Origin of the sequence: Cobetia sp. UIB-001 (assembly GCF_044789135.1) — a bacterium.
Taxonomy (GTDB): Bacteria; Pseudomonadota; Gammaproteobacteria; order Pseudomonadales; family Halomonadaceae; genus Cobetia; species Cobetia amphilecti.
Map to the genome: position 1 here is coordinate 2,991,458 of NZ_CP058244.1, position 230,686 is coordinate 3,222,143.

At 63.5% G+C, this 230,686-nt stretch carries 192 protein-coding genes, 5 tRNA genes, 1 pseudogene and 2 riboswitches (2 of these 200 cut by a window edge); of the genes and pseudogenes, 85 read left to right on the forward strand and 113 right to left on the reverse strand.

Going from position 1 to position 230,686, the window contains the following annotated elements:
• The 3 genes from HA399_RS12465 to HA399_RS12475 form a co-directional block, all read left to right on the forward strand.
• Positions 1–1,892, forward strand: the 3' portion of a protein-coding gene (locus HA399_RS12465; protein ID WP_404325146.1) for an acetyl/propionyl/methylcrotonyl-CoA carboxylase subunit alpha. The gene continues 370 nt to the left of window position 1, outside the view; 1,892 of the gene's 2,262 nt are visible here — the last part of the coding sequence; its start codon lies beyond the left edge, outside the window; its stop codon occupies positions 1,890–1,892.
• Between the two features lie 5 nt (positions 1,893–1,897).
• A complete protein-coding gene (locus HA399_RS12470) occupies positions 1,898–2,839 on the forward strand; it encodes a hydroxymethylglutaryl-CoA lyase (protein ID WP_404325147.1) in 942 nt (313 codons plus the stop codon).
• A gap of 274 nt (positions 2,840–3,113) precedes the next feature.
• A complete protein-coding gene (locus HA399_RS12475; RefSeq protein WP_043331342.1) occupies positions 3,114–3,449 on the forward strand; it encodes a zinc ribbon domain-containing protein YjdM in 336 nt (111 codons plus the stop codon).
• Between the two features lie 174 nt (positions 3,450–3,623).
• Here the strand turns inward: HA399_RS12475 and HA399_RS12480 are convergent, their stop codons facing one another.
• Positions 3,624–3,992 (reverse strand): hypothetical protein, encoded by a 369-nt coding sequence (locus HA399_RS12480; RefSeq protein ID WP_043331343.1) that lies wholly within the window; start codon positions 3,990–3,992, stop codon positions 3,624–3,626.
• Positions 3,993–4,460: 468 nt separating this feature from the next.
• Here HA399_RS12480 and HA399_RS12485 point away from each other — a divergent pair, with 468 nt between their 5' ends.
• Positions 4,461–5,315 (forward strand): SDR family oxidoreductase, encoded by an 855-nt coding sequence (locus HA399_RS12485; protein WP_404325149.1) that lies wholly within the window; start codon positions 4,461–4,463, stop codon positions 5,313–5,315.
• A gap of 141 nt (positions 5,316–5,456) precedes the next feature.
• Here the strand turns inward: HA399_RS12485 and trxC are convergent, their stop codons facing one another.
• From trxC to HA399_RS12500, 3 genes are all read right to left on the reverse strand, one after another.
• Positions 5,457–5,894 (reverse strand): thioredoxin TrxC, encoded by a 438-nt coding sequence (gene trxC / locus HA399_RS12490; protein ID WP_043331344.1) that lies wholly within the window; start codon positions 5,892–5,894, stop codon positions 5,457–5,459.
• A gap of 254 nt (positions 5,895–6,148) precedes the next feature.
• Positions 6,149–7,216, reverse strand: coding sequence for a YeiH family protein (locus HA399_RS12495; RefSeq protein ID WP_225347067.1), 1,068 nt, complete (start codon positions 7,214–7,216; stop codon positions 6,149–6,151).
• 79 nt (positions 7,217–7,295) lie between these two features.
• Positions 7,296–8,939, reverse strand: coding sequence for a GMC family oxidoreductase (locus HA399_RS12500; RefSeq protein ID WP_404325150.1), 1,644 nt, complete (start codon positions 8,937–8,939; stop codon positions 7,296–7,298).
• A 696-nt stretch (positions 8,940–9,635) separates the two neighbouring features.
• Here HA399_RS12500 and HA399_RS12505 point away from each other — a divergent pair.
• From HA399_RS12505 to HA399_RS12520, 4 genes are all read left to right on the forward strand, one after another.
• The gene (locus HA399_RS12505; RefSeq protein WP_172978708.1) at positions 9,636–10,862 is read left to right on the forward strand and encodes a TRAP transporter substrate-binding protein; all 1,227 of its coding nucleotides are present in this window, start codon (positions 9,636–9,638) and stop codon (positions 10,860–10,862) included.
• Positions 10,862–11,443: a TRAP transporter small permease gene (locus tag HA399_RS12510; RefSeq protein ID WP_082388272.1), complete on the forward strand. Its 582-nt coding sequence runs from the start codon at positions 10,862–10,864 to the stop codon at positions 11,441–11,443. The genes HA399_RS12505 and HA399_RS12510 overlap by 1 nt, the downstream gene beginning before the upstream one ends.
• Before the next feature lie 10 nt (positions 11,444–11,453).
• Positions 11,454–12,731 (forward strand): TRAP transporter large permease, encoded by a 1,278-nt coding sequence (locus tag HA399_RS12515; protein WP_054555518.1) that lies wholly within the window; start codon positions 11,454–11,456, stop codon positions 12,729–12,731.
• A gap of 171 nt (positions 12,732–12,902) precedes the next feature.
• On the forward strand, positions 12,903–13,661 hold the full coding sequence (locus HA399_RS12520) for an IclR family transcriptional regulator (protein ID WP_043331346.1): 759 nt from the start codon (positions 12,903–12,905) through the stop codon (positions 13,659–13,661).
• Positions 13,662–13,869: 208 nt separating this feature from the next.
• On the opposite strand, the gene HA399_RS12525 is transcribed toward HA399_RS12520, so the two are convergent.
• The 4 genes from HA399_RS12525 to HA399_RS12540 all read right to left on the reverse strand — a co-directional run bounded on the left by HA399_RS12525 (position 13,870) and on the right by HA399_RS12540 (position 17,593).
• Complete coding sequence (locus HA399_RS12525) at positions 13,870–14,346, reverse strand: universal stress protein (protein ID WP_043331347.1); 477 nt, start codon at positions 14,344–14,346, stop codon at positions 13,870–13,872.
• A gap of 45 nt (positions 14,347–14,391) precedes the next feature.
• A complete protein-coding gene (locus tag HA399_RS12530) occupies positions 14,392–15,735 on the reverse strand; it encodes a TRAP transporter large permease (protein WP_348471716.1) in 1,344 nt (447 codons plus the stop codon).
• Positions 15,732–16,340, reverse strand: a complete 609-nt coding sequence (locus HA399_RS12535; RefSeq protein WP_404325151.1) for a TRAP transporter small permease — start codon at positions 16,338–16,340, stop codon at positions 15,732–15,734. Before HA399_RS12535 ends, HA399_RS12530 begins: the two co-directional genes overlap by 4 nt.
• A 161-nt stretch (positions 16,341–16,501) precedes the next feature.
• Positions 16,502–17,593 (reverse strand): TRAP transporter substrate-binding protein, encoded by a 1,092-nt coding sequence (locus HA399_RS12540; protein WP_404325152.1) that lies wholly within the window; start codon positions 17,591–17,593, stop codon positions 16,502–16,504.
• Positions 17,594–18,080: 487 nt separating this feature from the next.
• Between HA399_RS12540 and HA399_RS12545 the strand changes: the two genes are divergently transcribed.
• Positions 18,081–19,700, forward strand: coding sequence for a PLP-dependent aminotransferase family protein (locus tag HA399_RS12545; protein WP_404325153.1), 1,620 nt, complete (start codon positions 18,081–18,083; stop codon positions 19,698–19,700).
• A gap of 210 nt (positions 19,701–19,910) precedes the next feature.
• Here HA399_RS12545 and HA399_RS12550 read toward each other — a convergent pair whose 3' ends face one another.
• The 3 genes from HA399_RS12550 to thiO form a co-directional block, all read right to left on the reverse strand.
• The gene (locus tag HA399_RS12550) at positions 19,911–21,374 is read right to left on the reverse strand and encodes an FAD-binding oxidoreductase (RefSeq protein WP_197738684.1); all 1,464 of its coding nucleotides are present in this window, start codon (positions 21,372–21,374) and stop codon (positions 19,911–19,913) included.
• Positions 21,375–21,490: 116 nt separating this feature from the next.
• Positions 21,491–21,877 carry a nuclear transport factor 2 family protein gene (locus HA399_RS12555; RefSeq protein ID WP_054555520.1) on the reverse strand — a complete coding sequence of 129 codons (387 nt, stop codon included), beginning with the start codon at positions 21,875–21,877 and terminating at the stop codon, positions 21,491–21,493.
• Positions 21,878–22,096: 219 nt separating this feature from the next.
• A complete protein-coding gene (gene thiO, locus HA399_RS12560) occupies positions 22,097–23,236 on the reverse strand; it encodes a glycine oxidase ThiO (protein WP_404325154.1) in 1,140 nt (379 codons plus the stop codon).
• Positions 23,237–23,407: 171 nt separating this feature from the next.
• Between thiO and HA399_RS12565 the strand changes: the two genes are divergently transcribed.
• Positions 23,408–24,541, forward strand: coding sequence for an AAA family ATPase (locus tag HA399_RS12565; RefSeq protein WP_404325155.1), 1,134 nt, complete (start codon positions 23,408–23,410; stop codon positions 24,539–24,541).
• On the forward strand, positions 24,538–26,286 hold the full coding sequence (locus HA399_RS12570; RefSeq protein ID WP_404325156.1) for a cobalamin biosynthesis protein CobT: 1,749 nt from the start codon (positions 24,538–24,540) through the stop codon (positions 26,284–26,286). Before HA399_RS12565 ends, HA399_RS12570 begins: the two co-directional genes overlap by 4 nt.
• A gap of 114 nt (positions 26,287–26,400) precedes the next feature.
• Here the strand turns inward: HA399_RS12570 and HA399_RS12575 are convergent, their stop codons facing one another.
• From HA399_RS12575 to xsc, 4 genes are all read right to left on the reverse strand, one after another.
• A complete protein-coding gene (locus HA399_RS12575) occupies positions 26,401–27,150 on the reverse strand; it encodes a hypothetical protein (protein WP_404325157.1) in 750 nt (249 codons plus the stop codon).
• Positions 27,150–28,262, reverse strand: coding sequence for an ATP/GTP-binding protein (locus tag HA399_RS12580; protein ID WP_404325158.1), 1,113 nt, complete (start codon positions 28,260–28,262; stop codon positions 27,150–27,152). The genes HA399_RS12575 and HA399_RS12580 overlap by 1 nt, the downstream gene beginning before the upstream one ends.
• Before the next feature lie 92 nt (positions 28,263–28,354).
• Entirely contained in the window at positions 28,355–29,368 is a 1,014-nt protein-coding gene (pta, locus tag HA399_RS12585) for a phosphate acetyltransferase (protein ID WP_404325159.1), read from the reverse strand.
• A 164-nt stretch (positions 29,369–29,532) separates the two neighbouring features.
• Positions 29,533–31,353, reverse strand: a complete 1,821-nt coding sequence (gene xsc, locus HA399_RS12590; RefSeq protein ID WP_404325160.1) for a sulfoacetaldehyde acetyltransferase — start codon at positions 31,351–31,353, stop codon at positions 29,533–29,535.
• Positions 31,354–31,606: 253 nt separating this feature from the next.
• On the opposite strand from xsc, the gene HA399_RS12595 reads away from it, so the two are divergent.
• The gene (locus tag HA399_RS12595) at positions 31,607–32,458 is read left to right on the forward strand and encodes an IclR family transcriptional regulator (RefSeq protein WP_404325161.1); all 852 of its coding nucleotides are present in this window, start codon (positions 31,607–31,609) and stop codon (positions 32,456–32,458) included.
• A gap of 133 nt (positions 32,459–32,591) precedes the next feature.
• Positions 32,592–33,476 (forward strand): DMT family transporter, encoded by an 885-nt coding sequence (locus HA399_RS12600; RefSeq protein ID WP_404325162.1) that lies wholly within the window; start codon positions 32,592–32,594, stop codon positions 33,474–33,476.
• A 153-nt stretch (positions 33,477–33,629) separates the two neighbouring features.
• On the opposite strand, the gene HA399_RS12605 is transcribed toward HA399_RS12600, so the two are convergent.
• The 5 genes from HA399_RS12605 to HA399_RS12625 all read right to left on the reverse strand — a co-directional run bounded on the left by HA399_RS12605 (position 33,630) and on the right by HA399_RS12625 (position 40,381).
• Entirely contained in the window at positions 33,630–35,579 is a 1,950-nt protein-coding gene (locus HA399_RS12605) for a dihydroxyacetone kinase subunit DhaK (RefSeq protein WP_404325163.1), read from the reverse strand.
• Between the two features lie 314 nt (positions 35,580–35,893).
• Entirely contained in the window at positions 35,894–37,111 is a 1,218-nt protein-coding gene (locus tag HA399_RS12610; RefSeq protein WP_404325164.1) for a GGDEF domain-containing protein, read from the reverse strand.
• A 471-nt stretch (positions 37,112–37,582) separates the two neighbouring features.
• Positions 37,583–38,287, reverse strand: coding sequence for a glutathione S-transferase (locus tag HA399_RS12615; RefSeq protein ID WP_153636321.1), 705 nt, complete (start codon positions 38,285–38,287; stop codon positions 37,583–37,585).
• A gap of 52 nt (positions 38,288–38,339) precedes the next feature.
• Entirely contained in the window at positions 38,340–38,627 is a 288-nt protein-coding gene (locus HA399_RS12620) for an HlyU family transcriptional regulator (RefSeq protein ID WP_306424366.1), read from the reverse strand.
• Between the two features lie 338 nt (positions 38,628–38,965).
• Positions 38,966–40,381 (reverse strand): argininosuccinate synthase, encoded by a 1,416-nt coding sequence (locus HA399_RS12625; RefSeq protein ID WP_404325165.1) that lies wholly within the window; start codon positions 40,379–40,381, stop codon positions 38,966–38,968.
• A 117-nt stretch (positions 40,382–40,498) separates the two neighbouring features.
• On the opposite strand from HA399_RS12625, the gene rnt reads away from it, so the two are divergent.
• Positions 40,499–41,194, forward strand: coding sequence for a ribonuclease T (gene rnt, locus HA399_RS12630; RefSeq protein ID WP_054555724.1), 696 nt, complete (start codon positions 40,499–40,501; stop codon positions 41,192–41,194).
• 185 nt (positions 41,195–41,379) lie between these two features.
• Here rnt and grxD read toward each other — a convergent pair whose 3' ends face one another.
• Positions 41,380–41,712 (reverse strand): Grx4 family monothiol glutaredoxin, encoded by a 333-nt coding sequence (gene grxD / locus HA399_RS12635; RefSeq protein WP_043331357.1) that lies wholly within the window; start codon positions 41,710–41,712, stop codon positions 41,380–41,382.
• Positions 41,713–42,028: 316 nt separating this feature from the next.
• Here grxD and argF point away from each other — a divergent pair, with 316 nt between their 5' ends.
• Both argF and HA399_RS12645 read left to right on the forward strand, forming a co-directional pair.
• A complete protein-coding gene (argF, locus tag HA399_RS12640) occupies positions 42,029–42,946 on the forward strand; it encodes an ornithine carbamoyltransferase (protein WP_043331358.1) in 918 nt (305 codons plus the stop codon).
• 146 nt (positions 42,947–43,092) lie between these two features.
• A complete protein-coding gene (locus HA399_RS12645) occupies positions 43,093–44,172 on the forward strand; it encodes an ABC transporter ATP-binding protein (protein ID WP_054555527.1) in 1,080 nt (359 codons plus the stop codon).
• 86 nt (positions 44,173–44,258) lie between these two features.
• Here HA399_RS12645 and HA399_RS12650 read toward each other — a convergent pair whose 3' ends face one another.
• From HA399_RS12650 to HA399_RS12660, 3 genes are all read right to left on the reverse strand, one after another.
• The gene (locus tag HA399_RS12650; protein ID WP_213114204.1) at positions 44,259–45,131 is read right to left on the reverse strand and encodes an AraC family transcriptional regulator; all 873 of its coding nucleotides are present in this window, start codon (positions 45,129–45,131) and stop codon (positions 44,259–44,261) included.
• Positions 45,132–45,396: 265 nt separating this feature from the next.
• Positions 45,397–45,472, reverse strand: a tRNA-Ala gene (locus tag HA399_RS12655).
• A gap of 74 nt (positions 45,473–45,546) precedes the next feature.
• Positions 45,547–45,622, reverse strand: a tRNA-Ala gene (locus HA399_RS12660).
• Between the two features lie 300 nt (positions 45,623–45,922).
• Between HA399_RS12660 and uvrY the strand changes: the two genes are divergently transcribed.
• The 7 genes from uvrY to HA399_RS12695 all read left to right on the forward strand — a co-directional run bounded on the left by uvrY (position 45,923) and on the right by HA399_RS12695 (position 51,456).
• Entirely contained in the window at positions 45,923–46,585 is a 663-nt protein-coding gene (uvrY, locus tag HA399_RS12665; RefSeq protein WP_043331360.1) for a UvrY/SirA/GacA family response regulator transcription factor, read from the forward strand.
• A gap of 270 nt (positions 46,586–46,855) precedes the next feature.
• Positions 46,856–48,889 (forward strand): excinuclease ABC subunit UvrC, encoded by a 2,034-nt coding sequence (gene uvrC / locus HA399_RS12670; protein ID WP_225996311.1) that lies wholly within the window; start codon positions 46,856–46,858, stop codon positions 48,887–48,889.
• A gap of 249 nt (positions 48,890–49,138) precedes the next feature.
• Positions 49,139–49,687: a CDP-diacylglycerol--glycerol-3-phosphate 3-phosphatidyltransferase gene (pgsA, locus tag HA399_RS12675; RefSeq protein WP_043331361.1), complete on the forward strand. Its 549-nt coding sequence runs from the start codon at positions 49,139–49,141 to the stop codon at positions 49,685–49,687.
• Between the two features lie 156 nt (positions 49,688–49,843).
• A tRNA-Gly gene (locus HA399_RS12680) sits at positions 49,844–49,918 on the forward strand.
• 113 nt (positions 49,919–50,031) lie between these two features.
• Positions 50,032–50,105: transfer RNA gene (locus tag HA399_RS12685), tRNA-Cys, on the forward strand.
• Between the two features lie 486 nt (positions 50,106–50,591).
• Positions 50,592–50,676, forward strand: a tRNA-Leu gene (locus HA399_RS12690).
• Positions 50,677–51,003: 327 nt separating this feature from the next.
• Entirely contained in the window at positions 51,004–51,456 is a 453-nt protein-coding gene (locus tag HA399_RS12695) for an STAS/SEC14 domain-containing protein (protein ID WP_404325166.1), read from the forward strand.
• Between the two features lie 44 nt (positions 51,457–51,500).
• Here HA399_RS12695 and HA399_RS12700 read toward each other — a convergent pair whose 3' ends face one another.
• Positions 51,501–52,934, reverse strand: a complete 1,434-nt coding sequence (locus tag HA399_RS12700; RefSeq protein ID WP_404325167.1) for a hypothetical protein — start codon at positions 52,932–52,934, stop codon at positions 51,501–51,503.
• Positions 52,935–53,199: 265 nt separating this feature from the next.
• Here HA399_RS12700 and HA399_RS12705 point away from each other — a divergent pair, with 265 nt between their 5' ends.
• Together HA399_RS12705 and HA399_RS12710 are read left to right on the forward strand one after the other, a co-directional pair.
• Positions 53,200–54,930 carry a proline--tRNA ligase gene (locus tag HA399_RS12705; RefSeq protein WP_404325168.1) on the forward strand — a complete coding sequence of 577 codons (1,731 nt, stop codon included), beginning with the start codon at positions 53,200–53,202 and terminating at the stop codon, positions 54,928–54,930.
• 175 nt (positions 54,931–55,105) lie between these two features.
• Entirely contained in the window at positions 55,106–56,035 is a 930-nt protein-coding gene (locus HA399_RS12710; protein WP_404325169.1) for a lytic transglycosylase domain-containing protein, read from the forward strand.
• A gap of 150 nt (positions 56,036–56,185) precedes the next feature.
• Here the strand turns inward: HA399_RS12710 and HA399_RS12715 are convergent, their stop codons facing one another.
• From HA399_RS12715 to yrfG, 4 genes are all read right to left on the reverse strand, one after another.
• On the reverse strand, positions 56,186–57,745 hold the full coding sequence (locus HA399_RS12715; RefSeq protein WP_404325170.1) for a phosphoenolpyruvate carboxykinase: 1,560 nt from the start codon (positions 57,743–57,745) through the stop codon (positions 56,186–56,188).
• A gap of 309 nt (positions 57,746–58,054) precedes the next feature.
• Positions 58,055–58,969, reverse strand: a complete 915-nt coding sequence (gene hslO, locus HA399_RS12720) for an Hsp33 family molecular chaperone HslO (RefSeq protein ID WP_404325171.1) — start codon at positions 58,967–58,969, stop codon at positions 58,055–58,057.
• 154 nt (positions 58,970–59,123) lie between these two features.
• On the reverse strand, positions 59,124–59,516 hold the full coding sequence (locus tag HA399_RS12725) for an RNA-binding S4 domain-containing protein (protein WP_303569931.1): 393 nt from the start codon (positions 59,514–59,516) through the stop codon (positions 59,124–59,126).
• Positions 59,513–60,223 carry a GMP/IMP nucleotidase gene (gene yrfG, locus HA399_RS12730; protein WP_082388286.1) on the reverse strand — a complete coding sequence of 237 codons (711 nt, stop codon included), beginning with the start codon at positions 60,221–60,223 and terminating at the stop codon, positions 59,513–59,515. Before yrfG ends, HA399_RS12725 begins: the two co-directional genes overlap by 4 nt.
• Before the next feature lie 201 nt (positions 60,224–60,424).
• Between yrfG and nudE the strand changes: the two genes are divergently transcribed.
• Positions 60,425–61,021, forward strand: coding sequence for an ADP compounds hydrolase NudE (gene nudE, locus HA399_RS12735; RefSeq protein ID WP_404326981.1), 597 nt, complete (start codon positions 60,425–60,427; stop codon positions 61,019–61,021).
• Between the two features lie 223 nt (positions 61,022–61,244).
• Here nudE and HA399_RS12740 read toward each other — a convergent pair whose 3' ends face one another.
• Complete coding sequence (locus HA399_RS12740; protein ID WP_043331367.1) at positions 61,245–61,604, reverse strand: hypothetical protein; 360 nt, start codon at positions 61,602–61,604, stop codon at positions 61,245–61,247.
• Between the two features lie 648 nt (positions 61,605–62,252).
• On the opposite strand from HA399_RS12740, the gene HA399_RS12745 reads away from it, so the two are divergent.
• Entirely contained in the window at positions 62,253–63,830 is a 1,578-nt protein-coding gene (locus HA399_RS12745) for a helicase HerA-like domain-containing protein (protein WP_404325172.1), read from the forward strand.
• 846 nt (positions 63,831–64,676) lie between these two features.
• The gene (locus HA399_RS12750; RefSeq protein ID WP_404325173.1) at positions 64,677–66,290 is read left to right on the forward strand and encodes a diguanylate cyclase domain-containing protein; all 1,614 of its coding nucleotides are present in this window, start codon (positions 64,677–64,679) and stop codon (positions 66,288–66,290) included.
• A gap of 214 nt (positions 66,291–66,504) precedes the next feature.
• Here the strand turns inward: HA399_RS12750 and ilvD are convergent, their stop codons facing one another.
• Complete coding sequence (gene ilvD, locus HA399_RS12755; RefSeq protein ID WP_107336223.1) at positions 66,505–68,349, reverse strand: dihydroxy-acid dehydratase; 1,845 nt, start codon at positions 68,347–68,349, stop codon at positions 66,505–66,507.
• A gap of 429 nt (positions 68,350–68,778) precedes the next feature.
• On the opposite strand from ilvD, the gene HA399_RS12760 reads away from it, so the two are divergent.
• A complete protein-coding gene (locus HA399_RS12760; protein WP_043331370.1) occupies positions 68,779–69,120 on the forward strand; it encodes a YegP family protein in 342 nt (113 codons plus the stop codon).
• Positions 69,121–69,386: 266 nt separating this feature from the next.
• Here the strand turns inward: HA399_RS12760 and lon are convergent, their stop codons facing one another.
• From lon to nrdR, 9 genes are all read right to left on the reverse strand, one after another.
• Entirely contained in the window at positions 69,387–71,837 is a 2,451-nt protein-coding gene (gene lon, locus HA399_RS12765; RefSeq protein WP_084589197.1) for an endopeptidase La, read from the reverse strand.
• 195 nt (positions 71,838–72,032) lie between these two features.
• Positions 72,033–73,313: a DUF945 family protein gene (locus HA399_RS12770; protein ID WP_404325174.1), complete on the reverse strand. Its 1,281-nt coding sequence runs from the start codon at positions 73,311–73,313 to the stop codon at positions 72,033–72,035.
• Positions 73,314–73,428: 115 nt separating this feature from the next.
• Positions 73,429–73,902, reverse strand: a complete 474-nt coding sequence (locus HA399_RS12775) for a phosphatidylglycerophosphatase A (RefSeq protein ID WP_043331372.1) — start codon at positions 73,900–73,902, stop codon at positions 73,429–73,431.
• Positions 73,899–74,972 (reverse strand): thiamine-phosphate kinase, encoded by a 1,074-nt coding sequence (gene thiL, locus HA399_RS12780; protein ID WP_404325175.1) that lies wholly within the window; start codon positions 74,970–74,972, stop codon positions 73,899–73,901. The genes HA399_RS12775 and thiL overlap by 4 nt, the downstream gene beginning before the upstream one ends.
• 1 nt (position 74,973) lies before the next feature.
• Positions 74,974–75,489, reverse strand: coding sequence for a transcription antitermination factor NusB (gene nusB / locus HA399_RS12785; RefSeq protein ID WP_043331373.1), 516 nt, complete (start codon positions 75,487–75,489; stop codon positions 74,974–74,976).
• Complete coding sequence (gene ribE, locus HA399_RS12790; RefSeq protein WP_043331374.1) at positions 75,486–75,968, reverse strand: 6,7-dimethyl-8-ribityllumazine synthase; 483 nt, start codon at positions 75,966–75,968, stop codon at positions 75,486–75,488. The genes nusB and ribE overlap by 4 nt, the downstream gene beginning before the upstream one ends.
• 111 nt (positions 75,969–76,079) lie before the next feature.
• A complete protein-coding gene (gene ribBA / locus HA399_RS12795; RefSeq protein WP_404325176.1) occupies positions 76,080–77,234 on the reverse strand; it encodes a bifunctional 3,4-dihydroxy-2-butanone-4-phosphate synthase/GTP cyclohydrolase II in 1,155 nt (384 codons plus the stop codon).
• 156 nt (positions 77,235–77,390) lie between these two features.
• Positions 77,391–78,545 carry a bifunctional diaminohydroxyphosphoribosylaminopyrimidine deaminase/5-amino-6-(5-phosphoribosylamino)uracil reductase RibD gene (gene ribD, locus HA399_RS12800; protein WP_404326983.1) on the reverse strand — a complete coding sequence of 385 codons (1,155 nt, stop codon included), beginning with the start codon at positions 78,543–78,545 and terminating at the stop codon, positions 77,391–77,393.
• A 258-nt stretch (positions 78,546–78,803) separates the two neighbouring features.
• Positions 78,804–79,292, reverse strand: coding sequence for a transcriptional regulator NrdR (nrdR, locus tag HA399_RS12805; protein WP_043331377.1), 489 nt, complete (start codon positions 79,290–79,292; stop codon positions 78,804–78,806).
• 398 nt (positions 79,293–79,690) lie between these two features.
• On the opposite strand from nrdR, the gene HA399_RS12810 reads away from it, so the two are divergent.
• Together HA399_RS12810 and HA399_RS12815 are read left to right on the forward strand one after the other, a co-directional pair.
• Positions 79,691–79,939, forward strand: a complete 249-nt coding sequence (locus HA399_RS12810) for a GlsB/YeaQ/YmgE family stress response membrane protein (RefSeq protein WP_043331379.1) — start codon at positions 79,691–79,693, stop codon at positions 79,937–79,939.
• Positions 79,940–80,302: 363 nt separating this feature from the next.
• A complete protein-coding gene (locus tag HA399_RS12815; protein ID WP_404325177.1) occupies positions 80,303–82,201 on the forward strand; it encodes a sugar phosphorylase in 1,899 nt (632 codons plus the stop codon).
• 88 nt (positions 82,202–82,289) lie between these two features.
• Here the strand turns inward: HA399_RS12815 and HA399_RS12820 are convergent, their stop codons facing one another.
• The 10 genes from HA399_RS12820 to HA399_RS12865 form a co-directional block, all read right to left on the reverse strand.
• Positions 82,290–83,501: a hypothetical protein gene (locus tag HA399_RS12820; protein WP_054555542.1), complete on the reverse strand. Its 1,212-nt coding sequence runs from the start codon at positions 83,499–83,501 to the stop codon at positions 82,290–82,292.
• Between the two features lie 41 nt (positions 83,502–83,542).
• Positions 83,543–84,439 (reverse strand): HAD-IIB family hydrolase, encoded by an 897-nt coding sequence (locus HA399_RS12825; protein WP_404325178.1) that lies wholly within the window; start codon positions 84,437–84,439, stop codon positions 83,543–83,545.
• Between the two features lie 304 nt (positions 84,440–84,743).
• A complete protein-coding gene (locus tag HA399_RS12830) occupies positions 84,744–86,045 on the reverse strand; it encodes a TRAP transporter large permease subunit (protein WP_043331381.1) in 1,302 nt (433 codons plus the stop codon).
• A complete protein-coding gene (locus HA399_RS12835) occupies positions 86,045–86,701 on the reverse strand; it encodes a TRAP transporter small permease subunit (RefSeq protein WP_404325179.1) in 657 nt (218 codons plus the stop codon). The genes HA399_RS12830 and HA399_RS12835 overlap by 1 nt, the downstream gene beginning before the upstream one ends.
• A gap of 166 nt (positions 86,702–86,867) precedes the next feature.
• A complete protein-coding gene (locus HA399_RS12840) occupies positions 86,868–87,950 on the reverse strand; it encodes a TRAP transporter substrate-binding protein (protein WP_404325180.1) in 1,083 nt (360 codons plus the stop codon).
• A gap of 92 nt (positions 87,951–88,042) precedes the next feature.
• Positions 88,043–88,927, reverse strand: coding sequence for a FadR/GntR family transcriptional regulator (locus HA399_RS12845; protein WP_279839888.1), 885 nt, complete (start codon positions 88,925–88,927; stop codon positions 88,043–88,045).
• Between the two features lie 222 nt (positions 88,928–89,149).
• The gene (locus tag HA399_RS12850) at positions 89,150–89,431 is read right to left on the reverse strand and encodes a hypothetical protein (protein WP_404325181.1); all 282 of its coding nucleotides are present in this window, start codon (positions 89,429–89,431) and stop codon (positions 89,150–89,152) included.
• 277 nt (positions 89,432–89,708) lie between these two features.
• Entirely contained in the window at positions 89,709–90,971 is a 1,263-nt protein-coding gene (glyA, locus tag HA399_RS12855; RefSeq protein WP_054555546.1) for a serine hydroxymethyltransferase, read from the reverse strand.
• A 232-nt stretch (positions 90,972–91,203) separates the two neighbouring features.
• A complete protein-coding gene (locus tag HA399_RS12860) occupies positions 91,204–93,927 on the reverse strand; it encodes an ABC transporter permease (RefSeq protein ID WP_404325182.1) in 2,724 nt (907 codons plus the stop codon).
• Complete coding sequence (locus HA399_RS12865) at positions 93,920–94,723, reverse strand: ABC transporter ATP-binding protein (protein WP_404325183.1); 804 nt, start codon at positions 94,721–94,723, stop codon at positions 93,920–93,922. The genes HA399_RS12860 and HA399_RS12865 overlap by 8 nt, the downstream gene beginning before the upstream one ends.
• Before the next feature lie 92 nt (positions 94,724–94,815).
• Between HA399_RS12865 and HA399_RS12870 the strand changes: the two genes are divergently transcribed.
• On the forward strand, positions 94,816–95,556 hold the full coding sequence (locus HA399_RS12870; RefSeq protein WP_404325184.1) for an arylesterase: 741 nt from the start codon (positions 94,816–94,818) through the stop codon (positions 95,554–95,556).
• Between the two features lie 190 nt (positions 95,557–95,746).
• Complete coding sequence (ppk2, locus tag HA399_RS12875; protein WP_404325185.1) at positions 95,747–96,682, forward strand: polyphosphate kinase 2; 936 nt, start codon at positions 95,747–95,749, stop codon at positions 96,680–96,682.
• 39 nt (positions 96,683–96,721) lie between these two features.
• On the opposite strand, the gene HA399_RS12880 is transcribed toward ppk2, so the two are convergent.
• Positions 96,722–97,642 carry a DMT family transporter gene (locus HA399_RS12880; protein ID WP_043331386.1) on the reverse strand — a complete coding sequence of 307 codons (921 nt, stop codon included), beginning with the start codon at positions 97,640–97,642 and terminating at the stop codon, positions 96,722–96,724.
• A gap of 144 nt (positions 97,643–97,786) precedes the next feature.
• On the opposite strand from HA399_RS12880, the gene HA399_RS12885 reads away from it, so the two are divergent.
• Positions 97,787–98,812 (forward strand): zinc transporter ZntB, encoded by a 1,026-nt coding sequence (locus HA399_RS12885; protein ID WP_404325186.1) that lies wholly within the window; start codon positions 97,787–97,789, stop codon positions 98,810–98,812.
• 52 nt (positions 98,813–98,864) lie between these two features.
• Here the strand turns inward: HA399_RS12885 and HA399_RS12890 are convergent, their stop codons facing one another.
• A complete protein-coding gene (locus HA399_RS12890; RefSeq protein WP_054555551.1) occupies positions 98,865–99,188 on the reverse strand; it encodes a SelT/SelW/SelH family protein in 324 nt (107 codons plus the stop codon).
• 354 nt (positions 99,189–99,542) lie between these two features.
• On the opposite strand from HA399_RS12890, the gene HA399_RS12895 reads away from it, so the two are divergent.
• The 5 genes from HA399_RS12895 (at position 99,543) to HA399_RS12915 (ending at position 105,683) form a co-directional block, all read left to right on the forward strand.
• A complete protein-coding gene (locus HA399_RS12895; RefSeq protein WP_404326985.1) occupies positions 99,543–100,850 on the forward strand; it encodes an MFS transporter in 1,308 nt (435 codons plus the stop codon).
• 272 nt (positions 100,851–101,122) lie between these two features.
• Positions 101,123–101,563, forward strand: coding sequence for a PAS sensor domain-containing protein (locus tag HA399_RS12900; RefSeq protein ID WP_043331389.1), 441 nt, complete (start codon positions 101,123–101,125; stop codon positions 101,561–101,563).
• A gap of 313 nt (positions 101,564–101,876) precedes the next feature.
• Complete coding sequence (locus HA399_RS12905) at positions 101,877–102,122, forward strand: PA3496 family putative envelope integrity protein (RefSeq protein ID WP_054555553.1); 246 nt, start codon at positions 101,877–101,879, stop codon at positions 102,120–102,122.
• Between the two features lie 193 nt (positions 102,123–102,315).
• The gene (gene ettA / locus HA399_RS12910) at positions 102,316–103,977 is read left to right on the forward strand and encodes an energy-dependent translational throttle protein EttA (RefSeq protein ID WP_043331392.1); all 1,662 of its coding nucleotides are present in this window, start codon (positions 102,316–102,318) and stop codon (positions 103,975–103,977) included.
• 356 nt (positions 103,978–104,333) lie between these two features.
• Positions 104,334–105,683, forward strand: a complete 1,350-nt coding sequence (locus tag HA399_RS12915) for a DUF2254 domain-containing protein (RefSeq protein ID WP_209443761.1) — start codon at positions 104,334–104,336, stop codon at positions 105,681–105,683.
• A gap of 173 nt (positions 105,684–105,856) precedes the next feature.
• On the opposite strand, the gene HA399_RS12920 is transcribed toward HA399_RS12915, so the two are convergent.
• The 14 genes from HA399_RS12920 to ftsB all read right to left on the reverse strand — a co-directional run bounded on the left by HA399_RS12920 (position 105,857) and on the right by ftsB (position 118,949).
• On the reverse strand, positions 105,857–106,018 hold the full coding sequence (locus HA399_RS12920; protein ID WP_043331394.1) for a DUF1328 domain-containing protein: 162 nt from the start codon (positions 106,016–106,018) through the stop codon (positions 105,857–105,859).
• Between the two features lie 431 nt (positions 106,019–106,449).
• Positions 106,450–106,833, reverse strand: a complete 384-nt coding sequence (locus HA399_RS12925; RefSeq protein WP_404325187.1) for a TlpA family protein disulfide reductase — start codon at positions 106,831–106,833, stop codon at positions 106,450–106,452.
• Between the two features lie 8 nt (positions 106,834–106,841).
• Entirely contained in the window at positions 106,842–107,759 is a 918-nt protein-coding gene (lpxL, locus tag HA399_RS12930; RefSeq protein ID WP_054555555.1) for an LpxL/LpxP family Kdo(2)-lipid IV(A) lauroyl/palmitoleoyl acyltransferase, read from the reverse strand.
• A gap of 60 nt (positions 107,760–107,819) precedes the next feature.
• Positions 107,820–108,971 (reverse strand): alanine racemase, encoded by a 1,152-nt coding sequence (alr, locus tag HA399_RS12935; protein ID WP_404325188.1) that lies wholly within the window; start codon positions 108,969–108,971, stop codon positions 107,820–107,822.
• Positions 108,972–109,351: 380 nt separating this feature from the next.
• On the reverse strand, positions 109,352–110,722 hold the full coding sequence (locus tag HA399_RS12940; protein ID WP_107336201.1) for a TolC family outer membrane protein: 1,371 nt from the start codon (positions 110,720–110,722) through the stop codon (positions 109,352–109,354).
• 382 nt (positions 110,723–111,104) lie between these two features.
• A complete protein-coding gene (gene rpoS / locus HA399_RS12945) occupies positions 111,105–112,082 on the reverse strand; it encodes an RNA polymerase sigma factor RpoS (RefSeq protein WP_043331399.1) in 978 nt (325 codons plus the stop codon).
• A 61-nt stretch (positions 112,083–112,143) separates the two neighbouring features.
• Entirely contained in the window at positions 112,144–113,397 is a 1,254-nt protein-coding gene (locus HA399_RS12950; protein WP_404325189.1) for a peptidoglycan DD-metalloendopeptidase family protein, read from the reverse strand.
• Positions 113,390–114,343 (reverse strand): DUF368 domain-containing protein, encoded by a 954-nt coding sequence (locus tag HA399_RS12955; protein WP_242007677.1) that lies wholly within the window; start codon positions 114,341–114,343, stop codon positions 113,390–113,392. The genes HA399_RS12950 and HA399_RS12955 overlap by 8 nt, the downstream gene beginning before the upstream one ends.
• Positions 114,340–114,996: a protein-L-isoaspartate(D-aspartate) O-methyltransferase gene (locus tag HA399_RS12960; protein WP_404326987.1), complete on the reverse strand. Its 657-nt coding sequence runs from the start codon at positions 114,994–114,996 to the stop codon at positions 114,340–114,342. Before HA399_RS12960 ends, HA399_RS12955 begins: the two co-directional genes overlap by 4 nt.
• A 184-nt stretch (positions 114,997–115,180) precedes the next feature.
• Positions 115,181–115,927 (reverse strand): 5'/3'-nucleotidase SurE, encoded by a 747-nt coding sequence (surE, locus tag HA399_RS12965; RefSeq protein ID WP_043331401.1) that lies wholly within the window; start codon positions 115,925–115,927, stop codon positions 115,181–115,183.
• A 51-nt stretch (positions 115,928–115,978) separates the two neighbouring features.
• Positions 115,979–117,154 (reverse strand): tRNA pseudouridine(13) synthase TruD, encoded by a 1,176-nt coding sequence (gene truD / locus HA399_RS12970; RefSeq protein WP_404325190.1) that lies wholly within the window; start codon positions 117,152–117,154, stop codon positions 115,979–115,981.
• Positions 117,147–117,647, reverse strand: coding sequence for a 2-C-methyl-D-erythritol 2,4-cyclodiphosphate synthase (gene ispF / locus HA399_RS12975; protein ID WP_054555734.1), 501 nt, complete (start codon positions 117,645–117,647; stop codon positions 117,147–117,149). Before ispF ends, truD begins: the two co-directional genes overlap by 8 nt.
• A 91-nt stretch (positions 117,648–117,738) precedes the next feature.
• Positions 117,739–118,548, reverse strand: coding sequence for a 2-C-methyl-D-erythritol 4-phosphate cytidylyltransferase (locus HA399_RS12980; protein ID WP_404325191.1), 810 nt, complete (start codon positions 118,546–118,548; stop codon positions 117,739–117,741).
• A complete protein-coding gene (gene ftsB / locus HA399_RS12985) occupies positions 118,545–118,949 on the reverse strand; it encodes a cell division protein FtsB (RefSeq protein ID WP_225347115.1) in 405 nt (134 codons plus the stop codon). Before ftsB ends, HA399_RS12980 begins: the two co-directional genes overlap by 4 nt.
• Positions 118,950–119,071: 122 nt before the next feature.
• Between ftsB and HA399_RS12990 the strand changes: the two genes are divergently transcribed.
• On the forward strand, positions 119,072–119,383 hold the full coding sequence (locus tag HA399_RS12990; RefSeq protein ID WP_153636372.1) for an NGG1p interacting factor NIF3: 312 nt from the start codon (positions 119,072–119,074) through the stop codon (positions 119,381–119,383).
• Between the two features lie 52 nt (positions 119,384–119,435).
• Here the strand turns inward: HA399_RS12990 and HA399_RS12995 are convergent, their stop codons facing one another.
• Positions 119,436–120,020, reverse strand: coding sequence for an NUDIX hydrolase (locus tag HA399_RS12995; protein WP_054555560.1), 585 nt, complete (start codon positions 120,018–120,020; stop codon positions 119,436–119,438).
• A gap of 142 nt (positions 120,021–120,162) precedes the next feature.
• On the opposite strand from HA399_RS12995, the gene HA399_RS13000 reads away from it, so the two are divergent.
• Complete coding sequence (locus HA399_RS13000; RefSeq protein ID WP_404325192.1) at positions 120,163–120,792, forward strand: CoA pyrophosphatase; 630 nt, start codon at positions 120,163–120,165, stop codon at positions 120,790–120,792.
• 203 nt (positions 120,793–120,995) lie between these two features.
• Complete coding sequence (locus HA399_RS13005; RefSeq protein WP_404325193.1) at positions 120,996–121,661, forward strand: 2OG-Fe(II) oxygenase; 666 nt, start codon at positions 120,996–120,998, stop codon at positions 121,659–121,661.
• A gap of 56 nt (positions 121,662–121,717) precedes the next feature.
• On the opposite strand, the gene HA399_RS13010 is transcribed toward HA399_RS13005, so the two are convergent.
• Both HA399_RS13010 and HA399_RS13015 read right to left on the reverse strand, forming a co-directional pair.
• Positions 121,718–123,190: an MFS transporter gene (locus HA399_RS13010; RefSeq protein ID WP_284726620.1), complete on the reverse strand. Its 1,473-nt coding sequence runs from the start codon at positions 123,188–123,190 to the stop codon at positions 121,718–121,720.
• 246 nt (positions 123,191–123,436) lie between these two features.
• On the reverse strand, positions 123,437–124,171 hold the full coding sequence (locus tag HA399_RS13015) for a class I SAM-dependent methyltransferase (RefSeq protein WP_404325194.1): 735 nt from the start codon (positions 124,169–124,171) through the stop codon (positions 123,437–123,439).
• A gap of 331 nt (positions 124,172–124,502) precedes the next feature.
• Between HA399_RS13015 and HA399_RS13020 the strand changes: the two genes are divergently transcribed.
• From HA399_RS13020 to thiC, 6 genes are all read left to right on the forward strand, one after another.
• Entirely contained in the window at positions 124,503–125,537 is a 1,035-nt protein-coding gene (locus tag HA399_RS13020; protein WP_404325195.1) for a lysophospholipid acyltransferase family protein, read from the forward strand.
• Positions 125,538–125,850: 313 nt separating this feature from the next.
• Complete coding sequence (locus HA399_RS13025) at positions 125,851–126,972, forward strand: PQQ-dependent sugar dehydrogenase (RefSeq protein WP_404325196.1); 1,122 nt, start codon at positions 125,851–125,853, stop codon at positions 126,970–126,972.
• 507 nt (positions 126,973–127,479) lie between these two features.
• On the forward strand, positions 127,480–128,226 hold the full coding sequence (locus tag HA399_RS13030) for a TIGR04283 family arsenosugar biosynthesis glycosyltransferase (RefSeq protein ID WP_404325197.1): 747 nt from the start codon (positions 127,480–127,482) through the stop codon (positions 128,224–128,226).
• 16 nt (positions 128,227–128,242) lie between these two features.
• Positions 128,243–128,944: a TIGR04282 family arsenosugar biosynthesis glycosyltransferase gene (locus tag HA399_RS13035; protein ID WP_404325198.1), complete on the forward strand. Its 702-nt coding sequence runs from the start codon at positions 128,243–128,245 to the stop codon at positions 128,942–128,944.
• A 130-nt stretch (positions 128,945–129,074) separates the two neighbouring features.
• Positions 129,075–129,201, forward strand: a riboswitch (TPP riboswitch).
• A gap of 144 nt (positions 129,202–129,345) precedes the next feature.
• A complete protein-coding gene (gene tenA / locus HA399_RS13040; RefSeq protein ID WP_043331406.1) occupies positions 129,346–130,005 on the forward strand; it encodes a thiaminase II in 660 nt (219 codons plus the stop codon).
• A gap of 160 nt (positions 130,006–130,165) precedes the next feature.
• Positions 130,166–130,306, forward strand: a riboswitch (TPP riboswitch).
• A gap of 126 nt (positions 130,307–130,432) precedes the next feature.
• Positions 130,433–132,442: a phosphomethylpyrimidine synthase ThiC gene (gene thiC, locus HA399_RS13045; protein ID WP_404325199.1), complete on the forward strand. Its 2,010-nt coding sequence runs from the start codon at positions 130,433–130,435 to the stop codon at positions 132,440–132,442.
• Positions 132,443–132,571: 129 nt separating this feature from the next.
• Here the strand turns inward: thiC and HA399_RS13050 are convergent, their stop codons facing one another.
• The 5 genes from HA399_RS13050 to HA399_RS13070 form a co-directional block, all read right to left on the reverse strand.
• A complete protein-coding gene (locus HA399_RS13050; protein ID WP_043331408.1) occupies positions 132,572–132,850 on the reverse strand; it encodes a peptidylprolyl isomerase in 279 nt (92 codons plus the stop codon).
• Between the two features lie 87 nt (positions 132,851–132,937).
• Complete coding sequence (locus HA399_RS13055; RefSeq protein ID WP_404325200.1) at positions 132,938–133,444, reverse strand: hypothetical protein; 507 nt, start codon at positions 133,442–133,444, stop codon at positions 132,938–132,940.
• Between the two features lie 320 nt (positions 133,445–133,764).
• Positions 133,765–134,133 (reverse strand): phasin family protein, encoded by a 369-nt coding sequence (locus HA399_RS13060; RefSeq protein ID WP_043331409.1) that lies wholly within the window; start codon positions 134,131–134,133, stop codon positions 133,765–133,767.
• Positions 134,134–134,600: 467 nt separating this feature from the next.
• Entirely contained in the window at positions 134,601–135,896 is a 1,296-nt protein-coding gene (locus HA399_RS13065) for a nuclease-related domain-containing protein (protein ID WP_404325201.1), read from the reverse strand.
• Positions 135,897–136,025: 129 nt separating this feature from the next.
• Complete coding sequence (locus tag HA399_RS13070) at positions 136,026–137,267, reverse strand: GNAT family N-acetyltransferase (protein ID WP_404325202.1); 1,242 nt, start codon at positions 137,265–137,267, stop codon at positions 136,026–136,028.
• A gap of 169 nt (positions 137,268–137,436) precedes the next feature.
• Here HA399_RS13070 and HA399_RS13075 point away from each other — a divergent pair, with 169 nt between their 5' ends.
• Positions 137,437–137,826 carry a DUF4190 domain-containing protein gene (locus HA399_RS13075; RefSeq protein WP_404325203.1) on the forward strand — a complete coding sequence of 130 codons (390 nt, stop codon included), beginning with the start codon at positions 137,437–137,439 and terminating at the stop codon, positions 137,824–137,826.
• Positions 137,827–137,985: 159 nt separating this feature from the next.
• Positions 137,986–139,158, forward strand: coding sequence for a nicotinate phosphoribosyltransferase (gene pncB, locus HA399_RS13080; protein ID WP_043331412.1), 1,173 nt, complete (start codon positions 137,986–137,988; stop codon positions 139,156–139,158).
• A gap of 210 nt (positions 139,159–139,368) precedes the next feature.
• On the opposite strand, the gene HA399_RS13085 is transcribed toward pncB, so the two are convergent.
• The 4 genes from HA399_RS13085 to gap form a co-directional block, all read right to left on the reverse strand.
• Entirely contained in the window at positions 139,369–140,235 is an 867-nt protein-coding gene (locus HA399_RS13085) for a dienelactone hydrolase family protein (RefSeq protein ID WP_225347127.1), read from the reverse strand.
• A gap of 95 nt (positions 140,236–140,330) precedes the next feature.
• Positions 140,331–142,685, reverse strand: a complete 2,355-nt coding sequence (locus tag HA399_RS13090) for a PAS domain-containing protein (protein ID WP_404325204.1) — start codon at positions 142,683–142,685, stop codon at positions 140,331–140,333.
• 333 nt (positions 142,686–143,018) lie between these two features.
• Complete coding sequence (locus HA399_RS13095) at positions 143,019–143,411, reverse strand: hypothetical protein (RefSeq protein WP_284892805.1); 393 nt, start codon at positions 143,409–143,411, stop codon at positions 143,019–143,021.
• 695 nt (positions 143,412–144,106) lie between these two features.
• Positions 144,107–145,111, reverse strand: a complete 1,005-nt coding sequence (gene gap, locus HA399_RS13100; protein ID WP_404325205.1) for a type I glyceraldehyde-3-phosphate dehydrogenase — start codon at positions 145,109–145,111, stop codon at positions 144,107–144,109.
• A 365-nt stretch (positions 145,112–145,476) separates the two neighbouring features.
• Here gap and edd point away from each other — a divergent pair, with 365 nt between their 5' ends.
• The 5 genes from edd to HA399_RS13125 all read left to right on the forward strand — a co-directional run bounded on the left by edd (position 145,477) and on the right by HA399_RS13125 (position 152,188).
• Positions 145,477–147,327 (forward strand): phosphogluconate dehydratase, encoded by a 1,851-nt coding sequence (gene edd, locus HA399_RS13105; protein ID WP_054555569.1) that lies wholly within the window; start codon positions 145,477–145,479, stop codon positions 147,325–147,327.
• Positions 147,328–147,382: 55 nt separating this feature from the next.
• On the forward strand, positions 147,383–148,399 hold the full coding sequence (gene glk / locus HA399_RS13110; protein ID WP_404325206.1) for a glucokinase: 1,017 nt from the start codon (positions 147,383–147,385) through the stop codon (positions 148,397–148,399).
• A 37-nt stretch (positions 148,400–148,436) separates the two neighbouring features.
• Positions 148,437–149,315, forward strand: a complete 879-nt coding sequence (locus HA399_RS13115; RefSeq protein WP_404325207.1) for a D-hexose-6-phosphate mutarotase — start codon at positions 148,437–148,439, stop codon at positions 149,313–149,315.
• Between the two features lie 204 nt (positions 149,316–149,519).
• Positions 149,520–151,202, forward strand: a complete 1,683-nt coding sequence (gene pgi / locus HA399_RS13120) for a glucose-6-phosphate isomerase (protein WP_131432572.1) — start codon at positions 149,520–149,522, stop codon at positions 151,200–151,202.
• Positions 151,202–152,188: a carbohydrate kinase gene (locus tag HA399_RS13125; protein ID WP_404325208.1), complete on the forward strand. Its 987-nt coding sequence runs from the start codon at positions 151,202–151,204 to the stop codon at positions 152,186–152,188. Before pgi ends, HA399_RS13125 begins: the two co-directional genes overlap by 1 nt.
• A gap of 242 nt (positions 152,189–152,430) precedes the next feature.
• On the opposite strand, the gene HA399_RS13130 is transcribed toward HA399_RS13125, so the two are convergent.
• The 10 genes from HA399_RS13130 to HA399_RS13175 form a co-directional block, all read right to left on the reverse strand.
• Positions 152,431–153,504 (reverse strand): porin, encoded by a 1,074-nt coding sequence (locus HA399_RS13130; protein WP_404325209.1) that lies wholly within the window; start codon positions 153,502–153,504, stop codon positions 152,431–152,433.
• A gap of 604 nt (positions 153,505–154,108) precedes the next feature.
• On the reverse strand, positions 154,109–155,494 hold the full coding sequence (locus HA399_RS13135) for a TRAP transporter large permease (RefSeq protein WP_404325210.1): 1,386 nt from the start codon (positions 155,492–155,494) through the stop codon (positions 154,109–154,111).
• The gene (locus HA399_RS13140) at positions 155,491–156,075 is read right to left on the reverse strand and encodes a TRAP transporter small permease (protein ID WP_404325211.1); all 585 of its coding nucleotides are present in this window, start codon (positions 156,073–156,075) and stop codon (positions 155,491–155,493) included. Before HA399_RS13140 ends, HA399_RS13135 begins: the two co-directional genes overlap by 4 nt.
• A gap of 97 nt (positions 156,076–156,172) precedes the next feature.
• Positions 156,173–157,162, reverse strand: coding sequence for a TRAP transporter substrate-binding protein (locus HA399_RS13145; protein ID WP_404325212.1), 990 nt, complete (start codon positions 157,160–157,162; stop codon positions 156,173–156,175).
• Positions 157,163–157,594: 432 nt separating this feature from the next.
• On the reverse strand, positions 157,595–158,623 hold the full coding sequence (locus HA399_RS13150) for a ProQ/FINO family protein (protein ID WP_404326988.1): 1,029 nt from the start codon (positions 158,621–158,623) through the stop codon (positions 157,595–157,597).
• Positions 158,624–158,726: 103 nt separating this feature from the next.
• The gene (locus tag HA399_RS13155; RefSeq protein WP_054555577.1) at positions 158,727–159,278 is read right to left on the reverse strand and encodes a dihydrofolate reductase; all 552 of its coding nucleotides are present in this window, start codon (positions 159,276–159,278) and stop codon (positions 158,727–158,729) included.
• Entirely contained in the window at positions 159,275–160,069 is a 795-nt protein-coding gene (locus HA399_RS13160) for a thymidylate synthase (protein WP_404325214.1), read from the reverse strand. Before HA399_RS13160 ends, HA399_RS13155 begins: the two co-directional genes overlap by 4 nt.
• Before the next feature lie 213 nt (positions 160,070–160,282).
• A complete protein-coding gene (gene lgt / locus HA399_RS13165) occupies positions 160,283–161,086 on the reverse strand; it encodes a prolipoprotein diacylglyceryl transferase (protein ID WP_404325215.1) in 804 nt (267 codons plus the stop codon).
• 127 nt (positions 161,087–161,213) lie between these two features.
• Positions 161,214–161,996 carry a sulfite exporter TauE/SafE family protein gene (locus HA399_RS13170; RefSeq protein ID WP_054555579.1) on the reverse strand — a complete coding sequence of 261 codons (783 nt, stop codon included), beginning with the start codon at positions 161,994–161,996 and terminating at the stop codon, positions 161,214–161,216.
• A 73-nt stretch (positions 161,997–162,069) separates the two neighbouring features.
• Complete coding sequence (locus tag HA399_RS13175) at positions 162,070–164,883, reverse strand: response regulator (protein ID WP_404325216.1); 2,814 nt, start codon at positions 164,881–164,883, stop codon at positions 162,070–162,072.
• A gap of 162 nt (positions 164,884–165,045) precedes the next feature.
• On the opposite strand from HA399_RS13175, the gene HA399_RS13180 reads away from it, so the two are divergent.
• The gene (locus tag HA399_RS13180) at positions 165,046–166,008 is read left to right on the forward strand and encodes an NRDE family protein (protein WP_404325217.1); all 963 of its coding nucleotides are present in this window, start codon (positions 165,046–165,048) and stop codon (positions 166,006–166,008) included.
• Here the strand turns inward: HA399_RS13180 and ptsP are convergent.
• On the reverse strand, positions 166,001–168,301 hold the full coding sequence (gene ptsP, locus HA399_RS13185; protein ID WP_052384254.1) for a phosphoenolpyruvate--protein phosphotransferase: 2,301 nt from the start codon (positions 168,299–168,301) through the stop codon (positions 166,001–166,003). The genes HA399_RS13180 and ptsP overlap by 8 nt on opposite strands.
• A gap of 317 nt (positions 168,302–168,618) precedes the next feature.
• A pseudogene (locus HA399_RS13190) lies at positions 168,619–169,083 on the reverse strand (RNA pyrophosphohydrolase); the annotation flags it as partial.
• A gap of 260 nt (positions 169,084–169,343) precedes the next feature.
• On the opposite strand from HA399_RS13190, the gene HA399_RS13195 reads away from it, so the two are divergent.
• Together HA399_RS13195 and HA399_RS13200 are read left to right on the forward strand one after the other, a co-directional pair.
• Positions 169,344–170,000: an HAD family phosphatase gene (locus tag HA399_RS13195; protein ID WP_054555583.1), complete on the forward strand. Its 657-nt coding sequence runs from the start codon at positions 169,344–169,346 to the stop codon at positions 169,998–170,000.
• Between the two features lie 258 nt (positions 170,001–170,258).
• On the forward strand, positions 170,259–171,650 hold the full coding sequence (locus HA399_RS13200) for an FAD-dependent oxidoreductase (RefSeq protein WP_043331433.1): 1,392 nt from the start codon (positions 170,259–170,261) through the stop codon (positions 171,648–171,650).
• A 108-nt stretch (positions 171,651–171,758) separates the two neighbouring features.
• Here HA399_RS13200 and rsd read toward each other — a convergent pair whose 3' ends face one another.
• The 6 genes from rsd to HA399_RS13230 all read right to left on the reverse strand — a co-directional run bounded on the left by rsd (position 171,759) and on the right by HA399_RS13230 (position 178,987).
• Positions 171,759–172,280: a sigma D regulator gene (rsd, locus tag HA399_RS13205; RefSeq protein WP_404325218.1), complete on the reverse strand. Its 522-nt coding sequence runs from the start codon at positions 172,278–172,280 to the stop codon at positions 171,759–171,761.
• Between the two features lie 126 nt (positions 172,281–172,406).
• A complete protein-coding gene (locus HA399_RS13210; protein WP_404325219.1) occupies positions 172,407–172,967 on the reverse strand; it encodes a disulfide bond formation protein B in 561 nt (186 codons plus the stop codon).
• Positions 172,968–173,239: 272 nt separating this feature from the next.
• A complete protein-coding gene (gene gshA / locus HA399_RS13215) occupies positions 173,240–174,838 on the reverse strand; it encodes a glutamate--cysteine ligase (protein WP_404325220.1) in 1,599 nt (532 codons plus the stop codon).
• 164 nt (positions 174,839–175,002) lie between these two features.
• Positions 175,003–177,426, reverse strand: a complete 2,424-nt coding sequence (locus HA399_RS13220; RefSeq protein WP_404325221.1) for a Tex family protein — start codon at positions 177,424–177,426, stop codon at positions 175,003–175,005.
• A gap of 160 nt (positions 177,427–177,586) precedes the next feature.
• Complete coding sequence (msrB, locus tag HA399_RS13225; RefSeq protein WP_107336174.1) at positions 177,587–178,084, reverse strand: peptide-methionine (R)-S-oxide reductase MsrB; 498 nt, start codon at positions 178,082–178,084, stop codon at positions 177,587–177,589.
• A 141-nt stretch (positions 178,085–178,225) separates the two neighbouring features.
• Positions 178,226–178,987 carry an SDR family oxidoreductase gene (locus tag HA399_RS13230; RefSeq protein ID WP_131432585.1) on the reverse strand — a complete coding sequence of 254 codons (762 nt, stop codon included), beginning with the start codon at positions 178,985–178,987 and terminating at the stop codon, positions 178,226–178,228.
• A gap of 616 nt (positions 178,988–179,603) precedes the next feature.
• On the opposite strand from HA399_RS13230, the gene HA399_RS13235 reads away from it, so the two are divergent.
• The 5 genes from HA399_RS13235 (at position 179,604) to HA399_RS13255 (ending at position 184,664) form a co-directional block, all read left to right on the forward strand.
• Positions 179,604–180,167, forward strand: a complete 564-nt coding sequence (locus HA399_RS13235; protein WP_404325222.1) for an FxsA family protein — start codon at positions 179,604–179,606, stop codon at positions 180,165–180,167.
• Between the two features lie 631 nt (positions 180,168–180,798).
• Positions 180,799–181,092 (forward strand): co-chaperone GroES, encoded by a 294-nt coding sequence (locus HA399_RS13240; RefSeq protein ID WP_043331438.1) that lies wholly within the window; start codon positions 180,799–180,801, stop codon positions 181,090–181,092.
• Between the two features lie 57 nt (positions 181,093–181,149).
• Positions 181,150–182,799: a chaperonin GroEL gene (groL, locus tag HA399_RS13245; RefSeq protein ID WP_043331439.1), complete on the forward strand. Its 1,650-nt coding sequence runs from the start codon at positions 181,150–181,152 to the stop codon at positions 182,797–182,799.
• A 353-nt stretch (positions 182,800–183,152) separates the two neighbouring features.
• Positions 183,153–183,971: an RNA methyltransferase gene (locus HA399_RS13250; RefSeq protein ID WP_404325223.1), complete on the forward strand. Its 819-nt coding sequence runs from the start codon at positions 183,153–183,155 to the stop codon at positions 183,969–183,971.
• 489 nt (positions 183,972–184,460) lie between these two features.
• A complete protein-coding gene (locus tag HA399_RS13255; RefSeq protein ID WP_043331440.1) occupies positions 184,461–184,664 on the forward strand; it encodes a hypothetical protein in 204 nt (67 codons plus the stop codon).
• A gap of 255 nt (positions 184,665–184,919) precedes the next feature.
• On the opposite strand, the gene rpsA is transcribed toward HA399_RS13255, so the two are convergent.
• From rpsA to HA399_RS13295, 8 genes are all read right to left on the reverse strand, one after another.
• A complete protein-coding gene (rpsA, locus tag HA399_RS13260; RefSeq protein WP_043331442.1) occupies positions 184,920–186,599 on the reverse strand; it encodes a 30S ribosomal protein S1 in 1,680 nt (559 codons plus the stop codon).
• Positions 186,600–186,905: 306 nt separating this feature from the next.
• The gene (gene cmk, locus HA399_RS13265) at positions 186,906–187,625 is read right to left on the reverse strand and encodes a (d)CMP kinase (RefSeq protein WP_043331443.1); all 720 of its coding nucleotides are present in this window, start codon (positions 187,623–187,625) and stop codon (positions 186,906–186,908) included.
• Positions 187,622–189,853 (reverse strand): bifunctional prephenate dehydrogenase/3-phosphoshikimate 1-carboxyvinyltransferase, encoded by a 2,232-nt coding sequence (locus HA399_RS13270; protein ID WP_279833265.1) that lies wholly within the window; start codon positions 189,851–189,853, stop codon positions 187,622–187,624. Before HA399_RS13270 ends, cmk begins: the two co-directional genes overlap by 4 nt.
• A gap of 68 nt (positions 189,854–189,921) precedes the next feature.
• Complete coding sequence (pheA, locus tag HA399_RS13275) at positions 189,922–191,061, reverse strand: prephenate dehydratase (protein ID WP_052384256.1); 1,140 nt, start codon at positions 191,059–191,061, stop codon at positions 189,922–189,924.
• Positions 191,062–191,074: 13 nt separating this feature from the next.
• A complete protein-coding gene (serC, locus tag HA399_RS13280) occupies positions 191,075–192,169 on the reverse strand; it encodes a 3-phosphoserine/phosphohydroxythreonine transaminase (RefSeq protein WP_404325224.1) in 1,095 nt (364 codons plus the stop codon).
• A 58-nt stretch (positions 192,170–192,227) separates the two neighbouring features.
• A complete protein-coding gene (gyrA, locus tag HA399_RS13285) occupies positions 192,228–195,005 on the reverse strand; it encodes a DNA gyrase subunit A (RefSeq protein WP_404325225.1) in 2,778 nt (925 codons plus the stop codon).
• Positions 195,006–195,252: 247 nt separating this feature from the next.
• A complete protein-coding gene (locus tag HA399_RS13290; protein WP_404325226.1) occupies positions 195,253–195,801 on the reverse strand; it encodes an acyl-CoA thioesterase in 549 nt (182 codons plus the stop codon).
• Between the two features lie 131 nt (positions 195,802–195,932).
• On the reverse strand, positions 195,933–197,033 hold the full coding sequence (locus HA399_RS13295) for a YHYH protein (RefSeq protein ID WP_404325227.1): 1,101 nt from the start codon (positions 197,031–197,033) through the stop codon (positions 195,933–195,935).
• Between the two features lie 332 nt (positions 197,034–197,365).
• On the opposite strand from HA399_RS13295, the gene HA399_RS13300 reads away from it, so the two are divergent.
• Both HA399_RS13300 and HA399_RS13305 read left to right on the forward strand, forming a co-directional pair.
• Positions 197,366–198,286, forward strand: a complete 921-nt coding sequence (locus HA399_RS13300; RefSeq protein ID WP_043331446.1) for a recombination-associated protein RdgC — start codon at positions 197,366–197,368, stop codon at positions 198,284–198,286.
• A 62-nt stretch (positions 198,287–198,348) separates the two neighbouring features.
• Positions 198,349–199,617 carry a 1-acyl-sn-glycerol-3-phosphate acyltransferase gene (locus tag HA399_RS13305; RefSeq protein WP_052384259.1) on the forward strand — a complete coding sequence of 423 codons (1,269 nt, stop codon included), beginning with the start codon at positions 198,349–198,351 and terminating at the stop codon, positions 199,615–199,617.
• A gap of 97 nt (positions 199,618–199,714) precedes the next feature.
• Here HA399_RS13305 and HA399_RS13310 read toward each other — a convergent pair whose 3' ends face one another.
• Entirely contained in the window at positions 199,715–201,256 is a 1,542-nt protein-coding gene (locus HA399_RS13310) for a TrkH family potassium uptake protein (RefSeq protein ID WP_404325228.1), read from the reverse strand.
• Between the two features lie 331 nt (positions 201,257–201,587).
• On the opposite strand from HA399_RS13310, the gene HA399_RS13315 reads away from it, so the two are divergent.
• The 20 genes from HA399_RS13315 to HA399_RS13410 all read left to right on the forward strand — a co-directional run bounded on the left by HA399_RS13315 (position 201,588) and on the right by HA399_RS13410 (position 221,651).
• Positions 201,588–202,301, forward strand: coding sequence for a beta-ketoacyl synthase chain length factor (locus tag HA399_RS13315; RefSeq protein ID WP_404325229.1), 714 nt, complete (start codon positions 201,588–201,590; stop codon positions 202,299–202,301).
• Between the two features lie 8 nt (positions 202,302–202,309).
• Positions 202,310–203,113: a lysophospholipid acyltransferase family protein gene (locus tag HA399_RS13320; protein WP_404325230.1), complete on the forward strand. Its 804-nt coding sequence runs from the start codon at positions 202,310–202,312 to the stop codon at positions 203,111–203,113.
• Positions 203,114–203,257: 144 nt separating this feature from the next.
• The gene (locus HA399_RS13325) at positions 203,258–203,527 is read left to right on the forward strand and encodes a phosphopantetheine-binding protein (protein ID WP_043331448.1); all 270 of its coding nucleotides are present in this window, start codon (positions 203,258–203,260) and stop codon (positions 203,525–203,527) included.
• A complete protein-coding gene (locus HA399_RS13330) occupies positions 203,517–203,789 on the forward strand; it encodes an acyl carrier protein (RefSeq protein WP_404325231.1) in 273 nt (90 codons plus the stop codon). Before HA399_RS13325 ends, HA399_RS13330 begins: the two co-directional genes overlap by 11 nt.
• Positions 203,786–204,403 (forward strand): hypothetical protein, encoded by a 618-nt coding sequence (locus tag HA399_RS13335; RefSeq protein WP_404325232.1) that lies wholly within the window; start codon positions 203,786–203,788, stop codon positions 204,401–204,403. Before HA399_RS13330 ends, HA399_RS13335 begins: the two co-directional genes overlap by 4 nt.
• Before the next feature lie 125 nt (positions 204,404–204,528).
• Complete coding sequence (locus tag HA399_RS13340; protein WP_404325233.1) at positions 204,529–206,520, forward strand: AMP-binding protein; 1,992 nt, start codon at positions 204,529–204,531, stop codon at positions 206,518–206,520.
• Positions 206,517–207,380, forward strand: a complete 864-nt coding sequence (locus tag HA399_RS13345) for a glycosyltransferase family 2 protein (protein ID WP_404325234.1) — start codon at positions 206,517–206,519, stop codon at positions 207,378–207,380. The genes HA399_RS13340 and HA399_RS13345 overlap by 4 nt, the downstream gene beginning before the upstream one ends.
• Complete coding sequence (locus HA399_RS13350; protein WP_404325235.1) at positions 207,377–208,435, forward strand: glycosyl transferase; 1,059 nt, start codon at positions 207,377–207,379, stop codon at positions 208,433–208,435. The genes HA399_RS13345 and HA399_RS13350 overlap by 4 nt, the downstream gene beginning before the upstream one ends.
• Positions 208,436–208,548: 113 nt before the next feature.
• Positions 208,549–210,153: a histidine ammonia-lyase gene (hutH, locus tag HA399_RS13355; protein WP_404325236.1), complete on the forward strand. Its 1,605-nt coding sequence runs from the start codon at positions 208,549–208,551 to the stop codon at positions 210,151–210,153.
• 47 nt (positions 210,154–210,200) lie between these two features.
• Positions 210,201–210,698: an acyl-CoA thioesterase gene (locus HA399_RS13360; RefSeq protein ID WP_234368112.1), complete on the forward strand. Its 498-nt coding sequence runs from the start codon at positions 210,201–210,203 to the stop codon at positions 210,696–210,698.
• Positions 210,698–211,318 (forward strand): LolA-related protein, encoded by a 621-nt coding sequence (locus HA399_RS13365; RefSeq protein ID WP_404325237.1) that lies wholly within the window; start codon positions 210,698–210,700, stop codon positions 211,316–211,318. The genes HA399_RS13360 and HA399_RS13365 overlap by 1 nt, the downstream gene beginning before the upstream one ends.
• Complete coding sequence (locus tag HA399_RS13370; protein ID WP_404325238.1) at positions 211,315–213,723, forward strand: MMPL family transporter; 2,409 nt, start codon at positions 211,315–211,317, stop codon at positions 213,721–213,723. Before HA399_RS13365 ends, HA399_RS13370 begins: the two co-directional genes overlap by 4 nt.
• A 96-nt stretch (positions 213,724–213,819) precedes the next feature.
• On the forward strand, positions 213,820–215,211 hold the full coding sequence (locus HA399_RS13375; RefSeq protein WP_404325239.1) for an NAD(P)/FAD-dependent oxidoreductase: 1,392 nt from the start codon (positions 213,820–213,822) through the stop codon (positions 215,209–215,211).
• A 9-nt stretch (positions 215,212–215,220) separates the two neighbouring features.
• Positions 215,221–216,012, forward strand: coding sequence for a DUF3261 domain-containing protein (locus HA399_RS13380; protein WP_404325240.1), 792 nt, complete (start codon positions 215,221–215,223; stop codon positions 216,010–216,012).
• Positions 216,005–217,336 (forward strand): beta-ketoacyl-ACP synthase, encoded by a 1,332-nt coding sequence (locus HA399_RS13385; protein WP_404325241.1) that lies wholly within the window; start codon positions 216,005–216,007, stop codon positions 217,334–217,336. The genes HA399_RS13380 and HA399_RS13385 overlap by 8 nt, the downstream gene beginning before the upstream one ends.
• Positions 217,330–217,938, forward strand: coding sequence for a hypothetical protein (locus HA399_RS13390; protein ID WP_404325242.1), 609 nt, complete (start codon positions 217,330–217,332; stop codon positions 217,936–217,938). The genes HA399_RS13385 and HA399_RS13390 overlap by 7 nt, the downstream gene beginning before the upstream one ends.
• The gene (gene fabG / locus HA399_RS13395) at positions 217,938–218,711 is read left to right on the forward strand and encodes a 3-oxoacyl-ACP reductase FabG (RefSeq protein WP_404325243.1); all 774 of its coding nucleotides are present in this window, start codon (positions 217,938–217,940) and stop codon (positions 218,709–218,711) included. The genes HA399_RS13390 and fabG overlap by 1 nt, the downstream gene beginning before the upstream one ends.
• Positions 218,711–219,970: a beta-ketoacyl-ACP synthase gene (locus HA399_RS13400; RefSeq protein WP_213114481.1), complete on the forward strand. Its 1,260-nt coding sequence runs from the start codon at positions 218,711–218,713 to the stop codon at positions 219,968–219,970. Before fabG ends, HA399_RS13400 begins: the two co-directional genes overlap by 1 nt.
• Before the next feature lie 214 nt (positions 219,971–220,184).
• The gene (locus HA399_RS13405) at positions 220,185–220,724 is read left to right on the forward strand and encodes a heavy metal-binding domain-containing protein (protein ID WP_213114480.1); all 540 of its coding nucleotides are present in this window, start codon (positions 220,185–220,187) and stop codon (positions 220,722–220,724) included.
• Between the two features lie 9 nt (positions 220,725–220,733).
• Positions 220,734–221,651 carry a hypothetical protein gene (locus HA399_RS13410; RefSeq protein ID WP_404325244.1) on the forward strand — a complete coding sequence of 306 codons (918 nt, stop codon included), beginning with the start codon at positions 220,734–220,736 and terminating at the stop codon, positions 221,649–221,651.
• Positions 221,652–221,683: 32 nt separating this feature from the next.
• Here the strand turns inward: HA399_RS13410 and HA399_RS13415 are convergent, their stop codons facing one another.
• From HA399_RS13415 to HA399_RS13450, 8 genes are all read right to left on the reverse strand, one after another.
• Positions 221,684–223,243 (reverse strand): potassium channel family protein, encoded by a 1,560-nt coding sequence (locus HA399_RS13415; RefSeq protein ID WP_404325245.1) that lies wholly within the window; start codon positions 223,241–223,243, stop codon positions 221,684–221,686.
• Between the two features lie 57 nt (positions 223,244–223,300).
• Positions 223,301–223,657 (reverse strand): RidA family protein, encoded by a 357-nt coding sequence (locus HA399_RS13420; protein WP_404325246.1) that lies wholly within the window; start codon positions 223,655–223,657, stop codon positions 223,301–223,303.
• A gap of 409 nt (positions 223,658–224,066) precedes the next feature.
• Positions 224,067–224,957, reverse strand: a complete 891-nt coding sequence (locus HA399_RS13425; RefSeq protein ID WP_279832187.1) for a universal stress protein — start codon at positions 224,955–224,957, stop codon at positions 224,067–224,069.
• A 179-nt stretch (positions 224,958–225,136) separates the two neighbouring features.
• A complete protein-coding gene (locus HA399_RS13430) occupies positions 225,137–226,624 on the reverse strand; it encodes a SulP family inorganic anion transporter (RefSeq protein WP_131432610.1) in 1,488 nt (495 codons plus the stop codon).
• A 264-nt stretch (positions 226,625–226,888) separates the two neighbouring features.
• On the reverse strand, positions 226,889–227,926 hold the full coding sequence (locus HA399_RS13435; RefSeq protein WP_404325247.1) for a DMT family transporter: 1,038 nt from the start codon (positions 227,924–227,926) through the stop codon (positions 226,889–226,891).
• A 6-nt stretch (positions 227,927–227,932) separates the two neighbouring features.
• Positions 227,933–228,793, reverse strand: a complete 861-nt coding sequence (locus HA399_RS13440; RefSeq protein ID WP_404325248.1) for an HAD family hydrolase — start codon at positions 228,791–228,793, stop codon at positions 227,933–227,935.
• Positions 228,794–228,927: 134 nt separating this feature from the next.
• The gene (locus tag HA399_RS13445) at positions 228,928–229,941 is read right to left on the reverse strand and encodes a cyclodeaminase (RefSeq protein ID WP_286173918.1); all 1,014 of its coding nucleotides are present in this window, start codon (positions 229,939–229,941) and stop codon (positions 228,928–228,930) included.
• Between the two features lie 57 nt (positions 229,942–229,998).
• Positions 229,999–230,686 carry the 3' portion of a pyridoxal-phosphate dependent enzyme gene (locus HA399_RS13450; protein WP_404325249.1) on the reverse strand. It continues 422 nt past the right edge of the window, so only the last 688 of its 1,110 coding nucleotides appear in the window; its start codon lies off the right edge, out of view — the gene reads right to left on this strand; its stop codon occupies positions 229,999–230,001.

Here is a 230,686-nt window from a genome sequence, read left to right on the forward strand (position 1 = left end):
GCGCGATCGCCGACATGGGCGACAAGTCGGCCGCCAAGATGCGCATGCAGGCAGCCAATGTGCCGCTGGTGCCCGGCTACCACGGCGAGGACCAGCAGGATGAGCTGCTGCAGGCCGAAGCGGACCGCATGGGCTATCCGGTGCTGATCAAGGCCTGCGCCGGCGGTGGCGGCAAGGGCATGCGCGTGGTCGAGAGCGCGCGGGAATTTTCAGCGGCGCTGGCCAGCTGTCGCCGTGAATCCCGCGCCGCCTTCGGCGATGAGCGCATGCTGATCGAGAAATACCTGACCCAGCCGCGCCACGTCGAAGTCCAGGTGTTCTGCGACAGCTACGGTAGCGGTGTCTATCTCTTCGAGCGCGATTGCAGTGTCCAGCGTCGCCACCAGAAGGTGCTGGAAGAGGCCCCCGCGCCGGGGCTGACGCCGTCGCTGCGCCGTGAGATGGGCGAGGCCGCCGTGCGGGCAGCGCGCGAGATCGGTTATGTCGGTGCCGGCACCATCGAGTTTCTGCTCGACGCGCCGCAGCCGGGCAGCGAAAGCCACGGCGCCTTCTACTTCATGGAGATGAACACCCGCCTGCAGGTCGAGCACCCGGTGACCGAGATGGTTACCGGCGAAGACCTCGTCGAATGGCAACTGCGCATCGCGCGGGGCGAACGCTTGCCGCGCCAGCAGGATGAGCTGACGTTGACCGGCCACAGCTTCGAGGCACGCCTCTACGCCGAAGACCCGGACAACGACTTCCTGCCCGCCACCGGTGTGCTGGAACGCTTCCGGCTGGACCTGGCAGGGGCCGGGCTGACCACCCGGCAGGTACGCTTGGACAGCGGCGTCGCCGAGGGCGATGAAGTCTCGATGCATTACGACCCGATGCTGGCCAAGCTGATCAGCTACGGGCCGACACGCGAACAGGCGCTCGAGACGCTGCTGCGCGCGCTGGCAGCGCTGGAAGTGCGCGGCGTCACCACCAACCGCGCCTTCCTGTCCCGCCTGGCGGGCCATGCTGACTTCCGCGCCGCCGAGCTGGATACCCGTTTCATCGAACGCCACCACGACAGCCTGTTCCCCAGCGCGACGCTGGATCATGACAGCCTGGCGGCCAGTGCCTTGCTGGCGCTCTCGCGCCTGAATGAGCAAGCCAGCCACGGATCACCTTCGCGCTCCACATCACATCCGCGCCAAGTGCCCTGCGCCAGCCCGTGGGAGCGCCGCGATGGCTGGCGCAATGGCCTGCCACACCAGGTGCGCCTGGCGCTGTGTCTGCCCGCTGACGCCGATGCCGATGAGCGCAGCGAGAAGGTGGCGCATATCATCGCGCGCCGCCCCGTAACGCATACGAATACGCACACGGCGGGTACGTCATCCGGGAGTGATTCGCACGGCGACTGGCAGATTGAAGTGACCACTCACTTCGGCGAAGAAAGACAGACCACACACCATCTAGGCCGACTCACTCGCCTTGAAGGCAACGCCATTGCCGTGACGCTGGATGGCTATCGTCGCCGCTTCCAGGCAAGCCATGCGCCGGCCCGCGGCGGTGAAGTGCTGGTGCTGTCGTCAGCGCAACACAGCCAGTCCGGCAGCACTCCACAGGGGGAATCACGCCTGCTGTGGCGGCGTGCCGACGCCGTGGACCATGCGCGCCATGAGACCCAGGCGACCCTGAATGCGCCGATGAATGGCACCGTGGTCGCGCAGCTGGTCACGCCGGGCAGCCTTGTCCCGCAGGGCACGCCCTTGATGGTGATGGAGGCGATGAAGATGGAGCACACCCTCAATGCCCCCGCCGATGGCGAGGTCGCACAGTTCCACTTCTCGGCCGGTGACAGCGTGGTCCAGGGCGATGTGCTGCTCGAATTCACGGCTGCGCAGGTCGAGTCGGACAAGGAGTAGTCAGCATGCACTTTCCCCGCAAGGTACGCATCGTCGAGGTGGGGGCACGCGACGGACTGCAGAACGAGTCGGTGCCCGTCGCGACTGCTACCAAGCTTGAGTTGATCCGGCGTCTGAGCGACAGCGGTCTTGCGCATGTCGAGGCCGCCAGTTTCGTCTCGCCCAGGTGGGTGCCGCAGATGGCCGATCACCGCGAGATCATGCTGGCGCTGCGCGACAGCTCCGCCGAGTCACCAACTACCATGTCAACAACCACAAAGTCAGCGACCACTTACTCTGCCCTCACGCCCAACATGAAGGGGCTTGAGGCGGCGCTTGAGTGTGGTGTGCGCGAGGTGGCCGTGTTCGGCTCGGCCAGCGAGTCCTTCTCGCAGCGCAACATCAACTGCTCGATCGCCGAGTCGCTTGCGCGCTTTGCGCCAGTGGTGGAACACGCCCTCAAGGTCGGTGTGCGTGTGCGCGGCTATGTGTCCTGCGTACTCGGCTGCCCCTATGAAGGCCAGATAGCCCCCGCCGAGGTGGCTGCCGTCGCCCGCGAGCTCAAGGCCATGGGCTGCTACGAAGTCTCTCTGGGCGACACCATCGGCGTCGGCACGCCGCTCAAGGCCAAGCACATGCTGGAGCAGGTCAGTCGCGAGGTGCCGATCACACAGCTCGCCGCCCACTTCCACGATACCTACGGCCAGGCGCTCGCCAACCTCTACGCCGTGCTGGAAGAGGGAATCGCGGTGATCGACAGTTCGGTGGCAGGTCTGGGCGGCTGCCCCTACGCCAAGGGTGCCTCGGGCAATGTCGCCAGTGAAGACGTGCTCTATCTGCTTGAGGGCATGGGTATCGAGACGGGGGTGGATCTGGCAGCACTGGCCCGCACCGGTGACTGGATCAGCCGCACGCTTGGGCGGCCGAATGGCTCACGCGTCGGCCAGGCGCTGATGGCCAGTGGTTGAGGACGAGTTGCTGAGGGCGAGTGGCACAGGGCCAGTGGATCAGGGCCAGTGGTTCAGGGCGCGGCCAATCGAGGCCGGAAGCGGGGCCGCAATGGCGCGCGTTGATTGCGACCAAGGGCCGCACTGGATGGTCGCTGTCATGGAATCGGTGTAGGCTTGCCGCCGTTCGCGCACCGCTTGAGCCCGATGCGCGCCTTCCAACACCATGTCTCGGCCTGAATCTTCGCCCGTCTTGTGAGCGGGGGAAGCGCGAGACAGCTTTCAGGACACCGTGATGAGCGCCCTCCCGAACTGCCCGGCCTGCAATTCCGAATTCACCTACGACGACGGCATGCAGTACGTCTGCCCTGAATGTGCCCATGAGTGGTCCAAGGAAGCCGCCGTCGAGGAAGCCGGCCCGGTATTCCGCGATGCCAACGGCAACGAGCTGGTCGATGGCGACACCGTCACCGTCATCAAGGACCTGAAGATCAAGGGCACCTCCTCCGTCGTCAAGGTCGGCACCAAGGTCAAGAACATCCGCCTGGTGGATGGCGATCACGACATCGACTGCAAGATCGATGGCGTCGGCCCGATGAAGCTCAAGTCGATCTTCGTCAAGAAAGCCTGATCGCTCTGCTTGCCTGACACGACGATGCCCCGCCTGCGCTCTGTGCGCGACGGGGCATCGTCGTTTGCGGACTGTCGTTTCCAGCCCGCCATTTTCGGCTTGCCGAGGCGCCTTGCTCGGCCCGCTCTGGCCCGCCCTGGCCCGCTCCAACCTACCACCCCAGCAAGTGCTCACTCACTCCTCAGGCGACGTCTTGTCGAGCGGCGTGACCTTTGACAGGCGTATGCGGCGCTGACCGCCGACCTCGAATTCAAAGCGGCCACTCACCTGGACCTCGCGCCCGATATAGGCACCGATGCGCTCCGGTGGCAGCAACTCCAGGCGCTGCTGTCCTTCGCCTTCCAGCCAGTAGCGGTTGGGCACGTCTTCGCTGCGCACCCTGCCCTGCACGGCCACCTGCTCGCCCTGCCAGGCCTCGGAGTGTTCCAGCAGCGTCGCCACGCTGGTAGGGCGCGGGCCATTGACGCCATCGCATCCCGTTGTGGCCATCAGCATCACCGCCACGGCCACCATCGCCAGCCAGTGTTGCATCCCCTTGTTCATCTTCATTCCTCGTGCGACTGATACTTCATCGGGGGCTACCCGCTCGCTCATTCACTCGCTTGCGGCTTGAGGGGACTCGGGCAACGGCCCGGCAGTCGAGTTCCTCGCCCCTCGCGTCGAATGGCGATATCTCATGGTCACCCAGACGCACCTGACGCCTGACGTGGACTCATGCACAGTCTGACAGCTGCCACGCGAGGCGATAACTCCCTGACCAATAGAATCAGCCATCAGGATCAGTCCTCAACGCAGGCCGTGAGGCGCCGCGCCACCCGCCAGCCCCATCACGACTCTGAGGCCTGTCATGCTGAGGCATGGTCGCCGTGCGCGGTGTCTGCGGGCACCGCCCTTGTCTCGCGCGTCTGTCGCACCTATATCATTGCCCGCAGAGGCACACCGCGCCATCGACGATGCATGTGCGAAGCGCATCGTCATATCGCCCTGCCGGCACCTCATCAGGAGAATCACATGAAGACAGCCAAGGTGGCCTATATCACCGGCGGTGCTCAAGGCATCGGCCGCGGCATCAGCGACTACCTGCTCGCCCACGGCTGGCGCGTGGCCGTGGCGGATATCGATGCCGAGGCAGGCCAGCAATATCGAGAGATGAAGAAGCGACAAGCGCGCGGGCTCGCTGAAGAGTCTGCAGCGCCGCTGGGGGAACTTGCACAACGCTCGGAAGCGCCGCCTGGTGAGCAGCCCGCAGAGGACATCGGCGAGCGATTGCGCGTCTTCACGCTGGATGTGCGTGACGAGAAATCCGTGGCCGCCAGCCTCGCGGCTACCTGCGAGGCCTTCGGGCGGCTGGACGCGGTGATCAACAATGCCGCGATCGCCGATCCCTTCCAGGGCAAGCTCGAAGAGTTGTCACTCGAGCGCTGGCATCAGGTACTGGATACCAGCCTGACCAGCAGCTTCCTGACCGCCAAGCATGCGGCGCGTCATCTGCGCGAGACTGGCGGCAGCATCGTCAATCTGGCCTCCAGCCGCGCGCTGCAGTCCGAGCCGCACAGCGAAGCCTACGCCGCCAGCAAGGGCGGCATCGTCGCCCTCACCCACGCCATGGCGATGAGCCTCGGGCCGGAGATTCGCGTCAATGCCATCAGCCCGGGCTGGATCGACGTCAGTGCCCTGCAGAAAAGCGGCGAGGCCGAATCGCTGAGTGACGAAGACCACGCCCAGCATCCCGTCGGGCGCGTCGGCCATGTCGATGACATCGCCGCGCTGGTGGCCTTCCTGATCTCGGACAAGGCCGGCTTCATCACCGGCCAGAATCATGTCGTCGATGGCGGCATGACGCGCAAGATGGTCTATTCCGACTGAGACGACAAGGCCGACCGAGACGACAACGCCGACTGAGACGACAACGCCTGACGCGATTGCACGTCAGGCGTTGTCAGTTCTTGAGCTGCGTCCGGGTTTCCCTGAACGCTCAACTGCGGACTTCTCTTGAGCGGGCCGTGGTCACACCGCGTGCGGTGCCAGCCACTGCTTGAGCTGACCGGCCTGCATCACGCCTGATTCGCGCGCCAGCTCCTTGCCCTGCTTCATCACCAGCAGCGTCGGAATGCTGCGGATGCCGAAACGACCGGCCAGCGCCTGCTGGGCTTCGGTGTCGATCTTGGCGAAACGCACACGGGTGCCCATCTGCGCGGCGACTTCATTGAAGATCGGCCCCATCATCTTGCACGGGCCACACCAGCTGGCCCAGAAGTCGATGACCACCGGCATTTCACTGCGCACCACCAGAGCCTCGAAGTTGTCGCTGGTCAGTTCCAGCGGCTCCTTGGGCAGTACGGCGGCGCTGCACTTGCCGCAGCTGGGGTTGTCATCCAGACGCGCGGTGGCCACACGATTGAGAGCGAGACATTGCGGACAGGCCAGCACGAGGGATTCAGACATGATCGGACTCCAGAGAAATGGGGATGCGGCGCGCCACGTGACGGTCAACCGTCAGGTGCGTACCGATAAGCGCAGATCATACGACTCGTGGGCCAGGAAGCAATTGAGCCACCTTATCGCCCTGATTGGCTGGCTGTATGAGCCCGCCTGATCTGAACGAACTGAACGAACTGAACGCCCCCCCCTGCCCTCAACCTGAAGGGCCCCGCCAGTCACGGCGGGGCCCTTCGCGCTTCAGCACACCCAGGAGTCGGTCAGATGCTGGCCAGCCCGAACTTGATGCACAACGTCACCAGCACCAGCAGGAAGAGGGTTTCCACCACCATCAGGATCACCGGCTTCCAGCCCACCACCGCCAGCTTCTGGAACGACGTCTTGACGCCCAGCGCGGCAATCGCCGCCACCAGACACCAGCGCGACAGGTCGGTGAAGCCTTCCACGGCGACACTCGGCACCCAGCCGAGGCTGTTGATCAGCACCAGTGCCACGAAGGCGATCAGGAAGGTGGGGAACATCGGCACCTTGCCGCCCTCATCGCCATTGGCCTGGCGCGCACTGCGGAACAGCAGCATGAAGACCATCACCGCCGGCACCAGCATCGCCACCCGCAGCAGCTTGACGAAGGTCGAGACGTCCCCGGTGTGCTCGGAAATGATGTAGCCCGCGCCCACCACCTGAGCCACGTCGTGGATGGTGCCGCCGAGGAAGATGCCAGCCTCGGCATCATCCAGCCCCAGCAACCTGACGATCAGCGGATAGGTGATCATCGCCACGGTCGAGAGGGTCGTCACCCCAACCACGGTCATGATGGTGTGGCGCTCGCTGGTGGCGTTGCGCGGCATCACCGCCGACAGCGCCAGTGCCGCCGAGGCACCGCAGATGGCCACCGAGCCACCGGTCAATAGCCCCATGTCGCGGTCCAGCCCCATCACGCGGGCCAGCAGCGCGCCGAACAGGATGGTCGCCACCACCCCGAGCACCACCGTGATCACCGGACCGAGGCCGAGACTCGCGACCTGCTCCAGCGTGATGCGCACGCCCAGCAGGGCCACGCCGAGGCGCAGTACCGTCTTGGAGGCGAACTCGATGCCCGCCTTGCACGGCCCCTCCTCGGAGAGAAAGTGCAGCGACATGCCGAACAGCAGCGCATAGAGCAGCGTCGGGCCGCCGTAATGATCGGCGATGAAGGTGGTCGCCAGCGCGATGATGATGCAGATCAACAGGCCCGGCATGATGGTGCGCACGCGCCCTTCCAGGGTCCGCCACAGGCTGGTGGGCGGGGTGGGTGTGTCGTGCAGTGATGAACTGTTGTCAGTGGCCACGCGGATTCCTCTTGAAGACCAGCAAGCGGTGACGGGCAAGCTGCCCCGCCGCGATGTGTCGTTCAGGCACGCAGGCCTGCTAGCTGGCCTGGGCCATGTTCACCTGGGCGGCCTTGATCATGTCGGCGGCCTTCTCGGCGATCATGATGGTCGGCGCATTGGTATTGCCGGACACGATCACCGGCATGATCGAGGCATCCACCACGCGCAAGCCGTGCAGGCCATGGACACGCAGCTCGTCATCCACCACCGCCAGCGCATCGTGACCCATCTTGCAGGTGCCCGCCGGGTGATAGATGGTCTGGCTGAACTGACGCGCGGCTTCCAGCAACTCCTCATCGCTCTGGTAGTGCGCGCCCGGCACGTACTCTTCGCTGATCACCGAGGCCAGCGGCGCTGCCTGGGCGATGCGCCGCGCCACCTTGATGGCATCGACCACCACGCGGCGGTCTTCCTCGGCGCTGAGATAGTTGGGCTGGATGGAAGGATAGATGCTGGCGTCGGCGCTGGTGATGCGCACCCGGCCGCGACTGTGCGGGCGCAGCTGACACACCGAGGACGTGAACGCCGAGAACGGATGCACGCCATCGGCGGGCTTGTCGGCACTCAGCGGCTGCATGTGGAACTGGATATCAGGGCGCGTCAGCCCCTCGCGCGACTGGGTAAAGGCGCACACCTGACTGGCCGCCAGCGTCAGCGGGCCGGTACGCGTGAAGAGGTACTGGGTGCCGACCGCCAGCTTCTTGAGCGGATGACGTACCTCGTCATTGAGGGTGCGGCACTGGGTCTTGAACACCAGCCGTACCTGCAGGTGGTCCTGCAGGTTTTCCCCGACCCCCGGCAGCGCGTGCAGGCATTCGACGCCGACACTGGCCAGATGCTCGGGCTCACCGATACCGGAGCACTGCAGAATCTGCGGGCTGCCGATGGCGCCGCTGGACAGCAGCACCTCGCGCTCGGCGCGCGCCGTGTGGATAGTGCCCTTCACCTCGTACTCGACTCCCACTGCGCGCTTGCCTTCCAGCAACACACGGCGACAGTGCGCATGCTTGACCAGCGTCAGATTGCTGCGCGTGAGCGCCGGGCGCAGGAAAGCCCTGGCCGTGCTGCAGCGCAGGCCCTTGTAGGTGGTCTGCTGGAAATAGCCGACCCCTTCCTGGCGCTCGCCATTGACGTCCTGGTTGAGCGGAATCCCCGCCTCCACCGCCGCCTCGATGAAGCGCTCGGCGATCTCGCGCTTGAGGCGCAGGTCAGAGACATGCAGCGGCCCATCGGTGCCGTGCCATTGGTTGGCGCCACGCGCCTGACACTCCGACTTGCGGAAGTACGGCAGCACTGACGCGTAGTCCCAGCCCTGATTGCCCGCGGCCGCCCAGTCGTCGTAGTCCTCGTGCTGACCACGGATATACAGCAGCCCATTGAGCGAGCTGGAACCACCCAGCACCTTGCCCCGCGGCCACTGCAACCGGCGACCATTGATGCCCTTGTCAGGGTCGGTGAGATAGCACCAGTCGGTGGCCGGGTTATGCATCGTCTTGAAATAACCCACCGGCACATGAATCCACGGATTCCAGTCCGAGCCGCCGGCCTCCAGCAGCAAGACCTTGATGGAGGGGTCTTCGGTTAGACGATTGGCTAGCACGCAACCGGCTGAACCCGCTCCGATCACGATGTAGTCATAGGCGGCTGATGCGTCTGCATTGGCGTAACGTATTGTTTTCATTATTTTATATACCATATCGAGACATATTGTCTCATAATCATGGTATCAAAATTTGGATTCGTCAAATACGAAACGTATTGTCTCAATATCTTTGCCAAAGCTGAAAAAGTGCCCTACATTGAGATTTGAAACGCCGATAACGGTACTTTTCGTCTCGTTATACGACCAACTATGTAAGACGAACTAGCGAGAACGACACAGACTGCCATCAATGGCAGCCACCAGAGAGGCCAGAAGCAGGGCTCATGGGCTCTGGAGACGTGCTTGAGGAGAGTTTGAGGAGAGCCTGAAGAGGGCTTGAGGAGACTCTGAAGAGAATTTGGAGTGGCTTTGAAGAAATAGCGGATATGTCTGACAAGCGCTCCAGCATTCTCTGAAGAGACATGCTCTGAAAAGACACTCTCTGAAGAGACATGCTCAGAAAAGACACTCTCTAACTAGACACGCTCTGAACAAGCACTGCGAAAACGCCTGACAAATAAAGACGGGCAAATCAGGACAGCAAATAAGGACGGATAAACAAGCACTTGGCTAAAGAAGTGATCAACGAACGGCTTGCCAGACAAGCAGCGGAAGCAAGCCCCGCACCGCAAGACCCATAACAACGCCAACACAGGGCGAGTGATACGACATCACTTCCCGGCCGCCAGGCCTGCATCCCACCACAAAAGCAAACACAATACCGGGAGCACTACCATGCCATCGCCACTCAGCAAGCTGTCACGCCGTGACTTCCTCGACATCTCGGGTCGCTTCGGTCTGACCTCGACCCTGCTGGCCGCCACCGGCCTCGGCGCAGGTCTCACCGCGTCCACGCTGGCGCGCGCCGCCGACCAGGAGCAGCAGAAACGCTACAAGACAGCGCCCAAGTTCCAGCTGCGCTTCGGTGCCTCGGGCTTCAATGAGCGCAATCTCGATATCCAGAAATCCGGTCAGCTGTTCTTCGCGCGCGACCTGGAAGAGCGCACCAACGGCGCCATCCGCGTCGAGTTCATGGGCAGCAACGAGGTCTGCAACCAGCTGGACTGCGTCGGCAAGACCCAGCAGGGCATCGTCGATATCTACTCGGCCTCCACCCAGAACTCCTCGGGCAGCGCGCCGTATCTGAACGTGCTCGATTTCGCCTACCTGTTCCCCACCGTCGCCTCGATGTTCCACTTCTTCTATCACAAGAAGAGTGAGCAGCTGCTGCGCGAACCACTGCGCCAGCGCCACAACCTGCAGTTCCTGTTCACCCACTGTGACCTGCGCGGCATCATGCTCGGCCTCAAGTGGCAGGACAAACCGCTGGTCACCAGCATCGATGACCTCAAGGGCACCAAGAATCGCGTCACCGGCACCCAGATGGGCCGCATCGCGATGGAGCAGCTGGGCCTGAACCCGGTGCCGGTCGCCTGGGAAGAGACCCTCGATGGCCTGCGTCAGGGCCTGCTGGATGGCGCCGAGACCTGGATGAGCGCCGTGGCCTACGCCGGCATGGCACCGGTGGTGTCCCAGGCGGTCGACCTGCGATTCTTCGCCGGCACCGAACACACCGGCATGAGCCTGCCCAAGTTCGACAGCCTCGGTTCCGAGCTGCAGGACCAGGTGATGGAGTCCGCCTACTGCGCGCAGATCTTCACCCAGGGCATGAACGAGGCCGGGCGCTTCGAGATCGTCGGTGCCACCGAGCACCCCGCCGCCGGCACCGTCTTCGCCGAGAACAACGTGCGCGTGGCGCCGCTGTCGGACGCCGAACGCTCACGCGCCGAGCAGATGTGCTCGCCGGAATTCAATCCCGAGCCGTGGGAGCAGTGGCGCGAACGCCTCAACAAGTGGTCCGGCGGTCTCGATATCTATCAGGAAATCCATGATGTCGCGCGCGAGATTCCGCGTGATGTCGCCGCCGTCAACGTCAAGCCGCAGCGCTGGTGGAGGGGGTAATGGGCGATACCACCATCTTCAGCCAACCGACCAAGAAACCTGCCCTCAAGAAGGCCGCGCCCTGGGCGCGTCCCTTCCTGTGGCTGGACGCCCATCTGGAACAGGTCGTCATACTGATCGCCTATTCCGGCATGGCCGGCATCATCTTCGTCGAAGTCATCCGGCGCTTCTTCTTCGGCCTGCAGGCCCCCTGGAGCACCAGCATTCCCGTGCTGCTGTTTTTGTGGCTGACCTGGTTCGGCGCCTCGCTCAACGTCAAGAAGCGCACCCACCTGAGCCTCAACGAGATTCGCATGAAGCTGCCGCGCGGTGGCCAGTTCGCCTGCCTGATCCTCGATGCCGTGCTGTGGATCGGCTTCGGGCTGATGGTGATCTACTTCACCACCACCCAGGTGACGCTGGCCTACGACAACTACGCCATTGTGCCGGGCACCGACAACGTCATGCAGTGGTGGTTCTACCTCGCCACGCCGCTGGCGTGGGTGATGATCATCTATCGCGTACTGCAGAACCTCTACGCCGACTGGGCGCGCTATCGCCGCGGCGATTCCTTCAACCTGCAACCGTCCATCATGGACTGAGGAGGTCAGCATGACAGACGGTATCTGGATCTCCCTGATCACGGCGGGTGTGACCGCCTTCTTCCTGCTCGGCGTGCCCATCTTCCTCGTCATCGGCCTGTGGGTGGTCGGCACCAGTCTAGTGATCGACTTCACGCTGGCCAATGTCGGCGTCACCCTCTTCCAGGGGCTGAGCTTCTTCGGCCTGCTGGCGTTGCCGCTGTTCATCCTCACGGGGGACCTGATCAACGCGGCGGGCATCGCCAAGCGACTCTCCGACTTCGCCTACTCGACGCTGAGCTGGATGCGCGGCGGGATGGGCATGTCGACCCTCGGCGCCTGCGGACTGTTCGCGGCGATTTCCGGCTCCAACGCCGGCACCACCGCCACCATCGGTTCGATCATGCAGCCCGAGATGGTCAAGAACGGCTATGACGAACGCTTCGCCGCCGCCACGGCGGCCTCCGGCGGCACCGTGGGCATCATCATTCCGCCCAGCATCATCTTCATCGTCTATGGCTTCATGATGAACCTGTCGATCAGTGACCTGTTCATCGCCGGCATGGTGCCGGGCGCCCTGATGGTGGTCGCGATGATGGGGGCCTGCTATCTGGTCGCGCGCAAGAATGGCTGGGGCCAGCTGCAGCCCTTCAAGGCCGGTGTCAGCGCCAGGCTGGCGCGCAAGGCCTATCTGGGCTTCGCGACCATCGGCGTGGTGGTCTACGGCATCTACTCGGGCAAGTTCTCGCCGACCGAAGCCGCCGCCATCACCGTGGGCTTCACCATGATCGCGGGGCTGTTGATCACCCGCGAGATCAGCCTCAGGAAGCTGCCGACCATCATGCTGCGCTCGGGTCAGATCGCCGGCATGCTGGCACCGCTGATCGCCATCTCGGTGGTCATGCAGCAGCTGCTGTCGGTGTTGGGTGCCGGACAGGCGCTGAGCGAGATGCTCAGCGGCATCGACAACTACTACCTGACGCTGGGCACCTGCATGCTGATCATCCTGCTGGCGGGCATGATTCTGGAAAGCCTGCCGGTGACGATCATCCTGGCGCCGATTCTCGCGCCCATCGCCCAGCAGGCCGGGGTCGATCCGATCCACTTCTCGGTCATCTTCCTGGTCGGTGCCGCCATCGGCTTCGTCACGCCACCCTTCGGGCTCAACCTGTACGTGGCCAGCAGCATCACCGGCATTTCCTACGTCAGACTGGTCAAGTACGTGATTCCCTACTTCATCGCGCTGATCGCCTGCTGGCTCGCCATCTGCCTGGTGCCTTCCCTTTCCCTGTTCCTGGTAAACCTGTAACACTAGCCTCATCGACAGCCCCGCGAGGGGCTGTCTTCGTCTCATCATCGCAGCCTTCGCCAAGGGGTCCGCTGCCGTGATGAATCGATGCACTGACGCCTTGCCACCCTGCCCCTGTCGGCCCCGGTCATCCCGAGTGACATGCGCCCGACAGCAGGATGAGGACACTAGATGAGCAAAGACACGCCCACCAATTCGACGCTCTTTCGCGCACTCGGCCTGCTGGAAGAAATCGTCACCACCCAGCACGCCGTCAGCGCCGCCGACCTCGAGAAGCGCTTCGACATCCCCAAGCCGACCGTCCATCGCCTGCTCAAGCAGCTGGAAGAACAGCAGCTGATCAGTCGTGATCTGGATGGCCGTCACCTGCTGCCCGGCCCGCGCTTTCGGCGCATGTCGCTGGGTGCACTGGCCAATGAAGGCCTCAAGGTGCCGCGCCGTGTCCTGCTGGAACGGCTGGCGAAGGAAGTCGGCGAGACCTGCAACCTGACGCTGCTCGATGGCCACGAGGTGATGTATTACGACCGCGTGGAAACCAACTGGCCGGTGCGCATCCAGCTGGCGCCCGGTTCACGCCTGCCGCTGCACTGCACCGCGAGCGGCAAGCTGTTTCTGGCGCTGATGCCGCTGCATCGCCGCCGCGCCCTGCTCGCACATCTGGCGCTGGAAGCGCACACGCCCTGCACCCTGACCTCGCGGGCCACGCTGGAAGAGGCGCTCGACACCGTGGCGCGCAACCAGCTGAGTACCGATGATGAGGAGTTCATCCAGGGCATGGTCGCCATCGCGGTGCCGGTCTTCGATGAGGTCGGCCAGATCCAGGCGACATTGGCGATCCACGCGCCGCGCCTGCGCCACTCCATCGACTCCCTCCTGGAGTGGGCGCCGCTGATGCGCCAGATCGCCACTGAGCTGGAAGGCACGCTCTGAGGCGCGCGCCTTGTGCGCACATGACGCATGAGGTGATCCCGTCCGGCCCCGAGTGACACCTGAGCCACGCTGACGATGGGCCACGCTGACGATGGGCCATGATCCAAAACGCTCGCCCCCGCAGACAGTCACTGTCCTGTGGGGGCGAGCTTTTTTCATGTGCCAACTTGCTGAGTACCGCTTTTCCTCAAGCGTCTCTCTCCTGCGGTCAGGGCGTCGGTACCACCACCACCGGAATGCTGGCGCGCTTGATCACCCCCTTGGTGACCTTGCCCGCATAGGAGGCCACGAAGCCGCGCTTGTTGGTGGCCATGATGATCATGTCGCAGTCATGGCGCGTGGCGTAGCGGATGATCTCCGAGGCCGGATAGCCCTCCACCACATTCAGTCCGGCGATCACCGGGCGCGGGTCGCCGTTGTCATGGGTGCTCCAGAAGTCCTCCAGCATCTTTTCCAGGCTCTCCTTGGCCTGATCGAGCCGCTGCTGCATCAGGCCCTCCAGCGTCGGCTTGTGGCGGATGTTGACCTTGAGGGTGTTCATCACGTCATCTGACAATGACTTGACGGTATGCAGCACATGCAGCTCGGCGCCGGTCGCTCCCGCCAACCACACCGAGCGCGCCAGTACCCGCTCACAGTCTCCGCGCAGGCCTACACAACACAGAATTCGTTTGACTGCCGGCATCGTCCTTCTCCTCGTTCATTGCAGGGCTAGCGTTCAGATGGCACTTCAGTAACCCATCACCCTGGGTAGCCACAGCGAGATTTCAGGCACATAGGCGATCAGGAAGATGGCCGCCACCGAGCCCGCCGCGAACGGCAATGCCTTCAGGGAAATCTCCTCGATGGAGGCCCCGCCTATCCCCGAGGCCACGAAGAGGTTCTCCCCCAATGGCGGCGTCTGGAAGCCGATGGCCAGTGCACAGACCACCACGATGCCGACGTGCACCGGGTCCATCCCCAGCATGTACATGATCGGCAGCAGCACCGGGGTGAGAATCATGATCGCGGCCAGTGTCTCCATGAACATGCCGACGAACAGCAGGAAGAAGATGATCATCGCCCAGATCAGGTAGAGGTTGTCGGTCATCGCCAGCATGCCCTCGGCGATATGGGCCGGCACGCGCTGCTCGACCAGCAGCCGCCCGAAGACCGTCGCCGTGAACAGGATCAGCAGCACGCGACCGGTGATCCAGGTGGTGGTCTCCAGGGTGCGCAGCGTCGGCTTCCACTTGAGTTCCTTGTGCAGGAAGATGCCGACGATCAGGGTGTAGACGATGGCGACGATGGCGGATTCGGTCGGCGTGAAGAGGCCGCTGTAGATGCCGCCCAGGATGATGAAGGGCGCCAGCATCGACCAGACGCCCTTCTTCAAGGTGGCGCGAATATGGGGCCACGACCAGCTGTTGGTCAGCCCGCGATAGCCGCGTTTCTTCGAGATCACGTAGTTGATCAGCAGCAGGAAGCCGGCGATCACCACACCGGGCATGACGCCGGCGATGAACAGTTTCGGGATCGACAGTGTCTGGAAGTCACCGTGCATGGCCACCGCTTCAGGCGGCGGCTGCAGGCCCATGCCGGAAATCCCGAAGATCACCATCGGGATCGACGGCGGAATCACCACCCCCAGCCCACCGGAAGAGGCCGTGATCGCCGAGGCATAGCCACGGTCATAGCCGCGCTTGGCCATCGCCGGAATCATCAGCATGCCGACCGCCGCCGTGGTGGCCGGTCCCGAGCCGGAAATCGCGCCGAAGAACATGCAGGCAAATACCGTGGCGGCGGCGAGTCCGCCCGTCACCGGCCCGGCGAAGGCCTCGGCGATATCGACCAGCCGTCGCGAGATGCCGGCGGCCTCCATCAGCGCCCCGGCCAGAATGAAGGCCGGCAAGGCCATCAGCGGGAAGGAACCCACCGAGGTAAAGGCGATCTGCACGAACGCCATCGGGTTTTCATCGATGCTCAGATAGGTCGCCAGCGCCGCGACACCCAGCGAGACGGTGATCGGTGCACCCAGCACCAGCAGCAGGAAGAAGACGCCAAACAGGATGTAGATGATGGTGGAATCGATCATGACTTGCCGCCCTCCTGTCTGTCACTGGGCTGTCCATCACTGGCCTGTGCGTCGCTGGCCGGTGGATCAATGGCCTGGCCGTCACCGCCCTGCTTCAATTCCTCCATTGCCTGGGAATCCGGGTCCACGATGTCTTCCTTGCGCACGAACTTGAGATAATTGGTCTGGATGATGCGCACCGTCATGGCGGTAAAGGCCAGCGGCAGAATCAGATAGAAGTACTTCATCGGCACACCCAGCGTCTGTGACTTCCAGAACAGATTCATCTTGTTGAACACGAAGTCGTAGCTGTAATAGATGAACACCGCATTGAAGGCGATCCAGATGATATCGGTCAGCACACCGCAGAGGGTTTCCACCCAACGCGGCAGGAATCGAAACTGGAAGGTCACGCGGTTATGCGCCGACATGCGTGTGGCGTAGACGGCGCCTAGATAGGCAAACCACACGAAGGCATAGGTCGCCAACTCGTCTCCCCAGGGAATCGAGTAGCTGAAAAGGTTACGCAGCATGATCTGCGTGAAGAGAATGATGACGAACACCACCAGCAGGAACTGGCAGAGATAGTTCTCGATATTATCCAGAAACTTCAACAATACCCGCATGGATACACATCCCCCGACATCGCCAGCGATGACCACTTGACGCCACGTTTCCCCTGCCAGCGATCACATGTCGACGACATGCTCCTGGTATGCTCATGACAGGTGCCGGCAGGCAGGGGAATCCGGGCGGGCCTTGAAAGCCTCAGCCGTTCAGCGAATCATCAGGGCGCGGTGGACGGATCACGTCCGAGGGTCTCGAGCACTTCGATCAGCTTGTCGCGGCCGCCGATGCTGTCATAGAAGTCCGGCCAGATGCTGGAGGCCTTGGCGATCCATTCCTGCTCGTCATTGGCGGGCTGGGTGATGGTCATGCCGTGCTCTTCCACCAGTGATTTCTTGATGGAATCCTCGGTGGCCAGCAGGTAGTCATAGCTGTGCGACGTCGCCTCTTCACCAGCCGCCAGCACCAGTTGCTGGTTCTCTTCGCTGAGGCTCTGGAAGGTGCCTTCGCCCATGATCAGCGGTTCCATCGAGAACACGTAACAGCTGTCGGTGACGTGGTTCTGCACCTCATAGAACTTCATGGCATCGATGGTGATGTAGGGATTGTCCTGACCATCGACGACGCCCTGTTGCAGGGCAGTGAAGGTCTCGGACCACGCCAGCGGGTTGGGGTTGACGCCCCAGGACTGGTAGGAGGAGATCATGATCTCGTTCTTGGGCACGCGAATGACCATGCCTTCCAGGTCTGCCGGCGAGGCCACCGCCTGCTTGGAATTGGTCAGACGACGACAGCCGGAATAGGCCCAGCCCAGAATGCGGATACCGGAATCGCGCAGGGTGTTCTCGCGCAGCTCATCGCCTATCTTGCCTTGCGTCAGCGCCTTGGCATCGTCCGGGCCGTGGATGACATACGGCAGGGTCAGCACGCCGACGGTCGGCGAGAATGGCGTCAGGTTGTTGATCGCGACCACGGACAGGTCAACGAGGCCCATGCTGGCGTTGTTGACGGTATCCTGCTCGCTGCCCAGCTGGCCGTTGGGGAACAGGTCCACCTTGATGTCGCCGCCGGATTTCTCTTCCACCAGGCTTGCGAAGGTCTTGCCCAGTTCATACTGGGTGCCGCCGGCCGCATCGCCGAGGGCCATCTTCCAGGTCGCGGCATTGGCGCCGGCGGCCATGCCCAGACTCGCGGCAGTCACCGCGATGGCCAGCGTGGACTTGAAGGCGCTGGTGCGAGATACGCTGGTGCGAGATACGCCAGCGCGAGTCAGCAAGCGGAGGTCTGAAAGGGTCTGTGTCGAGTCGATCATCTTGTCTGTCCCGTCGTTATTGTTGTTGCGGGCTCCTGACGGCTGCGCGTGATAGCGAGCGGGGTACTGCACCTCATATCGTCAATGACTTCGCGTCTGCACCACTACCTTGCAACGTCTCATGTCATTCACGATTGCCATCACCTGCTCATCTACAGCCCCAGGAAAGGGAGTGTGAAGTCGCGTCGTGCTTGAATTGTGCTTTCGTTGTACCTGCCAGATCACTTTCTCCCCGTGCGCCATTCCTCGATAGAACCAGTCCGTCGGCATCGATGGGGCCAGTCCCGGCTGGCTATTGCTCTCCCGACAGGGGTCTGCCTCAATGAAGCCGTACCGGTGGCTGCCACCTCAGGGCAGGCAGCACCCCGCGCGCCACTCACTGACGGCGCACCGCGGGGCAATCAGGTACAGAAAATGCATATAAAACGGGCACTTCCGCTGGAAAGTCCTCGTGACGACACGCTCGCGAAAACAATAGAGAACACGCATGAGCCATCCGCTGTTTCACCTCGATTCCTCGCGCAAGGAAAGCCTGCAATTCCAGATTCGCGAGCAGATTTCCCAGGCGATTCTCGAAGGCCATCTGCCACGTGATGTCGCGCTGCCCTCCAGTCGCAAGCTGGCCCGCGAGCTGAATGTCGCGCGCAATACCGTGATGCTGGCCTATGAGCAGCTGCTGGAAGACGGCTTTCTGATCGCCCGCGAGCGCAGCGGTTACTTCATCAATCCCGAGATTCTCAAGGGTCGCGCCGACACGCCGGTGCGCCTCAATGACATCGAGGCCGACAGCCTCGACTGGGATGAGCGGCTGGCCTTCAAGCCCTCTGAGCAGCGCGCCATCGAGAAGCCCGGCGACTGGCACCAGTACGACTACCCCTTTCTCTATGGCCAGCTGGACCCGGAATTCTTCCCCACCCAGCACTGGCGCGAATGCAGCCGCGACTCGATGAGCGTGCCGTCGATTCGCAGCTGGTCGGTGGACCATCTCAACAATGACGACCCGCTGCTGATCGAGCAAATCCACCAGCGGCTGCTGCCCCGCCGCGGTGTCTGGGCAAGCCCGGAGGAAATCCTGATCACGGTGGGCACCCAGCAGGCGCTGTGGATCAGCTGCATGCTGCTGCTCAAGCAGGGCCAGCGCTTCGCGATGGAGAACCCCGGCTACGTCGACATGTACAACATCGCCAGCACCTTCACCGATGACATCCAGCTGCTGCCCATCGACGACAAGGGCATGCAGCCGCTGGAATCGCTCAAGGACTGCCGCCTGCTGTATGTCACGCCCAGCCACCAGTCGCCGACGACCATCACCCTGCCGCTCGAGCGCCGCCGCCAGCTGCTGGACATGGCCGAGACCGGCAACTTCCTGATCATCGAGGACGACTACGAGAGCGAGAGCAACTACGCCGACAACCCGACACCCGCGCTCAAGAGCCTCGACCGCCACAAGCGCGTCATCTATGTCGGCAGCCTCTCCAAGACCCTCGCTCCCGGCCTGCGCCTGGGCTACATGGTCGCGCACCCGACCCTGATTCGAGAGGCCCGCGCCCTGCGCCGCCTGATGCTGCGCCATCCGCCGACCAACAATCAGCGTGCGGTGGGGCTGTTCATCGCGCGGGGCTATCACGACAGCCTGATCAATCAGATGCACCAGGTGATGCAGCGGCGCTTCCTGCTGATGCGTGACGCCATCCAGCGCCATCTACCGATGATGAGCACGCCGGCCACCTACGGCGGCTCCTGCTTCTGGATGCACGGCCCGAAGAATCTGAATGCCCACCGCCTGGCCGCCCTCGCCCGCGAGCAGAGCATCCTGATCGAGGTCGGTGACCTGCACTTCTTCTGCAATCGCGACAGCCACCGCCACTACTTCCGCCTCGGCTTCTCGGCGATTCCGGAATCACGCATCGAAGCCGGCATCCTCAAGCTGGCCGCGCTGGTGCCGCTGGCGATGGACGAGGCGCCGTCAGTTGCAGGCGCAGAGACAGAAGCAACAGAGATGGACGCAACGAAGACGGACGCACCGGAAACACAAGCACAGCCGTTACCCCCTCAGCCCGCCCTGCCTACGCCCCACGGCGCATCACGTCGACAGCGCGCCAGCTAGCCTGACCCTTGCGAGGAGATGAAAGACGAGGAGATGAAAGGCAAGGCGAGCCGCCGTATCGACCATGGCTGAGGCAAACCTTGCCCCCTCACAAGAAACGATAACTCGTAATTATTATCCTATAGATAACAAAGATGCTCCCGCACCGATCATGAGAGTCGATCAATGCGGGAGCATCCAAGTCATCGTGGCATCAGTGGCGAGTCACACCTACTGCGCCTCATCCTTCATCGCGTACCAGCGATACAGACAACGCTGGCCGGTGCGGCGGAACGGTGCGAACAACGGGGATTCGACCTTGTTGAGCACATTGGGATACGGCAGGCGTGACTGGAAGATCGGCAGTACCAGATCCGCCGCGTCCCTGGCGATCCATTGAGCGAGGCGCTTGCCCGCCTGGGCGGAATACATCACGCCGTTGCCTCCATAGCCCATGGCGTAATAGATGCTCTGCTTGGGGTCCGGCTGATGGATGCGCGGCATCATGTCGTGGCTGACATCCACCCAGCCCCACCAGGAGTAATCGACCTCGATGCCGCTCAGCGCGGGGAACTTGCGATGCATGTCGGCGATCAGCAGCTGCTCGTATTGCGCCTTGGGCGCGTCACGCCCCGAGACGGCACTGCGACTGCCGATCTGCAGGCGGTTGTCCGGCAGCAGGCGATAGTAGTGGCGCAGCACGCGGGTGTCGGTGAGCACCTGATGGGTATGGAAGCGGGTCGCCTCGATTTCCTGCGCCGTCAGCGGGCGCGTCACCAGCGAGTTGGAGAGCACCGGCATCAGGCGCTTGTCGAGCTCCGGATGCAGCTTGCCGGAGGTGTAGCCGCCAGTCGCCATGCCCACCGAGCGCGCCTTGACCACGCCACCCGGCGTCGTCAGATAGTGCACGCCATCGCGGGTCTCCCAGCTCTCCACCGGACTTGCCGGGTGCACCTTGACGCCCAGGCGGCGCGCCTTGCGCAGATAGCCGAAGGCCAACTTGCCCGGGTGCACGCCGATGCCTTCCGGTTCGTGCATCGCACCGCAGGCCTCTTCATCACCGACCCACTCATTGCGCACCGTGGCGCCATCGATGATGCGGGCATCGTAGTTGAAGGTCTCGCGCAACAGGCGCGCTTCCTTCTCCAGCCCCGGCATCATGCGCTCGCGATGGGCGATGTACAGATGGCCGCCCGGCTGCGGATCGCAGTCGATGTCCTTGATCAGCTCCTTGAAATTCTCCATGCCCTCGACGCATTCGCGGTGCAGGCCGTGGGCGGCCTCGAGTCCGTAACGCTCGATCCACTGCGAACGCTTGAGGCGGCCGGTGGCGCACTGCGCCTGCCCGCCATTGCGGGTCGAACAGCCCCAGCTGACCCGATTGGCCTCCAGCACGGTGGCCTTGATGCCGTACTTCTCGGCCAGCACGATGGCGGCGGTCAGCCCCGTGAAGCCGGAGCCGACGATCACTACATCGGCGTCGATATCGCCCATCACCGGGCCGTCGTCTGCCGGCGGCTCACCGGCGGTGGCGACCCAGTAGGTCGGCGCGTAGTCACGCCCTTCGCCGGGGGTGGCGCTCACCAGCGGGTCATAGGCCGGGTCATACGGCCGCGAGGCCTGAGTGGCCGGACGCTGCTCTGATTCGTTGCCCATGTCCGACGGCCGGGCGCCGTGCTGCACGATAGTTTCCATCTCGAACACCTCCTCTCACCTACGGGGCGCACGCCATGACCTGACCCCATGACGTGCTGCCCCCGAGGCAAAGACAGCTTCAGAAACCTCTTCCCTGATCGGTGCGCCGCTGGCGCTCAGACGTTGACGGGCGGACGGTTCTTGCGGAAGGCATTCTTGATCGCGATCTTGCCGTCACGCAGCGTGAAGGCGTCGATCATGCGCGCTTCGCTGCGCGCGCCATCGGCGGTGGTGCCGGTGTAGGTGCTGATGACGAAGCCACGCTCGCCATCGGCGAAGATTTCCGCGTCGATCCACTGGGCATCCGGCGCGTTCTGCCAGGCAGCGGAGAGGCCCGCACGCACGGCGTCCTGACCGGCGAAGGTCTTGCCTTCGAGTTCCGGCCCGGCGATGGCGAGGAATTCGCAGTCATCGGTCATCATCGACAGGCAGTCGTCGATGTCGTGACGGTTGAGGGCATCGCAGAAGGCGGTCAGCAGTTCGATGGTGGCTTGGTGAGTCATGGGTCGGGCTCCGCAGTCTTGTTGTTGGGCTTGTTGTTGAGCTTTTGGCTGAGCTTGTTGTTGAGCTGATAAGCGGCAGCAAGCGCTGCGCCATGACCCGAGACTACGCCGACACTTGCACCGCCCTTTAGCACCAGTTGGCTGCCACCGATTGGGCCAGTTGGCACCAAGAGGGCTGCCCTGGTACCAACTGGTCCCATTGCGCCGCCTTGGGACGACTCAAACTGCGAGGGCCGTGGGCGCTGCCACACCCGGTGGCATGAAGGCCTCCGCTGACATGAAGCTCTCGCGCCCGAGCAGGATGTCACTGAGCAGGCGCGTGGCGGCGGGCGCCAGCACCAGGCCATTGCGATAGTGACCGGCATTCACGTAGAGGCCATCAAGTCCCGGCACCGCGCCGATGAAGGGCGTGCCATCCGGCGTGCCCGGACGCAGGCCGGCCCAGTGATGCTCCGGCGCCTGCTCACCCAACGCCGGCAGAATGCTCGCGGCGCTGGCATGCAAAGACTCACGTGCCTGCGCGGTGGTGGACTTGTCGAAGTCCTGATGCTCCAGGGTCGAACCGATCAGAATCCGCCCATCGGCGCGCGGAATCACGTAGCGGCCATCGCACAGCACCACCCGCGACAATAGCGGCTCAGCCGCACTGCAAAGCCCCGCCGCCACCGGATTGAAAACCATCATCTGGCCCTTCACCGGGCGCACCGGCAGCAGCACGCCGGCCGCGGCGAGCAGCCTGCCACTCCAGGCGCCGCCACATACCACGACGTTGTCTGCACTGACGGTCTCATCAACAAGCCGGACGCCCGTGACACGCGATGGCGTGGCAAGCACCAGCTGCGTGACCTCGCACTCTTCACGCACCCGGATACGCGGATGCGCCAGCAGACGCGCACGCAGCGCCTGACCGAGTCGCGGATTGCGGATGCTGCCGAGCGTCGGCATCCACAGCGCCTGCTGATGGCCACTGGCCAGATGCGGCTCGCGCGCGTAGAGCGCCTCACGCTCGATCACCTCCAGCGGCTTGTGCTGGGTGCGCGCCCAGTCCAGCGCCAGCGCCTCATCCTCGACCCGCAGGTAGATCAGGCCCTTCTGGCGGTATTCGGGGTCGATGCCGGTGGCGTCCTTGAGCGCCTCGGCAAGCCTGGGGTATTCGCCTTCTGACCAGCGTGACAGTGATGAGATGGCGCTCGAATAGCGCCACGGATACAGCGGCGAGACGATGCCGCCACCGGCCCACGATGCCTCGCGTCCGCACTGGCCGCGCTCCAGCAGCGTGACCGTCTGGCCGACCTCGGCCAGCTGCCACGCCATCATCATGCCCATCACGCCGCCACCAATGATCAGGGTATCGCTCATCTGCCTTGCTCCTGCGGGGAATGAATAATCACAAATCTCATATTTCGATACAATTTGCATTATTTTTAGAAACAAAGCTATATTCACAGCATTGCCGCCGCCCGGTTTGCCTGTCTCCCCGCGACAGGTCTGCCGGGCAGCCACCAACAAGAATGACGAGGGAGACACCCCGTGAGCGACGCCACCTTGACGCCTTCCAGCAGTGATGAAAGCTCTGCCAATGATGCAAGCTCTGCCAATGATGCAAGCCCTGCCAGCGATGCAGGCCCCGCCGCCTCTGGCGAGCAGCCGCTGCCCGCCGGTCAGTTGCAGCCCACTGAGCTGCGCGGCGTGCGCGAGCTGTTCGGCATCGACAGTGACCTCAAGGTGCCGGTATTTCTGGAGCGCGACGCCCACGTGCCGGAAATCGACCACGCCTATCGCTTCAATCCCGATGTCACCCTCGCCATTCTCGCCGGCTTCACCAACAACCGCCGCGTGATGGTTCAGGGCCTGCACGGCACCGGCAAATCGACCCATATCGAGCAGATCGCCGCGCGCCTCAACTGGCCGTGCCTGCGCGTCAATCTCGATGGCCATGTCAGCCGGCTGGATCTGGTCGGCAAGGACGCCATCGTGATTCGCGACGGCGTGCAGGTCACCGAATTCCAGGAAGGCATCGTGCCCTGGTCGCTGACCCGCCCCATCGCGCTGATCTTCGATGAGTACGATGCCGGCCGTCCGGACGTGATGTTCGTCATCCAACGCATTCTGGAGCGCGACGGCCACTTCACGCTGCTCGATCAGAACCGCGTGATTCGCCCGCATCCGCAGTTCCGGCTGTTCGCCACCGCCAATACCGTCGGGCTTGGCAATCAGGATGGGCTCTATCACGGCACCCAGCTGCTCAACCATGCGCAGATCGACCGCTGGAACATCGTCGCCAAGCTGGATTACCTGCCGCGTGAGGAAGAGGTGAAGATCGTGCTGGCGCGTGTGCCCGCCAAGGACAACGAGCGTGGCCGCGCCCTGATTCGCGCGATGGTCGCGGTGGCCGACCTCACCCGCAAGGGCTTCGCCAATGGCGACCTGTCGAGCCTGATGTCGCCGCGCACCGTGATCACCTGGGCGGAGAACTGCGAGATCTTCCGCAATCCGGCGCTGGCCTTCCGTCTCTCCTACCTCAACAAGTGCGATGAACATGAGCGCCCGCTGGTCGCCGAGTTCTATCAGCGCTGTTTCGCCAAGGAACTGGAGGAATCCGCGGCGCTGATGGAGAGCGACCTGATGGATGAGCAGGACAGCGACAAGGGAGCCCGGGCATGAGTGCGGCCCAGCAGGTACGCCGTCGTCAGCAGTATCTCGAGGAGCTTTCGGCTGCGAGTCTCGGGGCACTCAGCGGTCAGGCCGGCTGGGCCTATCGGGGGCGGCGCCTGAGTCGGCATGCTCAGGCGTTGCCATTGCGCACGCCGCATCTGCGCCTTGAGGAAGATGACTGCACGCTCGACAACTATCGCGCGGTCAGCGATGCCATCGCGCTGCGCTTGATCCACACCGACGAGGCGCTGCATCTGGCGGCGCGTCCGGCGCTGCCGGAAACGCGCCTGATCTATGACCTGCTGGAGCAGCTGCGCGTCGAGGCGCTGGTCGACCCTGACATGCCCGGCGTGAAGGAGAATCTGGAGCGGCGCTTCACCGACTGGTGTCTGGCCTTCTATCACGCGGGCCTGACCGAGACGAGCAGCGGCATCCTCATCTACAGCGTCATCCAGTCGTGCTGGTCGCGCCTGATGGCCTGTGCGGTGATCCACGAGACGGAGGATTACATCGAGACGACGCGCGCCTCCTTCTATCAGGCGCTGGGCGCTGACATGGCGGGGCTGAGACGCACGCGTTTCGATCAGGCGGCCTATCAGCAGCATGCGCTGAACATCAGCCTGTGGCTGGAGCAGGAGTTGGCCGAATCACTGGAGGAGCAGGACGGCGAGGAGGATGACGAGTCAGAGGCCAGCCAGCGCTTCGCACTGTTTCTGGAAAACGAGGATGAGGAAGCGAGTCTGCTCGAGGAGCAGGCGGCGTCGCAGCTGCCGAGCCATCGGCGTGGCGCGCCGGAGGAATTGCTTCCCTATCAGGTGTTCACCACGGCCTATGACCGCGAGCTGGAACCGGCCAGGCGCATGCGCGCGGCCCTGCTCGATGAGTATCGTCAGGCGCTGGATACGCGTCTGGCGGAGCAGAAGATCAACGTGCGGCGCCTGGCACGACAGCTGGCGAGCCATTTCAGCTCGCCGCAGCGTGAGGGCTGGCACTTCGGGGAGGAGGAAGGAATCATCGATGGGCGGCGGCTGAGTCAGGTGATTTCCTCGCCGGCCGAGCGGCGGGTCTTCCAGCACGAGCGCTGGGTGCCCGAGGCCAGTGCGCAGGTCAGCTTCCTGATCGACTGCTCCGGTTCGATGAAGGTGCATGGCGAGGCGGTGGCGATGCTGATCGAGATACTCACCCGCGCGCTCGACATGGCCGGTGTGCCCACCGAGGTGCTCGGCTTCACCACTGGCGCCTGGAATGGCGGCCGCGCCCTGAAGGACTGGCGGCGCGCCGGCAAGCCCGCGCGTCCGGGCCGCCTGAATGAAGTGCAGTATCTGATCTTCAAGCCCGCCTCACTGGCGTGGCGACGTGCGCGCCGCAACTTCGGCGCCCTGCTCAAGGCCGATCTCTACCGCGAAGGCGTGGATGGCGAAGCCGTGCAATGGGCCTGCTCACGGCTCGCCGATAGCACTACTGCCGACGAAGGCGCGCGCCGTCTGCTGGTCGTCATCTCCGATGGCAGCCCCTGTGACAGCGCCACCAACACCGCCAATGATGAACAGTACCTCGACAGCCACCTCAAGCAGGTCGTCGCACAACAGACCCGCTCCGGCCGCCAGGCCATCCTCGGCCTCGGTGTCGGGCTGGATCTCAGCGCCTACTACCCCAACCAGCTGATCATCGATCTTGAACGCACCCTCGATAACGCCCTCGCCGATGAAATCGTGTATCACATGGCGCTGGCGTGTCGGCATCAGGGGATGTGATCAAAGATTAAAGTGCGCTATGTGAGAGCACAGAGTGCTTAAAAAACATACCAGTATTAATTTTTTATATATCCATAAAAAACAAGTTATGATGCCACCTCAAGAGGTATATCCTTAAGAGAAAAATTTCCTTCCAAAATAATCTGCTAGAAAAATTGGAAAAGCACTCAACACAGCAACCTCATCATTAGGTAAGAATTTAGATATTTGAGAATTAGCTATGGCTAACGAATCTGCCGTGTACTCCAGAGGATATTGATCATTTATAAAATCATCAACAGTACAATCATTGCATGTCATAAAATTGGCTTTCTTGACATTACATTCTATGAGCCTTAGCCAAAGAGATCTTCTAATTTTCCTATGATCTTGATACACCCTATCTCCCCTCGCAACAGTCAACCCCTTATATTTCTTACCATTGCAGTCTGACAAACTAACAGTTCTGGTGAGATATTCCTCATGATTATCTATGTCTCTCAAAGCCTCTACCATGGGATAGCTAATAAATAGCTTACCATTACCAGTTTCATCATTAAACTTCTCAAGCATATCTAACAACTTATCACTAGAGTAATGATCATCACGAGGCTCCATATCAAAAAATAGATATATTTGACTAATTTGGTCACGTCTCAAAGAAGCCAATTCGTCTTGTTGCTGTATAACTGGGTTAAGCTCTCTAATTATCTCAAATGGGTCTAAATCTTCATCTTCCGACAGCACCCTAAACAACTCATAAATATCATTGCAATAGCTAACCAACACATGACCATCACTATTGTCAAAAAAAGCGCTCCTTAGACTATTAAAATAATCTTTTTCACGAATTTCTCCTTCAAAAACAAATAGTGTACGTTCCATTAGCTAGACATACCTTTATATATTTTTTCTAAGTTATGAGCTTTTCTTAACTCTTTATTAGTCATTTCGGTTATAGACTTAATCCCTTCGTCCAGTACAAAATAACAATCAGGACGAAGCAAGTCATTGCTCATAACACCGGTATTATGTGTAGTCATAATAGTCTGACATTTAGATTCAGCAACCTTCTCAACAATACTGGATGCTAATGCATGATGGTAAAAGGCGTCGAATTCATCAATGAATGCAAAAGTAACTTCTTCGTTTTTAAGCCTCAGCCACCAAAAATAGAAAACACCTAATGATAATGTTCCTGTAGAAGCCGCAACACCAAATTCTAGTTGATTTTTCCCAAAATCAAAATAGATACCTTTTTCACCGCTTGATGTAGCATCAACTATCAGCTTACAGGAAACACCAGCCTTATTTAGAAAACTTTCAAAATCTTGCACTGAGCCTGAATCAATAATACTTTGAGAAAGGCGTTTAACACCAATATTTTTACCTACAGACTCGCCAGTACGAACTTCACTCAATGAGCGGAAAAACACCATACCCTCTACAAACTTGAGGAATTTCTCGAAGCGATGCTTTGTTACAGTATCATCCAACAATGCATTATTGTTCACATATTTCAATAAAGAAATATTGGAATCACCTACATCAGTTTTTAATGATTCTGCCCCAGCTAACTCAATATTTGCCAAGGTCGACTGCCGCCGATCAATTTTTAGAACAACCTTCTCATCAATAACCAGCTCTTCATATACTAGCTGTGTCAATGATTTCTTTCCATAACGATATACAACATTTACATTGTCAATTAAAAACTCAAAAACAAATTCAGCCAACTCGACGCCGTGCCCACCATGAAGATAATTATAATCAAGAGTATTTGGATAACTAGAAGAATCCACTAAATGAAGTACTGGATCAACCATAGCAAGTCCAAGATTAGATTTACCTACACCATTTCGACCATAGATCATACCATGTTCAACTATACCATTATGTATGGCCTTATCGTTGAACTCATATTGTTGGCTAGTTAAATCTAACTTTAACCACTCAGAAAAATTTCGAAAGTTTTTTACAGCAAATTTATGCAGCATTTCATTTTTCTCCCATTAATATGCCATGAGCATAGCAGCCTTTCATCTTGCCGTAAAAAAAATACGGCAAGATGAAAGAGCGGCGATCGGGATCAAGAAATGCGCTGCTGCGCCTGAACGACAGTGACCGCAATGACATTGAGGATGTCGGCGGTGGAGCAGCCGCGTGAGAGGTCGTTGGCGGGTTTGGCGAGGCCCTGGAGCAGCGGGCCGATGGCTTCTGCGCCGCCGATGCGTTCAGCGAGCTTGTAGCCGATATTGCCGGCTTCCAGATTGGGGAACACCAGCACGTTGGAGGTGCCTTTGACACGGGAGGTGGGCAGCTTGCGCTCGGCGATTTCCGCCACGATGGCGGCGTCGAGCTGCACGTCTTCATCGATGGCGATATCCGGACGTTGCTCGCGTACCCGATGCGCGGCCTGCACCACCTTGTCCACCGAGGCGTGATGCGCGCTGCCATTGGTGGAGAACGACAGCATCGCCACCCGAGGGTCTTCCCCGAGCAGGGCCTGGGCGCTGTCGGCGGCGGCCAGCGCGATCTGCGACAGCTCCTCGGCGTCGGGGTCGATCACCAGCCCGCAGTCCGAGAAGATCATCCCGCCCTTCAGGTTGTGGAACGGCTTGCACAGCATCATCAGAAAGAAGCTGGAGACCAGCTTGCTACCCGGCGCCAGCCCGAGCAGTTGAATGGCGGTGCGGACCACATCGGCAGTGGTGAGCACGGCGCCGGCCACCGAGCCATCCGCCAGCCCTTCGCGCACCAGCATGTTGGCGAACGTCAGCGGATCACGAATCTTCTCGGCGGCCTGCTCCGCCGTTATACCCTTGGCCGCGCGATGCGCGTGCAGCGCCTCGGCAAGCCTGGCGGTGTGCTCGGAAGTGACGGGGTCGATCAGCTCGAGCCGTGCCAGCGCCTGATCTCCAAGCCCGGCTTCTCTGGCGGTGGCGGCGATGACGATGGGGTCGCCCACCACCATCACCTGCGCCAGGCCCTGCTCCGCCGCGCTGACCGCCGCCTGCACCACCCGCATGTCCTGCCCTTCGCAGAGCACGATACGGCGCGGGTCTGCCTTGGCCCGCGCCAGAATGTTGTTGAGTGCCTTCATGTCTGTCTCCTCGCTGCCCTTGCAGGCAGCCGACACATCCAAAAAGCCCCGGACATCTGAAATGGCCGGGGCAAGGGAGAGTTCCAGTCCTGCTTGCGCGTCGCGCTACGCCCGCTTCATCGCGCTGCCATCCATGACCTGCACAGCGCGATCAGCGATGGGCGTTACACGTAATCCTGATACTTCTCGAGCAGACGCACCGGCTTCTTGAGGGCGTCGCGGCGGAACGGGTCGCCCAGTTCGCGAGTACACATCACCTCGATGACGCAGGTCTTGCCTTCGTTCATCTGCATGTCGATGGCCTTCTTGAGGGCCGGGCCCACGTCTTCCAGACGGTCGACGGTGATGCCTTCGGCACCCATGGAGCGCGCGATCTCGGCGAAGCTTTCGTTGTCCAGCTCACCGGCGACGAAGCGACGGTTGTAGAACTCGACCTGGTTCTTCTTCTCGGCGCCCCACTGACGGTTGTGGAAGACGACGGCCGTGACCGGAATGTCGTGACGCACGGCGGTCATGATTTCCATCAGGCTCATGCCCCAGGCGCCGTCACCGGCGTAGGCGATGGCCGGACGTTCCGGCGCGGCAGTCTTGGCACCCATGATGGTCGGCAGCGCGTAGCCGCAGTTGCCGAAGCTCATCGGGGCGAAGAAGCTGCGCGGACGATCGAAGCGCAGGTAGCTGTGGGCCACGGAATTGATGTTGCCGATGTCGGTGGAGACCATGACATCTTCCGGCATGGCCTTTTCCAGCTCGCGCAGTACCTGACGCGGGTGCAGGTATTCGCCGCCGGAGAACGGCTTCTCGTCCTTGGCTTCTTCAATGGCGTCGAGGCTGAAGGCGTCCTTCTCGTGGGTCCAGGCATCCAGCTCGGCTTCCCAGGTGGCCTTCTCTTCACGAATCTGGGTCAGACGCGAATCCTTGGAGGCATCGCATTCCAGATTGCGACCGGACAGACGCTCGGTCAGGGCGATGGCCGCTTCACGCGCATCGCCGCAGATGCCGACGGAGATCTTCTTCACCAGGCCCAGCATCTTGTGGTCGGCGTCGATCTGGATGATCTTCGCGTCCTTCGGCCAGTAGTCCATGCCGTGCTGCGGCAGGGTACCGAACGGCCCGAGGCGCGTGCCCAGCGCGATGACGACATCGGCCTGGGAGATCAGCTTCATGCCCGCCTTGGAACCCTGATACCCGAGAGGACCACACCACAGCGGGTGGCTGGCCGGGAAGGAATCGTTGTGCTGGTAGCTGTTGACCACCGGCGCGCCGAGACGCTCTGCCAGTGCCTTGCACTCCTCGACGCCATCGGCCATCACCACACCGCCACCGGAAACGATGACAGGGAACCTGGCGCTGGCCAGCAGCTCGGCTGCCTCATCCAGGCTCTTGCTGCCACCCGGGCCGCGGTCGACACGTGCCGGCAGCGGAATCTCGCACTCGATCTCGCCGTAGAAATAGTCACGCGGAATGTTGAGCTGGGTCGGGCCCATCTCGGACATGGCGCGGTCGAAGCAGCGACCGGTGTATTCCGCCATGCGCGACGGGTGGGTCACGTGACCCTGGTACTTGGTGAATTCCTGGAACATCGGCAGCTGCTTGCATTCCTGGAAGCCGCCCAGGCCGATGCCGGTGGTGCCGGCTTCCGGCGTGACGATGACCACCGGGCTGTGCGCCCAGTAAGCGGCCGCGATGCCGGTGACGCAGTTGGAGATGCCCGGGCCGTTCTGGCCGATGACCATGCCGTGACGGCCGGAAACGCGAGCATAGCCGTCGGCCATGTGGGCAGCGCCCTGCTCATGCACCACCGGAATGAGGCGAATGCCGGCCGGGGCGAAGATGTCCATCGCATCCATGAAGGCGGAGCCCATGATGCCGAACATGTCGGTGACGCCATTGGCGACCATGGTTTCCACGAAGGCCTCGGAAGGGGTCATCTTCTGCTTGCCCTGCACGACCTTGCGATTGTCTGCGCTGTCTTGAGTGCTCATGGCGTCTCCAACTCTAAATTTTATGTTTATTGATACATTTAGTTCCGATTACCGAAACATGTGACCAAAATTAGCCCTCACCGCGCGGTCCGTCAAGCCCGATTTCGGAAAATGATCAAAAACACTCCTTTTTTAGAAACTTCTTCCGGTGAATGGAGTACTGTTAAAGTAGGCACAGCAACGCAAGGCACTGACGGGCCGAGCGTTTCGGCGCCACACTGCCCCGCGCACGGATTGAAGGAGGGAATAGCCCATGAACAGTGCCACCCAGCCCCAGGCGAGCCTGCCGCGTGACCGCAAGGACGCTGACAGGGACACCAGCAAGGAAGGCAGCAAGATAGAAGGCGATACGCCCGCCCAGCGTCTGCTGGCGCTGCTGGAAGTGATCGCCGCCAAGGACCAGTTCTTCACCCTGCAGGGATTGGTGGAAGAGACCGGTCTGCCCAAGCCGACGCTGCACCGCATGCTGCAGCAGCTGGAAGGCAGCGGCATGCTGCAGCGCGAGGCGGACAACCGCCATTACAGCAAGGGCAGCCGTCTGCGCCGTCTGGCGGAGAACCTGCTGCTCAACGACACCGTGCAGGGTGCTCGCCACGGCGTGCTCAACCGGCTGATGGAAGAGGTCGGCGAGAGCTGCAACATCACGGCGCTGTCCGGCAGCGAAGTGCTGTATCTGGACCGCGTCGAGACCCAGGCCCCGCTGCGATTCTATCTGCACCCCGGTTCCCGGGTGCCGGTGCATTGCTCCGCCAGCGGCAAGCTGTTTCTGGCCCAGATGCCGCCCGCCCAGCGCCGGCGCCTGCTGACCGGCACGCCGCTGAACGCGATGACGCGCAATACCCTGACCGACATCGAGTCCGTCGAGGCCGAGATCGAGCAGGTCCGCCAGCAGGGCTTCGCGCTGGATGATGAGGAATTCCTGCCCGGACTGGTGTGCATCGCGGTGCTGGCGCCCAATCCCGATGGGCTCTCCAACATCGGCGTGGCGATCCAGGCGCCGGTGATGCGCCAGTCGCGTGAGGACATGCTCAAGCATCTGCCGGCACTCGAGCGCGCCGCGCGCGATATCGCCGCCATCCAGCGCGGTGCGATACCCTCCACCTGAGGCCAGCGGGCTAGGTCTGGAGCTGGGACTGGGGCTGGAAAAGAAGAGCGACAGGCACAAGGTCGTGCTTCCCGTGACGCGCATGAGGGGCTAGCCTAGCGGACTGCCTTTCACACGCCACGTCGAGAACACCATGTCCGCCAGCGATGCCTTGCGTCTTGTCCTGCTGTCCACCCTGTGGGGCATGTCTTTCATCTTCATGCGCGTGGCCGCGCCGGAATTCGGCCCGACCACGCTGATACTGCTGCGCATGGGCATCGGTGCGCTGGTACTCGCCCCGCTGCTGCTGGGCGCGGGACGCCTGAGGATGCTGTGGGAGCACAAGGGCCCGCTTGCGGTGCTGGGCCTGACCAGTCAGGCGCTGCCGTTCTGCCTGCTGGCGCTGGCCACCACCCAGCTGGAGGCCGGTTTCACCTCGCTGATCAATGCCACCACGCCGCTGTTCACCGCGCTGCTGGGCATGGCGCTGTTCGCCACGCCGATCCAGAAGCAGCAGTATCTCGGCCTGGCCATAGCCTTCAGCGGTGTCTATGTGCTGTCGAGTGATCGCCTCGATTTCCAGCTCGGCGGCGACGGCTGGTTCATCCTCGCCGCCCTCGGCGCGACCTTCTGCTACGGCTTCGCCTCCAACTTCTCGCGTCAGCGCCTGAATCACCTTCCGGCGCCGGTACTGGCCGCGGGCAGCTCGCTGATGTCGTCCCTGCTGTTGCTGATTCCGGGCCTGTGGATGTGGCCGACGACCAGCGTCAGCCTGGAAGCCTGGGGCAGCGCGATCGCGCTGGCGGTACTCAGCACCAGCCTCGCCTTCCTGATCTTCTTCCGCCTGCTGGCCAGTGCCGGCGCCACCGCGACCACCTCGGTGACCTTCCTGGTACCGGTCAGCGCGCTGCTATGGGGCAACATGCTGCTCGATGAGGTGATCGATGCGCGCATCCTCACCGGCATGGGCATCACCCTGCTGGGCACCGCCATCGCCACCCGCCTGATTCGCCTGCCGACACGTCAGAAAGCCGCCTGACCGCTTGCCGCATGATGCAAAAAGGCCCGCCCCTGAACACGAGGTTCATGGGGCGGGCCTTTTGCTTTATGGGGCTTTGGTTTTAGAGCTTTTGGGGGCTGGAGAGCTCAGACACCAGTCATTCGGGTCAACCAGCTCAGCCGGTCAATCACATCAACCCGCCGCTTCCTCGGCGGCATCGGCCAACGCTTCGAAGACACGCGCCACGGCTTCCGCACCCGGGTCGCTGTTGCCGACCAGATGAGCGGAAGGCACGTAGGCGGAGCGCCCGGCACGTGCCTTGGCCATCTCGGCGGTGGCATCCGCGCCCTGACGGGCGGCGCGCGCCATCGCGGCCCAGTCGACCCGCCCGGCGCGCCTCTCCTGCCTGCTCTCGGCTGCCGACTCCTGCTTCTTACCCTGCTGATCAGGCTGCACCGATGCCTGCTTTTCAGACTGCACCGACGCTTTCTTTTCAGACTGCACCGATTCCTGCAACGCCTCCAATGCCGGCAACAGCGCATCCAGCAGGCTGCGGTCGCCGCGTGAGGCGCCACCGTAATGCTGCATGCGGGCGACGCCGTGACTCAGGGCGTCGTGCCAGCGCTGGCCCAGCGGCGCCTGGCCATGCGCGTCCGACTGCTCCTTCCAGCGGGTGGCGGCGGCGGTGAACAGCGTCGAGAGCAGCACACCACTGGAGCCGCCCATGCCGTGGGCCAGCTGCTTGCCGATGGTGGTCATCAGCTCACCGGAATCGCCACACGCCAGCTCACAGTCTTCCAGCGCCTCGATCACCGCGCGCGCACCGCTGGCGAAGGTGCTGCCGGTATCGCCGTCACCGCTGATGGCATCGAGGCGGTCAAGGTCCGCCTCGCTGGCGAGCAGGATTTCCAGCGCCGCGCGCAGGCGTTGCTCGACCTGCGGATCGCCCGGCAGGCCGGCACGTGATTTCACGCCACGGGCGGCACGCTCCTGGCAGTCGGCCTTGGCCTGGGCACGTCTGGCATCCGAGGCCTCATCACTGGCCGTTCTGACGGCGTCCTGACTCGGCGAGAAGTGCGCCAGTGGCGTCACCGGCTGCACGCCCGGCCAGGCGACCGGCGCGCAGCTGGCGCTCAGCGCCTCTTCCAGCAGGCTATCCAGCGGCAGCAGCGTCAGCGAGAAGCCGTGCATGTCCAGCGAAGTCATCAGCGGTTGCGGGCCGACCACGGCATGGATGCCCAGCGCCTGCAGCGACGGATGGGTCAGCGCTTCTTCCAGCAGCAGGCTGCGCTCCAGCGCCGAGCAACCGCCCAGATCATTGATCAACAGCAGATGGCCGCTGGCCGGCAGGTCGCCGCCGACATCCTTGCGCGAATGACCCTGCACCAGCGCCGTGACCACGGTATCCATGACCGCATGCACGCCGTGGGTGCCCGAGTCGCTGCCAAGCTCGAGCGCCATGGCGCCCGGCTCGCCGTGAATGCCCAGCCCCAGTTCCGGTGCGCGCTGCTCACGCGGCTTGCCGGGATGGCGGCCGACATTGAAGGCCACCCCCAGTGTCGAACAGCTGTCGGCGACGCGCCGTGCGACGGCGGTGATCTCCTTGAGGCCCGCCCCACGTGCCGCCAGCGCACCGGTGACCTTGTGCACCAGCAGCGTGCCAGCCAGCCCGCGTGGCTGTGGGTTGTCGGGCAGCGCCACATCATCGGCGACGATGACCATCTCGACCTTGAAGCCTTCCTGACGCGCCCGCTCGGCGGCCAGCCCGAAGTTGAGGCGATCCCCGGTGTAGTTCTTGACGATCAGCAAGGCCCCGGCCTCACCGGTCACTTCGCGGATCGCCGCCAGCACGGCGTCCACCGTCGGCGAGGCGAACAGCTCACCACACACGGCAGCCGTCAGCATGCCCGCGCCGACGAAGCCTGCGTGCGCGGGTTCGTGCCCCGAGCCGCCACCGGAAATCAGCGCGACCTGATCACGCGCCCAGTCATCGCGCACCACCAGGCGCATACCACTGGCGGGGTCTGACAGCCGCACGCCACTGCCATCCGGGTGGCGCAGTCGTGCGCAGCCTTCCAGCGCCTCACCGACGACCTGGCGTGGCTGATTGATGAACTGTCGGCCAGACTCGCTGCTACTCATCCTTCTCTCCTTGAGGACACTCGCCCTGCTGATAAAGGCGGCACTTGAGGCCGCCGTTCATGCCTGTCTCGTGCCACGACGCTTCCATGACGCTCGGGGGCCTCGACTCATCCTGCCTTGCCGTTCCCCCCAGCGTCGTTCGCGACTTTGCCGGATGCAATAGTCATATCAGAAAATGATGGCATTCGCGCTGCAGCGTTGCGCCACGCCCGTCAATCGAGCGGCCTGAAAGACAAAAGCCCCCCGACGCCTGCGCGTGCGGGGGGCTTGGAATGTCGGGAGCCAGCGGGAAGCGGGCTTGCTTGTCATGCGAGTCACCTTTCCTCCTTGGCCCTGGCCTCGGCTGACTCGGAATCAGCAGACACGCTATCGCCACGCTCGGTATCGGCAGGCTTGGTATCGACAGGCTTGGTACCGGCAGAAGCTGCCTGCTGCCTCGGCGGCGACTGGGAGACTGGCGCGGGCCCCGGGTGCAACCAGGAAGGCAGGCGACTGCCGGGGGCTTCCAGATTCGAGGCCTGGAAATCGCAGGCCTGGTATGCGCTGGCAGAGCACTCCACCGGCGCGTGCACCCTGAAGCCGTGCTTGCCGTGGTGCTTTACCCGGTACATCGCCTGATCGGCCCGTTCCAGCGCCAGCCCGAAGCGATTGTCGGCATCGCGCCCGAAGCAGATGCCGATGCTCAGGCCGATGCGGCCGAGGCCACCGCTGATCTCGAGGGGATGCGCGAAGCGCTCCAGCCAGCGACGGGCGATATGTTCGACACGCGGCAGTGACATGCGGGGCAGCTGAAAGAGGAATTCATCGCCGCCGAAACGCGCCGAGAGATGATGATGGATGCCCAGTCGATGCAGCTCATCGTTCAGACCATGCGCGACCAGCACCAGCACTTCGTCGCCGGCACGATGGCCGAACTGGTCATTGACCTGCTTGAAGCCGTCGAGGTCGATGAAGATCAAGGCACTGTCATCGGCCAGCGGTCGCTGATGCCAGCTGTTGATGGCCTGGCGATTGGCAAGGCCTGTCAGCGCATCGGTGCTGGCCAGCGCATTGAGGCGCGATTCGTAGTCCTTCTCATGACTGATGTCGGTATGCGTGCCCAGCAGGCGCAGGGCATTGCCGTGCTCATCGCGTTCGACCACCCGCCCGCGGTCGGCGACCCAGGTGATGCTGCCATCGCGGGCCAGCATGCGATGCACGACCTGATAGACCTCGGTGCGCCCCTCAAGGTGATCATTGAGGTTGGCGAGCACTTCGTCGCGGTCTTCCGGGTGCAGGTGCTCACGCCAGACATCGAAATGGGCGTTCAGCTCGCCGGGCTGATAGCCCAGCATGCGCCCCCAGCGATAGTTGAAGATGGTGAGCTTGCCGCTGGGCACTTCGAGCTGCCAGAGGCGCAGGCCGGTACCGTCGAGCGTCGTCGACAGTTTCTCTTCCAGCCCCGCTAGTCGGCGTTCAAGGCGAGCCTTGTCGCGTTCCATCTGCTGGAGTGCTTGTTCCAGTGATTGTTCACGCAGACTCTTGCGTGCCATGCCAGGCCCCCGGTCGACTCCTTGTCCTGCATCCTGTTTATCCATCGGCACCACGGCGGACTCCCCACTCGCTTGCCGATGCATCGCTCACGGTCTTGTGTTCTGTCTTGACGTTCTGTCTTGACGCTCTGGCTTGCGGTGCTTTTCCGCCTGTCGTGCCTGGCGTTCTTGGCGCTTCGCCGCCCAGCCTGGTGACTGGGCGGTTGTCACCCGACTGAGGTCAATAAGCACTAACTGTAGCTTAGATACCTAAAACAGAACCTATCGATATAACGTCCAGATGTGACAGCCCGAATGCCGAAAGAATCCCGACGAAAGTCTAAATCACATCAATAGCGCAAAAATGCGCATGCCATATGATATTTGCACAGCGCGCCCGAGCATCAGCGCATCAGGTCATCAGGTCATCAGGTCATCAGGTCATCAGGGCGTCAGGGCGTCAGGTCATCAGGGCGCAAAAGCATCAGCGCGTCAGAGCGCCAGCTCGCCACCCTTGGCCACGGCACGCTGAAAGGCCTCGCGCTGACGGATGCGGGCCAGCCATTCCTGGATATTCGGGTGATTCTTGAGCCCCTGGCGCGCATCGAGCGCCTGGATCGGGAAGCTCATCTGGATATCGGCACCTGTCAGCGAGTCCCCGGCAAGCCACTGGCGATGCTCGAGACAGGTATCCATGTAGGCGAGATGCGCCTTGATCTCCGGGCTGATGAAGCTGTCATTCACCCCCTTGGCCAGCTTGCGCGCGATCGGGCGCACCAGCCACGGCACCGGCGGCTTGTCGAGACGCGAGAACACCAGTCTGAGCATCAGCGGCAGCATCGCCGAGCCTTCGGCGAAGTGCAGCCAGAAGCGGTAGTCACGCTCGGCCTGGCTGCCGGCGGGCGGGCGCAGATGGGCAGTGCTGCCGCTGCCCTGGCCGGCGTACAGATCGATCAGGTATTCGATGATCGCACCGGACTCGGCGACCACCACCGGCTCGGCATTCTCTCCCGCCAGCGTGGTGTCGGTGATGATCGGCGCCTTGCCCAGCGGGTGAATCTCCTTCAGCGCCTTGGGCGCACGCATGCTGTTGCTGTCGCGGGCATAGGTCTGCAGACGGTATTCAAGATTCAACTCTTCCAGCAGCCACAGGATGCGCTGCGAGCGCGAGTTTTCCAGATGGTGAACCGTGATCATGGGCGTGCTCCTGAAGGTGGGGGCAAGTGCTCAGCGGTCAGCTCCGGGGCGATCAGCGCTCGAAGATGCTGTCACCCAGGTCATCGATGGTGCGCTTCGCCTTGAGCAGGGTCAGCTCCACGGCGCCCTCTTCGCCCGGCACGGTGTCGGAGCGCTCGAAGCGGTGCTCCAGCATCTCGCCGCCTTCCACCGGCTTGCGGATCACGCCCGACACCCGGTATTGACCATCGTGCTTCTGCGGCATCGCCACGATCAGATAGCCCTTGTATTCGGTGGCTTCCGGTTCCTTGACCGGCGCAGGCTCGCCTGCGGCAAACAGTTTCTTCAGCATACCCAGCATGAGATATCTTCCTTGGCCGGCCGCCATGACGGTCGCCGGCAATCTACGTGCAGAAATGACAATGAAAAGAGGCTTCTGTCAGCATCGCATGCACCCACGGGGGAGAAAAGCGCTCAGCAACGCCCCTGAGCGCCATGCGTGCCCTGGATGAGCAGCACCTCATCAGACGAAAGCGCGCCCGGCTCTGGTAGCCGACTCTGGCCGCCTAAAGCGCGATACGACAGCCGGATAACGTGGCACCGACAGCCGGATAGCACGACGCCGACCCCTATGGCAGCGAATGGCTGCAGCAGGGGCCGGCGTCATGGTGTTCCGAGATCAGGCTATCGGATCAGAGATTACTCGATGCCACGTCCCTTGCTGGCCGCGATACGCAGGCGCAGGGAGTTCAGCTTGATGAAGCCGGCAGCATCTTTCTGGTCGTAGGCGCCCGCATCGTCTTCGAAGGTCGCGATGGACGCATCGAACAGCGAGTCTTCGGACTGACGGCCGACGACGATCACGTTGCCCTTGTAGAGCTTGAGACGCACGACGCCGTTGACGACCTTCTGGGACTCATCGATGGCCGCCTGCAGCATGCGACGCTCCGGGCTCCACCAGTAGCCGTTGTACACCAGCTCAGCGTACTTGGGCATCATCTCATCCTTCAGGTGGGCCGCTTCGCGGTCCAGAGTGATGGATTCGATGGCACGGTGAGCACGCATCATGATGGTGCCGCCCGGTGTTTCGTAGCAGCCACGCGACTTCATGCCGACGTAACGGTTCTCGACGATGTCGAGACGGCCGATGCCGTTGGCGCCGCCGACCTTGTTCAGGTACTCGAGCACTTCGTGAGCGGCCATTTCCTTGCCGTCGATGGCAGTGATGTCGCCCTTGGTGTAGGTCAGATCGATGTAGGTCGCGTCATTCGGCGCCTGCTCCGGGCTGACGCTCCAGCGCCACATCTCTTCTTCGCACTCGGTCCACGGGTCTTCCAGCACGCCACCTTCATAGGAGATGTGCAGAAGGTTCGCGTCCATGGAGTACGGAGACTTCTTCTTGTTCTTGGCGTAGTCGACTTCGATACCGTGCTGCTCGCAGTATTCCATCAACTTCTCGCGGGAGTTCAGGTCCCACTCACGCCACGGCGCGATGACCTGGATGCCCGGCTTCAGCGCGTAGGCGCCCAGCTCGAAACGCACCTGGTCGTTGCCCTTGCCGGTCGCGCCGTGAGAGATGGCGTCGGCGCCGGTCTCGTTGGCGATCTCGACCAGACGACGCGCGATCAGCGGACGTGCGATGGAGGTGCCCAGCAGGTACTCGCCTTCATAGATGGCGTTGGCACGGAACATCGGGAAGACGTAATCGCGGACGAAGGTCTCGCGCAGGTCTTCGATGTAGATCTCCTTCACGCCGAGGGCTTCTGCCTTGGCACGCGCCGGCTCGACTTCCTCGCCCTGACCGAGGTCAGCTGTGAAAGTCACGACTTCACAGTTGTAGGTTTCCTGCAGCCACTTGACGATGACTGAAGTGTCCAGGCCGCCGGAGTAGGCGAGAACGACCTTTTGCACGTCGGACATGCTTGACTCCTGAGTTGATGCTTGTAGTTCCCGCGTACCACTGATGAACGCCGTGGCCGCAGGTGGGGTTGGATCGCCCGGTCCAGACGAGCGAAGGCCGCGCAAGCGCAGCCGCTCATCTACCCGAATCACGATGTGACGCCGATTATAGCGAGGCTGGCACCTCACCGATACTGCCAGGAGGGCGAGAGACATCCCGGCACGCGGCCAGCGCCGCGACGCGCCCTTTTCGCCCTGCTACAATTGGCCACCTTGAGCGTCGGCAATACGCACGACGCAGCACGAGATGCTATGACGGGATTGGAGATCTTGATGACCCAGGCGAGCGAGCGCACGCAGATGGCACAGCGCTTCCGTGGCTTTCTGCCAGTGGTGGTCGACCTCGAGACGGGTGGTTTCAATGCCGCCGGTGATGCACTGCTCGAGATCGCTGCCGTCACGCTGACCATGGACGACGATGGCAACATGGTGCCGGATGCGACCTATGCCTTCCACGTGGCCCCCTTCGAGGGCGCCAACATCGAACAGTCGGCACTGGATTTCACCGGTATCGATCTCGACAACCCGGTGCGCAAGCAGGTCGCGGTGGCCGAGAATCAGGCGCTGGGCGAGATCTTCAGCCCGGTGCGCAAGGCCATCAAGGCGCACGGCTGCACGCGTGCGGTGCTGGTCGGCCACAATGCGGCCTTCGATCAGGGCTTTTTGAACGCGGCGGTCGAGCGTTGCGGTATCAAGCGCAATCCGTTCCACCCGTTCTCGTGCTTCGATACCGCTTCGCTTGCGGGTCTGGTCTATGGCCAGACGGTACTGGCCCGCGCCTGCCGCGCCGCCGGCATCGAGTTCGACAATGCCTCCGCCCACTCGGCGCGTTATGACACCGAACGCACCGCGGAGCTGTTCTGCGCGATGGTCAACCGCTTCAAGGACCTGGGCGGCTGGGACCTGGCGATGAAGGAACAGGGCATGAATGACGAGGTGCCGGCCTCGCTCGACGCGCCCGCGCCCTGACTGGCAGAACTTCTGACAGCTTCTCCGGCTGACAGACTCTCTGAGAGCCAGACATGAAAACGCCCCCGCAGCCAGGCTGCGGGGGCGTTTTTTCTGCTCGGCACTGCTGGGCTCAGAGCGAGACTGATCAAAGCGAGCCTGATCAGAGCGACTCCTATCAGAAGACGCGGATCAGAAGATGCCGATCACTCGGCAGACGCTTCCTGAGCGGCCTGCTTGATCAGCGGCTCCAGTTCGCCGCTCTGGTACATCTCGACCACGATGTCGCAACCGCCGACCAGCTCGCCGTTGACCCACAGCTGCGGGAAGGTCGGCCAGTTGGCGTATTTCGGCAGCTCGGCGCGGATGTCCGGGTTGTCGAGAATGTTGACGAAGGCGAAACGCTCGCCGCAGGACATGACGGCCTGCACGGTCTGCGCAGAGAAACCACACTGCGGCAGCTGCGGAGTGCCCTTCATGTACAGGAGGATCGGGTTCTCGCCAATCTGCTTTTCGATCGATTCGATGGTAGTGCTCATGTGCAATCCTCGGACGGTGGGCGCAAGGCCCGTGAGTGTCATTCCCTCATTCTACTGGGGGTAAGCCATGAATTCAGCCCCCGATAGTGCCCGAGTTGTGGATTGCTGTCTGCAGCAGCGCGCATCGGCCCTGCAGCGCGCGTCATGGCCGCCCTGATAACGGCGTGAGCGTTGCACGCTCGAGCCGAGCTGGCTAGGATGGCTCTTTTGACAGGCAGCGCCATCCGGGCGCCGTGATCGTCGGCGACTTCCTTCCCTCCGACGCATGGCGCCCTTTTCGATGGTGCTGCCCGAGACCCTGACAGGAGCCCGCTCGATGGCCACCCGGCACTTTCTGACCCTGCTTGACCTTTCCCCGGAAGAACTCGACTACCTCATCCAGCGCGCCATCACCATCAAGGATGGGCTGAAGAAGGAAGGTCCGGTCTATACGCCGTTCGCCAACCGCACCCTGGCGATGATCTTCGAGAAGTCCTCCACGCGCACCCGCGTGTCCTTCGAGACGGCCATGGCGCAATTCGGTGGCCATGCGCTGTTCCTGTCGCCGCGCGACACCCAGCTGGGCCGTGGCGAGCCGATCGGCGACACCGCACGCGTGCTCTCCGAGATGGTCGATGGCGTGATGATCCGCACCTTCGCCCACTCCGACATCGAAGCCTTCGCCGACGCCTCCAGCGTGCCGGTCATCAATGCGCTGACCGACGACTATCATCCTTGCCAGCTGCTGGCCGACGTGATGACCTGGACCGAATGCCGTGGCTCCGTGAAGGGCAAGACAGCGGTCTGGATCGGCGATGGCAACAACATGTGCCATTCCTGGATCAACGCCGCGCGTCAGTTCGATTTCAATCTGCGCATCTGCTGCCCGGAAGGCTACGAGCCGGACAGCGAGATCGTCGCGGCAGCTGGCCAGCGCGTCAGCATCCATCGTGACCCGCAGCAAGCCGTGCAGGGCGCGGACCTGGTGACCACCGATGTCTGGGCCTCCATGGGCCAGGAAGAAGAGCAGCTCAAGCGTGAAGCCGACTTCGCCGGTTTCCAGGTCGATGAAGCCATGCTCGACAAGGCCGCCGACGACGTCATCTTCCTGCACTGCCTGCCGGCACACCGCGGCGAAGAGATCAGCATGGGTCTACTGGATGACCCGCGCGCCGTCGTCTGGCAGGAAGCGGGCAATCGCCTGCACGCCCAGAAGGCACTGCTCGAGTTCCTGATGCTGGGTCGCCAGGACTGAGCCTCAAGGCTGAGCCGCCGCTCAGCAAGCCGAAGGGGTGCCTTGCCGCCGCCTGCATCCACGCAGGCGGCGCTCACGTATGCTCAAGCGAGACGGACACTCCCCTGCTCCGCTGCCTTCATCGCCATCCGGACTGACCTGCCATCATGCAACCGCTCCTTCAGATCGATTCGCTGGAATGTCGCTACGACACCACCGTCGTGACTCGCGACATCAATTTCTCCCTCAACAAGGGTGACATTGCCTGCCTGCTCGGCCCCTCCGGCTGCGGCAAGACCACGCTGCTGCGCGCGATTGCCGGCTTCGAACCGGTAGCGATGGGCGAGATTCGTCTCGAAGGCGAGGTGCTGTCCAGCGCGACTCACCTGACCGCGCCGGAGCAACGCCATGTCGGCATGGTCTTTCAGGATTACGCGCTGTTCCCCCACCTGAGCGTGGCGGACAACGTGGCCTTCGGCGTGCGCCGCATGACGCGTGAAGCGCGCAATGACAAGGTGACGGAGCTGCTGACGCTGGTCGGCCTTGCCCATCTCGGCGAGCGCTTCCCGCATGAGCTGTCCGGTGGCCAGCAGCAGCGCGTGGCCCTGGCCCGCGCGCTGGCACCGGAGCCGCGCATCCTGCTGCTCGATGAGCCGTTCTCGAATCTGGACGTGGAGCTGCGTCGTCAGCTGAGTCAGGAGGTGCGGCGGATTCTCAAGCACCTCGGCATCAGCGCGGTGCTGGTCACGCATGATCAGAATGAGGCCTTCGCGATGGCCGACCAGATCGGCGTGATCCACGGCGGTCATCTGCAGCAGTGGGACACGCCGTTCAATCTGTATCACGAACCCGCCACGCGCTTCGTCGCCAACTTCATCGGCCAGGGCTATTTCATCCCCGGCACGCTGAAGGACAACGAATGCGTGAGCACGGAGCTGGGCGTGATTCGCGGCAACCGTGCCTATCCGTATGCGCCCGGCACGCCGGTGGATGTGCTGCTGCGCCCGGATGACCTGGTGCTGGCCGAAGGGGACTCGGAAGCCACCGACCTCAAGGCGCGCGTGCTCAGCGCGACCTTCGCCGGCACCAGCACCCTCTATAGACTGGCGCTGCCTTCCGGGCGGGAAGTCGAGGCGGCCTTCAACAGCCATCACGACTATCAGCCCGGCGAGCAGGTCATGCTGCGTATCCAAGCCGATCACCTGATCCTCTTCGAGCGTGTCGAGGAGAGCGAAGCGGTGCTCTAGCTCCTACGCGCAGGATGATCTTCAGCCATGAAAAAACGGCCTCCTTTCGGATGGCCGTTTTTTCATGCCCCGCTGGTGGCGTGTCGCTATTTGAACTGACTCCATTGCTTGGGCGATTGCCCGTACAGACGCTTGAATTCGCGACTGAATTGCGAGGAGCTCACATAGCCCACGGCCATGGCCGCCTCGCTGACGGTCTTGCCATTGGCGATCTGCATGGCAGCGGTATTGAGGCGCATGGACTTCACGAACTGGATCGGCGACATCGTGGTCGCCTGCTTGAACTTGCGGTGGAAGACGGCGCGACTCATGCCGACCCGCCCGGCCATGTCTTCAATGCTGACCGGCTCATCCAGTCGGCTGGAGAGGTAATCGATTGTCCGCGCGATCTCATTGCCCACACCGAAGGCACGTCGCGCCGACTCCCCCGCCTCGCCCTTCAGGACGGCGTAGTAAAGCTCCCGCAGCCGCCCTTCTCCCAATATCGCCGCATCGGCGGGGCTCTGTGCCACCTGCAGCAGTCGCAACAGGGCATCGCTGAAGGCGGCATCCCAATGCGCCAGGGCAAGCCCCGGCGGCAGCGGGCCACTGCCCGGCTTGCGCACGAGACCCGCAGCGCTTTCCATCTCGATGGCAAGCTCCGTCATCACCCGTGTATCCAGCGAGAGGTAGACACCCAGCAGCGGTGTCTCTGGCGACGCCGTGGGGGCGCCCGCCTCGACCGGCATCGAGATGGGACAGCACAGATACTGGCGGCTGTCGTAGACATGCCGCTCGCCGTCCAGTATCGCCTCCTTGGCACCGCTGACGATCACCACCACGGCGGGTTCATAGATGGCCGGTGCGCAACGCACGGGCTCCGTCATGCGAAAGAGCTGCACGCCCTTCACTGCGGTCTCTCGAATGCCTTCCTCGTGGGCGAGGCTCGCCACGAGTCGTGTGATCTCTTGTCTGCTCATGTCGCCAATCTAGCGCCAGGCCTGCCTCTCATCAACAACTTGAGACGATCAGGCAACGAATATAGGTAATTTCAGCCAATCACGAACCCGGGTGAGATTTCTCGCATATCTCCCTCAGTATTGGCAGACCCGGGCACCGGCGGCTATATAGGTGAAGCAGACAGGGTCGAGCTGCAGAAAGGGGCGAGCTGCAGAAAGGAGCGAGCTGAAAGCCGGGCACAAAAAAAGCGGCCACCCCGAAGGATGACCGCTTTTCCAAGAATTCTGGTGGAGCCTAGCGGGATCGAACCGCTGACCTCAACACTGCCAGTGTTGCGCTCTCCCAGCTGAGCTAAGGCCCCGAATCAGACTGTCATTTCGCATGTCACTTGCAGGCAAGAGGCACATGAAATCTGGACAGGCTTGTCGTGAATCATGGTGGAGCCTAGCGGGATCGAACCGCTGACCTCAACACTGCCAGTGTTGCGCTCTCCCAGCTGAGCTAAGGCCCCGTCTTCACGATGGAGCGCATGTTACAGAGCGACGAATACGTCGTCAACCTCTTATTTTTGCTGCGCTTTGTGGAGTGCGCGAAGTCTGCGGGTCGCATCGCGGAGCACGGTTTCCTTAAGGGGCTCGCTCACTGCCTCACGGCCGACGACAAGGAGCAGGTAACACGCTAGCACTATATCAGTAGTGGTTATCCTGAACGCGACGCACTGGATGACAGGGCATCGACAAGCCCTTGTCCAATGGGTACATTGGATCCCGCATTCACTTCACTGCTTATTGACATCTTTACTGGAGCCGCCTTGATCAAGGTTCTTGTCGCTGACGACCACCACCTGGTGCGTACCAGCATCGTCCGTACCATTGAGCTAGAGGATGGGCTCAAGGTGATTGCAGAAGCCTCGGATGGCGAAACCGCGATCAAACTCTGCCGTGAGCACAGCCCGGATATCGTGCTCATGGACATTCGCATGCCCGGCGTCGATGGCCTGGAAGCCACACAGAAGATCGTGCGCAGCCTGCCCGACGTCAGAGTCATCGTGCTGACCGCCTATCTGGAAGAGTCCTTCGCCAAACGCCTGCTGGAAGCGGGAGCCTTCGGCTTCATTTCCAAGGGCACGCCCTTTGACGAGATGATTCGCGCCATCCATCAGGTGGCCGCTGGCGAACGCTATCTGTCCCCGGAAATCGCCCAGCGCCTGGTGTTCTCGGGCATGGACACCCAGCGCAGCAATCCCTTCGATCAGCTGTCGAGCCGAGAACTGCAGGTGGCGACGATGATCGTCAATTGCCATCGCGTCAGCGAGATCTCGGACCGCCTGCACCTGAGCCCGAAGACGGTCAACACCTACCGCTATCGCATCTTCGACAAGCTTGGCGTGACCAGCGACGTGGAGATGACGCATCTGGCCATGCGTCACCAGTTGCTGGATGACTACGTGCTGGACCGTCCTGACGAGGCTTGAACAAGCACACCTTGCTAGCCCGTCACACACTGCAGGCCCGCGCTGCTCATGACATTCCCGAGCAGCGCCGACAACGCCTCATGCAACAACGCCACCTTCCCCGGGTGGCGTTGTTGCATGAGGCGTTTCTGTCTGAGATGTTCGTGAATGGCACGTCCTGACCGACGCCGGTCATGACAGCAGGCATTGCAGCATGGCCCTGTTGCCCCCATGCCTGCGAGCAATCGCCCTTGTTTGATAGACTCGAGGCATCTCTGGACGAGGAACCTCATGGCCAAGCAGCACACTGATCCCACGATGACGGACACCACTTCTCAGTCGCCCGAGAATGAGGAGCCGGCAGACACCGCCAGCCAGCCTGATGCCCAACCTGCGTCCTCAGCGAGCGCGCAGGCTGACAGCCGCGCACGCAGTGACGCCGCGCGCGTCTCCAGCCGCCTGATCACCAGCGACGCGAGCAGTGATCTGCTGCAGGGCAGCGAGGCGACCGGCTTCGATGCCCGCCATTTCCTCAAGCATGTCAGCGACGCGCCCGGCATCTATCGCATGCTGGATAGCGCCGGTGACGTGCTGTACGTGGGCAAGGCCAAGCGCCTCAAGGCGCGCCTCTCCAGCTATTTTCGCAATACCGGCCTGAATGCCAAGACCCAGGCACTGGTCGGGCGCATCGCCGATGTGCAGGTCACCATCACGCGCAGCGAGACCGAGGCCCTGCTACTGGAGCAGACCCTGATCAAGGAGCTACGCCCGCCCTACAACATCCTGCTGCGCGACGACAAATCCTACCCTTACGTCTTCATCAGCCAGCATCACGACTATCCGGCGCTGGAGTTCAAGCGCGTGCGCCACAAGCGCAATGATGGACGCTACTTCGGCCCCTACCCGAGCAGCGTCGCGGTACGCGAATCACTGACCCTGATGCAGAAGATCTTCCGCCTGCGCAATTGCGAGGATTCGGTGTTCGCCCACCGCGAGCGCCCGTGCCTGCAATATCAGATCAACCGCTGCACCGCGCCGTGTGTCGACTACATCAGCAAGCAGGATTATCGCCGCGACATGGAACATGCGGTGATGTGCCTGAACGGCCAGAGTGACAAGGTCACCGACGAGCTCAGCCAGGCGATGGAAGACGCGGCCATGCGGCTGGAATTCGAGGAAGCGGCTCGCCTGCGTGATCAGGTCGCCCAGCTGCGCCGCATGCAGGAGAAGCAATACGTCGACACCGGCACCGGCAACGCCGACATACTGGCGCTGGCCGAGCGCCCCGGCGGGCTCTGCATCAGCGTGGTCTCGGTCCGTCAGGGTCGTATGCTCGGTGCGCGCCACTTCTCGCCCGGCAATGGCCTGGACCTGACCAGTAGCGAGCTGCTGACCAGCTTCGTCAGCCAGTACTATCTCGGCCAGGACAGGGAGATGCCCGATGAGGTGCTGACCTCGCTGGCCCTCGATGACGCCAACCTGCTGGAAGGCGCCTTGAGCGAGAAGGCCGAACGTCGGGTACGGGTCGCGCATCAGGTGCGCGGCCATCGCGCCCAGTGGCTGACACTGGCGCAGACCAACGCCGAGCAACATCTGGCCACCCAGCTGGCCAGCCGCCAGCAGCTGTCCAACCGCTTCCTGTCGTTGCGCGATGCGCTGGGACTCGATGAGGTGCCCAAGCGCCTGGAATGCTTCGACATTTCCCACAGTCATGGCGAGGCGACCGTGGCCAGCTGCGTGGTCTTCGATCATGACGGGCCGATCAAGTCGGATTACCGCCGCTTCAATATCGAAGGCGTGACGGCTGGCGATGACTACGCCGCCATGCAACAGGCACTGACGCGGCGCTTCAAGCGCCTGCAGGAAGGCGAAGGCAAGCGCCCGGACATCCTGCTGGTCGATGGCGGCAAGGGGCAGCTCAACATGGCGCGTGGGGTGTTCGAGTCACTCGGCGTGACCGACATCATCCTGCTCGGGGTGGCCAAGGGCACCACCCGCAAGGCAGGGCTCGAGACGCTGTTCATCGAGACGGTGCATGACACCCTGGACCTCGACAGTCACTCGCCGGCGCTGCACTTGATCCAGCATGTGCGCGATGAATCGCACCGCTTCGCCATCGCCGGTCACCGCGCCAAGCGTGACAAGGCGCGGCGCACCTCAAGCCTGGAGGGCATCGCGGGAGTCGGCCCCAAGCGGCGCCGCGAGCTGCTCAAGTTCTTCGGCGGCCTGCAGGGGGTGAAGCAGGCCTCCAAGCCGGAACTGGCGCGCGTGCCCGGCATCAGCGAATCACTCGCCGAGCTGATCCACCAGGCGCTGCATGGCTGATCCACCAGACGCTGCATGGCTGCCCCCGTGCACGACATGGCTGCCTCTGGCACCATCGACTCAACGCTCAAGGAAGAGTGACAGAGCGTTGGCTTGAATAACCTGCCGTTTGGCATGGCTGAATGCGCCGCCGGCAGGCTAGAATAGACGACTTGTGCGGCGCCAATCGATCGGCTTTCTTCAGGGTCTCGACTCGCCCTCGATTGCGCCCAGCCACCTACGCTTCATGCAAGGACTCGTGCCGTCACGATGAGCATCCCCAATATCCTGACTCTGATCCGCATCCTGTTCATTCCGCTGCTGGTGGTATGTTTCTATCTGCCTTATGCATGGAGCCTGCCGCTGACGGCGCTGCTCTTCGCACTGGCCGCCATCACCGACTGGTTCGATGGCTACCTGGCCCGCCTGTGGAATCAGACCACGCCCTTCGGCGCCTTCCTGGACCCCGTCGCCGACAAGCTGATGGTCGCGGTGGCACTGGGCCTGCTGATCGAACGCTACGACAGCCTGTGGATGACCATCCCGAGCCTGGTCATCATCGGTCGCGAGATCGTCATCTCGGCGCTGCGTGAGTGGATGGCCGAGATCGGCAAGCGCGGCAGCGTCGCGGTGTCCTGGGTCGGCAAGCTGAAGACGGCTGCCCAGATGCTGGCCCTGTTCATGCTGCTGTTCTTCGCTCCGGGCAGTGTCGGGGGCGATGCCGGCCTGGCCCTGCTGTATATCTCGGCAGCGCTGACGCTGTGGTCGATGATCAGCTACCTGCGTGCCGCCTGGCCGGAACTGGTGCGCTCGGTCTGACACTCCGTTCAGCCACGAGATGCTGCGAATGCCTCAACGCCCACCGCCCCTATGGCCGGTGGGCGTTTTCGTTTCCAGTGACCTGACTCGCGAGACAATTTTTCATTAACTGTTTGACAGCATGGGAATTATCCGTATAATTCGACCTCGAGTTCAGCGGGAATAGCTCAGTGGTAGAGCACAACCTTGCCAAGGTTGGGGTCGCGAGTTCGAATCTCGTTTCCCGCTCCAGTAACACCAGGTAGCGCAACATTCACCTGATTTACTGACTCATGTATCTGCAGCAGCATCAGCGGATACTCCTCGGATCAGACATCAGTTTCGACTGACATCTCGATCATTGAGGCTGGATGGCAGAGTGGTCATGCAGCGGACTGCAACTCCGTGTACGCCGGTTCGATTCCGACTCCAGCCTCCATTTCAGATACCGAAACATCCCCTGTTTCCTTCTGGAATGGATATGACACCCATCCCCTTCGGGTCGTCACACTCCCTTGCTTGTTTCGCTTTACATTGCTGCAACCCTGATGCTTTTTCGCTTGGCTATCGTCTGCTCTACGCCTTGCCAAGTCACTGCCTTGCCACATCATTTCTCTGTTTTCATCTGTCCAGTGATTCTGACAGTGTTCCGGCCCCGTCAGTGACTTCCCCTTTACATCTTCGCGCTTGGCACTGGCTATCTGTTTCCTTGCCCGCCTCCACCGCGCGCCATTTCGCGTCACTTGCCGCGATCATGCCGGGTGAAAATCGCTCTGCTTTCCCTCCTCAATGTCACCGCTCACGATGACCACAGACCGTCGCAATTTCATTGCATAACAGTCAGTTAAATCACGCATTCAGTAGAGTGTCATCGCCATTAAAGTTGACCTTGATCTGAAATATGATAAGTTATGCGCCAGTCTGCGCGGCCATGGTGGAATCGGTAGACACCGGAGACTTAAAATCTCCTGCCTTCGGGCGTGCCGGTTCGAGTCCGGCTGGCCGTACCAGATCAAGCAAGAGCCATACTGAATTCAAGAGCGCCGCTCCTCTCACGAGGGGCGGCGCTTTTTCATGCCTGTCACTTTTCATGTCTGATAAATTTCGAGCCTGTCACTTTTCAAACCTGAACACTACTCCGCTCGTCATGCCTCGCGCGGCCAGACGTCGAGAGAGGTAACCGTTGCTGGCAGCTCCTCGACACGAACAGTACCGACAATCACCTGGCCAGACGCCAGCAAGCTGCTTACATGCGACTACACTGAAGAGGTAGCGACGCCAGCGCTGGCTTCCAGCACGGCTCGCCCAGCCAACATGCATCAGTGCAGGAGCCAAACATGCTGACACTGCTCAAGAGTCCCGCCGATCACGTTGTCGCCCTGCATCTCGCAGGACATATCGATCAGGCCTCGCTCGCCCCCATCATCAAGGAATGCGACGAACGCCTGGCCCGCCATGAGCGAATCTCGTTGCTGGTGGAAATCGAGCGCTTTGGCCTGATCACACCCGCCGCCCTGCTCAATGACATCGGCTATGCCCTGCGCCACCTGGGAGACTTCGAGCGCGAAGCCATCATCAGCAAGGCCGACTGGCTGCGTCATGTCACCGAGTTCAGCAAGCATCTGGTGCGTTCCATCGAGGTGCGCCACTTCTCGCCCGACGAGCGCGAGGCTGCCTATGCCTGGGTCGCCGAGCCACCGCGTGGCGGTTCTGGCATCGGTGCTGGTGCCGACAAAGCCCCCGCCGGCCGTGATGCCCAGACCCCGGCGGCGAAACACCATCAGGCCTGAAGCCCCCGCCATCGAATGAGCCTCCAAAGCGCCCTGCCACCGCCTCATGGCAGGGTGCGCGTCAGCACCAATCCCGCCAGCATCAGCACCCCCATCGCCATCGCCCAGAGCTTCATCGCGCGCTCCACTTGCGGACGCTCTGCACAGCGCAGCAGCTGGAAGACCGTGATCAAGGGCAGCATGTAGCGCGTCTCGATCAGCTCCCGCGTGCAGATCATCAAGGCGAGCATCACCAGCAACAGACCACCATGCCCGAGCCGCAGCGGTGCCCTCAGCCACCAGAGCGCCATGCTGGTGGTCAGCAGCATGGTGACCCACAGCCCCACCGGGTGCTCATTGAGCCATAACAGCCAGCTATTGCGGATCGTCCAGCGCTGGAAATTGTAGTCATGCGTCACCTCAAAGCTCATCACCAGCATGACCCACACGCCCGCCAGCGCCCCCAGCAGCAGAATGCCCCGCCATGGCCAGGCACCCCGGGTGCACAGACGCCACAGCAGATGCCACTGCCTCGGCAAGTCGGCCAACCACAACGGCAGAAACACCACGCCGATCACGCCCAGGTAATAGCCGAGATTGCCGGTGTGCCAACCGGCCTGATGACGCGTGGTATCGCCCATGGCAATGCCGTCGTTCCAGACGACAAATCCGATGAAGGCGGCCACCGGAATCACGGCCACCCACCACCAGCGCACGATCAGCCCCCACCAGACGGAAAGCTGGGATAGCGGCGAGCGCAGCGGTGGCGCCATGCCGACAGCCTGCGACCCAGCCCCTGCCTGCGCATGCGTCATGAACAGCAACAGACCGCCCCACAACCCGAGCAGCACGATGCTGTCCTGCCGCAAGCCGAGACCGGCCAGGATCAGCACCAGCAACAGCAGACGCCGCTCACGCACCAGCGCGACGAGCTGCAGCGCGACCAGCACGATGATCCACGGGTCGGTATACACCAGCGCCAGATAGGGAAAGATGATCGGCAGCCATAGCCACTGCCAGCTCTGACGATTCGCCTGTTGCTGGGCATCGCTCTCATCGAGCATGGGGTCCAGGCGCCGATAGGCGCTCGGCAGCGCCCGCCAGGCCATGCACGCCATGACACTGAAGCCTAGCAGCGACAGGCCCCGCACCCAGTTCACCGAGGGCATCTCAGGCCAGCGTCCGGCCAGGGTGTCAGCCGCGAGAGGAAGATTGAGCCACTCCCCCAACGTCTGGAGTGTCATCAGCGCCACCGCCATGCTGGCGTGATACAGCGTCAGGGTGGTCAGCTTGGGGTGCTGACTCCAGTCGCCGGCGAGAAACTGGCGAATCTGCGCGAAATGCACTCCCTCATCGACGAAAGGGATCGGCAGGCAAAGACTCACCAGCCACAGGGAAACGCTCAGGCACGCCCCCAGTGCGAGCAACGCCAACCCCACCTTCAAGGGCCAGCGATGTCTGGCGCGCGCGTATCCCATGCGCTGATCGAGTGACGACATATCCTTGTCTCCTTGTCAGATCTCCCCGAGAAAGCCGTTCACGGCCCTCTCCAAAGGGAAATCCCGTGTCACCAGTATCGGCAGGCCGGCGCGGATTTTTCCAGTCTGGCCATGCACTTTGCCCCTCCAAGGCTCGCGGCAGTACAATGCGCTCAGTCTGCTTCGTTGATACGCCTGTAAAAGGCGTGCCGAAGACCTGCCTGTTCATGCTTCGCGACTGCGAAGCGTACCGATCAAAGCGACAAGTCGAGGGATCGCTGAGCCCATGCGTGCCAGTCAACTGCTGATTTCCACTCTCAAGGAAACCCCGTCCGACGCCGAAGTCGTCAGCCACCAGCTGATGCTGCGGGCCGGTTTCATCCGTCGCCTGACCTCCGGCCTCTACACCTGGATGCCACTGGGCCTGCGCACACTGCGCAAGGTCGAGCGCATCGTGCGTGAAGAGATGGACCGCTCCGGTGCCCAGGAACTGCTGATGCCGGCCGTGCAGCCAGCCGAGCTGTGGCAGGAGTCCGGTCGCTGGGAGCAGTACGGCCCCGAGCTGCTGCGCGTCGTTGACCGTCACCAGCGCGACTACTGTGTCGGCCCGACCCACGAGGAAGTCATCACCGACCTCGCGCGTCGTGAGCTGAACAGCTACAAGCAGCTGCCGGCCAACTTCTACCAGGTCCAGACCAAGTTCCGCGACGAGATTCGTCCGCGCTTCGGTGTGATGCGCTCGCGCGAGTTCGTGATGAAGGACGGTTACTCCTTCCACCTGGGCGAAGAATCCCTGAAAGAGACCTATCAGGTGATGTACGACACCTACGTGCGCATCTTCACGCGCCTGGGTCTCGACTTCCGTCCCGTCATCGCCGACAACGGCTCCATCGGTGGCACCGGCTCCCACGAATTCCACGTGCTGGCCGCCTCCGGTGAAGACGCCATCGCCTTCTCCACCGGCTCCGATTTCGCCGCCAACATCGAGAAGTGTGAAGCGCTGCCGGCACCGCTGGGCGAGACGCCTGAGCGCGCGGCACCGACCCAGGAGATGCAGCTGGTCGACACGCCGAACGCCAAGACCATCGCCGCACTGGTCGAACAGCACGGTCTGGACATCGAGAAGACCGTCAAGACGCTGATCGTCAAGGCGGCCGAAGGCGTCGAAGGGGGTCTGATCGCGCTGATGGTGCGTGGCGACCACGAGCTGAACGAGATCAAGGCCGAGCACCTGCCGCAGGTCGCCGAGCCGCTGACCATGGCCAGCGACGAGGAAGTGCGCGCCGCCGTCGGTGCCGGTTTCGGCTCCCTCGGTCCGGTCGGCCTCGAGATGCCGATCATCATCGATCGCAGTGTCGCACTGATGAGCGATTTCGGTGCCGGTGCCAACATCGAAGGCAAGCACCACTTCGGCCTCAACTGGGAGCGCGATCTGCCGCTGCCGGAAATCGCCGATATCCGCAACGTCGTCGCCGGTGACCCGTCGCCGGACGGCCAGGGCGTGATCGATATCGCACGCGGTATCGAGGTGGGTCACATCTTCCAGCTCGGCACCAAGTACTCCGAAGCCATGAACGCCACCGTGCTCGACGAGAACGGCAAGGCGCAGCCGCTGTCCATGGGCTGCTACGGCATCGGCGTGACCCGCGTGGTCGCCGCTGCCATCGAGCAGGGCAACGACAAGGGCGGCATCGTGCTGCCGGAAGCCATCGCGCCCTTCCAGGTCGCCATCGTGCCGATGAACGCCCACAAGTCCGTGCGCGTCAGCGAGACTGCCGAGCGCGTCTATCAGGAGCTGACCGCGGCCGGTTACGACGTGCTGCTGGATGATCGTGATCTGCGCCCGGGCAACAAGTTCGCCGACGGCGAGCTGCTGGGCATTCCGCATCGTCTGGTGATCGGTGATCGCGGTCTCGACAATGGCGAGTACGAGTACAAGGGTCGCACCGATGCCGAAGCGACCATGATCGCCGTCGACAGCCTGCTGGACTTCCTGGCCGAGCGCAGCGCGAGCTGAACTCGAGCAGCCTGAGCCATTCGCTCACGGCTGGCGCTATCGCAGCACCCAAGACAGCCCGCTCCTCTTCTCGAGGGGCGGGCTGTCTCGTTATCTGCCTTCCTTGAACATCCCATTACCGTCAACGCCGCGGTAACGGCATAATGGCGCCATGACTGATACGCAGGGACTGCGCATGACCATCTCACCGATTTCCCCTTCAGCGCCGCCCGTAAAAGGCGCTGCAGGCGACACCCCACCTCGCCGCCTGCGCCCGTGGCTGGCCGCTGTCCTGCTGACGTTGAGCGCTGCGTCTACCGGACTGACAAGCCCCCCGGTGCAGGCCGCCGCCGCGATCCCCGAGCATGGGCTGTCGCCGGGGCTGCGTGACAGCCTGCGCGAGGCCTTGGCCGAACCCGAGGCCTTCGAGGACCCCATCGATGCCCTGCACTGGGTATTGAGCATGCAGCAGCGCCTGGAGCGCTACATGCCGGACCGCGCCGCGCGCATCGACCTGCTGCGCAAGGTCCGTCGTGAAGCGACGCGCACAGGCCTGGCACCGGAGTTGATCCTGTCTGTCATCCAGGTCGAGAGCGCCTTCAAACCCACCGCGGTCTCCCACGCCGGTGCTCGTGGCCTGATGCAGGTCATGCCGTTCTGGAAGCGTGAGATCGGCGAGCCCGAAGACAACCTGCTCGATCAGGACACCAGCCTGCGCTACGGCGCCACCATCCTTGCCCACTACCTCAAGCGCGAGAAAGGCGACATCACCGATGCGCTGGCGCGCTACAACGGCAGCCTCGGCAAGACCTGGTACCCGGAGCGGGTGATGCGCGCCTGGACCACCCGCTGGTGGTATCAGGCGCCGGCGCCCTTCGTCGCCGAACGCACGCCCGAAGGCCTTGCCGACACCGCCGACGAAGATGCGTCACGACGCGCCGAGGCCAGCAGCACTGAGCCCGGCCAGTCCGGGTCACGCCACGGCCTCGAGCAAAGTGGTGGTGTTGAGCAAGGTGAGGGCATCGAGCAACATACCGACGCTGCGCACGGCCAGGGCCCGCTCGCCGCCGAGGATACCTTCGACGGCCCTGCCAACCGCTCGCTGGCCGCCGGCGGCAGTCCCTGACAGGCCCGACAGGCCCGACAGCGCCTGACAGACCCGACAGCAGGTGATGACAGCAGCTGTTGACGAGAAAAGCAGCAGACACGAAAAAGCCTCGCCCGGAACACCAGGCGAGGCTTTTTGCTTACCGCTTGCGATCAATCCTGCCGATCGTCAGACCAGGGTCGGGCCTGCCGCGATGATCGCCTCATCCACGCCGGCGAACTTCTTGAAGTTCTCGACGAACTTGGCTGACAGGTCACGCGCCTTGCTGTCGTAGGCAGCGCGGTCTTCCCAGGTCTCACGCGGGTCGAGCAGGCTGGTATCGACGCCCGGCACGCGTACCGGCACATCCAGGTTGAGCACGTCGATGTGACGCGTCTCGATGTCCGCCAGCGCACCGTTCTGGATCGCGCTGATGATGCCGCGCGTGGTCGGGATGGAGAAGCGTGAGCCGCCCTCACCGTAGGAGCCACCGGTCCAGCCGGTGTTGACCAGGTAGACGCGTGAGCCGAAGGCATCGATGCGCTTGATCAGCAGGTCGGCGTATTCACGTGCCGGACGCGGGAAGAACGGCGCGCCGAAGCAGGTGGAGAAGGTGGCTTCGAGACCGGCGGTGGAGCCCATCTCGGTGGAGCCGACCTTGGCGGTGTAGCCGGACAGGAAGTGATAGGCAGCGGCCTGCTTGCTGAGCACGGACACCGGCGGCAGCACGCCGGACATGTCGCAGGTCAGGAAGACGATGGCATTCGGCTCACCGGCACGGTTTTCCGGCACGCGCTTCTCGATGTGCTCCAGCGGGTAGGCGGCACGCGAGTTCTGGCTCAGACGGTCATCGCCGTAATCCGCGCCACGACGGTCATCCAGCACCACGTTTTCCAGCACGGCACCGAACTTGATCGCGTTCCAGATCACCGGCTCGTTCTTCTGGGACAGGTCGATGCACTTGGCGTAGCAGCCGCCTTCGATGTTGAAGACGGTGCCTTCGCCCCAGCCATGCTCGTCATCACCGATCAGGTAACGCGCCGGGTCGGCGGACAGGGTGGTCTTGCCGGTGCCGGACAGGCCGAAGAAAAGCGTGGTCTCGCCATCGTCACCGACGTTGGCGGAGCAGTGCATCGGCAGCACGTCCTTTTCCGGCAGCAGGAAGTTCTGCACCGAGAACATGGCCTTCTTCATCTCACCGGCGTAACGCATGCCCGCCAGCAGGACGCGGCGACGCGCGAAGTTGATCAGCACGACGCCGTCGGAGTTGGTGCCATCACGCTGTGGCTCGCAGGTGAAGTACGGCGCGTTGAGGATGGTCCACTCGCTCTTGTCCTTGGCATTGAAGCTGTCCGGACGCACGAACATGGTACGCGCGAACAGGTTGTGCCAGGCCGTCTCGGTGGTCACGCGGATCGGCAGGTAGTGCTCGAGGTCAGCCCCGACATGCAGCTCGGAGACGAAGCTGTCGCGCTCGCCGAGGTAGTCCTCGACGCGCTCCCACAGGGCGTCGAAACGCTCCGGGCTGAACGGGCGATTGACGCTGCCCCAGTCGATGGCGTCCGAGGTGGACGGCTCGTCGACGATGAAGCGGTCGTTCGGGGAGCGTCCGCTACGGGCGCCCGTCTCCACGACCAGCGCGCCGTTGTCGGCCAGACGTCCTTCGCCGCGAGCCACTGCCAGCTCGATCAGCTCTGCGCTGCTGAGATTGGTGTGAGTGGTCACCGCACTGTCTTGATGCTTGCTCATTCGCGTCTCCGCGGCTCAGGGCCGCCCTCTCTCTTGATGGCTGAAGCCAGATGCCCGAGGTACATGCCACAGGCTTATTTTGTGATCGATCGTTGCTGCCCGATCGCGCATGACGGCATGCCATGACACCGTCGATACCACCAGCACAGGGCATCCGGCCCTGTGCTGGCAAGGCATTATGGCAAAAAGGGTGTCGGGCGGAAACGCCCATTGTTGCAACACTTTGGCGCAGTCGCCGTCGCCTGACGGACGACGATATGTCAGACAATCATCATCCCCGTGGCCAGCCGCCGGCGCGTCGGGAAATGCTCAATGCACGACGGGGCTTTCGGCGTCAGGATCTTCGATGATCGCTTCCACTTCCGCGGCACTGAAGGAATAGCGGGTATGGCAGAAGTGACACTGGGTGGCCAGCTCGCCCTGCTCGGCGACGATCTGACGCAGCTCGTCGGCGGCGATGCTGTGCAGGGCAGCGCCCAGACGCTCGCGCGAACAGGTGCAGCCGAAGCGCAGCGCCTTGGGCTCATAGATGCGCACGGTTTCTTCGTGATAGAGACGATGCAGCACTTCCTGCTGGTCCAGCGTCAGCAGCTCCTCGGCCTTGAGGGTCTCGGCCAGATGCACGACGCGCTCCCAGGCATCCGGGTCCTTGTTGGCGTCATCGTTGGGCAGCTGCTGCAGCATCACGCCGCCGGTGCGCTTGCCATCGGCCATCAGCCACAGGCGGGTCGGCAGCTGCTCTGACTGGCTGAAGTAGCTCTCCAGGCAGCCGGCGAGGCTGTCCTGATCGATGGCCACGATGCCCTGATAGCGCTTGCCTTCACGTGGGTCGAGGGTGATCACGATCTGCCCCTGGCCGACCAGCTCCTGCAGGCTGGACTCTTCCGTCGGCAACACCGCTTCATCGCTGAGACGTGCGATGGCGCGCAGCTCACCGCCGGGGTTCGACTCGGCCATCAGCTGGCGCACGATACCGGTACCGCGCACTTCCAGCGTCATGGTGCCATCGAGCTTGATGGTCTCGGTCAGCAGCGCCACGGCCGCCAGCATCTCGCCCAGCTGGCGCGAGATGGCCTGCGGGTAGGAGTGACGATCGAGCACCTCGGCGTAGGCCTTGTCGAGTGTGACGATCTCGCCACGCACGTTGGTGGCATCGAACAGGAAGCGCTGGATCTGATCGAAGCTCGGCACGGCCGCATCGTCAGTGGAATGGGAATCTTGCATGTCGTGTTCGCTCATTGAGGGACCTCAAGGCAGGCATGAAGGGAGAGCGCACAAGCGCCCCCATGTCAGGCCGCCAACAACGATGTGCTGACACACATCGGTATGGAAATTCTGCCGGTCGGTGCCAAGGCACCCGGCGGTGACTCGCGCTGGCTCAGCTATCGGCATCCTGGCGCTGGAAGCGATGGATGTTGCGACGCTGTTTCTTGTCAGGACGGCCGGGAGGCGGCGTCATGCCCTGATTGCCGAGGCGACGCGTCTCGGCGTCACGCTCACGGCGCTCGCGGGACTCCTGCGTCTCCTGATAGAGCTTCTGGGCCTCGGGGGCGCCACGGCGCTGGTCGCTGAGGGCCAGCACCTCGACGACGAGGCGATCCCAGCCCTGCGGCACCTCGATCAGGGCGCCGACCTCGACGGTCTTGGAGGTTTTCACCTTGCCGCCGTTGTACTGGATCTTGCCGCCTTCGATGGCCTTCTTGGCCATGCCACGCGTCTTGAAGAAGCGCGCCGCCCACAACCACTTGTCGATACGTACCTGATCGCTCATGACGCCTCCTTGCCCTCCCCGTCGCTCGAGACTCCGGCATTGGCCACCTCAGGGCCCGCGCCCTCGGTCAGCACTGCAAAGCCGTCCAGGCCGTGCACACGCTCGAAATCACGCGCAGGGCGCTTCGAGTCCGGCTGACGCACGCCCAGCAGATGGGCAATGCCATAGGTGTGGGCACTTTCCAGTACCTGCGGATTGTCATCGATGAACAGGGTACGCGCCGGGTCGAAGGGCTCGATCTCGTTGAGCTTGTGCCAGAAGGCCTGCTCTTCCTTGGCGTGGCCCAGATCCGCGGACGACACCACGGCGTCGAAGTAGTCGCCCATGCCGGTCAGCGCGAACTTGAGATCGATGCCATGACGGTCGGCGTTGGTCGCCAGCACCACGCGTTGCGGCTGATCGCGCAGCCAGGCGAGGAAGTCCTCGGCCTCATGGCGATAGCCGATCAGATGCTGCACTTCACGCTTCAGGGCGACGACGTCGAGCTCGAGCTCACGGCTCCAGTAATCGAGGCTGTACCAGTTGAGCGTGCCGGACTCGCTGATGATGCGCGCCTTGAGATCGGCCTGCAGCGCCTCATCGAGGCGGTGCAGCTCGCAATAGCGCCTGGGCAGGTGTTCGAGCCAGAAGTGGCTGTCGAAGTGAAGGTCAAGCAGAGTGCCGTCCATGTCCAACAGCACGGTGTCGATAGTGTTCCAGTCAAGCATCGGATTCTGTCAGCCAGAGGGAAATTTGGCCTCATAGTGTAAAGCATGGCCCACGGGCGCGCATGTGCAACGAGGGGTGATGGCGGCTTGTGATTGCCCCGCTCGCGGCGGCCTGCCACGATGAGCGACAGTGTTCTCTCTTCTCATACTGCCTCGCGAGGACTTGCGATGGATGATGCGCCAGATACCGTTCACCCGACCATGAGTCATTCAGACGCCAGCCACACGCTGACGCCGCCGCGGATCGACTCACGCCGCGAGGTCGCACGCTCGCGCCTGTTCGCCGTCGAAGCGCTGGAATTGACCTTCTCCAATGGCGCCACCCGCAGCTTCGAGCGCCTCAAGAGCGGCGGTCACGGCGCGGTGATGATCGTCGCCATGCCCGACCCCGACCACGTGCTGCTGATCCGCGAATATGCCGCTGGCCCTGAGCAATATGTGCTGACCCTGCCCAAGGGACTGATCGACCCGGGCGAGGACCCGGTGACCGCCGCCAATCGCGAATTGATGGAAGAATGCGGTTTTGGCGCGCACAACATCGAGCCACTGGCCGAACTGAGCCTGGCGCCCAACTACATGGATCACCGCATGAACGTGATGCTGGCGCGCGACCTGTTCGAAAAGCGCCTGCCGGGCGATGAACCGGAACCGCTGGTCGTCGAGCGCCACCGCCTCGATGAACTGCCGGCGCTGCTGGCGCGTGAGGACTTCCACGAGGCGCGCGCGATCGCGGCGCTGTTCATGGCCCGCGAACGCCTGCTGGCCGGGGAAGATACCTACAGCCCTCGCTGGTGGTAGGGGCTTGCTGGCAAGCACTGGCCACAAGCCCTGAGGGGCCAGCCACCTTTTCCCTGCCCCTCACTCCCTGATTTACGTGCTCCCATACGACGACAAGCCCCCGCCAATGGCGGGGGCTTGTCGTTTCACTCGCGATGCGCTCAAGCGGGTCGTGCTGGCGACTCGTTCAGGCACCGCAAGATCCATTGCGGGTCTGGCCTGAAACCAGACCGTCAAGACACGTTTATTCGGTCTTCATGCTGCCATCAGCGGTGTTGGACGAACCGGATTCCGGGCTGACGCCCATGTGGTCTTCGCCTTTATCCATGACCTTGCCGTGCTTGGCGGACTCGGACTGGGCCGTGCCACCTTCCACCATCATGGAATCCTTCTTGGTGTTGGCAGAACCACTCTCGGTGTTGCGCTCGGTATCATCATGCACCTTGCCATCTTCATGACCCGCAGCAGTACCGCCCTCTACCTTGGTGGAGTGGGCGCCAGTGTTGGCGGAACCGGTGTTGCTGGATTCGTGGTGCTCGGCAAAGGCAGCGGTGGTCGGCAGTGCCAGGGCAGTCGCGAAAAGTGCAGCAGTCAGCTTCTTCATGATCCATCCTCCAGTAGCGGTCTGTTGCAAGAGACGAGCAGATGATTCGCTCGGCCGTTGCCGGTAAGCCTTCAAGAACCCCGAGACTGGATGTCTCGAGTTCCAGGCTCCACAAGACGCTCCTAACTATCTCAACGACGTCTTGTGGTACTGCGTCAAATCTTTGCGGCGCATCTATCGAACACCCTCTAGCGCGTCGGCTACTTGTCGGAGCATTCTTCAAAAAAACGTCACCAGAGTTGTACCCGAACCTGCTGGTGTCATTCTTGACGAAAGCGCCAATCTGCCGAGGCGTGTTGCGTCACATGCGCCCTGATGCCTAAAGATATGGAACTACAGGGCCAGACTTTCAAGCAGAGAAGGGAAAGAAAAATATCTTTCTTCCAGATTTCCTATACAAGAGTGAGATATCGGCTCGCGTTTAATTAGCGCCCATATGGGCTGCTGGCCGCTCATCAGGCGGCTTGTCGCGCGTCGGTTGCCTGACGCCATGCGTCAAGTGGCGCAAGATGGCTTGCAGTATTTTACTCAACGAAACATTTTGTAACCCTATAACTCCACGACATCGCCCATCTCTGCGGTCATCGGCAGTGGTTGCCACACCTCCCTCTGCAAGCACCGCCATCACCTGAATGACAGGAGACTCACATGCCAGACGTGCTGATCGGGGGACTCGCAGGACAGGGACCCAAGGGCCACATCACGCTAGCCGGGGCACTGGCCAATCGTCACGGTCTGGTCGCCGGTGCGACAGGTACCGGCAAGACCGTCACGTTGCAGGTGCTGGCAGAAGAGTTTTCACGCATGGGAGTGCCGGTGTTCACCGCCGACGTCAAGGGTGACCTCTCCGGCATCGCCGCGGCGGGTAACCCGCATCCGCGCGTCGATGAACGCCTCGCCAGCCTCGACATCAATGACTGGCAGCCTCAGGCCGCGCCCGTCAGGCTGTGGGATCTGTTCGGCAAGAGCGGACATGCAGTGCGCGCCAGCGTGGCTTCCATGGGGCCTGAGCTGATGTCGACTCTGCTGGAATTGAACGACACCCAGAGTGGCCTGATGCACCTGGCCTTCGATCATGCCGAGCGTGAAGGGCTGGAGCTGATCGACCTCAAGGACCTGATCAGCCTGCTTAAGCATATCGAGCGTGAACGCGAGGGCTTCGAGGATCGCTATGGCAGTGTCAGCCCCCAGAGTCTCGGCGCCATGCTGCGCCGGGTGCATGTGCTGGCCACCCAGGGCGGCGAGCGCTTCTTCTCCGAACCGGCGCTCGACATCAATGACATGCTGGCGACCACGGGCGAGGGAGACCAGACACGCGGCTTCATCAATCTGCTCGATGGGCGTGAGTTGATGCAGAGTCCACGTCTCTACACCACCTTCCTGCTGTGGTTCCTGTCGACACTCTTTCGCACCCTCCCAGAACGCGGCGATGCCGACCGCCCGGTGCTGGTGTTCTTCTTCGACGAGGCCCACCTGCTGTTCGATGCCGCTCCCAAGGCATTGCTTGAGCGCCTCGAGCAGACGGTGCGCCTGATTCGCTCCAAGGGGGTCGGCGTCTACTTCGTGACCCAATCCCCCGCCGACATCCCCGATGACGTGCTCGGTCAGCTGGGCAACCGGATCCAGCATGCCCTGCGCGCCTTCACTCCGCGCGACCAGAAGGCCGTCAAGACCGCTGCCGAGACCTTCCGCCCCAACCCGGCCCTCGATACGGCTCAGGTGATCACGGAGCTGGGCGTGGGCGAGGCATTGGTCTCGGTGCTCGACAGCAAGGGTACGCCCACCCAGGTGGAGCGCACCTTGATCGCACCGCCACGTGGGCGGATCGGCCCGTTGAGTGACAGCGAGCGCACAGCGCTGCTGGCAAGCTCATCACTGGCCGGTCGCTATGGTGAGGTGATAGATCGTGAATCGGCTCACGAGCGTCTCGAGGCGCAACTGACGAGCTCGGCGACGGCCCAGGTTCGGCCACAGGAGACGCCAGCGGCAACGCCTGACACCACGCCGCCTGCCACAGAACGGGATGAAAGCGCTCAAGCTGCTGCCAACGCTGCCCGCCGCGACACCGAGCACACAAGTCCGGTGGCCGAAAGCGCCCCACGCTCAGGCGGCAGTCAGCGTCAGGGCGTCATGGAGACCCTGCTCAAGTCCGTGATGCGCGCCCTGGGGTCGCAGCTGGGACGGACACTGATTCGCAGTCTGCTGCGCTCCTTCACTCGCCGCTGAGGCTCGCTCCCTTCAGTCTGATACCACGCCAACAGCCTGACGCCACGCCAACAGCCTGACGCCTCGCCAACAGCCTGAAGCGCTCCTTGGCAAGGAAAGGCTTTTCCCGGCAAGCAAGCTCTCGAGACTGAGAGACTCATCCTTCACGAAAAGCAGGACATCACCCATGGTCATTTGACCATGGGTGATGTCCTGCTTTCGCTATCCAAGGCTGCTGACATCATATCGTCGCGCAAACTTCATTCGCTCTCGGCAAGGAGACGCCATACTGATGATTGCTGCTTACCGGCAGCACACCATGACACACACGCGCTTGCCACTACTCTCGGGGAGACTGGACGATGTGCATGAGCAATGAAGCATTGGAATTGTGGCTGAACGACAACTGGTTCTCGATCGAACTGGCGTTGGAAGCCATCGATATGGAAGCGACAGCGGAACCTCAGCTGGCAGAAGCCGCCTGAGCCAACAACGTTACGCATGACAACAGCGGGATCCTGCCTGCCCCACCGGTGACACCAGGTGTGAAACGGCACAGGACACGGATGACAGGACAAGCGGCACACAGACTCTGCCACGCATGACGACACAGCATGGTGGGCAGAGAAAGAACTTGTCGGGGAGGCCGTCGATCAGCCATCGACCGGCCTCCCCGTTTCTTTTGTACCACCAGAGTCACGGCCTGGCGCGTCTCCAATCCAGTCGCACCTCGAAAGGCCCCATCAGTCTTACGTATATGAACAGTTGATTTTCTGCCCCAGTAAAACGCCCGTTCATCGCTCCGAGCCACCATACTTGTTGTCTGGCCATTCCCTCTACCCGCAACATGCAAGATAAGGATGTCACATGCTGCCTACTCCGCCCGCGCGACCACCCTCCTCGGGGCACTCGAGTCCAGTTGATACCTCAGAGCTCTCGCCACAAGCCGCCGCCGCGACTGTCTTCCTCAATGAGAATCTCGGACCCGCCCAGCTGCAAGCGTTGTTTGCCCTGACACTCGCCCCTGCGGGAACCTTCAGCGAACAGCTCAGAGAGTACCTGGTGATCGCTTGCAGCCTGCTGGGGATGACCACCGGCATCCTCGGCCACGCTGAGGCCAATCGCTATGAAATCATGGCGGCGGTCAATCCGCCGCCCGGCAAGGTCGAGGGCGCGATCGCACCGCTGAACGAGACCTACTGCAATGAAGTCGTTGAGCAGGCAGGCTGCATCGCCTACGCCAATATCGCGAGCACGCCAGCACTCGAGACTCATCCGGCCCTCAAGTCGATGCCCTTCCAGAGCTATATCGCCGCCCCGGTGTGGACCGAAGGCCGTCTGACCGGCACCGTCTGCTTCGGCGACAACTCACCGCGCGCGGCAGATTTCAGCGCCAGCGATCGTGCACTGGTCGAGACACTGGCCAGCCTGCTGGGAGGCTTGATCGATCGCGAGAATGCGCGCAAGCGGCTGACCAGTGAACTGGGCAACCTGCGCCTCGCCTACCAGGAGATGGAGCTGCTGTTCTCGCGCTGCCAGCTCCCGATGGCGATCATGGACTTCCATGGCCATTGGACACGTCTCAATCCGGCGCTGGCCCAACTGCTGGGGACGGAGAGGAGTGAACTGCAGCGCGGCGCGCTGGAGGATGTCTCCCACCCTGCTGACATGCAGGCCTGTCAGGAGGCACTTCTGGCCATGCAGGCCGGCGAGATCACCCACTTCGAGCAGCCGCATCGCTATCTGGGCAGACAGGGGCAGATCATCGAAGTCATGCTGCATCTGGATGTGATCGACAGCCACTCCGGCGTCATTCTCAGCCAGCACCAGGATCTCAGCGAGCAGCGCTCCCACGAGGAGAGCCTGGCCCGCATGCGGCACAAGCTGGCCAGCATGGCGCCCCCGGGCCCGGCCGTGCCGTCGGTGCTGGACAAGCTGTTGCCCACGGAAATCTTCGCGCAACAGCTGGATGGTGAGATTGCGCGCAGTGCGCGCCATGGGCAGCCACTGTCGATCCTGCTGCTCAACGTGGATGCCTTTACCGACTTCAATCGCCAGTACGGCCGCGCCGCAGGAGACCGTGCACTGCAGCAGGTCTCCACCATCCTGCGCAACGCGACACGCAAGAGCGACCTGCTCAGCCAGCGCGATGATGGCTCGCTGATCGCGGTGCTGGGCCAGACCGATTCCAGCGGCGCCATCATCCTCGCCGAGCGCGTCCGTCATGCCACGGCAGAACTGCATGGTCTCGATGGGCCGGTCACCTGCAGCATCGGGCTGACCTGCTATCACCCGGCGCCCGATACGCTCACGCTAGCCAACCGTCTCGAGCTCTGCGAGCGCGCCCAGCACGCACTCAAGAAGGCCAAACGCCAGGGACGCAATCGCGTGCGCTTCCTGGAGCTTGAGCCGATCATCCCGACGGACACCTTCGCAAGCCCCCAGGCCCCGAGCGGCTTCCCCTCACCCGATCTGCCCTGAGTGGCGCCTTTCGTGTGTGCGACCTGCCACGGATGCCCTTCAGACACATCCCCATCAACGACAACGGCCACCCCGAAGGGTGGCCGTTGTCGTTTGACTCACTCAGCACTCACTCAGTACTCACAAAGGAGACATACAGGAGTCACACAGGCTTGCGCGGTGTCTCAGCGCAGAGGCCTGCTCAGAGACCGGGTCAGATATCTGAAGCCGATTCTCAGTCCAGCTTGCTCAGGTCGCGCACGGCGCCCTTGTCAGCAGAGGTCGCCAGCAAGGCATAGGCCTTGAGCGCGGCGGAGACACGACGGTTGCGCTGGATGCTTGGCTTCCAGGCATCCTTGCCGCGGGCATCCATCGCTTCACGGCGCTCATGCAGCTCGCTGTCGCTCAGCTTGACGTTGATGGTGCGGTTCGGGATGTCGATCAGGATGGTGTCGCCATGCTCGACCAGACCGATGGCGCCGCCCGCCGCCGCTTCCGGAGACGCGTGACCGATGGACAGGCCCGAGGTACCGCCGGAGAAACGACCGTCAGTGAGCAGCGCACACGCCTTGCCCAGCCCCTTGGACTTGAGATAGGACGTCGGGTAGAGCATTTCCTGCATGCCCGGACCGCCCTTCGGCCCTTCGTAGCGGATGATCACGACGTCGCCTTCCTTGACCTTGTCGGCCAGGATGTCTTCCACCGCCTGATCCTGGGACTCGCAGACGTAGGCACGGCCTTCGAAGACGAGGATGGAGTCATCGACGCCAGCGGTCTTCACCACGCAACCATCCAGTGCGATGTTGCCGTACAGCACGGCCAGGCCGCCCTGGGTGGAGAAGCAATGGTCGTAATCGCGGATACAGCCCTGGGCGCGATCACCATCCAGACTCGGCCAGCGCGCGCTCTGCGAGAAGGCGGTCTGGGTCGGAATACCGCCCGGGCCGGCGCGATAGAATTCGACGACTTCATCAGTGGGCGAACGCATGATGTCCCACTCTTCCAGCGCCGCAGACAGCGAGTCGCCGTAGACGGTCGGCACTGAGGTATCCAGCACACCGGCGCGATCCAGCTCGCCCAGGATCCCCATGATGCCGCCGGCACGATGGACATCCTCGATGTGATATTTCTGGGTATTCGGCGCCACCTTGCACATCTGCGGCACGCTATGGGACAGCTTGTCGATGTCAGACATGGTGAAGTCGACACCGGCTTCCTGAGCGGCGGCCAGCAGGTGCAGGATGGTGTTGGTCGAGCCACCCATGGCGATATCCAACGTCATCGCGTTGGCGAAGGCGGCGCGGGAGCCGATGGCACGCGGCAACAGATGCTCTTCGTTGCCTTCGTAGTAACGGCGCGCCAGCTCGACGATGCGATGCCCGGCATTCTCGAACAGGCGACGACGATCGGAGTGCGTGGCCAGTACGGTGCCGTTGCCCGGCAATGCCAGACCCAGCGCTTCCATCAGGCAGTTCATGGAGTTGGCCGTGAACATGCCCGAGCAGCTGCCACAGGTCGGGCAGGCGCTGCGCTCGATCTCGGCGACCGTCTCGTCGTCGACGCTGTCATCGGCGGCGATGACCATGGCATCGACCAGATCGAGGCCGTGATCCAGCAGCTTGGTCTTGCCGGCTTCCATCGGGCCGCCGGAGACGAAGATGACCGGGATGTTGAGGCGCATGGCGGCCATCAACATCCCCGGGGTGATCTTGTCACAGTTGGAGATGCACACCAGCGCATCCGCACAGTGGGCATTCACCATGTATTCGACGCTATCGGCGATCAGGTCACGCGACGGCAGCGAATACAGCATGCCGTCGTGGCCCATGGCGATGCCATCATCGACCGCGATGGTGTTGAATTCCTTGGCGACGCCGCCGGCCTTCTCGATCTCGCGCGCGACCAGCTGACCCATGTCCTTGAGGTGGACGTGGCCCGGCACGAACTGGGTGAAGGAGTTGGCAACGGCGATGATCGGCTTCTGGAAGTCGCCATCTTTCATGCCGGTGGCGCGCCACAGGGCGCGAGCGCCGGCCATGTTACGACCTGCGGTGGTCGTACGGGAGCGATACTCTGGCATGGTAAACCTCATTCAATGCTTGGCCGCTCTCCTGTGCGAGAGGGACTGATTCATGGAATTGCGCCTGGCGGGGTCAGAAAACTGACGCCGCCCTTCTGCGCAATCCGCTGCAGAATCACTCCGCACGGGAGCGGCTTCTGTTTTGGTCAGGCGGCGCCCCGCTCGGGGTACGCACACCTGGTGTCCAGAGGAGACGCGTGCCTCTTGGGTCAACGCTGTCTGCCTAGGGTCAATTCTGTCATGTACCGGCCCCGCTTGCCTACCAGATAGCGCCGCCCACGCCATCAGCAGCCCCGAAAGATGCCGACAAGCGCCGAAAGCGTTGAATGAAGCGGCCTCTAGCGTGGGCCTGCGGCGGGAGGCGCTGATTACACTGAAGGACGACACATCAGGCAATGCCAGACACCCCACAAGGAACAGGAGTCACCCATGGCCGGAAAATTCGTCATCACTCGGGGCAAGGACAGCAAGTTCTACTTTGCGCTGAAGGCAGGCAACGGCGAGAAGATCCTGCAGAGTCAGGGCTATGCCGACAAGCGCGGCTGCCTGAACGGCGTGGAATCCGTGCGCAAGAATGCCGTCGAAGAAAAACGCTTCACCCGGGAAGTCGCCAAGGACGGACGTTTCTATTTCACCTTGCTGGCCGCCAACAGCCAGCAGATCGGTCGCAGCCAGATGTACAAGTCGGAATCCGGCCGCGACAACGGCATCGCCAGCGTCGGGCGCAATGCCGCCGAGGCGGCCGTCCTCGAGCAACTCGACACCGCCTGAGCACGAGCTAGCCAGCCCAGCCCCTTTCCCGACCACCCTCCCGACCATTCTTCCAATCGCTCTCCCAGACTCTCCCGGAATCGACAGACCCAAGCCAAGGAAGAAGAAAGCACAGCAACGACAGAGGCCCCGCCAATTGGCGGGGCCTCTGTCGTCTTGCGGCTGACTTCGCGCTGGTGGAGCTCAACATCTGGCGCTCAGCATCTGGGCTCGGGGCCTGGCAATCAGCGCTTGTCACTCACGCCTCGCCGCTGATCACACACCACTCAATGACGCTGGGCGCTGTCACTGTCGAAGACCACACGCGAGACATCCGCGTAGCGCGCCGCGAAGTGCACGATCATGCCTTCCTTCAAGTATTCCGGCAGCTCATCGTAATCGCGCTGGTTGGCCTGCGGCAGAATCAGCTCGTAGATATCACTGCGCCGTGCCGCAATCACCTTTTCGCGGATACCGCCCACCGGCAGCACCTGACCCGTCAAGGTCAGCTCACCTGTCATCGCCAGCCCCTTGCGCGGCGCCTGATGCTTGGCCAACGACATCAACGCCGTGGTCATGGTCACGCCGGCGCTGGGGCCATCCTTGGGCGTCGCACCTTCAGGCACGTGCAGGTGAATGAAGGACTCGTTGAAGAAGTCCGCCTCGGCATCGTAGGCCTCGAGATTGGCCAGCGTATAGGAGTAGGCGATGTTGGCGGACTCCTGCATCACGTCGCCCAGCTTGCCGGTCAGCTTCAAGCCTCTTGTCAGGCCATGCACCCGGGTGGCTTCGATGGGCAGAGTCGCACCGCCCATGCTGGTCCAGGCAAGCCCGGTCACCACGCCTTCGCCGGCCAGGACCTTCTCGCGACGGAAGATCGGCGCACCGAGGAATTCCTCGAGGTTCTTGACCGAGACCTTCACGGTCGGAAGCTCCTCTTCCAGCAACTTCACCGCCGCCTTGCGCACGATACGGTGCAGCTGTTTCTCCAGCTGGCGCACGCCGGCCTCACGGGCATAGCCCTCGATGACCTGACGCAGCGCGGCGTCACTCAGATTGATGCGCTTCTTGGGGATATTGTCGCGGGTCAGCAGCTTCGGCCACAGGTGGTGCTTGGCGATCGCCATCTTCTCCTCGGCGATGTAGCCGGAGAGGCGAATCTGCTCCATGCGGTCCAGCAGCGGGCCGGGGATGCTGTCCAGCGTATTGGCGGTACACACGAACAGCACCTTGGAGAGATCGAGGCGCACATCGAGGTAATGATCGAGGAAGTCGACGTTCTGCTCCGGGTCCAGCACCTCGAGCAGCGCCGAGGCCGGATCGCCCTGGAAGGACTGCCCCAGCTTGTCGATCTCATCGAGCATGATCACCGGGTTCTCGACCTTGACCTCCTTGAGCGCCTGCACCAGCTTGCCGGGCATGGCGCCCACGTAGGTGCGGCGATGACCCTTGATCTCGGACTCATCGCGCATGCCGCCGATCGAGAAGCGATAGAACTCGCGTCCCAGCGCCTGGGCGATGGAGCGCCCGATGGAGGTCTTGCCCACGCCGGGCGGGCCGACCAGCAGCAGGATCGAGCCGCCGACATCGCCCTTGAAGGTGCCCTCGGCCAGAAACTCGACGATACGTGACTTCACATCATCCAGCCCATCGTGATCGCGATTGAGCACGGTACGCGCATGGGCCAGATTGAGCTGATCGGTGGAGGTGATGCCCCACGGCAGCGAGGTCAGCCAGTCAAGATAGTTGCGTGTGGTGCCGTATTCCGGCGAGCCGGTCTCCAGCACCGACAGCTTGTCGAGCTCATCATCGATGCGCGACTGAACCCGCTCCGGCACCTTGAGCTCGTCGAGACGGCCGCGGAAGGTATCGACGTCATTCTCGCGATCATCCTTGGAGATGCCCAGTTCACGCTGGATGACCTTGAGCTGTTCGCGCAGGAAGAATTCGCGCTGATGCTTTTCCATCTGCGCGTTGACCTGCTGGGAGATCTCGGTCTGCAGCTGTGCGACCTCGATTTCCTTGCGCAGCAGGGGCAGCACCTTCTGCATGCGCTCCATCACCGGCAGCGACTCCAGCACCTCCTGCAGCTCAGCGCCCTTGGCCGAGGTGATGGCGGCGGCGAAATCGGTCAGCGGACCCGGTTCATGCGGGCTGAAGCGGTTGAGGTACTGCTTGAGCTCCTCGCCGTACAGCGGGTTGATCGGCAGCAGTTCCTTGATGCCGTTGATCATCGCCATCGCATAGGCGCGCGCCTCATCGCTCTCGGCATCGACCGGCTCGCGCGGATAGGTGACCTCGACCAGATAGGGAGGCTTGCGCGACAGCCAGCGCGTGATGCGGAAGCGGCGCAGCCCCTGGGCGATGAACTGTACCTGGTCATCGCCGTCTTCAGGCTTGTGGACGCGCACGGCGGAGCCGATCTCGGGGAAATGCTCGACCCCCAGCTCATCGACCTCGACATCGCCGACGAAGGCCAGACCGACAGCATGATGCGGCGTATTGCCGACCAGCTGCATGGTCTCGGCCCAACGCTGCTTGTTGATTACCAGCGGCTGGACCTGGGCCGGGAAGAACGGGCGATTGTGAATCGGCAGCAGGTAGATGCGCTCCGGCAGCTGGTCACCACTCGGCACCAGCCCACCCGAGGCGGAAGAAGAAGGCTCTTGTGACTGGCTGTCATCCTCGAAGCCGGCAAGAATATCGTCGTTATCGGAAATCTCTTCGTGACGTGGCATGCAACCCTCATGAAACCAGGCCTCGGTTGAGGCGATCATCTCCACCAATGCGGCCAGTGAGACACTTTATCAAGGCAGGCTTGCCGCGCTGGGGGCGCAACACTGCGTGTTCAGGGTGGCACCTGATGCGCCCCCTGGAAACGACAATGCCCGCCATGAGGCGGGCATTGTCGTTTCCAGCATACTGCGCGGCGCTCAGTAGATCGGGGTGCCGTTGATCTTCACGCTGTCACCGTCGATCTCGACCACGAGGTTGCGGTCGGCGGCCTGCGGAGAGACACCCGCCATCATGGCCATCATCGGCGGCACGTTGCGGAACTCGAAGCGCCCGCTCAGACGATTCAGGAAGGCCTGCTGACCCGGCACGGTCTGCAGCTCCTGGATGGTCAGGTCGGTGATGTCGGCACCATCGAGAATCATCTGGCCATCACCCTGCATGTCGACGCCGAAGGCATCGCTCTTGGCATTCAGCGATTCCAGCGTCATGCGCGGAGAGGTGCTCAGCATGGTGAACAGCGGCGCTTCGACCTTCTCGAGGATGGCGACCTGCTGCTCTTCGCTCAGCTCCTCGAACGGCTTGCCCGCTTCTTCCAGCAAGCCCTGCAGCTGGGTGATGAAGTCATAGACGGCTGCGCCCTGCAGACGGTCGATCGAGATGGACACGTCGCCGCTGGCCATCTGCTGATCACCCGCACTGACATCCTGCACCGACAGCTTCATCAGATAGCGCAGCTCGGTCGGGTCCAGACGCGTTTCGCCGCTGTAACGGATATCGCTGGCGACTACTGGCGGCTGACCGGTGCCGTTGTCGATGGTCAGGGTGTCCAGCACGATCTTGTCGTCCTGGCGGAAGTCATTGTCCGCCCCGCGATAGATGCCGTTGAGGCTCAGGGTGCCGACGCTGACCTTCTCGGCGCCATTGGTGATATCGAACGGCGTGATCTCGCCATCCACGGTGATTTCCGGCGTGTCACCGCCATCGTGGGAGGCCAGCAGCTCGCCGCCCTGGAAGTCGATGCGCGTGCCGCTCTCCGGGTCCTGCCAGTCAAAGGCCGGCAAGGTCAGGGTGGTGTCGCTGGCGCCGCTGAAGTTGTCGACGCTGCCATCGAAGGCGATCGCCTTGCCATCGCCGAGCACTTCGGCGAAGACATCGCGTGACGGCGTACCGTACAGCACCTTGAAGTTGCCCTGCATGGTGGTCGACAGCAGGCCGTGGCCGGCTTCATAGGGCAATACGATGCGCATGGGACCTTCACCGTCCCCGGTGGCGAGTTCCATCTCTACCCGGCCCGTGGAGCCGAACCAGCCGCTGTCGACATCCTCACGGGTCGCCTTGATGTCGGAGCTCCTGTCGAGCTCTGCCACCATGCGGGCCATCTCATCTTCAAAGCGCTGGCTTGAGTAAGCCACGCCGCCGACATAGCCGGCTGCCCCGATGACGACCACTGCCGTCGCGGTTATCAGTCCCTTGCCCATCGCATTAACCCTTGTCCGTTATTGGAGCATCACACCGTCTGCGCGGTGCCTCTTGTCGCATCTGCTTCCATCAGTGAAACATGTGCGTGAGCCTCGCCACCAAGGCAGCGAAGCGTCAGTGCAACCACAGCCACAGATGCATCGTCGACCAGGCATAGATACCGGCGAAGACGTCATCCAGCATGATGCCGAAGCCACCGGCAACCCGGCGGTCGGCCCAGCGAATCGGCCATGGCTTGAGAATATCGAAGACCCGGAAGACCACGAAGCCCCATAGCGCTGCCTGCCAAGAGAATGGCACGGCGGCCATCGTGATCCAATAGCCGACGAATTCGTCCCAGACGATCCCGGAGTGATCATGCACACCGAGATCGCGCGAGGTGCGATCACAGATCCAGATCCCGACCAGCGACGCGACCAGCACGATGGCCAGATACGGCCACAGCGTGAGGTTGGTCATCAGCCAGTAGAACGGGATTGCCGCGAGAGTACCGAAGGTGCCCGGTGCAAAGGGCGCGGTACCACTGCCCAGCCCGAAGGCCAGGAAGTGCACGGGGCGCCGCCAGACACTGGCGGGTGCGCGATTCATGATGCCACCCCGTTCGCGTTGCGTGGCGATGCATCACCGCCGGAGCCGTCTGCCCCAGAGGCCTGCGAGGCAGAGAAATGCTGCCAGCTCTGGCCCGTCGCTGCCTGCTCAACGCCCTTGTCCATCAGCATCACGCGCGGCGCATCGCTGCCCGCCGCCTGCATGCGACCGATGACATTCAAGGACAGGTTGAGTGAGCGCAGGGCAAGCCTGGCCGTCTCGAGGTTCTCTGCGGGCAGCGTGAGCAACAGCTCGTAATCGTCGCCGCCATTGAGGACCGCCTCGCGGGCGCCCTGCTCGCCCAGCGCCGTGATCAGCTCCGGCGCCAGCGGCAGTTCGCCAAGCTCCAGCGCCGCCGACAGCTGACTGGCACGACAGATGTGTGCCAGGTCGCCCATCACGCCATCGGAGACATCCAGGCCCGCACTGGCCAGCTCACGCAGCGCCAGCCCCGCATCGACCCGCGGTTCTGGTCGCAGGTAGGCCGCCAGGCAAGGATTCAGCACATCGCGTACGCCATCCTGCCAGGCCTTGAGGCCAGCATGCGCCAGCCCCGGCAGGCCGGTGACCGCGATGAGATCCCCCTCACGGGCACCATCACGCCGCAGAATCGGGCGGGTCACGCTGTCGGCCTGCTGGGCAGGCTCGAGCACGCACGGCAGCTCGCCATGCACGGTGATCGTGATGGAGAGCGGGCCGCGCGTGACGTCGCCGCCTACCAGCGCGATGCCGTAGCGATCCGCCAGCGCGTGGAAACCGGCCGCGAAACCATGCAGCCAGTCTTCATCCACGTCCGGCAACGTCAGGGCCAGCAACGCCCAGCGCGGGGTCGCGCCCATCGCCGCCAGATCAGACAGATTGACGGCCAGGGCGCGATGGCCAATGGACGCCGCAGGCGCATCCGGCGGGAAGTGCACCCCCGCCACCGAGGTATCGACACTGACCGCCATCTGCATGCCATCACTGGCGGCAAGAAGTGCACAGTCGTCACCCGGCCCCAGCAACACGCCCGGTGCCCCGGACAGATCGCGCTGGAAGTAGCGGGCAATCAGCTCGAATTCACCTGGCATGTCAGCGCAGGCGGGCCTGGGTCACCTCGGCACTGCGCAGCTTGACTGCCAGCTTGTCGAGGATCCCGTTGACGTACTTGTGCCCGTCGGTGGCACCGAAGGTCTTGGCCAGCTCGACCCCTTCGTTGATCGCCACGCGATACGGCACTTCCATGCGCTTGGACAGCTCGTAGGCGCCCAGACGCAGGATGGCCAGCTCGATCTCGTCGAGATCCTGCAGGCGACGATCGAGCAGCGGGCTGATGCTGGCATCCAGTTCTTTCTGGAAGCGCGGCACGTTGTGCAGCAGCTCGTGGAACAGCGCCTGGTCGGCGATGCGCATCACCTCGACCCAGTTCTCGTGCAGCTCGACGTCATCGTCGACCTGTTGACCACGGAACTCGGCTTCGATGGTGGTCATGTTCTTGCCGGTCATCTGCCACTGGTAGATGCCCTGCACGGCCAGCTCGCGAGCGGCGCGACGCGCCTGCTGCTGCTTGGACGGCTCGCGCTCGGTACGTTCCTTGCGTTCGCTCACGCGTCACCTCCCATGGCCTTGAGCAGGGAGACCATTTCCATCGCCGCCATGGCCGCTTCGGTACCCTTGTTGCCAGCCTTGGTGCCGGCACGCTCGATGGCCTGCTCGATGGAATTCACCGTCAGCACGCCATTGGCGACCGGGGTGTCGAATTCGAGCTGCAGACGCGACAGCGCGGAGTTGCACTCACCGGCGACGTATTCGAAGTGCGGCGTACCACCGCGGATCACCGCACCCAGCGTGATGACGGCGTGCGGCTTGACCTTGGCCAGCACGGCCTTGACGGCCAGCGGAATTTCCCAGGCACCCGGCACGTGGATCAGGTCGATGTTTTCCTCATCGACGCCGTGGCGTACGAGAGAATCGACCGCGCCTTCCACCAGGCTGTCGACGACATGGTGGTTGAAACGCCCGACGACGATGACGTAACGGCCATCGACATTGGTGAAAGTGCCTTCGAGTTGAGCAATCGGTTGCATGGTCAGTCCACAATGCTAGCGCCCCGGAGAACCGGGGCGGGGATATCAATCATACCGGGGAAGGCCGCCAGAAGTGCGCGACCTCCCCCGCCATTTGGGGTGCCGAAGCGCTTACGCGCCCGCGGCGTCTGCGTCTGTCTCGCCTGCCGTGTCATCACTGCCGACCAGTTCGACCACTTCGAGGCCAAACCCGGACAGGGCAGAGAATTTCCACGGCGAGCTGAGCAGACGCATCCGGCCGACACCGAGATCCCGAAGGATCTGGGCACCGGTACCGGTGGTCAGATAATTGCCCGCACCATCGGATTCGTTGGTGCGCGGCGTACGACGTCGTCCGAGGAAGACATCGAGACGATCCTTGTAATCCATCGCGTCGCTGCCGGTGTCCAGCAGTACCAGCACGCCGGCATCGGCGGCGGCGACTTCGGCGAGGGCGTCATTGAGCGCCCAGCTGCTGCTGCCCGGCTGACGCAGGGTCAGCAGGTCGCGCATCGGGTCCTGCACGTGCACGCGCACGGTCGTCAGAGACTCGGCGTCCGGCGTGCCCTTGACCAGCGCCAGGTGGTGACGGCCCTGGATGCGATCGCTGAAGCAGTGCAGCGTCAGCTCGCCGAAGGCGGTCTCGACCTGCTCGCTGTCCAGCACTTCCACGGTCTGCTCATTGTGGATGCGATATTCGATCAGATCCGCAATGGTACCGACCTTGAGGTCGTGCTCGGCGGCGAAGCGCTCGAGCTCTTCACGACGCGCCATGCTGCCGTCATCGTTCATGACCTCACAGATCACGCCGGTCGCGCCAAAGCCCGCCATGGACGCCAGGTCACAGGCCGCCTCGGTATGGCCGGCACGACGCAGCACGCCACCCGGTTCCGCCATCAGCGGGAAGATGTGCCCCGGCTGGACGATGTCCTGCGGGCGCGCATTGCGCGCGGCGGCAGCCTGCACGGTACGGGCGCGGTCAGCCGCCGAGATACCGGTGGTGACGCCTTCGGTGGCCTCGATGGAGAGCGTGAACTTGGTGCCGAAGCCGGAACCGTTGGCCTGAACCATCAGTGGCAGCTGGAGCTGTTCGCAATGCTCACGCGACATCGGCATGCAGATCAAGCCACGCGCGTGGCGTGCCATGAAGTTGATGTGCTCGGCTGTCACGGCTTCCGCGGCGATGATGATGTCGCCTTCATTCTCACGATCCTCGTCATCCATGAGGATGACCATCTTGCCTTGCCGGATATCCTCGACGAGTGCTGCGATGCCTGATAGCGCCATGCTTGCTCCACTTTACGGGCTGCGCCGGCCCATGCCGGACCCACGCGTATTATCAAAAAGTCGGGCGTCAGGGTACCCCGCCACCCCGTTTTGCGCCAGCACCCAGCGACGCCGCTGTCGCCAGACGGCGGCAAGTGCTTGCGTGACAAGAAGAAATCAGTCGCCGCTCTCCTGCGGGTCTGGCGATGCTACCGGCACTGCAGTGATGCGCCAATCACGCCCCACCGCCCGGATATCGCGAATCTCGACCCGGCGCTGCTGCGCCATGTGATCCAGCCCCGGCAGCGCCAGCAGCGGGCGAGCCTCGCCGCCCAGCAGCGTCGGGGCCATGAAGAGCTGCATCTCATCGACCAGCCCCGCGTTAATCATGGCCCCGGCCAGCACCGCGCCGGTTTCCAGCAGTACCTCGTTGGCCTGCTCGTGCTCGGCCAGATAGCGCAGCAGGGCCTCGAGGTCCACGCGGCCATCTTCGCCGGCCGGCAGCGCCAGCACCTCGGCACCGGCCGCCTCCAACAAGGTACGTCGCTCAGCCAGCGCCGCTGTCTCATCCGCGACACATACCAGCAGCGTACGACCGGATTGCGCCAGAATGCGCGCCGCCAGCGGCAAACGCAGATGGCTGTCCACCACCACGCGCAGCGGCTGACGCGCCACCAGCGCCTCGAGCCCCAGCGGGTGGTCTTCAAGCCCGAGCTGGTCGGCGCGCACATTGAGACGCGAATCATCGAAGATGACCGACTCGATACCGCTCATCACCACGCTGGAGCGCGCACGCAGGCGCTGCACGGCACTGCGCGCTTCGGGGCCGGTGATCCACTGGGATTCGCCGGAAGCCATCGCTGTGCGCCCGTCCAGACTCATGGCCTGCTTGAGGCGCACGAAGGGCCGACCGCGCTCCATACGTGACAGGAAGCCGGGATTGAGCGCTCGCGCCTCCTGCTCCATCACCCCGACCGTCACCGCGATGCCCGCGCCCTGCAGCAGCGCGATGCCGCGCCCGGCGACCTGCGGATTCGGATCACGCATCGCGATCACCACCCGCGAGACGCCCGCCGCGATCAGCGCCAGCGAGCAAGGGCCGGTACGCCCGGTGTGGGAGCAGGGCTCCAGCGTCACATAGGCCACGCAGCCCAGCGCGCGCTCGCCCGCCTCTGCCAGCGCATTGACCTCGGCATGCCCTTCCCCGGCACGCACGTGAAAGCCGCTCGCGATCACCTCGTCGGTCTCGGCCTCTACCAGCACACAGCCGACACGCGGATTGGGCTGCGTCGTGTAGCTGCCCAGTCGCGCCAGGCGCAGGGCGTGGGCCATGTGGCGCGCATCACGCGCCGAGGGAGCACTGCGTTCGTGAGAGTGGCTGTCACGGGGAGCATGAGAAGCATGAGGAGAAAGAGACATGCGATACCTTGGCGTGAAACGAGAGAAGGTCAGGCGTAGCCCAGGCGGTGGTCAATACTTCGATGCCTGAGGCCTGAGGTCTGAGGCAAGGCCTGAGCCACGCAGCGTGACGCGACAGGACCAGCAGGCGCAGGCCTCGAGGTCATCTGCAAGGATGACCGTGTCGAGACATCAGGGCCGCGCGTCTTCCTCGCCCGGCAGGAAACTGGGCTCCTGGGCGAGACGGTCGATCTCGGCGCGGAACTCATCAAGATCCTGGAAGCGACGATAGACCGAAGCGAAGCGGATATAGGCGACCTGATCCAGCCGCTTGAGCTGCTGCATGACCTCATCACCGATGCGCCGCGCCTCGATCTCACGCTCGCCGGTGGCACGCAGACGCTGACGAATGCGCTCCACCGCGGCCTCGATCAACTCGGAGGATACCGGGCGCTTTTCCAGCGCGCGCAGCATGCCAGCACGCAGCTTGTGCTCATCGAAGCTCTCACGCGAACCGTCACCCTTGACCACGCGCGGCATGACCAGCTCCGCCGTTTCGTAGGTCGTGAAACGCTCACCGCAGGCCGCGCACTGGCGACGCCGCCGCACCTGGTCACCCTCGACCACCAGTCGGGAATCCGTGACCTTGGTTTCATGAGTTCCACAGAAGGGACAGTGCATGTTGGAGAGCCTGCTTGGGTGCGAGGTGGCTGCGGCCCCGCGCGAAGCACAGCGAGGAAGTGGCGCAGCGCAGCCGAATGACAGCGAATGGCGGGTATTGTAACCGTTAAGGCCCTGCCACGGGAGCCTATGTCAGCCTCGACATGACTGAACTAGCCTTGGGGAGCGACCAAAGGGCGACAGGAGTTTCCTGCACTGTCGCCCCGGGGGGCGGACACCGCGGCGAAAGCGTCAATCAACCTGCCCGGCAGGCTTGAAATCCCCGCCCGATAACCGAAAGATGACATCAGGGTGCAGCGCCTCACAAGGACGCTTGCCCGAGCCGTGAAATCCTTTCACGACTGGCGGCGAATGATCTCTGCCGCGAGATTGATCACGATGACGCAAGGAGCTGCGACATGGGAATCATTGCATGGATCATATTCGGTCTTATTGCCGGCATCATCGCCAAGGTGATCGTGCCCGGCAAGGACCCGGGTGGCATCATCGTCACCAGCATCATCGGCATCCTGGGTGCCGTTGTCGGTGGCTGGGTCGGCACCCTGATGGGCTTCGGTGAAGTGACGGGATTCAATCTGGCCAGCTTTGTCATCGCCGTGCTCGGCGCCGTCATTCTGCTGATTCTGTATCGCGTGCTGCGCAAGTAAAGCATGTCATGAAGCGCAGTGGCGTCAGCTGGCCGCAGGCCACATGACGCCAGACAGGACGGCCAGCCGGCACATGCAGGCTGGCCGTCCTGCCTTGCAGGCTTGACGAATCTGGCCCGAGGCGTGCATGACTCATGAGTAAAGGCGCCAGGCCGTCACCCACGGGCGCCGCTCAGCGATGCGCTATTCAGGCATTTCACCAAGCGACGGCCAGCCGACTTCATCTGATATGTGATTCCCAGTCTTGCCACCGGCCCCGCAGGATTGCGCCGGCGGGCTTCCCGAAGATCACCCGCGACACGCTCTGCCCATTGCGGCTCACGAGGCAGAGTCTGACCGCTTTTGCTGCCACGAGGATTGCCCATGTCCGATACGTCATCTCCCGATCACTCGACATCCACTGCCTCCGATCCTGCGCCGAGCGAGGGCAGCGCCAGACCACGCGCCAGAGTCTCTCTCGCCAAACGCCTCTCGCAAGCTGATTTCCAGGCGCACGCCACACGCCTGCTCGCCGAGATCTACCCACAGCGTCATGAAGAAGTCCTCAGACGCCTGGAGACGGTGCTGGACTTCCATCGCACGCGCCTCAACCCCCGCGTACCGGAAGGCGAGCCGCTCTGGAGCGAGCGCGATCAGTGGCTGATCACCTACGGCGACAGCCTGCAGCAGGAAGGCGAGGCACCACTGGCGACCCTGCACGACTTCCTCGCCAGCCGACTGGACGACAGCCTGTCCGGTGTCCACGTGCTGCCCTTCTTTCCGTGGAGCAGCGATGACGGCTTCAGCGTCATCCACTATCGCGAGGTCAATCCGGTCCTCGGCGACTGGCAGGACATCCGGCGCCTGAGCGAGCACCGCGACCTGATGGCAGACCTGGTCATCAATCACTGCTCACGCGAGTCACTGTGGTTCGCCGATTATCTGGCCGGCGTGCAGCCCGGCCGCGACTACTTCATCGAGATGGACCCCGACACCGATGTCTCCGAGGTCGTGCGCCCGCGCCCATCTGCACTGCTCACGCCGGTGCATACCCGTCGTGGCCTGCGCCATCTTTGGGCAACCTTCTCGGATGACCAGATCGACCTGAACTTCGCCAATCCCGATGTGCTGCTCGAATTCATCGGCATCCTGCTTTATTACCTCGAGCAGGGCGCGGGCATCATCCGCCTCGATGCGGTGGCCTTCCTGTGGAAACGCCAGGGCACCTCCTGCATCCACCTACCGGAGACTCACGCCGTGGTGCGCCTGCTGCGCGCCATCGTCGACCATCTGGCGCCCGGCAGCCTGTTGATCACCGAGACCAACGTGCCCCACGCCGAGAACATGTCCTACTTCGGGCTCGACCGCCTGTCACAGCACGACCTCACCGCCATCGAGGGCAGCGCCCAGGCCGATGAAGCGCACCTGATCTATCAGTTCACGCTGCCGCCGCTGACGCTGCACACCCTGACCTCCGGCGATGCCAGCGCCCTGACCCAGTGGGCCACCAGCCTGCCGTCATTGCCTTCCGGCTGCAGCTACTTCAACTTCACCGCCAGTCACGACGGTATCGGCGTTCGCGCCCTTGAGGGCCTGCTGCCCGACCACGAGCGCGACACCCTGGTGCGGCTGGTGCATGACTTCGGTGGCTACGTCAGCATGCGCGCCAACCCCGGGCGCGCCGACACCCCCTATGAGCTCAACATCAGCTACTTCGATGCGCTCAAGGGCACGCGGCGCGGCCAGGACCCGTGGCAGATCGAGCGCTTCATCGCCAGTCAGACCCTGATGCTGAGCCTGCAGGGCATCCCCGGGCTGTACATCCACTCGCTGACCGCGACCCCCAACCACCAGGAAGGCGTCGAGCGCGATGGCCATCTGCGCGCCATCAACCGCCGCAAATGGCAGCGCGATGAACTGGAAGCGCTGCTGGCAAGCCCCAACACCGCGACCCATGAGGTCTTCCACGCCCTCAAGCGCCGCATGGCACTGCGCCGCAACGAACCCTGCTTCCACCCGGATGCCGACCAGAATGTCTTTGATGTCGGCCCGGACTTCTTCGTCTTCGAGCGCGTCACCCATGAAGGGCGCCGCCTGCTGTTCGCCCTCAATGTCACCGATCAGCCGCGCGTGCTGCCGCTGCCGGCAAGCTGGCAAGGCGTCGCGCTGACCGACCACCTGTGCCACGACAAGGCCTACGATCCCACCATGGCCCGCCGCCCCTATCAGGCGGCCTGGCTGATGGAGCAAACCGTGCGCCCGCCGGCCATCGAGGTCGTCTGACGCCCGCGTTTCTTCCTCCTGCCAACGACAACGGGGCTGCCACTGGCAGCCCCGTTGTCGTTGGTCTTGCTGTTTCCCGCCGCGAGCCTTACTGGTTGTCCAGCTCCACCGCTTCGTGCATGCGCTCGAGCAGGTCCGGCACGGCTGACTGCACCCGGTTCCAGCTCGGGATGAAGGGCTTGTCGCGCGGATTGTCGAGGAAGGCGCTGCCGGCATCCATGATGTTGGCGGCGAACAGCTCCACCGCCGCTTCCTCGCTGTGGCGGTCCACCGTCAGGCCATTCATGACGGCATCGTTGTAGTAGGTCTCAATCAGGTCCAGCGCGATGCGGTAGTAGGTGGCCTTGATGGTGCGGAAGGTCTCGCCGTGCATCTCGACGCCCAGCGTGGCCAGCTTGCGATACATGGCCTTGGCGATGTCCAGACTCATGCGATTCAAGCCGCCCAGCGCATCTTCCTCGGACAGCGGCTGGTGCTTGTGATCGTAGGCATCGGCGATGTCCACCTGACACAGGCGCTTGGTGGAATAGTTGCGATGGACCTCGGACAGCACGCCGATCTCCAGCCCCCAGTCACTGGGAATGCGGATGTCCGCCAGCACGTCGGTACGCATCGAGAACTCGCCGGACAGCGGATAGCGATAGCTGTCGAGATAATCCAGGTACGGCAGCGGGCCATAGACTTTCTTGAGCGCACGGATCAGCGGCGTGACCATCAGGCGCGCCACGCGGCCGTTCAGCTTGCCCTGGGCGATGCGCGAGTAGTAGCCCTTGCAGAACTCGTAGTTGAACTGCGGATGGGCCACCGGGTAGATCAGCCGCGCCAGCAGGCCGCGATCATAGGTGACGATATCGCAGTCATGCAGTGCCACCGCCTCGGCGATGCCCGAGGCCTGCACGTAGCCGGAGCAGTACCAGACATTGCGCCCCTTGCCGGCCTCCATCGGCGCCAGGCCATGCTCGGTCAGCTCCTCATCCAGCGCCCGCAGACGCGGGCCGTCGTTCCACAGGATGCGGTGATGCTGCGGCAGATGTGAGAAGAACTCCTTGGCATGCTCGAACTGGTCACGGTCGGCGCGGTCCAGCCCGATCACGATCTCGCTGAGGTACGGCACCTGGGCCAGCTCCTCGACGATATGCTTGAGGGCGGGGCCTTCCAGCTCGGAATACAGCGACGGTAGAATCAGGCTCATCGGTCGCTTGCGGGAGAAGCGCATCAGGTCCGCTTCGAGATCTTCCACCGGACGATCGGTCAGGTTATGGAAGTTGGTGATGATGCCATTCTGGTAGAAATCGCTCATGTCAGCTCCTTGTCATGCCGAAGACACGCATCAGGCAGGCGTCAGGCGCCCAGACCTCTGGATGTCCATTCTTCCGGCTGGCCATTGGCCAGCCAGTGACGCAATCCCTCGACCCATCCCTGCGGTCCGGGGAGATTGGCGCGAAAACAGCGGCGTTCATCCGCCAGTTGCGGATAATCGGCAAGCTCCCGATCACGCTGTGAGGTATCACCGACGCCGGGGATCAGCACAGCGTTGTCGACGGCGGCCAGCAGTGGCAGGTCATTGGCGCCATCGCCGAAGCCCAGCGTCCAGGGGCGCACCCGCTCGCAGAGCCGGTAGCGGGCGATCAGATAACGCGCTGCCACGCCCTTGTCGCTGTCCCCGGTCACATGGTGAAAGCGCCCACCACGTGTCAGCTTGAGGCCATGGCTGGCCAGACGCGCACGAAAGTCCTCGAGACGCTCCGGCGCGTCGTGCCACACCAGCGGTTCACTGGCATCACGCTGTCCCGCCAGGGCCGCGTCGCCCTCCCCCAACCCCGTCAGTTCGCTGATTCTCGCCACCGACATCGAGGCGAAGCCCTCGAAGGCGAATTCTCCGCTCAGCTCCTCCAGCACCGCGAGAATCCTGTCGCGGGGCATCGCCACCGCGATACGACACAGGCCGTGTGCATCCGGGACGCTGGCCTCTTCCAGCGGGTAGGCGCTCAGCCAATCGGCCGGCAGGGCCACAACGCCGCCGTTCTCGGCGATCCACGGCTGGCCCGCCAAGCCCAGCGAGTCCATCAGCGGTGCCAGTTCGGCCGCCGTCTTGGAGGTGTTGGGGACGATCCAGGCACCGCGCGCGCGCAGGCGGGTCAGCCAGCTGCGCGCCGGGCCCGGCGAGTAATCGTGGTGATCCAGCAGCGAGCCATCCAGATCGGTCAGCAACAACAGCGGTGCTTGAGTCTCTGACATGTGAACTCTCCTCGTGAAGTGCTGCAGCGTGTCGGGGGTCACCTCGACAGGATCTCGTGGCACCGGACAGGCATTGCAAGAGCATTGCAGGGAATGTGCCAAGATGGTGCATCTGCCATGACAGCCTGACCCCTCTCACCGTGACCGTGTTTGTGCATCCGTTCATTTGCACCATGAAGGAGCACAAAGCCTGCCTTGCATGATGCCTCGCCACACGACGGCGCAAATCTTTCGTCACCAACGACGACGCCCTCGCATCTGCGAGGGCGTCGAGTCTTGGGCAAGCGGGCAACGTCTGTTGAGCCTAGACCAGCCACAGCGACAGTTGCGGCCACAGCAGCAACATCGCCAGCACGCACAGCTGGATGGCGATGAACGGCAGCAGCGAGACGAAGATATCCTTGAGGCTGATGCCTTCCGGTGCCACGCCTTTCAGATAGAAGGCGGCAGGCCCGAAGGGTGGCGACAGGAAGGACACCTGCATGTTGACCGCGAACAGCACGCCGAACCATACCGGGTCGTAGCCGAGCTGAACGATGATCGGTACGAAGATCGGCAGGGTCAGCATCGCGATGCCGATCCAGTCGAGGAACAGCCCCAGCAGCAGCAGGATCGCCATCATCACCATGATGATCGCCAGCGGCGGGATATCCAGGCCGAGAATCATGCTCGACACGAAGCGGTTGCCGCCCATCAGGTTGTAGACCCCGACCAGCGCCGCCGCGCCGATACCGATCCAGATGATCATGCCGCAGGTGTTCATGGTCTGGGACAGCGCACGCTGCATCAGGGTGATGGAGAACTCGCCGCGCAGCATCACCGCCACCAGCACGCCGAAGCTGCCCATCGCCGCGGCTTCGGTCACCGAGGCCACGCCACCGTAGATGGAGCCCAGCACCAGCCCCGCGATGACCGCCGGCACACCGATGGCCTTGAGCAGCTCACGCTTGCTCTGGAAGCTGGCGCGGCGCTCCTCCTCGGGCATCACCGGCCCCAGTGAAGGGTTGCGCAGACAGCGGATCAGCACGTAGATGATGTAGCTTGCCATCAGCACGATGGCCGGGGTGATCGCCGCGGTGAACAGGTCCGCGATCGACTGGTTGGCGATCAAGCCATAGATGATCAGCACGATGGAGGGCGGCATCATGGTGCCCAGCGAGCCGCCGGCACACACCACGCCGATGGCGATGTGCTTGTCATAGCCGAGTCTGAGCATCTGCGGCAGCGCCAGAATCCCCAGCAGCACGATCTCGCCGCCGATGATGCCGGACATCGCGGCGAGGAAGAACGCCACCACGATGGTCTGGATCGCCACGCCGCCGGGCAGGCGCCCTGCCATCACGCGCATGGCATTGAACAGATCCTTGGCGATGCCCGATCGGTCCAGCAGCGAGGCCATCAACACGAACATCGGCACCGCCACCAGCGAATACTCGGTGACGAAGCCATAGACACGACTGGTGACCAGCGGCAGCGCCATCGGGCCGAACCAGCCGAAGGTGTAGGCCAGCGCGACCAGGCCGGTGACGAAGGCCAGCGGCAGGCCGGTGACCAGCAGCGCGAAGATGCCGCCGACCAGCAGCATCGTAGCCGTTGCGATATCCATCAGCGCGGCTCCTTGTGGTCAGCTGTGGCGTCGGGAGCGGCATCGGGAGTGGCGTCGGATGCGCCACTTCCCTCACTGCCGCCCTCGGGCGGACGGGGCGAGAAGAATGTCTGGTAGAGATGCCACAGCGCCTGCAGGGTCATCACCGCCAGCGCGAACAGGATCACGCCCTTGGTCAGCGCCGGAAACGGCGGATTCCATGAGGTGCCGGAACGCTCCAGCTGCCACTCGCCCAGCGGACTGTGCGAGGCACGCCAGAACATCACCCAGCCCGCATAGCTCATCGCCAGACAGAAGACGAACGTCATCACGTCATTGAAGCAGTCCAGCACGTAGCGAAAGCGCGTGCCGACCAGGTCGTAGAGCACACGCACGCGAATATGGCGATTGTTGGCCAATGCCGCCGGGCCGCCCAGCGCGAAGCTGGTCGCGACCATGAAGATCACCGTCTCATGCACCCAGGAGGTCGGCGAATCGAGGCCGTAGCGCATCACCACCTCGAATACGCTGATCGCCATCGCCAGCAATACCAGCCACGCCGCCGCGCGCGTGCCCTTGCCCACCAGGCGGTCCAGCGGCGTCCGCGTGCCCAGATTCGGGTCGTGGTCATCCGACGCCTCGGGTAGCCCCGGCGACGCCACATCATGTTCTGCCATATCGAATTCCTTGCTGACTCGCTGCCTCAAGGAGAATCGGCGCGCCCAGTGAGCACGCCGACCTTGATCTCCCGCGTCTTTATCGTTCTGCGATCGTGTCGCCAAAAGTGTGACTAGCTGCCTCTTGCCACACGGCGGCTGGCGCCCATCCCGCGCGCCAGCGGGCTCACATCAGGTTGCGGTCGGTCAGGAAGCTGACCACGGACTCGTAGACCTTGCCGGTCAGCTCATTCTTCTCGGCCCACACCTTCCACTCCTGCTGCGCGATGCGACGGAACTTGGCGCGCTCCTCCGGCGCCATGTCGATCACCTCGATATCCGGATTGGCACGCGCCGCGCTGACCGCCTTGATGTCACGCGCCTTGAGGGTGAAGACCATGTCGTAGGCCATCGCGTCGGTGGCGGTCTCCATGATCACCTTGAGATCCGCCGGCAGGCCGTCCCAGATGCCCTTGTTCATCGACACCGCCACCATCGGCAACGAGTGGAAGCCCGGGTAGGACGGGTACTTGGCGAAGCTGTGCAGGCCCTGGTCATCATTGGTGGCGAAGACGGTGTAATCCGCCGCGTCGATCACGCCCTTCTCCAGACCGGTGTAGACCTCGGAGCCCGGCAGGTTGACGGGCGCCGCGCCGGCCTTCTGGAAGATGTTGTAGACCATGCCTTCCGGCGCACGCACCTTGAGGCCCTTGAGGTCATCGACGGTGCGCACCGGCTTCTTGGAGACGAAGGACTCAAGCCCGGTGGCGCCCGCGCCGATCAGGTGCACGCCGTAGGGCTCGACCAGCTCGTTGTAGAGCTCCTCACCGCCGCCGTGCTGCATGTACTCGAGATATTCCAGCGGGTCACCCCAGGCACCCACCAGGTTGCCCAGCATGCCGAAGGCCGGATTCTGGCCGGAGAAGTAGGACGGATCGGTCAGGTGGCCCTGCAGGATGCCGGCGCTGACGGCGTCCAGCGTCTGGTTGGCCTGCACCACGGCATTGACCGGCAGGATCTCGATGGCGATGCGGCCATCCGACATGGTCTTGATGCTGTCGGCCCAGGCCTTCTTGACCTCGAACTGCGGCTCCCCGGCCGTCTCGGAGGTCTGGAAGGTCCATTCGTACTCGGCGGCCCAGCTCGGTGTGGCGATCAGCGTGGCGGCCACGGCGGTGGACAGGGCCAGCGCCTTGAGCGTGACACGGGCGGGAGCGGCAGTGGTGAGCGGCGAGGTAGTGGTGAGCGACGAGATAGTGGAACGCGGCATGGTGAAACTCCTGGCTTGTTGTTATGACGTTCTATGGTCAGTGGAAGACGTGCAGACACTTTCCGGCGTGGCGAAACGCCGCGAGGTGCCGTTCACTCGCTTGATAGCGGTGCAGACAGACTGGGCAGCTGGCCGAAGCGGCGCAACAGCTCCAGCGGTTCCTGGGCGCGCCCGGCGGGATGGCTGCCTTCAGAGGCCGCAGGCATGGCAAGCCCGAGGTCCTGACCGGTGCGGTCCAGCACATGCAGGGTCGCGGCGTGGGCGGCATCGGGCTGGCGCAGACGAATCGCCTCCATCACCGCGCGATGGCGGCCGAGGCTGTCACCCAGCTCCGAGGCATTGTGATTGGAAGTCGCCACCAGCAGGCTGATCGACGGCTTGAGCACATGGCCAAGCTGCGCCCAGATGACGTTGTGGGTCGCGGCGAAGATGGCGTCGTGGAAGGCGATATCGGCGCGGTCGAACTCCTCCATGGCGCTGCCGCCATGCACCGCTGCGGCCATGCCGTCATAGGCCTGCTCGATGGCGGACAGGTCCTGGGCGGTGGCCTCGGTGGCCGCCAGGGCGGCGACGAAGGGTTCGATGGAGATGCGGAAGGCGTAGATGTCCCGCGCCAGCTGCGGATGCGGCATCGCGTAGCGCGTCATCCAGCCGGTCACGCGCGGATCGAGCAGATGCCACTCGCTGAGCGGATTGACGCGGGTGCCCTGGCCGGTGGTGCGGGTGAGAATCCCGGCATTGACCAGGCTCTGGATCGCGGTGCGCACGGTGGCGCGGCTCTGGGCGTGCTGATCGCACAGATCCAGCTCACGAGGAATCAGGCTGCCCGGCGGGTAGCGATTCTCGAAGATGGCCTGCGCCAGCCATTCGGCGACATCGACACGCGCGGTCGAGGTGTCGCCAGCTGAGGCAGACGTTCCAGAAGAGGCATTGGCGCGCGGGCTGCCGCCAGCGGCACTCGTGGGAGGCGTGGTCATGATCGAACGTTCCTTGATGGCGTGGCGCGTCATTTGTAGCTCGCGCACATCCTTCATGGGATGCATCGCGGCGCGCTCTTGTCCGTCAAGGAATAGCCCATGTCAGACATGCCAACAAGACACCCTAGACCAAGGGTGAGACCCGACTTTGGTCACACCTTTACGCAACTCCCTGTTGCGAAAGGGCTATTCAGATACTGGCAATTTCCCCGTGTGCTGGCGTCAGGCCGTGAATCGCACGCGGCCGATCGACACGATACGCTCGGCACCGCTGTCCGCGACCACCGTTCTCAGCGCTTCCTCGCCTGCCGCGCCGAAGCTTGCCGAAAGCTCGATCTGGCTGACGCCCTGGGCGACCAGCTCACTGACCAGCCGCTCGGCGGCTCTCAGCGTCCCCAGCGTGGCGACGGAAATGCGGACCTCGCCGCTGCCCTGACTGCTCAGTGAGGTATTGCCGCTGTTCTCGACCAGGATCAGAAAGGCATGGTGCTGCATGACGGCCATGGAAGCCTCCTTGCACGAAGATGAGCAGAGTGTGTCCGGCATCGAGAATAGCGTAGCGCGTCCGCTCCCAGGCACAGGCTGATCTTTCTGAGCGCTGGTTGACCACTCTCCCACCCCGCTGTGCATCACACCACTCGGCCTCGGCTGGCCGTGGTGCGGGCACAAAAAAACGCCTGCCGCTTGCGCGACAGGCGTTTCTCGTCTGATGCATGACAGCGTTACGCCACTGTCAGCACTGCTGCGGTGAGGGCCAGCCGGGCTGGCACCTCGTCACGCCTCAGGCGTAGACCGGCAGACGTGCACAGACGGCGGAGACCTTGGCCTGCACCTCGGCTTCGGCAGCGGCGGAATCGCCGGCGACCATCGCATCGAGGATATCGCAGATCCAGCCGGCCAGTTCCAGACACTCCTGCTCCTGGAAGCCACGCGTGGTGACGGCCGGGGTACCGATACGCAGACCGGAGGTGACGAACGGCGATTGCGGGTCACCCGGTACGGCGTTCTTGTTGACGGTGATGTGGGCACGGCCCAGCGCAGCGTCAGCGTCCTTGCCGGTCAGACCCTGCTTGACCAGAGACAGCAGGAACAGGTGGTCTTCGGTGCCGCCGGAGACGACTTCGAAGCCGCGCTCCAGGAACACGGACGCCATCGCCTTGGCGTTCTTGACCACTTGCTTCTGGTAAGTGGTGAAGGCCGGGTCCATCGCTTCCTTGAAGCACACCGCCTTGGCCGCGATGACGTGCATCAGCGGGCCGCCCTGGCCGCCCGGGAAGACAGCGGAGTTCAGCTTCTTCTCGATGTCGGCATTGCCTTCGGCGGACAGGATCAGACCGCCACGCGGACCGCGCAGGGTCTTGTGCGTGGTGGTGGTGACGACGTGGGCGTGGGGCAGCGGGCTCGGGTAGACGCCAGCGGCGACCAGACCGGCCACGTGGGCCATGTCGACCAGCAGGTAGGCACCCACTTCGTCGGCGATCTTGCGGAACTCGGCCCAGTCGATGATCTGGGAGTAGGCGGAGAAGCCGGCGATGATCATCTTCGGCTTGTGCTCACGCGCCAGACGCGCGACTTCGGCGTAGTCGATCAGGCCGTTCTCGCCCAGACCGTACTGCACGGCGTTGTAGTGCTTGCCGGAGAAGTTCGGACGTGCACCGTGAGTCAGGTGACCACCCGCGTCCAGGCTCATGCCCAGAATGGTGTCGCCCGGCGAGACCAGCGCCTGGAAGACGGCACTGTTGGCCTGGGAACCGGCGTGCGGCTGAACGTTGGCGTAGGTAGCACCGAACAGTTCGCAGGCACGATCGATGGCCAGCTGCTCGACCTTGTCGACGAACTCGCAACCGCCGTAGTAACGCTTGCCCGGGTAGCCTTCCGCGTACTTGTTGGTCAGCTGGGAGCCTTGCGCCTGGATGACACGGGGGCTGGCGTAGTTCTCGGAGGCGATCAGCTCGATGTGAGCTTCCTGGCGAACGACTTCGTCGTCCATGGCGCTCAGGAGCGCATCATCAAAACCGGCAATCTGCATGTCACGGGTGAACATCGGGTGTCCTCGCCTGAAGGGTGATGACGACAGCGAATTCCGGCGCGGCCGGCTCGCCATCTGGGGGTAAGATCAGGACCAGCATGATACCTCAGCCAGCGGTCCGATTCACATGAATCAGCATCATTGTTAACGCAAGACGGCCCCATGACCGAGACAACGATCATGAGGCCGCAGGTTGAGATCGTCAGGCGTCATCATCCGGCGCTGCGATGACGAGGCCTGATGGCGCTCACTGCAGGGCGCGCAGCCCCGTCATCGGCGGCTGGCACCTCACTTCTCGTGACAGCCAGAAGCCCAGCCCGCCGATCAGCACGCCACCCGCCAGCGGCAGCAGCACCCACAGCCACGGATGCAGTACCACCGGCAGTCCCAGCCAGCCGGAATAGAGTCCGACCGCCGCACCTTCGGCGAGCATCGCCGCCAGCAGCCCACTGAGCAGACCGAGCAGCACGAACTCAGCGGCCTGCAGGCGGGCCAGCAGCCCCTGACCGGCGCCGAACACCTTGTACAGCGCGCCTTCGTGCTCACGTGCCGGACGACTGGCCACCAGTGCCGCGTAGAGCACGCTGGCCCCCGCCAGCAGCACCAGCCCCAGAATCAGCTCCACCGCGCGCGACACCTGGGCAATCAGCTCCTGCACGCGGGTCAGGATGGCGTCGATATTGATCAACGACACGCTGGGGTAGTCGCGCACCAGCGGCGCCAGCTTGCGCTCGTCCTCGAGATGAAACGCCGTCATGTAGCTGTGGGCGAAGCTCTCGAGCGCACCGGGCGGGAAGATGACGTAGAAGTTGGGCAGGAAGCTGTCCCAGTCGACATGGCGCAGATTGACCACCTGCGCCTTGACGGTCTCGCTGCCGATGGTGAACGACAGGCTGTCACCGATGACCAGCCCCATGCGCTCGGCAAGCTCCTCCTCCATCGACACCGGCACACCCTGCGCGGCGGCAAGGCGCCTGCGCGCCTCGCTGTCTGCATCGGCGAAGTCACTGATCGGCGCCCACTCGCCCGCCGACAGGCGGTTGTGGTCCGGCAGATCACGATGCCAGGTCAGGTTCAGCTCACGCTGCGGGACGCCCTGCTGCTCGCCATCCCCCTCGTCGCTGCGTCCTTCCTGCATGCCGCCTGCCGCCGGCTGATCCGATTGGGCTGCCTGCAGGCGCTGCTGGGTACGTCCCAGCAGGGACTCGCCCTTGAGCGCCGTGATGCGACCACGCACCATCGGGTAGAGCTCGCTCTGGCTGTCGCCGGCCTGTTCATCCACCATCGCGGTCAGCTGCTCGCCGAAGGCCTGCTGCTCTCCGGGCTGGATATTGATCGCGAAGTGATTGGGCGCATCGGTCGGAATCTGCGCCTGCCAGCGGGTGATCAGGTCACCGCGTACCAGCGCGATCAACGCCATCGCCGCGAAGGTCACGGCAAAGGCGACCAGCTGGCCGAGGCTGGCGCCGCGCCGCCTGGCCAGCATGCCGCCGGCGAGGCGAATCGGCCGGCTCCAGCCGCCCTGACCGCGCATGCGTGCCACCACCTTGAGCATCAGCGACAGCAGCAGCTGCCCCACCACCATCAACAGGCCCAGCGCGATGATGCCACCGACCAGCAGGCCGGCCGCCAGCATGAGGTCACCCGAGTAGAGCCACATCAGGGCGCCGAACACCAGACTGGCGATCGCCACCACCACCCACGCCGAGGCAGGCAGCGGGGCCAGTTCACGCCGCAGCACCTTGAGCGCGCTGACCTGACGCAGACGCAGCAGCATCGGGCCGGCGAAGCCGACCAGTACCGCCAGCGCCGTCAGAATTCCCAATGCCAGCGGCAGCGGCCCGGGTGCGGGCAGCTCCAGCGGCAGGAAGCGCTCCAGCAGCGCCACCAGCCCCATCTGCCCCAGCAGGCCCAGCACCGCCCCCCCGGTACTCGCCAGCAGGGCCAGCCAGCCAAGCTGGGCCGCGAACAGCCGTGACAACTGACGCTGAGAGGCACCGAAGCAGCGCCACAGCGCGGCGCTATCCAGATGACGCTCCACATAGCGGCGCGTCGACATCGCCACCGCGACCCCGGCCAGCAGCACCGCCACCAGCCCAGCCAGACTCAGGTACTTGTCGGCACGCTCCAGTGAGCGCCCCAGGCGCGGGCGGTCTTCGCGCACGTCCTTGAGCCGCACCTCGGCGTTGTCGGCACTCGCCAGCAGCGGCGCGATGGCATCACGTGCCTGCTGCACCGCCGCCGGGTCGCCCGCCGCCAGCAGGCGATATTCCATCCGCGAGCCGGGCTGGATCAGACCGGTGGCGTCGAGATCTTCCATATTGAACATCAGGCGCGGACTGAACTCGGAAAAGCCGCCCTGCTGATCAGGCTCACGCGTGATCAGGCCACTGATGGTCAGCTGCTTGCGCCCGACCGTCAGGGTATCGCCGACCTCGGCCGACAGCGCCATGGCCAGGCGCGGCACGATCCACGCCTCGCCCGGCGGCGGAATCTCCGCGCGCGAGCTGGTGCCTGGCGCCTGAGCCTCCTCGCCCGAGGCATCCGACTCCAGTTCCACCCGGCCGGCGAGCGGATAGCCCGGCGACACCGCCTTGAGACTCGAGAGCACGAAGCTGTCGCCGTGCGAGGCCATCGAGACCATGCCCAGCTGCGGCGACATCTCAAGCCCCGCCGCGCGGAAGGCCTCGGCGAAGCGCGGGTCGAGCGGGTTGCTGGACTCCAGTACCAGGTCCCCGCCGAGCAGCTGGCTCGCCTGGCGATTGAGTCCACGGTCGAGACGGTCAAGAAAGAAGCCGATCATGGTGGTCGCGGCGACCGCCAGCATCAGCGCCAGAAAGAGGGCGCGCACATCACTGGCGCGCAGGTCACGCAGCAGGCCACGCAGCGCCAGCGGCAGGCGCGCCCCACGCGGGCGCTGCGCGTTGGCGGAAGATGTCGCCGCGCGGTCAGACACCCGGGACTCAGACATCGTCGCCTCCTTGTGGCGTCGCCACGGCCGGCGCACTCGCCTCATCCTTCCACTCCACCAGCTTGCCGGCCTCGAGATTCAGGCAGCGATCACAACGCCTGGCCAGCGTCAGGTCGTGGGTGACCAGAATCAGCGTGGTGCCCCGCTCGCGGTTGAGGGTGAACAGCAGCTCCGCGATGCGCTCGCCGGTGGCGGTATCCAGATTGCCGGTCGGCTCATCGGCGAACACCAGCCCCGGCCCCGCGACGAAGGCGCGCGCGATGGCCACGCGCTGCTGCTCGCCGCCGGACAGATGACGCGGCAGGTGGTCGAGTCGCTCTCCCAGCCCGACCCGCGTCAGCCAGTCACGCGCCTGCGCCTCGATATCGCCCAGCGGGGCCAGCTCCAGCGGCATCAGCACGTTCTCCAGCGCCGTCAGCGTCGGCAGCAGCTGGAAGTTCTGGAACACGAAGCCGACCTGCCCCGCGCGCAGCGCCGCACGACCATCCTCATCAAGCCCTGCAAGCGAGCTTCCGAACAGGCGAATATCGCCCTCGCTCGGGCTGTCCAGCCCCGCCAGCAGGCCCAGCAGCGTCGACTTGCCGGAACCGCTGGCCCCGATGATGGCGACGCTGTCCCCAGCCTGCACGGCAAGCTCCAGGTCCTCGAGGATGGTCAGGCGCCCTTCGCCACTGGTCACCCGCTGCGCCAGCCCGCTCACTTCCAGCACCGGCGCAGGCGTTGCGCTGGCCTGCGCGTCTGACGAGGTTTGATCCGACGCAGGGGTCACGTCGTTAATGGAGGCGTTATGTGACATCGTGTCTGCTCGCTTATGGTAGAGAACGGGGTGGGCACGAACTCCAGACCCCGAAACGGGTATGAATAGTGTGCAGATGATGGAGATGATGAATGCAGAAATGGCTAGTGAATCGCCGTGACACCCAGTGCCTGGCGAGCGGTGGCAAAGCCCCCGGCACGCCGGGACTCAAGCGACTGCGCAATGCCCTCGCCAGTACGGCACTGAGCCTCGTGGCCGTGCTGACGCCCCAGGTGGCGCTAGCCGATGCGCCGGCCCCCTGGCTGGTGGTCGGTGACTCCATCTCGGCCGGCTACGGCATCGACAGCAGCCAGGGCTGGGTCGCGCTGCTCGACGAGCGCCTCGAGGACAGCCTGGGCAGCTATGCGCCTGAGGTCATCAATGCCAGCATCAGCGGCGACACGACCGAAGGCGGCCTCAATCGTCTGCCGGCCCTGCTCGCGCGACACGACCCTTCACTGGTGATGATCGAACTGGGCGGCAACGACGGCCTGCGTGGCCTGCCACCCGCCCGCATGCAGGCCAATCTGGCCAGCATGATCGAGGCCGTGGAAGACGCCGATGCCCAGCCCGTGCTGCTCGGCATCGAGATTCCGCCCAATTACGGCCCGGCCTACACCGATGCCTTCCGGCAGGTCTACCGGGACTTGGCCGACGAATATTCCGTGCCGCTGGTGCCCTTCATCCTCGAGGGCATCGCCACGGCCCCGGCCAGCGAGAAGCTGATGCAGCAGGACCGCATTCATCCCACCGCCAAGGCGCAACCGCAGCTGCTCGACACCATCTGGCCGACACTCGCGCCACTGGCGCAACACGCGACGTCAGCGGAGTGATCAATATCAGGCGCGGCGCATGTCACGACAGCTTGCATGCGCCTACCTTGCCGCGAGATGACAATCCGCGTCTGCCTGATCAGTGCCTGTCAGGCAGGCCATCTGGGCCATGAGGCCTTGCAGCGCTGACGTCATCAGCCCGAACCGTCGGTCGTCGGGGCCAGGCCCCATCCTCACAGGGAGTACTGCCATGAGTAAATCCAACAACAGGAAGGCGGATGCCGGCAAGGCGCATTCGAAGACCAAGGATGCCAAGAGCAAGGATGCCAAGCGCAAGGACGCCAAGGGCAAGGCCAGCAAGAAGCACGCCACTGGCGATGCCCCGCGCATGACGCTGGGGCCGGTCTCCAGTGACGCCTACCCCTACGACGAGCGCCTCAAGCGCAAGGTCTATGAGGCCGAGAAGCGCGCGCTGCAGATCGAGCTGCTCAAGGTGCAGCATTGGCTGCGTGACAGTGGCGGACGTCTGGCCATCGTGTTCGAGGGGCGTGACGCCGCCGGCAAGGGCGGCACCATCAAGCGCTTCATGGAGTATCTCAATCCGCGTTTCGCGCGCATCGTCGCCCTCGACAAGCCCAACGAGACGGAAAAGGGTCAGTGGTATTTCCAGCGCTATGTCTCGCGCTTTCCCACCAGTGGCGAAATCGTGCTGTTCGATCGCAGCTGGTACAACCGCGCGGGGGTCGAGGCGGTGATGGGCTTTGCCACGCCGGAGGAAGTCGAACGCTTTCTGGTGCAGGTGCCCCAGCAGGAGCGCCTGTGGGTCGAGGATGGCCTGCACCTGGTCAAGCTGTACTTCTCGGTGTCCCGCGAGGAGCAATCGATCCGCTTCGCCAAGCGCGCCGCCGACCCGCTGACCCACTGGAAGCTGTCACCGATGGACGCCGTGGCGCAGAAGAAATGGGATGAGTACACCGATGCCGCCGAGGCGATGTTCGCGCGCACGCACAGCGATCATGCGCCCTGGACGCTGATCCGCTCCGACGACAAGCGCCGGGCCCGTATCGGCGCGCTGCGCCATGTGCTCAGTCAGCTCGACTACCCCGGCAAGGACAAGAAGATGATCGGCACCCCGGACCCGCTGATCGTGGTGGATGCCGATCGCCTCATCCTGCCCGACGACTGACGATCGAGTCGCGGGCTGTGCGCCGACGGCGCGGCTCGCTCAGGTCGATTGTGACAGCTCCGCCGGTGCCTTCTGCAGCTGCTGCAGGCCGAGTCCGGCCAGAATCAGCACCAGCCCCGCCAGCGTCGAGGTCAGAATCGGCTCGCCGACGATGAAGTGCAGAAGCGTCAAGGAGATGGGCGGCGACAGGAAGATCAGATTGGAGACCTTGGCGGTACGCGACACCTTGTGCACCGCCAGCTGCCAGAGCACGAAGGCGATACCCATCTCGCACAGGCCGACATAGATGCCCGCCGTCAGCGCCTGGGGGTTGGCGCTTGCGCCGATGAAGTTGCCGAAGCCCGGCCCGAAGGCCACCAGCAGCGTCAGCACCGGCAAGGCGATGCTGAAGTTCTGCCACTGGGCGACCAGCGGCGCGCGCGGGTCACGCGCATTGAGCAACCAGTAGAGCGCCCACAGCAGGGTCGAGCCCAGCGCCAGCCCGACGCCCAGCGGGTCGGCGAAGGCGACATTGAATATCTCGCCTCGCGTGGCGATGGTCCACACACCGGCGTAGGCGATCAGCCCCGCCGCGACATCGATGCGCGTCAGTCGCTGCGCGAGGATCGGCACGGCGAGAAAGGCCATCGCCAGCGCCCAGGTGTAATTGAGCGCCATCGCCTCCTGGCCCGGCAGCCGCGCGTAGGCGCCGAACAGCACCAGATAGTAGCCGACCGGATTCATCAGTCCGGCCCAGAGTGCCGTACGCCAGCCGCCGCGCCAGCCGGTGGTGAGCGCTTCGCGCAGCTTGCCCTGACGCCACATCAGCACGCCGATCAAGAGCCACGACACCAGTGCCGCCAGCCATACCAGCTCCAGCGGCGACATCTGCTCAAGCGCCAGCTTGAAGGCGGTCGCCACCGTCGACCACAAGGCCACGGCGCCCAGACCGTAGAGCATGGCTTCTCTATCCTGACTCATGGCATCCTTCCTCGCATTTCGGGTATCGCCTTCCTGGCGATGAGTGTCATGGCGATGGCAGCGACAATGCCCACGGCCTGACATTCGAGCATCGCGTGCCCTGCTCGCTGCTGCAAGCCGCGCCACCAAAAAGGAATTTCGTGAATGACTGATGCCACCGATCCGCAAGCCGCGCCGACACCTGCGCCCTCTGCGGGAGATGCCCCGACCACGGCACTGGTCAGCGCCTATCGCCTGGATGGCAAGGGCGGCGCCAGCCTGCTCGATGATGACAGCCTGCGCGAGCAATGGCAGGACCCCGACGCGCTGATCTGGATGCACCTCGATTACACCCGCGGCGACGTCAATGACTATCTGGACGACCTTGCCCAGCTGGATGAGCCGAGCATCGAGGCCCTGACCGAGCTGGACACCCGGCCGCGCGTGGCGCGCTTCGGCGGCGGCATGGTCACCACGCTGCGCGGCATCAACCTCAATCCGGGCGCCGCGCCGGAGGACCTGCTGTCACTGCGCCTGTGGATGAGCCCGACCCGCCTGATCACCCTGCGCCGCCGGCCGTTCCAGTCGATCACTCAGGTGCGTGAGCAACTGGAAGCCGGCCAGGGCGCGGAAAGCATCTCCTGGCTGCTGGCGATGCTCAGCGATGCGCTGGTCGATCGCGTGGCGGAGCTCAGCCATCGCCTCGATGAGCAGCTCGCCATCATCGAGGAAGACCAGCTCAATGATGTCGAGATCGACCCCGATGACATTACCCGCCTGCGGCGCCCCCTGATCACCCTGCGACGCTTCATGGGGCCGCAGCGCGACTGTCTGGCACAACTCTCCCAAGGGCCGTTGTGGATCGATGAACAGGCGCGTCTGGACCTGCGCGAGATCGCCAACCAGCTGTCGCGCTATGTGGAGGATTTTCAGGCCATGCAGGAGCGCGCGCTGATCATCCATGAACAGCGCATGAGCGAGCACAACGAGCAGCTCAACCAGCGCATGTATCTGTTGTCGGTCATCACCGCCGTCTTCCTGCCGCTGGGCTTTCTCACCGGCCTGCTGGGGGTCAACGTCGGCGGCATACCGGGCAGCGACAGCCAGTGGGGCTTCGCTGCCTTCGTCGGCATCACGCTGGGCGTGGTCGCGATGCAGATGTGGCTGCTCAAGCGCAAGAAGTGGTGGTGAACGCGCCCATGGCGTAGCGGAGCTGCTTGCAAGCACTGCTTACAAGCGCTGCTTACGAGCCCTGCTCACGACTGGCGCGGTCGATATGGCCCAGATCGCGCTCAGGGTCGAGCACATCACGCACGCGCTGCTTGAGGTCACGACTGTCGGGGAAGCCGCCGTCGCGCTTGCGCTCCCACAGCACCAGCCACTCCGAATCAGGAGTGGCCTGGCACAGCACCTCGAAATGGCCGCCGTGACTCGGCGCCAAGGCCACCTCACCGAGGTCTTCTCCGAAGGTGGACAGCAGTTCCTGTGCATACCAGGCCGCTCGCAACAGCCAGTTGCAGCCGGTGCAGTAGTGAATCCGGACTTTCAGCGTGGATGCCTGATCCATGGTGGTGCCTACTCCAATCAATGATGTAATGATCACTTCACTGCACTGTCGCGCAATGGTCAACACCAAAAACCTACACACAAACTGTACATAAACTATACTCGGCGCAGTCATTCCTTCAGTTGACGTCGCACTGCGATCGATCCTTCTTCAACCGGCGGCACGGGCGTGATCTGCATCACGACTTCCCGTACATGACGCCGATAGCGGAGCCCTGGCCACATGTCACCCCTGTCTTCCTCTACCGAGGCCTCCTCGCCGTCAGACGCTCAAGACCGCGAGACTGAGCGGGAGTCTGCAGACAAAGCCCACGAGAGGCCGTCGGGCAGCGGTCAGAGTCGCTTCTTCGAGCGCATGACCGGCGATGAAGATTCGCGCATGTGCAAGGACATCTCCGAGGATGCCTGCCACCAGCAACCCGGCAATTTCTGGCGTCACCTGCTGGCCTCGCTGGGCACCAAGCTGGCCGACGAGATGGCCAGTGCGCGGCTGGTGCTGCCGTGGCTATTGGGGTTGATCGGGGCGCCGGTGTGGATGGTGGGGCTGCTGGTGCCGATTCGCGAGGCGGGCGCCCTGCTGCCTCAACTGCTGGTGGCTGGCTTCATTCGCCCACTGCCGCAACGCAAGTGGGTGTGGGTCGCCGGGGCCTCCATCCAGGCCTTGATGGCACTGGGGCTGGTGATGATCAGCCTGCTGGCCGAGGGCAACTTCGCCGCGCGTCACGGGCTTGATGGCACCCTCGCGGGCAGCCTGGTACTGATCCTGTTGATCCTGCTGTCGCTCGGGCGCGGGGTGGCCTCCATCGCCACCAAGGACGTGCTGGGCAAGACCATCGCCAAGAAGCGCCGCGGGCGCCTGATGGGCTGGAGTGGCAGTGTGGCGGGGGCGATGACCCTGCTGGCCGGTGTCGCCTTGATGCTGCTGGGCGAGCAGCCCGGTCAGCAGGTGCTGGCGATACTGATGGCCATCGCGGCGCTGGGCTGGACACTCAATGCCCTGTGCGCCGCCATGATCCGCGAGGACAGCGGTGCCACCAGCGGCGGCGCCAATGCCTGGGAGACAGTGCGTGACGGGGTCATCGAGCTCAAGCATGACGCCGCCTTCCGCAACTTCAATCTGGCACGCGCCCTGCTGCTCTCAAGCGCGCTGGCACTGCCGTATATCGCCTTGCTCGGCCAGCAGCAGAGCGGTGAGAGCCTGGGCGGACTGGGCGTGCTGGTGGTGGTGTCAGGACTGGCCGGCATGCTGGCCAGCCCCATCTGGGGCAGGCTGGCCGACACCTCCAGCCGCCGCGTGATGCGCAACGCAGGGGCCGGCGCCGCCGTCTGCTGCGCCCTGGCCGGCAGCATGGCCTGGTGGCCACAGGCACTGGCCGACAACATCTGGAGCTACGCGCTGGTCTACGGGCTGCTGGTGATCGCCCACGCCGGTATCCGCCTGGGACGCAAGACCTACGTGGTCGATCTCGCCACCTCTGACAACCGCGCCCTCTACGTCGCGCTCTCCAACACCCTGACCGGCGTGCTGATGCTGGTACTGGGGTTGTTGATCGGCGGGCTCGCCCAGTGGCTGGGCAGTGAATGGTTGCTGATGATTCTGGCGGTCGTCGCGGCCTGTGCCGCGCTCTGCGCGCAGCGCCTGCCGGAGGTGGAGGACGACTGAACATCCGGGGCAGGCATGACGGCCCCCCTGTTACTCCCCTTTCTCCCCTTTCTCCCCCTTCTCTATCTGATCGACTCTCACGCTGACAGGGCCTGACAACGATGTCGGGCCCTGTCACATTAGCGGCTGCGATTGCATAAGCCGCGTCTCCCCGCCATAGTGAAACCGATCATGGTGCTGGAATGTCCGGGCACACGGACAGGCATCCTATACCCGTACTCTCGGGCTCGGTCTTCATGGCCGGGTTCTTAAGCCGCAAGGATCAGAGTCAGATGAAAAGACCCCACATGATCAGCCCCGAGCTGCTCGAGAGAGTCGTGAATGCCTCGGACGATGGCATCGTGGTGGCGGAACAGGAAGGCGATGAGAATATCCTGATCTACGTGAATCAGGGCTTCGAGCGCCTCACCGGTTACAGCGCCGACGAGATTCTCTACCGCGATTGCCGCTTCCTGCAGAATGATGACCGCGATCAGCCGCAGCTGGACAACATCCGTGCCGCGCTGCGCGACAAGCGCCCGTGCCGCGAGATACTGCGCAACTATCGCAAGGATGGCAGCCTGTTCTGGAATGAACTTTCCATGACACCGGTCTTCGATGAGCATGACAACCTGCAGTATTTCGTTGGCGTCCAGAAGGATGTCACCGGCCTGATGACCGCCAAGGAAGAGCTGGAACGCCTGCGCGCGGAGCATCCCAGCGAGTCCAACTGAGCACCGGACGCTCAAGGCCGCTGAGTGAAGAACGGTCACTGAAGAGCAGTCACTGAAGAGCAGTCACTGAAGATCAGATGCCGCATGGCACCATCAACGCCCACCCCACCGGTGGGCGTTGTCGTTGTGGGCCTCTCGCCAGTGGCAGTTGGCGAAAGCCCTGACGAGCTGAGCGAAAGGCTTGTCATCCTCGTCAACGGGCGGTATATAGCCAGAGAGCCTTCGGCGCATCGCCGCTGGCGGTGCCCGGTGTCACAGGCCAGTCCAGGCGCTGGATATCGGGCAGGTCGTTCCAAGATCGTGAGGTCCGCCCATGGCCCGTGAACAATTCCTCGATGATATCGATGCCACGGCACTCGCCGAAGACAGCCCCACCGATGTGGACTTCGAGCTGTCGTCCTCCAGCGCACCTGCCAAGCCACAACGCAATGACTCCCGCCAACGCCTTGAAGCCCTGCTCGAGGAGCGCGCCCTGGCTCGCTCCATCCGCGAAGGCTGGGACGATGAAGCCGATGATGATGATCTGATCGACGCCAGCGACTGGGGCGAAGAGGAGTAAGCTCGCCTTCAGCGGCGTGCAGGGGAAGGGATACCAGGGAACGGACAGGCCATGGAAGGGGTCGACGCCAGGACAGGGAATGTCATGCAGTGAGTCGCCGCGCTCGCCTGGCACAGGCTGCCCGGCTGGCCAAGCGTGACGCCGGGCACTATCATCTGCGCGTCATTCCATTCTCCAACCAAATTGGGATTCCATGGCGCAATACGTCTATACCATGAACCGGGTGGGCAAGGTCGTTCCCCCGAAGCGCGAGATTCTCAAGGACATCTCGCTGTCCTTCTTCCCGGGTGCCAAGATCGGTGTGCTCGGTCTCAACGGCTCGGGCAAGTCCTCGCTGCTGCGCATCATGGCCGGCGTCGATCAGGACTACAACGGCGAAGCACGTCCCATGCCGGGTCTGAATGTCGGCTACCTTCCCCAGGAGCCGGAACTGGATGATTCCAAGAACGTGCGCGAGTGCGTGGAAGAATCCCTGGCCCACATCAAGAACGCCCAGACCGAACTTGATGAAGTCTATGCCGCCTACGCCGAGCCGGACGCCGATTTCGACGCCCTCGCCGCGCGTCAGGCCAAGCTGGAAGACCTGATCCAGGCCTCCGACGCCCACAACCTCGAGCGCAAGCTGGAAGTGGCCGCCGAAGCACTGCGCCTGCCGCCGTGGGATGCCAATGTCGGCGTGCTGTCCGGTGGTGAGCGCCGCCGTGTCGCACTGTGCCGTCTGCTGCTCTCGAGCCCGGACATGCTGCTGCTGGACGAGCCGACCAACCACCTGGACGCCGAATCCGTCGCCTGGCTGGAACGCTTCCTGCACGACTACTCCGGCACCGTGGTCGCCATCACCCACGACCGCTACTTCCTCGACAACGTCGCCGGCTGGATTCTCGAGCTGGACCGTGGCCAGGGCATCCCCTTCGAAGGCAACTATTCCTCGTGGCTCGAGCAGAAGGACGCTCGCCTGCAGCAGGAAGCCAAGCAGGAAGCCTCGCGCAACAAGGCCATCCAGCAGGAGCTCGAGTGGGTTCGTCAGAATCCCAAGGGCCGTCAGGCCAAGAGCAAGGCGCGTCTCAACCGCTTCGAGGAAATGCAGTCCGGTGATTTCCAGAAGCGCAACGAGACCAACGAGATCTACATTCCGCCGGGACCGCGCCTGGGCGACAAGGTCATCGAGCTGCACAACGTCACCAAGCGTTTCGACGACAAGCTGCTGTTCGATGATCTGTCCTTCACCATTCCCCAGGGTGCCATCGTCGGTATCGTCGGCGGCAACGGTGCGGGCAAGTCCACGCTGTTCAAGCTGGTGACCGGCAAGGACACCCCGGACAGCGGCGAAGTCGTGCTGGGCGAGACCGTCAAGGTCGCCTACGTCGAGCAGCTGCGTGATGGCCTGGAAGACAATCAGACCGTCTGGGAAGCCGTATCCGGCGGTCAGGACATGCTCAACATCAATGGCCATGAAGTCTCGTCGCGCGCCTATGTCGGCCGCTTCAACTTCAAGGGCACTGACCAGCAGAAGCGTCTGTCTGATCTGTCCGGTGGTGAGCGTGGCCGTCTGCAGCTGGCCCAGACCCTGAAGCAGGCTGCCAACGTGCTGCTGCTGGATGAGCCGTCCAACGACCTGGACATCGAGACCCTGCGTGCACTGGAAGAGGCCCTGCTGGCCTTCCCGGGCTGCGCGATGGTCATCTCGCACGACCGCTGGTTCCTGGATCGCATCGCGACCCACATCCTCGCCTACGAGGGTGACTCCAACGTGGTGTTCTTCGAAGGCAGCTATACCGAGTACGAAGCGGACTATCACGCGCGTGTCGGCAACGATGCACCCAAGCGCATGAAGTACAAGCGTATCGACGCCTGATGAGCTGGCGGGGTCAGCCACGCTGATTGACGCAAGCCGCTAGACGCCCTCACCGGTCATCCGGTGGGGGCGTCTTGCCATCGGGCCCTGCTGTTCGTTCCAGTCTGCCCGTTCCAGCCTGTCCGTTCCAGTTCGTCCGCTCAGTCTGCCCTGTTCGGTTCTGGCCGCTCTGTACGCCCTGTTCCGCCCGCTTTGCTCTGCCCTGTTCTGCTTCTTTCCTCCCCTCCTCGCCCCCTGAACCCTCCTGCCAGCACGTCATGCTGACTTGCAGTGCTCGGCGCGAGCCGTCATAACAGGAGCTTGCCAATCCATCCGTTCGGGAATCGTCTATGAATCGCTGGCTACAGCAACCCCTCATGTGGCTGCGAACCTGGACCACCAGCATCGCCTATCTCCCCAGCATGCTGGCCATGGTCTATACCCTGCTGGGACTGATCTCGGTGATGCCCTCCGGGCTGCCGGACCCTTCCTCGCTGACGAATAGCGACTTTTTCGAAGCACTGACCTTCAAGGAACATGACACCCCGCGCACCTTGCTGGCGGCGCTGGTCGGCGGCCTGATCTCGCTGATGGTCTTCAGTTTCACCATGGTGATGAGCGTGCTCACCCAGGCCGGAGCGCAGTTCTCCCACAAGCTGCTGCTGGGCCTGGTGACAGAGCGTCATCACCAGCTGGTACTCGGCCACTACCTGGGCAGCCTGCTGTTCCTGCTGGTCAACCTGATGGTGCCCAATACGGGCGACTCCCCGACCCTGTGGCGCTCGCTGGCGGTCTATCTGGGCGTGCTGATGATGGTCAATTGCCTGGGGATGTTCGTCTACTTCATCCATCAGGTCTCGCAGTCGGTGCAGATCAATGCCGTCGCACGGCGACTCTCCGGCCGCACCCGCCTCTCGCTGGAGCGCCTGCGTCAGCGCAATCGTGACGATGGCTTCTGCGAGCGCGAGGTCGGCCGTGACGACGACCAGTGCCAGCTGCTGCGGGCACGCCGGCGCGGCTACATCCAGCAGGTCGACTTCTCGGCGCTGCGCCAGCTGGCTATCAAGCATGACATGGTGGTGCATCTGGATTTCGCGCTGGGCGCCTTCATCGTCAGCGGCATGCCCTTGATGCGCATCGAGTGGCCCAACGGCCTGCCAGAGGGCGCGACGGCGGGGGAAGAACTCGATGAAGAACAGCAGGCCGAGTTGATCAAGAACCTGCGTGCCGCGCTTGGCTATCTGGATGGGGAGTCCGTCGAGGACCTGCACGAGCACGGCCTGACCCAGCTGATGGAAGTCGCCATCAAGGCACTGTCACCCGGCATCAATGACCCCGGCACGGCACGGCTGTGCATGCACCAGCTGACGGAGCTGCTCAGCGAGCGCATGTCAGTGCCGCTGTGCAATTGTTGCGTGGATGATCACAAGGCCGTTCGCGTCAGCTGGCAGATGGAGTCCTTCGCAAGCCTCCTCTACCGCTCCATCACGCCGATTCTGCATTATGGCCGTGATGACCTCTCGATCTGTCTGGCCCTGCTGGAGCTGTTGAAGACCCTGTCGCTGATGGGCGCGCAATACGGCCATCTGGTGCTGCTGCAACAGCATGCCGACAAGGTGGTGGAGGCGATTCTCGCCCAGGCCGAATTCGAGGTGGATCGTCGTTTCATCGAACACGGCCTGCAGGCCGGTCACCATCGTCTCAACCTGCCCAGCCCTCAGTGGTAAAAAAGGCCAGCGCCTGAACGAGCAACGCCCGCGACGGTCGATCACCGTCGCGGGCGTTGCTGTCTCTGAGCCGTACTATTTCTGAGCCGTACTGTCTCAACGTCGACTATCCGATCACGTGACGGCTTGCGGCCTGTTGCCGTCAGTCTGACCCGTGGCAAGGAATCAGAGCCTCACGGCTTGCGGCGGCTCTTGAAGAAGGACACCAGGAACAGCACCAGGAAGATCACGAACAGGACCTTGGCGATGGTCGCTGCGGTGCCGGCGATGCCGCCGAAGCCCAGTACGGCGGCAATGACAGCGACGATCAGAAAGATGATGGCGTAGTTGAGCATGTCAATTCCTTATGTCATGTGAGAGTTGTCGCGGCGGGGTCAGCCCCTGACGGATGACGCCTCAGGCGCACTCCAGGGTGCTGAAAGCGGCGATCAGGAGGCGTGTCAGCCACCTGACTCGTTATTGCCAAGATGGTAATAAACTAAAGCTTTGTCAACATGATGTCGCACTTCAGTAAAAGAATTTGCCTCAACTCTTCTGATGGGTTGAAAGCCTGCTCCGTCATCCGCACGTCTTGTCATAGGCACACGATAGGCGGCACTCGGTTGACCGCACGCATGCAGCTCGGGCAGGTGATGTTGCTTGTCGGGTGCCGCCTTACACAGCAAAGACCCCCGTTCGGCGAGATACCGAATGGGGGTCTTTGCTGTGCATCACTCGCGTCATCCCCCTGACAGTAGTGGGAGATCGATGCCAGGGGTGTCGGTCGCTACAGCACGGCGATCAAGGCCTCGGCGTAGGCGACGAGATCGGGCTCGCTCATTACCTCGACGCGGTTCAATCCACTGTCCAGGCTCGCCGGCTGACCGTGGCGAACCAGCAAGGTGCGCGGATAGCCCGCACCGCCGATGCGCTCACTCAGCTGTGCATGAGCATCGCTGAGATAGACCCCACGGGTCTGCTGCACGCACAGGGTCACCAGTGGCAGACCGCCACGGGCAAGCGCCGCCTCGAAAGCAGGCAATGCCGGACGCTGACGCTCGGTGCAATCCGGGCACCATTCCGCGACCTGATTGAGCACGAAAGTATCGCCAGCGGCCAGCCGCGCTTCCACCTCGGCCAGGGTGACGTGAGAAGAGATGTCGTTGCTCATGGTTCACCTCAGTACAGGGACGGATCGGTTTTCTCGGGACGTGTCTTGAAGCGACGGTGCAGCCACAGATACTGCTCGGGATGCTTGCGGATCGCCCCTTCGATGAAGGCGTTGATGCGCGTGGCATCGGCGACGTCATCGCCACTCGGGAAGTTGTCCAGCGCCGGCAGATACTCCAGCGTATAGGTACGATTGTCCGGATTGCGGTGGAACATCAAGGGCATCACCGGCGCGCCCGTCATGCGGGCGATCTTGGCCGTCAGCTTGATGGAGGCGGCATCGATGCCGAAGAACGGCGCGAACACGCTGACCTCGCGGCCGAAGTCCTGATCCGGTGAATACCACACGCCATGGCCGCTCTTGATGCGACGCACCACGCCCCGCAGGTCGTGACGATCGATGGCGATCCCGAAGATGCGATTGCGCGCACGGGTCATGAAGCGCTCGAACAGCGGGTTGTCGTGGGGGCGATAGACGACATCGGCCGGAAAGAACAGCGAGTGCAGTGCGCCGCCCAGATCCAGGGTCGAGAAGTGTATGCCCACGATGAGCGCCCCCTTGCCCTGGGCCATGGCGCGCTCCATGTGCTCCTGCCCCTTGAAGGTCACGCGATCACGCATATGCTCCGGATCACGACACCAGCCGGTGGCCGTCTCGAAGATACCGATGCCGTTGGCGTGGAAAGTCTTGCGTACCTGACGCGCGCGCTCCGCCTCGCTCCACTCGGGAAAGCACAGCTTGAGGTTGGTGTCGGTGATGTGACGACGACGCTTGCCGAAGCGCCACGCCAGCTCACCAAGGCCACGCCCCAGCCACAACTTGGCGCACCAGGGCAGATAGGCCGAAGCCTTCATGGCACCGATGCCCAGCCAGGTCAGCCAGTAGCGGGGGTGTGCAAAACTCTCGGGATAGCTCTTCTTGGCCATGACTCTCTCGTTCGACGGGCAACGGCGGCCATTGTAGACCGCGCGAGCCTTGCCGTCAGGTCAGGCGTGCGTATCCAGCGGCTGAGCGCTGGCCAACTGCGCGACACCCTTGTCGTGCGCCACACTGCCAACGCCGCCATGATAGTGTCTGGGCACGCGCGGCAGCAGCCCCGTCAGCAGTGTATAGCTGATGGTGTCGCAGCTGGCGGCGACGCGATTGACCTCAAGCCCCTCGCCCCACAGCACCACACGTGAACCGACACCCGCCTCGGGCAGGTCCGTGATATCCACCGTCAGCATGTCCATCGACACCTTGCCGGCCAGCACCGTTTCCTGACCATCCACCAGCACTGGCGTACCATCCACGGCGTGGCGATCATAGCCATCACCATAACCGCAGGCGACGACACCGATACGCGTCGGACGCGTGGCCACGAAGCGCCCCGAGTACCCTACCGGCTCGCCGATGGCGATCTCACGCACGGCGATGATGGCCGAAGACAGCGTCATCACCGGCTTCAGGCGCCGACTGGCATCATTGGCGCCTTCCAGCGGGTCTGCTCCGTAGAGCATGATTCCCGGGCGGTTCCAGGCCGCATGCGTCTCTGGCCAGGCAAGCGTCGCCGGAGAGTTGGCCAGACACAGCGGCAGCTCTGCCTCGGCCGCCAGGGCCGTCACCGCCGCCATCTGCTGCTGGAAGTAGTCTGGTGTCAGGCTGTCAGCGCTGGCGAAGTGCGTCATCAGGTGCAGGTCACGCGCCTTGCCACACGCCTCGAGGCGCGCCTTGGCGTCCAGCACCTGCTCGGCCGTGAAGCCGAGACGATGCATCCCCGAGTCGAACTTGATCCAGCAGGACAAGGGCTGCGCAAGCTCACTCTGTTCGAGGGCCGCCAACTGCCATTCGCTGTGGATGGCGCACCAGAGGTCATGCTCGGCCGCCAAGGCGTACTCCGCGGCCTCGAACACCCCCTCAAGCAGCACGATCGGATGAGAGATGCCGCCCGCCCGCAGCGCCAGCGCCTCCTCTATCGTGGCCACCGCAAAGGCGGGGGCTACATCCGCCAGTGCCTGCGCGCACGCCACCGCACCATGCCCGTAGGCGTCCGCCTTGATCACGGCCAGGGCGCGCGAATGCGGCGCCAGCTCGCAGGCCAGCTGATAGTTGTGACGCAGTGCATCGAGATCAATATCAGCGCGCAGTGGGCGGGACATGTGGGGACTCCAGAGTGATCGGTGAAAATGACAGACAGCAGAGCAAGCCCCTCAATTATTTTCCATCATCGCCGTCAGGTCACGCTGCAAACCACTAAACTTTTCCCAAATTACCGATAGAAACCACTACCTGTTAAAACACATGCAGGATTTTCGACCGAAACTACTGCAAAACCGCTTGCCTCGAGGCCGCGCTGCCCTTGCGCGCTGCTTTTTTGGCGCCTTGCTGTCTGACCATCACTTGCCTGGTGAACACATGCCTGACGATCAGTGGCCTGACCAACTGATGCCCCCAAACGCATGCCCCAAAACGCATGCACCCCCGCAGGCAGGGCCTGTGGGGGTGCATGCAGGACGTGGCGATAGCCAGCGCGGGACGATCAGGGCGTCGCGTTTTCCAGCTCGTCGGAGCTCTCATCATTCAGCACCAGGGACACCTGACGATCTGCCTTGAGGCTCTCGTTGAGGTCACGCACGCTGTTGATATCGATGATACCTGCCGCCTGACGCAGGTTGAGCAGGTCGAGCACATAGGTGTAACGCGAAGAGGCGTAGTCCGCCAGCGCCTGATACAGGGCCTGCTCGGCGTCCAGCACGTCGACGATGTTACGGGTGCCGACTTCATAACCGGAGCGAGTCGCTTCCAGTGCACTGCGGCTGGAGACGATCGCCTGCTTGCGCGCCTTGACGGTCAGAACGTCGCTGCGCACCTGGCTGTAGAGCGAGCGCACGCTCTGGGTGGTGGAGCGCTGCTGATCGAGCAGGTCGTACTGGCTCTGCTCGAGCAGATGGGTGCTCTGACGTACCTGGGCGGAGGTGCGGCCACCGGTATAGATCGGCAGGGAGGCCTGAATACCGATCTGGTTGTATTCCTGATACCCCCCGGCAGTATCGATGTCGGTTTCATCGTAGGAGTAAGTCGCGAAGGCGCCGACTTCCGGCAGGTGGCCTGCGCGGGAGGTCTTCACATCGCCTCTGGCGACATCGACACCCTTCTGGGCAGCACCGATCAGCGGGTTGTTGGACAATGCCATCTCGACCCACTTGCCGCGGCTGGCCGGTACCGGCGCTTCGATCGCCAGATCTTCTTCCAGACCATCGATGGAATCGTACTGCTGGCCCGTCAGCTGCTGCAGGGCCTCGAAGCTGACCTGAAGATCAGCTTCGGCCGCGATGCGCTGGGCACGCGCATCATCAAAGGATGCCTTGGCTTCCTGCACATCCGTGATCGCGATCAGACCGACCTCGAACTGCTGATTGGCCTGGTCCAGCTGGCGGGAGAAGGCCTTTTCCTGAGCAATGCGCGCATCGAGCACATCACGATTGTTCAGGATGGTGAAATAGGCAGACGCCACGTCATAGAGCAGCTGCTGCTGATCGGAATCCAGCAGCAGTTTCTGCTGACGGGTGGTGTCCTTGCTGGTCGCGAGCTCATACCAGTCGGCGGCATCGAACAGCTGCTGGTTCACGTTGACCACGATATTGCTATCGGTGTAATCGCCTTCGGTGCCGCTCTGGGAATTGCCGGTGACATCGGTACGCGACACGGTTCCCGTGGCAGTGATCTGGGGCAGCAGGTCAGCAAGCTCGATACGCTCATTGTCCTCGACACTCTGATAGAGCGAGCGAGAGGAGGACAGGCTGGCGTTGTGGGTCAATGCATCACGCGTGATGTCGAGCAGATTGGCAGCCTGAGCCTGGGTCGCAAAACCCATCGCCAGCACCAGTGGCAGTATGCGAATGTTGGCCATGTATGCGTTGTTCCTGATCAGTGACAGTCGTGACCTGCATGGCGCCTCGAAAGCACCAGGACAAGGTAAAAGGTAGCTCACACATCGGCTGGACTACTGCCTCAGCCCTGCTCAAGCGGGTCGTGGAAAAAGTGGCCTTAGTCTAATCGTCGCTCTTTTGGGCGTCCAGTTAGTTGGCTAACTTTGTTGCACGATACAGCGTTTCCAAATTGACAACAGTGTCATGGGGCATCCTGCACTGAGCGCAGTGCGTCAGAATGACCCCACTCTGCCAGAATAATGATGACACAATATGAAAACGGCCCACTCGAATCACGAGCGGGCCGTTTTCACTGGCAACCTGCATCAGGGGATCGACAGCCATGACGACTGTGCCCGTGCATCATTCAAAGATGGATTCGAGCGTCAGCCCCTGCTTCTCGAGCATGCGCCGCAGCTTCTTGAGCGCCTCGACCTGGATCTGACGCACCCGCTCACGCGTCAGGCCGATCTCCTCGCCCACTTCCTCCAGCGTCGCGGCTTCATGACCGCGCAGCCCGAAGCGACGCACCACCACTTCCATCTGCTTCTCGGTCAGTTCCGCCAGCCACTCATCGACATGCGCCTTGACGTCGACATCCACCAGGCTGGACTCCGGGCTGGTGTCATTCTCGTCGGCGATGGTCTCGATCAGCGGCTTGTCGCTCTCGCCGCCCATCGGGTAGTCGACGGATGACACGCGCTCATTGAGCCCCAGCATCTTCTTGACGGTATCGACCGGCTTGTCGAGGAAGTCGGCTATCTCCTCAGCGGTGGCCTCATGATCCAGTTTCTGGGTCAGCTGGCGCGCGGCACGCAGGTAGATGTTGAGTTCCTTGACGACGTGAATCGGCAGACGAATGGTGCGCGTCTGATTCATCAGTGCCCGCTCGATGGTCTGGCGAATCCACCAGGTGGCGTAGGTCGAGAAACGGAAGCCGCGCTCGGGGTCGAACTTCTCCACCGCGCGGATCAGCCCCAGATTGCCCTCCTCGATCAGGTCGAGCAGCGACAGACCACGATTCAGATAGCGCCGCGCGATCTTGACCACCAGACGCAGGTTCGACTCGATCATGCGCTGGCGACCGGCGGGGTCGCCCGCCTGTGCCAGACGCCCGAAGTAGACTTCCTCCTCGGGCTTGAGCAACGGGGAAAAACCAATCTCGTTGAGGTAGATCTGGGTCGCATCCAGGCTTTGGTAGTGCTTGCGCTCTTCACGATTCAAGGCGCGTTCGAATGCCGCCTCTTCCGCTTCTGCCTCAAGCGTATCGTCGTCCTCCTCGACATCCTCAAGGGACAACTCAACCTCAGCCTGATCGATATCCTTTTCCAGCATGCTCATGTCGATACCCCGTTGTCTCTGGTCTGGTGCCAGGAACTTGTTGTTGTGGCAGCGGTGGGAATCAGCGTTTAGGCAGGAATTTCAGTGGGTCCTTGGGCTGCCCATCCTCGCGAATCTCGAAGTGCAGCTGCGCACGTTCAGCGTCAGTGGCTCCCAGAGTGGCGATGACCTGTCCGGCGTCGATCACATCGTTCTCTGATACACGCAGAGTGTCGTTGTGGGCGTAGGCGCTCAGATAGCGGTCGTTGTGCTTGAGAATGATGAGGTTACCGTAACCACGTACTCCGCTTCCGGCGTAGACCACGATTCCCGGCCCTGCTGCCTTGACAGGTTGCCCCTTTTGACCAGCGATATCAATGCCGCCGGTGACACTCTCGGACTCGCCGAACTTGCCGATGATCTCGCCTTGCGTAGGCCACTGCCAGTCAACGTTTTTTACTGGAACATAGGTCTTCTTGGCCGGTGCAGCCTTGGCGGTTTCGCCAGCAACGTTGGTACCCTTTTCAACCTTGGCAGCCTCATTTTTCACGCTAGCGGCCGCTTTCTCACGCTCTGCTGCGGCGGCAGCGGCGGCTTGCTCGGCCTTTTCCTTGGCAGCCTTGCGCGCCTCGGCCTGGGCAGCAGCCGCACTGGCAGCTGCCTCGCTGGCCGTCTGGCTGGCTGTCTGTGTAGCAGAGCTACTGGCCTGCGCAGCACTGCTGCTGGCCTGCCCTGCGCTGTCAGTGGCTGAGTTGCGCGCCGTCTCGGCGAGTGCCTCTTCACTGCCTTCCTGGTAGACAGGCCCCAGCCCGGCAGCCGCCGCGGCGCCGGTGGCGGCCGAGGACACGCCACCCGAGCCGGTCGTCAGCGACTGGGCCTGACTGGTGCGCTGTTGCTGCTGAGCCATGGCGGATTCATCCGGTGCCAGCCAGTCAGGCAGTTCGCTGCCGCCGGCGATCGAGCTGTCGCTGCCCCCGCCCATCGGCGTGGCAACGACGCCACCGCTCGAGGCGACGCTCGTGCCGGAAGTACCCGCCGCACTGGCCGGCAGCTGGGTGTTGGGGTCCAGTCGCAGCGTCTGCCCCGGCTGCAGGGTGTAGGGCGGATTCAAGCCGTTCATGCGCGCCACATCCCGGAAATCCTGGCCACTCTGCCAGGAGATGCCATACAGGGTGTCACCGCGCTGAACGGTATAGGTGTCGGAGGTGATACGCGCATTGCCGGCGTTGAGGTCCTGAACCTGCGGGCGAGTGGTCGCCGTGCTGCAGGCTGTCAGCGCACCCAGCGCCAGACCTGCCAACGTCAGTTTGATTCCCTTGTCCATCCTGTCACGCATGTTCCTGCTCCTTGCGGGAATTGCTGGAGTCGTCATCCGGGCCGGAGCGCTCTCCGGCAAACCAGACAAGCAATACGCCGGCCAGCATCAGGGCGAGTGCCGCCCACAGCTGGGCAGGCTCACCGGTCACACTGGTATAGGTATCCGGCATCATGAAGTGGTAATCCAGCGGAACCTGTTCACCCTTGGGTCCCAGACGATAATCGGTGATGGTGCGCCACGGCCACAATACCGGCAGCGAGCCGAGAATGAAGCCCGTCAGCAGCATCAGTGTCGCGGTGTGATGATGACGAAACAACCACGACAACAAACGCGAGAAGGTGAACAGCCCGATGGCGCAGCCGCTGCCGAACAGCACGATCAGTTGCAGATCGAAGCTCTTGATGCCAGTCATCACCGTGCCGTAGAGGCCCATGGTCAGCAACAGGAAGCTGCCGGAAACGCCCGGCAGCAGCATGGCACTGATGGCGATGGCACCGCCGACCACCAGTACCCAGGAGGCATCGGTGGCGGCAGGCAACAGGCTCGGCAACTTGCTGGCCAGCACCAGCCCCAGCGCCAACCACACCAGATAGCCCATCCGGAAGGTGGTGATACGCCGCGCGACCACCACCCCGGAGCACACCACCAGCCCGAAGAAGAAGGCATTGAGCAGCAGCGGCTGCGCCTCCATCAGCCAGGTCACCAGATGCGCCACGCTGATCAGGCTGGCGAAGATGCCAGCGACCAGCGGCAGCAGAAAGGCCAGATTCAAATGCTGCCACAGCGCCTTGAAGCCCTGCTCACGCCATACGCCGATGGCGGAGGGGCCGAAGCGCTTGATGGACTCGATCAATTCTTCATAGATGCCGGTCACGAAGGCAATCGTGCCGCCTGATACCCCGGGCACGGCATCCGCCGCCCCCATGCCAGCGCCCTTGAAGAACACGCTCAAAGCTCGTTTCACCTGATCACTCCCTCGAGCAACGGCACGAAGCGCACGGCCTCGAACCGCTGAATATCCTGAGTGTCGCCGACGTGGCGCACTCGTGTCAGCCACTGACGATCACTGTCGTCCTCGGCCAATGGCACGATCATCACCCCCTGCGGGGCCAACTGTTTCAACAACGCCTGCGGCAGATGTGGCGCGCAGGCGGTCACCACGATCAGATCAAATGCCGAGCCATCGTCCTGCCAGCCATGCCCACCATCGGCATGGCGCAGCTCGACATTGTCGAGCCCGAACCAACCAAGGCGTTGAACGGCCCTGGCGTGCAGCACGGCGATGCGCTCGAGCGAAGACACCCGAGCGAACAGGCGCGCCAGCAGCAATGTCTGATAGCCCGAACCGGTGCCGACCTCCAGCACCCGACACTCCTCGCGCGGGCGCGGCGCTTGCGCCAGGGCAAGCTCCGTCATGCGGGCGTGCATGTAAGGCTGGGACAGGGTCTGCCCCTGCCCCAGCGGCAGCGCAGTATCTTCATAGGCACGGTGCGCCAGCGCCTCATCGAGAAACAGATGGCGCGGTTCACTGGCCATCAGCTCCAGCACCCGCTCATCGCGAATGCCGGCATCCTCCAGGCGCGCCACCATGCGGTCTCGCGTGCGCTGGGACGTCATGCCGATACCGCTCAGCTGCGCCGTGTCCGGTCGCCTGAGATGCAAGGGCCCGGCGATTCCCGCTGCGCTGTCTGACTGCGCAAGCGGGAAAGCGTTCTGATACACGTCCTTCATGGTCTTGATTCATATCCTTCGAACGAGGACTTCACAGCGAAATCTTGAGCCTTGGCTGGCGCTACGTCGCTCAGGTCAGCGCCTCGAGCCACTGCGCCACATCGTGACGCGCCCCATGGGAGGTGAGATCCGTCATCAACGGCGTGATGGACACATAGCCGGCCGCGATGGCGGCGAAGTCGGTGTCATCGCCATCATCGATGCCATCGCCGGCCAGCGCGATCCAGTAGCGGGTACGGCCACGCGGGTCCTTGACCTCGATCGGGGCGCCCGCCGGGCCACGGTGGCCCTGACGCGTGACGCGAAAACCACGAATCTCACTCCACGGCACATCCGGCACATTGACGTTGAGCAATGAGCGCGGCGGCAATGCCAGGGTCTCGGCCGCGCCGACGAGGCTCGCCGCCACGCGTCCGGCGGTCTCGAAGTGGGTCTTGCCGCACAGTGACATCGCGATCGCCGACATGCCCAGCGAGCGCCCTTCCATCGCCGCCGCCACGGTGCCGGAATACAGCACGTCATCGCCTAGGTTGGCGCCATGGTTGATACCGGAAATCACGATGTCAGGCTTCTCGTCCCAGACGCCATTGACGCCCAGATAGACACAATCCGCGGGTGTGCCGTCGACGCTGTAGAAGCCGTTCTCCATCGCGGAGAGCAACAACGGCCGACTCAGCGTCAGCGAGTTGCTGGCCCCTGAGCGATCACGGTCCGGCGCGACCACACGAATGCGTGCCTGCCCGGCCAGCGCGTCATGCAGCGCCTTGAGCCCCGGAGCGTGCACGCCATCATCATTGGAAAGCAGAATCCTGCGCATCATCTCACTCCTTTGCGAATCATCGGATAGCCGTCATGTCGCCTGACGGCACTACAGCAGCGGGTGGGCGATCAGCTCACGCAACAGGCCCGTCGCGAAGCTGCCACGCGGCAGATCAAAGTGCAGCCAGACACTGGCCTCGCCACCTTCGGTTTTTGCCTGCTCTGGCGTGATATCCCACTCCAGACGCGGCTTGCCGGGCATCAGGCGCAGCGGACGACGCTCCGCCTTGACGCCGGCCTTCTCGAGCCCCTCGCACAGCTGCGGCCAACGCGTGGCCAGGACCTGCTCGAGCTGGGCGACCTGAGCATGAGCCTCCGCACGCCCGGTGCCCCACAGCGGGCCAGTGGGATGAATATCGCCACTCGCCAGGCGCTGCGCCAGCGTCTCGGCCGACTCGCTGCCATCGGTGACGAAGCGCGAGCCCGTCCCATTGAGCGCAAACACCTCACCGCTCAACGCCGTCGCCCAGCAATGCGCCTTGAGGCGCGCGGCCAGCACCTCGTTGAACAGGAAGCTGCGCGCGGTCGACAGCAGCATGCCGCTGCGGTCATCGCGCTTGCGCCAGCCACGCACCAGCACGGCACGTGCCCGGCCGAGATTATGTCCCTGATGGCCGAAACGCTGCGGCCCGAAATAGTTGGGCACACCATCACGTATCAGCGTCTGCCAGCGCGCCTCGAACTCGGGATGCGCGACGGCCTCACCACTGACACGCAGCGCGAAGCGGTTGCCGCGATGCACGCCACGCTTGAGCTTGCGCGGATGACGCACGCTGGCCAGCACGCGGACGCCCTTCTCGGCCAGCGCATCGCTGAGATCCTGCGGCGCTTCACGCCCCGGCAACCACACGGAGACCCACTGCTGGGTGATCGCCTGCTTGTCCTTGAGACCGGCCACGCCGATATCACGTGGCGCGACCTCACACAGGCTGGCCAGTTCACGGCACAGCTCATCGGTGGTCAGGCCGCGTTTCTCGACCCACAGCCACTGATGCTCGCCGTGGCCTTCAGGCACGAAGTCCATCAGCTCGGTGACCCGGAAGTCCTCGGGCGTGTGGCGGAAGTCGCCGGCTCCCAGCGGGCCGCCATGCGCATGCGGCCAGCGCTGCATCAATTCAGCTTCCTTGACCCACGCCTCGCTGCCCGCGGCGTCCAGCGCCGTCAGCGCCTCGGCAAACAGTGCATCCGCCTCGGGCAACTCAGACATGTCATTCACTTCAGACATGCTCGGCTCCGCCCGCGGTCGGCAGCGCGCCCAGCAGCACCACCGCCTCGGCAGCGATACCTTCCTTGCGACCGGTGAAGCCGAGCCGCTCGGTGGTGGTGGCCTTGACGTTGACGACCGCCAGCGGCACGCGCAGATCTTCGGCGATCACTTCCCGCATCGCCTGGATGTGCGGCGCCATCTTCGGCGCCTGCGCCATCACGGTGAGATCGACATTGCCGACCCCGAAACCGGCGGCATTGACCAGCCCGATCACGTGGCGCAGCAGGCCACGGCTATCGGCGCCGGACCACTCGCTGTCGGTGTCCGGGAAATGCTTGCCGATATCGCCCATGCCACAGGCGCCGAGCAGCGCATCGCACAGCGCATGCAGCAGCACGTCACCGTCGGAGTGCGCCACGAAGCCATGCTCGTAGGCGATCTTCACGCCACCGATCATGAGGTGATCGCCATCGCCGAAGCGATGCACATCGAAGCCGTGGCCGATGCGCAGGGCCATCGGCACATGGCCAGCCGGCTGAGGAGAGGTCGCGGATTGCGCAGAGGAAGTGGCAGCAGCGGGTGTTGCAGATTGCTCAGTCATGTCAGGCAGACGTCCGGGGGCTATCGGGAAGCGCCTCACGCGCGGCAAGCAGCAGGCGCGCCATGGCGAGGTCTTCCGGATGGGTGATCTTGAGATTGTCGCGGGCGGCGGCGACCAGCACGGGGGCACGGCCACAGGCCTCCAGTGCCGAGGCCTCATCCGTGATGAGCGCGGGGTTCTCCCCAAGCGCTTCACGCAGCGCCCGTCGCAACAGGCCCAGCGGGAAGGCCTGCGGCGTGAAGGCATGCCACAGGCCGACGCGGGATTCGGTGTGCGCGATGCTCGGCGCACGCTCTTCATTGCCACCGCCATCGCCACCGCCATCGCTATGCGGGCGGGAGTCTCCGACCGGGGCGGCACGCTTCATGGTGTCGCTGGCGGGGGCCGCCAGGATGGCACCATCGGCACTGCGGCGAGCGGTCGCGACCAGCGCATGGATATCGGCTTCGCGAACGCAGGGACGCGCGACATCGTGCACCAGCACGAGGTCATCGTCATGGGCGTGGCGGCTCAGGCAATCCAGGCCCGCCAGCACGCTGTCGGCACGCTCGCTGCCGCCATCGGCGCGCAGCCAGTCCTGCCACGGCACCATCGACGGCGAGAAATAGCCATCATCGGCGCCCAGCACCAGACAGAGTCCTGCCTCGGGCAGCGCGCGCTTGAGTGTCGCCAGCGTCGCCTCCAGCACGCAGCCGCCGGGCGACAGCTCCAGATACTGCTTGGGGCGGTCGGCCTGCATGCGGCTGCCAACGCCGGCGGCCGGCACCAGATACCACAGACGGGGCTCGCGCGAGGCGTCTGTCGGCATCATGGCGTGATCACCTTGGGCAGCCCGCCTTCCAGGCCCTTGCCCTCCAGCGCACCGTCCGCCACTTCATCGGGTGATGGCGCCTTGCGTTCCGGCACCGCGACATTGGGCACCCACAGAAACTGCTCGTCCTTGCGCACCATGCCGAGGTCATTGCGTGCACGCTCCTCGATGGCCGCCAGGCCATTCTTGAGGTCGACCACTTCCGCACCGAGTCGCTGATTGCGGTTGTCCAGCACCGCATCTTCCTTGGAAAGCTGCTGCACGCGTGCGCGAATATCGAATAATTCGGTGATGCCATTTTCGCCCCACCACAGCCGATACTGGAGCAGTGCCAGCAGCAGCAGCAGTGAGATATTGATCCATTTGAGCATGGCGATGTCCTTGGCCGTTGCAGCGCGCATTATGCCATCATCCGGGAGCGTGACGCAGGCACTGCCAGCATCCGTTGCCACGCTTGACGCCCCCTGTCGATCAGGGCCACCTGATGACAGCGCCCTCTCACCCTTCTGCCAGGAGTCATCCGATGTACAAGCTTGCGTTCTTCGTCCCGGAGAATGACGCCGAACACGTCAAGGAAGCCGTCTTTGCCACCGGTGCAGGGCGCATCGGCGACTACGAGGCCTGCTGCTTCGAGACACGCGGCACCGGCCAGTTTCGGCCACTGGCCAGCGCCAATCCGCATATCGGGACCTGCGGCACGCTGGAGCGCGTCGCCGAACTGAAGATAGAGCTGGTATGTGACGATTCGCTCATCGCCGCTGCCGTGGCGGCGCTGCGCGAGGCCCATCCCTATGAAGAAGTCGCCTTCGACTGCTGGCGACTGGAAACGTTCTGACCCCGCGCACCCCGAAGAGCGAGGCACGCGAGGTCAGCAATGGCCAGACGATCTAGCTCGCGGGCAGGAAGGTGGTGTTAAAGAAGTGCTCACGGGTTTCCAGGTCGATCTGCTCGAGATGCAGCGGGAAATGCTCGTCACCCTCGCCGTGGCGGCGGTCCTCGAAGTAGCGGCGCAGCGTCACTTCCATGGTCGGGAAGGCCAGCGACTGCCAGGGGACCTCCTCCTCGGCGAACAGCGCCACCTCGAGGCTCTCGACGCCCGCCGAGTAGTCGCTGATCAGCTCGGCCCGAAACAGCATGTAGACCTGATTGATGTGCGGCAGGTCGATCAACGTATAGAGCCCCTGCAGCTTGACCTCGGCGCCGGCTTCTTCCCGCGTCTCGCGGGCAGCGGCGTCGCTGGTGGTCTCGGCGTTCTCCATGAAGCCGGCCGGCAGGGTCCAGTACCCCAGCCGTGGCTCGATGGCACGCCGACAAAGCAGCACCTTGCCGTCCCGCACCGGCAGGGTGCCCGCGATGATGCGCGGATTCTGATAATGGATGGTGCCGCAGCTATCACACAGGTAGCGCAGACGATCATCGCCCTGCGGCACTGCCAGACGCACCGTTTCACCACAGTGACTGCAATAATTCATTCGCTCTCCCATGAAATCTCAAGGCGCCCTTCAGTGACATCCCGTCCCCGCTTCCTCGCTGCGCGGTGGGCCCAGCGGCATGGCAGTCGCCTTGACCGCCAGGACCCTCGCGCCACATGATGAATGCCTACGAGGAAACGACATGCTAGAAGCCCTGCGCCAACGCCTGCAAGCACATCAACCCCTTGCGACCGACCACCAGCTGCCACGCGCCGCCGTCCTGATCGCGCTGATCGATCGTCCCGAACCGACGCTGCTGCTCACGCGGCGTGCCAGCCATCTCAGCCAGCACCCCGGCCAGGTGGCCTTCCCCGGCGGCAAGGCCGAACCCGATGATAGCAATCTGTTGGCCACCGCGCTGCGCGAAGCCGAGGAAGAGGTCGCGCTGCCGCCCAGCGCCGTGGAGGTCTTCGGCCAGCTGAGCGACGTGATTTCCCTGCACGGCATGCGCGTCACGCCCTTTGTCGGGCGCATTCCCGCCGACCTGCCGCTGCGCGCAGACCCCGGCGAGATCGAGCAGATCTTCGAGATGCCGCTGAGCATGTTGCTCAAGGACGAGCGCGAGCATACCGATGTGATCACCGTCGGTGACGAGACCTGGTACGTGCCCAGCTATCGCGTGGCCGACCAGGTGCTGTGGGGGCTGTCCTCGATGATGCTGGTCGAACTGATGGCCATCGGCTTCGGCCGTGCCGTGAGCTTAAAGGCAGCGCCACCGCCTGGTGCCCCGCTACGCCATCTGCCGCCGCGCCCCGTACCGCCTCGGCCCTGAAGCTCAAGACCCTGAGCTCCTGAGTTACTGAGCTTTTGCACCAGATAAGGTGCGTTCCCGCCGAGCGGCTCGCCATGGCCCGGATGTCATCGTCCTGATGGCATCGCCCCGTTGCCATTGCCCCGACGATATTGCACCGACAATGGCACTGGACTATAACTCCTCGCCCACGATGCCATGCCACTTCCCGTTCGGAGCGCCTGATGCCCGCTGCACCCACACCCGCCCCACTGCTGGACCCTGTCGCACTCAACCTGCTGATCGATGAACTGGTCGAGCATGGCTACAGCGTGCGCCCCGACTTCCTGCCGCGACAGGTCATCGGTCAGCTCAATGACGAACTGACCGAGCTTGAGACGCGGCAGCAATTGACGGCGGCAGGTATCGGGCGCGGGCGCGAGCATGATCTGCGCCCGGACATCCGCGGCGACGCGATTCGCTGGCTGGACCGCAATTCGCGTGCCCAGCGCGCCTATCTGGAAGCGATGAACGTGCTCAAGGATGAGCTCAACCGTGCCCTCTATCTGGGGCTGTTCGAGTATGAGGCCCATTTCGCCCACTATCCGGTCGGCAGCTTCTACAAGAAGCATCTCGACAGCTTTCGCGGCCGCGGCAATCGCCTGATCTCCAGCGTGCTCTATCTCAATGAGGACTGGCCGCGCGATGGCGGCGGCGAGATAGTGCTCTACGACCCCGAGGATGACAGCCGCGAAATGGCCCGTGTCACCCCGGAGGCCGGCACCTTCGTGTGCTTCCTTTCCGAGCAGATCCCCCATGAGGTGCTGCCGACGCATCAGGCGCGCGCCAGTGTCACCGGCTGGTTCCGGCGCAACAGCTCACAGGGCAACCTGGTCGATCCCGCGCGCTGATTCCCGGGCGGGAAGGCCCGGCCAGACAGGTCTGGACAGCACCGCGCCAGCGGCCCTCAGTCGCGCGCCAGCGGCGCGTCATCGCGTGGCGGTACTTGGCGCTGCGCGTCCTGCAATGCTTGCTCGTCATTCAGGGCCTGCTCGTCGTGCAGCGCCTGCTCCTCCTTGACCTCGATCTCCTCGAGGCTGTCCAGCGAGGCATCCGTGATCAGCTCCGGCATGTCAGCGACCAGCTCACGCGTGACCTCGACCAGCGGGTCATCGGCCTCGGCGTCACGCAGGTGCTCCTCGGCGGCCTCGACCAGTTCAGGCCCGACCGCAAGCTCGGTGCCCAGCGGTGTCTGCGGGGCATGGGTCTCGAAGGGCGCCAACGGCTGCGGCGCCGGACGCATCACGCGTCGCCAGACGAAGAAGAGCAGCATGCCGCCGCCCATCACCGCCAGACTCAGCGCCATGCCGGGCATCGCGCCCATCTCGGCCATCGGCAGCGATACCGCCGGCGGTGACAGGGTCGACCCCACCGCGTTGATCAACAGCAGGCCCTGACTCATGCGCACCAGGGCACCGGCGGGCGCACGGTCGGCGGCATGACTGACCGCCACCGGATAGAGCGTGAAGGCGGCACCGCCGAGCAGGAACAGCACCGTCAGCTGAGCGATACCCTCGCGCGCCGGCCCCATCAGCAAGGCGGCGAAGCCGACGATGGCGATCGACAGGATGATCAGCACCTGCTGGCGATCGTGGCTGTCAGACCAGCGGCCGATGGGGTACTGCAGCAGCATGCCGCCGAGAATCACCAGCGCCATGCGCTGACCGATCTCCGCGGTGCTCAGGGTGCCGCCATCGCCCAGCGCCAGAGGCAGCAGGCTGTAGATGACCGCCACCACCAGCCCCGAGGCCAGACAGCCGAACACGCCCGTCGGCGTGATGCGAATCAGGCGCCACGGGCTCAGGGGTTCGGACTGTTCGATCAGCGGCGAGACGCGCGGCAGCAGCACCAGCGGCAATACCGAGGCCGCCGCCAGCATCGCCACCAGCATGAAGGCCGCCTCGAGGCTCAGCATGGCGGTCACGCCCAGCAGCAGCTGACCGAGCACCCCCGCGCCGTAAAGCACGATCATGTAGAGCGCCAGCAGACGCCCGCGCACGGCGGGGTCGGCGGCGCTCAGCAGCCAGCTTTCGATGACCAGATACACCCCGACCAGCGACCAGCCGATCATCATGCGCAGCAGGAACCACACCACCGGGTGGTCGCCCAGCCCCATGGCCAGTGCCGCGACCGCCACCAGCGAGGCGAAGCCGGCATAGGCGCGGATATGGCCGATGCGCAGCAGCAGGCGGTCGTTGACCAGCGCGCCGAGCCCGAGGCCCAGATAGTAGGCCGAGCTGATCAGGCCGATCGCCTCGCTCGAGACGCCGGCGGCAGACAGCCGCAACGGGACCAGCGAGGTCAGCATGGCGTTACCGATCCCCAGCAAGGCAAGGCCGAGCAGGGGCGCAAGGGACATCAACAGCAGATGACGGGGCATGACCAGATCCTCGGCCGGCCGCCAGTCAGCGATCAGCCAATGCCGCAAGGTGCGGATATCGTCGGGAGGGGGAATTTGCCCTGCGAGAATACGTCAAGGCGCGGGCAATATAGTGACAGTCCGCGCCAAATCCAAGCCTTTTTGCGTCATTTGGCGACAATATCGTCTTGGGTGTCGCTGCGCGCTTTCCTGCGCTCTATCCATGCCCTGTCCCGCACCTTATCCATGCCCTGCCCCGCGCCCTTGTCAGGCGGGTTGGGGCACGCGGAAGATGACGCTGTCGTTGGCGACCTGCTCAAGCTCGAGTCCGTGCGTGCGCGCAAGCCAGGCAAAGGTCGCCGGGCTGAACAGGCACACATGTGTCGGGTCACGCAGGTAGTGCCAGCGCCTGAGCGCCTCCGGATCATCCGAGGCGGGCTGCGTCATCACCCCCAGCAGGCCGCCGGGCTTGAGGCAGCGCAACCACTGGCGGAAGACCTCGCCCGGCGCGTAGAGATGCTCGATCACCTCGGTGCTGACGATGAAGTCATGCTGGCGGGTGAGCGCTGCCGGATTCGGATGATAATAGAGGTCGTGCAGCGCCATCGGATGGCCCGCCTCCTCGAACATCTGCGCCAGGGCAGGCCCCGGCCCACAGCCGAAATCGAGCCCGCTGGCACCGGCCGCGAGCCGCTCGCACATCGGCGTGAAGAGCTTGGCCAGGAAGCTTCGATAGCGCGGGTCTGCCGGGTCATTCTCGTGCTGGTCGTAGATGTCCTGCTCTGCCCTGGCATCCAGGCGCTGGGACGGCGCCAGATACAGCAGATGACATTCCGGGCAGCGCAGGTAATCGCGCTCGTCGGCGGGCGGGCGCTGACCGGTGTCGGGGCACGGCCTGCGCCGCTGTACCAGGCGCAGTACATGCTGGCTCTGGGACGCCTCACACAGCGGGCAGACAGTATCCGCAGGCGGATAGGGAACGGGGGAATCAGGGGCTGACATCAGGGCTCCGCGGCAAGGGACACTGGCGATGAGGGTCGACGTCACCACACGGCTGGCGATGACAACTCGGCGCCACGCGCGATACCGCGGCGGCACGGGCAATTCCGCAGCAGGTGAACGTATCGAAGGTGGCGACTGTCTGAGTGCTGAATGATACCCCGCGCCAGTGTCTTGCGCCTGCCACGATGGAGCCTGCAGGCACCGCCCCCCTCTGGCACAATGAGCATCATTCGAGTGCGGCACCGCGACACCTGACGATGTCACGGCGCCTGCCTTCGCGTCAGACAGGCGCGATCTTTCACGCCAGACCACCGGAACTTCACGTGTGACGATGGACAAGACTCTCAAGCGGTTCGAACAGGCCATGGAACAGCGCCTGACTCCTCTCAAGGCCAACTCCGTGGCCTGTCTGTGGCAACGACTGTCCGGGCTCAGCACCCGCCAGCTCTGGTGGCTGGCGCGCCCGTTGGCGCGCCTGGTGCAGCTGTGCAACCCCCGTGAGCGCCGGGTCACGCGCCAGAATCTGGGCCAGGCCTTCCCGCAGCTCGACAGCCAGGCGCGCGCGCGTCTGGCAAGCGACAGCCTCGCGCATTCCACCGCCACCATGCTGGAACTGGGCAAGGTGTGGCTGGGCGATGAAGACGCCGTGCGCGATTCGATTCTCGAGGTCCACGGCCGCAACCTGCTCGACGAGGCGCGCGCCGAGGGGCGCGGTGTCATCGTGCTGGCGCCGCACTTCGGCAACTGGGAAGTGCTCAATTTCTGGCTCTCCAGCCACTTCCCGTTCACCGCCATGTACGAGCCGCCCAAGTTCGAGCGCCTCGACCCGATCATCCGCAATGGTCGTGAACGCATGGGCGCGAGCCTGGTGCCCACCAACTCGCGCGGCGTGGCTGCCTTGCTCAAGGCACTCAAGCGCGCCGAAGCGATCGGCATACTGCCGGATCAGGAGCCGGGCCGTGGCAGCGGCGTCTTCGCCGACTTCTATGGCCGCCCCGCCTATACCGCCACCCTGCTGCCCAAGCTGGTGGCGAGAACCGATGCGCGCGTCGTCACCGGTGTCGCCCAGCGGCTGGAAGATGGCCATGGCTTCGCCATCCACTTCCTCGCTGCGGATGAGGGTGTCTATTGCGAAGAGGAAGTCGCCTCGGCACGCGGGGTGAATGCCTCGGTGGAAGCGGCGATCGCCTTGGCACCGGCCCAGTATCAGTGGGAATACAAGCGCTGGCGCAAGAGCCCGCAGGAAATGGAGCAACAACCGGGCTGGCAGGAATCCCGCTTCTATGCGCGCACCTACTCCTTCTTCTCGCTCAAGGGCTGGCGCCGCTACTTCAAGCATCGCCGCAAGGCCAGCAAGCGCGGCTGAGGGCAGCACTGGCGGATCAGGCCATCAGCTCCCAGACTGAATGCGCATGGCTCAATGACAGGAGGGAAGGATGCCGATCGAGACTCACGCCGCTCACCTCACAAGTGGCGCATCGCCCCGGCGCCCCTCCTTGTCCCGGGCGATATCGACACGCCTGCCGGCACACCTGATGACAGGCTTGGCGACAAGGTTGGCAACAAGAGTGGCGACACACCTGGTCGCAAGTGCCGCGGCGGCCTGTCTCGCATTGTCTCTGCCAGCCCAGGCAGAGACAGAGGCCCCTTCCTCACTGTCGTTGGTGAGCGCTCAGCAAGTGCCCAGCGATGCCCCAGCGCTCAAGCTGCCTGAGGGCGCCACGCTCGAGCGGCTGGCCTCGCTCGACAGTCCACGCATGCTGCATCTCACTGATGCTGGCGAGCTGCTGATCGGCTCGCGGGCCGAGCGTGTCTATCGCGCTCAGCTGACGCCGGACGGCAACCTCTCTGCCGTGAAGACGTTGGTCGAACTGTCGGGCTACCCTCACTCGCTGGTGGTGCGCGGTGACAAGCTCTATGTCGCGACCACTGCCGCCTTGCTGGTCGCCGACTATTCACCCGGCGAATCTCTCACCCGCAATGACTTTCGTGAGCTGATCGCCCTGCCCGGCGGCGGTGGCCACAACTCGCGCAGCTTGAGTCTCGGGCCTGATGGTGGCCTCTATCTGGCGCTGGGCATCCAGGGCAATTGCTCGAATCAATACCTCGCAGGCAGCGAGCAGGGCTACTCCTTCAGTGAACGCCGCGGTGGCGTGCTGCGCCTTGAGGAATCCGGCGATGCGCCGCACTGGCAGCCCTGGGCCAGCGGGCTGCGCAATCCAGTGGGCCTCGTCTGGCAGCCAGGTAGGAAAGATGAGCCGCGTCTGCTGGCCACCAACAACGGCCCCGACCACTGGGGCTATGAACATCCTCGCGAGCTGGTGGTTGCTGCCCGCGAAGGCAGCTTCCATGGCATGCCCTGGTATCAGTGGGTCGATGGCCGCTGGCAGGCGGATGACTGCATCACGAGCGATTCACCGCGCGAGCGTGACGAGATTGCAGCGCCGCTGGCCGAGATCCCCGCTCGCAGTGCGCCGATGGGAATCGCGGTAGTACCGCCAAAGCATCCATTGGCTGCAGACATGGATGTCGTGGTGGCCGTCCACGGCAGCTGGGGCACGGCGCCCTCCGGCAACGCCGCGGGTGACCCGGCCAGCCGCCGTGAGCCTCGCCTGCTGGGCCTCAAGCTGGCGACGCCAGACACTGAAGCACGCTTGGTGCCAGTGCTGACCGGTTTGCAGGACAGCAGCAGCGGTCAGCGCTGGATTCGCCCGCTCGATGTCCTGTTCGGCCCTGATGGCAGCCTGTACTTCACCTCGGATAGCGGCGCGGCTGGCCTCTATCGCCTCACCTTCGATTGATGACCTGACCTCCAGCAGAACGGGCTTTTGAGAAGCGAGGCCCTGGCCCTTAGTCACGCGCGCTCTCCAAGCCCTCTCTCCAAGCCCTCTCTCCAGGCCCTCTTCTCCAAGCACTCTCTCCAGGCTCTCTTTCCAGGAGCTGCTTGGCAGAGGGCCTATGGACAGGGCCTATGGATAGGGCCGATGAATGCAGCGCTTGCCTGCTACAGATTCTGAAAACCTGCCTTGCATGCCCCGCCTTCGAATTACAGAAATGTAGTCCTGTGCCCTCGCGTGCACCCAATGGCCATCTAGGCATTGTGTGGCCATGGAGCGACACTGGGTCGACGCCAAGCGTTTAATGAGCGATGACGCGTTGAGAGAGCGTCTCTCGCTCGTGCATCCAGCCTACGAACTCCTGCGTATGATCCAACGAATACGCCATCGTCGGAGCCTGCCGCCATGAACCAGCAGCCACCCCCAGCATCACGGACGCCCGCCAACCGGGACTCCCTGTCGAGCACATGCATGCACCTGACGCGCGCTCCCTGGCTGAGCATCGTGATGCCGGTGCATGACGAGGCAGCCGGCATCGTGCAAACCCTGATTGCCCTGAGTCGCCTGCGCGCGGGGGGTGACTGTGAAGTGATCGTGGTGGATGGTGGCTCTACGGATGGCACCCCCTCACTGGCCCGACCGCTGTGTGATGTCGTGCTGAACAGTGAGCCGGGCCGGGCACGCCAGATGAATGCCGGAGCCGCACGTGCACGCGGAGAATGGCTGCTGTTTCTGCATGCCGATACCGACTTGCCCGACAATGCGCTGGCATTGCTCAAGGAGGCCGTCACGACGCATCGCCGCAGCGACTGGGGCCGCTTCGATGTCAGCATCAAGGGCGAGTCGCCGTGGTTACCGATGATCGCCGCCATGATGAATCTACGCTCGCGGCTGACCAGCATCAGCACGGGCGACCAGACCCAGTTCGTGCAGCGCTCGACCTTCGAGGCCATCGGCGGCTTTGCCGACATGCCATTGATGGAAGATATCTGGCTGAGTGGCCAGCTCAAGCATCTGACCCCGCCAATGAACCTGACCGCGCGCGTCACGACCAGCGGTCGACGCTGGGAGACCCACGGCGTCTGGCGCACCATCGTCAAGATGTGGGGACTGCGGCTGGCGGCCTGGTGTGGCGTCTCCCCTGCACGCCTGGCACGCCTTTACGGCTATCGCGCCGCGGCGCAGGCCTGTGAGCAGCGCGGCATGCCCCATGCGTGATACGGCGTTGCCTACCTTGCCCACAGCTGATGCCGCGCCAGAGGTGCGCCCGACTCTCATCATCTTCGGTCGCCTGCCCATCGCCGGCCACTGCAAGACACGCCTGATCCCCGCACTCGGCCCCGAGGGCGCAGCTCGACTCTATGCGCGGATGCTGAGCCATATCGTTGAGCACGCCTGCGCCGCGCGCCTCGGCAAGGTCGTGGTGATGCTGACGCCCGCTGCCGAGCCGTCGGGTCAGGCACCTGAACAGGCGGCTCTGCGGGCAGCGCTGGAAGCCCGGCTGCGAAGCGTTGTCGACACCTCTGCCGACCTCACCTTCGAGACACAGCCGCAGGGGGAGCTCGGTGAGCGAATGTCCCGGGCCATGGCTCGACATCTGCCCGAGGGGCCGGTGTTGCTGATGGGCTCCGACCTGCCGGCGCTGGACAGCCAGCGCCTGCGCGAGGCAGCCCACAGACTGCGCACTCACGACGCGGTGCTGCAGCCCACCGACGATGGCGGCTATGGCTTGATCGGCCTCAAAGCGCCCTGCCCGCAAGCCTTCCTGCTGCCCCGCTGGAGTCATACCCACGTCTGCAGGGACACTTTAGAGCTGCTGGCACAGGCCGGGAGAACGGCCGCTTGCCTGCCGATCAGCTGGGATGTCGATGAGCCACGAGACCTTGCGCGCCTGTCGCGCCACCTGCCGGCGCTCATGGCCGACCTTGCCGCTTGAGGCTTTCATGAACCCGCTTGAGGCTCTTCACAGGTTCGGCATGCCTCCCAAAGTCGTATGCATTTTTGCTCACACTGCCCTTCTTCTGCGCCGCAGGGCTGTTACACTCGCTGCATCGTGACTCATATGTCACAGCTTGACGGGGTGCCGGTAAGACCGGCTGAGATGTCATGCGCAGGCGATGTTCTTGCGTGAATGACGATCCCGCCGAACCTGATCCGGCTAGTACCGGCGTAGGGATCAAGCGCGAAGCGATGCCACTCGATATCGTCACCACTCTCACGGTGACTGTCGGCACCTCCCCCGCTTTTCCCCTGCTCCTGTTCCGGTACTGGCCACGCTTGCGCCAGAGACCTGCCGCCCCATCACGGGTCGTCAGCACGCTCACCGAGGGATGCGTCATGCCTAGTTTCAACGACCTGACCAGTGCCTGCGCCGAGGAATGGCGTGACTATCTCGAGCACGACTTCGTTCGCCAGCTGGGCGAAGGTCGTCTGCCGGAGGAGTCCTTTCGCCATTACCTGCAGCAGGACTACCTGTTCCTGATCCACTTCGCGCGCGCCTGGGCGCTGGCCGCCTACAAGAGCCGCACTCTCGCGGAGCTGCGTCAGGCCACGGCCAGTCTCGACACCATCCTCAATACCGAGCTCGATCTGCATATCGGCTACTGCAGCGAATGGGGCATCAGCGAAGATGACCTGAGCGAGCTGCCGGAATCCCGCGCCACTCTGGCCTATACCCGTTACGTGCTCGATTGCGGCCAGCGCGGCGACCTGCTCGATCTGCACGTGGCGCTCGCGCCCTGCCTGATCGGCTACGGCGAGATCGCCGAGTGGCTGCTCGATCAGGACACCACCGAGATCGAGAACAACCCATATGCGGACTGGATCGCGATGTACTCCAGCGATGACTTCAAGGAAGCCGTCGAAGCCGAACGTGAATGGCTGGATGCACGTCTCTCGGAGGTCTCGGAGCGTCGACTGGGTGAACTGGTCGATGTCTTCCGGGACGCCACGCGACTCGAGATCGACTTCTGGCAGATGGGCCTCGATCGCGCTTGAGTCATGACAGACTGACGTCCCGGCGCTCGCCATGAGCCGCTCGAGACGACGCCATCCCTCATGGATGGCACGACTGACAGGCCAACAGAGCCTGGATGCGAGAATACTCCCCGGGGCAAGCCTGACGCTTCGGGCAACACACTCTCGCATTGAAATCTGCACACGCTTGACGGGGTGCCGGTGGAACCGGCTGAGATCCTGCATGCATGCTTCGCCGCCCTGACGTGCGAGCTTGCCAGCAAGGGGTCCCGTGGAACCTGAACCGGTTAGGACCGGCGTAGGAATCAAGCTGATGGCCAGCCGCTACGCGCGGCCGCCTCGCTCCCGGGCCACCTGCTGGCAAGGAGTCGGCGACGACCATCCTCTCCCTGCGCACGGTCTTCCCATGATGACGTCAGCCGTGACGTCGCCCTTTGAGGAGACCTGCATGAGCACTGCCCCGACGACACAAGACCCGCAAGCCACCAACGCCGCCGAGTCACCGCTCGCCTCGCAGCCTGAGGCTGCCCCCAAGGCACGCGCGCGTGCCGGTCGCAAGGATGGCAGCCGCCATCTCGCCAGCGAAGCACAGGTCGACGCCGCCGCCATCGCGCCGCTGAGCGGCTCGCGCAAGATCTATATCGAAGGCTCCCGTCCGGACATCCGCGTGCCCATGCGCGAGATCGGCTGCTCGCCGACCCAGACCTCCAGCGGTCTGGAAGAGAACCCGCCGATCGTCGTCTACGATACCTCCGGCCCCTACACCGATCCGGCGGTCGAGATCGACATCCGCCGGGGTCTGGCGCCGCTGCGCGAGAAGTGGATCGAGGAGCGCGGTGATACCGAACAGCTCAATCAGCTGAGCAGTGAATATGGCCGCGTGCGCCAGGCCGACCTACGCCTGTCGTCCCTGCGCTTCGAGCTGGACCACCGCCCGCGTCGTGCCCTGCCGGGCAAGAATGTCACCCAGCTGCACTATGCGCGCCAGGGCATCATCACGCCGGAAATGGAATACATCGCGATTCGCGAGAATCAGCGTCGTATCGCGCTGCGTGAGGAATATCAGGGCAGCGAATCCGTCGAGAGCATTCTGGGCCACCAGCACCCGGGCCACAGCTTCGGCGCCAACCTGCCCGACGAGATCACCGCCGAATTCGTGCGTGAGGAAGTCGCACGCGGCCGCGCCATCATTCCCGCCAACATCAATCACCCGGAAAGCGAGCCGATGATCATCGGCCGCAACTTCCTGGTGAAGGTCAACGGCAACCTGGGCAACTCGGCAGTCACCTCCTCCATCGAGGAAGAGGTCGACAAGATGACCTGGGCGATCCGCTGGGGTTCCGACACCGTGATGGATCTCTCGACCGGCGCCAACATCCACGAGACCCGTGAATGGATTCTGCGCAACTCTCCCGTGCCCATCGGCACGGTGCCGATCTATCAGGCGCTGGAGAAGGTCGATGGCGTGGCCGAGAACCTCGATTGGGAGATCTTCCGCGACACGCTGATCGAGCAGGCCGAGCAAGGCGTCGACTACTTCACCATCCACGCCGGCGTCCTGCTGCGCTATGTGCCGCTGACCGCCAGCCGCGTGACCGGCATCGTCTCGCGCGGCGGCTCGATCATGGCCAAGTGGTGTCTGGCGCATCACGAGGAAAGCTTCCTCTATCGCCACTTCGAGGACATCTGCGAGATCTGCAAGGCCTACGACATCAGCCTGTCACTGGGCGATGGCCTGCGCCCGGGCTCGGTGGCCGATGCCAATGACGCCGCCCAGTTCGGTGAGCTCGAGACGCTCGGCGAGTTGACGAAGATCGCCTGGCAGCACGATGTCCAGGTCATGATCGAAGGCCCGGGTCACGTGCCGATGCACCTGATCAAGGAGAACATGGACAAGCAGCTCAGCGAGTGTGACGAGGCGCCCTTCTACACCCTCGGCCCGCTGACCACCGACATCGCCCCGGGCTACGACCACATCACCTCCGGCATCGGCGCCGCGATGATCGGCTGGTTCGGCTGCGCCATGCTCTGCTACGTGACCCCCAAGGAGCACCTGGGCCTGCCCAACAAGGACGACGTCAAGACCGGCATCATCACCTACAAGATCGCCGCGCATGCCGCCGATCTGGCCAAGGGTCACCCGGGCGCTCAGCGCCGTGACAATGCGCTCTCCAAGGCGCGCTTCGAGTTCCGCTGGGAAGACCAGTTCAATCTGGGCCTGGACCCGGACACCGCGCGCAGCTTCCACGACGAGACGCTGCCCAAGGACTCGGCCAAGGTCGCCCACTTCTGCTCCATGTGCGGGCCGAAGTTCTGCTCGATGAAGATCACCCAGGAAGTGCGTGATTACGCCAACGAACATGGCCTGACCGGCGATGCCGACAGCGTGATGGCCGGCATGCAGGAGCAGGCCGACAAGTTCAAGCGTGAAGGCAGCCAGCTCTATCAGGAGGTCTAGCCAAGCGCCTGACGTACAGGAAGGCTGACTTTCCGAGCGACACGAAAAACGCCCCGACCAATGATGGTCGGGGCGTTTTCGTCACGTCCTGCCAAACGCTCATGACATCTCATGAGCGTGACAGAAGGCTCACGTGCGGCTGGTGACTTCCAGCAGGTGATAACCGAACTGGGTCTTCACCGGGCCCTGAACCGTGTTGATCGGGGCGCTGAACACGACTTCGTCGAATTCCTTGACCATCATGCCCGGGCCGAAGGCGCCCAGGTCGCCGCCACTGCGGCCGGACGGGCAGGAGGAGTGCTCGCGAGCGGCATCAGCGAAATCGCGGCCGTTCTCGATTTCGGTCTTGAGAGCTGCACACTGTTCTTCGCTGGAAACGAGAATATGACGCGCTGTGGCCTGTGCCATGTCTATCACCTGTCACTGATCGAATAAATGCTGCCGGCAATCACCGGCGGCGTGGCAGGTCATTGTGGCCCAAGGCAGCGCTCGCCGCTAGCGTCCTGCACAGACCCGGCGCTGATACTGGATGGCATCGAGATCATTGCTGCCGAGCAGTGCCGCCGTGGCAGCGTTGCATTCCGCCTCGGCCAATTCATCGGCAGCAGATGTTTCCGCCCACTGGATGTTGCCGACACTGGGCCGGTAACTGACCGCGGCATTGCATACCATGCGCCGCGTACTGTTGTAACGCTGCGAAGGCAGAGTCGGAGGATTGCTGGTCATTTCCCGGCACGTCGAGGCAAACATCTTGCTGGCTGCCTGACTGCAACGGGTATGGGCCATGGCATTCTGGCGCTTGTTGGCACACACCGAGTCATTGAGAACACGCCAATGCAGGGTATCGAAATCGATCACCTGCCCTTGATAGCGGGTCTCGACATGCTCGCGCTGAAGCCCTGCTGTCGTCGTCAGATGCGAGGCGACACCCTCACCGAATTGCCCACTCAAGCCCGAGACCGCATCCATTAACGCTGCCAATGCCGCACTGACAGAATTCATCACACACTCCTTGTGTTGATGCCTCCCGGCATATGCCGCCGGGGAGCCTTGCTCGATCATCCCTGACCGTCACTTGCGGTGACATGACCTGATAGCGCTGCCTCATGACGAGACTGATAACGCCGACTGACAGCGCCGGCGCGCTCCCTGCGACATTACCCGTACACCGGCATCATTGCCTTAACGCTCAAGGGGATGATGCCAACGCTTCCCTCTCCAGCAACGAGTAATCAGATTCAGTACCCCAGACACGCGAACGCCCACCCGGAAGACCGAGTGGGCGTTGGGGACGCTCGCCTGAGAGCGTCGGCAGCAGTCGCTTACTTGGCGACTTTCTGCATGGCCTCGGAGGCGGACTTGGCGTTGCTTTCTGCCAGTTCCTGACCTTTCTTGGCGTATTCCTGGTTCAGCTCGACCACTTTCTGGGTGTCGTTCTGCAGCTTCTCGCCCAGAGTCTTGACGGTTTCCTGCTGCTCCTTGACGAAGTTCTTCAGACCTTCGCTGTCCTTGATCTCGAGCATGGAACGCGCCTGGGTCAGGGAAGCATCAGCATAGGACTTGGTCAGTTCCATCTGTGCGCCGATCAGCTTCTCGCTGTAATCGATGCTCAGGGCGCTGAACGCACGCAGCGGAGACAGGAACATATCGTCGAACTGCTGAGCGGACTTCTCGAAGTTGGCATTGAACATGTAGGCACCCTCCAGGGTATTGGCATCACGCTGAAATGAACCGGAGCGTTGCTCCGTTCGGTTATCAGGACTGAACCGGGCTGGTGCACCGTAGTGACCGAGCCATCATTATCAAGCCGTCACTATCAAGCCGTCGCGGTCAGATAGTGCTATCGACCAGGTTCCATCCTCGCTGCAACGCAGCATAAGACAGTCTTTGTTGCACTGCAACATCAAAAACATCGCAACGACTGGTCTGTACGCCATGGTTGATGCAGTTGCTTGATTACACTGGAGAAAAACAATCAGAAGCCGAAAAGAAAATTGACGCCTTGGGGCCCCGACACGCCCTGCACCACGCCCTGGAACGCCAGCCTGGGCCAAAGTGCTGAGCCAAAGTGCTGGGCCATAGGGCTGGGAGGATAGAGGGCTGGAACAGAAGCCTGAAGTTGAAAGGCTGAACTTGAGGAGAGCGCCGCGCTGCTGCCTCACAGGCATGAGGCGTCGCGACAGCGTTTGCAGAGCAGGCGCCCGCCCAGCGCACGTGCCTGATCTGCCTGGCGACAGAAGTCGACACTCTGGGTGGAAAGCCATCGCCGACAGCCCTGGCAGCGCGGCAAGCCTTCCTCATCCTGCGACTGGGCGGAAGACGCGCCCTGCTGATTGTCGGCCGCAGCCCCCTGCTGCTCGCCTGCCGCCTGCGGGCTAGCGGGGCCTTCCTGGCTGCCCTGATCCAGAGTCTGGTGCCCGGGCTGCCAATGCGCGGCCTGCAGCCCTCGGCCCCCAAAACCGCACTGCCGTTTCAGGGCAGCCGTAGATGTCACGCCACGCTGGACCGCCAGCGTCGTGTCGTCCGGCGCCCCTTCCATGTCATCGGACTCTGCCGCCATGGCAGCGCTATCGCCTGAAGCCCGCGCCAGCTCTTCAGGCGATAGCGGCGGTTGCCATAGATAGGCCAGCGGGGATACCTGAGTGGCAGCGTCGCCATCCGTCGCGCGCGTGCCAGCGGCCAGGCCCAGCTCCGCCACCCAATCCGTATTGGGGGCCACATGCTGGGTCGCGATGGCGCGCCCCAGCTGGCGCAGGCGGCGCTGATCGAGGCGGTGGGTAAAACTGCGCAGCCGTGTCACGTAAGCGGTCTTGCCGCTCACCTGCAGGCACTGACGCTTGAGGCGCGCGAAGGACAGCAGCGCACGACTGTCGACGATATCTTCCGGCGGCCGACTGACCTGAGCCGCATCGGCCACCACGATGCGATAGCGCAATTGCGGCTGCAGCGTCATCCCAAGGCGCACAGGCAACAACGAGGAGGCCTCCAGCCATTGCACGATGGCGCGGCTACGCTCAGGGATCGTCTGCAAGGGACACGGCGTCACGGCATGTGCCATGACGCCATCTTCGCCTGAGGGTGTCTCGCCACCCTCAGAGACTCGTCCGCCATGGGCCAACAGCTCACCGAAGGGAGTGATCGAGAGCGTCAGATCAAAACAGGAGGCATCCAGCACCCAGACCTGCATGAGGCTGTTGATCAGCAGGTGATCGATCTCGATCACGCCCTCTGCCTGCGCCAGCCGCACATCATGCAGCACGACCCAATCATCCCGCGTCCCCAACAAGGCATCCAGCTGGCTTGCCAGCGCACGGCGACGCGCCTGACGGGCACGTATCGCACGCAGGGCCTCCAGCACCTTGTGGCGCTCGGGCGCGGCAAGCGCAGCATCCTGCGCCAGCACCTCGAGCACCAGCAGGTCGTATTCCCGTGAATCGCAGTCCTTGATCAGCATGGGCGCCTCTGGATTAGAGCATTCATATATAACTCAGTGTAGTGCTCTATTCACAATCTTTCTTGCCTCTGACTCCGCGGGAGAATCCGCCAGCGGATAGCGGATGACAGTGATGGAGACTGAGGATCATCACTCCTGCGCTGTCTGAGGCGCGGCCTCCCGGTAAGGCAGCATTGCCGTCACCTGCTGACGCGCCTTGCTGAGCCAGCGTGCCTCCTCCTCGACCGCCTCTGCCACCGCCTCCTGAAGCCCGGGATGCATCAGCCAATGCAGCGACCCGGTGGCATACGCCGCGAAACCGCGGCTGATCTTGTGCTCACCCTGGGTGCCGGGATCGAAGCGCTTGAGTCCTCGCTGCAGGCAGAATTCGAGCCCCTGGTAATAGCAGACCTCGAAGTGCAGACAGTCGGCATGCACTTCGCTGCCCCACCAACGACCATACAGGCAATCACTGCCGATCAGACACAAGGCTGCCGCCACCGGCGCGCCCTGCTCATCACGCGCCTGCACCAGCAGCAACCGCTCGGGCATGCTGCGCCTGAGCTGCTGGAAGAAATCGAGCGGCAGATAAGGGCGCTGACCGCGCTCGAGATAGGTCATGCAGTAGCAGCGGTAGAAGGCCTCGATGTCGTCAGGGCCAATCTGCGCCCCCTCGAGCCTGGCCAGCGAGAAGCCTTGCTCGGCGACCTTGCGCCGCTCGCGCCGGATCTCCTTGCGCCGTTTGGAGCGCAGACTCTCAAGCCAGGTGGCAAAGTCCGGCTCGCCGCGTGACTGCCAGTGATATTGCATCCCGGGACGCGAAATCAGCTCCGGAATCGCCGCCTGCCAGTCCTGCCGCTCCTGTGCCGAGACAAACAGCAGATGAAACCCGCTGTGCTCATAACGACGCAGCGCGCTACCCGGCTCAGCCGCGGGCGCGATGCCGGCCTTGAGATGCGGCCACAACCACTCAAGCAAGGCACGCCGGGCTGCGGGCGACGTCAACTGCGACGAGGTGACAAGGCGTGGGCCATCGCTGGGAGTGAACGGCACGGCAGTCAACTGCTTGGGATAATAGCGCCCACCGGCCTGCTCCAGGGCCTCCGCCCACTGCTGGTCGAACACATATTCGCCACGCGAGTGCAGCTTGAGATAGCGCAGCAGCCCCGCCAGCAAGCGGCCATCGGCGTCTCGCACTACCAGATGGGCAGGATGCCAACCACTGGCGGCGCTAGCCGCACCGCAGCTTTCCAGCGCGCTCAGATAGGCATGCTGCAGAAAGGGATAGTCATCGCCTGCCAGCGCATTCCATTCACTGGCGGTGAGTGCGTCGAGGGAATCCAGCACCTCCAGGCGCCAGCCCTGCTTCTCTGCGGCATCTGCGGCGCTCACAGCCTGTTGCTGGCCTGTTGCCGACCCTGTCGCAGCCTCATCCTCTGCCTGCCATTGCCCTGTCACCGTACTCTCCTCATAGTCTTGCCATGCCCACCGCTGGTGCAGACATGCCGCACATCCCAGGACATGCTAGTGTGTCGTCATGATGCAGGACAACGAGACCCACATGACAGAGACTCCCACGCCGCGCGACGACACGTCCACGAGCGGCTCACAGCCCCAGGGGCGCGCTCAAGAGTCCTCGCAAGGGCCCTCTCAAGGCCCCTATGCGCCGACCCCGCCCGCACAGGACACCCACGCCAGCACAAATCTCATGGCAGTGGCCGCCTTTGCCCTGAGCGTGCTGGGCTGCCTGCTCGCGCCTGCGGCACTCGGCGGCGTCGTGTGTGGCCACATTGCGCGCAGCCAGATCCGCCGCAGTGGCGAAGCCGGTGACAGCTGGGCCCTGGCCGGGCTGATTCTTGGCTATCTGCTGATCGCCCTGTCGCTGGCCGGCCTGCTGATGTTCGGTGGCATGATGCTGACCATGTTCGGCATCATGGCCTTCAGCACCTGACCAGCGCCTGGGCACTCCCGCTTGAACGTGCAGCGCGCCTGCACGGATAATGCGTCGACATTGCTTCCCCGTGCCAGCGGGGCATGCCTGCCTCTCGCAGCGCCTGCCCTGCCAGCGATTCCGGTTCCCCCGAGCCGCCTTGATACTGAGCGAGCCTCGATGTTGTACTCGATTCTCGATAATGATTTCTACAAGTTCACCATGCAGAACGCCGTGGTGAAACTGTTTCCGTATGCGCGTGCTCGCTACGCCTTCATCAACCGTGGCGAGCATTCGTTCCCGCCGGGGTTCGGCGAGGCCTTGCGCATCGCGGTAGACAACATGGCCGAACTGGCATTGAGCGTGGAAGAGAAATCCTTCCTCGAGCTTCACTGCCCCTTCCTGGACCCGACCTACCGCGACTTCCTGGCGGGCTTCCGCTTCGACCCCTCCGAAATCACCATCACCCAGACCGGTGATGAGCTGGAAGTGCATATCGAAGGCTACTGGTATCGCACCATCCTGTGGGAAGTCCCGCTGATGGCGATGATCAGCGAGCTCTGGTATCAACTGGGCGGAGATCAACGCGACAGCGATCAGGCCCTGCGCGACAGCACCCTGGCCAAGATCGAGCACTACAAGCGACTCGGCATCCGCGTGGCGGAATTCGGCACTCGTCGTCGGCACTCCTACGATGTGCACGACAAGGTGGTCGCGGGTCTCAAGGACCACGGCCGCGGCTGCTTCATCGGCACCAGCAACGTGCACATGGCGCAGCGCCACGGCATCAAGCCGATCGGCACGCACGCCCATGAGTGGTTCATGTTTCATGCCGCGCGCTTCGGCTTCAAGATGGCCAACATTCTGGCGCTGGAGAACTGGGTCAAGGTCTATCGCGGTGACCTGGGGATCGCCCTGTCTGACACCTTCACCAGCCAGGCCTTCTTCAAGAGCTTCGACAAGAAGTTCGCCAAGCTGTTTGACGGCGTGCGCCACGACAGTGGTGACCCCATCGACTTCGCCGAGACCACCATCCGCCACTATGAGTCACTGGGGATCGACCCCAAGACCAAGACCATCGTGTTCTCCGATGGCCTGGACACCGACAAGGTCGATCGCATCGTGCGCTATTGTGCCGGGCGTATCGGCATGTCATTCGGCATCGGCACCAACTTCACCAATGATGTCGGCCCGCAACCGATGAACATGGTGATCAAGATGACCGAAGCCCGCCCCGAAGGTCAGGAGTGGGTGCCGGTGATCAAGCTGTCGGACGTCTCGAGCAAACACACCGGCGACCCCGACATGATTCGCCTGGCGCACCAGGTGCTGTCGCTCAAGGAACTGGATTGAAGCGTGCGCTCAGCGATCGCTGAACGCCTTGCCATTGCCTCCTGCCAGAGACCTTGAAACAGGCTCATGAAACAGCTGCTAGAAAAAGCCCCATGAAAAAACCCGCCCGGAAACTTCCCGGGCGGGTTTTTTCATGTCGATCACCTTCAGCACCGGTGACGACGGCTCAGGTCTCGACGTCTCAGGTCTTGCAGCTCAGGCCTTGACGGCTCAGGTCTTGACGGACTTCTTCGGTGTCTTGAAGACCTCATTGAACAGGTTGAGCATGACCTGCCAGGAAGCCGAATCCGCGGCCGCGTCATAGCCCAGCGGCAGATCGTACTTGGCCGCCTTGGCATCCGATTCCGGATTGGTGAAGGCGTGCTTGGCGCCCGGGTACTGGATCAGGGTGGTGCGCGTCTCGAGAGACTGGAAGGTCGCGACCAGCTTGTCGAGATCTTCCTGCGCCACCAGCGTATCTGCCGCGCCATTCTGGATCACGACCCGGCCGGCAAACGGCTCGGGCTCCGTCACGGCAATCGACGGGCTGCCATGGAAGCTGACGACCGCCTTGAGCGGCGCTCCGGTCAGCGCCATGTTGAGCACCACGGCACCGCCGAAGCAGTAGCCGATCGCCGCCATGCGCTCGCCATCGACTTCCGGGCGTGAGCGCAGCACCGCCAGCGCCGAATTGAAGCTGGATTCGGCCTTCGGCCAGTCACTCATCACCGCAGAGGAGAAGGCACCGGCCTCCTTGGGGTGCTCGGCCGTGCGCCCACCGCCATACATGTCGACGGCCATGACCACGTAGCCAAGCCCCGCCAACTGTTCGGCGCGCTTGCGGGCGTAGCTGTTCAAGCCCCACCACTCATGCACCAGCAGGATACCGGGACGGCGCCCCTGCGCCTTGGCATCGCGTGCGATCAGGCCTACGTGCTCCTCACCGTTGGCCCGATAGGTCACCGTCTCCGTCACCACCTGCGGCCCCTCGAGACGATTGACCAGCGGTGCATCCTCGGCGGCCATGGCCTGTCCGGCGGAAAATACCGACTGTGCAAACAACAGGGTGCCAGCGCACCAGCCACGTAACATTCGCATCGCCTACTCCTTGTATGACGTGATCCACTTGCATGACGCGATCCACAACCCGAGACACCGGCTGCAGGTGTGCCCGATTGATCACCGGTATTGGCTTAATTGTCCTCGCTCAAGGACTGCGATGCCAGCACCACCCGATCGCGACCGCTGCGCTTGGCACTGTAGAGCGCCATATCGGCACGGTGCAGGTAGCCATCCCGGGTCTCCCCCGGCAGCGGTGTCGCCACTCCCATGCTGATGGTGCAGCGCAGGGTCAGCGACTTGAAGCGCACCTCCAGCGCCGCGATCTGCTGTCGCAGGCGCTCGGCCATGCCGACACCGGTGGCGGTACCGGCATCGGTGAGCAGGACGGCAAACTCCTCGCCGCCCAGACGCGCAAAGCAGTCATCGCGCCGCAGCTGGGCAAGACACGCTTCGCCAAGACTGATCAGCACCTGATCGCCCGCCGCATGGCCGTGAGTGTCATTGACGCGCTTGAAGTGGTCGATATCAAACAGGATCAACGCCATCTGCTCCCGCGATGACGAGCTAAGCAGGGTCTCGAGCGTGTCGAGGAAGCTGGCCCGGGTCATGGCGCCGGTCATGGCATCCGTCATCGCCTCATGCTCGCGACGCTGTTCGACCAGCTTGCGCTCATGAATGTTGCGTGACACCGACAGCACGCGCTGATAACGCCCGGTGGCGGGGTCCATCGAGGGCGTCGAGATCGACTCGAACCACAGCGTATGCCCGGCCTTGTGTTGAATCCTGAAGTCGATTCGAAATACCTCGCCGAGACAGGCGGCACGATGGACCTCCTGCGCGATGCGCAGCATGTCATCGGGATGGATCAGCTGCTTGATCTCCTGCCCGATGATCTCCTGCGGGCGATAGCCGCAGAGCTTTTCCACCGAGGGGCTGATGTACTGACAGATGCCGTGGGAGTCCTCGATGCTGACCAGATCGCTGACGGAGTTGAGGATGAAGCGATAGCGCTCCTCGCTCTGGCGCAGCTCATCCTCGATACGGTATCGAGCGGTGGCATCGTCACAATAGCCATTCCAGATCACGCCGCCCTCGGGGGAGTCGATCACCTGCGGCAGCCCGACACACGCCAGCCTGCGCTCCTGACCATCCGGATGCTGATAGCGTATCTCCGCCTCCCAGGGCGATTGCTGCTGGGCACTGGTCTGCAGTGACAAGAGCAGCTGCTCACGCTCGCGACCCGCGATGCGTGCCAGCAGCAGCATGGGGTCGTCGATAACGGCCTGCGGGTCGAGCCCCAGCACTTGCGAGGCAACTGGCGAAAGGTAGGTATAACGCAGCTCGCCCTCCTGGCTCAGGCGACACTGGAAGACGACGCCGCGCATCTGCTGGACAAGGTTGTCCAATTGGCGCCGATGCGCTTCGCGCTGGGTGACGTCACTGAGCTTGCCGAGCACGGCGGTGACCTCTCCCTCAGGGGAGTAGCTCAGCTGCATGTCATCCTGGAGATAGCGCTTGCGCCCATCCACATGCACGAAGGCGTAACACAGACTCAGACGGCTATGGCGCTCCCGCACGGCCTCGCCGAAGCGCTGCTGACAGATGGTCAGCTCATCCGGCGCCAACCGGGCCTGCCAGAGACCCGGGCTTGCCATCAGCAGGTCATGCGAGAGCCCAGTGAGCGCCTCGCTGCCTGCCGACAGATACTCCAATTCCTCTGGCGGCCATTCACCAGCGGTCGCGTAGTGCGCGCCGGGTGTCTCATCCACCCGCCGCGCCAGACGCTGCTGTTGATCGATCACATGCTCGAGACGTTGATGTACCTGGGTAATGTCGCGCGCCATCACGGCCACCTGACGCCCCTCGTCGGCGAGTGAGCGCCCCAGACTGACCATCTGCACGGACAATCTGGATTCCCCTCGCGGCAGCGACAGACTGATATCGCATTGCCAGGGTTCGGCTCTCTCCAGGCTACGCAGAACATGAGGGAGGTAGAGGTGCTCAAGCGAGAGGCGGGAATGCGCACAGGCCGCATCGTGATAGAGGTGCCAGGCCGGGTTGGCATGACTGATCACCAGGCTTTCATCCTTGAGCTGCAGGATCGCCATCGGGTCACGGCTGCGCACCATCATCAGACGATAGGCACGCGCCAGCTGCTGCTCCTGCTCATTGGCCTTGTCACGCTGCGTGATATCCGTCACTCGTCCACACAGCGGATGCCCCACGCCGGAACTCCACAGACATTCCTCGAGCAACAACAGTTGCCCGCTGCGGTCGCGCATGCGATACGTCGTACGCTCGACCCGCCCCATCGAGGCGCGAAAGTCACTCAATCGCTGCCGGTCGGCGGTGATCACCAGCGAAAGCCAGAGCTCCGGCTGCTTGAGAAAATCCCGCACCGTATACCCCAGCAGGCGTTCCGCCGCTGCATTCATGGCAATCAGGCGCTGACCATCAGCACTGAGCGTGAACAACACATCTGCCACGACAGCATAATGATGCTGCAGCAAACGACTATCCGCGAATGATTCAGGCAACGTGAAACCCCTTCTCTGTCATGCGGTTTGCTCAAGAATGCCCTATCCATGGCGCTGGCAGCCAGCAGTACCCCCAACGCTTGGTTGCGCGAAGATCCGGGCAGATGACGGCATATGAACGATTGCGACCTTTGCCTTTGCGTCTGACTATCTCCCTTATCGGCAGCGGACGCGCAATGTTGTGGGCGAATATCACGCAAGCGGCGCCGAAGGGAAAACCCCAGGATGCAAAAAGCCCGAAGCATAAGCTTCGGGCTTTTTTGAGAGCTGGCCTGGAAAGATCTAGCCTTGCGCGGAACGCGGCATGGCATCGTCGATGAGCGCGGAGGACGGGCCATCAGGTGCGCCGCTGCGGCCGTCGTTGCCCTCGCCAGCCGGCTGGGCAGTAGCGCGCGAGGCCTTGCGCTTGTGACGCCGCGACTGCCTGCTGTCCTTGTCCTGCTGGGCGGAAGGCGCCTTGACCGGCAGGCGCGCCCGCAGGTGCTCGAGCAACGCGCGAAAATCGTCCGGCTCCATGCCGATGCGCTCCGCTGCGGCACTTTCCTGCCATAGCACATAGATCGCCGGCTGCTCACGCCCCAGGTCCATACCCACGACCTTGCCCTCGCGCTGGGTACGCGGGTCGCGCAAGGTAGCACCGATCAATTCATGAGCTTCGCGGATGGCATCGTGCATCTGAGACAGCCTGCTGTGGAAGTCGAGATAACTGCCGAAGAGTGTGCGGCAGTGTGGCAATACCTTCCCTGAATTGCGCACAACAATGGATCACTCGCAGGCCATATGGCCGCCTGCATGATTTGACGTTGTCATGACCTGGCTCACCGATAGACGCAAGGCCAACAGGTGCGAAGTGTAACACACCGCCACAGTTTCGCTAATTTCACTCGACCGTGAATTACGATGACGACATGTTGACCACCTTTCTCGACGTATCAGTGCACGTTTCACACCACCTGACCCAACCCTGTCGCGATCGTGCTCAGAAAAGTTGCCATAAGGTCACGCCATTGACGCAAGACGACGACACTTTGCGCCCTGGAGCACCTCCCGCACTTTCGTGGTGCGCAAAAAAAACCTCTCCCATTGGGAGAGGTTCAAAAATGGATGACGCGATGTCATTCCGAGCAGCATCGAAGCCGGTCTTGGCGCCAACCCTGACCGACCACCGATTCAAAGGGGACGAATGGCATTGCCTTGTCCGTGGAGCCTGAGCGCGACGCGAGAATCCTCGGGCCACTCGTCCTCACCTGTTGGGAGCCTGCCCTCCTGTCTTGCCGACAGACTGACAGGCCCCCGAATTCTTGCTGTCCCGCGCGGCCTTGTCGGTTGATCAATGAGGGATCAAAGGCCGCACGGGACTCACCAAGCGCTTACTTGGCGGCTTGCATTGCCAGCGCAGTGTCGAGCATACGGTTGGAGAAGCCCCACTCGTTGTCGTACCACGCCATGACCTTGACCAGGCGATCTTCGCTGACGCGAGTGTGATTGCTGTCGAAGGTGGAAGAGTGTGCATCGTGGTTGAAGTCGATGGACACCAGCGGCAGCTCGTTGACGGCCAGCACGCTGGAGCCTTCGGCGGCCTTGGCCACGATGGCGTTGATCTCTTCGATGGAGGTATCACGCGACGCGGTGAAGGTCAGATCGACCAGCGACACGTTGATGACCGGCACGCGGATCGCCAGACCATCCAGCTTGCCGTTCAGTTCCGGCAGCACCAGACCCACCGCCGCGGCGGCACCGGTCTTGGTCGGGATCATGGAATGGGTCGCGCTGCGGGCACGGTACGGGTCGGAGTGGTAGACATCCGACAGGTTCTGATCGTTGGTGTAGGCGTGAATGGTGGTCATCAGGCCGTTCTCGATGCCGACTTCATCATTCAGCGCCTTGGCGACCGGCGCCAGGCAGTTGGTGGTGCAGGACGCGTTGGAGACGACCTGGTGCTCGGCCTTCAGCACATCTTCGTTGACGCCGAACACGACGGTCGCATCGGCATCGCCGCTCGGCGCGGAGATCAGCACACGCTTGGCGCCGGCTTCGATGTGCTTGGCAGCGGCAACACGCTTGGTGAACAGACCGGTGCATTCCATCACCAGGTCGATGTCCAGGCTGGACCACGGCAGCTGGGCCGGGTCACGCTCGGCCAGGATGCGGATCTTGTCGTCACCGACGAACAGATTCTCTTCGTCGTGCGAGACAGTCTCGGCGAAACGGCCGTGGACGGTATCGCGGCTCAGCAGGTGAGCATTGAGCTTCGGATCACCCAGATCATTGATGGCGACGACCTGGATACGATCGTTGTACTGACCTTCATACAGCGCACGCAGCACGTTGCGACCGATGCGACCAAAACCATTGATGGCGACGCGTAATGTCATGACTCAACTCCTGTGGCGTATGGCGGGTGCAGGACCAGACCTGATCCAGGAACGAAAGCCTGCAATGCGTTCCGTGAAATTATCCTACACGCTTTTCCCATAATTTGGCCGAAAGTCGTCCAGTCTTCAAGCAGTTTTTTTGTTAAATTTACCGAATATTCCGAACAAAACCGTTTCTCAAGCGCCATGACGCGCTACTGTAGGCTACCCCGGTAACCGAACGACGCGACACGAGTGAGGCCAGAGGCTTTACACCGCCATCACCACTGGATAGCGTCGCCGGATAGCAGCACGCCCACACAGCGGGAAACGCTTTCTTTCGCCAGCCTCGGCGCCCTGCGCCGCCTGATACATGAGGTAAGAGCATGTCAGTCAACCAGACCGTAGAGCACGTGACCCAGCGCATCATCGACCGCTCCCGCGAACGCCGCGCCGCCTATGAGCAGTTGATGGAAAGCCAGCAGCGCCGCGGTGTACACCGCTCCGAGCTCTCCTGTGGCAACCTGGCGCACGGCTTTGCCGCCTGTGGCGAGACCGACAAGAATCGTCTCAAGCTGATGAACTCGGCCAACCTGGGCATTATTTCGTCATATAACGACATGTTGTCCGCCCACCAGCCGTTCGAGGACTATCCGCGCATCATCAAGGAAGCCGTCCAGGCGATGGGCTCCACCGCCCAGTTCGCCGGCGGCGTGCCCGCGATGTGCGATGGCGTGACCCAGGGTCAGCCGGGCATGGAGCTGTCGCTGTTCTCCCGCGACCTGATCGCCATGGCCGCCGCTGTCGGCCTGTCGCACAACATGTTCGATGGCGCCCTGTTCCTCGGCGTGTGCGACAAGATCGTCCCGGGCCTGTTCATCGCCGCCGCACGCTTCGGCCACCTGCCGACACTGTTCGTGCCGGCCGGCCCGATGCCCTCCGGCCTGCCCAACAACGAGAAGGCGCGTGTCCGTCAGCTGTTCGCCGAAGGCAAGGTCGGCCGCGATGCGCTGCTGGAAGCCGAGTCCGCGTCCTACCACAGCCCGGGCACCTGCACCTTCTATGGCACCGCCAACTCCAACCAGCTGATGGTCGAGCTGATGGGCCTGCACCTGCCGGGCGCGTCCTTCGTCAACCCGGGCACGCCGCTGCGCGAAGCCCTGACGCGTCACGCCGCCGAGCAGACCATCCGCAACAGTGAAGTCGGCGGCGACTACCGTCCCTTCTATCGCCAGATCGATGCCCGCGCCATCGTCAATGCCATGGTCGGCCTGCTGGCTTCCGGCGGCTCCACCAACCACACCCTGCACCTGGTCGCGATGGCCGGTGCAGCGGGCGTGACCATCACCTGGGATGACTTCACCGAGCTTTCCGCGGTGGTGCCGAGCCTGACGCGCATCTACCCGAACGGCCAGGCCGACATCAATCACTTCCAGGCGGCCGGCGGCATGAGCTTCCTGATCCGTGAACTGCTCAAGGCGGGTCTGCTCCACGACATCCCCACCCAGGACGGCGGCACCCTGGCCGGCTATGTCCGCGAGCCCTTCCTCGAGAACGGCAAGCTGGTCTGGAAGGACGGCCCCACCGACAGCCTCGACGAAGATGTGCTGCGCCCGGTGGCCAATCCGTTCGCCCCGACAGGCGGCCTGACCGTGCTGGACGGCAACCTCGGCCGCGGCGTGATCAAGGTCTCTGCCGTCAAGGAAGAGCATCGTCTCGTCGAGGCGCCGGTGAAGCTGTTCAGCGACCAGGATGAGATGAAGGCCGCCTTCGAAGCCGGTGAGCTGGAGCAGGACATGGTCGCCGTGGTGCGCTACCAGGGCCCGCGTGCCAACGGCATGCCGGAACTGCACAAGCTGACGCCCTACCTTGGCATCCTGCAGGACCGCGGCTTCAAGGTCGCACTGGTAACGGATGGCCGCATGTCTGGTGCCTCGGGCAAGGTCCCGGCCGCCATACACATGACACCGGAAGCGCTCGACGGCGGTCCGCTGGCACGCCTGCGCGAAGGTGACGTGGTCCGCCTGGACGCCAATGCCGGCACCCTCACGGCGCTGGTCGATGAAGCCGAATGGGCCGAGCGCGAGGCCGAGACCATCACTCGCGACAGCTATCATCACGGCCTGGGCCGCGAGCTGTTCTCCGGCATGCGCTCACTGGTCGGCGGTGCCGAGGAAGGCGCCTCCAGCTTTGCAGGCTACGGCGACCTGCCGGGCAGCGGCCACGACCTGATGTGATGGGCGCACCCTGTCACTCTCCTGAGGCACTGACGCAAAGGAAGGATGCCGGACGATGACCCGCGACACCTCCCATCGCCTTGCTCTGGTAGGCGATATCGGTGGCACCAATGCCCGGCTGGCACTCGTCCAGCCGGGCAGCCACACCCTGCAGCACATCCAGACGCTCGCCTGCGCCGAGCATGCCGGACTCGAGGAGGCCATCCAGGCCTACTATCGGATGCTGGGCCTGTCAGAGGCCGAGCAACCCGTCGAGGCCTGCCTGGCCTTCGCCTGCCCCGTGCATGATGAACGCGTCAGCATGACCAACAATCACTGGACGTTTCTCAAGCGCGAGGTGCGCGAATCATTGAGGCTTGAGCGCTTCAAGTGCCTGAATGATTTCACCGCCATGGCGCTGGGCGTGCCCCACATCGAGGCCAGCGAACGTCTGGCCATCGGTGAGGAGCTCACCGAAGGAAGTGGCGATGCGGCCTCGCCACGACTGGTGATCGGCCCCGGCACCGGGCTAGGTGTCGCGGGTCTGGTGCGCGGCACGCACAACTGGATTCCGCTCGCGACCGAAGGGGGGCATGCAAGCTTCGCCCCCACCGATGAGATCGAGGATGGCCTGCTCGGCATCTTCCGCCGTCGCCATGGTCGCGTCTCGGTGGAGCGCCTGCTGTGTGGCCAGGGCATGCTCGAGATCTATCAGGCCCTGGGCGAGCTGCGCGGCCTGCCGACTCCCCTCGAAAGTGCGGCCAGCGTCAGTCAGGCAGCGCATGAGCACCTGCATCACGATGAACCGCAGAATGCTCTCGCCTTTGATGCCGTGATGCGCTTCATGAAGATTCTTGGCGCGGTCGCCGGCGATGCAGCACTCACGCTGGGGGCGCGTGGCGGAGTCTATCTGTGCGGTGGCGTGCTGCCGCGCAACCTGGATCTGCTGATGCGCAGCGATTTCCGCTACGCCTTCACCGACAAGAATCGTCTGAGCCGTTACAATGCCGCGATACCCACCTGGGTGGTGACCGCGCCGTGGACCGGCCTGCTGGGCGCCGCCGAGGCTCTGCACAATGAAGAGGTGGCATGATGCACCGCCATCTCCTGAACCATCGAGGTAGCTCGAGATGATCCCCGAAAGTCTGCGCGCACTGATCGCCGACACCGCTGGCCAACGCACTGTCGAATGGCAGGGCCGCTCGCTGTTGATCCTAAACCAGGAGTGGGGCGAGCTGGTGGTCTGCCACCAGGGGGCTCAGGTGCTGCACTATCAGCCGACGGGCGATTCTCCCTGGCTGTGGGTGACGGAAACGCCCGCCGCCCTGCCGGGCAGCATTCGCGGCGGCATTCCGCTGTGCTGGCCCTGGTTCGCGGATGAGTTCCCCGAGGGCGAAAGCGAACTGCACGGCCCCGCTCGCAAGGCCGACTGGCGCATCGATGCGGTGGACGAGGAAGACGAAGGCGTCGAGATCCATGCCTCACCGGTCTCAGCGCTGCACACCGCCCTCTCTCCGCGCGTGGTGATCTTTGCCAGCCGCCGCTTCCTCAAGGTCGAGCTGATCACGGAAAACCGTGGCGAGGCCCCGATCAAGATGACCGGCGCGCTGCATACCTACTTCGCAGTGCCGAATGCCTTCGAGTGTCGCGTCACCGGTCTGGCCGGCGCCAGCTACCTGGACAAGCGCCAGGACTTCTCGCGCTTCGACCAGCAGGGCGAACTGGGCGTGCGTGGCCCGCTGGACCGCATCTACCAGACCAGCCAGGTTCAGGTGCTCGAAGACGGCAAGCGTCAGCTGCGCATCGCCAAGCAGGGCTCCGACTCCACGGTGGTCTGGCATCCCGGGGACGCGCCGCCGGCCGACACCAGCGTCGAGAATGCGCGCAGCTTCCTGTGTGTCGAGACCGCCTGCACGCGACTCGACCCGGTCTGGCTGCCGCCGGGCGCTCAGCATCTGCTGGCTCAGCACATCTCACCGCTGAGCGGTGATGAGGCGAGCGGCGAGTGAATGACAGCCGGCCACGCGGCTCACGGCGTGGCCGGCACCTTGCGCACCTTGTCGACCAACCGAGAGCGCTCAGCGCCTGAATCGTGTCATCGACACGACTCACGGCCGACAGTGACTTTCGCCTCGCCTGCAAGCGTGCGTCGGGCCGCCACAGAATGCGACCCGCCCCGATGAACTTCAACAACCCATACGATGGACACTTCCATGCTGCAATTGACCCGTAGTGTTTCCTGGCAGGCGCTGACCCGGCTGGGCGAGGTGACCCGCAACGACCGCATCCGCGATTACTTCGCGGCGGATCCCAAGCGCTTCGAGAAGATGAGCCTGCGCGTCGGCGGCCTGTTTCTCGACTACTCCAAGCACCACATCTCCGATGAGGTGATGGAGGCGCTGGTCGAACTGGCTGAGCACTCTGCACTCGTTCAACGTCGCGCGCAGATGTTCTCCGGCGACATCATCAACGTCACCGAGAATCGTCCGGTACTGCACACCGCACTGCGCAGCCAGACCAACACGCCGGTCATCGTCGATGGCAAGGACGTGATGCCGGAAATCCACAAGACGCGCGAGCAGATCCGCGCCTTCTCGGAAGCCGTGCGCAGCGGTGAGTGGAAAGGCTTCGACGGCCAACGGATTCGCGACGTGGTCAACATCGGCATCGGCGGCTCTGATCTGGGCCCCAACATGGCCTGCCGTGCGCTGCTCAAGCATCGCCACCCGGAAATCAATTTCCACTTCGTCTCCAACGTCGACGGCAACCACATCCAGAAGGTGCTCAAGCGCCTGGACCCGGCCACCACGCTGTTCATCGTCTCCACCAAGACCTTCTCCACCCAGGAAACCCTGCTCAACGCCAAGACGGCGCGCCGCTGGTTCCTGGAGCACGCCGGTCAGGATGCCGACGTCGGTGCCCACTTCGTCGCGGCTTCCACCAACCGCAAGGCGGCCAAGGAATTCGGCATTCGCGAAGAGAACGTCTTCGAATTCTGGGCCTGGGTTGGCGGTCGCTACTCCATGTGGTCTTCCATCGGCCTGCCCATCGCCCTGTCCATCGGCTATGAAGGCTTCATGGAGCTGCTGGAAGGCGCCCATGAGATGGACCAGCACTTCATCAATGCGCCGATGGCCGAGAACATGCCGGTCCTGATGGCGCTGATCGGCATCTGGTACATCAACTTCATGGGCGCCGAGACCCAGGCCATCGTGCCTTACGACCAGGCCCTGCATCAGCTGCCCGCCTTCCTGCAGCAGCTGGACATGGAATCCAACGGCAAGTCGGTCGACATCTTCGGCCGTCCGGTGGACTACAAGACCGGCCCGATCGTCTGGGGCGAGACCGGCTCCAACGGCCAGCATGCCTTCTTCCAGCTGCTGCACCAGGGCACCCGCTACGTGCCCATCGACTTCATCGCCTCGCTGAAGCCGGAGCCGGGCACCGAAGAGCACCACTTCGCGCTGATCACCAACATGCTGGCACAGGCCAACGCCTTCATGGAAGGCAGCCAGGATGGCAGCAACCTCGATCCGCACTACAATTGCCCGGGCAACCGCCCGTCGAGCACCCTGCTGCTGGATGAGATGACCCCGCGCAATCTCGGCGCCCTGATCGCCCTCTACGAGCACAAGGTCTTCGTGCAGGGCGTGATCTGGAACATCAACTCCTTCGACCAGTGGGGCGTGCAGCTCGGCAAGCGCATCGCCGGGGAAATCAGCGCGCGTATCGATACCGACGTGAAGGCCTTCGATCCGTCCACCCAGGGCCTGCTGTCGCTGGTCCGCGAGCACTTCCCTGCCGGTGGCGCTACCCAGGCGGATGACAGCAACGACAAGCCGGGCAAGAAAGCCAAAGGCTCCACGACGACCACTCGCAAGGAAACCTCCTCCTGATGACTCCGGTAATCGCGTTCGGCGAAGCGCTCGTCGACATGCTCTCCAACAAGCTCGGCGGCCAGGCCGTCGAGCAGGAAACCTTCACGCCCTACGCGGGCGGCGCACCGGCCAACGTCGCGGTGGCCTGTGCCCGCCTCGGCCTGCCGAGCCACTTCGTCGGCATGCTGGGTCAGGACAGCTTCGGTGACTTCCTGCACGACGAACTGAGCGCTCATGGCGTGCAGATGGATCACGTCAAGCGTACCAGCCATGCGCGCACCGCACTCGCCTTCGTGTCTCGCGATGAAGAGGGTGAACGCCGCTTCGACTTCTATCGTCCGCCGGCCGCTGACCTGCTGTTCCGTCCGGAGCACGCCGGACCTGAGCTGTTCGCGACTCCCGCCATCTTCCACCTGTGCAGCAACAGCCTGACCGATGCCGGCATCGCGGACACCAGCTTCGTGCTGGCGTCACGCGCGCGTGCTGCAGGTTCTCTGGTCAGCGTGGATGCCAATCTGCGTCACAACCTGTGGCCGAACCAGCAGGTTGATGTGACCCTGGTCACGCGCCTGCTGGACAACGCCGACATCCTCAAGCTGTCCCAGGAAGAGGTCGAGGCCCTGACCGGCAGTCAGCCGCAGACCGACTGGCTCGAAGCGCGCCTGAAGGCCGGTGTGCGCCTGATCGTGCTCACCGATGGCCCGGGCGTGATCCGTGCCCTGGTGCGCAAGCAGAGCGGCGACATCGAGACCGTCAGCATCACGCCGCCCACCGTCAAGGCGGTCGATACCACCGCCGGTGGCGACGCCTTCATCGGGGGCTTCCTGTCAGCCCTCAGCGAAGCCGGCATCAATGCCGACAACCTGAGCAGCGACTGGTGCGAAGACGAGAGTCATCTCAACGCCGCACTGGAGCGCGCTGCGGCCTGCGGCGCCTTCGCCGTGACTCGCCCGGGTGCCTATGCCGCACTGCCCAAGCGTGAAGACCTCGACGCCATGAAATGATGGCCGGATAATGGCGCTGACCGGTTATCCGCCAGCGCCATCATTTCCCTGAGAGGCGCATGATAAAAGCCCCTTTGATCATCAGATCAAAGGGGCTTTTTCGTGACCATGACGCTAATGCTTGCGCATTGGCTACCCTCCCTTCATCGGACAGGGAGTCAGTCATCACGGAAGTGACAGACGTAAAAAAGCCGGCCCCGACGGACCGGCTTTCGTTAGCTTGCTAGACGATTGAAGACGTCTTAGAAGCCGTAGTAGATGCCGACTGCAGCGCCGTCACCATCATCGCCAGAACGATCGTACTGGGCGTATTCAATGTAGGTGTACATCGCGGAAGAGATGTTGTAAGTCACACCCAGGTTGAATTCGTTGAAGCTGTCATCGCCGCCGTTTTCGACAGCCAGAGAGGAACCGTCTTCAGCGTCGACATACTGGTAGCCGCCGTAGACGTCGCCCATGCCGTAGCCATAACGCGCGCCGATACCGTAGTAGTCGACGTCAGCGTTGTCAGCGTCGGCAGCGAAGCGCTCGGCCTTCACCGCAACGCGCAGGGCATCGACGGTGTACTGTGCGGTCAGACCGTACTGCTCACCGATATCGCCTTGGCTGTTGCCCAGCGACTCACCTTCATCGTCGACATCGCCATTGTCGACGCCGTCGAACTGACCCAGATCGTCATACACGGCAGCGATGGAGAAACCACCGACGGTGTACTTACCACCGGCGTAGAAGGACGCCTGGTTGGAATCGGTAACATTGTCGCTACCTTCGCCATCACCTTCGAAGTTGGAACCGACAGCGAACTGCATGCCGCCCATGACCGGAGACATGTACTGCAGCTTGTTGCCTTCCTTGACAGAGCTGCCACCAGTGATATTGCTGCTGGAGTCGGTCAGGTCGAAATATTCGTTGTTGGAGATCGGATCCTGGATCCAGTCATCCATCAGCTGATCCCAGGAACCGATACGCGCGTCACCGAAGGAACCCTTGGCACCGACGTAGGACTGATCGCCATCGTTCAGGCCATTACCAGAACCCTTGGATTCGTCAGCGTCGAATTCCCACTCAGCCTTGAAGTAACCAACGATATCGTCGTTGATCTTGTGCTCACCCTTGGCACCGAAGGTAGAACCGTTGTCACCCAGTTCGCTTTCCGGATCACCGCCGAGCTGGTCGACATAAGAGTATGCCAGCTGAACGTTACCGTAGATGTCCAGCTTGGTACCGTCCTGGTTGTAGACAGTAGCAGCGGAAGCAGAAGTAGCAGCCAGGGCAGCAGCGCCGGCGATGGCAGTAGCCAGAAGTGTCTTTTTCATCGCGATAGTTCCTTAACTAGCGTTAACTGTTCGATCGTGTCTGCCGGTGGCAGTGACCAAGGTTCCGGGCGCTTGATGACGCCTCTAAAACTCTGTGGCCTAGTTATTATCCAATGCTCGCAGGGAAACCATATACCGGGCTTTCAGGATGTGCAACAGAAAAAAACACTGTTTTCGATCACCACTCCTGAACCTATCCATCGGTCGGTTGTCTGGCGTGAGCATACTCTAGGGCTCAAGAATGAAGGATTCATGACAACCATGCGTCTTGACGCGGATTCCTGCATCACCGAGCGCATCGCTGAGCGTTAATCCCGGATTCATTGTGGAAAAACATCGTTTGCGACAAAAGTCGCAGAACAAATACCCGTCAACTGCTGTGCTTGTCTGATGCCAAGTTGTGGTTTCCTCTCAGCTTTATCTTCATGAAAGGCACCGTCCCTGTGCCAATGATTCATTCATGAGTCTGCTATCAAGATCGGTCATCAAGCTCAATCATCAAATCCAGTCAACAAGCCCAGTCGCCCTCCCTGTCATCAAGCTCTGTCACAAGCTCTGTCATCAATCAATCTTTCCATTGCACCTTGTCAGAAGGCAGTGATCCTCAACTGCTCAACCAGTTGGGCAGGAACAGCGAGATAGCCGGCACGTAGGTGATCAACACCAGGAACAGCAGCAACAGCGACAGCCACGGCAATGCTGCTCGAATGACCCAGGTCATCGGCTTGCCGGTGATCCCCGCCGTCACGAAGAGGTTCAGACCCACGGGGGGTGTCAGCATGCCGATCTCCATATTGACCACCATGATGATGCCGAGATGGATCGGGTCGATCCCCAGCTGCGTCGCGATGGGGAACAGGATAGGCGCCATGATCAGCAGGATGGCCGAGGGCTCCATGAAGTTGCCCGCCGCCAGCAGCAGCAGATTCATCACGATCAGGAAGCCCCACGCCGGCAGTCCCCAGCCGATGATGGTTTCGGCGATGGTGTGCGGAATGCGCTCCGTGGTCAGTACATGCGCGAACAGCATCGCGTTGGCGATGATGAACAGCAGCATCATCGAGACACGCGCGCCATCCAGTACCACCTTCTTGACCTCCTGATCGTTGAAGGACCCCAGAAGCCCGGCAGGCACCTGCCACAGCGCGCGCAACCCCGCACTCCCCCAGGCTTCGTTGCCCTTGCGCCACGGCACGTTCTTCAACGGCCCCATGTCGCGATAGCCCACCACGGCGATGAACCAGGCATACACCGTGGCCACGGCCGCGGCTTCGGTGGGGCTGGCCACGCCGCCATAGATCGACCCCAGCACGATGAAGATCAACATCAGACCGCCCATGGCGATCAGGCCGGAGCGCGCAAGCACCCGTACGCCGGGGAAAGGCTGAGCCGGCAACTTCTTGATCCGCGCCGCGATATAGATGGCGACCATCAAAATACCGCCCATCAGGAGGCCCGGAATCAGGCCGGCCATGAACATCTTGGCCGCCGAGACTTCCGTGGCGGCGGAATACACCAGCATCACGATGGACGGCGGAATCAGGATGCCCAGCGTCCCCGCATTGGTGATCACGCCCGCCGCGAAGGACTCGGTATAGCCCTGGCGCACCATGCCCGCGATCACGATGGAGCCGATCGCCGCCACCGTGGCTGGAGAAGAGCCGGACACGGCGGCAAACAGCATGCATGCCAATACGGAGGCCATCGCCAGCCCACCGCGCACGTGGCCGATGGCATCGGTGGCGAAGGTGATCAGGCGGCGTGCCACGCCACCGGTCGAGAGAAAGGTGCTGGAGAGAATGAAGAACGGGATCGCCAGCAGGGTGTAGTGATGCGACAGGGCTTCGAACAGCTTGATCGCCACCGACCCCAGTGAGTCACTGGAAAACAGCAGGATCGTGGTGACACTCGAGAAGCCCAGCGCAAAGGCGATCGGCATGCCGAGAAAGATGCCGCCGAACAGCAGCGCAAACAGAGTGGCTATGGTCATCGTGGTGTTCCCTGATCACTGTCACGGTCAGCATCGCCGTTGTCTCGGCCATCCGGCTCATCCGACTGCACCAGATGCATGCTGTCCTCGCCTTCGTCATGAAAGCCGAAGCCACTGGCATCGCCACGAATCACCTTCCAGCCCAGTACCGCAAAGCGCAGCATCAGCAGCAACATGGCAATGGGCAGAATGGTGAGGGCGTACCACTTGGGAATCGCGATGTCCTCAAGCTCGATGCCGATCATCTTCATCAGCGAGAGGTATTCATAACTGCCGACCAGCAGCATCACGCAGTACGCCATGCAGATCGCCAGCGCCAGCAAGGTCGCCACGCGCTGCCAGAGCATCGGCAGCATCTTGACCATGACATCCACGCCGATGTGCGCGCCCTGCTTGACGCCCCAGGACACGCCGATCAGCACGAACCAGCCCGCCAGATACAGCGTGGCTTCCTGTGACCAGCTGATGCCGGTATTGAAGACGAAGCGCAACACCACCTCGACGAAGACCAGCAGCACCATCGCTACCAGCAGCAGCGAGAACAGTGTCTCTTCCGCCTTGTGAAGCCATCTTAGTGCCATGGCAAAAATCCTCATGTCGCTCAAGGACACTTGCCCCATGCGAGATCGACGATGTCCTGGCGCTCAAGATGGGGCAAGTGATGGATGGCCTGATGGCTTACTGGTTGGCAGCTTCCGCGGCGTCGACGATGTCCTGACCGATATCCTCGGCAAACTCGCCCCATACCGGCTTCATGGCGTCGACCCACTGCTGACGCTGGGCATCGTCGAGCGTGATGATCTCGCTCTGACCGGAATCGATGATGGCCTGCCTGGCCTCCATGTTCTTGGCTTCGGAGAGCTGGTTGCCGTAGACGATGGCCTCATCGAGCGCCGACTTGACCTCACCACGCACATCATCCGGCAGGCCATTCCAGAAGCGCGCCGAGGACACCACCATGTAATCCAGCACGCCGTGATTGGATTCGGTGATGTACGGCTGCACCTCGAAGAACTTCTGGGAGTAGATGTTGGAGTAGGTATTCTCCTGACCGTCGATGGCCTTGGTCTGCAGCAGGATGAAGACCTCGGAGAACGGCTTCTTCAGTGAGACGGCATCCACCGCGTCAAACTGGGCCTCGAGCACATCGGAGGTCATGATGCGGAATTTCTTGCCGTCGGCATCCCCCGGTGTCTTGAGCGGCGATGACGCGGACAGCTGCTTCATGCCGTTATGCAGATAACCGAGCCCCACCAACCCCTTGGATTCCAGCGACGTCAGCAATGACTGGCCCGTCTCGCTGCTCTGGAAGCGTTCGACAGCGCCCATGTCCTTGAACAGGAAGGGCAGATCGAAGACCTGCAGCTGATCGGTATATTTCTGGAACTTGGACAATGACGGTGCCGCCAGCTGCACATCGCCCAGCAGCATGGCTTCCAGCACCTTGTCGTCCCCGTACAGCTGCGAACTGGGGTAGAGCTCGACTTCCACCTTGTCGCCCAGTCGCTCCTCCACCAGTTGCTGGAATTTCTTGCCCATCTGGCCCTTGGGGGTATTTTCCGCCACCACATGGGAAAACTTGATGGTGATCGGGTCGGCCATGGCCGTCGCTGAGGCAAACAGGATAGCGGCACTCAGGGCGGTCAGGGCTGGCTTGATAAGGCGCATGGCGAATCCTCTTGAATTGCGGATATTGTTGGTCTTGTAGGGCATTCGATATCCCGTCTGCGCGGCTCCGACACGAAGCCGCGCAGAGGTGCGGCGCGAGCAGGGATAGCCGAGACCCTGCGAGCATTGCGCCACAGCCGCCAGATAGACGAGACAATCCAGACAATTCAATAAGTTGAAGACGCACAGTTCGCATACAACTCGCGCACAAGTGAGCCGAATTCCGCGGGCCGCCGGCGATCTGTGAGGAGTTGTGCGGATTTCCGCCCACCAACGACAAGGCCCCTGTGCGGGAATCCGCACAGGGGCCTTGTCTGTTAGCACCGATCATTGCCAATCGAGCGTCTTCCTCAGCTGTCACACCACCTGCCAGCACATTCTCAAAGACGGTGCTCAGAGACGGTACTCAGGGACTGTGTTCAAGGACTGTGTTCAGGGACGGTGCTTGGTCATCAGCTCGCTGAGCTTGTGGCTGATGCGCTGATCGGTCGCCTGCTCTTCACGCGCCTTCTGCTGGCGCGTCAGCTCATCGAGCTGCTGACGGGCATGGCGTGCCTCATCTTCCGTCACGGCACCCACCGACTGACCCGAGAGATCCACGCGCTGCGTGCCCGCCCGTACCGCCTTCAGATACCGCGGCAGATGGACATAACCCGCCAGCGCGCGCCGCACCAGCTTGTCATCCCAGGGCTCGTTTTCCAGCAGCTCGATATGGATGCCGATCTTCAGCGGCCGGGTATGGCCCTTGAAGAAGGTATCCGGATAGCGCTTGTACCACTGCTTGAGCAGCGCATGGGGAGAAGGCGCCGACTCAGGCTGAGAAGCCTGCTGTGCTTGCGGGGCCTCGCCCTGCTCGGCCTCGTTCTGCTGCTGCGCTTCCTGCTCCTGCGGTACCTGAGCTTGCGGCGTTTGAGCTTGTGACATCTGGGCTTGCGACGCCTGAGCCTCGGACGAATCAGCAGCCGTCGTTGTCTGCGCGTCAGCTGCCGGCTGACTCACGTTCAGGCGCTCTGAGGCCAGGCGTTCTGCCTGCGCCTCCTGCTGCGCTGCCAGACCCGCCTCCGCATTCGTGGAGGGTTGCGGCGCAGAAGCCTGCTCAGCCTGCTCAACCAGTTCGCGCAATTGCGCATCTCGCGCCAGCAACGCCTCATTCACCGCGCTTAACTGCGCCTGCTGCTCCTGCAGTGTCTGGCGCGCCGCCGCGAGCTGCTCAGCGAGCTGCTCACGCTCATGACGCTCCGCGGCCAGTGCACGCTCGGTTTCTGCCAGGGCACGCTGATGCGCATCGGCATCTGCCGTGGCTGCAGACGCTGCCTGCTGCTCCAGCTGGGCCAGCGCATCGCGCAGGCGGGCATTTTCCGACTCCAGGGCCGCACGGGCCTGGCGCTCTGTGTCACGCTGCTGTCGCTGTGTGTCGGCTTCATGTTCAAGCGCAGAATACAGCGCTTCGAGGCGATCCATCGTCAAGGCCTGAGCCTCCCTTGCACGCTATGGGCAGTTCCGTTTGGCACCAGTCTGTGTCAGTACCTGCTGACTGTAAAGGTCACGCCGGCCAGCCAGTGGCTCAGACGTCGCGGCGCTCGAAGCGCACGAAGTCATAGGCCGGCAGGCCCTCACCACTCTCTCCCGGGACGCGCTGCGCTTCCTGCCAGCTCGCATCCAGCGCCGGGAAATGGGCATCGCCCTCGATCTCGACCGCAACCTCGGTGAGATAGAGGCGCGTCGCCACCGGCAGCGCCTGGGCGTAGATCTGACCGCCACCGATCACCATGATCTCATCCACGCCTTCGATCATCGCGTGGTGGTCCGCCATGCTCAGCGCGGCAGCCAGGTCACTGCAGACCCGCACACCATCGTGACTGAACTCGCTGTCACGCGTGACCACGATGTTGAGGCGGTTGGGCAGCGGCCTGCCGATGGAGGCGAAGGTCTTGCGCCCCATGATCACCGGCTTGCCCTGGGTGACATGCTTGAAGAACTTCAGGTCTTCCGGCAGATACCACGGCAACTGGTTGTCGACGCCGATCACGCGGTTGACCGACATGGCAGCAATCATCGCGACGGGCACGACGGTGTCAGCCGCCGCCGTCAGCGGGGAGAATTCATTATCGCTCATACAGCCACCTGCGCCTTGATATGCGGATGGGATTCATAGCCTTCGATGGCAATGTCATCGAAGGTGAAGTCGAACAGATCCGTGACTTTCGGATTCAACACCAGCTGCGGCAGCGCCAGCGGCTCACGCGTCAACTGCTCACGCGCCTGCTCGAGATGATTGCTGTAAAGGTGGGCATCGCCGAGGGTATGGATGAACTCGCCTGGCTTGAGGCCACACACCTGCGCGACCATCTGGGTCAGCAGCGCATAGCTTGCGATGTTGAACGGCACGCCGAGGAAGATGTCCGCGCTGCGCTGATAGAGCTGGCAGGACAGGCGACCATCGGCGACGTAGAACTGGAACAGTGCATGACAAGGCGGCAGCGCCATCTCGTCCACCAACGCCGGATTCCAGGCCGAGACCATCAGGCGGCGCGAATCCGGGTTGGTCTTGATCTGCTCGATCAGCTGGCTGATCTGGTCGACGGAACCGCCTTGCGGGTTCGGCCAGCTGCGCCACTGGTAACCGTATACCGGCCCGAGGTCGCCATTCTCATCGGCCCACTCGTCCCAGATACGCACGCCGTTTTCCTTCAGGTAGGCGATGTTGGTATCACCCTTCAGGAACCACAGCAGCTCGTGGATGATAGAGCGCAGGTGCAGCTTCTTGGTCGTGACCAGCGGAAAGCCTTCGGCCAGATCAAAGCGCATCTGGTGACCGAAGACACTCAGGGTGCCGGTGCCGGTGCGATCGCCCTTTTGTGTGCCGTTTTCCAGCACATGGCGCATCAGATCTAGATAGGGTTGCATGGTGGCGAGTCCGTACGGCGTGTCAGAGGCTGGCGCGGCGAGCGGAGCCGTGGATCGCCCTGCGCCAGCCTCTTCATGAATTCGAATCGTTCACTTGACGATATTTGACGCTGCCAGATACGCAAGAACGCGGCCCGATGGCCGCGTTCTTGCGTATCTGGCAGGGGGCCAGTTTACACCGATCGCCCCCTGTATTCACGTCTGCATTGCCCCTCAGGAGGCGCGAGGCACCGGCGGCTGCGCCACTTCCTGACCGCGCGACCAGGCCATCAACAGCAGCCCGAACAGCACCATCGGCAGCGACAGCAGCTGGCCCATGGTCAGCCAGTCGAAGGCGATGAAGCCGAGCTGGGAGTCCGGCTGACGGAAGAATTCGGTGATGAACCGGAAACAGCCGTAGCAGAGCAGGAACAGACCGGAGATCAAGCCCTTCTGACGCGGTTCACGCGAGATGAACCACAGGATGGTGAACAGCGCGACGCCTTCCAGTGCAAACTGATAGAGCTGCGAGGGATGACGCGGTTCCGGCCCGTAGAGCGGGTAGACCATGCCCCAGGAGACATCGGTGATGCGACCCGGCAGCTCCTGATTGATGAAGTTGCCCAGCCGCCCTGCGCCGAGGCCGATCGGCACCATCGGCGCGATGAAATCGGTCAGCTGGAAGAAGGTCAGCTGATGGCGACGCGCGAACATCAGCATCGCGATCAACACGCCCAGCAGACCGCCATGGAAGCTCATGCCGCCATCCCAGACCTTGAAGATCCACACCGGGTCCGCCAGCAGCTTGTCGAAGCCATAGAAGAGCGCATACCCCAGGCGGCCACCCAGCACCACGCCCAGAGCGCCGAAGAAGATCAGGTCGCCCACCGCGTCCTGACTCAGGCCGACGCGTGCGCGACGTGCTCGTGCCAGCCCCCAGGCCGCCGCGAAACCGATCACGTACATCAACCCGTACCAATGAATCTTGAAGGGCCCCAGCGCCAGCGCCACGGGGTCGATCTCAGGATATTGCAACATGTGAAAACCTTGAATGAGGAAGTCGGGCTCTACCAACGTACTGGGCGATGCAGTCATCGCCTCTCAGGCGGGCAGAGCATAACAGTCAAAGCATGAACACGACCTGCCTGAGGCAGCGTATTCCCGCTCACGCCAGCAGAAACCGCAGTCCGACGATGACCAGAATCAGCGCGAACAGGCGCTTGAGCAGCAGGGCCGGCAAGGCATGCGCCAGCCGCGCCCCGAGGCGCGCAAACGGCACGGACGCCAGCACGATGCCCAGCCACGCCACCCAATGGACATAGCCGATGGCGTGCTCCGGCAGATTGGGGGCATGCCAGCCGACCACGATGTTGGTCAGTGCGGCGGTCAGCGCGATGGGAAAGCCTGCCGCGGCGGCGGTCCCCACCGCTTCGGTCATGCGCGCCTGCCAGCTGGAAAGCATCGGCACCATCACCGTGCCGCCACCGATGCCGAACAGCGAGGAAATCACGCCGACGGTACTGCCGCCCACGAACTGGCCGACCCGCCCGGGCGCCTGGGCCATCTGGCCCACCTTGAGATCCAGCCCGAGCTTGGCCGCCACCAGCAGCACGAAGACGCCGAACGCCAGCTTGAGCGTCTCGCCGCTCAGTTCACTGGCCAGCACCACGCCCAGCCCGGTGCCGACCACCAGCCCCGGCAACAGCCGCTTGAGCCAATCGAGGCGCACCGCACCGCGCTCATGATGTGCCCGTGCCGACGACAGCGAGGTCACCACGATGGTGGCCAGCGAGGTGCCGATCGCCAGATGCATCAACACCTCCGGCGCGACGCCTTGCAGCACGAAGGCCGCGGCCAGCACCGGCACGATGACAAGCCCTCCGCCTATCCCGAACAACCCCGCAATCATGCCGGCGACTGCGCCCAACAAGGGATACCACCACCACATACCCGACTCCTTTCATGCTGCATTGTGGTGACTGTCTGCCGAGAGTGGCCCGGGCCTCTCAGCGCCATGACCGTCAGCCGTCTGTTGATGCTGGACCTTCGCCGCTGCCGGACGCGCGTGGCGTCAGCGTCACGTCAGGCAGCCACATGCTGACCTTGTCGATCAGCGCCTGTGGCCGATAGGGCTTGCCCAGATAATCATCCAGCCCGGCGGCGAAGAAGCGCTCGCGATCGGCTTCACTGGCATTGGCGGTCAGCGCGATGATGACACTGCGCCGCTCACTGCCGGCAGCGGCTTCCTGCTCGCGCCAGCGCTGGCTGACACTGACGCCATCCATGCCGGGCATGAAGATATCCATGAACACCAGCGCGTAGAAATGCTGTCCACGTGCGGCCAGCGCCTCTTCGCCGCTGCTGGCGGTATCGACCAACAACCCTTGCCGCCCGAGCACCGTGCGCGCCAGCATCGCATTCACCGGCCCGTCATCCACCACCAGAATGCGGGTTTCGGTCGGCTTGCCCGGCCATGTCATCGGCAGCAGGATTTCCAGCGCCTGCTCGTCGTCCAGGTTGATCTGGCGATAGCTGCCGCCCAGCTCGTCGATCAAGCGCCGCGCCATGACAAGGCTCGAGGGCGATTGATGACCGATATCGAGGCCGACATGTCCACGCAGCTCGAGTCGCAGACAGCAACAGCCAGCGCCCTCGTCCTCTGAGCCCTCTGCAGAGAACGCTGCATCGCGACAGGCCGGCAGCTCACAGGCTTGCTGCAGCTCAAGCAGCAGAGATTGATGACTGGCGCTTTCGTGGCGCATGCAGCCTTCCGCCAGATGCTCGAACAGCTGCGCAAGGCGGCGCACATCACCGCGCAATGCCTCCGGCATCGGCCCCAGCTGCCACTCGAAGGGGCAACCGACATCATGATGGCGCTGCTGCATGTCCTCGAGCAGCGCCCCCAGCGTCTCGGTCGGCGAGAAGTCATTCTCTTCCAGCGGCGTCCGTACCACTTCCTCGCGCTCGGTCAGGGCATCCAGCAGTTGCGCCACGCTGTCGAGGCGGCCCTGCAGCAGGCTGAGCTCGGCATCCTCGATATGACGCTCGCGCCTGAGCTGACCAAGCTTGCGCACCAGCCCTTGCAGCGGTGGCGTCAGCTCAGCGTGCAGCATGTCCAGATAATCACTCTTCAGACGCGCCTCTTCGCGGGCACGGTCACGCGCGACCAGCAACTGCTGGCTGGCCTGATCGTGCTCCGACTCATCGATCATCACGCCGAGCACCTGCGCCGGGTCATTGTTGAAGCGACACAGCTCCAGGCGCATGCGCCGCATGCGCCCCTCGGCGTCATGTACCCGGAGTTCACGACTGCTGGGCACGCTGGGGTTGGGCTCCAGCATCAGCAAGCTGCCCACCGACCGGCCCAGCGCCTCATGCAATACCAGCCCGAACAGCTTCTCGAAGGCCGGGTTGGCCATCGCCAACAGCCCATGACGCATCACGAAGGCCGGCAGCGGCAAGGCATCCAGCTCATGGCCGCGACCACGGCGCAGCAAGGCCACGGCCCCACGATGGCGCCGCAGGATGTCATCCGCCGGATAGGCCTGCCGCCCCACCGGCGGGTACTCCTCCATCACCTCACCGTTCTCGATACGCTCGCTCTGGCGCGCCAACCACTCCAAGGGCTGCCCCAGGCGCTGATCCATGCGCCTGAGGCGCCATTGCAAGATGAGCATGACGACGGCAAACACCAGCAGCAGCGCGCCACCACTGCCCAGCAACAGGGTCAGCAGCGGCACCTGGCCGGGCACCTCGAGTCGCGTGCTGGACACCAGGCGCCAACCAGTGACCGGCAAGCTGTCCCACACCACCACCTGAGTCCCGTGCGGGTCGTCCAGCGAGGCACCGCGCAGGCTGGTATCCATCGCGCGGGCGATATCCGCGGGCAGCTTCTGGGAATGGCCGTCGCCGACATTGCTGCTGGCCGCCCAGACGTTCAGGTGGTCATCGACCAGCCAGAAGGCATCCGAGGGGGCATGCCCCGGCAGCAGCAGGCGCGCCTCCATCTGCGGCAGCGCGAGATCCAGCCCGACACGCGCCTTCTGGCCATTGCTGAGTGAGACCTCCGCCAGCGCCGTGATCTGCGGCAGACCGGCAGGCCCCGGATGCGGCGGTAGCCAGACCACGCGCGCCGCACCATTGTCGGTGTTCTCGGCAAGCTGACGCACGGTGTCCGGCAACACCCCGGTATAGGGCATGAAATCGCTGCCCGGCGCGAAGGCATCCAGCACGTTGAACCAGGGATAGAGCATGACCATGCTGTTATCGAGACTCACGAACAGGCGTGAGATCAGGGGGTCCGACGAGTAGAGGTCCGACAGCAGCCACTGCATATGCATCAGTCGCCGCCCGGCGTCGCGATCCTCATCGCTCAACGGTCCTGCGAATTCGCCGTAGAGTGCGGCTCCCCCACGCGATACCGGCCTGAACAGCTGGCCCTGCTCGGTGAGCGAGAACTGGTCCAGGCCATCGTCATAGGCGCTGCTCCCGTTGGCGCCGAAGTCGAGATGGCGCCGTGCATAGCGCGCCAGAATCTGCAGGCGACGCTGCTGGGTCTCCAGACGCTCGCTGACCAGTGCCGTGGCCAGCGCATGCTCCTGCCGGAGCTCCCCAAGCGCGCTATCGACGGCGGCATGCTGCGTGCTGTCCCAGACCACGGCGGCCCCGACCAGAAAGCTCAACGCCACCGCCAGCTCCGCCAGCAGCAGCGGGCCAGCCGTCAGCCGAATCATGCGCGCCCAGACCTTCTCCAGGCCACTGGCGGAATTCTGGGCATTCGAAGCCATCGCCGCCGCAGGCGGTGGCTCGACAGAGGAAGCACGGCGCGAGAACATGATCTGAAAGCATCCTGTAGGTGAGGCGTCGGCAAGCCCGACCGCTGACCAGCGCAAGCTGTCGAGACAAAGCAGCAGCATACGCAAGCCGCCGTCAGGCGTCATGCAGTGCCAGCGTGACAGAGGCGCTATTTTCTCCCGACCCCCTGATGGAGTGGCGACATGTGCCTGATGGCATTTGACTGGCAACCGGACTCGCCGCAGGGCGAATGCCTGCTACTGATCGGCAACCGGGATGAGTTTCACGCACGCGCCACCGCCGGGCTCTGCGTGTGGCCGGATGGTGTCCTGTGCGGCGGACGCGACCTGGTGGCCGGCGGCGGCTGGCTGGTCATGCACCCCGCCGGAAGTCTCGCCACGCTGACCAATGTGCGCCAGCTGGACCACCCTGCCCCGACGGCCAGCATCAGCCGTGGCCAGCTGGTCGCGGCCGCGGCGCGTCAGGCGCTGGGTCGATGCTCGCGCTGGCGCCTTGAAGACTGGTTGCGCGCACTGGTCGCGGGAGAGAGCGTGCCCGCGGCACTGGAGGGAGCGGACGCACAGAAGCTCTCTGCGCTGACGCTTGAGGCCGTGGACTGGTGCAACCTGCTGGTCTGCGATGGCAAGGCGTTGTGGCGCCTGCATCATGGCCCACAAGGGGCCGAGGTGAGCCGCCTCGGCGCGGGCATCCACAGCCTGAGCAATGGCCATCCCGAGAGCGACTGGCCCAAGCAACGACGCCTGAGTGACCGCCTGACAGCCCTCCTCGACCCGTCAGTCCGTGCTGGTCAGACAACCGCACGGCCATTGAGCGACGACGCGCTGCTCGACCTGCTCAAGGATGACTGGCGGCCCGCGCCGACTCAGCTACCAGCCACCGGACTCACGCCCGAACGCGAAGCCCTGCTGTCCAGCCCGTTCATCGTCAGCGCCGAATATGGCACGCGGGCCTCGACCCTGGTGCGCTGGCAACGCCACCCGACAAGGGATACGGCTGATCCGTCTGGTGTGGTGCAGACCTTGACCCTGTTGGAGCGCCGTTTCAGCCCTGAGGGCCATACCATCGCCAGCCGCAGGGCCATGACCCGCTTGCTCGCCACGGGGAGCGACGAGGAAGGAGATATCGGCAGCTGGCGGCTCAGCTAGTCGTCTCACCAGCCTTCTGTGCCACAGGCGCGTTGTCGCGCGGCGGCAGCAGATGGGCCAGATCCCAGGCCTGCAGGCGGTGGAGCAACAGGTCATGAACCTCATCGGCGGTGGGCTGACACAGTACCTCGTCCACCAGTCCCTGCGCCGCACTCAGCGACACCCGCCGAATGGCCGCACGCACGCGAGGCAGGCTCGGGGCATTCATCGACAGACTGTCAAAGCCCATGCCCAGCAGCAGCAAGGCCCCGGCGGGGTCGCCCGCCAGCTCACCGCAGACGCTCACCGGCATCTTGAGCGCACGCGACTCTTCCGCCAGACGCGCCAGGGCGCGCAACACCGCCGGATGGCAGGCATCGTAGAGACTCGCCACGCGCGGGTTATTGCGGTCCACCGCCAGCAGATACTGGGTGAGATCGTTGGAGCCCACCGAGAAGAAGTCGACCCGGGTGGCGAGCGCTTCCAGCTGGTAGAGCGCCGCCGGCACCTCGATCATCACGCCGACACTCGGCCGCGAGACGTTGATGCCCTCTTCGGCCAGCTCGACCAGCGCCCGATTGACCAGCGCCAGCGCCGCATCGACTTCCTCGATTCCCGAGATCATCGGCAGCATGATGCGCAGGTTGTCCAGCCCTTCCGCGGCACGCAGCATGGCCCGCAGCTGCACCATCAGCACCTCGGGGTGATCGAGCGTCACCCGGATGCCCCGCCAGCCCAGGAAAGGATTGGCCTCGTTGATCGGGAAATAGGGCAGGTCCTTGTCGCCGCCGATATCCAGCGTGCGCATGGTGACCGGCAGCGGCGCGAAGCCCAGCAGCTGCTCACGATACAGACGCGCCTGCTCCTGCTCGCTGGGGAAGCGGTCACTCATCATGAACGGCACTTCGGTGCGGTAGAGCCCGACCCCGCCGACCCGCGACTTGAGCGACGCGACGGAATCCAGCGCCAGGCCGGTATTCACCATCAGTGGCAGAACATGACCATCCGGGGTCACGCTTGGCAAATCCTGCTCCTGTTCCAGCAGCGCACTCAACGCCTGCTCCTCCTCGATCAACCGTGAATAGTAGGCGCCGAGCTCAAGCTCGGGACGCACTACCAGTCGACCACGGTGACCATCGAGAATGACCGGTGCACCGCCCAGTCGCGACAACGGAAGATCCACCATGCCCAACACGGTGGGAATCCCCATCGCACGCGCCAGGATGGCGACATGCGAGGTACTCGAGCCACTGACCGCGACCAGCCCCTTGAGGCGTTCCCGCGGGACTTCCCCCAGCGTGGCGGGGCTGATCTCGTGACCGATGAGGATGGTGTTTTCCGGGTATTCGATCGGACCACTGTCACCCTCTTCCTGCAGGTGTGACAACACGCGGCGCCCAAGATCCCGTATGTCGGCGGCTCTTTCGCGCAGATAGTCATCATCGACACGCTCGAGATACTGCACATGGCGGCGCACGATATCGGCCAGCGCCGCCGGCGCCCACTGTCCTTCACGGATGCGCTTCTCGACTTCCTGCCCCAGCGCCGCGTCGCCCAGCATCTGCTGATAGACCTCGAACAGCGCATGTTCCTGGGTGGAGATACGACTGGCGAGACGCTCCGCCGCGACGCGGATCTCTTCGCGCACGGCGTTGATCGCCTCCTTGAGGCGTGCGATCTCGAATTCGATATCGGTGGGGATCAGGTCGGGGACAGCGTCCAGGTCGGCGGGCGGAGACAGCACGAAGGCCTTGCCGATGGCGATACCGGGCGAGCCGGCCACGCCGGAGAAGGTCGCCTGGCCGCTGGTACCGGCCAGCTTGCCCAGCGCCCCCGTAGCCAGGGCGTGAGCCAGCACTCCCGCCAGCTGCGCGCCGAGGGTGACAAGGAAGGCTTCCTCCCCTTCATCGAAACGGCGCTTCTCGTGCTGCTGGATGACCAGCACCCCGAGCACACGACGCTGATGAATGATGGGGACACCGAGAAAGCTGGAGAAACGCTCTTCTCCGGTCTCCTCGAAATAACGGAATTGGGGGTGTGCGGGCGCATCCTCGAGGTTGAGCGGCTCTTCTCTGAGCGCCACCATCCCGACCAGGCCCTCGCCACGTGCCAGACTGACCTGCCCCACCGACGACGAGCGCAGACCGATGGTGTCCTTGAGCACGAAGCGATCGCTTTCCGGTGCCAGCAGATAGACGGAGCAGACGTCCGTCTTCATGGCCTTGCGTATGCGCAACACCATGGTCGCCAGTGCCGCGTCCAGAGAACGTGCGCCATTGACCTCCTGAACGATACGACGTAGCACCTCAAGCATGGAGTACCTCAAGCATGGTGTATCTCGCGCATCGAAGACGTCGAGAAGGTGATTGCTCAGCCAAGGCGGCGTGACCCACGCTCAGCCACCCGCGCCCATCAACGCCATCAGCCGGACGAATGACGCCCTTGCCCTTCGGAGCTGGCGTCACCGGCTCCGGAATCAGCGGCACCTGTGCCATCGAGCCCCTTGGCCGCCGCGTTGGCAGTAGCGACCGGTGAGCCACTGGCGCCAGACGGCCCGCAGGCGCCCCGCGCCTCATGCAGCGATGGCCCCTCGGCGAGCGCCTTGAGCCGCTCGGTGTCCACCAGACGCTGCAGACGCGGCGCCAACTCACGCAGGGCGCGCCGATAGACCTCACGCTTGAAGGCCACGACCTGCCCCAGCGGATACCAGTAGCTCACCCAACGCCAGCCATCGAATTCCGGATTGGGCGTGGTATCCACACTTACGCGGTTGTCCTGACAGCGAATCTGCAACAGGAACCACTTCTGTTTCTGACCGATGCAGATCGGTCGGGAGTGCGTTCTTACCATGCGTCTGGGTAACCGGTAGCGCAGCCATCCACGGGTGCAGGCCAGTATCTCGACGTCCTCAGCTTTCAGGCCGATCTCTTCTTCGAGTTCACGAAACAGCGCCTGTTGCGGTGTCTCGTTTGGCTTGATGCCCCCTTGCGGAAACTGCCACGCATTCTGTCCTACCCGGCGCGCCCAGAGCAGCTGGCCCTCACAGTTGGCAATGATGATGCCAACGTTGGGGCGAAAGCCGTCAGCGTCGATCACGGATGTCACCTTTGATTCGTTAATTGAAACCATTCTTCCACAAAGGCTGAAAGCGCTTCAATACGCGGTTTGGCGGTGTGAAAGCCCGAGCACCTCTGCAATAATCGCTGCCTTCACGCTATTGCAGTGCAACACGGCCGTGCGAGACTGCTCGTCGGCCACCGTACACCCGCGCAAACACTGGGCCGGCACCCTATCGTGCTCTGTTGTCCGTGTCTGTCGCCCAGCCGAGTGTGGCTGGGCAGAGCAAGGAGTTTTCCGTGAGTCTGGCCATCTTTGATCTCGACAATACCCTGATCGCCGGGGACAGTGATCACGCCTGGGGCGAATTTCTGGTCGAACAGGGCGCTGTCGACGCCAACGTCTACCGTGAAGCCAACGAGCGCTACTACCAGCTCTATCAGAGTGGCGAGCTGGACATTCACGAATACCTGGCCTTCTCACTCAAGCCGTTGTCCGAGAACAGTCCGGAGCAACTGGCGGCCTGGCACCAGCAGTTCATGGCCGCCAAGATCGAGCCCATCATCCTGCCGCGGGCGGAAGAGCTGCTGGCACGTCACCGGGCACGCGGCGACACCCTGCTGATCATCACCGCCACCAATCGCTTCATCACTGCTCCCATCGCGGACCGCCTGGGCGTCGATGAGCTGATCGCCATCGAGCCCGAGATCGTCAACGGCCGCTACACCGGACGCGTCAGCGGCGTCCCCAGCTTCCAGGCCGGCAAGGTGACCCGCCTCGAGGCCTGGCTGGCCGAACGTGACCACACTCTGGATGGCAGCACCTTCTACAGCGACTCCATCAATGACCTGCCGCTGCTGGAGCGTGTCGATACTGCCATCGCAGTGGACCCGGATGAGCAACTGCGCGCCGCCGCTGACGCGCGCGATTGGCGGATCATTTCGTTGCGCGACTGATAAAAGACTGATTTACATGGTTTTTATCGATCCATAAGGTTGAGCAGCCTCAGCTATAAGGTTTTCATGTGGCTACAAGCATTCACCATAAAGTCGACCTTATTTGCTGAATCATTTCGCACAAGATGTGTCTATAATGTGTGTCCATCGAACCGTCGAGCCTGGTGCGGCAGCTTTTGCCCCGTCACGGCAGGACGGCCTCCGGAATCCCGGTCGGGTCCGGGGGATGTCCCTCACCAACCTTGAGCGTGAGCAGCCATGTCCTCAACGACATACGATGTCCTGATTGTGGGTGGCGGCGTGTCCGGCACCGCCCTTCTCTATGAACTCGCCCGCTACACCGACCTCAAGTCGGTCGGCCTGGTGGAAAAGTACGACCACGTCGCGATCGTCAACTCGCACGGTCGCAACAACTCCCAGACCATTCACTGCGGCGACATCGAGACCAACTACACGGTCGAGAAGGCGCGTGTGACCAAGCGCACCGCGGGCATGGTGGTCAACTTCGCCACCAAGCTCAGCGAGAGTGAGCGCGATCACATCGTCTACAAGTATCCGAAGATGGTGCTGGCGGTCGGTGCCAAGGAATGCCAGTTCCTGCGCAAGCGTTTCGACACCTTCAAGCAGCTGTTCCCCAACCTGAAGCTGCTCGAGCGTGATGACATCGCCGAGCTGGAGCCGAAGGTGGTGGAAGGTCGTCGTCCTGACGAGGAAATCGTCGCGCTGGGTTCCACCGACGAATATACCGCCGTCAACTACACCACCCTGTCGGAAGCCTTCGTCAGCGAAGGCGAGAAGGCAGCGGCCGAGAAAGGCATGAACTTCGACGTTCGCCTCTCGACCGCCGTGGAAGACATCCGCAAGGAAGGTGACGTCTACAAGGTCAAGACCGACAAGGGCGAGCTCAGCGCACGCTATGTCGTGGTCAGCGCCGGCGGTCACTCCCTGCTGTTCGCCCACAAGATGGGTTACGGCCTGGACAAGTCCTGCCTGCCGATGGCCGGCTCCTTCTACTTCACCCCGAAGGTGCTCAACGGCAAGGTCTACACCATCCAGAACGAGAACCTGCCGTTCGCCGCCGTCCACGGCGACCCGGACGTGCTGGTGGAAGGCAAGACCCGCTTCGGTCCGACCGCCCTGATGCTGCCGCTGCTGGAGCGCTACAATGGCAAGACCTTCTGGGAGTTCCTGAAGGTACTGCGCATGGACCGCAACGTCGTCAAGGCCCTGTGGGACCTGATGAAGGTGCGCGACATCCGCAACTACATCTTCAAGAACTTCATGTTCGAGGTGCCGGTGCTGCGTGAGCGTCTGTTCCACGGCGACATCAAGAAGATCGTGCCGAGCCTGGACGTCAAGGACGTCAGCTTCGCCAAGGGCTTCGGTGGCGTTCGTCCGCAGTTGATCGACAAGAGCAAGCAGAAGCTCGTGATGGGCGAAGCCAAGATCAATCCGGGCACCGGCATCGTCTTCAACATGACGCCGTCACCGGGCGGCACCAGCTGCCTGGGCAACGCCGAGAAGGACATGTATCTCGCCCAGGAATTCCTTGGTTTCAACATCGACAAGGAAACCTTCGAGCGTGATCTGCTGACCGGCGAGATCGAACTGACCGAGATCGAGCGTCCGGAAGCCTCCTCACTGATGTAAGCCTCTTTCGAGACACGCATCGGGATGAGCATCAAAAAGCCCCGCCAGCGAATGCTGGCGGGGCTTTTTGATGGGTGCCTGTTGATGGGTGCCTGGCGGGGGGCGGCCTCAGGACACCGACTGGCCCGACGGGGCCGACGGGGCCGACTGGGCCGACTGGGCAATAGGCTCGTGCACCGCATGCAGACGCTGGATCAGCTGATCCTCCAGCGCGAAGCGCTCGGTCAGCCCCTGCTGCAGACGGGCCAGCCATTCCGGCAGTCGTGCACGATAGTGCTGGCAGCGGGTAGGGCTGGAGAAATCCTCATCGAAGGACAGCACCAGCTCGGTGGAGGGCTCCAGGCGCTGCATCAGCTGCTCGCAGACCGCCAGTGCCGCGGTGTCCTCGAAGACACGGCCTTCTTCCTTGAGCTGAGGATAGACCTCGAAATGCCCCGCCGAGATGTAGTCCATCAAAAGTTCGATGAAGCGATTGACGCGTGTCATCTCGAGCTGCTCGAGGTCATTCACGCAGGCCTCGTGCAGATCCATGAAGCAGACCAGCATCTCGCGTCGCTGGTCCAGCCAGCGATCAACCAACTGATGAACGCCACGAAAGCGTTCCGCCGCAGTGGTGCATTCCTCCAGCATGGGCGCCTCCTCTGGCATGACCCGAACGATAGGGGCTGACATCCGGTGCTCGCCCCGCTGCCAACCCACTATCCTCCATGCCGTGCACGCTGCCAACCCCCCACCATGGTGGCAGGGCATATTGCCTCAACGGCGGAAGCTGCTCCACAGCATCGCCAGCGGCACCAGCGCCAGTCCACAGAAGCCGATCAACGACCACTGCGGGATCGAGAGACCCAGCCATTGCGCACTGATCTGGGCGCACTCACCGGAGGCGTTGAGCACCTGGGTGATCACGTCCCATACCGGCAGCACTTCCAGCATGTAGTTGAGGCCCGGGCCACAGGCCGGCACCTGATCCGGCGGCAGTGACTGCAGCCAGATATGGCGACCCGCCAGCACGACCGCGCCAATGCTGCCGGCCAGTGCGCCCAGCGCGTAGATACGCGTGCCGATGCGTCCGGGGCCATGCAAGGCTCCCAGCAGGAAGAAGGCGCCGGCCACGGCCACCGCCACGCGCTGGAAGATGCACAGCGAACACGGCGCCAGATCGAAGGCGAACTGCAGCACGAAGGCCACGCCCAGCAAAAAGGCGCACCCCAGCGCTCCCAACAGACACCATTGACGCCCGCTCCAGCTCGCCAGGCGGGCAAGCCCGCCCTTGCGCGCGACTGGCTGCTGCCCCGATTGTTTGTCCGCTTGTGTCATTTGCCGTCCTTGCCGGTGGAACTCCAGTGGAGTCATGGGTGAGAAATGACGCAGCCGCAAGGCCATCAAGGCCCTGCGACTGCATTGAGGCTTGCACCGCGTCGTGCCCCGCAGCCGCGCTCAGACTGGCTGCACAGGCCACATACATCATCGGCGCCTCAAGCCTGAGGCGCCGATGATGAAGCGATAGCCGAATCCGTCACTATCAGCGACTGATATCTATCATGCCGTGTCGCGATGACCTGAACATGAATTGGCGTTGCGTCACGAGATCACGCCGGTTGCGTGCCATGGGCGGACGCGAAGTACTCGGCCATGAAGGTGTCGAAATCCTGATGATCGCCCTTCTCGATATCGCCCTGCTGCTGCAGCGAGGTCTCGACCAGCTGATCGAGCAGATAGCCGCGCGCACGCTCCGTCGGCTCTGACTTGAACTGCTCGGCCTGACCCTTGGCCAGCGCCAGCACTTCGTCGACGAAGTTGCTGCCGTTGTCGAGCATGCTGGTCAACAGACGGCCCGACGGTGTGGTCTGGGCATCGTCGAAGCGCGGCGCGAGCGCTGCCAGCGCATCACAGTGCGCGCTGCCGGTCTTGTCGCCACTGTCGAGCAGGCCCGCGACTTCCCCCAGCTCATCCATGATATTGGCCGCCAGATCGCGCAGGCGACGCTCTTCACCATGGACGCTCAGGGTCAGTTCCGGATCACGCCCGGCCTCGACCACGCGACGCTTGCTGTTATCGAGCGTGGCGCATTCCTCGTCGTCGATCCACGGGCTCTCGGTCAGCAGACACCAGATCAGGAAGGTATCGAGGAAGCGGATCTGCGTCTCGTCGATCCCGACCGGCAGGAAGGGGTTGAGATCCAGACAGCGCACTTCGATGTACTCGACACCACGCCCTTCCAGTGCCTGGCTGGGCGTCTCATTCTGCCGGGTGACACGCTTGGGACGGATGTCGGAGTAGTACTCGTTCTCGATCTGCAGGATGTTGCTGGAGAGCTGCGACCAGCTGCCATCGGCCTGCTTGACGCCCAGCTTCTCGTAGTCCTTCCACGGCGTGACGATGGCGTGACGCAGCGTGCCGACGAAGTTGTCCAGCGAGTTGAAGCAGATCTTGAGCTGCGCCTGCACCTTGTTCTGATACCCCAGGTCCGACATGCGCAGGCTGGTGGCGTAGGCCGAGACCAGGCTGCGGTCCGCCTGACGCTTGAGGCGATCATCATTGCCGCCATCGAGGAAACTCTCATCGATGCCCGGCGAGGCGCCGAACAGATAGAGCAGGATCCAGCTGTGACGACGGAAGTTGCGGATCAGCTCGAAATAGCGACGCGAGCGGAAGTCGCGCGCATCTTCCGCCTCTGCCCCTTCCAGCCCCTGCAGCAGGCTCCAGAAATCATCCGGCAGCGAGAAGTTGTAATGGATACCGGCAATCGACTGCATGATGCGCCCGTAACGGACGTCCAGCCCCTTGCGGTAGATATGCTTCATGGTGCCGCTGTTGGAGGTGCCGTAATCGGCGATCGGCACGCTGTCGTTGCCGTGCAGACGCGGAGGCATGCTGGCCGGCCAGATCAGCTCATCGCCCAGGTTGCGATAGCTGAAACGATGCAGGTCAGCCAGAAACTCCAGCGACTCCTTGGGACGAGTGAACACCGGGGTGATGTACTCGAGCAGAGACTCGGAATAGTCCGTAGTGATGTACGGGTGGGTCAGCTTCGACCCCAGAGAACGCGGATGCGGCGTCTGGCTGATGTCACCGCCAGCGGTAACCCGCAGGCCTTCCTTCTCGATACCACGGCGCAGGCGCCCGAAGAGACCCTGACGGGCCTGGGGCGTGAGTCGCGCAATGGCGGACGCGAGTTGCTCGGACAAGGTATGAACCCTTTCGCATGGGGAGAAGCCCTGCCTCTCCGGTCGAATTGGATGACCATGGCCCGCGTGCTGCACCGGATGCCATGCAAGACGCGAACGGCAGGTACCGTTCGCGTCAGGTCAGTATGCCCACATTATGGGCGCGTAAAAAATGCTTTCAAGGCTTATGATTTCGACTTGCGCGCATTGAGCAGTGCTGCTGCCATCGCATTGTTGGCCGGTGCCGCGCCGCCGCTCGCGCCAGAATTGCTGCCGCGACCGCCACGATCCTGACGGCCACCGCCACCTTGCGAGCGCCCACCGCGACCGCCCTCTGCGCCGCGTCGCGCCTCGCCTGCCGCACCTTTCTCGGCGGGAGTATCGCTCATGCGCATGCTCAGCGCGATGCGCGCGCGCGGGATGTCGACTTCCATCACCTTGACGCTGACGATGTCGCCCGCCTTGACCACCTCGCGTGGGTCGGCAACATACTTTTGCGACAGGGCAGAGATGTGTACCAGGCCGTCCTGATGCACGCCGATGTCCACGAAGGCTCCGAAATGAGTCACGTTGGTGACGACGCCCTCAAGCTTCATGCCCGGCTCGAGGTCCTTGAGGGTCTCGACCCCTTCCTTGAACTCGGCGAAGCGGAATTCGGGGCGCGGGTCACGTCCCGGCTTGTCCAGCTCACGCAGGATGTCGGTCACCGTCGGCAGGCCGAAGTGCTCATCGGTGAATTCCGTCGGCTTCACGGTGCGCAGGAAGGCGCTGTCACCCAGCAGACTCGGCAGATCACGCCCGTGCGCCCTGGCGATACGCTCGACCAGCGGATAGGCCTCCGGGTGGACGGCACTGGCATCCAGCGGATTCTTGCCGGAGGCGATGCGCAAAAAGCCGGCACACTGCTCGAAGGTGCGCGGGCCCAGCCGGCTGACCTTGAGCAATTCCTGGCGCGAAGCGAAACGGCCATTGGCATCCCGGTGCGCGACGATATTCTCGGCAAGCGTGGTGTTGAGACCCGCGACACGTGACAGCAGCGCGCTTGAGGCCATGTTGAGGTCGACGCCGACACCGTTGACGCAATCCTCGACGACGGCTTCCAGACTGCGCCCCAGCTGCACCTGACTGACATCGTGCTGGTACTGACCAACGCCGATGGACTTGGGCTCGATCTTGACCAGCTCACCCAGCGGGTCCTGCAGGCGGCGGGCGATGGAGACCGCGCCGCGGATGGTCACGTCCAGGTCCGGGAATTCACGCGCCGCATATTCCGAGGCGGAGTAGATGGACGCACCGGCCTCGTTGACCATCACCTTCTGCAGACGACGGCCGGACAGGCGCGTCAGCACGTCGGCGGCCAGCTTGTCGGTCTCGCGCGAGGCGGTGCCGTTGCCGATGGCGATCAGCTCGACGTCATGCCGCTCGACCAGCTTGACCAGCTCGGCCACCGAGGCGTCCCAGCGATTGTGTGGCGCATGCGGATAGATGGTGGCCTGATCGACATACTTGCCGGTGGCATCCACCACCGCGACCTTGACGCCGGTACGCAGCCCCGGGTCCAGACCCAGCGTGGCCTTGGGCCCCGCCGGCGCCGCCAGCAGCAGGTCCTTCAGGTTGTCGGCGAAGACCTGGATGGCCTCCTGCTCGGCGCGCTCGCGCAGGCGGCCGATCAGCTCGCTTTCCAGATGGGTATAGAGCTTGACGCGCCAGGTCCAGCGCACCACTTCCTTCAACCAGCGGTCCGCGGCGCGCCCTTGATCCTCGATGGAGAAATGCGCCGCGATGGCGCCTTCCATCGGGTGACGCGGCAGGTCGTCTTCGCCTTCCAGCTTGAGCGCGAGGCTCAGCACGCCTTCGTTGCGACCACGCAGCATGGCCAGCGCACGGTGCGAGGGCGCCTTGTGCAGCGGCTCGTCATGCTCGAAGTAATCGGAGAACTTGGCGCCCTCCTGCTCCTTGCCCTTCATGACGCGCGCACTGAGGATACCGTCGTCCCACAGACGTTGACGCAGGCGACCGACCAGCGCGGCGTCCTCCGCGAAGCGCTCCATCAGAATCTGCTTGGCGCCATCCAACGCCGCCTTGGTATCGGCCACGTCCTTGTCGGCAGCGACGAAACCTGCCGCCTGAGCCTCCGGCTCCAGCGTCGGGTCCGCGAGCAGCGCATCGGCCAGAGGCTCAAGCCCCGCTTCACGCGCGATCTGGGCCTTGGTACGGCGCTTCTTGCGATACGGCAGGTAGAGATCTTCCAGACGCTGCTTGCTGTCGGCGGCCAGCACATCCCGCTCAAGCGTGGCGCTCAGCTTGTTCTGCTCGGCGATCGACTCGAGCACGACCTGACGCCGCTCCTCCAGCTCACGCAGATAGCGCAGGCGCTCTTCGAGCTGACGCATCTGGGTATCATCGAGCCCGCCGGTGGCTTCCTTGCGGTAACGCGAGATGAACGGTACGGTCGCGCCGCCATCCAGCAGCTCGACGGTGGCGGTGATCTGTTCTTCGCGCACCCCAAGCTCACCGGCCAGCGCCTGTTGAATGCGGCGAGTGGTGGCAGCGGGCGACAGCGTCGGTGCAGGACGGGAGGTGGTAGCGTCAGTTGCAGTAGCGTCCATGAAACGTCAGTCCCTTACAGCAGAATTCATGCGGCAATATACAGACGGCCCGGTCGTGGAATCGACCGGGCCGTCTGTATCACGATGTCGTCACGTTACCACAAAGCGGCAAGATTGCTTTAGCCGCTCACTGCGCCAGCCGGGATGCCTCCCAAGCGCCTCACGCGGGCACGAAGCGCAGCGCGACACCATTGTTGCACCAGCGCAGGCCGGTGGGTTCGGGGCCATCCTCGAAGACATGCCCCTGGTGCCCGCCGCAGCGCGCGCAGTGATATTCGGTGCGCGGCCAGATGAGTCCGTAGTCGGTCTTGGTCAGAAGGCGGCCTTCGATATGATCGAAGAAGCTGGGCCAGCCGGTGCCGGACTCGAACTTGGTGGCAGAAGAGAACAGCGCCAGATCACAACCGGCACAGCGATACTCCCCCTCGCGATGCTCCTTGTTGAGCTCGCTGGAGCCCGCACGCTCGGTGCCCTCCTCGCGCAGCACGCGATACTGCTCCGGGCTCAGGCGGGCACGCCATTCGTCTTCCTCGAGGGTCAGCGGCGTGATGTCCGCGCCACGCTCGAGCTCAAGCTCCGGACGCGCGGCAGACAGCCTGGGCAGCGCCAGCATCGCTCCCGCCCCCAGCACCAGCCCCATGAATTGGCGACGTTGCATGACGTGTCTCCTTGTAGCAATGAACGGCAATACTGACTTCTACGCGCAGCGGCCTGCGCTGGATGCATTCGCCATGAGAAAGCCCCCACGATGCTGCCATCGCGGGGGCTTGGGTCTCATCGGCTGACGCCAGCCGTCGGGTCAGATGCGCAGACCACCATCACATTCGATCACTCGCCCGGTGAAGTAGTCATTGTCGAAGATGAAGGCCACGCTGCTGGCGATATCTTCCGGGCGGCCCAGGTCGCGCATCGGGATGCCACTCTTGATCTTGTCGAGCATCTCCGGCTTCATGCCGGCGGTCATCTCGGTGGCGATGAAGCCCGGCGCCACGGCACCGACGCGAATCCTGTAACGTGCCAGCTCCTTGGCCCAGGTCACGCTCAGCGCCGCGACACCGGACTTGGCGGCGGTGTAGTTGCTCTGCCCCATGTTGCCGGCGCGCGAGATGCTGGAGATATTGACGATCACGCCCGGCTGGCCGGCTTCGATCATCTGGCTGGCCGCTTCACGGGTGCACAGGAAGACACCGGTCAGATTGACATCGATGACCTGCTGCCAGCTGGACAGCGACATGGTCTTCTCCACCACGCCATCACGCGCCTTGATCAGCAGCCCATCGCGGGTGATGCCGGCATTGTTGACCAGACCGCTCACCGGCCCCAATGCGCTCTTGATGGCCGAGAAGGCGGCCGTGACGGAGTCCTCTTCCGCGACATTGGCCACGAAACCCTGCGCCTTGATGCCTGCAGCTTCCAGACTCGCGACGGCGTCATCCAGGCCGTCCTGTTCGATGTCCAGCAGCGCCAGCACCGCTCCCTTCTCGCCCAGATAGCGCGCCATGGCCAACCCCAGCCCACGAGCGCCGCCCGTAATCGCGATGACCTTGTCGTCAAGCTTCATATCCCGTCTCCCAGGTTGTCTGCCGGCAGTGAGGAACGGCTGCCGGATGCGAGGCCCGCATGCCGTACGGGCGTCACGATCTATGTGTCGAGTGTCCCGCACCGCGTCCTTCAGTGTTGAGCGTCATCGTGACAGAGAATGCCTCGCGATGACGCCCGCTGCCAGCTCGCGGTGAATTCTCATGATGCAGTGCAACAGATCGCGCCGTGTCGTGCCTCAACGCAGGCGAGATCCGCCAACGCAACGCACTGACGGCGTCAACGCACGCCGTCAGCAGCGTGGGCGAAAGCAGGGAATACTGATGAGTGAGCCTCGGCCCGCCCCCTGCGGACGCTTGGGCTCTCCCTGTCCGACTCTCCCTGGCCGGCTCTCGCTGTCCAACTCGCCCTGGCCGGCTCTCCCTGTCCAGCCCTTCTATTGTGCACTGCAACATGCAACATCGTTCAGCATGGCACCGCTACTCCTACAGCGCCAGCCATCCACGCCGCCGACCATCAGCCGCTCATCAGCGGATCATGGCCCGTTCATGAGCCCGATTCGACTGTTCCCCATCCGGCGGCTGGTTTACCCTTGACGCATTGGCGCAACCTGCCATTTACCTGCTTCGGGAGAGACGATGCCCATACTGTTAGTGATTACCCTGTTCGGGTTATTGGATTTCGTGGTGCTGTTCAGCCTCGGCAGCCAGATCGGCCTGCTGCCGACGCTGGCGCTGGTGCTGATCACCGGCGCCGTCGGCCTGCATCTGATTCGCCGCGAAGGTCGCGCGACACTGATGCGCGCCCAGGAACGCCTGCAACGTGGCGAGATGCCTTCCGGCGAGCTGATGGAAGGCGCGGCACTCATCTTCGGCGGCGCCCTGTTGATGGCGCCGGGCTTTCTGTCTGATGCCTTCGGCCTGCTGTGCCTGCTCCCCGCCTCACGGGGACTGTTGACGCGCGGCCTGAGCGGCAATGGCGCGATCGCGCGCTTCTTCAAGGGGCGCTTCTCGGCTGCGGGAACCTCGCGCAGCACCCGCACGGGTGACTGGGAAGCCGACGCCCGTGCTGACAGCGCATCACGCAACAGTGGCGATCAGCAGCACGCAAGCGATAACCACGCAGGACAGCAAGGCAGCAGCCAGCAGACCGGCGAGCCGCTGGAAGGCGATTACATCAGCCGTGACGAGCCGCGCCTCTAGCGCCTTCTCACGCACAAGCACCACGCGCAATAGTCTGCTTGAGAACCATGTTTGAAAGTCATGTTTGAAAGCGATGGGCCCGGCACTGGAACACCAGTGCCGGGCCTTTTTGATTCGTGATATCTCGCTTCACAGGCTCCATCACGCTGCCCCCTCCTGTCCTATCCTCTCCTGTCCTGCACTGTCCAGCCCCAGCGCCTGTCACTGACCGGGTTCGCGCTCTGTGAGCTGCCCGCCCGAATCCTTGCGCCTTGCAATGACGCTCACCCTGGCCGCTGACCGCCCTCTGGCGTCTTGTACCAATGGACACCGTCTGGAGGCTGCCAGCTATATGCCAACGGTGAACGGCTCGATACACTCAAGCCGTTGATTCATCTAGCGGAACCTTGCGGAAAACAGGCTGCAGCCAAGGTGCGTAGCTTTCATGCGACGCACAAGATGCGCCGATTTGAAATTTTTTTATGATCGCCTACTTGAAAGCTGTCCCCCCGCCACCATAAAAGCGGTGCAATGGATAACGGCCACGCCCCCAGCGGCGGGGCCCAACACTCGGTAGGCAACCCCATTGAACGCCAGACTCACCGACAAAGAACGGGAGCTGGCGGGATTTACCATCAGGAGAACGTGAGCAATGAACATTCGTCCCTTGCACGATCGCGTCGTGGTTCGTCGCGTGGAAGAAGAACAGAAAACTGCAGGTGGCATCGTTCTGCCCGGCAGCGCCCAGGAAAAGCCGACCCGTGGCGAGATTCTCGCTGCCGGTAACGGTCGCATCCTCGAAAACGGTGAAGTTCGCCCGCTGGACGTGAAAGTCGGCGATACCGTGATCTTCAAGGATGGCTACGGCGTCGAGAAGCAGAAAATCGACGGCGAAGAGGTGCTGATCATGAGCGAGAGCGACATCCTCGCCGTGGTGGAAGGCTGAGTTTCAGCTTTTTCGGGTTCCAACGCTTCGACTTACTGATTAAAGGTAGAGATAAACATGGCTGCAAAAGACGTTCGTTTCTCCGATGATGCACGCAAGCGCATGGCGCGTGGTGTCAATGTCCTGGCCGACGCGGTCAAGACTACCCTCGGTCCGAAAGGCCGTAACGTGGTACTGGAAAAATCCTTCGGCGCCCCGACCGTCACCAAGGACGGCGTTTCCGTCGCCAAGGAAATCGAGCTGAAGGATCGCTTCGAGAACATGGGCGCCCAGATGGTCAAGGAAGTCGCTTCCAAGACTTCTGATGTGGCTGGCGACGGCACCACCACCGCCACCGTGCTGGCTCAGTCCATCGTCAACGAAGGCCTGAAAGGCGTGACCGCGGGCATGAACCCGATGGACCTGAAGCGCGGCATCGACAAGGCCGTCATCGAAGCCGTCAAGGCCGTGCGTGAGCTGTCCGTGCCGTGCACCGACACCAAGGCCATCGCCCAGGTCGGCACCATCTCCGCCAATGGCGACTCTCGCATCGGCGAGATAATCGCGGAAGCGATGGAGAAGGTCGGCAAGGAAGGCGTCATCACCGTCGATGAAGGTCGCGGCTTCGAAGACGAGCTGGAAGTGGTCGAAGGCATGCAGTTCGATCGCGGCTACCTGTCTCCGTACTTCGTCACCAACCAGGACACCATGGCGGTCGAACTCGAAGACCCGTACATCCTGCTGGTCGACAAGAAGATCTCCAACATCCGCGAACTGCTGCCGGTGCTGGAAGGCGTTGCCAAGTCCGGCAAGCCGCTGGCGATCATCGCCGAAGACATCGAAGGCGAAGCGCTGGCGACTCTGGTCGTCAACACCATGCGCGGTATCGTCAAGGTCGCTGCCGTCAAGGCACCGGGCTTCGGTGACCGTCGCAAGGCCATGCTGCAGGACATCGCTGTCCTGACCGGTGGCACCGTGATTTCCGAAGAAGTCGGCCTCAACCTCGAACAGGCCAACCTGGACCACCTGGGCACCGCCAAGCGCGTGACCATGTCCAAGGAAAACACCACCATCATCGATGGCGCCGGCAACGAAGGCGATATCGAAGCACGCGTTGCCCAGATCCGCGCTCAGATCGAGGAAACCTCCTCTGATTACGACCGCGAGAAGCTGCAGGAACGTGTCGCCAAGCTGGCCGGCGGCGTTGCCGTCATCCGCGTCGGTGCTGCCACCGAAGTCGAGATGAAAGAGAAGAAGGCTCGCGTCGAAGACGCTCTGCACTCCACTCGTGCAGCCGTCGAGGAAGGCGTCGTGCCTGGCGGTGGTACTGCCCTGGTTCGCGTGCTGGGTCAGCTGGTCGACCTGAAAGGCGACAACGAAGATCAGACTCACGGTATCGCCATCGCACTGCGTGCCATGGAAGCGCCGCTGCGTCAGATCGTCACCAACGCCGGTGAAGAAGCCTCTGTCGTGCTCAACAACGTCAAGGCTGGCGAAGGTAACTACGGTTACAACGCCTCTACCGGCGTCTACGGCGACATGTTCGAGATGGGCGTGCTGGACCCGGCCAAGGTGACCCGTTCTGCACTGCAGTCCGCGGCCTCCATCGGCGGTCTGATGATCACCACCGAATGCATGATCGCTGAAGATCCGGAAGACAAGGCCGCTGCCGGCGGCGGCGACATGGGTGGTATGGGCGGCATGGGTGGCATGGGCGGCATGATGTAAGCCAGCCTCACCCCACGACTCACCCGTCGTGACCCGAACCGCTCCTGCGCAAGCAGGGGCGGTTTTTTCATGCCTGTCATTCGGCGAGCGCTGCAAGCTCCATGCGGTGAGCAGCGCGAGTCCCATACAGTGAACGCCGTGGCCCTCATGCAGTAAGCGCCGCGGCTCTCGGCACCTGACGCCTCCCGCTCACCACGCTACACTAGGCGCCACTTTTTGCCGCGACCCGAGACATGGCGCCTGGTGATGGCAGTGCATCGAGGCTGACAACGCATTGAGGCTGAAATGCCTACGGTCACGACCGATGACGCCAACCGCTCAGGCCGCGCGCCTCGCTTGCCCAGGACCTTCTCATGACTGATACCCCCGCCGCTTCCCCGACCACTAGCGCCCTCGACAATGTGCGTGTCGTGCTGGTGCAGACCTTCCACCCCGGCAATATCGGCGCCACCGCTCGCGCCATTCTGACCATGGGCATCAAGGACCTGGTGCTGGTCAATCCGCGCTGCTTCCCCGACGAGGAAGCGACACGCATGGCCAGCGGTGCCGCGGAACTGCTGGAAAATGCGCGCGTGGTCGAGCGCCTGGAAGACGCCGTCAATGACTGCCAGCTGGTCATCGGGGCCAGTGCTCGCCTGCGCAGCGTCCCGCTGCCCCACTTCGATGAGCCACGCGAGATGGCGGCGCACGCCATGGATATCGCGCGCGATGGCAAGGTGGCGCTGGTATTCGGCCGTGAGCGCTTCGGACTGACCAACGAGGAAATCGCCTGCTGCACGCATCAGGTGTCGATCCCCACCAACCCGGACTACGGCATCCTCAACGTCTCACAGGCCGTCCAGGTGCTGGCGCACGAGTGCCGCAGTGCATGGCGTCTGACGCTCGACAAGCCTCAGGAGGCGCCTGTCGCGCGCCGTGAGGATGATCAGCTGCCAACCCGCGAACAGCTCGGCTACTTCCATGAGCATCTCGGTCGCGCCCTGCAGGGCTCCGGCTTCCTCAACCAGCCCCACTCCCAGACCGAAGAGCGGCTGCGCGCCCTGTTCGCGCGTGCCGAGCCGACACGTCGCGAGCTCTCCATCCTGCGTGGCATGCTGTCCAATCTTGAGCGCCAGACGGCAGCGGCGAACGCTGGCGCAGACAGCGAGCAGAGCGATCACGAGGCGTCCTGAGTCGCGCACGGCCGCCCCGTCATGTACTGAGGCTCGGACTGTTGCTACTTGGCTCTCGCCACTTCGCAACAGCCTGTCAGCGCAACGTCATCCTTCTGACATGGATCAAGGTGCACTGTAGACCTTCCGCTATGCTTGATAGGCAAGACGTCAGGCACCGCAGAACCCGGCTCACAGCCTAGGTATAGAAATACGGGTATAGAAATACCGGTATAGAGATACCGGCATAGAGATACGGCACAGACCCATGCAGTAGCTGCAGCCCAGCAAGGAAGTCACGCGCGAAGGCTGCAGTGTCAGGCAAAGGCTCCTTTGCGACCTTGAGACCTGCCATGCAGGTCGAGAACTGCCGCAAGAGCAGACAGAGACGCCGCCATGCCAACACACGAAGGGCCATGACAGGCCAGCGTGGCGGCGCACCTCGAGACACCCACAAGAAGAGCCGACCCTGATCCCATCCACGACCATGGACTCACGGAGCGCCTTTACATGACTCAGACAGCCGCACGACAGACACAGACCCCGGACGCGGAACAGCTGGCCAGCGACATCCACCAGCTGGAAGCTCGCCTGCTCAAGACCGACCCGACGCAGGAACCGACGCTCTACCGCAGCCTGTACTGCACGATCTCGCTACGCCAGATGCAACTGCTGGCCAAGGTCAGTCAGCCCGCAGCCTCGCAGGCGCACTGAACGACGCCAGATGAGGTGGTTGGCAGGTGGCGACTGGTAATGACCAGCAACGACCAACAATGACCAGCAGCCACCCGTAACGACCAGGCATGAAAAAACCGCCACCCCGAAGGGTGGCGGTTTTTTTCGTCCCCGCATATGACATACATCTCATGCAGGATACCGATTCGGAGACGCCGAGGTGACTACCAGAGGCATGTCACCTCGGCGTGGATCCAGACACCCCACCTCACGAGGAGGCGGAGTGTCTCGGGATCACTCCTGACCCAGCTGCTGCTTGATCAGATCACCAATGGTAGTCGGGCCGTTGCTCTCGACTTCCTGGGTACGCGGCTTGGCAGCATCGCGACGCGGTGCTTCAACCTGGTCCTTGGACTTGACGGACAGGTTGATCAGGCGGCTCTTGCGATCCACACCGACGATCTTGGCTTCGACAGCATCGCCGACGCTCAGGACGTTGCGTGCGTCTTCGACACGGTCAGCGCTGATTTCAGAAGCCTTCAGGATAGCGATGACGTCAGTCGCCAGCTCTACCTGAACTTCCTTGGCATCGATGTCGACAACACGACCGGACACGATAGCGCCCTTGTCGTTGACGGCCAGGTACTCGGAGACCGGATCGCTCTCGAGCTGCTTGACGCCCAGAGAGATGCGCTCACGTTCCGGATCGATGGACAGGATGACCGCTTCAGCTTCTTCGCCCTTCTTGTAACGACGCACGGCTTCTTCGCCAGCTTCGTTCCAGGAAATGTCGGAGAGGTGAACCAGGCCGTCGATGCCGCCTTCCAGACCGATGAAGATACCGAAGTCAGTGATTGACTTGATGGTACCGGAGACACGGTCGCCCTTGTTGTGCTTGCCGCTGAAGTCTTCCCACGGGTTGGTGGTGCACTGCTTGATACCCAGGGAGATACGACGACGCTCTTCGTCGATGTCCAGAATCATCACTTCCACGTCATCGCCGACATTGACGACCTTGGACGGGTGGATGTTCTTGTTGGTCCAATCCATTTCGGACACGTGGACCAGACCTTCGACGCCCTCTTCCAGCTCGGCGAAGCAGCCGTAGTCGGTGAGGTTGGTGACACGTGCGTTGATCTTGGCGCCTTCCGGGTAGCGAGCCTTGATGTTGACCCACGGATCTTCGCCCAGCTGCTTGAGACCCAGAGACACACGGTTGCGCTCGCGGTCGAACTTCAGCACCTTGACATTGATCTCGTCGCCGACAGCAACGATCTCGGACGGATGCTTGATGCGCTTCCATGCCATATCGGTGATGTGCAGCAGGCCGTCAACGCCGCCGAGGTCGACGAAGGCGCCGTAGTCGGTCAGGTTCTTGACGATACCCTGAATCTGCTGACCTTCCTGCAGAGTGGCCAGGAGGGCTTCACGCTCAGCGCTGTTCTCGGCTTCGAGGACGGCACGACGAGACACGACAACGTTGTTGCGCTTGGCGTCGAGCTTGATGACCTTGAAGTCCAGTTCCTTGTTCTCGAGGTGGGCGGTGTCGCGCACAGGGCGGACATCGACCAGAGAACCCGGCAGGAAGGCACGGATGGTGTTGATGTCGACGGTAAAGCCACCTTTGACCTTGCCGTTGATCACGCCCTTGACGATCTCGTCTTTCTCGAAGGCGGCTTCCAGCTCTTTCCACGCTTCGGCACGCTTGGCCTTCTCGCGGGACAGGCGGGTCTCACCGAAGCCATCTTCCACGGCTTCCAGTGCAACCATGACTTCGTCGCCGATGCTGATGGACAGCTGGCCACTTTCGTCACGGAACTGTTCAGACGGAATCTGACCTTCAGACTTCAGACCGGCATTGACAGTGATCCAGTCGCCATCGATATCCACGATGGTAGCGGACACGATTGCGCCCGGCTCCATGTTGATGTCCTGGAGTGACTGTTCAAATAAATCAGCAAAGCTCTCGCTCATGGTATTCCTACATGATCAACGTTTGGGGCGGCTTGCACCGCAGTCTCCGTACCACCAGCAAGCACGGGCCATATCTACATATCCCCGGGGGCGTTGACGCTGGTTCGAGATACACCGGCTTTCCGCTTGCCGCCGATGCACCCCATGACACCTTGCCGGGGGGTTGATGACACCTCGGTGTCATCTGGGTTCTGCATCATCACTCGCGAAGCGAGCGAAACCCGCTGCTGCCCGACCCGGAGGCCGTATTGCAACAGCAGGCGATCAATCCGTTGTTCTGACGACTTACAGGCTGAGACTCGAGTCTCAGCGCGCCGCTACCAGGCCGTATTCGACCAGCAGCTGCTGGATGCGTTCGATCACCTGGTCGATGTCGAGATCCGTCGTATCGAGGATCACGCCGTCGTCTGCAGGCTTGAGCGGGGCGACTGCCCGGCCCATGTCACGCGCATCGCGCGCCTGTATTTCTGTCAAAAGGCTCGAAATATTAGCATCGACACCCGCTTCCTGCAACTGGGCATGACGACGACGCGCACGTTCCTCGGCGCTTGCCGTCAGGAAGATCTTGAGCGGCGCACCGGTGAAGACCACCGTGCCCATGTCGCGACCATCGGCCACCAGGCCCGGCGCACGCGCAAAGGCCCGCTGGCGCGCCAGCAGTGCAGTCCGCACGCGCGGCTGGGCCGCGATGATGGAGGCATTGTTGCCGACCGACTCGAGACGGATGTCACGGGTGACGTCCTCGCCTTCCAGAATCACGCTGGTGGCGTCGCCTTCGGCATCGAACTGCACATCGAGGTGCTCGGCGATGGTCGCCACGGCATCCTCGTCTTCCAGCGCCACGCCATGACGCTCGGCGGCCAGTGCCGTCAGGCGATACAGCGCCCCGGAATCCAGCAGATGCCAGCCCAGGCTCGCCGCGACCAGACGACTGATGGTGCCCTTGCCTGCCCCGCCGGGGCCATCAAGGGTCAGCACCGGCGCGTCGCAGATCTGGCTGTGGTGAGGTGTCGCTTCCCCGCTCATGAAGCCTCCTGGCCGGGTGCCACGGCACCGAGGTTCTCGACCTGCATGCCGACTTCAGCGGCCAGCGCCACGAAGTTCGGGAAGGAGGTCGCGACATTGGCGCAGTCGTCGATCAGGATCTCGCCCTGGGCGCGCAGCGCCGCGACACTGAAGGCCATCGCGATGCGGTGATCGCCGTGGCTGTCGACCAGGCCGCCACCGTAGGCGCCGCCACGGATGTCGATGCCGTCCGCGACCACTTCGTGCTCGACACCGATCTGCGCCAGACCATCCGCCATCACCTGGATGCGATCGGATTCCTTGACGCGCAGTTCCTCGGCGCCACGCAGACGGGTCATGCCCTCGGCGTTGGCGGCGGCGATGAACAGTGCCGGGAATTCGTCGATGGCCAGCGGCACCTGGTCTTCCGGAATGTCGATGCCCTTGAGCGGCGCATAGCGGATGTGCAGATCTGCCACCGGCTCGCCACCGACTTCGCGCTCATTGGAGACGCTCAGGTCGGCACCCATCGCCTTGAGGATGTTGATCACGCCGATGCGCGTCGGGTTGATGCCGACGTGCTCCAGCACCAGATCGGAGCCCGGCGTGATGGCCGCGGCGACCAGGAAGAAGGTCGCGGAGGAGATGTCGGCCGGCACGTCGATCGGGCAGGCTTCGAGGCTGCCGCCACCGTTCAGCCACGCCTCGGCGCCCTGACGCTCGACCTTGTAGCCGAAGCCATTGAGCATGCGCTCGGTGTGGTCACGCGTCGGCGCCGGCTCGATGGCACGCGTCTCGCCTTCGGCGTAGAGACCGGCCAGCAGCAGGCACGACTTGACCTGCGCGGACGCCATCGGCATCTCGTAACGGATGCCCTTGAGCGGCTGACCACCGTGGATACGCAGCGGCGGACGGCCGTTGTCTGCGGTATCGATCACCGCGCCCATCTCGCGCAGCGGATTGGCGACGCGGTCCATCGGACGCTTGGTCAGCGAGGCATCACCGGTCAGCTCGGTATCGAAGGCCTGACCGGCCAGCAGACCGGCGAACAGGCGCATCGCGGTGCCGGAGTTGCCGACATACAGCGGGCCCGGCGGCTGCTTCAGGCCGTTGAGACCCACACCGTGAATGGTGACACGACCCTGATGCGGGCCTTCGATGACCACACCCATGTCGCGGAAGGCCTGCAACGTGGCCAGGCTGTCTTCCCCTTCCAGGAAGCCTTCGACTTCGGTCACGCCGGTCGCCAATGCGCCCAGCATGATGGAGCGATGCGACATGGACTTGTCGCCCGGCACACGAATGCGCCCCTGAACCTGCCCACCCGGCAGTGCACGGTACCGCACGTTCTGCTGTTCCATGGTCTGATAACTCGTCTGTTTCAAGAGGGTATTGAAGTAGTGTCGGGCGTGGCTTGCGCGGGTGAATATCCCCAGCATCGCCTCACCATCGCCCGCGGTCACGGCAGCGCGCACCCGCGCTACCCCGGCCTCGAATTCATCCAACGCCTCCAGCACCGCATCGCGGTTGGCCAGATAGACGTCGCGCCACATCACCGGGTCACTGCCCGCGATGCGCGTAAAATCACGGAAACCGCCCGCCGCGTAGCGGAAGATCTCCAACCGCTCATCCTGGCGCGCCAGGCTGTCGACCAGCGAGAACGCCAGCAGGTGCGGCAGGTGGCTGGTGCGCGCCAGCACTTCGTCGTGGCGCGCCACGCTCATGCTCAGCAGCTGGGCACCACATACCGACCACATGGCCGCCACGCGTGCCACGGCCTCGGCATCGCTGTCCGGCTCCGGCGTCAGGATCACCTTGTGATCGCGATAGAGCTCGGGATTGGACGCCGCGACACCGCTCTTCTCGGACCCGGCGATCGGGTGGCCGAGCACCAGATTCGGCGGCATGCGACCGAAGACGCCGAGCGCCGCATCGCGGATCGCGCCCTTGGTGCTGCCGACATCGGTGATGACGGCGTCATCCTCCAGCAACGGCGCCAGTTCGGCCATCACGCTCTGCATCGCCATCACCGGCACGCACAGCACGATCAGCGAGGCGCCCGGCACCAGCGCCGCCAGTTGCGTGCTGCCACCGTCGATCAGCCCCATGCGCTGACCGAGGCAGATCTCGTTGGAGTCACGATCACAGGCGAGAATCTCGCCACGATGGCCCGCCGCGCGCAATGCCGCGGCCAGCGAGCCACCGATCAAGCCCAGCCCGACCAGCAGGATACGCCGCTCGCCGGCCAGACGCTCCGCTGACGGCAGCGAGGACAGCAGGTCTGACGGCGCAGCATGGCGCGTGTGGTCAACCTCGCTCACAGCACACCGACCGGGTAGGACCCGAGCACCTTGACGTCCGCCGCGCACTGACGCAGCTCTTCCAGCGTCGCCGTGATGAGCGGGTCATCGCGGTGGCCACGGAAGTCGATGAAGAAGACGTAGTTCCAGGCACCGGAACGTGACGGACGCGTCTCGACGCGGGTCAGATCGATCTGGTGGCGGTGGAACGGCGCCAGCAGGTCGTGCAGTGCCCCCGGCTGGTTGCGCATCGCCACCACGATGGAGGTCTTGTCATCGCCGGACGCTGGCACCGAGCTGTCACCGATGATCAGGAAGCGCGTGGAGTTGTCGGGGCTGTCCTCGATCTTCTCCTCGACCTTCTCCAGCTCATAGAGCTTGGCCGCCATGTCACCGGCAATCGCCGCACTATGCCACTCGGTGCGCACCTGACGCGCGGCCTCGGCATTCGAGGACACCGCGATGCGCTCGGCGTGCGGGAAGTGGGCATCCAGCCACTTGCGGCACTGGGCCAGCGACTGGGCGTGGGAATAGATGCGCGAGATCTTCTCGCGACGCGTATTCGGGCCCACCAGCAGGTGATGGTGAATGCGCAGCACCACTTCGCCGGAGATCTTGAGCTGCGAGCCCATGAACGAATCCAGCGTGTGGTTGATGACACCCTCGGTGGAATTCTCCACCGGCACCACACCGTACTGCACCGCGCCCGCTTCCACTTCGCGGAACACCTCGTCGATGGCGGCCATCGGCTTGGTCACGGCGCTGTCACCGAAGTGCTTGAGCGCGGCCTGCTGGGTGAAGGTGCCTTCCGGGCCGAGATAGGCCAGGCGGATCGGCTGCTCCAGCGCCAGACAGGCGGACATGATCTCGCGGAACAGACGCGCCATCTCCTCGCCTTTCAGCGGGCCGGGGTTGTTGGCCATGATGCGACGCAACACCTGGGCTTCGCGCTCCGGGCGATAGAACTGCACCTGGCCGTCCTCGCCCACGTCACCGGCCGCCAGCTTGACCTCGGCGACCTGCTGCGCGCAGCCCGCGCGCTCGCTGATCAGGTTCAGCAGCTCGTTGTCGATGGCGTCGATGCGCTGACGCAGGTCGTCCAGCGTCACCGCCTTGCCCGCCGCCTGCGGCGCAGGGCTCTCCTTGGAATCCGACATCTCACCTCCTCCCTTAGCCGTGACGGCGCGCGAAGTCGCCCATGAAGTCCACCAGCGCAGTGACGGCAGCTTCCGGCACGGCGTTGTAGAGGCTGGCACGCATGCCACCGACGCTGCGGTGACCGGCCAGATTCAAGAGACCCGCCGCTTCGGACTCGGCGAGGAAGGTCTTGTCGAGACGGTCATCGGCCAGCACGAACGGCACGTTCATGCGTGAGCGGTTCTCGGTGACGATCGGGTTGGAATAGAAGTCGCTGTCATCGATGGCCGCGTAGAGTGCCTGCGCCTTGCGATCATTGATCGCGTTCATGGCGGCGAGGCCACCGACCTCATCCTTGAGCCATTCGAACACCAGCCCGGAGAGATACCAGGCGTAGGTCGGCGGCGTGTTGAACATGGAATTGGCCTCGGCGGCCGTCTTCCAGTTCAGCATGGTCGGGCAGTCCTTGCGGGCGCGATCGAGCAGGTCTTCGCGCACGATGACCAGCGTCAGACCCGCCGGGCCGATGTTCTTCTGGGCGCCGGCATAGATGACGCCGAAACGGCTGACATCCAGCGGGCCAGACAGGATGGAAGACGACATGTCACACACCAGCGGCACGCCATCCGCTGCCACCTCGGGGATGTAGTCGAACTCGAGGCCGCCGATGGTCTCGTTGGCGGTGTAGTGCAGATAACCCACATCACCCGAGAGCTGGATCGCGTTCTGGCGCGGCACGGCGATCCGGCCATTGCTCTCGCTGGAGGCCGCCACGTGGCTGCCCACCGCCAGGTGCTCGGCTTCCTTGATCGCCTTCTTGCCCCAGATACCGGTATACAGATAGTTGGCACTGCCACCCGCGCCCAGCAGGTTCAGCGGCACACCCGCAAACTGGGTCGAAGCGCCACCCTGCATGAACAACACGCGATAGTTGGACGGAATCTCGAGCAGTTCGCGCAGGTCCGCCTCGGCCTTCTCGGCGATGGCCACGAATTCGTCGGAGCGATGACTCATCTCCATGACGGACAGTCCGCGGCCCTGATAATCCAGCATCTCGGCGCGGGCGCGCTCCAGGACAGCGGTCGGCAGTGCAGCAGGACCGGCGCAGAAGTTGAACTTGCGTGTCATGTCGTCTTATTTCCCGAAAGTGAAGCGACCGCCCCGAAGGCGGTCGCAATCCAGCGTCTTATTCCGCGTCTGTCGGCGGGGTGTCCGTCGACTCGGCGTCATCTCCCGCCTGCACCTGTTCGTCGGTGCTCAGCGCCTCTTCGTCCAGCTCATCCTGCACCACGACGACCTCTTCCGGCTCGTCGACACGCACCGTCGTCACCAGACGCTCCTCTTCCGCGGTGCGGATCAAGGTCACGCCCTGGGTGTTGCGCGAGGTGGTGGACACCTCGGCGACGCGGGTACGTACCAGGGTGCCGCGATCGGTGATCAGCATCAGTTCGTCGTTGTCGCTGACCTGCACCGCGCTGACCAGGTCACCGTTGCGCTCGCTGGTCTGCATCGCGATCACGCCCTGGCCACCACGGCCACGCAGCGGGAACTCTTCCAGGCGCGTGCGCTTGCCGAAGCCATTGGCGGACGCGGTCAGAATGTAGCACTGCGGCACTTCACCGCTGGCGACGCTGTCTTCCGTCACGCCATCGGTGGTTGCCACATCAGCGCTCTCGATGCCTTCCGCCGTCGCGTCCGCGGCGTCATCGACCTCGATCTCATTGTCATCGATCGCGGTGGTGCGCGGAATGATCAGGCTGATGACCTGTGCATCGTCGAGCAGACGCATGCCGCGCACACCACGGGCAGTACGGCCCATCACGCGCACGTTCTGCTCTTCGAAGCGGATCGCCTTGCCGTTGGAGGACACCAGCATGACATGGTCGGAGCCGGACGTGATGTCGGCGCCGATCAGACGGTCACCTTCCTCGATGTCCAGCGCGATCAGGCCGACACTGCGCGGACGCGAGAACTGGCTCAGCGCGGTGCGCTTGACCGTGCCGTTGGCGGTGGCGAAGAAGATGTAGCTGTCGGCGGCATAATCGCGCACCGGCAGGATGGTGGTGACCCACTCGCCGTCGTCCAGCGGAATCAGGTTGACCAGCGGCTTGCCGCGCGAGCCACGTGACGCCTGCGGCATCTCGTAGACCTTGAGCCAGTACACCTTGCCCTTGTTGGAGAACAGCAGCACGGTGTCGTGGGTCGAGGCGACCAGCAGGTGCTCGATGACATCCTCGTCCTTCATCGAGGTGGCGGACTTGCCGCGGCCACCACGCTTCTGGGCCTGGTAGTCAGACAGCGGCTGGGTCTTGGCATAGCCACTGCGCGAGACCGTCACCACCATGTCTTCCTCGTTGATGAGGTCTTCGATGGTCAGGTCACGACGGCTGGTCATGATCTCGGTGCGGCGCTCATCGGCGTACTGGGCACGCACTTCGCGCAGCTCTTCGCGGATGACTTCCATCAGGCGGTCGGCAGAGGACAGGATCTCCATCAGCTCGGCGATGCGCTCGAGGATGGAGGAGTACTCGGCCAGCAGCTTCTCGGTCTCGAGACCGGTCAGGCGATGCAGGCGCAGCTCGAGGATGGCCTGAGCCTGGGCCGGCGACAGACGGTAGTGCTTGGCGTCTTCAGACAGCCCCAGACCTTCCGGCAGATCTTCCGGACGGCAGGAAGTGGCACCGGCGCGCTCGAGCATCTCGACCACCTGGCCCGGCTGCCATTCGCGATCGATCAGCTTTTCCTTGGCTTCCGCCGCGCTCGGCGAGCCCTTGATCAGTTCGATCACCTCATCGATGTTCGAGATCGCCACCGCCAGACCTTCAAGAATGTGGCCACGTTCACGCGCCTTCTTGAGTTCGAACAGGGTACGACGGGTGACGACTTCACGACGGTGACGCACGAAGGATTCCAGAATCTGCTTGAGATTCAGGATCTTCGGCTGACCTTCGTGCAGCGCGACCATGTTGATGCCGAACACGGTCTCGAGCTGGGTCTGGGAGAAGAGGTTGTTGACGACCACTTCACCGGACTCGCCACGCTTGGTCTCGATGACCACGCGCAGACCGTCCTTGTCGGACTCGTCACGCAGCTCGGCGATGCCCTCGATCTTCTTGTCCTTGACCAGTTCGGCGATCTTCTCGATCAGACGCGCCTTGTTCACCTGGTAGGGAAGCTCGGTGATGATGATGTGATCACGGCCGTTCTTGTCGTTGTGCTCGATGGTATGCACGGCACGCACGTAGATACGACCACGACCGGTGCGGTAGGCATCGAGGATGCCGGCACGGCCGTTGATGATACCGGCGGTCGGGAAGTCCGGCCCCGGAATGAATTCCATCAGCTCATCGATGGTCAGATCGCCGTTGTCGATCAGCGCCAGACAGCCGTCGATGACCTCGCCCATGTTGTGGGGCGGGATGTTGGTGGCCATGCCCACGGCGATACCGGAGGAGCCATTGACCAGCAGGTTCGGGGTCTTGGTCGGCAGCACGGCAGGAATGCGCTCGGTGCCGTCATAGTTGTCGACCCAATCGACGGTGTCCTTCTCGAGGTCGGCCAGCAGCTCGTGCGCCAGGCGCGCCATGCGCACCTCGGTGTAACGCATCGCCGCGGCGCTGTCGCCATCGATGGAACCGAAGTTGCCCTGACCATCCACCAGCACATAACGCATGGAGAAGTGCTGGGCCATGCGGACGATGGTGTCGTAGACCGCACTGTCACCGTGCGGGTGGTATTTACCGATCACATCGCCGACGACACGGGCAGATTTCTTGTAGGCCTTGTTCCAGTCATTGTTCAGCTCGTGCATCGCGAACAGTACGCGACGGTGAACCGGTTTGAGGCCATCGCGAACATCCGGCAAGGCACGCCCGATGATGACGCTCATCGCGTAATCGAGATACGACTGCTTGAGCTCGTCCTCGATGTTGACTGGCAGTATCTCTCTGGCGATCTCACCCATGATTCGTCAAATCCTTGAACTCAACTGTTGGCGCCACTGCAGCAACGACGCATGCTCCGTCGGTACTGCAGCGCGGCAGTGGCGTGAAGCAGACACGGGGTGCCAGCTCCGCGGCACCGAAGTGGCGGCATTATATCACTTGCGAGCGCGCCTAGCAGCTCACACGACGCCGCAAGGACACCTCAGTACGGTAGTACGGCCGTCAATATGCGCGGCCTGCTGGCTCATGCCTCGCCGCTGAGGGCGATCAGGCCGTTTCTTCACTGACCAACGCGCCCAGCAGCGCGCCGATCTCGCCGTCCAGCGGCATGGCGCGACCGGTGTCGGTATTCATCAGCACGAAGGTGAAGTCCGCCCTGGAGACCAGCGCCCCGGAGCGCGGATGCACCTCACCCATGCGCCGCTCGCCCAGATGGATCTCCTGGCGCATGATCATCTTGCGGCGCCCGAGCTCTGAAAGCCGCGTGGTGATGACCAGCTCATCATGCACGGTGGCGGGATAGTGCCAATCCAGGTTGAGGTTGACCGCCACCATCGCGATGCCTTCGCGCTTGAGTGCGGCCAGATCGAGATGCGCGAGCATGAACTCCCAGCGCCCTTCCTCATAGAATTCCAGATAGCGGGCATTGTTGACGTGCCCATAGCCATCCAGATGGTAGCCACGCACCGTCAGGGTCGTGCGACTGACGACGCCTGTGCGATTGCCGACGTCTGTGTGAGTGCCGACGTCTGTGTGAGTGCCGACGTCTGCGTGACTGCCGTCCGCTGCCTGCGGTGGATTGCTGTCGTGTTGCATCCCTGCCTCCCGTCCGTGAAACGATCGCGCCGTGCGGCCATCGTCAGCTGATCTTATGCCGGTGACGGACAGAAAAACAAACGCTTGGCTGAATCATGGCAACTGCCCTGCTCGCCATCCCGGCAAGGCGGCTACTCGCCGGACGGACCCTGCGGTGGCCTCTCGCCGCCCTCCTCGTCGAGGAAGTGCCCCTTCTCACCCATGAAGCAGCCGAATATCTGGTTAACCCCCGGCGCCAAGGCGTGATAGTGATAGCCACGCACCGGGTCCGTCTCGCCGCCACACTCATCCAGGTCAGCGGGAACATTGCCGTCCTTGTCCTTTCTGGCGTAGATGGCATAGCCATCCAGCGCATAGCCGATCATCGGTGAGTGACCATCTTCCTGAATGCCGATCTCGGAGCAGCCAGTGGCGGTGTGATAGTGATAGCCCTCATGCGGATTGGCATGCGCGCCACAATCATCGAGCACCCCCAGGGTGTGAGAACTCAGGATCAGCTCCAGCGGCGCCGGCGGGCCGAACAGCACGCCATTGAGCGCCACGCCGGTGTTGGAGCGACCGGCAAGCGAGGTCGGCTCGGCGGCCGGCACCGGTACCTTGGGAATCACGACAGTCTTCTCGATGCCACCGCCCAGTTCCTCAAGCGGACACTCGAGACAGAAGTTGTCGAAGCCTTCGATGGGGTTCGGGTTCCCCGCCACCTCGCAGCCACGCGCGCCATCGATCACGGTGATCTCGCCCGTGTTGACGTCGTACATCTGCCACGCCTTGTCCTTGTAGAGAGTGGCCAGATTCTTGATGAACTCGCCGTCCACCTGATAGAGGGTACCCTCGCCATCCATCCAGGTGCCGCCTTCCTCCTCACCGGAATGGATATTGGGCGGGCAGAAAGGCCCCTCCGGCGAGGTTTGCGGGTCCGCGGGCGCACCGGCCACACGGAACTGATAGCAGGACGTCTGCGTGCCGCCGCTCAAGGTGCAATCGACGGTCTCGACCCCACCGACGATCGCGCCCTCGGCAAACATCCCAGGCTCCAGCCCGACCGCCGCCGGCCCGGATTCGCCGTCAGCGGCTGCCTCTTTCGTGACCGTTGCACTGGTCTCGGCCGCGCTGGCCGCCTTGTCGTGGGCGTCATGCTCCCCGCTGCAGCCGAACAGCAGCAGGGTCAGCGCCGCCAGCGTCAGTGGTCGTGTCCGTTTCAGCGCGCTCGCGCCCGAAGCTCTGCTCTTCACAGCAGTCCCCACAACAGTCTCCACAACAACGTCGTCGATCACTCTGCCGCCCTCCGCGTCTCAAGTCTGATGGTCGATACCTGCGGGTCGATGCCTGCTGATCGATATCTGTCGGTCGATACCGCAAACCGCCAGACCGCGTACCGCCAGGTCGACTCAAGACTAGCGCCACAGCGTGCACACAGTATGTCTTCGCGCTCGCGCGCGATGGTCGACAACCGCAGTGTGACGCAGGGTCACGTCCACGGCGGATGACCCGCCGCATGAGTTTCGCCATAATATGCGCCATTCAGACGGGCAGCCCCCGTTCACCGGACTCAAGGACTGGTCGCATGTGGTTCAAGAACCTGCAACTGTATCGCCTGCACGATAGCGCACCGCTGGAAGAGGGCCGTCTCGCCGACGCCCTGCCGGAGCATGTCTTCCGCCCGGTCACCGGCGTCGAAGCCAAGCGTATCGGCTGGGTAGCACCGGGCGGTCGCAACAGCGATCTGCTGGTGCACGAGATTCAGGGCCATTTCCTGATCAGCGCCCTGCGCCAGGAGCGCGTACTGCCCTCCGCCGTGGTCAAGGAAGAACTCGAGGAGCGCGTGGCCGAGCGCGAGACCGCCGAAGGCCGTCCGCTGCGTCGCCGCGAGAAGCTGACCCTCAAGGAGCAAATCTACGAAGAGCTGCTGCCGCGCGCCTTCACGCGCTCCTCGCGCACCGACCTGTGGTGGGACAGCCGGCGCGGCCTGATCGCCGTCAACGCCTCGAATGCCAAGCGCGCCGAGGAAGTGCTGGACCTGCTGCGTCAGACACTGGGCACGCTCAAGGTCACGCCGCTGGCCGTCGCGCAACCGCCTTCCCAGGTGATGACCACCTGGCTCAAGGATGTCAGCTCACGCCCGGAAGACCTGATCGTCGGTGATCAGGTCGAGCTCAAGGCGCCGGGCGGCGAAGATGGCGTGCTGCGTGCGCGCCAGTTCGACCTCGACGGCGAGGAAATCCAGACGGCGCTGAATCTGGGCCGCGTGGTCAGCAAGCTGGCGCTGGAAGTCGATGGCCGCGTCGCGCTGGTGCTCGGTGAGGACATGGCGCTCAAGAGCCTCAAGTTCGCCGATGCCGTGGTCGATGAAGCCAACGCCCAAGATGACGGCGAAGACCCCATCCTGCGTCTGGAGACCGACTTCGCGCTGATGGCCCAGGTGCTGTCCGGCGTGATCGAGCAGATGACCGCCTGGCTGGGTGGTGAAGCCCAGCCCGCCAGCTGAGCCTTGGGCCCGCTGCCGACCTTCTCTTTTTTCAGAATGACAAACCCGGATGACGTGCGTCGATGACTGACACTGCAACACCCAAGCCTGCCACGACCAGCGAACAGGACCCGTTCGCTGATATTCGCCCCTACCACGACGACGAGGTAGCGGAGGTGCTGGTACGCCTGGAGCAGGACCGCGAGCTGCTCGACACCCTGACTCGCTTCCGCCTGCCGGGCCTGACCCAGCGCTTCCCGTGGCTGGCACGCCAGATCGCGCGCCTGGCCATCAAGCGCGAGATGATTGGCGTCAAGGACGTTGCCAGTTTCCAGAGCCGCATCGCCGTCTACATGGCGCGCATGATCCACACCACCACCACCAGCTTCGAGACGGTGGGGCTGGAGCGCCTGTCGCCGGACACGCCGTACCTGTTCCTGTCCAACCATCGCGACATCTCGCTGGACCCGGCCTTCGTCAACTACGCCCTCTATCGTCACGGGCGTGACACGGTGCGCATCGCCATCGGTGACAATCTGCTGCAGAAGCCCTTCGTCACCGACCTGATGCGCCTCAACAAGAGCTTCATCGTGCCGCGCTCCGCCAAGGGCAAGCGCGCGATGCTGGCCGCCTATCAGTCGCTGTCGGGCTATATCCGCCACTCGCTGACCCACGACCAGCACTCCATCTGGCTGGCCCAGCGTGAAGGGCGCGCCAAGGACGGCCGTGACGGCACCGAGAGCGCCATCATCAAGATGCTGACCATGGCGGCGCGCACCGCCGACAAGACGCGTCCGTTCAGCGAGGCGGTCAGCGAGCTCAACATCGTGCCGGTGTCGATCAGCTACGAGTTCGACCCCTGTGACCTGCAGAAGGCGCGCGAGCTGGCGGCCGTCGCCAATGAAGGCCGTTACGAGAAGGTGCAGTACGAGGACATCAAGTCCATCGCGGCGGGCATCAGCGGCCACAAGGGGCGCGTCAAGCTGGTGTTCGGCGAGCCGCTCAAGGGCGACTTCGAGACCCCGGAAGACGTGGTGAAGGAAGTCGACCGTCAGGTGCTGGCCTACTACACCCTCTATCCGAGCCATCAGCTGGCACTCGAGAAGCTGGCCGCCAGCCGCCCGCAGCTGCGTGAGGAGCCGCGCCTGGCCTCGGCGTTGGATGTCTCGGCCATCAGCGGTGCCGAGCGCGCCACCTTCGAGAACCGCCTCGCAGAGGTGCCCGCAGAGCTCAAGGACTGGTGGCTGGTGCAATACGCCAACCCGATCCTCAATCGCGAAGGGCTCTCCATCGATCTCGACGAGAAGCTCGATGCCGCCGAGGCGACGGACGGCGAGAAGGTCGCTCAGTAAGCCAGCACTGCGGGACAAGACACATCGCCCCCGCACTTGGCACGACCAAAGCCACGAAAAAGCCACCGTCAATCGACGGTGGCTTTTTCGTGGGTCGCTACTTGCGCCAGAAGCTGGGCGAGAACAGCACCAGCACGGTCAATATCTCGAGACGCCCCATCAGCATGCCGATGCAAAGCAACCACTTGGCGCTGTCCGGCAGGCTCGAGAAGTTGCCCGCCGGACCGATGATCTCGCCCAGCCCCGGGCCGACGTTGGTGACGGCCGTGGCGGCGCCGGTCACCGCAGTGATCAGGTCCAGCCCGATGAACGACAGCGCCAGCGCCAGGCCACCGATGGTGATGAAGAAGAAGAACGAGAAGGCGATCACGGCGCGCACCACCTCATCGGGCAGCGCGCGGCCGTTGTAGCGCTGCGAGAAGACGCCATTGGCATGGATCAGCGAGCGCAGATGGTTGCCGAGCATGATCAGGCCGATCTGCAGGCGGAAGATCTTCATGCCGCCGCTGGTCGAGCCGCTGCAGCCACCGACGAAGGTCAGATAGAAGAAGGCCACCACCGCAAAGGGCCCCCAGGCACTGTAGTCGTCGCTGGCGTAGCCGGTGGTGGTCACCACCGAGATGACATTGAAGGTCACCTGGGTCAGCGCCGTGAAGATGGCCTCGCCATTGACGACGCGATACAGCGTCAGCAAGGCGATCACCCACCCCAGCAGACGCAGGAAGCCGCGCACCTGGGCATCACGCCACAGGACGCCGGCCTGGTCCTGCCAGGCGCGGATGAACAGCACGAAGGGCAGCGCCCCCAGCAACATGAACGCCGACGCCATCCACAGCAGATAGGGCCGGTCGGAATAGACGCCCATCGAGCTGTCGTAATTGGAGAAACCGCCGGTGGCCAGCGACGTCATGCCATGCACCAGCGCATCCAGCCAGTGCATGCCACCCAGCCAGTAACAGACGATGGCCAGCAACGTCAGCCCGACGTAGACCAGCCCGATGGCCTTGGCCACGCCACCGGCACGCGGCAGCACCTTGTCGGACCAGTCCGAGGATTCGGTCTGGAACAGGCGCATGCCGCCGACCTTCAGAAACGGCAGGATCGCGATCGCCATCACGATGATGCCGATGCCGCCGACCCACTGCATCAGGCCGCGCCACAGCTTGAGACCATCCGAGAGCCCTTCGATGTCAGACAGCACGGTCGAGCCGGTGGTGGTGATCGCCGACACCGACTCGAACACGGCATCGGTCACGCCCAGGTGGGTCGCACCGAAGATCAACGGCAGGCTCGAGTAGGCCGACACCAGCACCCAGCTCAGCGTCGTCAGCACGAACATCGCACGCGGCTTGAGCTGCAGCTCCACCTTGCGCGATACCGTCAGCATGATGGCCGCCGAGCCGAGCGTGATGCCCAGCGAGATCAGAAAGGCGCTGGCATCCGCATCCGCTTCACCGAGCAACACCAGCAAGGGCGCCAGCATCATCAAGGCCACCACGCACAGCAGCAGGCCGAGTACCCGGACGACCGGCAACCACTCCGAGAGCGACAGAAGGCGAACCAGCGCCTGCGAGTGCGCTCGGGTCGCCTGCCCTCCGCGAGCCCGTCTACGCAGCAGGTCCCGCGAGCCACCCTTCATGCCACCGACCTGTTGATGACCGTCATCATTGTGCGTCCTCAGCGTTTTACCCCATGACGCCCCGGGCGCCAGTCTCAGTGCGGCGATACCCTACACCCTCTTCCGCCGCTGTCCAGCGCCGCCACAGCGGTGACCCGCCGCAGGACATCACGCCCCGACACCTCACGTCAGGCGCCTTGTGCCGCCCTGCAAGCTGCTATCCTGCCAACGACACGCGTAGCCACGCCGCCTGCTCAGCGCCAACACGCCTGAGTCCGGTTGGGCTGCCCAACCCCTGTGCGGTACACTGAGGCCCCAATATGGCAACGATGCGTTCACGGACAAGAACCTCATGCGTCTGACTGATTGGCGAGCCTGGCAGGCGAGTGCGTCCCGCACCGCCCACGACAGCCGCGTAGATATCACCCCCTCCCCGCGTGCCGAGCAAGTCCCGGCCATGCAGCGTCGTCGACTCAGCCCGGTCGGCCAGGCCTGCTGCAAGCTGCTGTTCGCGCTCGACCCTGACGCCGACCTGCCTATCATCCATGCCTCGCGCCATGGCGATACCGGCAAGATTCTCGCCCTGCTGGACGCCGCCACCCAGTCCGACGAAGCCCTGTCACCGGCGCGCTTCTCGCTCTCGGTGCACAACGCCGTACTGGGCATGTACTCGATCACCGGCAAGTCCCATCAGCCGCTGGAAGCCCTCGCCGCCTGCGGCAACGAATTCGAGGCGCTGATGAGCGAGGCGCTCGGCTATCTGAGCGAGCGCGAGGACGTCATCGTGCTGTTCTCCGATATCGCCGCGCCGGAGGCCTTCCTGCACCACGGTGACTACCCGGCCTGCGCCAGCGCCGTCGCCCTGCGCCTGAGCCGCCGCAGTGACGATGACAGCGCATGGACACTGAGCGCAACGCCTGACGAGTCGTTGACGGACAGCGCCCCGACGCCGCTTGAGGTCATCGCCTGGCTCGAGCAGGCCGGGGCTGAGACGCTCGCCTGTCGTCGCCATCACTGGCAGCTGAGCCGCGCTCACGCCACCTCACCGACGCCGCAAGCAGACTGATGCCACGCATGCTGTCGTCTCCCCTCGGGCGCCTGTGGCGTGGCATCGCCACGGCCATCAGCTTCCTGACCTTCGGGCTGGGCGGCTTGCTGGTGGGGGGAATGTGGCCCCTGCTGACACTGGTGGTACGCCGCCCCGAGAAACGACAGAAGCTCGCGCGCAGCATCATCCATTACTGCATGCGCGGCTTCGTGGGCCTGATGCGCGGCCTGGGCGTGCTCGACTATCGCCTGCACGACTGCGAGCGCCTGCAACGCCCGGGCCTGCTGGTGCTGGCCAATCACCCGACGCTGATCGACGTGGTCTTCCTGCTCGCGCTGATTCCCCACGCCGACTGCGTGGTCAAGGGGCGGCTGGCACGCAACCCCTTCACCCGTGGCCCCATCCGCGCCGCGGGCTACATCACCAATGAAGAGCCGCAGGGCGTGCTCGAGGCCGCCGGCGCGAGCTTGACGCGCGGCAATGCCTTGATCCTGTTTCCGGAAGGCACGCGCAGCGTGCCCGGGCGCGCGCTGAAATTCCGCCGCGGCGCCGCCAACATCGCGCTGCGCACGCCAAGCGAGATCACCCCCGTGCTGATCGACTGCCAGCCCAGCACCCTGACCAAGGGCGAGCCCTGGTATCACATCCCGGCCCGGCGGGTGATGCTCAATATCAAGGTGCTGCCGGACATGACGGCACATGTCGCACCGCCACCGGCAACAGAGGATGAGGTACCGCTGTCACGCGATGCCCGCCAGTTGACGCGCCGCCTGGCCAGCGACTTTGCCGCTGAACTGGCCGCCTTTCAGCAACGGATTCACGAGTCATGACGACGCGCGGCGCCGTACTGCCCTGATCTTGATGTTGATCAGATAGCGAGAAAAACGGATTAAGATATTCGGCCTTCCCGCCGTTAATAAAGCCTGCTGCCATTCATACCGGCCATTATCGGTACGCCGACACGAGGAATACTCATGAGCGATAGCGCCAAGCTGGAACTGGAACTCAAGCAACTGATCATCGACACCCTGGAGCTTGAGGACATCACGCCGGACGACATCGTCGCCGATGAGCCGCTGTTCGTGGACGGCCTGGGGCTGGATTCGATTGACGCCCTGGAACTCGGCCTCGCGCTGCAGAAGCAGTACGGCATCACGCTGGACGCCGAAGCCGAGGACACCCGCGCGCATTTCGCCAGCCTCAATGCCCTGCGTGAACTCGTGGAGGCCCGTCGTGAGCGCTGAGCAACAGACCGCGTCCCGCGAAGAGATCTATGCCCATGTGCGCAGCACCCTGATCGAGCTGTTCGAGATCGATGCCGCTGACATCCACCCCGAGGCGCTGCTCTATGAAGACCTCGACATCGACAGCATCGATGCGGTGGACCTGGTGGTCGAACTCAAGAAGTTCACCGGCCGCCGCATCGAAGCCAATGATTTCAAGAGCGTACGCAGCCTCGATGACGTCGTGACTGCCGTCGAGCAGCTGATGAAGCGCCAGGCATGACGTCATTGTCCTCTGGTCGAGGGCGGCGCCCGTCACTGCCAAGGCTGCTGCTTGGCGGGCTGGGCGTGGTGGCCGCCGTGTGCTGGCCGCTGCTGGTCTATGCCCTGCTCTCGCGGCTGACGGCAGACTCGGCGGGCGACGCGACCAGCGGACATGTCTCGCCCTGGGTGTGGGCACTGATCGCGCTGGGCGCCTTGCTGATCCAGCGTCTGCCCCTGCCCTTGATCCTGCGCCTGTCGCTGGCCGCGCTGCTGATCGCCATCAGCCTGCTCAGCGAGGCGGAACTGGGGCTGCGCGCCTATCCGGTGCTGGTCAATCTGGCCATGCTCAGCGTGTTCGCCACCAGTCTGTGGCGCGGCATGCCGGTCATCGAGCGTCTGGCGCGTCTGCAGGAGCCTGATCTGCCCGCCGCCGGCGTGCGTTATACCCGCAAGGTCACCCGTGTGTGGTGCGGCTTCTTCGTCTTCAATGCCAGTGTCGCCGCGGCCACGGCGCTGTATGCCGACCTCGCGACCTGGACGCTCTACAACGGCCTGGTGAGCTACGTGCTGATGGGGCTGCTGTTCTGCGGCGAATGGCTGGTACGCCGTCGCCTGCGCCGCGCCGATGGCTGAGCTCGGTTATCGATGAGCTTGGCTATCGATAGCTGAGTCCATGCATGGATACGCCCCGCGTGGATTTGCCCGGCGTGGATACGCCCCCAGATGAATTCGACTTTCTGAAGAGTTGCCTGCCTCACATGTCTGATGCCCGCCAGCCTGCCAGCCGCGCCACTGAGCAAGACGCCGCCCAGCGCGCCACCTCCCTCATCCATCAGGGCTGGCGCCAGCTCGCCCGCCTCGCACCCGCGGCGCCGGCCTGCTGGCTGGCCAGTCCCGGTCAGCCGCTGCGCCCGCTGAGTCGTGCCGAGCTGATGGCACGCGTCGACGCCTGGCATCAGTGGCTGGACAACCTGCCCGCAGCGCATGACGGCCGCCGGCCCGGTGCGCGCTGGGTGCTGTTCCAGCCCACGGCGCTTGGCGCCTGCGTGCAGCTGCTGGCGCTGTGGGAGCGCGGCATGCTCGCCGTGCTGCCCGGTGACGACCGCCCGGAAACCCTGGCCCGCCTGGCCGAGAGCAGTGATGGCCAGCTGCCCGAGACCAGCGCCACTGGCTGGCCGCCGGAGCAACCCGGCGCTGCCAGCTCTGTTGCCGCACCAAACACACCGTTCGAGATCACGCCGGACGGCGCGCGCCTCGCGCTGGAGCTCTGCACCTCCGGCTCCACCGGCGAGCCGCTGCGCTTCGCCAAGCGCTTCGATCAGCTCGAGGCCGAACTGGCCGTGCACCGCACGCTGTGGCCGCTGGCGTCAGACACTGACTCAGCGTCTGAGCCAAGCACAGGCGCCGTCAGCCTCAGCCAGGTCAGTCACCAGCACATCTACGGACTGTTGGTGTCGCTGCTGCGCCCGCTCAGCGAAGGGGTGCCGTTTCTCAGCGAAGCCTGCCACTACCCGGAGCAGCTGGCCGCCGCCATCGCGCAGCTGTCCGGCCTCGGGCATTGCTGCCAGCTGGTCAGCTCGCCGGCCCAGCTGGCGCGCCTGCCACAGGTCAGTGACGAGAGCCGCGTGGCGGGCCAGGCTCAGGATCAGGCTCAGGTGTTGCGTGTCTTCTCTTCAGGTGCCCCGCTGCCGGCCGAGGCCGCCCGCCACGCCGAGAACTGCCTGCAGGCGCCGGTGATCGAGATCTACGGCAGCACCGAAACGGGCGGTATCGCGCGTCGCCGCCAGCACGAGACGCCCCACTGGACGCCGCTACCGGAAGTCGAGATCCTCTTCTCGCCCGCCTTCGCGGTGCGCTCACCGTTTCTGGAACAGCCAGACCAGTGGTGGCAGCAGGCCGACAACGCCGCGCCGCTGCCGGCTGAGCCGCCGTCGCAAGGCGAGCAGCAGGCGGCGCCACGCTTCCAGCTGCTGGGGCGCAGTGATCGGCTGGTCAAGCTGGCCGGCAAGCGGGTCTCGTTGAGCGCGGTGGAGCGCTGCCTCAGCGCGCAAGCGGAGGTGCTGGAGGTACGTTGCCTGCCGATGCCCACCCGCGATCATCGCCTGGGCACGGTGGTAGTGATGGACGAGAGCGCACTGCCGCAGGACCACGCCAGCCGCCGCGATCTGATCGCGCGGCTGCGCCGTGCCCTGATACCGGGTTTCGAGCGCATCGCCCTGCCGCGCTACTGGCGATTCGTCACGCGCCTGCCGCTGAATGCCCAGGGCAAGTTCACGGCGGACTCCGTCGCGCGACTGTTTGCCGATCTCGACGATCATCGTCTGCCACGCTGGCTGGGCGAGACCTCCAGCGGCCCGCAGCAGCTGACGCTGGAAGCCGAGGTGCCCGACAGCCTTTGCTACCTCGAGGGGCATTTCGCCGCCCAGCCACTGGTGCCCGGCGTGGTGATGCTCAAGTGGGCACGCGATCTCGGCCGCCGCCTGCGCCTGGCGGGTGTCGGCGTGCAGGAAAGCCGTTTTCAGCGTCTGGAGCGCATCAAGTTCTCCAACCTGTTGCTGCCGGGCATGCGCTTCACGCTGGCCGCGACACTGGTCGCCGACAGCCACGGCCTGCGCGTCGACTTCCGCCTGGAATCCCGCGCGGGCCTGCACGCCAGTGGCCGCTTGCGCTACGGTGCTGAAACCGATGGCACACCTCTCAGTTCGCCACTTAGTTCACCCCAGACGACACCCACACCGGAGGCGTCATGAGCCAGCCCCAGGCGCCGATGACCGGCCACACATCCTCTCCCCCCAACCGCGAGTCGCCACTGCGCGCCTGCGTGGTGATTCCGGTCTACGACCACCCCGCCACCATCGCCGGCGTGTGTGCGGGTCTGGCACCGCTCGGGCTGCCCATCGTGCTGGTGGATGATGGCTGCAGCGCGCCCTGCGCCGCGGTGCTGGATCAGCTGGCGGCCGAGGGTCATCATCTGGTGCGTCGCGAGCAGAACGGTGGCAAGGGTGCTGCGGTGCGCAGCGGCCTGCAGGCCGCCGAGCAGCTCGGCTTCACTCATGCCCTGCAGGTGGATGCCGATGGGCAGCACGACGTCAGTGATCTGCCCGCCTTCCTCAACGGCATGCAGGAAAACCCCGACTGCCTGCAGATCGGCTATCCGCAATACGACGCCAGCGTGCCGCGCATCCGCTTCTATGGCCGCTACGCCTCGCACATCTGGGTGTGGATCAACACCCTGTCGCTGGCCATCCGCGACACCATGTGCGGCGTGCGCCTCTACCCGCTGGCCGCCACCAACCGGCTGCTGGCGCGTCATGACTGTGGCGATCGCATGTCCTTCGACACCGAGGTGCTGGTGCGCTGGTACTGGGCCGATGGCGAGGTCGCCAACCTGCCGGTGCATGTCAGCTATCCCACCGGAGGCGTCAGCCACTTCCGCCCCGGACACGACAACCTGTTGATCAGCGCCATGCACACGCGGCTGTTCCTCGGCATGCTGCTGCGCTCGCCGAAACTTGCCTGGCGCACGCTGTCGGGACGCAATGGCAGGACATCATCCACTCATGTCAGTCGCCCCTCGCAGCCTGACGACGCGAAGGGGAAACACGAATGACCCATTGGGCACGCCTGTCGGAAACCGGCTCCACCACTGGCATGCGCCTGATGGTGACGATTCGTCGTCGCCTCGGTGCCTGGCCGTTTCGCATCGCGCTGTTTCCGGTGCTGGCGTGGTACTTCCTGCTGCGCGGGGTGGCGCGGCGTGCCTCCTTCGAATTCCTCAAGCGCCTAGAGCCAGACCTCAGTGGCGTGCGCCTGTGGGCGAGAAGCTTTGCCCACTTCATGCAGTTCGGTGAGGCGATCATGGACAAGGTCTCGGCCTGGAGCGGCGAGATTCCGCTGTCCTCGCTGACCGGCACCGGCCCGGAAGACCTGCGTGACGCCGCGCTGCGGGGCGAGGGCGGCATCATCCTTGTCGCCCACCACGGCAATCTGGATGTGATCAATGCCATCGGCGAGCGCCACGACATCGATCTGTGCGCACTGGTGCACACGCGTCACGCCGAGAAGTTCAATCAGCTGCTGGAGCAGGCCACCGGCCGCAAGCCGCCGCAGATGATCGAGGTCAGCGAGATCACGCCCGCCACCGCCATGGCGCTGGGCGATCGCGTCAATCGCGGCGGCTTCGTGGTCATCGCCGCCGACCGCGTGCCGATTCCGCCCACCGTCGACGATGCCAAGGCCGATACCAACTCGGTCGAAGCCAACACGGCAGAAGGCAGCAGACCCGCGTCGCCAGCCAGTGCCGCGGCCTCACCGCGCGTACTGCACTGTGACTTCATCGATCAGCCCGCGCCCTTCCCGCAGGGGCCCTTCATGCTGGCCGCGCTGCTGCGCTGTCACGTCTATACCCTGAGCTGCATTCGCGAACAGGGCGGCGCCCATCCGCGTTTCCGGGTCGATTTCGCGCCCTTCGATGACAGCCGCGCCGTCAAGCGCAGCGGTCGCGAGGCATGGATCCAGCAGGCCATGCAGCGCCATGCCCGTCATCTGGAAGCACGCGTGAAGCGCCATCCGTTGCAGTGGTTCAACTTCTTCGACTTCTGGCATCAGGCGCCTGACAGCACGTCGAATCCAGACAGCGCGTCGGCTCCGAAACAGGACGCCTGAGCCGCGCCGGGCCTGCGACAACGCTGCTTCGCGCCCGGCTCAGCGGCCTTCACCTTGTTCGGTCTTCACGTTCAGCGCATTTTCACGCTTCTCTCTTCGCCAGGTACCTCGTCATGTCACAGCCCGCCACCTCTTCCTCCGCCCTGATTCTCGACGGCAGTGATATCACCCTCGAGCAGTTGATCGATGTCGCCGAAGGCCGCCGTGAGGTGCGCCTGACCCCGGATGCCGCCTTCCGCGCCCGTATCGAGGCCGGCCCGGCCCTGCTGGAACGCCTGCTGGAAGAAGAAGGCGTGGTCTACGGCGTCACCACCGGTTACGGCGATTCCGTGACGCGTGCCGTGCAGGGTGCAGAGGACCTCGAAGCCCTGCCGCGCCACCTCTATACCTTCCACGGTTGTGGCATGGGCGCGGACCTGGATGTGGTCAGCAGTCGCGCGGTGGTGATGGTGCGCCTCGTCTCGCTGTGCCGTGGTGTCTCCGGGGTCAGCATGGCGCTGCTGGAGCGCCTCGTATGGCTGCTCAATCACGACATCCTGCCGCGCATTCCCGAGGAAGGCTCGGTGGGCGCCAGCGGCGATCTCACCCCGCTGTCCTATTTGGCCGCCGTGCTGTGTGGCGAGCGTGAGGTCTGGGTGCGCCCCGGCGCAGGCCAGCCCCACGCGCTGCGCTCGACGGCCGAGGTCTTCGCGGCACACGGCCTGACACCCTATGTGCTGCGCCCCAAGGAAGGGCTGGCACTGATGAACGGCACCGCCGTGATGACGGCCCTCGCCGCGCTGGCCTACGGCCGCACCACCTACCTCAGCCGCCTGAGCGCGCGCATCACCGCGCTCAGCGTGCAGGCGCTGGAAGGCAACCCCTACCACTTCGATGCCGACCTGTTCGCTGCCAAGCCGCATCCCGGTCAGGCCCGCGTGGCCCAGTGGCTGCGCGATGACCTGGCCCACCCGGCGGCGCCGGAAGTCGATGCCACGCCGATCAACTCGCCGCGCCTGCAGGACCGCTACTCGACGCGCTGCGCGCCCCACGTCATCGGCGTGGTCGAGGACAGCCTCAGCTGGTGGCGCAGCTTCCTGGAGACCGAGCTCAACAGTGCCAACGACAACCCGCTGATCGATGTCGAGGCCGGCAAGATTCTCCACGGCGGCCACTTCTACGGCGGCCATGTGGCAATGGTGATGGACAGCCTCAAGACGGCGGTCGCCAACCTGGCCGACCTGCTCGACCGCCAGCTGGCACTGCTGGTCGACAGCCGCTACAACCGTGGCCTGCCCAGCAACCTCAGCGGTGCCACGCTCGAGCGCGCGCCGCTCAATCATGGCTACAAGGCGGTACAGATCGGCGCCTCGGCCTGGACGGCGGAAGCCCTCAAGCTGACCATGCCCGCCAGCGTCTTCTCGCGTTCCACCGAGTGCCACAATCAGGACAAGGTCAGCATGGGCACCATCGCCGCGCGGGATGCGCTGCGCGTGCTGACACTGGTGGAACAGGTCGCCGCTGCCACCCTGCATGCCGCCGTGCAGGGCAGCGAGCAGCGCGCCGACATCACGGGTCAAGCCGCCACGCCGCCCAGACTGGCCGCCTTCACCCGTGAGCTGCGTGAAGACATCGCGCCCCTCGAGGAAGATCGCGCTCTGGAAGCCGACCTGCGCCTGCTGTGTGCGCGCATCCGTGAGCGCCATTGGACCCTGACCGCAGGCGAGGCCAACGCATGAGTGAGCGGACAGCCTTGAGCGAGGCAGCATTGAACGAGAGACAAGCCATGAATCAGCCAGCCGAAACACCGATGCCGACCGCCACGGTAGAGATGGAAGTGCCCTTCCACGACGTCGACATGATGGAAGTCGCCTGGCACGGCCATTACGTGCGCTATCTCGAGATCGCCCGCTGCAAGCTGCTCGACATGCTCGACTACAACTACCCGCAGATGCGCGATTCCGGCTACGCCTGGCCGGTGATCGACCTGCGCCTGCGCTATGCCGGCCCGGCGCGCTTCGGTCAGCGCATCGCCGTCACCGCGCGGCTGCGCGAGTGGGAAAACCGCCTCAAGCTCGACTACGTGATCCGCGATGTCGAGAGCGGCAAGCGCCTGACCCGCGGCTACAGCGTGCAGGTCGCCGTCGGGTTGGAAGATGGCGAGATGCTGCTGGCCTCGCCCGCCGCGCTCAGCGAGCGGCTGGCCGCCTGGCAGGCCGAACAAGCGCTGACACACACCAGTGATTCGCCTGCCTCCCCTTCAGAAACACAAGGAACGCCGTGATGACTTCGCGCCTTGCCATTGCCGCCACTGCCCTGCTGCTCACTGCCGGTGCCCCCTGGGCCAACGCATCCGAGACCAGTGCCTCAGAGACCAGTGCTCCCAAGACCAGCGCCGCCAGATTCGACGCCCGCGCCCTGACGCAACAGCTGGCACGCACCGCGCCAGTCTGCGGTGACTTCCAGCAGACACGCTGGCTCGAGGATGTCGGCGCAGAGCTCGAGAGCCGGGGTCATTTCCGTCTGATCGGTGACCCGAACGCGCCCGAAGGCCTGGTGTGGGAAACCACTTCACCGATTGAAGACCGTCTCGAGATGCGCCCCGATGCCAGCCAAGGCCCGAATGGCGAGCCGCTGCCGGCCGATCAGCAGGCGATGGCGGAGCTGCTGATCAGCTTCTTCCACGGCGACTGGCAGGCGCTCGAGGAGCACTTCTCCCTGACGTTGACGGGCACGCCGGATGACTGGCAGGCCAGCCTGACGCCCAATGATGCCCGTCTGGCCGAGGCCATCGAGCGTCTCGAGATCGACGGTGGCAGCTGGCTGGAACACGTGAATCTCGACAGCGGCGACGGTGACCGCCTTGAGCTGACGCTCACCGCCGGCGGTCACTGCGAGCGATGACGTCACCCAGCCGTGAGCCGCGCAAGGGGCTGGATCGCGCCGTCTGGCGCTGGCTATGGGCCGCCGCCCTGCTGCTGTGCGCGCTGCTGCTGGCCGCGAAGATCGTCCCGCAGAGCCCATGGCGTGGGGCGATCGACACCCGCATCACCGCCATGTTGCCAGAGCAGGAACGCAGCCCGCTGGCGGCGCGCGCCGAATCGCTGGATGACACCGCCAACCGGCTGGTGATTCTGGTCGGCAGTCGCGATGCCAGCGCCGCCGCACGCAAGCAGCGTGACGCCGCCGCCCAAGCGCTGCGGCAGGCGCTCGCGCCCATCGCGAGGCTGGATGACGGCCAGAGCCTCGAAAGCCTGCGCCTGCCGGCAGAGGTCCAGCCGGCGCTGATCGCCCCGTCGCTTGCCGGCCTGAGTGACGATGACTGGCAGGCGCGCGCCCTCAGACAGCTGTTCCAGCCCGGCGGACAGCGCGACCTGATCCGCGACCCCTTCGGCCTCGCCGGCGCCTGGCAGAGCTGGCTGACGCCCGCCAACCTGTCGCTGTCCGGCGGCCAGCTGTTGCTGCGCGCGCCGGCTTCCGCTGGCTCAGTCAGTGACAAACAGGACAGTGACGAGCAGAACAGCGAAGAAGGCGGTAGCGGTTATCGCCTGATCAGTGCCACCCTTTCGGGCAGCGCCTATGCGATGAGTGACCAGCAGGCGCTGGAGCAGGCCGTGAATGGCGTGAAGGCCGACTATCCCGACATTCGGCTGCTGCGCTCCGGGCTGGTCTTCCATGCCAGCAACGGCGCGCGGCAGGCCAAACAGGAGATGTCGACCATCGGGCTCGGCTCGCTGATCGGCGTGCTGCTGTTGCTGTGGGCGGTGTTCCGCACCCCGCGGCGGCTGCCCTTGCTGCTGGTGCCGGTGGCCACCGGCGTACTGTTCGCGCTGCCGCTGACCTGGTGGGCCTTCGGCAGCCTGCATGTGCTGACGCTGGCCTTCGGCGCCAGCCTGATCGGCATCTCCATCGATTACGTGCTGCATCTGGAGTGCATGCGCCGCCTGGCGACGACGAATGGCCGTGGCGGGCTCGCCGCGCTGTGGCCGGGCCTGACGCTGGGGCTGTGCTCCAGCCTCGCCGCCTATCTGGCCATCACCCTGACGCCGATGCCCGGCCTGCGCCAGATGGGCATGTTCGCGGCGCTCGGCTTGATCGGTGCCTGGCTGAGCGTGCGCCTGTGGCTGCCGCAACTGCCACTGCCGGCGCAGGCCACCCGCGAGGACTCCCCCGCCGCCCGCGCCGCAGGACGTCTGGCGCGTGCCATCCCCGGCAAGCGCAGCTGGCAGGCACTGGGCCTGCTGCTGGTGGCCGCGCTGGCAAGCCTCTACGGACTGCGCAGCGATGACCGCCTCACGCAGCTCAATCCCTCGCCTGCGTCTCTGATCAACGAGCAACGCGAGGTCCAGCGCCTGCTCGCCGAACCGGACGGCCTGCGCTACCTGATCGTGCAGGCCGAGACTGACGCCGCCCTGCTCACGCGCCTGCATGCGCTGGAAGACACCTTCCAGCAGCTGAATGCACGCCAGCAGCTGGGCCACTGGGCGAGCCTCGCTCAGCAACTGCCGACACTTGAACAGCAGCAGGCCAACCTCGGCGCCATGCGTGAGCGCACCCGCACCCTGCTGCCCCAGGTGCTGAGCACCGCAGGCCTGCCGCCCGAGCTGGTCACACGTGCCGAGCAGGCCATCGCAGACGCCCACCCGCTGCGCCCGGCGGACTGGGTGGCGCTGCCCGCCGGTGAGATGGGCCAGCGACTGTGGCTCGACTCGCGCAGTGCTGCCATCGGCATCGTGCGCTTCGGCGATGTCACGGCTGAGGGCAGCGCAGCGCTTGCGCGCCTCGCCGCGGATGACGACAGCCTCGAGTATGTGGATCAGGTCGCCAGGCTCTCGACGACGCTGGGCAGGATTCGCAGCGAGATGGCCTGGCTGGTCGGCGGCGCAGTGGTCTTGATCAGCCTGCTGCTGGCGCTGCGCTATCGCCGCAGCACCTGGCGAGCCCTGCTGCCGCCACTGGGCGGACTGGTACTGACGCTGGCGGCCCTGACGCTGGCAGGCGTCGGCCTCAACCTCTTCCACCTGCTGGGCCTGTTGCTGGTACTGGGGATTGGCCTGGATGCAGGGATCTTCTGTGCCGAGCATCCCGCGCGCCGCTCTTTATCACCTACAGCGTCAGATGCAGCACAGACCAGCGCCAGCCGTGCATCGCAGGCCAGCCTGCTGGCGATTTCGCTGTCGTGTGCCTCCAGCCTGCTAGCCTTTGGATTGTTGAGTTTCAGTCAGACACCGGCGCTGGCGGCACTGGGACTGGCCTGCCTGCTGGGGCTGAGCGCCACCTGGTGTCTGGTGCCCTTCGCGCGCAGTTGAGGCGGGTCTGAAGCGAAAGACAAGCAAGCCGCAGGGAACGCAGCGCAGCATGAACACATAACGATAACGATATCGACAACGACAGGGGACGATGCCATGGAATCGGCAGATCGCAGCAACAACCCACCACGCAAGGAAGTCATCATCATCGGCGCCGGACCCGCCGGCGCCGCGGCGGCGGCGTGGCTGGCACGCGCGGGCCATGCGGTGCGCGTACTGGAGCGCAGCCACTTCCCGCGCTTCTCCATCGGCGAGAGCCTGCTGCCACGCTGCATGCAGCATCTGGAGGCCTGCGGCTTGATGGAGGCCGCCGCCGCCGGTGGCTATCAGCGCAAGACCGGCGCGGCCTTCACCCGCCGCGGCGAGCATCGCGTGATCGACTTCCGCGACAAGTTCAGCGACGGCCCCGGCACCACCTGGCAGGTGGAGCGCGCCGACTTTGATCAGCGCTTGATCGAAGGCGCGCGGGCGGCGGGCGCCGAGGTCGAATTCGGCGTCACGGTCACGGGCTTCACTCCGGCTCGCGCCGCGCAGAGCGACGCCACCGGCCATGCGCAGGGGCCACGCCTCACGCTGGCGGATGGCCGCGAGCTTGAGGCCGCCTTCGTGCTGGATGCCAGCGGCTATGGCCGCGTGCTGGCGCGCCTCGAATCGCTTGAGCGTGACCCGCGCCTGGAGCCGCGCATGGCGCTGTTCGGCCATGTCCACGACGGCATCGCCGACCTCGCGCCGCCCGCCGAGGGCTATCGCCGCGACAATATCCTGATCGCCTCGCATCCGACGCATCCCGATGTCTGGTACTGGCTGATTCCCTTCGCCAATGGCCGCGCCTCGCTGGGCGTAGTCGGCCCGCGCGAGCTGATCGAGCCTGCCGCCGGGGACGATGCGCAGACACGCCTGTGGCAGTGGGTGATGGAAGAACCGCGCCTGGCGGAGCTGCTGCGTGATGCTCGACCGGCCAACGCCGTGCAGTCGCTGGGCGGTTACAGCGCCGATGTCAGTCGCCTGCATGGCCCGGGGTATGCGCTGCTCGGCAATGCCGGAGAGTTTCTGGACCCGGTGTTCTCCTCCGGCGTGACCATCGCACTGGAATCGGCACTGCGTGCCGCGCCGCTGGTCGCGCGTGAGCTTACCGCGACCCGCGATGAGCAGCGCCCCGACTGGGCCAACGAATACGAGCAGCCGCTGCGCCGTGGCATCGAGGTCTTCCGCGAATTCGTCACCGCCTGGTACGACAGCCGCCTGACCGACATCATCTATCATCCCGAACCGCATGCGCGGATTCGCCAGATGATCAGCGCGGTGCTCGCCGGTTACGCCTGGGACACGGCCAACCCCTTCGTCAGTGCCAGTCGCCGCCGCCTGACGGCCCTTGCCAGACTGACCGCGCCCGAACAGGCGCTCGTGCATGACGCGGTGCAGGAGAGCGACCCGGTGGCTGGCCTCAGCGCCTTCGGCCGCGCAGCAAGCGTCGGCGAGAACAGGTAAAGTAGCGTCATGAAAAACATGTCTTTCGCCTCTCACGCTGATTCCACAGGACTGCTCTCAGTCGGGCTGCGTTCAGCAGGACTGCTCTCAGCTGGGCTGAGCAGCCGCCTCGGGCTGGCCAGCCTCGCCGTGGCCGCCACGCTGCTGTTGGGCGGCTGCAGCCTGCTCGCCCCAAAGCCGCTGGAGGCTGTCAGCCCGATGCCGGCGCTGGCGAGTCTCGAGCAGACCAGCACCCAACGTCTGATTCTGCGTGTGGCGCGTATAGAGAGTGATGACAACGTAAAACGGACTGTCGCTGTGGACGCCGATGCCGAGGCTGGCGAGGGTGCGCAGGAGCAGAATCTGCCGCCTCTCATCGGCGTACTGCGTCAATCGCCCGAGGCCATGCGGCTGGTCATGCTCAGCGTGCAGGGCCAACGCCTGCTGACGCTGGTGCATGACGCCGACGGCAGCCGTTTCGAGAAGGCACGCCCGGAAGTGCTCGAGAAGCTGCCCTTCAGCGCCGACTGGCTGGCGCGGCGTATCGCCTGGGTGCACTGGCCACAGGCCGCGATCGATGCCGCCTTTGCGAACACAGGCTGGCAGCTGGTACAACGCGGCGACTGGCAGCAACGCCGCCAGCCCGCGCAGCGCATCATCACGCAAGATGGTGTGACCATCGCCGAGCTGACCCGCGATGCCAGCGGCCGCGTGACCCTGCGCGACCCGGCAGCCGACATGCAGCTGACGCTGGAACCGCTGGCAGCGCCCAGCACACAGAACTCCCCTGACGACTCACCGGAAGCTCCCGCGCATGACTGAATCTGTTGCAACCGTGGCCACCGCTCCCCCCAAGGGCCGCGACACTGGCAACGCCTGTCGCCTGTCACGCCCCGGCATCGTCTGCCCGCTGGGCGCAGACCACGGCCTGATCAGCAGTGCGCTGTTCAGCGCCAGCCGTGGCCTGCGTGTCAGTGATGACTTCAGCCCCGGCACGCCGCTGTCGCTGGGGCGCGTCACCGCGCGGCTGGTGGATGACAGCGACTGGCCGGCCCCGCTGCGCTCACGCAACAACCGCCTGCTGGCCACCGCGCTGGAACAGCTGGCACCGGAGCTTGAAGCCCTCAAGCGTCAGGGCATCGCGCCGGAGCGCATCGGCGTGGTGCTCGGCACCAGCACCTCCGGCATCGGCGAGACGGAAGCCGCGATGGACGCCCAGCGCGCCGCCGTCGCCCAGGGCACGCCGAGCGCCGACAGCTGGCCGCAGAGCTTTGAATATCGTCGCCAGGAACTGGGCGCGCCCGCCGAGTGTGTCGCCTGGCTGAGCGGCGCGCGTGGGCCGATCTACACCCTCTCCACCGCCTGCACCTCCAGCGCCAAGGCCCTGGCCAGTGCGCGACGTCTGCTGGCCTCCGGCCAGTGCGATGCGGTGATCGCCGGTGGCGCCGACAGCCTGTGCCACATGACGGTGAAAGGCTTCATGAGCCTGGAGGCCGTCAGCCGCAAGCAGAGCCTGCCGCTGGGGGCCGAGCGCGATGGCATCAATCTGGGCGAGGCCGCGGTGCTGTTCGTGGTCACGCCGGAGCGCGGCGGCGTACAGCTGACCGGCGTCGGCGAATCCAGCGATGCCCACCATATTTCCGCGCCCTGCCCCGATGGCAGCGGCGCCGAGGCCGCCATGCGCGGCGCGCTCGCCAGTGCCGGCCGCGCCCCCGGCGAGATCGACTACATCAACCTGCACGGCACCGCCACGCCGCTGAATGACGCGATGGAAAGCCTCGCCATCAGCCGCCTGTTCGGTACGGACGCCGACTCTGACAGCGGTTCTGATGCCGGTTCTGATATCGATCAGCCCCGTTCGCCCGCCGTCAGCTCGACCAAGGCCCTCACCGGCCATACGCTGGGCGCCTGCGGGGCACTGGAAGCCGCCTTCTGCTGGCTGGCGCTGGAACATGGCCGCCTGCCGCCGCATGCCACGCCGCGTGAGGCGCTGGACCCGGCGCTGCCTGCGCTCAATATCGTCTATCGTGATCGCCCCGAGACCCCGCCGCTGCGGGTGATGAGCAATGGCTTCGCCTTCGGCGGCAACAATATCTCGCTGGTGCTGGAGCGCCACACCACCGACCCGGAGTCCTCTGCATGCTGACCCCGAGCACCGACTCAGTTTCCCTTGCTGGCGCTGAGGTGCAGCCCCGTGAGGCGCGCTATCCCGCCATGCCCTGCGCCATCGGCCCCTATGTGCCCCATGATGCCGGCATGTGTCTGCTGGATAGCGTGCTGCGCTGTGACGAGCATTCGCTGAGCGCCGATATCACCCCGACGTCAGACAACCTGTTCGCCGAGCAGAATGCCGACGGCCAGGCCGTGATCCCCGCCTGGGTCGGGCTTGAGTGGATGGCGCAGGCCATCGCCGCCTGGTCGGGCATGCAGGCCGCGCGCAGTGGCCAGCCGCCGCGAGTCGGCTTTCTGCTCGGGAGTCGCCGCTATGAGAGCGAAGTCGCCGCCTTTTCCTGCGACTGTCGCTGGCAGATTCATGTTCAGCTCGACTATCGCGCCGACAACGGTCTGGGCGCCTTCGAGGCCACCATCAGCGACGAGCACGGCGCCACTGTCGCCCGTGCCGGCGTGAATGTCTTCGAGCCGGCGCCCGAGGCGCTGCCCTCCGCGGCGTCTACGCAAGACACCGCACAAGAATCCTCACCCGGACAGCAGGATGCTGCCGGTGCCTCATCGCAAGGTAATGTCTGATGTCTGTCACACCCCCCGCTACTGAAACTGCCACCGCTGCCCCTGAAGCGCGCGAGTGGATTCTGGTCACCGGCTCCAGCCGTGGCATCGGCCGCGCCATCGCGCTGCGTCTGGCCCGCGAAGGCTACAACCTGGTGCTGCATTGTCGCTCGCGCCGTGACGCCGCCAAGGAAGTCGCGCGTGAGATCAGCGCCCTGGGCGGTGAATCGCGCATCCTGAGCTTCGATGTCGCCGACCGTGACGCCGCACGCAGTGCACTGGAAGCCGACATCGAGGCCCACGGCTGCTACTACGGGGTGGTCTGCAATGCCGGCATCCATGCCGACAACGCCTTCCCGGCGCTCACCGATGAAGACTGGGACAGCGTGATCCGCACCAACCTCGATGGCTTCTACAACGTCATCAAGCCGCTTTCCATGCCGCTGGTACGCCGCCGCAAGCCGGGGCGCATCATCGTGATGTCCTCGGTGTCGGGCATGATGGGCAATCGGGGTCAGGTCAACTATTCCGCCGCCAAGGCGGGGCTGATCGGCGCGGTCAAGGCGCTGGCGGTGGAGCTGGCCAAGCGCCGCATCACCGTCAATGCTGTCGCACCGGGCGTCATCGCCACCGAGATGACCGAAGGCGTCGAGATGGAAGAGGCGCTGAAGATGATTCCCATGCGCCGCGCGGGGGAAGCCGAGGAAGTCGCCGCCACCGTGGCCTTCCTGTGCTCGAAGGACGCCGGCTACATCACCCGCCAGACCATCGCGGTGAACGGGGGGATGTTCTGATGACGACTTCCTCTCACGCACTGCGCGGCAGACGTGTCGTGGTCACCGGCATGCATGGCTTCTCGCCCATCGGCAATGACTGGCCGACCCTGCGCGCCAATCTGGCCGCCGGGCGCACCGGCATCCGCTATATCGAGGACTGGGACAAGTACGACGGCCTCAACACCCGCCTCGGCGCGCCGGTCAATGATTTCGAGCTGCCCAGTCACTACAACCGCCGCGCGCTGCGCAGCATGGGGCGTGTGGCGCAGCTGGCGACCCGCTCCAGCGAGCTGGCGCTGGAGGCGGCCGGCCTGAGTGACAGCCCGCTCAAGGAGAGCGGCCAGATGGGCATCGCCTACGGTGCCTCGGCCGGTGAGCCGGATGCGGTGGCCGACTTCGGCAACATGCTGATCAACCACTCCACCGATGGGCTCAGCGCCAATTCCTATATCCGCATGATGGCGCACACCGCGCCGGTCAATATCGGCGTCTTCCTCGGCATCAAGGGGCGGATTCATACCACCTCCAGCGCCTGCACCTCCGGCAGCCAGGGAATCGGTTATGCCTATGAGGCGATCCGCTTCGGCCGCCAGACCGCGATGGTCGCCGGTGGCTGCGAGGAGCTGTCCGCCGCCGACGCCGCCGTGTTCGACACCCTGTTCGCCACCAGCACCTGCAATGAGCGCCCGGACCTGTCACCGCGGCCCTTCGATGCCGAACGTGATGGCCTGGTGATCGGTGAAGGCGCCGGCACGCTGATTCTGGAAGAGCTGGAGCACGCCCTGGCGCGCGGCGCGACCATCCACGCCGAGATTCTCGGCTTCGGCACCAACTCCGATGGCCGTCACGTCACCCAGCCGGACGCCAACATGATGGAAGCCGCGATGCGCATGGCGCTGGAGGATGCCGGTGTCGAGGCCTCAGAGATCGGCTATGTCAGCGCCCATGGCACCGCCACCGAGCGCGGCGATATCGCCGAGAGCCATGCCACCCATGCCGTGTTTGGCGATTCCACGCCGATCAGCGCCTTCAAGAGTTACACCGGCCATACCCTGGGCGCCTGTGGCGCGCTGGAGGCCTGGATCGCCATCGAGATGATGCGCGATGGCTGGTTCCACGGTACCGCCAATCTCACCAGTCTCGACCCGCGCTGTGCGCAGCTCGACTACCTCACCGGCGCAGGCCGCGAGATCGAGACGGACACCGTGATGAGCAACAACTTCGCCTTCGGTGGCATCAATACCTCGCTGATTCTGCGTCGCTGGCAGGGCGAGTGAGTCATTGGCAATCTGATCTGGCGCCAGTCATCACGCTTCGCGCTGACGCCTTTGCAGGGTGTCGCCAACGTACGACTTTGCAGCGGGTCGGATCTGGCGCAAGATACGCGCCCGCTGCATGGTCTATGGTGTGATTGGCTCACGCCCCTGGCTGGCTGACGGCGATATTCACTGGCGTCGCGCCAGTCAATCACCCTGTTAGGAGAGGTCTCAGATGGCGTCACGTTCTGCTCAGTCGCTCGCATCCTCGAAACGTTCCGCGGCACCTGCCACGCGCGCCCGCTCGGGTCGCGCCTCGCGTGTGCTGACACTGGTGTCTGCACTGCTGCTTGGCTCTGCGGGGCTTGTGGCCTCCGCTCCGGCGGTGGCACGGGACACGCAGCACTTCCTGCCGATCATGCCGGTGATGGCCAGCACCGCGGCCAGTCAGCGACTGGGCAAGGACGTGGCCTTCTTCTTCGGTGACAAGCAGCCCTACGAGCGAATCGAGAAGCGCGGCTGGGCGCGGGTGAACCCGAAGACCAACGCGACCAACAAGAGCGATGCGGAAGCCTGTCGCTGGGTGTTCCTGTCGGCGCTGCGTGAGCTGCAGGAAAAGGCGCGCGAATACGGGGCCAATGCGGTCATCAACATCCGCAGCGACTATGACAAGGTGCCCTACTCCAGCAGCGAGAAGTACGAGTGCCATGCGGGCAATATCGTCGCGGGCGTCGCGTTGCGTGGGGATCTGGTGATCCTGCACCCGAAGAACTGATTCGCCATCATGACGGCCAGGCAAGGCAGTGGAATAAGCGAGACAAGCGAGCCGGTTGAGGATAACTCTGCAATCGAGCCTGCGGCGCGTCCGACCGATCACCCCGCCTACCGCTGCGTGGTGCTGGGGCATGCTGCAGCGGATGGCTCCGCTTCGCTGAGCGCTGGTTCACTGAGCAGTGGTTCGCTGAACACTGATTCGCTGAGCAGTGGTTCGTCAAGCCTTGAGCCGCTGAGTGCCGAGCCGCTGAGTGTCGAGCCGCCAAGCACCGAGCCGCTGATCTCGCATGACCCCCACGCCCTCGCCGCTTCACTGGCGTCTGCGGCTGGCGGCGCTGCCCGCGTCTTGCCAAGTCTCTGCTCTGAATCATCCTCTCGGCCAGCCCGCCTGTGGCTGGCCGAGGCCTGTGTGCTGCCAGCGTTTTATGCTGATCTGGCTGATTCCTCTGCCAGCTCCTCGACTGAAGCTTCCCGCCATCGCTCGCTGCGCGCACGCCAGCCGGATGTGGATAACGCGGACACACCTGCGTCACCTACCAAGGCCCGCCGTCGCCAGCAACGAGAAGCCGAATCGCACCTCGCCCGCCTTCTGCTCGGCGAACTCGCCGCTGCCCAAGGCATTGCGCTACCGCTGGCCGACTGGTCGCCGCGTGGCCAGGCACCCCATCACCCTGCGCTACCGGCAGGCTTCTACGTCTCCATCGCCCACCGCCATGGCCATGTGCTCGTCGGCCTCGCCACCCTCCCGCTCGGTCTGGACCTCGAATACCACAACCCCCGCCACGCCCACGACCTCGACGCCCGCATCGCCATGCTGCCTACAGACGCACGCGAACGCCTCGCTGAAGCATCACACCTCAGCGAGACAGAACGACTGGACGGGTTTTATCGAGAATGGGTGAGGTATGAAAGCTCTACTAAACTATAATTAACTCTAAATTACCAAACATAGAAAAGTCACTACGGAAGCTTTTTACTTAAAAAATCGCTAACTCTAGCAATCACCAAAAGGTCCTCCTCTAAAGCCATATAATCATTACTCGATGCATTTTCATCATATTCTTTATTGATATTTTTCTCACTCAATGATCTCACAGCAGTGACTAACTCACTCCATTCCATTAAATGTTCACTAGATATTCCCGCAGCTATCGGAGTCATGCTAAGAAGCAGCGGATAATCTTTACGCGCCTCATCCACAATTGAATAAATATTAAGTGTCACAAAACCTTTGGAGAAAAAACCTAGCGTTCTGATAAAGGTAACTTGATTTTTGATATTCTCGTACTGACCATAATAACTTAATGGTTTGTTTTTTAGATAAAAATAATTATCGAAGAATTTATATAACAATAAACACGAGTGTTTTTCTAAGCTAAGACGTAATTCTTCTTTTCTATTGTTATCTATCTTGATCTTTTGGCGTCTAATTTTTTCTCCCAGCATGTGTGAAAGAGAGTTCAAAAAAAGTCCTATCAACAGAACCCCAATAACTACTTCAGAGATAACTATAATCTTACTTATATCATTGCTTGGCAACACATCACCAAACCCAAGTGTCGTAATGACAACGAAGCTTAAGTATATAGAGTCTACCCAGCTTAAGCTGGGTTCAAAAATAGTATTAGAATTATATATGAAAGAATAAAAACCAGCAAATAATAAATACAGCAGAAAATACTTTATATTGATAATAAATTTTATAAGCCAGCCAGATAGGTTGATCATAAGCACTATAACTAGTTCAAGGAAGCTATATACTTTCAGTGACATGTGAAAAATACAGGTCCCATTAGCTAACTTCTTAAAACGATAAGCTAGACCTTCAATATCTTTAAGCACATAAGATAAACTATTTTCTTTAAAATATAAAACTGTTATAATAACGGAAACATACAGCATTACAATAAAAATACCGACTAATTTATCGTTATTGTTATACCCTAAAACTGCAGAACATAATAACGCAAGCAGAGATATCCACAGCAACATAAAAGACACTTCGTGACTTTTTTCATATATAATTATCAACCTGAGATATACAAATAACAACGAAGTCAATAAAAACCAAATAGAGAAAATAGCCAGTTGTGATGCACTATTTATTATATTACCAGATTCGCTCCAATAACCATGACACAAAACACCTAAAGAAAATGAATATAAAAATAGTGAAGAAGCAACTCCAGAAACGACACCAAGGTTAAAAAGCGAACAAGCAACTCGATATAAAAAACCGTCCTTATTATAGCTTGACCGCTTATTTTCAAGACTTACTATTTGCAACAATAAAAACACTATAAGAAAAAACGATGAAATGTATATAAAAATATCTAGTGAATTTAGCTGACTTATAACATAATTTATTTTTTCTCCTCTTTCAGAATCGTTAACTATTAAATGGTTATATATTCCGGCAATAAACCCTAATATCACGAAGCTACTCATATCATAATAAAAGTCCAATGATCGAGAGCTATTCAGAAACACAATATTATCAAGTTCTAATTTTTTGGCCATTTTTTTACCTCCCCCCCCTCTACTAATGTATGAAAAGAGAGGGGGGGTATCGATATATTATTTAACAGCAGCGACCACAGTAATTTCACACAGCAGTTCCGGGCTGGCCATGGCGGCTTGTACGCAGGCGCGGGCGGGGGCGTGGCCTTGTGGTACCCAGGTGTCCCAGATGTCGTTGAAGGTCTTGAAGTCGTCCATTGTCTTGAGATAGACGGTGGCGGAGAGCAGGTGCTCGCGGTCGGTGCCGACTTCTTCCAGCAGCGCATCGACACGCACGAGCATGCTGTTGGCCTGGTCCGTGATATTCCCGAAGCGATGGTCCGGACCGGCGACCTGGCCACACAGGTAGATGGTGTTGTTGTGGATCACGGCGCGGCTCATGCGCGGCTTGGTGTCATGGCGTTGGATGTTCATCGAGAGTGTCCTTGTGCTGTTCTTCTTGGGTAGTGGAAAAATGCCACCAGCGGTGCTGATACAAAAAAGACCGCTGGCGAAGCAGGGTGAGGTCAGTCCTTCAGCGTTCCAGATTCGCGCGAGCGGCGCAACGCGACCTGCGGGGAATATTACCCTGTACCAGAAGAACCTGTGGTTTCAGTTATGGGGCTCTTGTGATGGCTCTTGTGGTGACAGCTGTTGTTTCACACGTGCTGCCGGTGATGCAGGAAAACGTGCGTGAACTCAAGACTGCCGGTATACGACGACACCCACCAGACAGCAAGACGCCGCGCCCGAGAGATTTCGGAAGCGCGGCGTCACGGCAATGATGAAACGGCTCGCTCATCAGCCAATGCTCAGAGAGCCGCACAAGCGACTCAGGGATGGTTCAGCGCAGGATCAGCAGCGGCACCGTGGCGTTGCGAATCATCTCGGTGGTGGTGCTGCCGACCAGCAGCTGACGGATGCGCGAGTGGCCGTAGGCGCCCATCACCAGCATGTCGATGGCGTGTTCCTTGGCATATTCGCGCAGGCAGGCTTCCACCTCCCCCGCTCTGAAGCTGGCCTGCACGCTGAAACCTGCCGCGGTGAGGGTGTCGCGCGCGGCGTCCAGCGGGGCCTGATGCTCCACCGACTCCGCGCCAACCATCACCAGATGCAGCTCCGCGCCTTGCAGCAGCGGACTGGCCGCCAACACCTCGACGGCGCGCTTGATGGTGGTACTGCAATCGAAGGCGATCAGCACCCGCGTCGGCTGATTGAACTCGCCCGGCACCACCAGCACCGGACGATGCAGGCTGCGAATCACGCGCTCCAGATTGCTGCCCAGGTGCTCGCTGGCCTGCTCCGCCCCTTCGCCGCGCTTGCCGATCACCAGCAGGCGAATCTCGTCTTCCAGCTCCGCAAGGGTCTCGACCAGCTCTCCATTGCGCTGGCGTGGCCGCGGCTCCGCGATACCCGCCTGCACGGCGCGCTCGTAGGCGGCCTCCAGCATCAGGCGGCCCTGCTCCTGGGCGATACGCCCGCGTTGTTCATCCAGGGTGGCGAGCTCTTCCAGCAGGTGCTCGCGCGCGCCGAGCCCGATGCTGCCGGAGAGATCACTGCTGGTCTCGCCCGCCCCTTCCTGGCGGTCGATCACATGCAGGAAGCTCAGCGGCGCCGAGAGACGTTGGCTTGCCCATACGGCGGCATCACACACGGAGACGGCAAAGGCGGAGCCGTCAATGCAGGCGGTGACCTTGTCATGGCCTGTCAGGGCACTGGCAGAGGATTGGCTCATGGCGTGCTTCCTTATGCTGACGATCAAGGTGGCGCTTCAGGCGCCTGTTTCGAGATTACCACTTTCCGACCCCACCAACGCAAACGGCGGGCAGCCCGTGAAGGACTGCCCGCCGTCTTTACGCATCAATCACGCTGATGGCGCCCCCGCCCTCGTTCAGGCGGGTGGCGCCAACGGGATCAGTGACCCATCAATTTCTCGACCGCATCCGGCTTGTCATGCACCGCGAAGCGATCCACCAGCGTGGCGCTGGCTTCGTTGAGGCCACGCACCTCGACCTCGGTACCCTCGCGGCGGAACTTGACCACCACGGTGTCCAGCGCGCCGATGGCGGTGATGTCCCAGAAATGCGCACGGCTGACGTCGATGACGACACGCTCGACGGTCTCCTTGAGGTCAAAACCGGCCTGGAACTGTTCGCTGGAGGCGAAGAACACCTGACCGACCACGCGGTATTCGCGGGTACGGCCATCGGCATTCATGTCGCTGCCGATATGCAGCACCTGACCGATCTTGTTGGCGAAGAACAGCGCCGAGAGCAGCACGCCGACCAGCACGCCGATCGCCAGGTTGTGGGTCGCGACCACGACGGCCACGGTGCCCAGCATGACGATGTTGGTGGACATCGGGTGGGTCTTGAGGTCACGGATCGACTGCCAGGAGAAGGTGCCGATGGAGACCATGATCATCACCGCGACCAGTGCGGCCATCGGAATCTGCGAGACCCACGGGCCGAGGAACACGACCATGATCAGCAGCACGACACCCGCCACCATGGTGGAGAGACGCGTACGACCGCCGGACTTCACGTTGATCATCGTCTGACCGATCATCGCGCAACCCGCCATGCCGCCGAGGAAGCCGGTGACGACGTTGGCCGCGCCCTGGCCCTTGCACTCACGGTTCTTGTCAGACGGCGTATCGGTCAGGTCATCGACCAGGGTGGCCGTCATCAGGGATTCCAGCAGGCCCACGACCGCAAGCGGCAGCGAGTACGGCAGGATGATCCACAGGGTTTCCAGATTGAAGGGGATGTCCGGAATCAGGAACACCGGCAGGCTGTCCGGCAGCTCGCCCATGTCGCCGACGGTGCGGATATCCAGACCGACGACCATCGCGAAGATGGTCAGCACGATGATGCAGACCAGCGGCGACGGCAGCAGCTTGCCGACCTTCGGCACCAACGGCAGCAGGTAGATGATGCCGAGACCGGCCGCCGTCATGGCGTAGACGTGCCAGGTGACGTTGGTCAGCTCCGGCAGCTGGGCCATGAAGATCAGGATCGCCAGCGCATTCACGAAGCCGGTGACCACCGAGCGCGACACGAAGCGCATCAGCGAGCCGAGCTTGAAGTAGCCGAAGATGATCTGGATCACGCCGGTCAGCACGGTGGCGGCCAGCAGGTATTCCAGGCCGTGGTCCTTGACCAGGTCGACCATCAGCAGTGCCATGGCACCGGTGGCGGCGGAGATCATGCCCGGACGGCCACCGGCGATGGCGGTCACCACGGCGATGGAGAAGGAGGCATACAGGCCGACCTTGGGGTCGACACCGGCAATGATGGAGAAGGCGATGGCTTCGGGGATCAGGGCCAACGCCACCACCAGGCCGGACAGGATGTCGGGCCGGAGGTTGGAGAGCCACTGCTGTTTGAGGCTGCTTGTCATCGAGTCGTCCGCAACAGGTTGGGGAAGGTGGTGTGCGTGCTGAATCCTGGCGCTGTCGAGTCAGTCTGGCGTCCGGTTGTTGCAATCTTCATCACTGCCGTCAGGGGCAGTGCCGCTCGCGCCTGGCTCGCGTCGTGAAGTCGCCGTCGTTTCCGGTCGCCCTGTGGCTTTCTTCGCGCCATGAGCTATTCTCTCCGGTCGCCGTGAGGCGTCCAGAGGGCTGTCATTTGACAGTGAATAAACTCGGGGATGGGCGGGATTGTATCAGCTGCCGCCCGCAGACGCATCCGCAGAAGGCGTACGCGTGGCCTGCAGGTGGCGCAGCCGGCGGTCGATCAGGCTCTTGATCAGCATCGCGCCCAGCACCATGGCGCCGCCCAGCCAGCCGCTCAGGGTCAGCGACTCGTCCAGCACCCACCACACCCACAGGATGCCGAACACGCTTTCCAGCAGCATCAGCAGCGCCACCTCGGCGGACGGCAGGTACAGCGGGCCACGCTGGATCAGCGTGAAGCCCAGCGGCGATAGCACCAGACACAGCAGCACCAGCCAGCCGGCGCGCCGGGCGAAATCAGCGCTCTGCGAGGGCCATAGCTGGGTGAGCACGCTCTCTGCACCCTCTCCTACCCCAGAGACCGCCAACCATGTGCAGGCCAGCAGGCCACACAGCGCGGTCAGCAGTCCCGACAGTGTCAGCATCGGACTCATGTCGAGGCCCGGGCGCGTGCGACACAGCGTGAAATTGCCCGCCAGTGACAGGCTGCAGCCCAGCGCGAGCAGATTGCCGGTCAGCGAACCGCTGCCCGCCTCGTCCATCACCAACAGCGTGATGCCCGCCAGCGAGACCAGAATCGCGCCCCATACATGGCGCGGCTGGCGCTCGCCCAGCCATAGCCGCGACATCAGCGCCGCGAACAGCGGACTGGCGGCGAGGATGATCAGCACATTGCCGGCGCGGGTGTATTGATTGGCGAGCACGAAGCCCAGCGTGGAGCCGGTGAACAGCAGCGCGACCCACAGCCCCGTGCGCCCGCAGCCACGCATGCGCGCCAGCGCACTGGCGAAGCGCTGGGCAGGCCCGCCGCGCTGGGTGAGCAGCAGAATCAGCGCAAAGCCGATGGCCGTCAGCAGGCCACGCCAGAACACCAGCGGGCCATCGGCGACATCGGCGAGACGCAGCAACAGCGCATCCGGCGAGATCAGCAGCACGCCCAGCGCCGTCAGCGCGACGCCACGCGCCTGCAGGGCTCTGGCATCCGGGCTTTGATCGCGGGAAAGATGGGAGTCAGTCGACGGCTTCATGCACGCTCAGTCCGATTCGATGGACAGGTGCGACTGGCGCCAGTCGACCACCGGCCAGCCACGCGCTTCTGCGAACTGGCGCAGCGGCGCATCCGGCTGGGTGGCGTGGGGATGATCGACCCGCTCGAGCAGCGGCAGGTCGTTATGGGAATCGGAATAGCCCCACAGTGCCTGCGGCGCACGCTTGAGCTGGCTGGCGTCTTCCAGCCAGGCATCCAGCGCCGCCAGCTTGCCTTCGCGGAAGGTGACGATGCCGGTGGTCTCACCGGTGAAGCGGCCCTGATCATCGAAGGCAGGATGGGTGGCCAGCGCGCCATCGGCGGTCAGGCGACTGGCGATGGGGCCGACCAGATGATGCATGGAGGCGGAGATGATCAGGGTGCGATGGCCCGCCTCGCCGTGTTCGGCCAGACGCGCGATGCCGCCTTCCAGCAGGCGCGGCATCACCATTTCTTCCACGAAATCATCGACTTCGCGACGCACATCATCGCGATGACGCCCGATGAGCGGGCTGAGCAGATGGCCGGTGTGCTCGTGGATGTCCAGGGTACCGGCGTGATACTCGCTCTGGTGGCGCTCGCCGATGCCCATGAAGGCCTCGACATCCTCGATCCAGCCACAGGCGGCCATCCAGCGCATCCACATGCCGGTGCAGTCGCCGTCGAGCAGCGTATCGTCGAGATCGAACACCGCCAGCGGGGAATCCAGCTGGCAGAAATGGCGCAGATACCCCTCACCCGGCGGGGATAACGGTGGCAGCAGCGTCACGGCATCGCAGTCGGCACAGAGGTCCGCCAGCGGCGAGCGGCGGACCTCTACCCCGGGGGCAGCATTGAGGGCACGCGGCGCAGCAGAGGGTGAGGGCATGGTTCGAGTCACGACAGGCTCCGAGTGGACGAGGGAGTCAACGGCTTCCTGCCGTTACTGCGTGACCCTCGCATGCGCCGCCGCGCTGGGCAAGTCCGTCGCGCCTTCATGACCCGCTGTCGCTGCGTGCGGCGCTAGCGCTGGGCGAGTCGAGCCAGCGCCAGGCTGGCAATCGCGGTGTCCTGCACGCCGGTGCCGGTAAGGTCTGCCACCGTGATGAGGGTATCAGTGGCGGTTTCGGCTTGTTCACCGCTGTTCTTTTCACCGTCACGCAGACGACGCCCATCGGCCAGCAGCTTGCCCAGCTCGTACACCTCGCATGCCTTGGCCTGGTCTTCATCCAGCCCCTTCAGCTCGCCATTGATTTCCGACTGGGCGCGGCTGTCACACACGAAGTAGTCGCAGTCGGTCAGCACGTCGGCTTCCAGCTCGCGCTTCTCGGGGCTGTCGGAGCCCATCGCGGTGACATGCACGCCTTCCGGCAGCATCGAGTATTCCAGCAGCGGCGTGTGAGACGGCGTGGCAGTGATGATGATATCGGCGTTCTGACACACCGCATGCAGGCTGTCATGGCTGCGCACGGTGAGGCCCAGGCGCTGCTCAGTGTCGCGTGCGAAGCGCTCGCCGCGCTCCTTGTCACGCGCCCAGACATCGACACTCTCGATGTCGCGCACCAGCCGCAGCGCTTCCAGCTGCAGGCTCGCCTGCTCACCGGCGCCGATCAGCGCGACACGCTTGCTGTCGGGGCGCGACAGGGCCTCTGCCGCCACGGCACCGGCCAGTGCGGTGCGAATGGCGGTGAGATAGCCGCCGTCATCCAACAACGCCTTGGCCAGCCCCGTCTCGGCGGAGAACACCACCATCAGGCCATTGAGGCTTGGCAGGCCACGGGCGGGATTGTTGAAGAAGCCGGGACTGATCTTGATCGCGAAGTGCTTGAGCCCCTGGATGTGGGCGGTCTTGACGTCCACCTCGCCGTTGGCCTCCTCGATGGCCATCGACAGGATCGGCGGCTGCACCACCTTGCCTTGGCCCAGCGCGATGAAGGCATCGCGAATGGTGCCCAGTGCCGTGGCGTCCAGCCCCACGACCTGCTCGATCTGTTCACGGGAATACGTCTGCATGCTTTCTTGAGTCGGTTCCGTCATGCGCCCTCCTCCTGGTGTGCCGTCATCTGTCTCACGCTGTGAGCCATGGGCGAAAAATCACTGCTGAGCATCCGCCAGCAGCGCTCGGGTCTGATCGAAGGTTTCCAGACTGACCCCATTGCCGCTGATGATCAGCGCGACACGCTGGCCGCGGATCGACTCGGCCAGCGCGGAGTCGGTCTCGCCCAGTCGCGAGGCCTCGAGTGCGGCAAGCCCGACCACGGCGGCGCCCTCGACCAGCAGCTTCTCCTCTTCCAACAGCAGGCGCATGGCGCGGGCGATGGCGCGCTCGCTGACCTGATGGTGTTCATCCATCACGCGGCGCACCAGCGGCAGCGTGGTGTGATTGCCAAGCCCGATGCCGCCGCCCAGCGAATCGGCGAGGCTGGCGACCTCTTCCACCTCCACCGGTGTGCCTGCCTGCAGGCTGTGCCACATGGCCGCGCCTTCGGTGAGGCTGATGCCATGCACCCGCGTCTCGGGGCGAATCGCCTTGAGCGCCGCCCCGATACCGCCGAGCAGGCCGCCGCCGGAGAGTCCGATCAGTACCTGATCGAGCTGCGGGCAATCTTCCATCAACTCAAGCCCGATGGTGCCCTGACCGGCCGCGATCAGCGGGTCATCGAAGGGCGGCACCGCCAGCATGCCCTCCTCCTCGACCAGCCGATTGACCTCGTGGAAGGCCTCGTCCTGACTGCGCCCGACCCGGCGCACCTCGACACTGCCGCCAGTGGCTCCGCCCAGC

Excerpts from the sequence above, each read along its gene's own strand:
- HA399_RS12470 (WP_404325147.1), top strand. The coding sequence starts at position 1,898 with ATGCACTTTCCCCGCAAGGTACGCATCGTCGAGGTGGGGGCACGCGAC.
- HA399_RS12475 (WP_043331342.1), top strand. The coding sequence starts at position 3,114 with ATGAGCGCCCTCCCGAACTGCCCGGCCTGCAATTCCGAATTCACCTAC.
- HA399_RS12480 (WP_043331343.1), bottom strand. The coding sequence starts at position 3,992 with ATGAACAAGGGGATGCAACACTGGCTGGCGATGGTGGCCGTGGCGGTG.
- HA399_RS12485 (WP_404325149.1), top strand. The coding sequence starts at position 4,461 with ATGAAGACAGCCAAGGTGGCCTATATCACCGGCGGTGCTCAAGGCATC.
- trxC (WP_043331344.1), bottom strand. The coding sequence starts at position 5,894 with ATGTCTGAATCCCTCGTGCTGGCCTGTCCGCAATGTCTCGCTCTCAAT.
- HA399_RS12500 (WP_404325150.1), bottom strand. The coding sequence starts at position 8,939 with ATGAAAACAATACGTTACGCCAATGCAGACGCATCAGCCGCCTATGAC.
- HA399_RS12505 (WP_172978708.1), top strand. The coding sequence starts at position 9,636 with ATGCCATCGCCACTCAGCAAGCTGTCACGCCGTGACTTCCTCGACATC.
- HA399_RS12510 (WP_082388272.1), top strand. The coding sequence starts at position 10,862 with ATGGGCGATACCACCATCTTCAGCCAACCGACCAAGAAACCTGCCCTC.
- HA399_RS12515 (WP_054555518.1), top strand. The coding sequence starts at position 11,454 with ATGACAGACGGTATCTGGATCTCCCTGATCACGGCGGGTGTGACCGCC.
- HA399_RS12520 (WP_043331346.1), top strand. The coding sequence starts at position 12,903 with ATGAGCAAAGACACGCCCACCAATTCGACGCTCTTTCGCGCACTCGGC.
- HA399_RS12525 (WP_043331347.1), bottom strand. The coding sequence starts at position 14,346 with ATGCCGGCAGTCAAACGAATTCTGTGTTGTGTAGGCCTGCGCGGAGAC.
- HA399_RS12530 (WP_348471716.1), bottom strand. The coding sequence starts at position 15,735 with ATGATCGATTCCACCATCATCTACATCCTGTTTGGCGTCTTCTTCCTG.
- HA399_RS12535 (WP_404325151.1), bottom strand. The coding sequence starts at position 16,340 with ATGCGGGTATTGTTGAAGTTTCTGGATAATATCGAGAACTATCTCTGC.
- HA399_RS12540 (WP_404325152.1), bottom strand. The coding sequence starts at position 17,593 with ATGATCGACTCGACACAGACCCTTTCAGACCTCCGCTTGCTGACTCGC.
- HA399_RS12545 (WP_404325153.1), top strand. The coding sequence starts at position 18,081 with ATGAGCCATCCGCTGTTTCACCTCGATTCCTCGCGCAAGGAAAGCCTG.
- HA399_RS12550 (WP_197738684.1), bottom strand. The coding sequence starts at position 21,374 with ATGGAAACTATCGTGCAGCACGGCGCCCGGCCGTCGGACATGGGCAAC.
- HA399_RS12555 (WP_054555520.1), bottom strand. The coding sequence starts at position 21,877 with ATGACTCACCAAGCCACCATCGAACTGCTGACCGCCTTCTGCGATGCC.
- thiO (WP_404325154.1), bottom strand. The coding sequence starts at position 23,236 with ATGAGCGATACCCTGATCATTGGTGGCGGCGTGATGGGCATGATGATG.
- HA399_RS12570 (WP_404325156.1), top strand. The coding sequence starts at position 24,538 with ATGAGTGCGGCCCAGCAGGTACGCCGTCGTCAGCAGTATCTCGAGGAG.
- HA399_RS12575 (WP_404325157.1), bottom strand. The coding sequence starts at position 27,150 with ATGGAACGTACACTATTTGTTTTTGAAGGAGAAATTCGTGAAAAAGAT.
- HA399_RS12580 (WP_404325158.1), bottom strand. The coding sequence starts at position 28,262 with ATGCTGCATAAATTTGCTGTAAAAAACTTTCGAAATTTTTCTGAGTGG.
- pta (WP_404325159.1), bottom strand. The coding sequence starts at position 29,368 with ATGAAGGCACTCAACAACATTCTGGCGCGGGCCAAGGCAGACCCGCGC.
- xsc (WP_404325160.1), bottom strand. The coding sequence starts at position 31,353 with ATGAGCACTCAAGACAGCGCAGACAATCGCAAGGTCGTGCAGGGCAAG.
- HA399_RS12595 (WP_404325161.1), top strand. The coding sequence starts at position 31,607 with ATGAACAGTGCCACCCAGCCCCAGGCGAGCCTGCCGCGTGACCGCAAG.
- HA399_RS12600 (WP_404325162.1), top strand. The coding sequence starts at position 32,592 with ATGTCCGCCAGCGATGCCTTGCGTCTTGTCCTGCTGTCCACCCTGTGG.
- HA399_RS12605 (WP_404325163.1), bottom strand. The coding sequence starts at position 35,579 with ATGAGTAGCAGCGAGTCTGGCCGACAGTTCATCAATCAGCCACGCCAG.
- HA399_RS12610 (WP_404325164.1), bottom strand. The coding sequence starts at position 37,111 with ATGGCACGCAAGAGTCTGCGTGAACAATCACTGGAACAAGCACTCCAG.
- HA399_RS12615 (WP_153636321.1), bottom strand. The coding sequence starts at position 38,287 with ATGATCACGGTTCACCATCTGGAAAACTCGCGCTCGCAGCGCATCCTG.
- HA399_RS12620 (WP_306424366.1), bottom strand. The coding sequence starts at position 38,627 with ATGCTGGGTATGCTGAAGAAACTGTTTGCCGCAGGCGAGCCTGCGCCG.
- HA399_RS12625 (WP_404325165.1), bottom strand. The coding sequence starts at position 40,381 with ATGTCTCTCGCCCTCCTGGCAGTATCGGTGAGGTGCCAGCCTCGCTAT.
- rnt (WP_054555724.1), top strand. The coding sequence starts at position 40,499 with ATGACCCAGGCGAGCGAGCGCACGCAGATGGCACAGCGCTTCCGTGGC.
- grxD (WP_043331357.1), bottom strand. The coding sequence starts at position 41,712 with ATGAGCACTACCATCGAATCGATCGAAAAGCAGATTGGCGAGAACCCG.
- argF (WP_043331358.1), top strand. The coding sequence starts at position 42,029 with ATGGCCACCCGGCACTTTCTGACCCTGCTTGACCTTTCCCCGGAAGAA.
- HA399_RS12645 (WP_054555527.1), top strand. The coding sequence starts at position 43,093 with ATGCAACCGCTCCTTCAGATCGATTCGCTGGAATGTCGCTACGACACC.
- HA399_RS12650 (WP_213114204.1), bottom strand. The coding sequence starts at position 45,131 with ATGAGCAGACAAGAGATCACACGACTCGTGGCGAGCCTCGCCCACGAG.
- uvrC (WP_225996311.1), top strand. The coding sequence starts at position 46,856 with ATGGCCAAGCAGCACACTGATCCCACGATGACGGACACCACTTCTCAG.
- pgsA (WP_043331361.1), top strand. The coding sequence starts at position 49,139 with ATGAGCATCCCCAATATCCTGACTCTGATCCGCATCCTGTTCATTCCG.
- HA399_RS12695 (WP_404325166.1), top strand. The coding sequence starts at position 51,004 with ATGCTGACACTGCTCAAGAGTCCCGCCGATCACGTTGTCGCCCTGCAT.
- HA399_RS12700 (WP_404325167.1), bottom strand. The coding sequence starts at position 52,934 with ATGTCGTCACTCGATCAGCGCATGGGATACGCGCGCGCCAGACATCGC.
- HA399_RS12705 (WP_404325168.1), top strand. The coding sequence starts at position 53,200 with ATGCGTGCCAGTCAACTGCTGATTTCCACTCTCAAGGAAACCCCGTCC.
- HA399_RS12710 (WP_404325169.1), top strand. The coding sequence starts at position 55,106 with ATGACCATCTCACCGATTTCCCCTTCAGCGCCGCCCGTAAAAGGCGCT.
- HA399_RS12715 (WP_404325170.1), bottom strand. The coding sequence starts at position 57,745 with ATGAGCAAGCATCAAGACAGTGCGGTGACCACTCACACCAATCTCAGC.
- hslO (WP_404325171.1), bottom strand. The coding sequence starts at position 58,969 with ATGCAAGATTCCCATTCCACTGACGATGCGGCCGTGCCGAGCTTCGAT.
- HA399_RS12725 (WP_303569931.1), bottom strand. The coding sequence starts at position 59,516 with ATGAGCGATCAGGTACGTATCGACAAGTGGTTGTGGGCGGCGCGCTTC.
- yrfG (WP_082388286.1), bottom strand. The coding sequence starts at position 60,223 with ATGCTTGACTGGAACACTATCGACACCGTGCTGTTGGACATGGACGGC.
- nudE (WP_404326981.1), top strand. The coding sequence starts at position 60,425 with ATGAGTCATTCAGACGCCAGCCACACGCTGACGCCGCCGCGGATCGAC.
- HA399_RS12740 (WP_043331367.1), bottom strand. The coding sequence starts at position 61,604 with ATGAAGAAGCTGACTGCTGCACTTTTCGCGACTGCCCTGGCACTGCCG.
- HA399_RS12745 (WP_404325172.1), top strand. The coding sequence starts at position 62,253 with ATGCCAGACGTGCTGATCGGGGGACTCGCAGGACAGGGACCCAAGGGC.
- HA399_RS12750 (WP_404325173.1), top strand. The coding sequence starts at position 64,677 with ATGCTGCCTACTCCGCCCGCGCGACCACCCTCCTCGGGGCACTCGAGT.
- ilvD (WP_107336223.1), bottom strand. The coding sequence starts at position 68,349 with ATGCCAGAGTATCGCTCCCGTACGACCACCGCAGGTCGTAACATGGCC.
- HA399_RS12760 (WP_043331370.1), top strand. The coding sequence starts at position 68,779 with ATGGCCGGAAAATTCGTCATCACTCGGGGCAAGGACAGCAAGTTCTAC.
- lon (WP_084589197.1), bottom strand. The coding sequence starts at position 71,837 with ATGCCACGTCACGAAGAGATTTCCGATAACGACGATATTCTTGCCGGC.
- HA399_RS12770 (WP_404325174.1), bottom strand. The coding sequence starts at position 73,313 with ATGGGCAAGGGACTGATAACCGCGACGGCAGTGGTCGTCATCGGGGCA.
- HA399_RS12775 (WP_043331372.1), bottom strand. The coding sequence starts at position 73,902 with ATGAATCGCGCACCCGCCAGTGTCTGGCGGCGCCCCGTGCACTTCCTG.
- thiL (WP_404325175.1), bottom strand. The coding sequence starts at position 74,972 with ATGCCAGGTGAATTCGAGCTGATTGCCCGCTACTTCCAGCGCGATCTG.
- ribE (WP_043331374.1), bottom strand. The coding sequence starts at position 75,968 with ATGCAACCGATTGCTCAACTCGAAGGCACTTTCACCAATGTCGATGGC.
- ribBA (WP_404325176.1), bottom strand. The coding sequence starts at position 77,234 with ATGGCGCTATCAGGCATCGCAGCACTCGTCGAGGATATCCGGCAAGGC.
- ribD (WP_404326983.1), bottom strand. The coding sequence starts at position 78,545 with ATGGCCCACGCCCTGCGCCTGGCGCGACTGGGCAGCTACACGACGCAG.
- nrdR (WP_043331377.1), bottom strand. The coding sequence starts at position 79,292 with ATGCACTGTCCCTTCTGTGGAACTCATGAAACCAAGGTCACGGATTCC.
- HA399_RS12810 (WP_043331379.1), top strand. The coding sequence starts at position 79,691 with ATGGGAATCATTGCATGGATCATATTCGGTCTTATTGCCGGCATCATC.
- HA399_RS12815 (WP_404325177.1), top strand. The coding sequence starts at position 80,303 with ATGTCCGATACGTCATCTCCCGATCACTCGACATCCACTGCCTCCGAT.
- HA399_RS12820 (WP_054555542.1), bottom strand. The coding sequence starts at position 83,501 with ATGAGCGATTTCTACCAGAATGGCATCATCACCAACTTCCATAACCTG.
- HA399_RS12825 (WP_404325178.1), bottom strand. The coding sequence starts at position 84,439 with ATGTCAGAGACTCAAGCACCGCTGTTGTTGCTGACCGATCTGGATGGC.
- HA399_RS12830 (WP_043331381.1), bottom strand. The coding sequence starts at position 86,045 with ATGGATATCGCAACGGCTACGATGCTGCTGGTCGGCGGCATCTTCGCG.
- HA399_RS12835 (WP_404325179.1), bottom strand. The coding sequence starts at position 86,701 with ATGGCAGAACATGATGTGGCGTCGCCGGGGCTACCCGAGGCGTCGGAT.
- HA399_RS12840 (WP_404325180.1), bottom strand. The coding sequence starts at position 87,950 with ATGCCGCGTTCCACTATCTCGTCGCTCACCACTACCTCGCCGCTCACC.
- HA399_RS12845 (WP_279839888.1), bottom strand. The coding sequence starts at position 88,927 with ATGACCACGCCTCCCACGAGTGCCGCTGGCGGCAGCCCGCGCGCCAAT.
- HA399_RS12850 (WP_404325181.1), bottom strand. The coding sequence starts at position 89,431 with ATGGCCGTCATGCAGCACCATGCCTTTCTGATCCTGGTCGAGAACAGC.
- glyA (WP_054555546.1), bottom strand. The coding sequence starts at position 90,971 with ATGTTCACCCGTGACATGCAGATTGCCGGTTTTGATGATGCGCTCCTG.
- HA399_RS12860 (WP_404325182.1), bottom strand. The coding sequence starts at position 93,927 with ATGTCTGAGTCCCGGGTGTCTGACCGCGCGGCGACATCTTCCGCCAAC.
- HA399_RS12865 (WP_404325183.1), bottom strand. The coding sequence starts at position 94,723 with ATGTCACATAACGCCTCCATTAACGACGTGACCCCTGCGTCGGATCAA.
- HA399_RS12870 (WP_404325184.1), top strand. The coding sequence starts at position 94,816 with ATGCAGAAATGGCTAGTGAATCGCCGTGACACCCAGTGCCTGGCGAGC.
- ppk2 (WP_404325185.1), top strand. The coding sequence starts at position 95,747 with ATGAGTAAATCCAACAACAGGAAGGCGGATGCCGGCAAGGCGCATTCG.
- HA399_RS12880 (WP_043331386.1), bottom strand. The coding sequence starts at position 97,642 with ATGAGTCAGGATAGAGAAGCCATGCTCTACGGTCTGGGCGCCGTGGCC.
- HA399_RS12885 (WP_404325186.1), top strand. The coding sequence starts at position 97,787 with ATGACTGATGCCACCGATCCGCAAGCCGCGCCGACACCTGCGCCCTCT.
- HA399_RS12890 (WP_054555551.1), bottom strand. The coding sequence starts at position 99,188 with ATGGATCAGGCATCCACGCTGAAAGTCCGGATTCACTACTGCACCGGC.
- HA399_RS12895 (WP_404326985.1), top strand. The coding sequence starts at position 99,543 with ATGACCGGCGATGAAGATTCGCGCATGTGCAAGGACATCTCCGAGGAT.
- HA399_RS12900 (WP_043331389.1), top strand. The coding sequence starts at position 101,123 with ATGAAAAGACCCCACATGATCAGCCCCGAGCTGCTCGAGAGAGTCGTG.
- HA399_RS12905 (WP_054555553.1), top strand. The coding sequence starts at position 101,877 with ATGGCCCGTGAACAATTCCTCGATGATATCGATGCCACGGCACTCGCC.
- ettA (WP_043331392.1), top strand. The coding sequence starts at position 102,316 with ATGGCGCAATACGTCTATACCATGAACCGGGTGGGCAAGGTCGTTCCC.
- HA399_RS12915 (WP_209443761.1), top strand. The coding sequence starts at position 104,334 with ATGTGGCTGCGAACCTGGACCACCAGCATCGCCTATCTCCCCAGCATG.
- HA399_RS12920 (WP_043331394.1), bottom strand. The coding sequence starts at position 106,018 with ATGCTCAACTACGCCATCATCTTTCTGATCGTCGCTGTCATTGCCGCC.
- HA399_RS12925 (WP_404325187.1), bottom strand. The coding sequence starts at position 106,833 with ATGAGCAACGACATCTCTTCTCACGTCACCCTGGCCGAGGTGGAAGCG.
- lpxL (WP_054555555.1), bottom strand. The coding sequence starts at position 107,759 with ATGGCCAAGAAGAGCTATCCCGAGAGTTTTGCACACCCCCGCTACTGG.
- alr (WP_404325188.1), bottom strand. The coding sequence starts at position 108,971 with ATGTCCCGCCCACTGCGCGCTGATATTGATCTCGATGCACTGCGTCAC.
- HA399_RS12940 (WP_107336201.1), bottom strand. The coding sequence starts at position 110,722 with ATGGCCAACATTCGCATACTGCCACTGGTGCTGGCGATGGGTTTTGCG.
- rpoS (WP_043331399.1), bottom strand. The coding sequence starts at position 112,082 with ATGAGCATGCTGGAAAAGGATATCGATCAGGCTGAGGTTGAGTTGTCC.
- HA399_RS12950 (WP_404325189.1), bottom strand. The coding sequence starts at position 113,397 with ATGCGTGACAGGATGGACAAGGGAATCAAACTGACGTTGGCAGGTCTG.
- HA399_RS12960 (WP_404326987.1), bottom strand. The coding sequence starts at position 114,996 with ATGACGTCCCAGCGCACGCGAGACCGCATGGTGGCGCGCCTGGAGGAT.
- surE (WP_043331401.1), bottom strand. The coding sequence starts at position 115,927 with ATGCGCAGGATTCTGCTTTCCAATGATGATGGCGTGCACGCTCCGGGG.
- truD (WP_404325190.1), bottom strand. The coding sequence starts at position 117,154 with ATGTCTGAAGTGAATGACATGTCTGAGTTGCCCGAGGCGGATGCACTG.
- HA399_RS12980 (WP_404325191.1), bottom strand. The coding sequence starts at position 118,548 with ATGATGCCGACAGACGCCTCGCGCGAGCCCCGTCTGTGGTATCTGGTG.
- ftsB (WP_225347115.1), bottom strand. The coding sequence starts at position 118,949 with ATGCGCGCTGCAACGGCCAAGGACATCGCCATGCTCAAATGGATCAAT.
- HA399_RS12990 (WP_153636372.1), top strand. The coding sequence starts at position 119,072 with ATGTACAAGCTTGCGTTCTTCGTCCCGGAGAATGACGCCGAACACGTC.
- HA399_RS12995 (WP_054555560.1), bottom strand. The coding sequence starts at position 120,020 with ATGAATTATTGCAGTCACTGTGGTGAAACGGTGCGTCTGGCAGTGCCG.
- HA399_RS13000 (WP_404325192.1), top strand. The coding sequence starts at position 120,163 with ATGCTAGAAGCCCTGCGCCAACGCCTGCAAGCACATCAACCCCTTGCG.
- HA399_RS13005 (WP_404325193.1), top strand. The coding sequence starts at position 120,996 with ATGCCCGCTGCACCCACACCCGCCCCACTGCTGGACCCTGTCGCACTC.
- HA399_RS13010 (WP_284726620.1), bottom strand. The coding sequence starts at position 123,190 with ATGCCCCGTCATCTGCTGTTGATGTCCCTTGCGCCCCTGCTCGGCCTT.
- HA399_RS13015 (WP_404325194.1), bottom strand. The coding sequence starts at position 124,171 with ATGTCAGCCCCTGATTCCCCCGTTCCCTATCCGCCTGCGGATACTGTC.
- HA399_RS13020 (WP_404325195.1), top strand. The coding sequence starts at position 124,503 with ATGGACAAGACTCTCAAGCGGTTCGAACAGGCCATGGAACAGCGCCTG.
- HA399_RS13030 (WP_404325197.1), top strand. The coding sequence starts at position 127,480 with ATGCACCTGACGCGCGCTCCCTGGCTGAGCATCGTGATGCCGGTGCAT.
- tenA (WP_043331406.1), top strand. The coding sequence starts at position 129,346 with ATGCCTAGTTTCAACGACCTGACCAGTGCCTGCGCCGAGGAATGGCGT.
- thiC (WP_404325199.1), top strand. The coding sequence starts at position 130,433 with ATGAGCACTGCCCCGACGACACAAGACCCGCAAGCCACCAACGCCGCC.
- HA399_RS13050 (WP_043331408.1), bottom strand. The coding sequence starts at position 132,850 with ATGGCACAGGCCACAGCGCGTCATATTCTCGTTTCCAGCGAAGAACAG.
- HA399_RS13055 (WP_404325200.1), bottom strand. The coding sequence starts at position 133,444 with ATGAATTCTGTCAGTGCGGCATTGGCAGCGTTAATGGATGCGGTCTCG.
- HA399_RS13060 (WP_043331409.1), bottom strand. The coding sequence starts at position 134,133 with ATGTTCAATGCCAACTTCGAGAAGTCCGCTCAGCAGTTCGACGATATG.
- HA399_RS13065 (WP_404325201.1), bottom strand. The coding sequence starts at position 135,896 with ATGCTGATCAAGGACTGCGATTCACGGGAATACGACCTGCTGGTGCTC.
- HA399_RS13075 (WP_404325203.1), top strand. The coding sequence starts at position 137,437 with ATGACAGAGACTCCCACGCCGCGCGACGACACGTCCACGAGCGGCTCA.
- pncB (WP_043331412.1), top strand. The coding sequence starts at position 137,986 with ATGTTGTACTCGATTCTCGATAATGATTTCTACAAGTTCACCATGCAG.
- HA399_RS13085 (WP_225347127.1), bottom strand. The coding sequence starts at position 140,235 with ATGCGAATGTTACGTGGCTGGTGCGCTGGCACCCTGTTGTTTGCACAG.
- HA399_RS13095 (WP_284892805.1), bottom strand. The coding sequence starts at position 143,411 with ATGCACGATGCCATCCGCGAAGCTCATGAATTGATCGGTGCTACCTTG.
- gap (WP_404325205.1), bottom strand. The coding sequence starts at position 145,111 with ATGACATTACGCGTCGCCATCAATGGTTTTGGTCGCATCGGTCGCAAC.
- edd (WP_054555569.1), top strand. The coding sequence starts at position 145,477 with ATGTCAGTCAACCAGACCGTAGAGCACGTGACCCAGCGCATCATCGAC.
- glk (WP_404325206.1), top strand. The coding sequence starts at position 147,383 with ATGACCCGCGACACCTCCCATCGCCTTGCTCTGGTAGGCGATATCGGT.
- HA399_RS13115 (WP_404325207.1), top strand. The coding sequence starts at position 148,437 with ATGATCCCCGAAAGTCTGCGCGCACTGATCGCCGACACCGCTGGCCAA.
- pgi (WP_131432572.1), top strand. The coding sequence starts at position 149,520 with ATGCTGCAATTGACCCGTAGTGTTTCCTGGCAGGCGCTGACCCGGCTG.
- HA399_RS13125 (WP_404325208.1), top strand. The coding sequence starts at position 151,202 with ATGACTCCGGTAATCGCGTTCGGCGAAGCGCTCGTCGACATGCTCTCC.
- HA399_RS13130 (WP_404325209.1), bottom strand. The coding sequence starts at position 153,504 with ATGAAAAAGACACTTCTGGCTACTGCCATCGCCGGCGCTGCTGCCCTG.
- HA399_RS13135 (WP_404325210.1), bottom strand. The coding sequence starts at position 155,494 with ATGACCATAGCCACTCTGTTTGCGCTGCTGTTCGGCGGCATCTTTCTC.
- HA399_RS13140 (WP_404325211.1), bottom strand. The coding sequence starts at position 156,075 with ATGGCACTAAGATGGCTTCACAAGGCGGAAGAGACACTGTTCTCGCTG.
- HA399_RS13145 (WP_404325212.1), bottom strand. The coding sequence starts at position 157,162 with ATGCGCCTTATCAAGCCAGCCCTGACCGCCCTGAGTGCCGCTATCCTG.
- HA399_RS13150 (WP_404326988.1), bottom strand. The coding sequence starts at position 158,623 with ATGGATCGCCTCGAAGCGCTGTATTCTGCGCTTGAACATGAAGCCGAC.
- HA399_RS13155 (WP_054555577.1), bottom strand. The coding sequence starts at position 159,278 with ATGAGCGATAATGAATTCTCCCCGCTGACGGCGGCGGCTGACACCGTC.
- HA399_RS13160 (WP_404325214.1), bottom strand. The coding sequence starts at position 160,069 with ATGCAACCCTATCTAGATCTGATGCGCCATGTGCTGGAAAACGGCACA.
- lgt (WP_404325215.1), bottom strand. The coding sequence starts at position 161,086 with ATGTTGCAATATCCTGAGATCGACCCCGTGGCGCTGGCGCTGGGGCCC.
- HA399_RS13170 (WP_054555579.1), bottom strand. The coding sequence starts at position 161,996 with ATGTGGTGGTGGTATCCCTTGTTGGGCGCAGTCGCCGGCATGATTGCG.
- HA399_RS13175 (WP_404325216.1), bottom strand. The coding sequence starts at position 164,883 with ATGTTCTCGCGCCGTGCTTCCTCTGTCGAGCCACCGCCTGCGGCGGCG.
- HA399_RS13180 (WP_404325217.1), top strand. The coding sequence starts at position 165,046 with ATGTGCCTGATGGCATTTGACTGGCAACCGGACTCGCCGCAGGGCGAA.
- ptsP (WP_052384254.1), bottom strand. The coding sequence starts at position 168,301 with ATGCTTGAGGTGCTACGTCGTATCGTTCAGGAGGTCAATGGCGCACGT.
- HA399_RS13200 (WP_043331433.1), top strand. The coding sequence starts at position 170,259 with ATGTCCTCAACGACATACGATGTCCTGATTGTGGGTGGCGGCGTGTCC.
- rsd (WP_404325218.1), bottom strand. The coding sequence starts at position 172,280 with ATGCTGGAGGAATGCACCACTGCGGCGGAACGCTTTCGTGGCGTTCAT.
- HA399_RS13210 (WP_404325219.1), bottom strand. The coding sequence starts at position 172,967 with ATGACACAAGCGGACAAACAATCGGGGCAGCAGCCAGTCGCGCGCAAG.
- HA399_RS13220 (WP_404325221.1), bottom strand. The coding sequence starts at position 177,426 with ATGGACGCTACTGCAACTGACGCTACCACCTCCCGTCCTGCACCGACG.
- msrB (WP_107336174.1), bottom strand. The coding sequence starts at position 178,084 with ATGCAACGTCGCCAATTCATGGGGCTGGTGCTGGGGGCGGGAGCGATG.
- HA399_RS13230 (WP_131432585.1), bottom strand. The coding sequence starts at position 178,987 with ATGAAGCTTGACGACAAGGTCATCGCGATTACGGGCGGCGCTCGTGGG.
- HA399_RS13235 (WP_404325222.1), top strand. The coding sequence starts at position 179,604 with ATGCCCATACTGTTAGTGATTACCCTGTTCGGGTTATTGGATTTCGTG.
- HA399_RS13240 (WP_043331438.1), top strand. The coding sequence starts at position 180,799 with ATGAACATTCGTCCCTTGCACGATCGCGTCGTGGTTCGTCGCGTGGAA.
- groL (WP_043331439.1), top strand. The coding sequence starts at position 181,150 with ATGGCTGCAAAAGACGTTCGTTTCTCCGATGATGCACGCAAGCGCATG.
- HA399_RS13250 (WP_404325223.1), top strand. The coding sequence starts at position 183,153 with ATGACTGATACCCCCGCCGCTTCCCCGACCACTAGCGCCCTCGACAAT.
- HA399_RS13255 (WP_043331440.1), top strand. The coding sequence starts at position 184,461 with ATGACTCAGACAGCCGCACGACAGACACAGACCCCGGACGCGGAACAG.
- rpsA (WP_043331442.1), bottom strand. The coding sequence starts at position 186,599 with ATGAGCGAGAGCTTTGCTGATTTATTTGAACAGTCACTCCAGGACATC.
- cmk (WP_043331443.1), bottom strand. The coding sequence starts at position 187,625 with ATGAGCGGGGAAGCGACACCTCACCACAGCCAGATCTGCGACGCGCCG.
- pheA (WP_052384256.1), bottom strand. The coding sequence starts at position 191,061 with ATGTCGGATTCCAAGGAGAGCCCTGCGCCGCAGGCGGCGGGCAAGGCG.
- serC (WP_404325224.1), bottom strand. The coding sequence starts at position 192,169 with ATGACACGCAAGTTCAACTTCTGCGCCGGTCCTGCTGCACTGCCGACC.
- gyrA (WP_404325225.1), bottom strand. The coding sequence starts at position 195,005 with ATGGGTGAGATCGCCAGAGAGATACTGCCAGTCAACATCGAGGACGAG.
- HA399_RS13290 (WP_404325226.1), bottom strand. The coding sequence starts at position 195,801 with ATGCAACACGACAGCAATCCACCGCAGGCAGCGGACGGCAGTCACGCA.
- HA399_RS13300 (WP_043331446.1), top strand. The coding sequence starts at position 197,366 with ATGTGGTTCAAGAACCTGCAACTGTATCGCCTGCACGATAGCGCACCG.
- HA399_RS13305 (WP_052384259.1), top strand. The coding sequence starts at position 198,349 with ATGACTGACACTGCAACACCCAAGCCTGCCACGACCAGCGAACAGGAC.
- HA399_RS13310 (WP_404325228.1), bottom strand. The coding sequence starts at position 201,256 with ATGAAGGGTGGCTCGCGGGACCTGCTGCGTAGACGGGCTCGCGGAGGG.
- HA399_RS13315 (WP_404325229.1), top strand. The coding sequence starts at position 201,588 with ATGCGTCTGACTGATTGGCGAGCCTGGCAGGCGAGTGCGTCCCGCACC.
- HA399_RS13320 (WP_404325230.1), top strand. The coding sequence starts at position 202,310 with ATGCTGTCGTCTCCCCTCGGGCGCCTGTGGCGTGGCATCGCCACGGCC.
- HA399_RS13325 (WP_043331448.1), top strand. The coding sequence starts at position 203,258 with ATGAGCGATAGCGCCAAGCTGGAACTGGAACTCAAGCAACTGATCATC.
- HA399_RS13335 (WP_404325232.1), top strand. The coding sequence starts at position 203,786 with ATGACGTCATTGTCCTCTGGTCGAGGGCGGCGCCCGTCACTGCCAAGG.
- HA399_RS13340 (WP_404325233.1), top strand. The coding sequence starts at position 204,529 with ATGTCTGATGCCCGCCAGCCTGCCAGCCGCGCCACTGAGCAAGACGCC.
- HA399_RS13345 (WP_404325234.1), top strand. The coding sequence starts at position 206,517 with ATGAGCCAGCCCCAGGCGCCGATGACCGGCCACACATCCTCTCCCCCC.
- HA399_RS13350 (WP_404325235.1), top strand. The coding sequence starts at position 207,377 with ATGACCCATTGGGCACGCCTGTCGGAAACCGGCTCCACCACTGGCATG.
- hutH (WP_404325236.1), top strand. The coding sequence starts at position 208,549 with ATGTCACAGCCCGCCACCTCTTCCTCCGCCCTGATTCTCGACGGCAGT.
- HA399_RS13360 (WP_234368112.1), top strand. The coding sequence starts at position 210,201 with ATGAATCAGCCAGCCGAAACACCGATGCCGACCGCCACGGTAGAGATG.
- HA399_RS13365 (WP_404325237.1), top strand. The coding sequence starts at position 210,698 with ATGACTTCGCGCCTTGCCATTGCCGCCACTGCCCTGCTGCTCACTGCC.
- HA399_RS13370 (WP_404325238.1), top strand. The coding sequence starts at position 211,315 with ATGACGTCACCCAGCCGTGAGCCGCGCAAGGGGCTGGATCGCGCCGTC.
- HA399_RS13375 (WP_404325239.1), top strand. The coding sequence starts at position 213,820 with ATGGAATCGGCAGATCGCAGCAACAACCCACCACGCAAGGAAGTCATC.
- HA399_RS13380 (WP_404325240.1), top strand. The coding sequence starts at position 215,221 with ATGAAAAACATGTCTTTCGCCTCTCACGCTGATTCCACAGGACTGCTC.
- HA399_RS13385 (WP_404325241.1), top strand. The coding sequence starts at position 216,005 with ATGACTGAATCTGTTGCAACCGTGGCCACCGCTCCCCCCAAGGGCCGC.
- HA399_RS13390 (WP_404325242.1), top strand. The coding sequence starts at position 217,330 with ATGCTGACCCCGAGCACCGACTCAGTTTCCCTTGCTGGCGCTGAGGTG.
- fabG (WP_404325243.1), top strand. The coding sequence starts at position 217,938 with ATGTCTGTCACACCCCCCGCTACTGAAACTGCCACCGCTGCCCCTGAA.
- HA399_RS13400 (WP_213114481.1), top strand. The coding sequence starts at position 218,711 with ATGACGACTTCCTCTCACGCACTGCGCGGCAGACGTGTCGTGGTCACC.
- HA399_RS13405 (WP_213114480.1), top strand. The coding sequence starts at position 220,185 with ATGGCGTCACGTTCTGCTCAGTCGCTCGCATCCTCGAAACGTTCCGCG.
- HA399_RS13410 (WP_404325244.1), top strand. The coding sequence starts at position 220,734 with ATGACGGCCAGGCAAGGCAGTGGAATAAGCGAGACAAGCGAGCCGGTT.
- HA399_RS13415 (WP_404325245.1), bottom strand. The coding sequence starts at position 223,243 with ATGGCCAAAAAATTAGAACTTGATAATATTGTGTTTCTGAATAGCTCT.
- HA399_RS13420 (WP_404325246.1), bottom strand. The coding sequence starts at position 223,657 with ATGAACATCCAACGCCATGACACCAAGCCGCGCATGAGCCGCGCCGTG.
- HA399_RS13425 (WP_279832187.1), bottom strand. The coding sequence starts at position 224,957 with ATGAGCCAATCCTCTGCCAGTGCCCTGACAGGCCATGACAAGGTCACC.
- HA399_RS13430 (WP_131432610.1), bottom strand. The coding sequence starts at position 226,624 with ATGACAAGCAGCCTCAAACAGCAGTGGCTCTCCAACCTCCGGCCCGAC.
- HA399_RS13435 (WP_404325247.1), bottom strand. The coding sequence starts at position 227,926 with ATGAAGCCGTCGACTGACTCCCATCTTTCCCGCGATCAAAGCCCGGAT.
- HA399_RS13440 (WP_404325248.1), bottom strand. The coding sequence starts at position 228,793 with ATGCCCTCACCCTCTGCTGCGCCGCGTGCCCTCAATGCTGCCCCCGGG.
- HA399_RS13445 (WP_286173918.1), bottom strand. The coding sequence starts at position 229,941 with ATGACGGAACCGACTCAAGAAAGCATGCAGACGTATTCCCGTGAACAG.